Below are 228,073 nucleotides of genomic sequence, written 5' to 3'. Positions count from 1 at the left end.
GCATCGCGGTGGTCGGCGCGGGGCCGGCCGGGCTCGCATGCTCGACCGTGCTCGCGCAGCGCGGCCATCAGGTCGACCTGTTCGACGGCGCGGCCGAGATCGGCGGCCAGTTCAACATGGCGAAGCGGATTCCCGGCAAGGAAGAGTTCCACGAAGCGCTGAGCTACTTTGGCCGCCAGATCGAGCTGACCGGCGTGAACCTGCACCTGAACCGCCGCGTCGACGCGAACGACCTGATCGCGGGCGGCTACGACGAGATCGTGCTCGCGACCGGCGTCGCGCCGCGCGACCCGAAGATCCCGGGGCAGGACGGGCCGAATGTGCTCAGCTACATCGACGTGCTCGCGGGCAAGCAGCCGGTCGGCCGGCGTGTCGCGGTGGTCGGGGCGGGCGGGATCGGCTTCGATGTCGCCGAGTATCTGGTGCAGGAGGGCGAATCGCCGGCGCTCGATCTGGAAGAGTGGAAGGCCGAGTGGGGCGTGACCGACCCGGCTGCGACGCGCGGTGGCGTAACGCGTGCACAGGTGACGGCGCCGGCGCGCGAAGTGACGCTGCTGCAGCGCAAGGCCGCGCCGCTCGGCAAGGGGCTCGGCAAGACGACCGGCTGGATTCACCGCGCGACGCTGAAGATGAAGCAGGTGAAGATGATCGGCGGCGTGAACTATGAACTGATCGATGCGCGCGGGCTGCACGTGTCATACGGCGAGCAGCGCACCGATCACGAAGTGATCGAGGCCGACACGATCGTGCTCTGCACGGGGCAGGAGCCGCAGCGCGCGTTGCTCGCGCCGCTGCAGGCGGCCGGGCGCTCGGTGCACCTGATCGGCGGCGCGGAACTGGCCGCCGAACTCGACGCGAAGCGCGCGATCGATCAGGGCTCGCGGCTCGCCGCGCGGCTGTAACGGACGGTCGCTGCGACGGCCACCCGAGAAGGTACGCCGCGTGGCGATGATCCGCCTGCGCGGCCGTTCGTGGCTCACCGTCTGCTGCACCGATTCGCCGGCGCAGGACTGAAACGAGCCGCAACGCCGGCCGCGTCGCCACGTAACGTGGCGGCGCTACCCCGACAGACCGTGACGGCGATTGGCCATCACCCGGCTCAGGCCGCTTCGGCCCGTTCTTCCTCTTCCGCTTCCAGCATCGCCTTGACGATCAGGTAGATGGCCGGCAGGTCGTCATCGTCGCGGCGCCAGTCGACCGGTTCCTCGACATCCGCGGCGACCAGGCGGCTGTCGCGCAGCCGGATGAACGCGTCGACGACGGCCGGATCGTTGCGGCTCAGGAAGCCGGCATTCGAGAATGCCAGCTCTTCGACGTTCAGCAGCGCCTGCCAGCTCATCGTGCGCACGGCCGCGGGATGGGTGCGGCGCCGCAGGCCGAGCGCCCGCTGCGCGGGGCCGCCCGCGACACGTTGCAGATCGACGACCGCCCGCTGCGCGGCGCGCTCGAAGTGGACGGGGTTGAAGCCGGGTTGCTCGGGATCGAATGCGGATGCCTGGAACATGGTCGCCTCACAAAAGTCCGTTCGTCTGTGAATGACGGAATTCGGGTCAAATGGTGCAAAAGCACTGTAAATATATACAGTGTTTGGCGCGGTTTCAAGCCCCGGATGAAGGATTTCGTGCGATGGCGATCGAAGCGGGCGGCTGCCCCGGGCAGGCGACCGATCTACACCGCTGCCGCGATCGTCTCCCGCAACCACCGATGCGCCGGATCGCGATGCACGCGTTCGTGCCACAGCATCGACATTTCGTAGCCGGGCACGTCGACGGGCGCGGCCACGACACGCAGCGCGGGCACGTCGCGCACCAGCCGCTCGGGCACCATCGCGACGAGATCGGTGCTGGCCACGGCCGACAGCACGAACAGGAAATGCGGCACCGACAGCACGACGCGCCGCTTGACGCCCACCTTCGCGAGCGCTTCGTCCGTCACGCCGAAGAAGCCGCCGCCGTCGGGCGACACGATCACGTGCTCGAGCGTGCCGAACTGCGCGAGCGTCGGGCGCCGCTTCAGCTTCGGGTGCCCGGCACGGCCGATGAGCACGTAACGCTCGGCGAACAGCGGCAAGCGCCGCATGCCGGGCGGCGACGCTTCGGTCATGTGGAAGACGAGATCGATGCCGTTTCGTTCGGTGTCCTGCTCGATGCGCGGCGGTACCAGCTCGACCACGGCGAGGCGCGTGGCGGGCGCGGCCGAACGCAGCGTGTTCAACGCGGGCAGCACGATCGTCGATTCGCCGTAGTCGGTCGCGGCCACGCGCCACGTGTTCGTCGCGGTCGCGGGATCGAACGGCGTGGCGGGAATGACCGCGCGCTCGACCGCTTCGAGCGCATCGCGCAACGGTTCGCGCAGCGCTTCCGCGCGCGCGGTCGGCCGCATTCCACGCGGCCCCGGCAGCAGCAGCGGATCGCCGAACACGTCGCGCAGCTTCTGCAATTGCACGCTCACCGACGGCTGCGACATGTTCAGTTTCTCGGCCGCGCGCGTGACGTTGTGCTCGGCGAGCAGCACGTCCAGCGTGACGAGCAGATTGAGATCGAGTCGTCTGAGATTATTCATGGCTATACCTGGAATATCAGGAATTCATTTCAAATATACCGTTGGCGGCGGCATCCTGCAGTCATTCAATCAACGGAGTACCGAACATGAATGTGCTGATCGTCTATGCCCATCCCGAACCGCGTTCGCTGAACGGCGCATTGCGCGACTTCTCCGTCGCGCATCTCGAAGCGGCCGGCCACACGGTGCAGGTGACCGACCTGTATGCGATGAACTGGAAGGCGGCGTTCGACGCGGACGACGTGACCGATCGTGCGCCCGATGCGCGGTTCGATCCGTCGCTCGACTCGAAGCGCGCGTTCGCGGCGGGTACACAAAGCGAAGACATCGCACGCGAGCAGGAGAAGCTGAAGTGGGCCGACGCGGTGATCCTGCAGTTTCCGCTGTGGTGGTTCTCGATGCCGGCGATCATGAAGGGCTGGTTCGAGCGCGTGTATGCATGCGGCTTCGCTTACGGCGTGGGCGAGCATTCCGATACGCACTGGGGCGATCGCTATGGCGAAGGTTCGCTTGCCGGCAAGCGCGCGATGGTGATCGTCACGGCAGGCGGGTGGGAGTCGCATTACAGCCCGCGCGGCATCAACGGGCCGATCGACGACGTGCTGTTCCCGATCCAGCACGGGATGCTGTATTACCCAGGCTTCGACGTGCTGCCGCCGTTCGTGATCTACCGGACGGGGAAGATGAACGACGCGCGCTTCGACGAAACGCGTGCGGCGCTCGGCAAGCGTCTGGATGAACTGTGGACCACGCAGCCGATCCCGTTCCGGCGGCAGAACGCGGGCGATTACGACATTCCGGCGTTGACGCTGAAGGAAGAAATCGTGCCGGGGAAGGCGGGGTATGCGGTGCATCTGGCGCACGAGCATGGATGATGCATGGCCGGCCCGAGGGAGAAAGCGGCGCGCGGGCATATCGACACCTGCGCCCGAATCAAGTAGTTTCCGGAGATCGACGCGATTCGTCTGCACAATAGGCCGGCATGGCCCGTGCAGCGAATCCGTCTCGACGGAGAACAACAACGATGACTTTCGAACCACCGGGCCACGCAGAACCGATCGATGACAACCGCGCCGTTCTGCTGATCGAACTCGAAGCCGGCGGCTATCTGACGGAGGAGCAGGCGGCGCGCGTCACCCAGCGTCTGAGGGACGCACCGGCCGAGCTTCCCGACACCGATTCCCCGCGCAAAATGCTCGACTGGCTGATTGCCGAGGGCTATACGACGGCGGACGCCGAAGCGAAAGCCACGCATGAACTGCTGGATGGCTGCTACGCGAGCGGCAACGCGAAAATCTTCCTGATGACGGTGCTGGAGGAGATCGATCCGCCCCGGTTCGAACAGCGTCGGAACGAAACGATCGCATCGATGCAGCGTGAGCAAAAGAAGAAGCAGATGCTGATCGGCTTCGGCGGCCTGGCGGCGGCGCTCGCGGTGGGCGCCTACCTGTTGTGGCCCGCATCGGCGCCCGCATGCGGCGCGTCGAGTACCACCAAGGCGCTGAATTCGCTGTTGTTCGACGCGCGCAGGGACATGATGCGCAGGAACCCGATGCAAATGCTCGACCGGGGTACCAAGTCGTTCCCGCACGTCAGCAACCCCCGTGAAGTCGGCTACGACGAGGCCAATCGGGCGCGCGGCTGCCTGGCGGACGTGAGTATCGCCGACGAGCACGCGACGCTCGGCTATGTGGTCCGGCACGACGACAAGGACAAGAGCGCCTTTGTCGTGCAGACGTTCTCGCCCGAATACGTGACGGCTCGCTACAGTGCGCAGGGGCTCGATCCGAAGCTCGGCGCACCGCTTGGCCGCGACGTCATCAGCGCGGCTTTCATGGCAAGCGTCGCGCAACTCGACAAGGACGTGTCGGCGCGCATGCCGCGCTACGGCAAGCCGAGGTTCGGCGACGACACGCCGACGACGCTGACGAGCAGCGTGTTCGGTGTCATGCCGGCCGCCGACTGCAAGCCGATCGATGGCGACCGCGTGTCGTGTCCGTTGCTGATCGATTATCGCGACCGGTTGCTCGGTGCGATCGGCGCGCCGTCGATGCTGCAGTTGAAGGGCGATTTCACGTTCGTCAAGGAGGGCAGCGGCTGGAAAGCCGCCGACGATTTCGACAAGACGCTGATGGAGGCGATCGTCGCGCGACGCGTCGCGAAGGTGTATGGCGACGACGTCGCCGACAAGATGGAGGCGGAGAAGAAGTAGGCTGCGCGGCAACCCGATCAACCGCTGCGGCTGACGCAATGAAACGGGCGGCCTGCGAGGCAATCGCAGGCCGCCCGTCTTTCTTGTCAGTGCTCGACTGCTTGCTTACCGGTCGTCTTCCCGTACCGAAGACGGATGCCGGCACAGCGCCCGCACTTCCATCTCCATATACGGAAACAGCGGCAGCTGGCTCAGCAGGTCATGCAGCTGCTGTACGCTTTCCACATCGAAAATACTGACGTTCGCATACTGCCCGGCGATCCGCCACAGATGCCGCCAGGTCCCTTCGTTCATCAGCCGCTGGCACATCGCTTTTTCTTCCGCCTTCAGCGTGGCCGCCTTGACCGGATCCATGTCCGTCGGCAGACGGACGGTCATTTCCACATGAAACAGCATCCTGCACTCCTTGCGTTATCGGTTCGTCGAATCGGAAGGCCACTCACGCCTGCGCGCGGGCTCGCTCGACTTCGCTGCCCGGCACGTCCGGCTTTTCCTTGAGCAGCGAGAAGTCGAAATCGATCAGCGCGAACTGCCCGTCGACGCCATACGGCTTGCCTTCCGCGCCCTCGGCCTGCTTCACCGGCGGGATCAAGCCGTCGCGCGTCGCGAAGGCGAAGTCGTCCCACAGATGCGGATCGCCATCGATGTTGATCTGCGTCGTCAGCTTACGATAACCGTCCGCCGAAACGAAGAAGTGAATGTGTGCCGGGCGATGGCCGTGGCGGCCGAGCTGGTCGAGCAGTTGCTCGGTCTTGCTGCCCGGCGGCACGCTGTAGCCCACCGGCAGCACGCTGCGGAAGCTGTAGCGGCCTTCGGCATCGGTGCGGATCGAGCGGCGCAGGTTGAACGCGGGCTGCGACTGATCGAAGTACGAGTAGTTGCCGAGATGGTTCGCGTGCCACACCTCGACCAGTGCGTTCGCGATCGGCGCGCCGTCCTGGCCGAGCACCTGGCCGCGCATGATGAGCGTCTGGCCCGGATCGGTGCCGTCGTCGAGACGCGCATGGCCGACCGATTCCGGCGCACCGGCGACATACAGCGGCCCTTCGATCGTGCGCGGCGTGCCGCCCTGGATGCCGGCCTTTTCCTCGGCTTCGTCCATGCGCACGTCGAGGAAGCGCTCGAGGCCGAGGCCCGCGGCGATCAGCCCGAATTCGCGGCCGGCTTCGTTCAGGTAGTTCAGCGCCGTCCAGAATTCGCTCGGCTGCACGTCGAAGTCCTCGATCGTGTAGCAGATGTCCTTCACGATCCGGTTGACGATCGCGCGCACGCGCGGGTTACCCGGCTTCTCGGCGGCATCGTCGAAGGTCTTCAGCAGTGCGTCGATGGCTTGCTTGTTCATCTGTGTCTCCGGTTTCGGTTGTCGTGTGGGGTCAGCGGGCGTCGCGTCGCATCCGTTCGATGCGGGCCCAGTCGAAGGTGATGCCGAGGCCGGGCGCTGCCGGCAGATGCAGCTTGAAATCCGCGTAGCGCAGCGGCTCGACGAGGATCTCCTCGGTGAGCAGCAGCGGGCCGAACAGCTCGGTGCCCCATTTCAGCGAGTCGAACGTGCTGAACAGTTGCGCGGACGCCATCGTGCCGGCCGCGCCCTCGAGCATCGTGCCGCCGTACAGTTCGATGCCGGCCGCCGCCGCGATCGACGCGACGCTCGCCGCACCCTGCAGGCCCCCCGATTGCGCGATCTTCACCGCGAACACGTCGGCTGCGCGATCCTGCGCGAGCGCGAATGCATCGACGGGGCCGTGCAGCGCCTCGTCGGCCATGATCGGCACCTGCGCCAGTTGCGCGAGGCGTTTCAGCCCCGCGCGGTTGGTTGCGGCAATCGGCTGCTCGACCAGGCTCACTCCGGCTTCCGCCAAGCGCGCGCCGGCCCAGATCGCGTCGGTTTCGCTCCACGCCTGGTTCACGTCGACGCGCACGTCGCCGCGTTCGCCGAGCGCGCGCTTGATCGCGATCACGTGTGAAACGTCGTCGGCCACGGCGTTCGAGCCGATCTTCAGCTTGAACGCGCGGTGGCGGCGCGCGTCGAGCATCGCTTCGGCTTCCGCGATGTCGCGCTGTGTGTCGCCGCTCGCGAGCGTCCAGGCGACATCGACCGCATCGGTTCGGCGGCCGCCGAACAGTTCCGACAGCGGCACGCCGAGGCGGCGCGCTTGCGCGTCGAACAGCGCGGTTTCGATCGCACACTTCGCGAAGCGGTTGCCCTGGAACAGCTTGCGTGCGCGCGCCAGCGCAGCGCCCGGGCGGGTCGCGTCCATGTCCTGCAGCAGCGGTGCGAAGTAGGTGTCGATGTTGACTTTGATGCTTTCGGGGCTTTCCTCGCCGTACGCGAGACCGCCGATGGTGGTCGCCTCGCCGACGCCTTCGATACCGTCCGTGCATCGAATACGCACCAGCACGAGAGTCTGACAGTTCATCGTCGCGACCGACAATTTGTGGGGCCGGATCGTCGGCACGTCGACGAGCAGCGTCTCGATGCGTTCGATGGTGGCGGCAGTTGCTATCATGCGATTCCTCCTGTTGGTGCACATGGTAGGAATTCCCGCCCCGCGTCGTCCAACACTCTTTCCGACTACTTCCATACCTTTGAGGCATGAAATGGAATTGCGTCAGCTCCGCTACTTCATCGCCGTCGCCGAGGAAATGAACATCACGCGGGCGGCGGAGCGGCTGCACATGACGCAGCCGCCGCTCAGCCGCCAGCTCCAGGCGATCGAGGACGAAATCGGACTGCCGCTGTTCGAGCGCGGCGCGCGGCCGCTGAAACTGACGGATGCGGGGCGCGTGTTCTATGCGCAGGCGAAGCGCCTCGTCGACCAGGCCGACGAGCTCGGCCCGCTGACGCGGCGGCTCGCGCAGCTGTCGGAGCGGATCGTGATCGGCTTCGTGCCGTCGACGCTGTACGGCGCGCTGCCGGACGTGATCCGCGCGTTTCGCGAGGCGCAGCCGGACGTCGAGTTGTCGCTGATCGAAATGTTCACGCTCGAACAGCTCGGCGCGCTGAAGGGCGGGCGGATCGACGTGGGCTTCGGCCGGCTGCGCTTCGACGACGACCAGCTGGTGCGCGAGGCGCTGATCGAGGAAAAGCTGATCGCGGCGCTGCCGGTCGGGCATCGGCTCGCCGATCCGGCCCGGCCGCTGACGCTCGCGGACATCGCGAACGAGACGCTGATCGTCTATCCGAGCACGCCGCGGCCGAGCTTCGCCGATCAGCAGCTGTCGGCGTTGCGCGACGGCGCGCTGGTGCCGGCGGCCGTTCACGAGGTGCGCGAGCTGCAGACGGCGCTCGGGCTGGTGGCCGCGCAGGTCGGCGTGTCGCTGGTGCCGGAGAGCGTGGAGGGCGTGCGCGTGAAGGGCGTGGTCTACCGGCGGTTGCCGGAGCCGGCCGCGACGTCGCCGATCATCATGAGCCGCCGGCTGCACGGCGAAAGCGCGGCGACGGCCGCGTTTTGCGCGATTGCGCGGGCGATGATCGTGCCGGTGGGGTGACGGTCGTCGTCATCTCTATAAATTGCAACTAACGGTCTGTTTCGGTGAGCACCGACAGATACGGGGAGGGCGCCGTGGTCTCATGCGCTGTCGAATGAGCGCTTTGCCGGTGACGCAAGCCACCGGCCGCGCGAGCATGCGACGACGTTACCGCTTCCCGTCGAGCGTTTCCGACGGCGATTCCCCGAACTTCTCCCGATACGCGATCGCGAAGCGCCCCAGGTGCGTAAACCCGCAATCGAGCGCGACATCGGCGATCCGCCGGTCGGACACCGCGCCGCGCAGCAGCTCGCGCGCGTGGTCGAGCCGCGTCGCGCGCAGGTATTGCATCGGGCTCATTCCGCGGAACTGCAGGAACGCGTCGCGCAGCGTCCGTTCCGGCACGTTGGCGGCCTGGACGATATCGGCGAGCTGCAGCGGTTGCGCGTAGTGCGCGTTCACGAACTCCTGCGCGCGCCGCACGAAGCCCGGCGCCGGGTCGCGGTGCGACGCCTGCAGCACGGACGGCGGGTGGCCTTCGATCAACAGGTCGATCAGCAGATGCTCGAGCTGGGAGGCGACGCGCGGGTTCGCGTTCGCGCGTTCGAGCAGTTCGGGCGAGCGGGCGACGAGCATCAGTTGCTGGCGCCACGCGGCGAGCGCCGCGTCGCTGACATGCAGCACGGGATCGAGCGTCGCGCGCGGGTCGCCGGTCAGCGAGCCGACGGTCGCCGCGTCGATGCGCAGCACGAACTGCTCGCAATCGGCGGACAGCACCGCGTCGAAGCGTTCGCCGGGCGCACACAGCACGCCGGTCTGGCCGTCGACGCCGAGCTGCCGCCCCATCGCGCGCACCTCGGCCTGACCGGACAGGCAGAACATCAGCAGGTAGTAGCCGTCGACCGCGTCGACCTGCACGCGCATCGCGTCGCCGAACGCGATCGTGCCGATCCCGAGCCCGCCGAGCCTGACGAAATCCATGTGCGACGCACCCCGCGTGCGGCCGTTCGGCAGCAGCGCATGCGGCTGCATCACGCGCGAGATGCGCTCGCGCGTCTCGTCGAGATCGCGGGATTCGAACAGCCGGTGCGCGCGCAGCGCGAGCGGCTCGAACGACGTTGGGGACATGGGCATCAGCCTTGGTGTGGACGGCGTGCGCGTCGATCCGATCAATGGGTCGCGATCGTGCGCCGGGTCGTGTGTGCCGTCATGCTAGCGCAGAAATCCGCCGAAAGTGGATATTGCGCTGCCGCAATCGCACTTTCCGGATAGACGGCGAATATTAGCTTTTCAAAAATCGGCTCCATGCATTCAACGCAACGGATCGACAAGGAGTCCGACATGGAGCAGACAGAATCGCCCGTCGTTTTCGCCGCGCGCGACGACGCGTCCGACGTGAGCTTTCCGCACGACGACGGCTCGCGCGTGCCGTACAAGGTGTTCAGCTCGCGCGCGGTCTACGATCGCGAGCAGGAACGCATCTTCCGCGGCCCGACGTGGAACTTCGTCGCGCTGGAAGCGGAAATCCCGAACGACGGCGACTTCAAGAGCACGTTCGTCGGCGACACGCCGGTGGTCGTCACGCGTACCGAGGACGGTGCGCTTTCCGCGTGGGTGAACCGCTGCGCGCACCGCGGCGCGCAGGTGTGCCGCAAGTCGCGCGGCAACGCGAGCTCGCACACGTGCGTCTATCACCAGTGGAGCTTCGACAATTCGGGCAACCTGCTCGGCGTGCCGTTCCGGCGCGGCCAGAAGGGGATGTCCGGGATGCCGGCCGACTTCGACCCGAAGCAGCACGGGCTGCGCAAGCTGCGCGTCGACAGCTACCGCGGGCTCGTGTTCGCCACCTTCAGCGACGACGTGATGCCGCTGCCCGACTATCTCGGCGAGCAGATGCGCCCGTGGATCGACCGGATCTTCCACAAGCCGATCGAGTATCTCGGCTGCACGCGCCAGTATTCGAAGTCGAACTGGAAGCTGTACATGGAGAACGTGAAGGATCCCTATCACGCGAGCATGCTGCACCTGTTCCATACGACCTTCAACATCTTCCGCGTCGGGATGAAGGCGCGCTCGATTCCGGATGCGAACCACGGGCTGCACAGCATCATCACGGTGACGAAGACGGGCGACGACACGTCGGCCGCGTACAAGCAGCAGAACATCCGCTCGTTCGACGAAGGCTTTCATCTGGAAGACGAATCGATTCTCGACCTCGTGTCGGAATACGACGAGGACTGCACGAACCATATCCAGCCGATCTTCCCGCAGCTCGTGATCCAGCAGATCCACAACACGCTGGTCGCACGGCAGATCCTGCCGAAAGGCCCCGACAACTTCGAACTGATCTTCCACTTCTTCGGCTACGTGGACGATACGCCCGAGCTGCGTGCGCTGCGCATCAAGCAGGCGAACCTCGTCGGGCCGGCCGGCTACATCTCGATGGAGGACACGGAGGCGACCGAGCTCGTGCAGCGCGGCACGGTGCGCGACGGCGACGCGACGTCGGTGATCGAGATGTCGCGCGGCAATCCGGACCAGCAGGACACGGTGATCACCGAAAGCCTGATCCGCAAGTTCTGGGTCGGCTACCAGAAGCTGATGGGCTATTGAAGCGGGAGCGCGCAATGATGGAAAACCTGACGGAAGACATGAAGACGTGGTTCGAGATTTACATGCTCCAGAACCGCTATATCGGGCACCTCGACAACGACCGGCTCGAAGCCTGGCCAACGATGTTCACCGAGGACTGCACTTACGAAATCGTGCCGAAGGAGAACGCCGACCTCGGGCTGCCGGTCGGGATCGTCCACTGCACGAACCAGCGGATGCTGCGCGACCGCGTGGTGTCGCTGCGGCACGCGAACATCTACGAAGAGCATACGTACCGGCACATGACGTCGGGCCTGACGATCGTCGCGGAACGCGACGGCGAGATCGACACCGAGAGCAACTACGTCGTCGTGCAGACGCGCAGCAACGGCGAGTCGAACGTGTACCAGGCCGGCAAGTACTACGACACGGTCGTGCGCACGCCGGACGGGCTGCGCTACAAGACCAAGCGGGTGATCTACGACACGTCGCGCGTGCAGACACTGCTCGCCACCCCGATCTGATACGGAAGCAAGGAACTGACATGACCGAAGCAACGCTCGCCGAGTGGCATCCGCTCGGCGCTTTCGACGAATTCTCCGAAGACGAACCGGCGGCGCGCGTCGCCGGCCAGAAGCCGATCGCGGTGTTCCGGATCGGCGACGAACTGTTCGCGATGCACGACCTCTGCACGCATGGCCACGCGCGGCTGTCCGAAGGCTATGTGGAGGATGGCTGCGTCGAATGCCCGCTGCACCAGGGGCTGATCGACATCCGCACCGGCGCGCCGAAATGCGCACCGATCACGGAGCCGGTGCGGACCTATCCGATCCGGATCGTCGACGGGCAGGTGGAAGTCAATGTCGGCTGATCCGTTCGTGATCGTCGGCGCCGGGCATGCCGCGCGGCGCACGGCCGAAGCGCTGCGCGAGCGCGACCCGGCGGCGCGCATCGTGATGATCGGCGCGGAGCGCGCGCTGCCGTACGACCGGCCTGCGCTGTCGAAAGATGCACTGTTGACGGACGGCGGCGAGCAGCGTGCGTTCGTGCGCGACGCGGCGTGGTACGACGCGCAGCGCATCGAGTTGCGGCTGGGTACGCGTGTCGATGCGATCGAGCGCGATGCGCAGCGCGTGCGGCTCGACGACGGCACGACGCTGGCTTATGCGCGGCTCGTGCTCGCGACGGGTTCGCGGGTGCGCATGTTCGGTGGTGAGATCGACGCAGGCGTCACGCCGCATTACGTCCGCACGGTCGACGATGCACGTGCGTTGCGCGCGCAGCTTGTGCCGGGCCGCCGCGTGGCGGTACTCGGCGGCGGGTTCATCGGGCTGGAGGTCGCAGCGGCGGCGCGCCAGCTCGGGTGTGACGTGACGGTGATCGATCCGGCGCCGCGCCTGCTGCAACGTGCGTTGCCGGAAGTGGTCGGTGCGTATGCGCATCGGTTGCACGACGCGCGGGGCGTGGTCTTCCAGATGACGACGCTGCCGCGCGCGATCCGGCGCGCCTCGGGCGGCGGCGCAATCGTCGAGACAGATCGTGGCGACGTGCCGGCCGATCTCGTCGTGGTCGGCATCGGTGTGGTGCCGAATGTCGAGCTGGCGCAGGCGGCGGGGCTCGATGTCGACAACGGGATTCGCGTCGACGCGGGCTGCCGCACGGTCGATCCCGCGATCTTCGCGGCGGGCGAGGTGACGATGCACTTCAATCCGTTGCTCGGGCGTCACGTTCGGATCGAATCGTGGCAGGTGGCCGAGAACCAGCCGGCGGTTGCGGCCGCGAACCTGCTCGGCGCGGACGAGACCTATGCCGAGCTGCCGTGGCTCTGGTCGGATCAGTACGACTGCAACCTGCAGATGCTCGGGCTGTTCGGCAGCGAGCGCACGATCGTCGTGCGCGGCGATCCGGCGAATGGGGCGTTCACGGTGTTCGGGCTGGGGGATGACGGCAGGATCGTCGCGGTGGCGGCGGCGAACCTGGGGCGCGACATCGGCGCATCGCGCCGGTTGATCGCGGCCGGGGCGGTGCCGGACCCGGTGAAGCTTGCGGATCCGGCGGTGAACCTGAAGACGTTCATGTAGCGGGCGCTCGGTCGTCCGGCCCGGCATGCGGTAACGATGCCGGCCGGCGCCGTGTGCAATCCGCCGATCCGATCCGGCGGCGTCCGGCACGCTCGACGCGTGTCGCAATGTTTGTCGGCAGCCCCGCAACCGGTGCATATTAGCGGCATCGTTCGCCCGACCCGTTGCCCATGACGCCAGACAAAGCCCTCGAACTGAAACGCAGCAAGCGCCGTGCCCTGTGGCTGTTGCTGGCCGCCGTCGCGGTGTTCGTCACGACGATTCTGCTGCCGCGCGGCCCGTGGGTCGACGGCGTCAAGGCCGTGGCCGAAGCCGCGATGGTCGGCGCGCTCGCCGACTGGTTCGCGGTCGTCGCGCTGTTTCGCCGCGTGCCGATCCCGTTCGTGTCGCGCCACACCGAGATCATTCCGAAGAACAAGGACAAGATCGCCGACAACCTCGCGGTGTTCGTGCGCGAGAAGTTCCTCGGCCCCGACGCACTCGCCGCGCAGATTCGCCAACACGACCCCGCGCAGAAACTCGGCGCGTGGCTCGGCGAGCCGGCGAACACGGAGGCGCTCGGCGGCTATGTGACGAAGCTGATGAGTTTCGCGCTCGACATGACCGACGACGCGCGGATTCAGTCGTTCGTCCATGACGCGTTTCGCGCGGTGATCGACCGGGTCGACCTGTCGCAATCGGCCGGCGCGATCCTCGACACGCTGACGAAGGACGGCCGCCACCAGGCGCTGCTCGACGATGCGATCGAACAGGTGGTCGACGTGCTCGACAAGGAGGAGAACCGCGAGGTGATCGCGGGCTTCATCGTCGAATGGCTGAAGACGCAGTACCCGAAGGTCGAGAAGATCATGCCGACGCAGTGGTTCGGCGAGAACGGCGCGCGGATGCTCGCGAGCGCGGTGAGCCGCGTGCTGGAGGGCGTGGCGGCCGATCCCGAGCACGAGCTGCGGCAACGTTTCGACCGGACGGTCCTGCGCTTGACCGAGCGGTTGAAGCACGATCCCGCGTTCATCGAGAAGGGCGAGGAGATCAAGCGCTATATCCGCGACGGCGCTGCGTTCAACGACTATGTGCGCGACCTGTGGGATCAGTTGCGCGCGTGGCTGAAGGCCGATCTCGCGCGCCCCGATTCGGCGCTGCACCGGCAGGCCGCGATGCTCGGCGGCTGGCTCGGTGCGCGGCTCGCGGAGAGCCCGGCATTGCGTGCGTCGCTGAACGAGCACGTGGAGAAGGCCGTGCACGAGATCGCGCCGGATTTCGCGGATTTCCTGATGCGTCACATCCGCGACACGGTGCGCAACTGGGATGCGCGCGAGATGTCGCGGCAGATCGAGCTGAACATCGGCAAGGATCTGCAATACATCCGCATCAACGGCACGCTGGTCGGCGGGCTGATCGGGCTCGGCTTGTATCTGGTGTCGCTGGTGCCGCGCTGGGCGGCCGGCTGGCTGCACTGACACGGCCACGGGTATCGCGCGGCGGGCGAGACGGGCCGCGCCCGCGCGTCAGGCGTGCGCTTTCGAGCCGTGCAGTTGCAGGCCGAGCGCCTTGATGACCTTCAGGATCGTGCCGAAGCTCGGGTTGCCGTCGTGCGACAGCGCCTTGTACAGCCCTTCGCGCGACAGGCCCGCATCGCGAGCGACCTGCGACATGCCGCGTGCCCGTGCGATCACGCCGAGCGCATGCGCGATGAAGGCCGGATCGTCGCCGCCTTCCTGCAGGCACGCTTCGAAGTAGTCGGCCATGTCGTCTTCGGTTTTCAGATGATCGGCCGAATCCCACGGCCGGGTATTGATCTTGTCCATCGGTTACTCCATGTCGAGATGCGCGAGCATCGCGTGCGCGGCGCGGATGTCGGCCTGTTGCGTCGATTTATCGCCGCCGCAGAGCAGGATGACCCAGATCGTTCCGCGCCGGACGTAGTAGACGCGATAGCCGGGGCCGTGGTCGATCCGCATCTCGACGACCGGCGAGCCGGCGGACTTCCAGTTGCCCGGATTGCCCATCGAGAGGCGGTCGATGCGTGCCTGGATGCGGCGCTTCGCGACGCGATCCTGCAGGCCGGCAAACCAGGCGTCGAAGACGTCGGTGGTCCGGATGCTGAATGCAGGAGCACTGTAGGGCAGGAATGGCAATGTGTCAACCATGGTTCACATGTCTATTGAATGGAACATCGTTGCCATTACAGCCCGGCGGGCGCGTCGCGCGGCGTTGACTGGCCGTCAGGCCGACCTTTGCGCGCCGGAGATGGCCGTCCGGTCGAAGTCGGAATTCCGCGAATCCGTCTACAATCAAAAACGTCTTTGCCGCCCGTGCGCGCTTGCCGCGCGCGGGCGGGTCCGTTCGTCCTCCGGCATCCGGAGGCGCCGCCCCGCATTACGCATCGAGCATGCATCTTGCGCGGCGAGCAGTGCCGTGGTCTGTGTCCAGTAGGTAAGGCGTCCGCGTGCCGTAGGCCGGCGCGCGTCCTGAACGCCGCGTGTCCGTAGGCCGGGCAGGCGGCATAACCGAGAGTCCCCTTGACGTCCTCGTCCGCCTAAAGGCGGAGGATTCCCACACCTGGCGATGCACGTCCGCATCGGAGAATGTTCAACGCAGCGTTGATATCACGATCATGCACGACACCACATCCACTGCAGGCCCACTCTCTTATTCGCAGTCCCGCGATACCTTTCGGCCGCGTCGTGCTGTCTTGCGACCCGCACGCCGAACAGGACTGGGTGGAACCGCTTTCGTCGACTTCCTCGAACGTGGCACCGTGCGCGATCGCTTTGTAGCGGAGCTTGTTTCGGAAGGACGACCAGGATGCGTCGTAGACGCTCTTCGCCATCCTGGTTCTGGCGAGTTTCGCGGGCGACACGTTGCCGACCGCGATGTAATCGAAGCGCCGCACCAGATCGAGCGCGAGCTTGTGCTGGAAATCGGCACGCGCATTCGCCACCTTGGCGTGCAGCTTCGCGATGTGCCGCTTATGCTTTCGCGCTCGCTGCGCTTTCGCCAGCTTTTCCGCCGCTCGTCGACCGAACCGATCGTTAGGCAGCTTCTCGCCGGTCGAAAGTGTGGCGAAGTCTTTCAGGCCGAGATCGATGCCGACCCCGGAACGGATTGGGCGGGCCTGAACATCGGGCATCTCAATCGCGATGTTGAGAAACCAGTTGCCGCGCGCATCCTGCGCAAAGTTGGTCCCGTCCTTGATCTTGCCTTCCGGAAGCGGTCGACTGTTGAACACACGAAACGTGTTGCCGGCAAAGCGGAATGCTTCGCCTTCGCGCTTCAGGTCACGGCCCTTCAGCGGCACCCAGCCCAGCGATTTCCTGCCGCGATAGCGCAGGTAGGGGCGTCGGTGCTGACTGCGCGACTTCGCATATTGCTCGCACGTCGCGTTGATCGTGCCCGAGTGGATGCCGAGTTCCTTGCTGCTACCCGTGGTCAGCACATTCAAATCAAAACCCGTTGGCCACCTCTTGTTCCACTTGAGCGCGTGCTTCTGCGTGTCATTGCAGAAGTTCCAGACGTAGTTCACCGCACGGCTCTGCTTGTTGAGCAAGCCGTTGAGCGACTTCACGCGGTAGCGGTAGACAAGGATCATGCCGGTGATCCTAACCCGTGGAAGAAGCTGCCTGTCAACAGCACCCCTGTCCTTCCCGCCATCAAGGGCGGGGTTTCTCGGAGCAAATTCTGATGAAAGCATCGGATCTGTTCGTGAAGGCGCTGGAAGCCGAAGGCGTCGAGTACGTGTTCGGCATTCCCGGCGAGGAAAACCTCGATCTGCTCGAATCGCTGCGGCGATCGAAGATCAAGCTCGTGCTGACCCGGCACGAGCAGGCGGCCGGGTTCATGGCCGCCACCTACGGCCGCCTGACGGGCCGCACCGGCGTGTGTATCGCCACGCTCGGGCCCGGCGCGACGAACTTCGTGACGGCCGCCGCCTATGCGCAGCTCGGCGGCATGCCGATGCTGATGATCACCGGGCAGAAGCCGATCAAGTCCAGCAAGCAGGGCCACTTCCAGATCGTCGACGTGGTCGACATGATGCAGCCGCTCACGAAGTTCACGCGGCAGATCGTGTCGATCGGCAACATCCCGTCGGCCATACGCGAGGCGTTCCGCCGCGCGGAGGAAGAGCGCCCGGGCGCCGCGCACCTCGAGCTGCCGGAAGACATCGCGCACGAGGAGGGCGACGGCAAGCCGATCCCGCGCAGCTACAGCCGGCGGCCGGTGGCCGAGGAGAAGGCGGTCGCGCACGCGGTCGACGCGATTCAGTCCGCGCGCCATCCGCTCCTGATGATCGGCGCGGGCGGCAACCGCAAGACCACCTGCAAGATGCTGCTCGAATTCGTCGACAAGACGGGCATCCCGTTCTTCACGACGCAGATGGGCAAGGGCGTGATCGACGAGACGCACCCGCTTTGGCTCGGCAACGCGACGCTGTCCGACGGCGATTTCGTGCACCGCGCGATCGAGCATGCGGACTGCATCATCAACGTCGGCCACGACGTGATCGAGAAGCCGCCGTTCTTCATGCGTACCGACGACAAGACCGTGATCCACGTGAACTTCCTCGGCGCGCAGGTCGATCCCGTCTACTTCCCGCAGATCGAGGTGGTCGGCGATATCGCGAACGCGGTGTGGCAGATGAAGGAAGCGGTGACGCCGCAATCGCACTGGGATTTCGAGCGCTTCCGGATGATCAAGGCGCATTTCGACGCGCATCTTGAGAAGGGCCAGCACGATCGGCGCTTCCCGATGTACCCGGTGCGGATCGTCAACGATCTGTACAACGCGATGCCGGTCGACGGCATCGTCTGTCTCGACAACGGGATGTACAAGATCTGGTTCGCGCGCTACTGGCGCGCGCACGAGCCGAATTCGCTGCTGCTCGACAACGCGCTCGCGTCGATGGGCGCGGGCCTGCCGTCGGCGATCGCGACGAAGATCGTGCATCCGCAGCGCAAGGTGATCGCCGTGTGCGGCGACGGCGGTTTCATGATGAATTCGCAGGAGCTCGAAACGGCCGTGCGGCTGAAGCTCGACCTCGTCGTGATGATCCTGCGCGACGACGCGTTCGGGATGATCCGGTGGAAGCAGGAGAACATGAATTTCCCCGATTTCGCGATGACGCTGCAGAACCCCGATTTCGTCGCGTATGCGCAAAGCTACGGTGCGCACGGGCATCGCGTCGAATCGGCCGACGATCTCGAGCCGCTGCTGCGCGAGTGTTTCTCGTCGCCGGGCGTGCACGTAATCGACGTGCCGATCGACTATTCGGACAACGAGCGCGTGCTGAACCGCGAGATCAAGCGCCTGTCGGCACAACTCTGAATGTCACGTTCACAGGAAGGAGTCGTTCCATGTTGAAGGAAACCTATCCGTACTACCTCGCCAACGAGGCCGTCTACGCGAACACCGATCTGGAGGTGACCGACAAGTTCAGCGGCAAGGTCGCGACGCGCGTCGCGCTGGCCGATGCGAAGGCCATCGACGCGGCGATCGGCGCGGCGGTCGATGCCGCGAAGCCGATGCGCGAGTTGCCGGCCTACAAGCGGCAGGCCGTGCTCGACCATTGCGTCGCGCGCTTTCGCGAGCGCTTCGACGAGCTGGCCGAGGCGCTGTGCATCGAGGCCGGCAAGCCGATCAACGATTCGAAGGGCGAAGTGACGCGGCTGATCGACACGTTCCGCGTGGCATCCGAGGAATCGGTGCGGATCGACGGCGAGATCATCAACCTCGAGATCTCCGCGCGTGCGCAGGGCTATACGGGCTACACGAAGCGCGTGCCGGTCGGCCCGTGCTCGTTCATCTCGCCGTTCAACTTCCCGCTGAATCTCGCCGCGCACAAGGTCGCGCCCGCGCTCGCGGCCGGCTGTCCGTTCGTGCTGAAGCCGGCGAGCCGCACGCCGATCGGCGCGCTGATCATCGGCGAGGTGCTCGCGGAAACCGACTTGCCGAAGGGCGCATTCTCGGTGCTGCCCGCGCATCGCGATGGCGCCGACCTGTTCACGACCGACGAGCGGTTCAAGCTGCTGTCGTTCACGGGTTCGCCGGCCGTCGGCTGGGCGTTGAAGGAGAAGGCCGGCAAGAAGAAAGTCGTGCTGGAACTCGGCGGCAATGCGGCCGCGATCGTCGATGCGGACCAGCGTGACCAGCTCGACTACGTGGTCGAGCGCCTTGCGTTCGGCGCGTATTACCAGTCGGGCCAGAGCTGCATCGGCGTGCAGCGGATCCTCGTGCATGCCGACCTGTACGACGCGCTGCGCGACAAGCTGATCGCGAAGACGCGTTCGCTGAAGATGGGCGACCCGAAGGATCCGTCGACGTTCGTCGGCCCGATGATCTCCGAATCCGAATCGCGCCGGCTGTCGGGCTGGATGGACGCGGCCGTCGCGGCGGGCGCGAAGATCGTCGCGGGCGGCAAGGTCGATGGCGCGATGTTCGAGGCGACGCTGCTGGAAAACGTCGGGCGCGAGCAGGACCTGTACCGGAAGGAGGCATTCGGCCCCGTTGCGATCCTCGAGAAGTTCGACCGGTTCGACGAGGCGCTCGCGCGCGTGAACGACAGCGACTTCGGGCTGCAGGCCGGCGTGTTCACCGATTCGCTCGCGCATGCGCAGCGCGCGTGGGACGAGCTGGAGGTCGGCGGCGTCGTGATCAATGACGTGCCGTCATTCCGCGTCGACAACATGCCGTACGGCGGCGTGAAGGATTCGGGCCTCGGCCGCGAAGGGATCCGTTACGCGATCGAGGACATGACCGAGCCGCGGCTAATGGTCGTGCGGCGCCGGTAACGCGCGGGCAGGCGGCGCGGCGCCGCGACGGCACGCGGGCGGGCGATCGGGCCGGCCCGCGTGCCGTTTTTCATGGTGGCGCATGTATTGGGCCGGCGCCGCGCCCGCACCGTGACCGCCTCGCGCGGCGGGCGGCCCGAGCGCGCTCGACTGCGGGCCTCGCCTCGTGATGTAATCGCGCGAAACTGCCGACCGGGGTACGACACCGGAACGCGCGAATTCATTCTTCACGAGGTCGATTCATGTCCCCCGTCTCGGCATTCAAGCTGGTTTTGTTGTCATTTCTCGCGATCGTCGCGCTCGAATGCATCGCCAAGCGGCTGCGATTGCCGCCCGCGGCCGCGTTGCTGATCGGCGGCATCGGCATCGCGTTCATTCCCGGCCTGCCGCCGATCAATCTCGATCCGGAACTGGTGTTGCTGGTGTTCCTGCCGCCGCTGCTGATGGATGGCGCGTACTTCTCCGTGTGGGAGGAGTTCAAGCGCAACGTCGGCGGCATCCTGCTGCTCGCGATCGGTGCGGTCGTGTTCACGACGTTCGCGGTCGGCTTCGCCGTGCACTGGGTGGCGCCGTCGCTGCCGTGGGCCGCGTGCTTCGCACTCGGGGCGATCGTGTCGCCGCCCGACGCCGTGGCAGCGAAGGCCGTGCTCGAGCGCGTTGCGCTGCCGCGCCGGCTGATGGTGCTGCTCGAAGGCGAAAGCCTGCTGAACGATGCGGCCGGCCTCGTGCTGTTCCGCTTCGCGGTCGTCGCGGCGCTGTCGGGTACCTTCAGCCTCGGCCACGCGGTCGTGGGGTTCGCGGAGCTCGGGCTCGGCGGCGTGGTGGTCGGTTTCGCGGTCGGCAAGCTCGTCGTGTGGTTCCTGAAGCTGCTCGACGACGACTATCTCGTGATCACCGTCGCGGTGATCGCCGGCTGGATCGCGTATATCGCGGGAGAGATGGTCGAAGTGTCCGGCGTGATCGCCACCGTCACGGCCGGCATGATCGTCGGCTGGCATCAGCACGAGGTGTTTTCGGCGGCGGTGCGCACGCGCGGCACCGCGTTCTGGCAGGTCATCGTGTTCCTGCTCGAAGCGATGGTGTTCGTGCTGATCGGGCTGTCGCTGCGCGGCGCGATCCATCGGCTCGGCGGTTTCGAGCAGGTGCTCGCCACGATGGTGCCGCCGATGCTCGCGGTGCTGGCGGCGGTGATCGTGTCGCGCTTCGTGTGGATCTATGCGGTCGAGGCGCTGAAGTGGCCGGTGCGCGGGATCGCGCGGCGCGGCGAAGCGCCCGACTGGAAGGCCGCGACGATCATGAGCTGGGCCGGGATGCGCGGTGTCGTCACGCTGGCGATCGCGCTGTCGCTGCCGGAGGCGATGCCCGGCCGCGACGTGATCCTGGTCGCATCGTTCGCGGTGATCCTCGTCACCGTGCTGCTGCAGGGCACGACGATCGGCCCGCTGATCCGGCTGCTGCGCATGCCGCAGGGTGAAGAACGCGCGTCGCACCACCTGACCGAGCCGCAGACGTGGGCGTACGTCGAGGCGGCGCAGCTCGCGGCGATCCAGCCGCTCGTGCGCGACGAGAACGGGGTCGTGATCCATCCGCGCCTGCTCGAGCAGTACACGTATCGCGCGGAATTGACGGAAAGGGCGAAGAACGAGCCGACGTATCCGGCTGAAGTGCGTGCCGCGCACTACGACGTCGTGCTGGCCGCGATCCGGGCCGGGCGCGCGGAACTGTTGCGCCTGCACCGTTCGGGGCGCATCCACGACGAGATGCTGCACGCGCTCGAACGCGACCTCGACCTGCAGGAAGTCTCCGCGCAGCACGCGCGCGGGTAGGGCCGCCCACCTCCGACACCTCGCCATCGAGCAGCCGGTATCAGCCGGCCCGAAGCGCGCCCGGGTCGATCGCTGCCCGGCGCGCTTTTTTTCTTTCGCGCGCCCGCCGAGGGGGCGGATATTCATCCGGCCCTCAAATGCGGCGGCAGCCAGCCTTGCAGCGCGTGCAAGCCTTATCGCGCCTGTCTCGCAAACGTTATCGTGTTCCGAATCCGGAAATGATCCGATTTAACTGTTTCCGTCTCTTTCTGCATATTTGGCAAAACTAAACCGGATTGAGATAGATGCTGTGTTCTAATTTCATTTAGAATCAGCCGGTTATGTTTATTGAGAGAAAGGATGCGGAGGTAATACGGTCGCCAACGGGGAGAAATCGGCGTCCAAAACCCTGCACGGCGGTGCCGACAGGCCAATTCGGCGGAATCAGGCGGGGTTTTCAACCGCTGAAATAAGATAGCGTCCAAGTCTGATAAACAACTCCTATGAAAGAATCGATTGGAGAATCGGCGTTTGAAACTGTATTTATGAAAGAATCGAGCGGTGATAATGCCTCGGATTGTCTTGAATCGGGGTTATCGGTCCTTCTCGTCGACGATCAACCGTTCGTCGGCGAGGTGATCCGCCGCGCGCTGCGCAGCGAACATGACATCGACCTGCATGTTTGCACCGACGCGCACCGGGCGATGGCGGTCGCGCGCGACGTGAAGCCGACAGTCATCCTGCAGGACCTCGTGATGCCGGAGATCGACGGCCTCGATCTGGTCCGCGCGTGGCGCGCGGACGCCGGCACCGCCCGCGTGCCGATCATCGTGCTGTCCGCGAAGGAGGAGCCGATCGTCAAGCGCGAGGCGTTCATCGCCGGCGCGAACGACTATCTGGTGAAGCTCCCCGACGCGATGGAGCTGGCTGCCCGCATCCGCTATCACTCGAATTCCTACCTGATGTCCCGGCAGCGCGACGAGGCGCTCGATTTCCTGTCGCACGACATGCGTTCGCCGCAGACGTCGATCCTCGCGCTGCTCGACGTCTACCGGGCCGAGCACGGCGAGATGCCGGCGATCATGGAGCGCATTGCCGGCCATGCGCGGCGCGCGCTCGCGCTGGCCGACGGCTTCATCCACCTGACCCGCGCGCAGTCCGAGCGCCGCGCGCACGAGGTCGTGAGTCTCAACGAGATCGTGCTCGACGCCGCCGACCAGCTGTGGGAGAAGGCGGCCGGGCTCGGCAGCCGGGTTGCCGCGCACGTGCCCGATACCGAATGCGTGACGATGGGCGACCGCATGATGCTGACGCGCGCGGTCGCGAACCTGATCGACAACGGGCTGAAGTACGGCCCGGCCGGCACGGACGTGTACTGCACGCTGGGTAGCGAGGACGGCGCCTGGCTGATCGGTGTCGAGGACACCGGCGCGGGAATCGCGCCGGAGCAGCGCACGGCCGCGACCGAGTCGTTCGTGCAGCTCGAATCCGCGCATGGCGCGGCGCGCGGCGGCTTCGGCCTCGGGCTCGCGTTCGTCCGCGCGACGGCGGCGCGGCATCGCGGCCAGATCCTGATGCGCAATACGGCGCGCGGCTTCATGGTCGCGCTTCGGCTGCCGGCGCAAGCGGAGCGGTGATGTCGCGGCGCGGCCTGCCGGCGCCGCGCTGCCCGAGAGACCCTGATGTGCTCGTGGCGCGCCGTCCGGCGCGCAGGCGGGCGTGGATTTTTTCAACGCTGATTTTATAAAGCCCATAACGAACATGGCCACCGTGACGCCCCGCGCAACCAATGAAAGCCTGCATCCGACGATCGGCGCTGCCCGGCTGACGCTCGGCAATCGCATCCTGCTCAGCTTCGGCGTGCTGTTCGTGCTGATGCTGGTGACAGCCGGCGTCTCTTACGAGCGACTGCGCGCGATCAACAGCGAAGCCGTCAGCATCGAGCGCGACTCGCTGCCGGGCGTCTACCTCGCGTCGTCGCTGCGCGCAGCGGTCAACGAAACGTTCGTCATGCTGCAGCAGGCGACGTTCGTCGAGACCGATCCCGATGCCGTGCAGCGCGATCTCGCGAAGATCGCGGATGCGACGAAGCAGGTCGAAGCGCTGTCGGTCGACTATCAGGCGTCGATCTTCCGCGACGACGACCGCGCGCGGTATGCAACGTTTCGCGGCGCATACGATCGCTACCTGCCGCTGTTGACCGACGCGGTACAGAAGCACCGCGGCTCGCGCGACGACGCGATCGCCGCCTATGCGAAGGTGTTGCCGGGGTGGGCCGAGGTCGTGCAGGACGCGAACATCATGGTCCAGGAGAATCGCAAGTTCGCGGACCAGTCCGCGAGGGTGATCCGCGAATCCGTGCAGGACACGGAAGTCGTGCTCGTCGGTGCGCTGACGATCATGCTGCTGTCCGCGCTCGGGCTCGGCTACCTGCTGTACCGCTCGGTCACCGTCCCGATGGCGCGGCTCGTCGAGGTGCACGACGTGATGCGCACCGGCAACCTGACGCGCCGCCTCGACCTGCGCCGCCGCGACGAATTCGGCACGCTCGAGACGGGCTTCAACCGGATGGCCGACGAGCTGACCGAACTCGTCGCCCGCGCGCAGCAATCGTCGCTGCAGGTGACGACGTCGGTGGCCGAGATCGCGGCGACGTCGCGCGAGCAGCAGGCGACCGCGAACGAAACCGCGGCGACGACGACCGAGATCGGCGCGACCTCGCGCGAGATCTTCGCGACGTCGCGCGACCTGCTGCGCACGATGAACGAGGTGGCCGGCGTGGCCGAGCAGTCGGCGACGCTCGCGGGCGTGAGCCAGAGCGGGCTCACGCGGATGGGCGAGACGATGCGCAGCGTGATGGACGCGGCCGGTTCGGTGAACGCGAAGCTCGCGATCCTCAACGAGAAGGCGCTGAACATCAACCAGGTGGTCGCGACGATCACCAAGGTGGCCGACCAGACCAACCTGCTGTCGCTGAACGCGGCGATCGAGGCCGAGAAGGCCGGCGAATACGGCCGCGGCTTCGCGGTCGTCGCGACGGAGATCCGCCGCCTCGCCGACCAGACGGCGGTGGCGACCTACGACATCGAGCAGACGGTGAAGGAAATCCAGTCGGCGGTGTCGGCGGGCGTGATGGGGATGGACAAGTTCTCCGAGGAAGTGCGCCGCGGGATGCTCGACGTGCAGCAGGTCGGCGGCCAGCTGTCGCAGATCATCGCCGAGGTGCAGACGCTCGCGCCGCGCTTCCAGATGGTCAACGAAGGGATGCAGACGCAGGCGAACGGCGCCGAGCAGATCACGCAGGCGCTGTCGCAACTGTCGGAGGCCGCGCAGCAGACGGCCGAGTCGCTGCGCCAGTCGTCGCAGGCGATCGACGACCTGACGCTCGTCGCGAACCAGTTGCGCACCAGCGTGTCGCGCTTCAAGGTCGACGCGTGACGCGCGCCGACCCGCAGAACGGCGCCCACGCGCTGTTCCTGATGTTCGAGCTCGATGGCGGGCGCTATGCGCTCGACGCAGCCGGCATCGACGAGGTGCTGCCGCTCGCGGTCACGAAGGCCGTGCCCGGCGCACCCGACTGGATCGCCGGGTTGCTGATGCGCGGCGGCCAGCCGGTGCCGGTGATCGACGTGCCGATGCTGGCGCTCGGGCGCCGCGCCCATGCGCTGCGCTCGACGCGGCTCGTGATGGTCCGCTACCGCGCGGACGAAGCGAACGGCGAGCGCACGATCGGGCTGATCGTCGAGCGTGCGACGCAGACGATGCGGATCGACCGCGCGGCGTTCCGCGCGAGCGGCATCTCGACCGCACGCACGCGCTGGCTCGGGCCCGTCGCGAATACGCCCGATGGCGTCGTGCAGCAGGTATCGGTATCCGACCTGGTCGACGACGTCGCGCGCCTGTATCTGTTCGACGGCCTGCCGGGCCACTGGGGAGAGTCCGCATGAAAGAGTCCGAATCGCGATTTCGCGGCTGGCTGCTGCGCGAGACCGGCATCGACCCCGATTCGCTCGGCAACGATTTCCTGACCCGCGCGCTGACGGAACGCGTGCACGCGCTGCAGGCGGACGGCGAGCGCCTGCCGTCGGCGGCGCGGCTGCCCGTCACGCAGGACGCGCTCGACGCCTACTGGCATCAGCTCAATGCGTCGGCCGACGAGCGGCGTGCGCTGATCGAGCTGTTCGTCGTGCCCGAGACCTGGTTCTTCCGCGACCGCGAGGCCTTCGCGACGCTCGCGCGGCTCGCGACGGAGCGGCTCGCCGCGCTGCCCGGCCGGGTGATCCGCGTGCTGAGCGCGCCGTGCTCGACCGGCGAGGAGCCGTATTCGGCGGCGATGGCGCTGCTCGACGCGGGGCTCGACCCGGCCAGCTTCACGATCGACGCGATCGATCTCAGCACGCGCGCGATCGAGCAGGCGCGGCTCGGCTGCTACGGGCGCAATGCGTTCCGCGGCACCGCGACGGAGTTTCGCGCGCGGCACTTCACGCCGACCCGCGACGGCTGGCTGCTCGACGAGCGCGTGCGCGCGTGCGTGCAGTTCAGTCAGTCGAACCTCGTCGAACCGGCCGTGGATACCGGTATTCGCTACGATTTCGTGTTCTGCCGCAACGTGCTGATCTACTTCGATCGCGACGCGCAGGATCGCGTGATCCGCTCGCTCGACGCGCGTCTGGCCGACGACGGCATGCTGTTCGTCGGGCCGGCGGAAACGGGCGTCGCGATGCGGCACGGGATGCGCTCGGCGCGCGTGCCGCTGGCGTTTGCGTTTCATCGCGAAGCCGCCCCCGCGGCGCCCGACGTATTCGCGGCCCGGCAGGCGGCACCGCTGGCGGCGGCAGCGCCGTACCGGCGCGCGGAGCGTTTCACGGTTGCACCGCTTGCGGCGACGCGCTCGGTGCTGGCGGTCGCGCCGCCGGCCTGGCTCGGCGATGCGCGTCAGCCGTTCGCGGCACCGCCGCCCGCGATGCGCGCGGCCGCGTTCGACGCACGGGGCGACCTGCCGGTGACGGCGGCCGAACCGGCCGGGTCGCTCGCACCGGTGGCGGAGCGCGCCGCGCCGACGCTGGAAGAGGCGCAGGCGCTGGCGAATGCCGGCGCGTTCGACGAGGCCGAGCGCGTGCTCGCGCAGTTCTCGGCGCGCGTCGGGCCGCATGCCGATGCGTTCTACCTGAACGGGCTGATCGCGGATGCGCGCGGCCGCGCCGCTGAAGCCGGCGACTTCTACCGGAAGGCGTTGTACCTGCGGCCCACGCACCACGAAGCGCTGACCCATCTCGCGACGCTGCTCGACGTCGGCGGCGATCGTGCGGGCGCGCAATGGCTGCTCGAGCGCGCACGGCGCTCGGCCGGCTGACAAGACGATGGGTTGGGAACGATACCGCGATGACCAGAGGAATCCATGAACCGCGCCGCCGCTGCCATTGACGAGACGACGATCGACGTCGACGATTGCTGGAACCGGATCGGCACGCGCGGCGACCGTACGTGCGAGCGGCTGAACGACTGCCTGCGCTGCCTGAACTGCCCGGTGTACGCGTATCACGCGGCGAAGCTGCTCGAGCGCCCGCTCGACCGCGCCGAGATGGCCGACACCACGCGCCGGATGAGCGCACCCGGTGCGCCGCACGTGCACGACGCCGATGCCGATACGCACCACGCGGCGCTGGCGTTCCGCGTGGCCGACGAATGGCTCGCGCTGCCGATCGGCGTGCTGCGCGAGATTGCCGGCACGCGCCCGATCCATTCGCTGCCGCATCGGCGCAATTCGGCCGTGCGCGGCGTGGTCAACATCCGCGGCACGCTGCGCATCGCGATCTCGATCGGCGCGCTGCTCGGCCTCGATGCCGGCAAGGGCGGCAACGGCGGTGACGACGACCGCTTCACGCGGCTGCTGGTGGCGGCGCACCAGGGCGAGCCGGTCGTGTTTCCGGTCGACGAAGTCGAGGGCGTGCTGCGCTTCGGCGCCGCCGACTGGGTGCCCGTGCCGGCGACGGTCGGGCGCGCGAGCGCCGGCCTGTCGCGCGGCGTGCTGTCATGGCGCGGCAAGTCGGTGGGCCTGCTCGACGACGACCGCCTGTTCGACGCAGTCACACGGAGCATGCGATGAGCGGCGATGACGACCTGAGCCACCTGTCGCTGCTCGAGCTGTATCGCGAGGAGACGCGCACGCAGACCCAGGCGCTGTCCGAGCGGCTGCTCGCGCTCGAATCGGGCGAACCCGATTCCGTCGCGCTCGAGGCATGCATGCGCGCCGCGCATTCGCTGAAGGGCGCCGCGCGCATCGTCGGCGTGCCGCTCGGCGTCGACATCGCGGGGCGGATGGAAGAGTGCTTCGTTGCCGCGCAGGCCGGTACGATCGCGCTGACGGCCACGCACGTCGACGTGCTGCTGGCGGGCGTCGATCTGCTGGTGCGCGTCGGCGATCCGCAAGGGCAGCCCGTCACGCAGACGGAGATCGACGTGTTCGCGGCCGCGCTGACCGGCGCCGACGGCGCGCAGGCGATGCAGGCGGCGGCCGCGGTCCCGCCGCCGGTGCCGCCGTCGGTCGTCCCGTTTCGGGAGCACGACGGCGCCGCGAACGAACCCGTCGGGGCCAGCGCCGCGGTGCCGCCGCTTGCGGTATCGGGCGGCGTGCCCGATCCGGCCCAGGCCGGCCGCGTGGCCGGCGCCGGCGCGATGCGCCGCGTGCGTGCGGATACGCTGAACCGGCTGCTGAGCCTGTCCGGCGAATCGCTGGTCGAATCGCGCTGGCTCAAGCCGTTCGCCGAATCGATGCTGCGCGTGAAGCGCGCCCAGCGCGACGCGGCGCGGTCGCTCGATTTGATGTACGAACAATTCGCCGACGATCTCGACGCGGGCATGCTCGCGTCGATGAACGAAGTGCGGCACATGCTCAACGACCTGCAGCGATCGCTCGCCGAGCGCATGGACGAATTCGACCGCTTCGAGCGGCGCAGCACGCATATCGCCGAGCAGCTGTACGACGAAGCGCTGCAGTGCCGGATGCGGCCGTTCGGCGACGCGACGCGCGCGTACCCGCGCATCGTCCGCGATCTCGCGCGCTCGCTCGGCAAGCAGGTGCGTTTCTCGATCGTCGGCGAGGGCACCCAGGTCGATCGCGACATCCTCGACCTGCTCGACGCGCCGCTCGGCCACCTGCTGCGCAATGCGATCGATCACGGTGTCGATTCGCCGGACGCACGGCGGGCGCGCGGCAAGCCGGCCGAGGCGAGCGTGACGCTGGAGGCGCGCCACAGCGCCGGCTCGCTGCTGGTCAGCGTGATCGACGACGGGCCCGGTGTCGACATGGACGCGCTGCGCGCGGCCGTCGTGCGCCAGCGCCTGACCGATGACGAGACGGCCGCGCGGCTGTCCGATCCCGAGCTGCTCGAATTCCTGCTGCTGCCCGGCTTCTCGATGCGCGATGCGGTGACCGACGTGTCGGGCCGCGGCGTCGGCCTCGACGCGGTGCAGGAGATGGTGCGCGGCGTGCGCGGCGCGGTGCGGATCTTCAACGAACCGGGCGCGGGCATGCGCTTCGTGCTGCAGCTGCCGCTCACGCTGTCGGTGATCCGCAGCCTGCTCGTCGAAGTGGGCGGCGAGCCGTATGCGTTTCCGCTCGCACACGTGCGCCGCACGCTCGAACTCGCGCACGACGACATCGACGTGCTCGAAGGGCAGCCGCATTTCCCGTTCGACGGCCGGCGCGCGGGCCTCGTCGCCGCGCACCAGTTGCTGGACGCGGGCGAGCCCGACGTCGCGCGCACGAGCACGGCGGTCGTGGTCGTCGGCGGGGAGCCCGAGTTGTACGGCGTCGCGGTCGACCGCTTCCTCGGCGAGCGAATGCTCGTCGTGCAGCCGCTCGACAGCCGCCTGCACAAGATCCAGAACATCGCGGCCGGCGCGTTGCTCGAGAACGGCGACCCGGTGCTGATCGTCGACGTCGAGGACCTGATCCGCTCGGTCGACAAGCTCGTGCGCGGCGGCCAGCTCGCGCGGCTCACGCGTGATCCGCAACTCGCGCTCGCCGACCGGCGCCGCCGCGTGCTCGTCGTCGACGATTCGCTGACGGTGCGCGAGCTCGAACGCAAGCTGCTGGAGAAGCGCGGCTACGACGTGACGGTCGCGGTCGACGGGATGGAAGGCTGGAACGCGGTGCGCAGCGATGCGTTCGATCTCGTCGTCACGGACGTCGACATGCCGCGCATGGACGGCATCGAGCTCGTCACGCTGATCAAGGGCGATCCGATGCTCAAGCGCTTGCCGGTGATGATCGTGTCGTACAAGGATCGCGACGAGGATCGCCGTCGCGGGCTCGATGCGGGCGCCGACTACTACCTCGCGAAGAGCAGCTTCCACGACGAGGCGTTGCTCGACGCCGTGCACGACCTGATCGGGGACGCGCGAGGATGAACATCGGCATCGTCAACGACCTGCCGCTGGCCGTGGAGGCGCTGCGCCGCGTGATCGCGCTGCGCGCGGACCACCGCGTGCTGTGGGTCGCGACCGACGGCGACGAGGCGGTCGATTTCTGCGTTGCGCATCCGCCCGACGTGGTGCTGATGGATCTCGTGATGCCGAAGGTCGACGGCGTCGCCGCGACGCGCCGGATCATGGCGCGCGCGCCGTGCGCGATCCTGATCGTGACGGCGAGCGTCAGCGCGAACACGTCGTCGGTGTACGAGGCGATGGGCGCCGGCGCGCTCGACGCGGTCGACACGCCGACGCTCGCGCTCGGTCTGTCGACCGATGCGTCGCCGCAGGCGCTGCTCGCGAAGATCGACCAGATCGGCCGGCTGCTCGAAAGCCGCAGCGCGGCGCTCGTGCCGCCGGGGCCGACGCCCGAGCGCGGCCAGCCGACGCTCGTCGCGATCGGTGCGTCGGCGGGCGGGCCGACCGCGCTGACCGCGCTGCTGCGGGCGCTGCCGGCCGATTTTCCGGCGGCGATCGTGATCGTCCAGCACGTCGACCAGGCGTTCGCGCTCGGGATGGCCGAGTGGCTCGACGGCTATACGCGGCTGCCGGTGCGCGTCGCGCGGCAGGGCAGCATGCCGCAGGCCGGCGAGGTGCTGCTCGCGGCGACCAACGATCACCTGACCTTGTCGCCGCGCGGGGTGCTCGGCTATACGCGGCATCCGGTCGAGACGCCGTACCGGCCGTCGATCGACGTGTTCTTCAACAGCGTCGCCGACGGCTGGCAGGGCGAGGCGTTCGGCGTGCTGCTGACGGGCATGGGGCGCGACGGCGCGCTCGGCCTGAAGGCGATGCGCGCGAAGGGCTGCTACACGATCGCGCAGGACGAGGCGACCAGCGCCGTCTACGGGATGCCGAAGGCGGCCGCGGCGATCGGCGCGGCGTCGGCGATCCTGCCGCTCGAGCGGATCGCGCCCCAGCTGATCTCGCGCATCACGCGCCCGCTGCGCGACTGACTGCGCCCAGGGGCGGGCGCGGCGCCGTGCCGTGGCCGCATTGCGGGCGGCGCGGGGCGTCGCGTACAATGGCGGCCAGCGGAGATGGCATGCCTCCCTGCGGTCGTACCCGGCGCGTTGTCGCGCACGGTGCGGCCCTCAACCGCCGGTTCGCCCGGCTGATGATGCCTGCGTGTTCCTGGGTCGTCAGGAGGTCGCAGGCCGTCCATGCGGGTTTCCGCCGCCCAGGTTTTGATGCTCCGTCGAATCTGGAAATCATGTTTTTCACGACTTCTGCCGATCTTCTCGCGACCGTGCGCTATGTGTGCCGCTGGCTCGCGCTCTCGGCCCTGCTTGGCGCGCTGGCCGGCACGGCTTCCGCCCTGTTCCTGATCGCGCTCGACTGGGCGACCGGCACGCGCGTCGCGCATCCGTGGCTGCTGTGGGGGCTGCCGGCCGCCGGTTTCGCGACCGGCTGGATCTACCATCGCTTCGGCCAGTCCGTCGCGCGCGGCAACAACCTGCTGATCGACGAGATTCACGACCCGAAGGCGCTCGTGCCGAAGCGGATGGCGCCGCTCGTGCTCGTCGCGACCGTCGTCACGCACTTGTTCGGCGGCTCGGCCGGGCGCGAGGGCACGGCCGTGCAGATGGGCGGGGCGCTCGCCGACCGCGTCACGCAGGTGTTCCGTCTCGATCGGGAGCATCGCCGCGTGCTGCTGATGGGCGGCATCGCGGCCGGTTTCGCATCGGTGTTCGGCACGCCGCTCGCGGGCGCCGTGTTCGGGCTCGAGGTGCTCGCGATCGGACGCGTGCGGTACGACGCGCTGCTGACCTGCGTGGCATCGGCGATCGTCGCGGACGTCGTCTGCCGCGCGTGGGGCGTGCATCACACGGCCTATGCGATTCCGTTCGTGCCGGCCGTGTCGGCGACCGGGCTGGCCGTGACGGTCGTCGCGGGCATCGCGTTCGGCGTGGTCGGGCGGCTGTTCGCGTTTGCGACGCATGCGCTGACCGCTTGGTTCAGGCGCGTGGTCCGCTATGCGCCGCTGCAGCCGCTGCAGCCGGTGCTCGGCGGTCTGCTGGTGGCTGCGGCCGCCACCGCGCTGAACGTGCCGCAGTATCTCGGCCTCGGCATCCCGACGATCGAGGCCGCGTTCCACGGCCCGCTGCCGCTCTACGATTTCGCGGGCAAGTTCGCGTTCACCGTCGTCACGCTCGCGTCGGGGTTCAAGGGTGGCGAAGTGACGCCGCTGTTCTACATCGGCGCGACGCTCGGCAACGCGCTCGGCCAGGTGCTGGCATTGCCGGTGCCCGTGCTCGCGGGGCTGGGCTTCGTCGCGGTGTTCGCCGGCGCGGCCAACACGCCGATCGCGTCGACGATCATGGCCATCGAACTGTTCGGCGCGGATATCGGCGTGTATGCGATCGTCGCGTGCGTCGTCGCTTATCTGTTTTCAGGGCACGCGGGGATTTACCGGTCGCAGCGAGTGGCCGTGGGGAAGGGGGCGCCGGCCGAAGCGGAGTGATGCGGGCGCAGAAGGCAGGTTCGTCGCGGTTCCTCCGGGAACGTGACGCATCCGATGTCGGACGGAGGGCGTGTCGTTGCTGGTACATTTGATCGGGCCGGGCGGCGCCGGCAAGACCACGGTCGGGGCGATGTTCGCGGCACGCCTGAATTGGCGGTTCGTCGACGTGGATCAATGCTTCCTGGCCGCGCACGGGAACATCGCCGACTTCATCCGGGACCGCGGCTATGTCGAGTACGCGTCGCACAACATACGGCTGTACGAGCAACTCAAGCGCGACATGTCGGCGCCCACGATCTGCGCGGTTTCGTCCGGTTTCATGCTGTATCCGGCCGATGTCGCGCCGGCCTATCCCGCGCTTCGCCATTGCATCGAGGCGGACCGGTTCACTGCGCTCCTGTTGCCTTCGTTCGATCCCGAACGCTGCGCGAAACTGATCGTGGGCCGGCAAATGTCCCGGCCGTATCTGAATGCGAATGAAGCCGACGAGATGCGCAAGATCCGCGATCGGTTCCCCGCGTTCATGCGCCTCAACTGCAGGCGGTTTGAGAGCGACGGCCCACCCGAACACGTGGCGGCCGACATCGAACGCTTTATCGTGGCGTCGATGCCGTCGAGTGAAGGCCGTCCGGATCCGGTCGTGGACGGGCGGCTAATCCCGATGCTTCGGCGACGGATCTGAAACTCCCGCTCCGTTACACCTTCGGCAGCTTCGCGACGTTCCGCGCGAGCAACTCCTCGATGTCGATGCCCTTCTCCGCCAGCAACGCGGTGACGACACCGTTCAGTTCGCCGAGCGTCTCCTTGACCGCTTCCCGGATCGTATCGACGACCACCTGCGTGCTGCGCTCGATCTCGATGTTGACCGTGTCGTTGACGCCCTTCGCATCGAAGGTCGTCGCGCGGCGCGTTTCGGGAATCAGCCAGACATCGAACCAGCCTTCGTCGCGGTTGACGTCGGACACCGTCAGGCTGCAGCCGTTGATCGCGATATAGCCCTTCGCGAACACATATCGCTTGAACGCCTCCGGCACGCCGATGCGCACCATCCGGTTGTGTTCGGACACCGCGATATGCCGGATGGTCCCGGTGAAATCCACGTGGCCGGACAGCGGATGCCCGCCGATCTCCGCGCCGTCTTTCGCGGCGCGCTCCACGTTGATGTGCGCGCCCGTCGTGAGATCGGCCAGCGTGGTGATCCGCAGGCTCGGCAGCATCACGTCGAAGTCGATCAGCTCCGGCGAATGGATGGTCGTCACAGTCAGGCAGACGCCGTCGACCGACACGCTGGCGCCGATCTCGATATCGTCGGTAAAGCGCTCCGGGAATTCGATGCTGAAGGTTCTCAGTTCCCCGTGATCGGCGATGCGCTTGATGGTGGCAACGCCCTGGACAATTCCTGTAAACATGGTCGATCCCTAGTCGCAAATTTCCTGGTCGACATGATACGGGATACCGGAAAAGGGCACTCCTCGGCGCGCGGCGCCGGGGCGGCGGGCCTGACGCGCGGACGTAAAAAAGGCCGTGCACCTGGCACGGCCTCGATCCGGATCCGTTTATCGACGCGCGCCGGCGGCGATGACCGCACCGCCGGCGCGCGTTGACACGCTTGCATCAAGCCTCGGCCGGCTCGCCCAGCGGCCCGGCATCGTCGTCCGCGGTGCGCCGTGGCGAATCGGCGAGCCCCTTCGCCAGCTCCAGCGCCTGCCGCTCGAACAGCCGGCGATAGATGCCGCCTTCGATCCGGATCAGCGCGTCGTGGCTGCCTTCCTCGATCACCTTGCCGCGATCGAGCACCAGCAGCCGGTCGAGCGCGCGCACGGTCGACAGCCGGTGCGCGACCACGAGCGTCGTGCGCCCGACCATCAGCCGCTCCATCGCCTGCTGGATCAGCAGCTCGCTTTCGCTGTCGAGGCTCGACGTCGCTTCGTCGAGGATCAGGATCGGCGCATCGGCGAGGAATGCACGCGCGATCGCGACCCGCTGGCGTTCGCCACCCGACAGCTTGATCCCGCGTTCGCCGACGAGCGTGTCATAGCCGTCCGGCAGCGTGGCGATGAAGTCGTGCGCGCTGGCGAGCCGCGCGGCGCGCTCGATGTCGGCCCGGCTTGCATCGGGGCGCGCATACGCGATGTTCTCGGCCAGCGTGCGGTGGAACAGCACGGGCTCCTGCTGGACGATCGCGATCTGGCTGCGCAGCGAATCCTGCCTGACCTGCGCGATGTCCTGGCCGTCGATCGTGATGCGGCCGCCCGACACGTCGTACAGGCGCTGGATCAGCTTGATGAACGTCGTCTTGCCCGATCCCGAGTGGCCGACGAGGCCCACGCGCTCGCCCGGCGCGATGCGCATCGAGAAGTCGTCGTACAGCGGCACCGGATGGTTGCCGTAGCGGAACGTCACGTGCTCGAAGCGGATCTCGCCTTGCCCGATCCGGATCGCCGGCGCGCCGGGACGATCGTCGATGCCGAGCGGCTGGCGTTCGAGCGCGACGAGTTCTTCCATGTCGTTCACCGAGCGCTGCAGGTTGCGGATGTGCATGCCGACGTCGCGCAGGTAGCCCTGCAGCATGAAGAACATCGTCAGCGCGAACGCGATGTCGCCGACGCTCGCTTCATCGTTCGCCCACAGCCGCAGCGCGACGCCGATCATCGCGGCCTGCATCGCGACGAGCATCGCGCCCTGCAACCCGCCGTTGAGCGTGCCGCGCACCCACGTGCGGCGCGTGCGCTGCCGCCACTTGCCGATCACGCGCGCGAGCCGCGCTTCCTCGCGGGTTTCCGCGCCGAACGCCTTCACGACCGCGTTGCAGCTCACGGCATCGGCGAGCGCGCCGCCCATGCGCGTGTCCCACAGGTTGCCGAGCCGCGCGGCCGGCGCGACGATGCCGAGCGACACGGCCACCGTCACCGTGATGTACAGCAGCGAACCCGCGCCGACGACGAGCCCCATCACGGGCCAGTGCGTGCCGAGCAGCACGGTGGCGCCGACCAGCATCGTGACCGACGGCAGCAGCGCGATCAGCACGGTGTCGTTCAGCAGGTCGAGCGCCCAGATCCCGCGCGTGATCTTGCGCACGGTCGAGCCCGCGAAGCTGTTCGCGTGCCAGTCGGTGGAGAAGCGCTGCACGCGATGGAACGACGCGGCCGCGATCTCGCTCATCATCTTCAACGTGAGCGTGATGATGTTCAGGTAGACGCCTTGCCGCAGCACCGTCGCGCCGAGCCCGAGCGCCGCGAGCGTGCCGAACGCGACGAGCGCGGCATGCCACGCGGCGGCGCGGTCGGTCAGGCCGGTCGACAGCGCGTCGACGAGTCGGCCCGCGAACAGCGGCGTGAGCACGTCGGCGAGCGCGGCGAGCAGCGCAAGGCTCGCGACCGTGGCGGTGCGCGCCGGCTGCTTGCGCCAGTAGCGGAAGGTAAAGCCGAAGACGGCCTGGAATGCCTGGCCGCCCAGACGGGAGGTTTTTCTGGTCATTTATCGTTGCCCGGCGCATCGCGCGACGGGACTTTCCGGTTCGGAGAACATCGAAAACGCAACAGCCAGGCCGCGCGAAAATCGCGGGTGGAATACGAAACGGGCTGTCGGGAAACGGCGCGGCTGACGGGTTAGCGGAAAACTCGGGAGCCGGCGCGGACGGCGGGCTGGATCAGCTGCGCCGTGGGACCACGTTCGGGAAGGTGGCTGGCATTCGGAACATCTGCACCTCCCCTGAAGTGAACGGTTGAAAGGACGCCGAAACGACGTGAAAAGATTCTATCAGCAGTGTCGGGCGCGCCGCAACGTCTGACGAATGCGGCGTTGCAGCGTCGATACGGTTAGTATTCAGGGTTTCGGCCCTTCTTTTGCGGCCTTCCGCACTGCGGCAGCGCAAGGGCCGGCACGCGCGCCGCTGACACTTCGGCGTCTGCGGCGCAGGCTGCCGCGGCCCTCGCAGATTCACCACGATACATTCCTGAGGAAACGATGAGCGACGTTCAGCAAGGCATCCTGACCCCGATCGATTCGGCGGCCCGATACCTCACTTTCACGATGTCGAATGACGGCAATGTGGCGGCGGCGCTGGCCGCGCTGCGCGAGATCGTCGACGGACGCGACACGGTGGTCGGGTTCGGGCATGCGCTGGCGGCGTACCTTGGGCGCCCGGTGCCGGGCCTGACCGAATTCCCGGCGTTCGCGGTGAAGGACCGCACGCTGCCGGCGACGCCGGCCGACGTGTGGGTCTGGCTGCGCGGCGACGACCGCGGCGAGATCGTGCTGCGCGCACGGGCGATCGAACGCGCGCTGGCGCCGGCGTTTGCGTTGCAGGACGCGGTCGACGGCTTCCGCTATTCGAACGATCGCGACCTGTCCGGCTACGAGGACGGCACGGAGAACCCGGAAGGCGACGACGCGGTGGCCGCGGCGATCGTGACGGGGCAGGGCGCGGGGCTCGACGGCGCGAGCTTCGTCGCGATCCAGCAATGGCTGCACGACTTCGACCAGATGGAACGCATTCCGTCGGGCGACATGGACAACATCATCGGGCGCCGCCGCTCGGACAACGAAGAGCTCGACGACGCACCCGAGTTCGCGCACGTGAAGCGCACCGCGCAGGAAAGCTTCGAGCCCGAGGCGTTCATGCTGCGCCGTTCGTCGCCGTGGGCGGACGCGCGTCGCGCGGGCCTCTACTTCGTCGCGTTCGGCTGCTCGTTCCGCGCGTTCGACGTGCAGATGCGCCGGATGAGCGGCGCGGAAGACGGGATCGTCGACGGCCTGTTCCGCTTCACGCGGCCGTTGACGGGCGCGTATTTCTGGTGCCCGCCGCTGAAGGACGACAAGCTCGACCTGTCCGCGCTCGGTCTGTAAGCGCCTGACGGGTTCGACGCAACGGGGGGCCGCGCATCGTGCGCGGCCCCCCGTTTCCTTTTGCGCGGCGATCGTGCGCGGTGTGCTTGCGTGCGTGGCGTGTCAGTTCAACGTCGTGTCGATCCGCGTGCCGCGCTTGATGAACTGCGTGACCGGCGTTTTCTCGCAGATTTCGGCGAGGCGCTGGCGTTGCGCTTCATCGAGCGGACCGTCGAGCGTCACGACGCGGCGCACGTACTGCGTGCCGTCGCGATCGGCATGCAGCTCGGTGCGCACGTCGATGCGCGTGGCCGGCCACGTCTTGCGCTGCATGTACATGCGCAGCGTCGCGGCCGTGCATTGCGCGAGGCCGGCCAGCACGAACTCGTACGGCGCCGGCCCGCGATCCTGGCCGCCTTCGCGGGGCGCTTCGTCGCCGGTCAACGCGTGCGTGCCGGCCTGCAGCTGGACGACGTAGTCGGGTGCATCGGCGTCGAGGACGGCGGCGGCATGGATGAGCGACATGGCAAGTCTCCGGTCAGCGGAAAGAAGGAAAGGGAAGCGGGCGCCGCGTGGCGGCGCGCAGCCGCCAGCATACCGCCCCGATCGGGACGGCGTGCGCCGCGCGGTTAGGCGTCGGTGACGCTGGCGCTGCTGCGCACGAGCGCGGCGATACGTTCGCGCACCCACTGGTGTGCGTGATCGGCGTCGCGCGATTCGTGCCAGTACGCAAGGAGCGGGAACGGCTTGAGCCGCAACGGCAGCGGCCGCACGACGATCGGCAGCAGCGCGGCCATCCGCAATGCATAAGTGTGCGGCAGCGTGACCAGCAGGTCGCCGGTCGCGGCGATCTGGCAGGCGGCGAAATAGTGCTGACAGGTGAGCCGGATATCGCGGAAGCGGCCGTCGTTGCCGAGCAGCACGTCGAGCGATTGCGGCTCGCCGAGCGACGACACCGCGACATGCCGCGCCGCGAAATAGTCGCCGCGCCGCAGCGGCTCGTGCGCAAGCGGATGATCGCCGCGCAGCGCGACGACGAGCGAATCGTCGAGCAGGTGTTCGGTGGCGATGCGCGGGCCGGTCGGCACGCGGCGATCGACGGCGAGATCGAGATTGCCCGAGGCGAGTTCGCGCTCGATGTCGGCCACCGCGATGCGGCGGCTCACGAGCCGCAGGCCGGGCGCTTCGTCGGCGAACGCGGCGACGATCCGCGGCAGCGCGATCGATTCGAGCACGTCGCGAATACCGACTGCGATGCTCAGGTCGAGCGTCGCGGGATCGAATGCCGACGGCGCGCGCGCGGTGCCTTGCAGGCCCTTCAGGTGCAGCTGCACGTCCGCGATGATCGTGCGCGTGCGTTCGGTTGCGACGACCCGGTTGCCCTGCCGCACGAACAGCGGATCGTCGAAATGCGCGCGCAGCCGGTTGAGCGCGTGCGTGACGGCCGGCTGCGTGAGGTGCAACGCGCGGGCGGCCGCGCCGATGCCGCCATGCACGTAGACGGCGTCGAGCACGCGAAACAGGTTCAGGTCGAGGCGGTGATCGGCGGGCACGGGGCGCGGGGGGGCGTGGTGAAGGGTGGACCGATTCTAAAGGATGCGCAGGCTACGGATACGGCGGGCTTTCCTGCGTGGCGATCGATGGCACGGGATACGAGTCGATATCGTTCGAGCCGATATTCGGTTGTGCATTTATCCGGATATCCGACGCAATAAGTCGCAATGAAATGCGCGGATTGCGCTGCATGCAATCGTAATAATGGGCGATATCGGCCGGGCAATTCCACAGAGGGCCGCCGGCAAACCGTGACAGCCTGTAGTAATCCGCCATCATGCTGTCCACGTCGGCCATTTCGCGCCAAAGGCGCGACCCGTTCGGCTAAGATGCCGTCGCTTCATATTTCGGGATAGCCGTCCTGTCGCACGCATTCAAACCAAATATAAGCCTGACAGTTCGACGGTATTAGAAGAAGTCGAACAAGTCGGGGGCTTGGCCAGTGAATGCAGCAGATCAGAGATGGGTCGTTATCTATTTGAGTACGGGATTTTCGTTGGCCCAGGCCGCGCGTCTTGGCGAGGCTTTCAACCTGGCGAATCGCCTGCACGCATACAGTGCTGACTACCAGTTGAAGTACGTATCCGAAAGCGGGGGGCTGGTGCAGTCGTCCTCCGGCGTGAGCATCGCGGCCGATCCGCTCGGTGACGAGCACGGCCGCCGCGCGCTCGCGTTCTTTCATCTTCACGGTGACCGCGCGGTCGTCAACTGGGACGACGCATTGCAGCGTCGCCTCGCCGACATTCGCCGTCATGCGCGCTGGATCGTCGACGGGACGGACCTGCCCACGCTCGCGGCCATGCAGCGTCCGTCGGCGGCGCTCGAAGGGCGGGCCGGCCGGGGCGGGCGACGGATCGCCGCGACGGTCGAGCTGCAGGCCGGCGAAACCGACGTGTTCGCCACCGTGCTCGACATGTTCCGCGTCGAACTCGGCGACATTGCCGCGCAGGAGATCGCCAGCAACCTGCTGCGGCCGGTCGAGCAGCGCTATGCGCAGTCGATGTGGGCCTTTCGCGAGCTGAGCGCGAGCCCGTCGATCCGGATGTCGGCGCAGCGGCTGCGCGCGCAGAGCGTGAACCGCATCTCGATCGCGAACGCGGCCCAGGCCGCCGCGATGAGTGAGCGCAACTTTCTGCGGCGCTTCAAGAAGGAAATCGGCGTGACGCCGACCGAATTCGTCCAGCACGTGCGGCTCGAGCGCGCGTGCCACATGCTGGTCCACACGACGCTGCCGGCCGACAAGGTCGCGCGCCGCACCGGGTTCGGCAGCGGCGAGCGGCTCGCGAAGCTGTTTCGCCAGCGCATGCTGATGTCGCCGACCGAATTTCGCATCGCCGAGCGCGAAAGGATCCTCACCCGTGGCGCGAGGCCGGCCGATGCGGGCGAGGGGGCCGGCGACGGCACCGAGGGGCATCGCGCCGCGTGACAGGCCGCGCGGGAGAAAATCGGGCGGATACCCGTAGAATCGTCCTGTCCCGATCTCGAGCCCCGGTTTCCATGTCCTTCCTCCCCACCACCGCCACCGCCCCGTTCTGCCCGTCGGAAGTCAAGGGCAGCATCACGATCGATGCCGCCGCGCCGCGCTGGCAGAAGCTCAAGCGCTTCTTCGGCCCCGGCCTGCTGGTCGCGATCGGCTACATGGATCCCGGCAACTGGGCGACCGACATCCAGGCCGGCTCGCAGTTCGGCTATTCGCTGCTGTGGGTCGTCGCGTTCTCGAGCCTCGCGGCGATCTTCCTGCAGATGCTCGCGGCGCGGCTCGGCCTCGTCGCCGGCCGGGATCTCGCGCAGGCCAGCTACGACCGCTATGGCCGCTTCGGCCGCATCGTGCAGTGGGTGACCGCCGAAGTGTCGATCATCGCGTGCGACATCGCGGAAGTCCTCGGCTGCGCGCTCGCGTTCAAGCTGCTGCTCGGCGTACCGCTCGCGTGGGGGATCGTGCTGACCGCGCTCGACACGGTGATCGTGCTCGGCCTGCAGGGCAAGGGGTTCCGGCAGATCGAAGCGATCGTGCTCGCGCTGATCGCGACGATGGCGTTCTGCTTCGTCGCGCAGGTCGCGATCACGCCGCCCGACTGGCACGCGGTGGTCGGCGGGCTGGTGCCGGGCGATCCGGGCCACGACCGCAAGGACGCGATCGTGCTCGCGCTCGGCATCGTCGGCGCGACGATCATGCCGCACAACCTGTACCTGCATTCGTCGGTCGTGCAGACGCGGCACGTGGTCGGCGGCACGCGCGGGATGATCCGCGACACGCTTGCGCTGGTGCGCATCGATACCTGCGTGTCGCTGTTCGTCGCGATGCTCGTCAACGCGGCGATCCTGGTCGTCGCGGGCGCGGCCTTCCATGCGACCGGCCAGCACAACGTGACCGACATCGAGCAGGCCTACCACCTGATTACGCCGATCGCCGGCGGCGCGGCCGCACTGCTGTTCGGCGTCGCGCTGCTTGCGTCGGGGCAGAGCTCGACGCTGACCGGCACGATCGCCGGCCAGGTGATCATGGACGGCTTCCTGCATACGAAGATCCCGTGCTACCAGCGCCGGCTGATTACGCGCGGGCTCGCGCTCGTACCGGCGCTGATCGGCGTGCTGTGGCTCGGCGACAGCTCGGTGGGGCAACTGCTGGTGTGGAGCCAGGTGCTGCTGAGCCTGCAGCTGCCGTTCGCGATGTGGCCGCTGATCCGCTCGGTCAGCGATCGCAACACGATGGGCGAGCACACGATCGGGCGCGGGATGCAGATCGCCGCGTGGGCGCTGTTCGTCGTCATCACCGGCACGAACCTGCTGCTGATTACCGGTGTCGCGGGCTGATACAGCCTGACACAGGCTGACACAGTCGCACGGCGCGCATGCGGTAAACTGCGGCCTTTCGATCGTCGTCCGAAGTCCGTTATGTGGAGTGAAATCAGCAACATCGGCGATGCCGCGCTGACCTTGCCGATCGCGCTGACCTGCGCGGCGTGGTTCGCGCTGACCGACTGGCGCCTCGCCGTCCGCTGGGGCGTGCTGCTCGCCGCCGGCATGGGCCTCGTCGGCGCCACCAAGATCCTCTATGCCGGGTGCGGCATCGAGCTGCCGCAATTCGATTTCCGCGTGATCAGCGGCCACACGATGTTGTCGACGTCCGTGTGGACCGTCGCGCTGTCGATGCTGTGGCAGGCGTTCCGGCCGGGCAAGGCGCCCGGCATCGCCGCCGGGCTGGCCGTCGGCGCGCTCACGGCCGTCGCGCGCGTGTTCGATCATTCGCACACCGTGCCGGAGGTGATCGTCGGCTGGATGCTCGGCGCGCTGGTCGCGCTGGTGTTCCTGCGCGGCTACGACAGCGCGCGGCAGCGTGCCTTCTCGCCGCGCGTCGCGGCCGTCTGCCTGCTGCTCGTGTCGGGCATCGCGTACGGGCACCGTGCGCCGTTCCAGCAGATGATCGACACCCATTCGCCGCAACTCTGCGCGTTCGTGCGCGCGCCGTCCGGCGACGGATTCTGACGGTAGCCGGTCGCGGCGCCCCGGCGCCGCTTTCTTGCCGCCGGCATTCGCCCGGCGGTTGCACGATTCCACACCGCTCATCTTCCTCAGTGCATTCGCGTCCGCGCGGAACGCCGCGCTTCGTCATTGCCTGAATCAACGATCCGCCCGGTCCGCATGATTCGCGCGTGCCACCGACCCACGCCTGCGCGCCGACCCGCTAAGGTCATGAACAGAGTCTATGACTGGGCATAACGATTATTCATTTCATCGATTGGCGGCATTCGCGTACGCTGGCTGTCGTTCAACCGGGGCAGGCTGCCCGGCACGTCCGGCCCGCGTCAGGTCCATCTCGATATACTCGTCGAAACCGTGCGGCGCCTCGTGATGTCGAGGCACGGTCGACCGGCCCGCGTCGGCCGGAACAGGCACGGCCCACCCGTCGCGGCAGCGTTCCGCGACGACGATTCACGATAGGAGCAGGTCACATGACAGTCGTTTCTTCGCGCCTTGCCGGCAAGTGCGCATACATCACGGGCGCCGCGGGCGGCCTCGGCCGCGCGATCGCGCGCCGGATGGTCGAGCAGGGCGCGCGCGTGTTCGTGACCGACATCGCCGACGCGGCGGTGCTCGACGCGTTCGCGCAGGAACTCAACGCGGGCCATGCGACGCCGGTCGCGTTCGCCGCGACGCAGGACGTGCGCGACGAAGCGCGCTGGCAGGCGCTGCTCGCGCAGGCGGTCGACGCGATGGGCGGGCTGTCGGTGCTCGTCAACAACGCGGGCGTCGGCTCGATCGGCTCGCCCGCGCAGATCGAGCTGGACGAATGGCGGCGCGTGATGGCGATCAACGTCGAGAGCATCGTGCTCGGTTGCAAGCACGCGCTGTCGTATCTGGCCGAAAGCCATCCCGCGTCGATCATCAACATCTCGTCGGTCGCCGCGTTCAAGGTCGAGCCGGATTTCACCGCGTACAACGCGTCGAAGGCGGCGGTCGCGTCGCTGACGAAGTCGGTCGCGATCGACTGCGCGCGCCGCGAGATCGACGTGCGCTGCAACTCGATTCACCCGGCGTTCATCCGCACGGGGATCGTCGAGCCGCTGTTCCAGTCGCTCGGCGAACGCGACGCGACGCGCAAGCTCGCGCGCGGCATTCCGCTGCGCCGGCTCGGCGAGCCGGACGACGTCGCGCACGCGGCCGTGTATCTCGCATCCGACGAGAGCCGCTTCGTGACGGCCGCCGAACTCGTGATCGACGGCGGCATGTGCGCGGTCTGACGCGCATCCCGAACCACTACGACCGGAGGAGAACATCGTGTCCACACCCGTGAACCGCCAACTGCTGCTGAAGACGCGCCCGGAAGGGCGGGTCGGCCGCGAACACTTTTCGCTCGTCGAGACGCCGGTGCCGGCGCTCGCCGACGGCGAGGTGCTCGTGCGCGTGCTGTATCTGTCGATGGACCCGACCAACCGCGTGTGGATGAGCGACGTGCCGCAGTACCTGCCGCCCGTCGCGATCGGCGAGGTGATGCGCGCGCTCGGCATCGGGCGCGTGGTGGCGTCGCGCAACGCGGGGTTCGCGGAAGGCGATCTCGTGCAGGGGCTCGTCGGCTGGCAGGATTACGCGGTCGTGCCGGCCGACCAGGCCGCGCAGCTCGTGAAGCTGCCCGCGGCGTCGGGCCTGCCGCTGCCGACGCTGCTCGGCGCGTGCGGGATGAGCGGGTTGACCGCGTATTACGGGCTGACCGATATCGCGCCGGTGCAGCCGGGCGAGACGCTCGTGGTATCGGCGGCGGCGGGCTCGGTCGGCTCGATCGCCGGGCAGATCGGCAAGATCCACGGCGCACGCGTGGTCGGCATCGCGGGTGGCGCGGACAAGTGCCGCTACCTGACCGAGACGCTCGGTTTCGACGCGGCCGTCGACTACAAGGCCGACGATTTCCGCGAGCAACTGAAGGCGGCGACGCCGGACGGCGTGCACGTGAACTTCGAAAACGTCGGCGGCGAGGTGATGCGCGCGGTGCTGTCGCGGATGGTGATCGGCGGGCGCGTCGCGCTGTGCGGCGTGATCTCGAACTACAACAGCGGGCGCGCGGCGGACGACGTCGGCGTGCTGATCTCGAAGCGGCTGACGATGCGCGGCTTCCTGATCCTCGACTATCGCAAGAGCCGTGAAGCCGTGCAGACGCTCGCGGGCTGGCTGCGCGACGGCCGGCTCAAGGCCGAGGAGACGGTCGCGGACGGTCTCGAGAACGCGCCCGACGTGCTGAATCGCCTGTTCGACGGCGACCATCGCGGCAAGCTCGTGCTGCGCGTCGATCCCGGCGCGTGACCGGCCCGACGCGCAGCGTGCAATGCCGTTCGTACGCTGCCGCGAGCGGGTGCCGAACGCGGTGCGTTCGAACAACCGTGCATTAGTTTCGGACTAGTCCCATATATTGTCCGGACGTCTCTCCCTAAAGTGATTGCCAGCAGACAGGCGGCGTGACCGACGCGTCACGCCGCCTTTTTTTCTGGTCACGCGGAAGAGGAGAGGGAACATGCGAAACGACGCGAAGCGGGCGGCATCGGTGGCGATGCGCAATCGATCGGTGCGGTGCGCCGGTGCCGTGCGGCAGATCGCAATCGGGCTTGGCGCGGCGTTCGCGATGTCGAATGCGGTGGCGGCCGGGCATGCCGCGTCGGACGGCATCGTACGGTTCACGGGCGCGCTCGTCGATCTCTACGACGTGACGCTCGACGCGCGCTCGGGCGAGGTGGTCGAAGGACGAGAGATGGCGAACGGCGGGGCGGCGGCAACGCTGCGATTCGATGCCCATGGCCGGCGATTGCCGGGCGCCCAGGTGGCGCTGGTCGGGCCCGACGGTGCGCGGCTCTCGCCCGAAGTCGCTTCGCGTGTGCGGGCAACGTGGCGCGATGCGCACGGCGAGCGAAGCGTGCCGCTGGTATCGGGCCGCACGTATCGCGTGGGCCCGTATGGTGGCGTGATGACGCTGGCGGCGGATGAAGCAACGGGCGCCGAGGCGCCCGTCGTGATCCGCATTCGCCATCCGTGACGGCGCTTGCCGGCAGGTGCGTGGCACACGGCCACGCGATGCGTCATTCGCCCTGTTCGGCGCGCGCGTAGATGTCCCAGCTCGCCATGAACAGCGCGGCGACGAGCGGCCCGATCACGAAGCCGTTGATGCCGAACAGCGCCATCCCGCCGAGCGTCGAGATCAGCACGACCCAGTCGGGCATCTTCGTGTCCTTGCCGACGAGGATCGGGCGCAGCAGGTTGTCGACGAGGCCGATCACGCCCACGCAGAACGCGACGAGGATCACGCACTTCCAGACCGCGCCGATCATCAGGAAGTAGAGCGCGGCCGGCACCCAGACGAGGCTCGCGCCGATCGCGGGCAGCAACGACAGGAACGCCATCAGCGCGCCCCACAGCACCACGCCCTCGATCCCGAGAATCCAGAAGATCAGGCCGCCGAGCGCGCCCTGCACGAGCGCGACCGCGATGTTGCCCTTCACCGTTGCGCGCACGACGGTCGTGAACTTCGCAAGCAGCAGGTTCTTGTGCTCCTCGTCGAGCGGCAGCGCGCGGCGCACGCGGCGGCCGATCTCGCCGCCGTCGCGCAGCAGGAAGAACACCATGTACAGCATCACGCCGAAGCTCACGACGAACTGGAACGTGTTCTGGCCGATGCTGAGCGCCTGGGTGGCCGCGAACTGGCTGATTTGCGCGGCGCCGTCGGTCAGCTTCTTCTGGATGCCCGGGATGTTGGTCAGTCCGTATTTCTGCAGCAGGTTCTGGATCGACGTCGGCAGCGCATGAATGATGTCGTGGAAATACTGCGAATAGTTCGGCTGGGCGTCCTTGAGCTCCTGGTACACGTACGCGATTTCCTGCACGAGCGTCGCGGCGACGAACACGAGCGGCAGGATCACGATCAGGACGATCAGCGACAGCGTCACGAGCGCGGCCAGGTTGCGCCGCTTGCCGAAGCGTGCGGCGAGCCAGCGCTGCACGGGCTGGAACAGGATCGCGAGAATGGTGCCCCAGAACACGGCTCCGGAAAACGGCGCGAGGATCCAGCAGAGTCCGACGGTGACCGCGGCCAGCAGGAAATAGAAGAATTTTTGGTGGTCGTGTCCGCTTTCCATGGATGACGTTCGCGCAGATTGATGCGTGGTTTGATTGAATCTCGTTGCCCCGCGCGCGATCGGTTCCCGATCGTCACGGGTTCGCGGCGAAATGCGACGCAGGGCGGCCCGAAGCGGAGTATGCCCGCAAAGGCGCCGCCATCATAGCCGCTGCGCGCGGCCCATACGAAAACGCCGCGGCCGGGGCCGCGGCGCTGCCGGGAAGCAAACGCGGCGTGACGCCGCGTGCCGCATCGTCAGATATTGAGCTTCGTGACCTTGGTGCCGTTCACCGACAGGTCGCCCATCAGGCCCGCGTTGGTCAGGACCAGCACCTGGACCGGGGCGGTGGCGGTGTTGGAGTCGACCGCGCCGTTCGCGCCGACCTTCACGACCGCGACCGACGCGTCGGCGCCCGCGGCCCAGCCGTCGGACTTGCGGAACGAGTCGAGCGCATCCTGCGTCATGAACAGGAACACGATCGCCTTCGACTGCGCGCCGGCCTGCAGGCCGACCGACAGCGACGACGTGTTGTAGTAGCCGACCGTGCTGCCGCCGACGCGCAGCGCGCCGTTGCCGGACTGGCCGCCGACGATGAAGCCGGCCTGCAGCACGTTCGGGAACACGAGCACGCCGCGCGATTTCGCGACGAGTTCACGCGAACCCGGCACCGTCGAATAGAGGCGCGACAGCGTCGCGTTGACGCTGGCGTCGATCGACTGGCGCTTCGACGCGCTGGCCGCGGCGCCTTCCGGTTTGTCCGGGGTGGTCGTGCAACCGGCGAGCGCGAGGCTGCCGAGCAGGACGGCGGCGGCGGCTTTCATGGCAAAGGTCTTCTGCATGGCGTTTCTCCTTCGTTTGTCTGATTGAGGACGGACGGGGCGGGCGCGTGGCGGCCGGCTCCGCTCAACGGCGGGCAAGGAGCAGGCCCGCAACGAACGCGAGGCCGGCGACGACGCCGGCGGTTTGCCACGGGTTGTCTTGCACGACCTGCGACACGCGTTCGGCCGAATCGCGCAGCCGGGCGGCCGCGCTGCCCGACGCATGGTCGAGTGCGCCGCGCGCTTCATCCAGCTTGGATTGCACGCGCTTGCGCAGCGCGGCGATATCGCCGTCGCCGTCGTTTTTCAGCAGATCTTCCAGTTCGTCGACCAGCCCGCGCAGATCGTCGGTGACGTCGTCATGCAGGTCGCGGGCGGCCGAGCGCGTCGTGCGTCCCACGCGCCGGCCCGTGCGACGAATGTCGGAAAGGCCGCGGTCCAGCTTGTGTTCGATCGAGTCAGTGAGCGCCATGGTGTTTATCCTCCTTCGATTCAAGGCAAATTTGAAGATAAGACGAATCCCAGCAACCTGTGTGATTCACTTGGCCCGATTTTGTTTCGAGACAAATTTTCAATTTGTCTGCAGGATCGCCGCGCAGCCCCGCCGCACGGGGCTGCGCGGCGATTGAAAAAAATTCGCGTTCCGGGCGAAGCGGCGTATCGGGCTGCGATACGCAGTGAAAGCCCGGTAAATATCGCGTCACCCGGGCCACCAGGTAAATAGTGCCGTTGCAGGCCTTGTGGTGATGCAAATGCACTAATCGACCATTGATCGAGAAGCATGGTTCGTGCCCGGGGCTGCCGGCGCGCCGCCATCGTCAAGCGCGACGTCGATCACGACGGGATCGTGATCCGACGACCGGTACGCGTCGGGTGCGTAATAAATCGACCGTTGCGCGGCCGTTTTGTAATCAGGCAACGGTTGCAGGGCGGCCGGCTCGTCGGCGTTGATGTGCCAGACGTGTACGCCCCTCACGCGCGCGGCGAGCGCCGGCGTGGCCAGCGCGTGGTCGAGGCTGCCCGCTTCGCCGCGAAATACGTAGCTGTACGCAGCATCGCCGACGAAGCGGGCCACCAGGTTCGCGTAGCCGCGCGATTCGAGCGCGCGCACCGGGTCTTCCTGCGCGTAGCTGTTCAGGTCGCCGATCAGCAGGACGCCATCGGCCGTGGCGCCGGTCGGCGACGTGGCGAGCCAGTCGGCGACGCGCGCGGCGGCTCGCGTGCGCGCCGCATTCCAGCAGCCCTGGCCGTCCGACTGGTCGCGATCGGCGCCGGTCGCGTTCGGGCAGTTCTTCGATTTCAGGTGATTGACCGCGACCGTGAAGGCGCGCGTGCCGCCGGTGCGCCGGAATGTCTGCGCGAGCGGTGGGCGGTGCCGGCCGCCGAGTGAGACGGTCGCGGCGCGCCCGGCCGGCTCGACCGTGCGGCTGTCGTACAGCAGCGCGACTGCGATCGCATCGCGACCGAGGCGCGCGGTGCCGGGCTCGACCGCGCGCCAGCCGTCGCCGAGTTGCGCGGCGAGACGGCGTACGGCGCTTGTTTCACCGTGGCCGTTGTTCGCGATTTCCACCAGCCCGATCACGTCGGCACGCAGCGCGCGCAACGCCGCGACGATTTTCGCCTCCTGTCGCGCGAACGCGGCGGGCGTTTTCGCACCGCGGTTGGCCGGGGCATCGAAACCGCCGCCGCGCCCGTCGCCGTTGAAATAGTTGAAAACGTTGAACGACACGATGCGCACGTCGGCGTCCGGGTGCCGGACCGGCGCCTCGGTGCGCGGGTTCGTCGCGGCATCGAACACCGGCGCCGCGCCGGCGACCGGTTGCAGCCGCCACGCGCCGTAGCGCAGCTCGAGCACGCCTTCGATGCCGCGTACCGTGTAGCCCGCGCGCAGCGTGTTGGCAGCGCTTAGCGCGGGCGGCGGATAGCGCACGGTCGCGGGATCGCGGCGGGCCGAGCCGTCGTCGAGCACGATGCGGTTGCGTGCGTTGGCGGTCGCGATCGCGGCGGCCTCGGCCGGCGGAGCGACGTGGGTCGGGATGCGTAGCCGGCCGTGGCTGATGACGACGCTGCCGTAGCGGCCGAGTTCGTGGGTATCGCTGACCGTCAGCGTCTGCGGCAGGCGCACCCGCATGCCTTCGAGCGCGGCCAGCACCGCTGGGGTGGCGACGGGCAGTGTGAGCGTGGCTGGCGTGACCTGTTGCCCGCGCGCGCAGACGGTCACGCCGCCCGACAGCGTGAATTGCGTCCGGCCGTAACGCTCGTCGACGCGGCCCGTGAGATGCACGCGATCGCCGGCCTGCGCGCGCGCGCTCGGCGCGTACACGAACACGCCTTCAGGGACGCCCGGCCGGTGCCGTCGCTGCGCGTCGGCCTGCTGGACGAAGAAGCCGCCGAGGCCGTCGGCGCCGCCGAACGCCGCGGTGACGACCGCTTCGATCGAGGTCGTTTGCCCCGCCAGCGTCGACGGGCCGCCGGCGCCGCGAAGGTCGGCAATCGGCGTGGTTGCGCCGCCACAGCCGGCGCTGACCGGCGGCGCGGCCGAGGCCGGCCGGGCAGGAAGGGCGGCGAGCGCGGCGACGGTGATGAATGGTGCAACGGCAAGCGGCACAAGCAGGTGTGACATGGGGCGGTCCACAGGAAGACAATCCGACGGTTCGGGAAGGCATCTTGACGGCAAAATGTCTGGAAGCGGCGGAAATGGCCGTCCGGCCAGATGCCGATCGGCCGACGATGCAAGCCGCGCGGCGGCTGCTACGCTTTTGCATCGGCCGGCGCATCCCGATCGCGCAGCGAGCGCTGCCGCGCCCCGTTCCCTAAGGAGTCGTCCATGTCTTACATGCTGTTGATAGTCGAGCCGACCGAGCAGCGCGCCGAACGCACACTCGACGAAGGTCAGGCGCTGTACGCGCGGATGGTCGATTTCGCCGAGACGCTGAAGGCGCGCGGCGTGCTGCGCGGCGTCGAGTCGCTGGAGCGCGCCGAGCGCGGGACGCGCGTGCAGGTGCGCGACGGCGAGACGCGCCTGCTCGACGGCCCGTTCGCGGAAGCGAAGGAGATGGTCGGCGGCTTCTTCCTCGTCGACGTCGACACGCGCGAGGAAGCGATCGAGATCGCGCGCCAGTGCCCGGCCGCGCAGTGGTGCACGGTCGAGGTGCGGGCGGTCGGTCCGTGCTTCCTGTGAAGGCCGCGACTCAGTATTTACCCCGATACGTCGCGGAGTATGTCGATCCGGCCGTCTGCCGGCCGTCGTCCGGATAAGGCGCCGATGAATCGGCGCTGCCTTCCACCGACGACAAGGAGTGAACGATGCGATTCATGATCATGATCCGGGCGAACGCCGTCAGCGAATCCGACGCGTTGCCGGACAACCGGCTGGTCGAGGCCATGACCGTCTATCACGAGGAACTGGCCAAAGCCGGCGTGCTGCTCGACGCGAACGGGCTGCGGCCGAGCGCGCGTGGCTGGCGCGTGCGCTACAAGGACGGCAAGGGCACCGTGGTCGACGGCCCGTTCGCCGAAACGAAGGAACTGATTGCCGGCTATACGCTGATCCAGGTGCGTTCGCGCGACGAAGCGCTCGAATGGACGCGCCGGTTCCCCGCGCCGTTCGGCGCCGAGATGGATTGCGAGATCGAGGTGCGGCCGCTGTTCGAGCTCGACGACCTCACGCCGAGCGACGCGGTCGAGCGGTTCCGCGAACTCCACGTCGGCCGTACCGGCGCCTGACTGATTGCCCGCCTGAATCCACCCTCACCGGGAGTACCCGACATGCACAAGATGGTCTTCATCAACCTGCCGGTGGCCGACCTGCCGCGCTCGAAGGCGTTCTACCAGGCGCTCGGCTACGAGGTCGTACCGGCCTATACCAACGACCAGGCCGCCTGCATCAAGATCAGCGACACGATCTTCGCGATGCTGCTCGTGCGGCCGTTCTTCCAGACGTTCACCGGCAAAACCATCATCGATCCGGCGACGCAGGTGCAGGTCCTGTCGTGCCTGTCGTGCGACAGCCGCGCCGAGGTCGACGCGATCGTCGCGAAGGCGCTGGCGGCCGGCGGGTCCGCGCCGCAGGCGCCGCGCGAGTACCCGAACATGTACGGCCACGGTTTCGACGACCCGGACGGTCATGCATGGGAGCTGATGGCCATGCCGCTGGACGCGTCCGCCGAGGGGCAGGCGTCGTGACGCGTGAGGCGACTCACCGTGCGATCGAAGCGGTCTGGCGGATCGAGGCGCCCAAGATCATCGCGCGCGCCGCGCGCGTGGTGCGCGACGTCGGCGTGGCCGAGGAGCTGGCGCAGGACACGCTCGTCGCGGCGCTCGAGCACTGGCCCGTCGACGGCGTGCCCGACAACCCCGCCGCATGGCTGATGACGGCCGTGAAGCGTCGCGCACTCGATCGTGTCCGGCAGGAGTCGCTCCACGCGGCGAAGCGCGACCAGCTCGGCCACGAGATGGACGCGCTCGAAGCGCATGTCGTCCCCGACATCGCCGAGGCGCTTGCCGACGCGAGCGACGACGACATCGGCGACGACCTCCTGCGGCTGATCTTCACGTCGTGCCATCCGGTGCTGTCGACCGACGCGCGCGTGGCACTCACGTTGCGGCTGCTCGGCGGGCTGACGACGGGCGAGATCGCGCGCGCGTTCCTGACGCCCGAGCCGACGATCGCGCAGCGGATCGTGCGCGCCAAGCGCACGCTTGCGGCGGCGCACGTGCCGTTCGAGGTGCCGGCGGCCGACGCGCGGCCCGCGCGGCTCGCGTCGGTGCTCGAAGTGATCTATCTCGTGTTCAACGAAGGCCATGCGGCGACCTCGGGCGACGACTGGACGCGCCCGGCGCTGTGCGACGAGGCGTTGCGGCTCGGCCGCGTGCTGGCCGGGCTGGCGCCGGACGAGAGCGAGGTGCTCGGGCTCGTCGCGCTGATGGAGCTGCAGGCGTCGCGCATGCATGCGCGCACCGACGCGCAGGGCCGGCCCGTGCTGCTGCTCGACCAGGATCGCAGCCGCTGGGATCCGCTGCTGATCCGGCGCGGCCTCGCGGCGCTCGAACGGGCGACGAAGCTCGGCGGCGTGCGCGGGCCGTATGCGCTGCAGGCCGCGCTGGCGGCCTGCCATGCACGTGCGCGCCACGCGTCGGATACGGACTGGGCGCAGATCGTCGCGCTGTATGACGCGCTCGCCGAAGTCGCACCGTCGCCCGTCGTCGAGCTGAATCGCGCGGTGGCCGTTGGGATGGCGTTCGGGCCTGCCGCGGCGCTCGAACTCGTCGACGCGCTGCGCGACGATCCCGCGCTCGCGCGCTATCACTGGCTGCCGAGCGTGCGCGGCGACCTGCTGGCGAAGCTGGGCCGCGCCGACGAGGCGAAGGCCGAATTCCGCCGCGCGGCGGAACTGACGCGCAACGAGCGCGAGCGCGAGTTGCTGCTCAGGCGCGCGACGGACGCGTGACGCACGCGGCACGCGCGAATGCCGAGCACCCGAGCACCCCCCCCGGCGCGCCGCCCCGCCAAGCACTATCACCCGGATTGAAAAAGCCTATTGGGGGATGCGAACGCGAGCGCCTAGATTGAAGAGCACGATGCGTGCGCCCCCGGCAAGCGCATCGTTCCCCACATACCTGATCGACCCGGCTCCGCACGCGGCCGCGCCGACTCGAACGGAGGCGCAAATGGCTCAACTCAAGGGCAGCAAAACCGAAGAGAACCTGAAAGCCGCATTCGCAGGCGAATCGCAGGCGAACCGGCGTTATCTGTATTTCGCTTCGAAGGCCGACGTCGAAGGCCAGAACGACGTCGCCGCGCTGTTCCGCTCGACCGCCGAAGGCGAAACCGGCCATGCGCACGGCCATCTCGAATACCTGGAGGCTGTCGGCGATCCGGCAACGGGCTTGCCGTTCGGTTCGTCGCGGCAGAATCTCGAATCGGCGATCGCCGGCGAAACGCACGAATACACCGACATGTATCCGGGCATGGCGAAGACCGCGCGCGACGAAGGCTTCGACGAAATCGCGAACTGGTTCGAGACGCTCGCGAAGGCTGAACGCAGCCACGCGAACCGCTACACGAAGGCGCTCGACAGTCTCGTCGACTGACGGGCCGCCGCGGGCCGCACGGCAGACCGTGCGACCGGCAAGCGGCCGGCTGTTCGTTCATCGCTGCCTGCATCGCGCGGGCGGCGCGGGCGCGCATGCGCGCCACGCTGGATGGAGCGCCCCATGCCCCACAAGGAAGGCAGTCTCGAAGCCCCGACCCGGCATCCGCTCGACTGGCAGTCCGATGCGTTCTACGACCAGGCCGCGATCGATGCGGAAATGACGCGCGTGTTCGACATCTGTGCCGGATGCCGGCGCTGCGTGTCGTTGTGCGGCGCGTTTCCGACGCTGTTCGATCTGGTCGACGACACGCCGATGGGCGACATCGAGGAGGTGCCGAAGGCCGCGTTCGGCAAGGTCGTCGACCAGTGCTACCTGTGCGACCTCTGTTACATGACGAAATGCCCGTACGTGCCGCCGCATGCATGGAACGTCGACTTTCCGCACCTGATGCTGCGCGGCAAGGCCGCGCGCTACCAGCGCGGCGAAGCGACGCTGCGCGACAAGGTGCTGTCGAATGCCGATGCGCTGGGTTACTTCGCCGGCATTCCGATCGTCACGCAGGCGGTGAACGCGGTGAACCGCACGCAGCCCGCGCGCCATGCGCTCGAGGCGACGCTCGGCGTCGATCGCCACGCGTGGCTTCCGGAATTCGCGCCGCGCAAGTTCCGGCGCACGGCGCGGCCGTCGGACGGCTTGCCGGTGCGCGACGGCGAACGCACGCCCGGCAAGGTGGCGATCTATGCAACCTGCTACGTGAATTTCAACGAGCCCGGCATCGGCCACGACCTGCTCGCGATCCTCGCGCACAACGACATCCCGTACGAACTCGTCACGCGCGAAGCCTGCTGCGGGATGCCGCTGCTCGAGCAGGGCAATCTCGCCGGCGTGGCCGCGAAAAAGGACGTGAACCTGCCTGTGCTCGAACGCTACGCGCGCGAAGGCTATGCGCTGATCGGCGCGATCCCGAGCTGCGTGCTGATGTACAAGAGCGAGCTGCCGCTGATGTTCCCCGGCGACGAAGCGGTGCGCGCGGTGGCCGACGCATTCTGGGATCCGTTCGAATACGTGATCGCGCGGCATCGCGACGGACTGCTGAAGACCGATTTCAAGACCGGCCTCGGCACCGTGTCGTACCACGTGCCGTGCCATGCGCGCGTGCAGAACATCGGCCGCAAGACGGCCGACGCGCTGTCGCTCGTGCCCGATACGCGCGTGAACGTCGTCGAGCGCTGCTCGGGCCATGCGGGCACGTTCGGCGTCAAGAAGGCATTTCACGCGGACGCGATGCGGATCGGCGGGCCCGTGTTCAAGGCGATGGCCGAGCCGCAGCCGGATGTCGTGTCGTCGGACTGCGCGCTGGCCGGTCATCACATCGTGCAGGGGATCGACGAGAAGGGGCTGCCGTCCGCGCCGCTCGCGCATCCGCTTACGCTGCTGCGCCGCGCGTACGGCATCTGAGCCGTCGCTGGCCGACCCACGAGGACCTCCCATGACGTTGACCCGCGACTCCCTGCTGACGCTCGAAGCGTACGCGAAGATCCGCAAGGCCGAACACGCGCGGCTCGTCGCGTACAAGCGCCGCCGCGCGGTGGCGCTCGGCAACCACCTGCGTTTCCTGTTCGAGGACGAGACGACGATCCGCTACCAGATCCAGGAGATGCTGCACATCGAGAAGATCTTCGACCAGGCCGGCATCGAAGGGGAGCTGGACGCGTATCTGCCGCTCGTGCCCGACGGCACGAACCTGAAGGCGACGATGCAGATCGAATACGAGCACGAGGCCGAACGGCGTGCGGCGCTCGCGCGGCTGATCGGTGTCGAGGATCGTGTGTACCTGCAGGTCGACGGGCACGCGCGCGTCTACGCGATCGCCGACGAGGATCTCGACCGCGACACCGCCGAGAAGACGTCGGCCGTGCACTTCGTGCGCTTCGAGCTCGACGCGCCGATGCGCGCGGCGCTCAGGGGCGGGGCGGCGCTGTCGATCGGGTGCGATCACCCGGCCTACACGATGCCGCCGCAGCGCGTGGACGCGGACGTGACCGCGTCGCTGGCCGGCGATCTGCGCTGACGCGTCCGCTGCAACGTCCGGCATGTCCGGCACCGCCCACCCACCGATTTCCCTTTTTCCGTTCCGACCCGAAACACAATTCCCGCCGCCGATGCGGCGCGATCGCCCGCGCGTCGCCCCCGAAGTTGTAACAGACGTCACGAGTTTGCGCGCGGCGAAAAATGTGCGTCGCACGTCACCGTGCTTTCATCACTCGCAGAGAAACAATAAAAAGATTGTGCACGGAGATAATTAAAATCGGTCGAATTTGAATGATTTACCGATTCGTGAATATCTTGTTACGCTTTTTTCCCTGATTTACCGATGTCCGGCAGCAATGCGCGGGATTGTTGCCGGCAGGGGCCGGAGCAGCCCGGAAATGCCCATGAAAAGGCATGCTTCATACGCCGTAGAGCCCCGCCAGACGGGCCTTTGCAGCCGGGGGCATAAAGATCCCGCAAAAAAATTCAAGCGTAAATACATTACTCATCCATGGCGGGTTGTTTCAGTGCGTAACATTAAGTCATTGTCATATTGAGATAAACCCTAGGGATGGTATGCTTCGTGCACAAAAATTCCCACATTGGAGTGAGACCGTGATTTGTGCGTCATTGCCGGGAATCTCGGCACCGTGAAAGTGCGGTGCGGCACCGGCATGCACAACTCCGGATAAACATAATGTGCAACCTGGCCGCCCCGCGACGCGATGTGTCGCGACGGCGCCGCCAATCGCAGCCCCGGCCTGGCTGCGTGGAGAGATCTACTATGTTCTTCGATGAGCTTACCGATGAAGAGTGGTTTCGTCTTTCAACGCTGATCGCCGATGAACCCATCCGGCTGAACCGCCGTGGGCGTCCACGAGCCGAACCACGCGTCGTCGCCAACGCGGTGCTCTGGATCCTGACGACCGGTGAAGCCTGGTCGAAGCTGCCCGGTCGTTATCCGTCCGGGCCGACGTGCCGTCGCCGCTACGAGGAGTGGCTCGCGTCCGGCACGCTGCTGCAGATGATCGACGTGCTGACCCAGTTCAGCGGGCGCACGTTCGCGTATATCCCGCCGCCGCCGGTGCCGGTCGCGCCCGCGCGCCGTGCCGAGCCCGTGCCCGACAACGATCGCTTGCGCGGCGTGTTCTGGCAGAACCCCGAGTCGTGGCAATTGCCGGTCGCTCACGCAAACGTTTGGGAGGGCGAGGGCGCGTCGATGAGCGCGCGGCCGGTCGACGAAGTCGTCGATCCGTCGGCCGGGTCGTTCGCGGTGCCCGGTGCGCCGTCGGCGGAGCTGCGCCATGCGCATGCGTCGTCGGCGAGCTTCGCCGCGGCCGAACCGCAAGTCGACACCTATCGCGGCTATACGATCTGCGGCATCGCGCAGCCCGTGCAGAACCTGATGTTTCGCGCGTGGGCCGAGATTACGCAGGACGACCGGCGCGTCGAACGCTCGGGCCTGATCGGCCCGCGCTTCACCGATGCCGAGGAAGCCGAGCAGTTCGCGCTCGACTGGGCGCGCCAGTGGATCGATCGCCATGGCGCGAGCGACGAACCGGCGCGCGAGCCGCAAGGCGAGGTGCTGGCCGGCTTGTCCGCGCTCGCGCGTGCCGAGTCGGACATCCAGCGCTTCATCGCCGAGCGCCATGCGGGCGCGCTGTCGGAAAGCCGCAACGATCCGGTGCAGCCGGAGCGCCGCGAGTACGTGTACCGCGTCGGCTGATCGCCGACCTGTCGAAACGCGCGGGCCGTCGTGTGCCACGACACCCGCGCGGAAGTCCCGTCGTTCCATGCCTGTCTTGCCCGAGGCGCCGCTGTCGAAGCGGCGCCTCGCTATGCACGTGCGTTACTGCCGGCCGTAGGTATCGTCGAAGCGGACGATGTCGTCCTCGCCGAGATACGCGCCCGACTGCACTTCGATCAGCTCGAGCGGCATCTTGCCCGGGTTCTCCAGGCGGTGCGACACGCCGAGCGGGATGTACGTCGATTCGTTTTCGGACAGCAGGAACGTCTCGTCGCCGCGCGTGATGCGCGCGGTGCCGCAGACGACGATCCAGTGTTCGGCGCGGTGGTGGTGCATCTGCAGCGACAGTTGCGCGCCCGGCTTCACGACGATGCGTTTCACCTGGAAGCGCTCGCCCATGTCGACCGAGTCGTAGTGGCCCCACGGGCGATGCACCTTGCGGTGATCGGTCGCTTCCGCGCCGCGTTGCGCCTTGATGCGCCCGACGATTTTCTTCACGTCCTGCACGCGCGACTTGTCCGCGACGAGCACGGCGTCCGGCGTTTCGACGACGACGAGGTTCTGCGTACCGACGCAGGCGACGAGCCGGCTTTCCGAATGCGCGAACGTCGACTCCGCGCCTTCGAACAGCACGTGGCCGCGGCCGACGTTCTCGGCTTCGTCCTTCGGCGAGATCTGCCAGATCGCGTCCCACGAGCCGACGTCCGACCAGCCCGCGTCGAGCGGCACGACGACGCTTTCGCACAGTTGCGGCAGGCTCGCGAGCGGCTCCATCACCGCGTAGTCGATCGAGTTCGACGGCGACGCGGCGAACGCTTCGCGATCGATGCGGAAGAAGTCGCCATCGGCCTTGCCCTGGGCGACGGCCTGTTCGCAGGCCGCGTAGATCGCCGGTTCGAGCTGGCGGATCGCCTTCAGCCAGACCGACGCGCGAACGATGAAGATGCCGCTGTTCCACCAGTACTCGCCCGATGCGACGTACTGCCGAGCGAGTTCGAGGTGCGGTTTCTCGACGAAACGATCGAGGCGGCGCACGTCGAGTGCGCCCGTGGCGGCGTCGCCGAGCGGCGCGCCGACGCGGATGTAGCCGTAGCCGGTTTCCGCGTGCGTCGGCACGATGCCCATCGTCGCGATCTTGCCTTGCATCGCGCAGTGCACGCCGGCCGCGACGGCCGCATGGAAGCGCGGCAGGTCGGCGACCGCATGGTCGGCCGGCATCACGGTCATCACCGCGTCGTTGCCGCCGGCGACCAGCCGAAACGCGGCGAGCGTCAGCGCGGGCGCGGTGTCGCGGCCGATCGGCTCGAGCATGATCGACGCGGATTTGCCGGTCAGGCGCAGTTGTTCGGCGGTGGTGAAGCGGTGATCCTCGCCGCACACGATCAGCACGTCGTCGTTCAGCGGATGGTCGGCCGCCAGGCCATCGAGGCGCAGCGCGGTCGACTGCAGCAGCGAATGTTCGCCGAGCAGGCCGATCAGCTGTTTCGGAAAACGTTCGCGCGACATCGGCCACAAGCGCGTGCCGGACCCGCCGGCGAGAATCACCGGCTGCACGGCGACGCGCGTGCCGGCGGCGGGTGCGGCGGAAGAAGAATGGCGCGTTTCGGCAGCCACGGCCGGAGCATTCATGAGGACACTCTCCACGGTTGAAGTCAGTGCCTGTCGTTGTAGCATGAAGTAAATCGACAATAAAACCGGATCCATTGCCGGATATTCGACATGCATTCATCTGGAAGAATTTTCCGCGCCAGCATCCGATGCAAATAAAAAAATAAAAAATAAATCGGTGAATCGGCTGGTCTTGACCGCCCGCAAAGGGCGAGCGGAAATCGTAAAGCTTCTGAAAAATTCCCGATTCCTGGGAATTTCGGGAAAACGTGCCGAATTAATTCAAAAACATCGCGGCAAGAATTTCCGATTATTTTTCGAAATACTTGTACGCTTGAGGCGAAAATTTCTTACCGCTTCAATAGCGTCATGCAACGTTTGAATCGAATGTGCGGCACGGGTCGCACAAGGAGCTGTTCGGCAAACGCCTGTTCAAAGAGGAAGCAGACATGTTGAGCGTGCTGGCGAGAGTCATCGATATCGCGATGGTCGTGACGGGGGCGCTGATCGCCGCCGCGCTGCACGGTGGCAGCATCTGGCTCAACGACCTGCAGCGCACGATGATGCTGTTCGATTGCCTGCTCGTCGTCGTGTGCTTTCCCGCCTTCGGCATCTATCAGTCGTGGCGCGGCAAGCGTCTCGTCGGGCTGGTGGGGCGGGTCGCGTTCGCATGGCTGGTGGTCGAGCTCGCGGGCATCCTGTTGAGCTTCAGCTTTCACCAGTCCGGCGACCTGTCGCGGCTGTGGTTGGGGTACTGGGCGCTCGTGACGATGGCGCTGCTCGCCGGCTCGAAGGCCTGCGTGCACGTCGTGCTGCGACAACTGCGCCGCGGCGGCTACAACCTGAAGGCGGTCGCGATCGTCGGCGGGACGCCGGCGGCGCGTCGGCTGATCGCCCAGATGCGGGCGCGGCCGGAAGCCGGTTTCAACCCGGTGTGCGTGTACGACGAGAGCGAAGCGCCCGGCGAAGTCGCGCTCGACGACGTGCGCATCGAGCGGCAGTTCGAATCGCTGGTGTGGCTGGTGCGCAGCCGCGCGATCAGCGAGCTGTGGCTCACGCTGCCGATCACGGAGGAGCGCCGGATTCACCAGATCGTGACGGTGTTCCGCCACGACTTCGTGAATATCCGCTTCATCCCGGACGTGCGCACGCTGTCGTTCTTCAACCAGGAAGTGGTCGAGGTGCTCGGCGTGCCGGCGATCAACCTCGCGGCGTCGCCGATCACCGACGTGCGGATCCTGCCGAAGTTCGTGTTCGACCGCGCGTTCGCGCTGGTGGCGCTCACGGGCCTCGCACCGGTGATGCTGGTGATCGCCTGCCTGATCAAGCTGACGTCGCGCGGCCCGGTGTTCTTTCGCCAGAAGCGCAAGGGCATCGACGGGCACGAGTTCGAGATCTACAAGTTCCGCTCGATGAAGGTGCACGAGGAAGTGGCGGGGCAGGTCACGCAGGCGAAGAAGAACGACTCGCGCGTGACGCCGGTCGGCCGGTTCCTGCGCCGCACGAGCCTCGACGAGCTGCCGCAGTTCATCAACGTGCTGAAAGGCGAGATGTCGGTCGTCGGCCCGCGCCCGCATGCGCTCGCGCACGACGACATCTACAAGGATCTGGTCAAGGGCTACATGTTCCGCTACCGGATCAAGCCGGGCATCACCGGGTGGGCGCAGATCAACGGCTTTCGCGGCGAGACCGACCAGATCGAGAAGATGATGGGACGCGTGAAGCTCGACCTGTACTACATGCAGAACTGGTCGTTCTGGCTCGACATCAAGATCGTCGTGCTGACGCTCTGGAAAGGCTTCACCGGCAGCAACGCGTACTGAGCACCGAGATCGCGCCGCGCAGGCATTCCGGTTTTACGAATTTCGAATCATTGGTCAAGAGGTCCGACACATCATGAATCTGACTATCATCGGCAGCGGTTATGTAGGGCTGGTCACCGGCGCATGCCTGGCCGACATCGGGCACGACGTGTTCTGTCTCGACGTCGACCAGGCAAAGATCGACATCCTGAACAACGGCGGCGTGCCGATCCACGAGCCGGGCCTCAAGGAAGTGATCGCGCGCAACCGCTCGGCGGGCCGCCTGCGCTTCTCGACCGATATCGAGGCCGCGGTCGCGCACGGCGACGTGCAGTTCATCGCGGTCGGCACGCCGCCCGACGAGGACGGCTCGGCCGACCTGCAATACGTGCTCGCGGCCGCACGCAATATCGGCCGCTACATGACCGGCTTCAAGGTGATCGTCGACAAGTCGACGGTGCCGGTCGGCACGGCCGAGCGCGTGCGCGCGGCGGTGGCGGAAGAGCTCGCGAAGCGCGGCGGCGACCAGATGTTCTCGGTCGTGTCGAACCCGGAGTTCCTGAAGGAAGGCGCGGCGGTGGACGATTTCACGCGGCCGGACCGCATCGTGATCGGCTGCGACGACGACGTGCCGGGCGAGCGCGCCCGCGAGCTGATGAAGAAGCTCTACGCGCCGTTCAACCGCAACCACGAACGCACGCTGTACATGGACGTGCGCTCGGCCGAGTTCACGAAATACGCGGCGAACGCGATGCTCGCGACCCGCATTTCGTTCATGAACGAGCTGGCGAACCTTGCCGACCGCTTCGGCGCGGACATCGAGGCCGTGCGCCGCGGGATCGGCTCCGATCCGCGCATCGGCTATCACTTCCTGTACGCCGGCTGCGGCTACGGCGGCTCGTGCTTCCCGAAGGACGTCGAGGCACTGATCCGCACGGCCGACGAGCACGGGCAGGCACTGCAGATCCTGAAGGCGGTGTCGTCGGTCAACGCCACGCAAAAGCGCGTGCTCGCCGAGAAGATCGTCGCGCGCTTTGGTGAAGATTTGACCGGCCGCACGTTCGCCATCTGGGGCCTCGCGTTCAAGCCGAACACCGACGACATGCGCGAAGCGCCGAGCCGCGAGCTGATCGCCGAGCTGCTGTCGCGCGGGGCGCGCATCGCCGCGTACGACCCGGTCGCACAGGAGGAAGCGCGCCGCGTGATTGCGCTCGATCTCGCCGGTCACCCGAGCTGGCTCGAGCGCCTGAGCTTCGTCGACGACGAGGCGCAGGCCGCGCGCGATGCCGACGCGCTCGTGATCGTCACCGAATGGAAGATCTTCAAGAGCCCCGACTTCGTCGCGCTCGGCCGCTTGTGGAAGACGCCCGTGATCTTCGACGGCCGCAACCTGTACGAGCCGGAGACGATGAGCGAGCAGGGCATCGAATACCACCCGATCGGCCGGCCGGGCTCGCGCCAGGCCGTCGCCGCCCGTGTGCCGGGCACCGCGCCCGCGAGCGCGTAACCCGTTTCCCGTCACTCGTTACGAGACGCCATGTTCCGGAACATCCTGATCGTCTGCCACGCGAACGTCTGCCGCAGCCCGGCAGCGGAACTGCTGTTCAAGTCGCACGCCGCGTCGCGCGGCGGCCCGCGCCCGACGTTCCACTCGGCGGGCGTGCATGCGAACGACGGCGACGGCATCGATCCGGTGATGCGTCAGCTGCTCGCCGAGCGGGGCGTCGATGCGACGACCCACCGCTCGCGGCGGCTGTCGCGCCGGATCGTGCGCGACGCCGACCTGATTCTCGTCAGCGAGCGCGGACAGATTGCGGCCGTCGAATCGGTCGATCCGTTCGCGCGCGGCAAGGTCCACCTGCTCGGCAAGTGGGAAGGGGCCGAGATTGCCGACCCGCACGGCGGCCCCGAGGCCGATTACCGCGAGAGCTACTCACTGATCGAACGTCTGGTTCAAGGATGGCTACAGAAACTATGCTGAAACGCCCGATGCGCCCGGTGGCGCTTGCCGTCGCGCTGACGACTTTCCTGTCAGCCTGTGCAACCGCGCCCGGCAACTACCTCGACTCGTCGAACCTGAAGGACGAAGGCCGGCAGCAAGCGGCCGAAACCTATCCGGTTCATTACATCGACGCCAAAGTGGTGATGGACCAGCTGCAGAAAGCGCAGGTGGACCATCCGCTGCCGCCCGGACGTTATACCGATCCGTCGGAGTACGTGTACCGCGTCGGCCCGCAGGACATCCTCGGCGTCACCGTGTGGGACCACCCCGAGCTGACGACGCCGCAGGGCCAGTCGTTCTCGAGCGGCGGCAACACGACGCAGTCGGTCGCGGGCGCGTTGCAGCAGCCGTATACGACCGCGCTGCCGGGCCAGGCCGATCCGTACGGCCAGACGGTGGCCTCGGACGGCACGATCTTCTTCCCGTTCGTCGGCCGTATCAAGGTGGCCGGCAAGACGGTCGCGCAGATCCGCGAGCAGATGGCCACCACGCTGTCGCGCTACGTGAAGAATCCGCAGCTCGACGTGCGCGTGCTGTCGTTCCGCAGCCAGAAGGTGCAGGTGACGGGCGAGGTGAAGCAGCCGGGCCCGCTCGCGGTGAGCGACGTGCCGCTGACGCTCGTCGACGCGATCTCGCGCTCCGGCGGCTCGACCAACGAGGCCGACCTGCAGCGCGTGCGCCTGACGCGCGACGGCAAGCTCTACACGCTCGACGCGAACGGCGTGCTCGATCGCGGCGAGGTGAAGCAGAACGTGATGCTGCAGCCCGGCGACATCGTCAACGTGCCGGATCGCAGCGATAGCCGCGTGTTCATCATGGGCGAGGTCAAGACGCCGGTCACGGTGCCGATGCTCAAGGGCAAGTTGACCATCGCCGATGCGCTGACGGCAGGCGGCGGGATCCTCGACACCGACGCGAACCCGCGCAAGATCTACGTGATGCGCGGGATGCGCGACAACCCGACGAAGCCTGAAGTGTTCCGCCTCGACATGACGCAGCCGGATGCGCTGATGCTGTCGAGCCGCTTCCCGCTTCAACCGCTCGACGTCGTCTACGTCAGCACGGCCAGCTCGGTGCAGTTCAACCGTGTGCTGCAGCAGGTGCTGCCGACGATCCAGACGATCTTCTACATGCGGCAAATCACGCGCTGATAGCCCGCCGGGGCGGCGCCTCCGCCCCGGCACCACTCAAGCGGGAACGAATGGTGAACACGCAAGCGAAACACTCCTACGCGGATCTGTCCGCCAAAACCGAGGAAGAGGACGTCGTCCTCGGCCAGTTGCTCCAGGTGATCATGGACGACATCTGGCTGCTGCTCGGCATCGCGGTCACGGTCGTCGCGCTCGCCGGCCTCTACTGCTACATCGCGAAGCCGGTCTACCAGGCCGACGTGCACGTGCGGGTCGAGGGCAACGACAACACGTCGCAGGCGCTCACGCAGACACAGACGGGCGCGATGATCAACAGCGGCCCGCAGCAGGCGCCGACCGACGCGGAAATCGAGATCATCAAGAGCCGCGGCGTGGTCGCGCCGGTGGTCGAGCAGTTCAAGCTGAACTTCTCGGTCGTGCCGAAGACGCTGCCGGTGATCGGCAGCCTCGCCGCGCGCATCGCGACGCCGGGCCAGCCGGCGAAGCCGTGGCTCGGCCTGAAGTCGTACGCATGGGGCGGTGAAGTGGCCGACGTCGATTCGATCAACGTCGTGCCCGCGCTCGAAGGCAAGAAGCTGACGCTGACGGCCGGCCCGAACGGCACCTATTCGATCGTCGACCCGAACGGCATGCGGCTGCTGTCGGGCCACGTCGGCGAATCGGCGCAGGGCGGCGGCGTGACGCTGCTCGTGTCGAAGCTCGTCGCACGCCCCGGCACGCAGTTCACCGTGGTCCGCTACAACGATCTCGACGCGATCACCGGCTTCCAGGCCGGCATCCAGGTGACCGAGCAGGGCAAGCAGACGGGCGTCGTGCAGATCTCGCTCGAAGGCAAGGACCCGGACCAGACCGCCGCGATCGCGAACGCGCTCGCGCAGTCGTACCTGAACCAGCACGTGGTCGCGAAGCAGGCCGAAGCGACCAAGATGCTCGACTTCCTGAAGGGCGAGGAGCCGCGCCTGAAAGCCGACCTCGAACGCGCGGAAGCCGCGCTGACGCAGTACCAGCGCACGTCGGGCTCCATCAACGCGAGCGACGAGGCGAAGGTCTACCTCGAGGGCAGCGTGCAGTACGAGCAGCAGATCGCCGCGCAGCGCCTGCAGCTCGCGTCGCTCGCGCAGCGCTTCACCGATTCGCACCCGATGGTGATCGCCGCGAAGCAGCAGCTCGCCGAGCTGCAGGGCGAGAAGGACAAGTTCAGCAACCGCTTCCGCAGCCTGCCGGCCACCGAAGTGAAGGCCGTCCAGCTGCAGCGTGACGCGAAGGTGGCCGAGGACATCTACGTGCTGCTGCTGAACCGCGTGCAGGAGCTGTCGGTGCAGAAGGCCGGCACGGGCGGCAACATCCACCTCGTCGATTCGGCGCTGCGTCCGGGCGATCCGGTCAAGCCGAAGAAGGTGCTGATCCTGTCGGCCGCCGTGTTCCTCGGGCTGATCCTCGGCACCGGCGTCGTGTTCCTGCGCCGCAACATGTTCCAGGGCATCGAGGATCCCGACCGCATCGAGCGCGCGTTCAACCTGCCGCTGTACGGGCTGGTGCCGCAAAGCGCCGAACAGGTGAAGCTCGACGCGCAGGCCGAGAAGAGCGGCAGCCGTACCCGGCCGATCCTCGCGAGCCTGCGTCCGAAGGATCTCAGCGTCGAGAGCCTGCGCAGCCTGCGCACCGCGATGCAGTTCGCGATGATGGATGCGAAGAACCGCGTGATCGTGCTGACGGGCCCGACGCCGGGCATCGGCAAGAGCTTTCTGACGGTCAACCTCGCGGTGCTGCTCGCGCATTCGGGCAAGCGCGTGCTGCTGATCGACGCCGACATGCGTCGCGGCCTGCTCGACCGCTACTTCGGCCTCACGTCGCAGCCGGGCCTGTCCGAGCTGCTGAGCGACCAGTCGGCGCTCGAGGACGCCGTACGCGAAACGCCGGTGCAGGGCCTGTCGTTCATCTCGGCCGGCACGCGCCCGCCGAACCCGTCGGAGCTGCTGATGTCGTCGCGCCTGCCGCAATACCTCGAGGGGCTCGGCAAGCGCTACGACGTCGTGCTGATCGACTCGCCGCCGGTGCTGGCAGTGACCGACGCGACCATCATCGGCCGCATGGCCGGCTCGACGTTCCTCGTGCTGCGCTCGGGCATGCATACCGAAGGCGAGATCGCCGACGCGATCAAGCGCCTGCGCACCGCGGGCGTCGACCTGGAAGGCGGGATCTTCAACGGCGTGCCGCCGAAGGCGCGCGGCTACGGCCGCGGCTATGCGGCCGTGCATGAATACCTGAGCGCCTGATCCGCATCGCACGTAACCGGGCGGGCAGCGCGTGTTGCCTGCCCGGCCGACAGGAGAATCAACGATGAAAATTTCCGTGCTCGTTCCGACCTATCGGCGTCCCGCCGACCTCGCGCGCTGCCTGCTGGCGCTGCAGCGGCAGCATCGGCTGCCCGACGAGGTGATCGTCGTCGCGCGCCCGGAGGATGACGCGACGCACGAACGGCTCGCCGATCCGGCGGTTGGCGGCGCGCTGCCGCTGCGCATCGTGCCGGTCGAGGTGCCGGGCCAGGTCGCCGCGCTGAACAAGGGGCTCGACTCGGCGAACGGCGACATCGTCGCGATCACCGACGACGACGCGGCGCCGCATCCCGACTGGCTCGCGCGCGTCGAGGCGGTGTTCGAGGCCGATCCGCGCGTGGGCGCGGTCGGCGGGCGCGACTGGGTGCACGAGAAGGGCCGCGTGCTCGACGAATCGCGCGAGCTTGTCGGCCAGCTCACGTTGTCCGGCAAGATCGTCGGCAACCATCATCTGGGCGTCGGCGGCCCGCGCGAAGTCGACATGCTGAAAGGCGCGAACATGAGCTACCGCCGCGCCGCGATCGAGCGGCTGCGCTTCGACACGCGGCTGCGCGGCGCCGGCGCGCAGGTGCACAACGACATGGGTTTCAGCATGCGCGTGCAGCGAGACGGCTGGAAGCTCGTCTACGACCCGGCGATCGCGGTCGATCATTTCCCGGCCGAGCGCTTCGACGACGACCGGCGCGATGCCGCGTCGCTGAACGCGATCAGCAACGGCGCGTACAACATGCACCTGATCCTGCGCGAGCATCTGCCGCCGGTCCGGCGCGAGCTCGCGTGGTGGTGGTGGACGCTGGTCGGCACGCGCGTCTACCCGGGCCTCGCGCACGTGCTGCTGTCCCTGCATACGGCGCAGCGCGAGCGGATCCGCGAGCACTGGCGCGCGGTGCGCCGCGGCGCGCGCGACGCCCGCCGCGCGAACCTTGCCCCCCATCGTGCGGCGATGCCGCCGGTGACGTCTTGAACGGTCTGCGCGCGTCGCGCGCGACCCCCCACGGAGGGCTTGAATGACTACGGCAACCAAGGTCCACGTTCACCTGTTTTACGGCGCCGATCCGCGTACCTACCGGAAAGGCGAGAACATCGGCTGCCTGTACGGCTATCACCATGCCGAATCCGACGAATTCCGGCTGACCTATTCGCAGGACGGCGGCGAGAACCGCGTCGCCAGCCTCGCGCGCCGCGCGCTGAAGGCGGCGCTCGGCTTCGACGTCGTGCATGCGTGGCGCAACCGCGCCGCGCTGCTGAACACCGACGTGATCTGGACGCACACGGAACAGGAGCACCTGGCCGCTGCGCTGATCCTGAAGCTCGCCGGCGCGCAGGGCAAGCGCCCGCTGCTGCTCGCGCAGAGCGTGTGGCTGTTCGACAAGTGGAACAGCTTCGGCGGCCCGCGCCGCTGGCTGTACCGCAAGCTGATCGCGCGCGCCGACGCGCTGACCACGCTGGCCCGCGACAACGCCGAGCTGTGCCGCCGCTTTCTCGGCCGGGACGCCGAGTTCGTCTACTACGGGCTGAACACGCAGGATTTCCCGATCACCGAGCCGCGGCAATGGCAACCGAACCGGCCGCTGCGGATCGCGGCGATCGGCAACGATCGCGATCGCGACTGGCGCACGTTCCTCGCCGCGTTCGGTGGCGACGAGCGCTACGACGTGCGGCTCGCGACGCGCCGCCGCGTGCCGCGCGAGTGGCATGCGCCGAACGTGAAGATCGGCTCGGCGTCGGGGCTCGCGAAGCAGCACGAGCTATACGCGTGGGCCGACGTGATCGTCGTGCCGCTGCGGCCGAACTTCCATGCGTCGGGCATCACGGTGATGCTCGAGGCCGCCGCCGTCGGCAAGCCGATGATCGTGTCGGATGTCGGCGGGCTCAGCGACTACTTTCCGCACGATACGGCCGCCTATGTGCCGGCGTTCGACGCGCAGGCGATGCGCCAGGCCGCCGATCGCTTCGTGGCCGATCCGGTCGCGGCGCTCGCCTGCGCGCAGGCCGCCGCCGCGTGCCTGCGCGACCGTGACCTGACCACGCAGGCGTTCGCCGAGCAGCACGTGCGGATCACGCGCGACATGCTGCGCCGGCGCCGCACGCCGGCTGCCGCGGGCCTCGCGATGCCGCTCGCGGATTCGCGCCCGTCGTCGCGCTGAGAGCGGATCGATGAGTACGATTGCCGCCGAACGCGCACCGTCGCGCAAACGCAACTGGCTTCCCGAGCCGAAGCACTGGGTCGGGCAGGCCGGGCTGTGGACGTTCACGGCCGCGCTGATCGCCATTCACCAGGGCAAGGTGCTGACGCTCGCGTTTCCGGTGCTGGCCATCGCGGTCGGCCTATGGCTGTATTTCAAGAGTCCGGCGCGCTACGTCGGCTTCATGTGGTGGGTGTGGTTCCTGAGCCCGGAAGTGCGGCGTCTCGCCGACTGGTCGAAGGGCGCGTTCACGCCGACGAGCCTGATCCAGGTCGCGCCGCTCGCGGTGACGATGATCGCCGGCCTCGGGCTGATCCGGCATTACCGCGTGCTCGCGCAGCGGCGCGGGATTCCGATCCTGCTGATGCTGTTCGGGCTCGCGTACGCGTACCTCGTCGGGATCGTGTCGAGCGGCGTGATGGCCGCGACCTACGACCTCGCGAACTGGGTGTACCCGGTGCTGATCGGCTTTCACATCATGGTCAACGCACGCGACTATCCCGAGTACCGCGACGTGCTGCTGTCCACGTTCATGTGGGGCATGCTCGTGATGGGCCTGTACGGCATCGTGCAGTACTTCGTGATGCCGCAGTGGGACGTGCTGTGGATGATCGGTTCCGACATGGGCTCGCAGGGCGAGCCGGTGCCGTATGGCGTGCGCGTGTTCAGCACGATGAACTCGTCGGGGCCGTTCGCGTTCGCGATGATGGGCGCGTTGGTGTTCGTGCTCGCGGCGCCGCAGAAGATCCGCTGGTTCGCCGGGGCGGCCGGCTTCGTGTCGTTCGCGTTGTGTCTCGTGCGTTCGACGTGGGGCGGCTGGGTGATCGCGCTCGCGATCCAGCTCGCGCAGTCGAACAACCGCGTGCGGATGCGGATCCTGATCAGCGGCGTCGTGCTGGTCGGCCTGTGCGTGCCGCTGCTGACCGTCGGGCCGGTGGCCGACCGGCTCGGCGCGCGCCTGCAGTCGATCACGAACCTGAAGGACGACCGCAGCTACGACGACCGCAACAAGTTCTACGCCACCTTCGCGCAGACGGCGTTCACCGACGTCGCCGGCGAAGGGATGGGCGCGACGGGTGCATCCACGAAGCTGTCGAGCGACAGCGGCGAGCTCGGTAAGTACGGCAGTTTCGACAGCGGCGTGATGAACGTGCCGTTCGTGCTCGGCTGGCCCGGCACGCTGCTGTACCTCTCGGGCGTCGTGATGCTGTTCGGCCGCACGCTGCGCGCGGCGTTCAAGCTGCGCAAGGACAAGTTCGTCGGCGCGTGCCTGAGCCTGTGCCTGTCGACCTTCGCGATGCTCGTGTTCACGAACTCGCTGATCGGCACGGGCGGCCTGCTGATGTTCACGGCCATTTTTTCGATTCTTTCCGCGGCGCACTGGCAAAAGGCACAACGCCTGCTGGCCGCCGCGCGTTTACGGGGAGGCGACCATTGAGAATCGCGATCGTCACGCACGTCGTGCGACATAACGACGGGCAGGGCCGCGTCAATTACGAAATCGCGCGCGCGGCGCTGGCCGAAAACTACGAGGTCACGCTGGTCGCGTCGCATGTCGCGCCCGAGCTGCTGGCCGACCCGCGCGTGCGCTGGGTGCCCGTGAAGGTCGGCGGCTTCTGGCCGTCGAATCTCGTCAAGCAGCAGGTGTTCGCGCTGAAGAGCGCGGCGTGGCTGCGATCGCACCGCAGCGAGTACGACGTGCTGCACGTGAACGGCTTCATTTCGTGGATCAAGGCCGACGTGAATACCGCGCACTTCGTGCACGGCGGCTGGTTCAAGAGTCCGTACTATCCGTTCGGGCCGACGAAGGGGCTGTGGTCGGCCTACCAGTACGTCTATACGCGTGTGAACACCACGCTCGAGCGCTGGGCGTACCGCCGTTCGCGCGCGATCACGGCCGTGTCGCAGAAGGTGGCCGACGAGATCGCCGGGCTCGGCATCGACAGCCGCAAGATCAGCGTGATCTACAACGGTGTCGACGCCAGCGCGTTCGCGGGGGCGCAGGCCGACCGGGCGGCATTCAAGCTGCCGGACGATGCGTTCCTGCTGCTGTTCGTCGGCGACCTGCGCACGCCGCGCAAGAACCTCGGCACCGTGCTGAAGGCGCTGACGAAGCTGCCGGCGAACGTGCACCTGGCGGTGGCCGGCTACTTGCCCGGCAGCCCGTATCCGGAGGAGGCGCGCGCGCTCGGCATCGATTCGCGCGTGCATTTCCTCGGCCTGGTTAAAAACATGCCGACGCTGATGCGCTCGGTCGACGCGTACGTGTTCCCGTCGCGCTACGAAGCGATGAGCCTGTCGCTGCTCGAGGCGATGGCGGCCGGGCTGCCGGTCGTCACCGCGCGCACGGCGGGCGGCGCGGAAATCATCACGCGCGAATGCGGGATCGTGCTGGAGGATCCGGACGATCCGGCGGCGCTCGCGCAGGCAATCGGTTCGCTCGCGGCATCGCGCGACACCTGTCGCACGATGGGCGAAGCGGCCCGCGAACTGATGACCCGTTTCGGCTGGGCGCACATGGGCGCCCAGTATGTCGCGCTTTACCGGCGCATCGGCCAACCCACGCAGCCGTCCGCTTTCGAGCGGGCCGAGCATGCAGTCACGCAGGAGCAAACGTGATGTCCCACTCTTCCCGGCCGATCAAATCGTTGCAAATCGGCATGCACTGGTTCCCCGAACGCGCGGGCGGCCTCGACCGGATGTACTACTCGCTCGTCGGTGCGCTGCCGGGCGCGGGCGTCGAGGTGCGCGGGCTCGTCGCCGGCTCGCCGAAGGTCGCCGACGACACGGACGGCGCGATCCAGGGCTTCGGCCCCGCATCGGAGTCGCTCGCACGCCGGATGCTCGCCGCGCGGCGCGCGCTGCGCGAGGAGATCCGCAGCGAGCGGCCGGACGTGATCTCGTCGCACTTCGCGCTGTACACGTTCCCGGGCCTCGACGTCACGCGCGGGATTCCGCAGGTGTCGCATTTCCAGGGGCCGTGGGCCGACGAAAGCCAGGTCGAGGGCGCCGCGTCGCTCGGCCAGCGCGCGAAGCGCTATCTCGAACAGGCGGTCTATACGCGTTCGTCGCGGCTGATCGTGCTGTCGCAGGCGTTCGGCCAGATCCTGACGAACCGCTACGGGATCGATCCGTCGCGCGTGCGCGTGATTCCCGGCTGCGTCGATACCGCGCAGTTCGATACGCCGCTCACGCCGGCCGAGGCGCGGCACAAGCTGCAACTGCCGCAGGACCGGCCGATCGTGCTGGCCGTGCGTCGGCTCGTGCGGCGCATGGGGCTGGAGGACCTGATCGACGCGATCGGTCTCCTCAAGCACCGTCACCCGGACGTGCTGCTGCTGATCGCCGGCAAGGGCAAGATCGGCGAGGAACTGCAGCAGCGCATCGATGCCGCCGGGCTGCAGGACAACGTGAAGCTGCTCGGCTTCGTGCCCGACCACCATCTCGCGGCGCTGTACCGCGCGGCGACGGTCAGCGTCGTGCCGACGGTCGCGCTCGAAGGCTTCGGGCTGATCACCGTCGAATCGCTCGCATCCGGCACGCCGGTGCTGGTCACGCCGGTGGGCGGGCTGCCGGAGGCGGTGGCCGGGCTGTCCGACGATCTCGTGCTGCCGTCCACGGGCGCGGACGCGATCGCGGAAGGGCTTGGCGCCGCGTTGTCGGGTGCGATCACGCTGCCCGACGAAGCCGCGTGCAAGCGTTATGCACGTGACCATTTCGACAACGCGGTGATCGCGCGGCGCGTGGCCGGCGTGTATGAAGAGGCGATCCAGGCGGCAGGTTAAGTGCGCCGCGGCGCGCGACCTGTGTGCCGAACCGAACGCCGAACCGGCGCGCGTGCGTGCATGGCCGGTTCACGTGCCGGCCGCCCGTAGCGGGCGGGCCGGCCTTCTTCTCTCTCCGCTACACGGCGCCGGCACGCGTCACGCGCGCCTGAGCGTGGCGGCCCACACGCCAAGCGCCGCCACGCTCACGGCCGCGCCGAGCATGCAGACGCCTGCCCATCCAGCGCGCGCATACATCATAGTCGACGCAATCGCGCCGAGCCCGCTGCCGGCCGAATAGAACAGCATGTAGCAGCCGACGAGGCGCGCATGCGCATCGGGCCGCGCGCCGAGAATCATGCTCTGGTTGACCACGTGGACGGCCTGTCCGCCGACGTCGAGCAGCACGATGCCGACGATCAGCCATGCAATCGACGTATCGCCGGACGCGAGCGGCAGCCATGCGCACGCGAGCAGCGCGAGCGCGGCGCCGGTCGTCGTTTCGCCGCGCCCGCGATCGGCGAGCCGGCCCGCGCGGGCGGCCGCCGCCGCGCCCAGCGCGCCGACGAGGCCGAACGCGCCGATCTGCGTATGCGACATCGCGTGCGGCGGCGCGCTCAGCGGCAGCACCAGCGCGCTCCAGAAGATGCTGAAGGCCGCGAACATCAGCAGCGCGATCGCGCCACGCACGCGCAGCACGCGTTCATCGCGCAGCAGCGACACCATCGATCGCAGCAGCGCCGCGTAGCCGACGCGCTCGCGCGGGCCGTTCTCGTCCGGCAATAGCCGCGACAGCACGACGAGCATCGCGATCGAGAGCGCGCCCGACACCAGATAGACCGCCCGCCAGCCCGCGATGTCGGTGACGACGCCGGCCAGCGAGCGCGCGGCCAGCAACCCGACCACGACGCCGCCCTGCGCGGCGCCCACCACGCGCCCGCGTTCGCCGGCGCCCGCGAGCGCGGCCGAGCACGCGATCAGCCCTTGCGTCATCGCGGTGCCGAGCAGCCCGACCGCGACCATCCCGGCCAGCAGCGCGATGCGCGTCGACGAGGCGGCGACGCCGATGCAGGCCGCCGTCAGCAGCAGTAGCTGCACGGTGATCAGGCGCTTGCGGTTCAGCAGGTCGCCGAGCGGCACGACGAACAGCAGCGCGAGCGCACAGCCGAGCTGCGTCGCGGTGATGACGCCGCCGACGGCCGCCTGCGACACGCCGAAATCCCGTGCGATCGAATCGAGCAGCGGCTGCGCGTAGTAGACGTTCGCGACACTGGCCGCGCAGCAGACGGCCAGCAACGCGACGCGCGCCGCGGACAGGCGGCCGCCGTCGGCCGGATGCGCGGCGTGTGCCGGCGCGTTCGATGTAACGGTGCCGGATTGACAGGAAGACGCCATCGGTTCCCTCGCACAATATAGTTGCAAATTGAAACTGGTGTGGAGTGTAGGAAAAGTAGTTTTAAAATGCAACCTGTTGTGCGGCGGGCGAAATGTCCGCGCACGGATGGCCGGCATTGCCGCGAAGGCGGCCGGCAAGATTGCGGAGAGGAACATGGCCAGGCAGAAAAGTCTTGCGGATTCGCCGTGCCCGGTGGCGCGGGCGACCGATATCGTCGGCGATCGCTGGGCGTTGCTGATCGTGCGCGATGCGTTCGACGGCGTGCGCCGGTTCGGCGATTTCCGCACGAGCCTCGGCGTCGCGAGCAACATCCTGTCCGACCGGCTGAAGATGCTGGTGGACGCCGGCGTGTTCGACGTCGTGCCGGCGTCCGACGGCACCGCGTATCAGGAGTACGTGCTGACCAAAAAGGGCGAAGGGCTGTTTCCGGTGATCGTGATGCTGAGGCAGTGGGGGGAGGCGAACCTGTTCGCGCGCGGCGAGCCGCATTCGGTGCTGGTCGACCGCGGCACGGGGCGCGCGGTCCGCAAGCTCGCGCTGCGGCATGACGACGGCCGGCCTTTGACGGCGGCCGAGACGGTCGTGAGGAAGGTCGGCGACGACGCCGGCAAGACGCGTCAGTGAGCGTCATGTGCGATGGCCGCACCGTCGGATAGACTGTCGCGATCGTCGTTGACCGGAGCCGCATTGCCATGTCCCACCCGCTGGATTCCGCCGGCTATCGGCGATTGCTCGACCTGCAGCGTCGCATCCACGACTACTGCGAGCGCGAGGGCGCCGAGGACGGGCGCGATCATTCCGATCCGGCCGAGCCGTTGTGGCCGACCGATTTCAACCACGTCACCATCGCGCCGATGCGGGCCGGGCTGCATGTCCGGTACTTCGGCGGCGCGTGGGACGAACCGTTCGACTGGACGCTGCAATGCCTTGCAGAGCGGGACGTCGCGGATCTCGTCACCGACCTCGCGTTCAGCGGTCTGGACGAAGGCGCCAACGGCTCGCGCGAATGGGATTTCGGTCCGCTGCTCGATTCGGATGGGCGTTTCCCGATGCTGCGCTCGCTGTATGTGCGGCCGACCGAGCCGGCCGATCACAACCAGTCGATGATCGTGCGCCGCGGCCTGATCATGCAGGAGGGCGGCGAGATTGCCCGCTTTGCCGCGAAGGCGCCGTTTCTCACCGAGCTGACGGTGCCGAATGCGCCCGACGCGCATTTCTTCGACGTACCGCTTGCGCATCTCGAGCGGCTGCGCATCGGTGGCGGAGATGACACGCAGCAGTTCATCGAGCATCTGGCCGGCAGCGACAACCTGTCGTCGCTCGGCTGGCTCGATTTCTCGGAATCGACCGCGTTGCATTCGACGTGGAAGCGCGAGCGCGACGCCGGCAGCGTGACGTCGTTCGACGCCTACGAGCGCTTGCTGAAGAGCCCCGCTGGCCAGCGGCTCCACACGCTGACACTGAGAAATACCTGCCTCGATCGGGAAGCGCTCGACGCGCTGCAGGCCCTGCATCCGCGCTTGTCGTTGATGGTGATCCAGGCCGGCACCGGTGGCTACGTGAGCCATTTCAAGGACAACGTGTTTCCTTGGCGTCACCTGATCCAGCGCGACCCAGGCGACGCATGACCGCATCTGTTCAATCGGCCGCCGTCACGACCTGACGCGCGGACGACGCGCCGCGATGCGCATCGGGCTGCACCCGCGTCGCGAGCAACGCGGCGGTGACGAGCAGCGCAACCGACACGGCCGTTTCGATCCGCAATCCGCTCACGACCTGCGCCGCGCCGCCACCGCCGGCGAGCGCGCCGAACGCAGCCACGCCCATCGCGCCGCCGGCCTGCCGTGCGGTATTCAGCACGGCCGACGCGATGCCTGCCCGTTCGGGCGCGACCGATGCGAGCACGGCGGTCGTCATCGCCGGCACCGCGAAGCCCATGCCGGTCGGAATCAGCAGGAACGGCACGAGCAGGGCGGCCAGCGGCGTCGACGCGTCGACGAAATGCAGCGACCCGTAGCCGAGCGCGGCGACGAGCGCACCCGCCAGCATCGGCACACGCGGGCCGTGACGCGCCACGACGCGCCCGCTGGCGAGGTTCGACAGCAGGAAGCCGCCGGTCAGCGGCAGGAACGCAAGGCCCGCCTGCAGCGCCGATTCGCCGCGTGCGCGCTGCAGGTACAGCGCGAGCACGAACACGGTGCCGTAGTACGTGAGGTTCACGCAGATCCCGAACAGCACGGCCGCGCTGAAGGTGCGATGGCGGAACAGCGAGAGCGGCAGCATCGGCGTGGCCGTGCGCGCTTCCACGGCGACGAACGCGAGCGCGGCGAGGGCGGCCAGCGCGAAGCCGCCGACGACGACCGGATGCGTGAAGCCGAGCGGCCGCCATTCGATCACGGCGCCGGTCAGCGCGGTCAGCATCGCGATCGCGATGAACTGGCCGCGCAGGTCGAGTGCGCGGATGGAACGGGACGCTGCGGCCGGCGCCGCCGTACCACGCGCGGGGATCCAGGCGAACGCCGCCGCCAGCCCGGCCGCACACAGCGGCAGGTTCACGAGGAAGATGCCGCGCCAGCCCCATGCCGCGATCAGCACGCCGCCCACCACCGGGCCCGCCGCGATCGAGATCGAGCCGGCCGCCGTCCACCCGCCCACGGCGCGCGCCCGCAGGTGCGGGTCGTGCCGGCACGCGTCGTTGAGCAGCGCGAGCGAATTGGGCAGCATCGCCGCGGCGCCGACGCCCTGCAGCGCGCGCGCCGCGATCAGCATCGCCGGCGCGCGCGCGGCGCCGCACGCGAGCGACGCCAACGCGAACAGCACGAGGCCGGCGAGGTACAGGCGCCGCGCGCCGAAGCGGTCGCCGAGCGCGCCACTCGACAGCATCAGTACCGCGAACGCGAGCGTGTATGCGTCGACGACCCACTGCAGGCCGGCGACCGGCAAGTGCAGGTCGCCGGCGAGATGCGCGAGTGCGATGTTGACGATCGTCACGTCGAGCTGCGTCACGACGAAACCGGTGCTGACGGTCGCGACGACGCGGGCGAGCGCGGGCGGGAAAGCGGGCGTGGGGGCGGTCGTATCCATGCGTCAATCGTAGGCGCGACGGACATGCAATGTTTCAGCGGAACGTGAAGCGTCGATACGTGCCCGTGCACGGCGATTAACATGGCACTGCGGCGGCTCGTGCCTGCCACCGCACATCGACTTTCGACAGGCCCATCCGGATGACTTCCTCGAACCTGATGACGCGCGACGCGCAGATCGCCGATCACGCCGACATCGCAAGACTGATGCACCAGCTTGGCTACGATGCGACCCCCGCGATGATCCGCGGCAAACTGGCAGCCCTGCTGCCGAGCGCGGTCGACCGCATCCTGGTCGCGACGGTCGCGGGCAGCGTGGTGGGCTGCATCAGCTTGCATGCGCTTGCGCTATTTCACGCGCACGGCAATCTCGGGCGTATCACCAGTCTGGTCGTCGACGAAGGCTGTCGCGGGCAGGGTGTCGGCGGCGCACTGATCGCGGCGGCGCACATCTGGTTCGAGTCGACGGGGTGCGTGAAACTGGAGGTGACGAGCGGCGACCTTCGGCTCGACGCGCACCGCTTTTACGCGCGGCACGGCTTCATGCGGGACGGACAACGGTTGTCGAAGCTCGTCCGGCCGTAATGCCGCCGCGCGAGCACGCGGCGTAGCCGCTGTCGCAGAAAAACCGGCGACGTCTGGCCGTTCAATGCCGCTCGCCGCGCCAGCGTCCCGGCGCCACGCCGAAGCGCTTCGTGAACGCATGGGTGAACGTGCTTTGATCCGCGAAGCCGACCATCCCGGCGATGTCGACGAGCGGATACCGGCCGTCCGCGAGCAGGATCACAGCGGCGTCGAGCCTGAGCCGCTGCAGGTAGCGATGCGGCGTTTCGCCGAACGCGTCGACGAACAGTTGATGAAAGCGACGCATCCCGTAGCCGCAGTGCGCGGCGAGATCGGCGATGCGCAGCGGCTCGTCGAGCTGTGCGCGCAGCCAGCGGTCGATGCGCGCGAAATCGAGGCCCGAGGCAGGTGCGGCGATCGCGCGTTCGTCGAGCAGCGCGCCGCACAGCCGCGCGGCGGCCTGCCACTGGAAACGGTGCGCGGCCGCGTGCCGCGCGTCGTCGGCGGGGGCGTCGAGTTGCGCGGCGGCGGCCGCGATCTGCGCGACCAGCGACGTCAGTGCCGGATCGATCGCCACGGCGCGCGCGCTGTCGAACAGCCGCTGCGGCACCGCGAGCGACGCGAGTGGCAGATTGAGCACGAGCTGGCGGTTCTCGCCGAGGCCCGCGTAATCGTGGCGCGCGCCGGCCGGAACCAGCCACGCGCCGTGCCGGTCGAGCCGCTGGCTGACGCCGTCCACCGCCATCACCATCGCACCGTCGATGCCGAGCACGATCTGGTGAAAGTCGTGCACGTCCGACGCTTCGAGCGTGTCGTAGCGTTGCAGCGCGATGGTGGGGGACGAAAGGTGTGCCATGGGGCAGGCGTCAGGCGGCGGCTCGCGTGCGGTGTCAGATGTCGAGCAGTTCGACTTCGAACACGAGCGTGGCGTTCGGCGGAATCACACCGCCTGCGCCGCGCGGGCCGTAGCCGAGTTGCGGCGGGATCGTCAGGCGACGCACGCCACCGACCTTCATGCCCTGCACGCCTTCGTCCCAGCCCTTGATGACCATGCCGCCGCCGAGCACGAACGCGAACGGGTCGTTGCGATCCTTGCTCGAATCGAATTTCTGACCGTCGGTCAGCCAGCCCGTGTAGTGGACGCTGACGGTCTGGCCGGCTTGCGCTACGTCGCCGGTGCCTTCGGTCAGGTCTTCGTATTTGAGGCCCGATTCGGTCGTGATGACAGACATGACTTCTCCTGAAAAAGGATGGGTAAAACCGCTATTGTAGGCGAGCGCGCAACGGGCCGCCGCTGGTGGCTGTCGGCCGCTCGCACGTGTGTCGCGGGCGGCGGCGGGCCGCCGTGGCCGCGATCGTCCGAAACGCAAATGGAACGCGCGTTTGAATTTTGCGCGTGCCCCGCGACCGCGGTTGCACCGCGCGAGTGCGACGCGTGTATGAATCGGTGCTACCGGGGCGTGCCGCAGCGTACCGCGTGGCGTCGCCGATTTCCATGAAACGCCCGCCGCACAAGGCTTTCAGGCCGTCGACGTGACACTGCACGGCGCCGTGCGTAGCGCTCGCGAGCCGCCGCGCGCGTTCGAATCCCGCCTCGTCCGGACGCTGTTCGAGCGCCGTTTTTTCCGCCTGTTCGACCGTGCCCTGTTTGGAAGCGCGCATCTACCGCGCGGCTTGCGTGCGCCGCCGCGGGCGGCCTATCTTTACAGCTGTCGATGTCAAGATTTTGGCGGTGCGCGACGCGCCGCCCGGGCCTGCGCCGGCTGCGTCCGACGACGCGCCGGGCCGCGCCGGAACCAGGAGAACGATGAACATGAAGTCAGCCGCTTCCGTCACCGCAGCCGGGATCATGCCGGTGCGCCGCGACCTGCGCTTCGACCTGCCGGTCGAACGCGCGAAGGACTGGCATGGCCTCGGGTCGCACGTGACCCATTTCTTCAACGCGTTGTCGCTGCTGTTTCCGGCCGGCGAGCGTTTCTTCATGGATTCGGTACGCAACTACCGCGACCGGATCGACGATCCCGTGCTGAAGCAGCAGGTGCTCGGCTTCATCGGCCAGGAGGCGATGCACACGCGCGAGCACATCGAGTACAACGAGCTGATGCAGGCGAACCGGCTGCCCGCGCGCAAGCTCGACAAGCGCGTGTGGACGGTGCTCGGTTACATGAAGCGCAAGCTGCCGCATTCGGTGCAGCTCGCGCATACGGTCGCGGCGGAGCACTACACGGCGATGCTCGCCGACTGGCTGCTGCGCGACCCGACGCGACTCGACGGCTCGGTCGAGGGCTATCGCCAGATGTGGATCTGGCACGCGCTCGAGGAAACCGAGCACAAGGCCGTGTCGTTCGACGTATGGAACACCGCGATGGAACCGGGGCTGCGTCGTTACCTGATCCGCATCGGCGTGTATCTGCTGACGACGCTGACGTTCTGGCCGACCGTGTTCCTGATGCATGCGACGCTGCTGTGGCGCGATCGCGGCGCCGGCCATCACGTGCGCGGCATGCTGCGGATGATCGCGTTCCTGTACGGGCCGCGCCGGGGGCTGTTCCCGCGCATCGCCGGCGAATGGCTGAGCTTTTTCCGGCCGGGCTTCCATCCGTGGGATCACGACAATCACCACCATCTGGCGCGGGTCGATGCGCTCGCCGCCACCTACGGCGAACAGGGCGGCGCACCGGCCGGCCGCGGCCGCGCCAACGCGCCTGCGCCCCTCGCATCGGGCCGCTGAGACCGTCGCTGCGCCGGCATGCGCGGCATCGGGCCGCGCATGTTGCGTTCGTGCATCAGCCGGCTTCCTCTGACGATTGACCCAAATCAATTCGAACCGGCGGCGTGGGTGCCCCGCGGGCTCGTCGACCGGTTGTGCACGCATGCGCGGGTCAGCCGATCCGGTGTGCGCCGCATCCCCCGGGAACGCCATGCGCCAGCACCGGCGCGGCTTTGCGCGCCGCGCAGCCCCCCGTTCAGGGGTTCCGCCGCGCACGCCACCGGGATAACACCCATCTAGCCGCGCGCCGGCCGCATCGATATACCGTTCATGACAATGTCCACCTCACGCGCGATTCCTGCACGGGGGGATTTTATTCGGACGGAAATGCGGCCAATATGTCGGTTCGACCAAGGTCCGTCGCGTGCGACGGCGAGCCGGCGCGATACCAACGCGAAGCGGGGAACAACGATGGTTGCTAGGTCACCTGACGCAAACGGGCATGCGGTGCCCGAGATGTCGCATGTGTCCGTCACCGCGCCCGAGGACGGACGCAAGCTGTTCGTGATCATGCGTTCGCCCGACGAGCCGTTGCTTGCGCAACTGCGCGGGCTCGGCTGGGAAATCGCGGTCGCGAAGACGGCCGGCGCCGCGCAGAACATGACCTCCGGCGTGAGCGTCGCCGCTGGCCTGGTCGATTTCACCGGGTTCACGTCGCGCGACTATCCCGCGCTGAAGGCGTGCCTGAGCCAGCCGTCGATCGGCTGGATTTCCATCGCGCAGGCCGGCATCACGATCGGCCCCGCGGTGCGCGAACTGATCCGCAGCTATTGCTTCGATTACGTGACCCTCCCGTTGCCCTACGAATGGATTTCGCACGTGCTCGGCCATGCGCGCGGGATGGCCGCGCTCGATCGCGTCGATGGCGCGGCCTATGCGGCGTCGATCGGCGAACACGGGATGATCGGCAACTGCGAGGCGATGCAGCAGCTGTTCAGCACGATCCGCAAGGTCGCGAAGACCGACGCGAGCGTGTTCATCTCCGGCGAGTCGGGCACCGGCAAGGAGCTGACGGCGCTCGCGATTCACGAGCGCTCCGGCCGCGGCAAGGGGCCGTTCATCGCGATCAACTGCGGCGCGATTCCGCATCACCTGCTGCAGTCGGAACTGTTCGGCTACGAGCGCGGCGCGTTCACCGGCGCGAACCAGCGGCGCGCGGGCCGGATCGAATCGGCGAACGGCGGCACGCTGTTTCTCGACGAAATCGGCGACATGCCGGTCGAAAGCCAGGCGAGCCTGCTGCGTTTCCTGCAGGAAGGGAAGATCGAGCGGCTCGGCGGCCAGGAATCGATTCCGGTCGACGTGCGGATCATCTCGGCCACCCACGTCGATCTCGACGGCGCGGTCGAGGCCGGGCGCTTCCGTGCTGACCTTTATCACCGCCTGTGCGTGCTGCGCATCCACGAGCCGCCGCTGCGCGCGCGCGGCAAGGATATCGACATCCTCGCGCACTACGTGCTGCAGAAATTCAAGTCCGACAGCGGCCGCAAGATCAGCGGCTTCACGTCGGCCGCGCTCGATGCGATGCGCCGCTACGAATGGCCGGGCAACGTGCGCGAGCTGATCAACCGCGTGCGGCGCGCGATCGTGATGGCCGAGAGCCGGCTGCTGACGCCGCACGATCTCGGGCTCGAGACGCCGGGCGAAACCGAACCCGTGACGCTCGAACAGGCACGCGCGCTCGCCGAGCGCACCGCGATCGAGAATGCGCTGCTGCGCAACGATCACCGCATCAACAAGGCCGCGGCCGAACTCGGCATTTCACGCGTGACGCTCTACCGGATGATGATCGAGCACGGGCTGAACGATCACGACAACAACGGCGGCAACGGCGACAACGGCGGGCACGACGGCGCGCCGTCCGGCGACACGGGGCATCAGCGGGTCGGCTGAGCGGCGCACGCGTGACGCGTGAACCGGTTCAGCGATAGGTCCAGAGCCGGGGCAGCACGAACGTGACCGGCGGCATGCACGGCACGACCGCGACGATGCTCCACGCTTGGGCGAGGCCGAGCGTCCCGGTGCCGTGCGCCAGCAGCATCGTCATGCCGAGGCCGGCCATCGCGATGGCGAGAAAGCGCACGAAGTTGCCCCACGTCACCGGCGACGAAAAACTCCACAGCGTGTTGGCGAGAGACGAGAACGCGGTCGAGCACGCGACCGCGTTCGCGTTCGCGCTCACCGGCGTCGCGTCGAACAACGCGAACATCGCGGCCGCGATCAGCGCATGCAGCGCGGTCGAACCGACGCCCGACACCCCGAAGCGAATCAGCCTGGCGCGTTCGGCGGTATAGAGGGTGCGGATCATCGGGTGCGGTCGTTCGGGTGATGGGGCGGGGGCGTGCGCCACGCGCCGGCGAAGGGCGCCGGCGCAAACGTGACGCGCACCGGTTTCGCAGTATGGCGATGCCGCCGGCCGATGGATGTGCGGACAACCTGCGGCGCCCATGCCGCCCGCGCCATGTAAAGCGCATGAAACATTTTCGTCTCGGCTGCCACGCAAATTGCCGCGGCAAATCGGGTGAACGGCAGGCTACCCGTCGGTAAAAATGTCGCGCCGCATTGTTCAGCCTTATCCGGCAAGGCAGGGCCGCGACACCGCCGGCGCAGGCCGCGCGCCGCGTGTTTCAGTTTCGTAACTTCCCGCCTTCCGCCCCCGTTCCAGCCACCACGCTGCCGGGGCGACGCCTTGTCCGGACGGGCTCGCGCGACGCTGGCCCGCTCCTTGCGACAGTGGGCGTGCGAAAGTCGACGATGCACGGTCCATCCGGTTCGGCAGCGAACCTGTCAGTACCGGCCTGGACATGGTCCGCGGGGATGCGGCGGCGGAGCGCGGCACGACAGCTGCGTTCCGGCGAGCACGGCGTGTCGTCGCCTGATCGTCGGGGCACCGGTCTCGTCCGGTTGCCGGAACAACCATCAGATTGAAACGGGGAAGAAAAATGATCGATCGCCACACGCCGCGGCCGGCAGGCCGCGATCGCAGTGATTCGGAGCATCGCCGGTCGAACGCCGTTCTTGCAGCCGGCCGGCATGCATCGACAGGCCATCTCTCCGCGCCCGGTGCGAGGCGCATCCGGCTGATTGCCGGCCATCCGCGCCGGGTCGGTACTTTCCTGCACGCGAACCCGATTCGCAAGGGCATGTGCACACGGGCGCCGGTCCCTCGACGCCCGGTCTTCGCCTACTGACGGAAGCCGCACGTTATCCGTTCGCGCGAGGCATCGTCCCCGCGAACGATCGATCTGCAATCCGAATGAAATTTGCAGCGTCGTGCGATGTGTGCGAAGGATGAAGCATTCGATGCGACGGCACACGGCGTGATGCCGGTGCCGTCCGGTGGTGAGGGGAGGGGCGGTCGGACGCGCGCGACGGGAGTGGCACCCGTACGCGCGCGACGCCGTTTCAGCCGCCGTAGATGTCGAAGTCGAAGTACTTCGACGCGAGCCGCTTGTAGGTGCCGTCCTTGACCATGTCGAGGATGGCGCCGTCGATCTTCGCCTTCAGGTCGGTGTCCTCCTTGCGCAGCCCGATGCCGGCGCCGATGCCGAGCACCTTCTCGTCGACGAGTTCGGGGCCGACGAACGTGTAGTTCGCGCCGCGCGGCGATTTCAGGAACCCGATGGCCGCCTGCACTTCATCCTGCAGTGCCGCGTCGAGGCGGCCCGAGGTCAGGTCCGCGTACACGCCGTCCTGGTTCTGGTACGACACGACGTTCGCGCCTTGCTTGCCCCAGTACGCCTTCGCATACGTTTCCTGCGTCGTGCCCTGTTCGACACCGATCGATTTGCCCTTCAGCGATTCGGCCGTCGGCAGCAGCGGCGAACCTTTCTTCACGACGAGCCGCGTCGGCTGGTTGTAGATCTTCGTCGTGAAGCCGATCTGCTGCGCACGTTGCGGCGTAATCGACATCGACGACAGCACCGCGTCGAACTTCTTTGCCTTCAGCGCCGGAATCATCCCGTCGAAATCGTTCTCGAGCCACACGCATTTCGCCTTCAGGCGCGCGCAGATCTCGTTGCCGAGGTCGATGTCGAAGCCGACGAGCTTGCCGTCGGGCGCCTTCGACTCGAACGGCGCGTAGCTGGCGTCGGTGCCGAAGCGGATCGTGGTCCAGTCCTTCGCGACGGCGGGGCCTGCGGATACCGCGAGCAGGGCGATCGAAACAGCGGCAATCAGTCTCTTCATGGTGCGTTCCTTGGCGGGGTGCTTCCGGGTTCTGTGCGACACGGTTTCACGGATACGAACCGCGTCTGCGCGCGGTGTCCGCACGGTCATTAACGCAGAAAATAAAATAAGAGTCCAGAATGGACAAAAAATATCGTTTTTGTCGGAAGAGCGGATCGATCGGCGGTCTCGACCCTTGCAAAAATACGAAAATGGACTAATCTTGTTAGTAAATTCGTTTCGAGACTAACGATCATGTCACAGCCCGCCTATGAATCGCACTCCGCCCCGCCGCAGGCCTCGGTCGCGCAGATGTCGGCGGCCGGCCTGCGCGCGTTTTTCAACATCGCGCGCGACTGGGAACTGACGATCGACGAGCAGATCGTGCTGCTCGGGTCGCCCGGCCGTTCGACGTTCTTCAAGTGGAAGGCCACGCCGGAATCGGCGCGGCTGCCGCGCGATACGCTCGAACGGCTATCGCTGTTGCTCGGCATCTACAAGGCACTGCAGATCCTGCTGCCGCAGCCGGCCGCGGCCGATGCGTGGGTCAAGCGGCCGAACGACGCGGCGCCGTTCGGCGGCAAGCGCGCACTCGACCGGATGCTCGCCGGCAACGTCGGCGATCTGGTCGCCGTCCGGCAATATCTCGACGCGATGCGGGGTGGCTGGGCGTGACCATGCCGATCCAAGCACAACAATGGCCCACGACCACGGTCGACTGGACGCCAGCCTATCGCGTGATCCCCACCCGCTTCCCGGCGATCAACCTGTTCGACCGCGTGGCCTCGGCGGACGATTTCGACGCGCTTTATGCACTCGAATCGCTGACCAACGACCGCATCCGCAACGAAGTCGGCGCGCTCGACCTCGTGCCGCCCGCCGAGCGCCGCTACGGGCAGGGCTGGGGGCCGATCATGGCCGCGTTCACGCACCTGAATCCGCAAGGCAGCCGCTTTTCCGACGGCAGCTATGGCGTGTTCTACTGCGCGCGTTCGCGCGATACGGCGATCGCCGAAACGCGGTATCACAGCGCGCTGTTCCTGGACGCGACGAAGGAGCCGCCGATGCGCCAGCAGATGCGGCTCTATACGGTGATCGCGCAGGGCGACGTGGCCGACATACGCGTGTGGCCGAAACGCGATCCGGCGCTGCTGCATCCGCTCGATTACAGCGCCGGGCAGGCGCTCGGTCGCGCGGTGCGCAATGCGGGCGGCGCGGGGATCGTCTATCCGTCGGTGCGCGACCCGCGCGGCGAGTGCCTGGCGGCGTTCCGCACCACGCTGCTGCGCGACTGCCATCACGCGGCCTACCTCGAATACAACTGGAACGGCTCAGCCGTCGATGCGGTGTTCGAACTGAACCAGGTCGGCTAGGGCCCGCTCGCGGGCGTCAGCACCTATCAGCATCTATCAGCGCATATCAGCCGCCTCAGGGCAGCGGCCAGTCGCCCGCATGGCGTTCGCGTGCCTCGGCCTGCGTCATCGACCAGGTGCGCCCGGTGCGCGGCTCGGCGAGCGTGAGCCGCCCGGCCGGCGCGAACGCGCCCGTGTCGATGAACCACTGCGCGCCGATCCGCTGCGGCGCGCGCACCGGCGTGTGCCCGGTGCAGGTCAGCGACAGCCCGGCCTGCCGCGCGGGATCGGCGAGCCCCTGGACGAGATCGCGGCCCCAGATCAGCCGCTCGCGCACGTCGTGCGCATAGCTGCCCGTGTCGAGATCGGCGTCCGAGCCGAAGAATTCCGCATGCAGCACGTTGAAGCGCCCGGGGCCGTCGCCGATCACGCGCACCAGCGGCAGCGCGTCGATGCGTGCCGCATGCGCGTGCAGCCGTTCCGGCGGCAGGTCGGCCCCCCAGTCGCCGCCGATCCCGCGCCACGCGTCGGGCGACAGCTTGCCGCGCGCCACGAGGCTCAGCACTTCCTCGTGATTGCCGCGCACGACGTGGCACCACGGGCGGTCGAGCAGGTCGAGCGTGGTTTCGGAGGCCGGGCCGCGATCGACGAGGTCGCCGACCGAGAACAGGCGGTCGCGGGCCGGGTCGAAGCGGATGTCGTGCAGCAGCGCGCGCAACACATCCACGCAGCCGTGCAGGTCGCCGACGACGAAGTCGCGGCCGACCGTGTTCGCCGGATGGCGGCAGAGGGGGGCGGTGGCAGTCATCCCAATATCTTAGGCGCTTGCGCCCCCATCGCCACGTCACGATGGAATGGCGATAATCGGGACAATACCCGCCGGTGCGGCGCGGCGGGCAGTCCCGCGCGCCGGCCGAATCCTTTCCATTCGCTTTCGGAATCACATGATGACGATTTATCCGCAGGTATTACGCAACCGGCCGCGCATGGTCGCGGCGTTCGTCGCCGGCTTGCTGTGCGCGGTACTGCTGCCGTTTCCGCTGCGTCCGACCGTACGGGCGCTGATCGGCTGGGATTGCGCGGTCTGGCTGTATCTCGCGCTGATGTGGGTGCGCATGGTCACCGCGCATCATGACCAGGTGCGCGACATCGCGATTCGCGAGGACGAAAACGCGACGACCGTGCTGACCATCGTGTCCCTTGCGACCGTCGCGAGCGTGGCCGCGATCGCGATCGAGCTCGCGACCGTCAAAAGCGTCGGCTTTCGCGCGGGGCTCAGCCACTACGCGATCACGGGCGCGACGCTGTTCGGCGCGTGGTTCATGATTCCGACGATTTTCACGCTGCACTATGCGCGCCTCTATTACGGCTCGCCCGGCAACGACCGCGCGCTTCGTTTCCCGGACCGGAGCCCGGAGCCCGATTACTGGGATTTCCTGTATTTCGCGTTCACCATCGCGGTCGCGTCGCAGACGGCCGACGTGTCGATGACGAACCGCTCCGCGCGGCGCTCGGTGCTCGCGCAGTCGATCCTGTCGTTCTACTTCAACATGGCCGTGCTCGGGCTGTCGATCAACGTCGCGGCGGGCCTGCTGAGCTGATGCCGGCCCAGGTCATCCACGGCGTTACTTGAGCAGGTCGTACGGGCCGCCGCGTTCCAGCGCCCGCTGGTACGCGGGCCGCGCGTGGATCGCATCGAGGAATCGTGCGATCGCCGGATAGCGGCTGCCGCCCCCGCGCGCGGTCGCGGCTTCGAGCGGAAAGCTCATCTGGATGTCGGCTGCGCTGAAACCGTCGCCGACGAACCAGCCGGTGCGGCTCAACGAGTCGTTGACATAGCCGAGATGCAGGGCGATCTGCGGATCGACGAAGCTCGATTGCAGCGTGTCGGCGATCTTGCGTGCGATCGGCCGTGCGAAGAACGGCATCGGCGCGTGTGCGATCCGCAGCGCGACGAGCTTGAGCAGCAGCGGCGGCATCGCCGACCCTTCCGCGTAATGCAGCCAGTACGTGAAGTCGTGCCGCTCGGGCGTGCCGGGCGGCGGCGCCAGGCGCCCGTTGCCGTAGCGTTCGACCAGGTATTCGGTGATCGCGCCCGATTCGGCGTACGTGCGGCCTTCGTCGGTGATGACCGGCGACTTGCCGAGCGGATGGATCGCGCGCAATTCGGGCGGCGCGAGCATCGTCTTCGGATCGCGCGCGTAGCGCACGATCTCGTACGGCACATCCAGTTCTTCGAGCAGCCAGAGCACGCGCTGCGAGCGCGAGTTGTTCAGGTGATGGACGGTGAGCATGTCGACGCTGGGAGTGGGGGCGGGAACGACATCATACCCAGCATGTAGGGCGCGTACGCGAAACGCGCTGCGCGCCGTGACGAACGGCGCCTGGCCGGCCGCGTTTGGCCGGCCGCCCCCGCTCCATCACGCGCGCCGCACCGCGATCCACGCCCCCCAGAACAGGCTCGCGAAAAAGCGCAGCGGCGCATCGAAGCCCGCGTCGCGCAGCAGGCCGAACACGGCCTCCTCGGACGCGGGCGGATCGGCGCCCTGCAGGATCTTCGCGAGTTGCGCGCGCACCGCGTCGGGCGTCGCACCTTTCATGCGCCAGCGCTGCTGCCACGCGTCGAGCAGGCGAGGGTGGTCCGCGTAGCGGCGATGGTTGCCGGCGAGCACGAGCGGCGCGCCGGGTTTCAGGCGCCGCGCGATCGCACGCAGCAGCGCCGCCTTCGCTTCGTCGCCGGGCACGTGGTGCAGCACGCCGATCAGCGTCGCGCCGTCGAACGCGGGCGTGTCGGGCAACGCGTCGACACCGTCTTCGACGAACGCCGTGCGCGCACCGAACCCCGCGGCCTCGACGTTCGAGCGCGCGAGCGCGAGCATCGGCGCGGACGGGTCGACGGCCGTGAATTGCCAGCCCGGCTCGAGCGCGGCCGCCACGCAGATTTCCTGCCCGGTGCCGCCCGCGCCCGCGACGAGGATCCGCGCGTCGGGCACCGCGATCGCCGACGCGAGCATGCACGCAGTGAGTTCGTGGCAGGCATCGTAGCCGGCGAGCGCGATGCGGGATTGCTCGGCGTATTCGTGCGCGCGTGCCGGATCGAATTTGGCGGCGCTGGCGGGAAGCGACATGGCAGGTTCCTCGGGTCGGGCGCGGACGTCGTGTCCGCGAGCATGGCGCAGAGCGTAAGCGTGCGCGGCCGGTGCAACAAGGCGAGCAGCCGTTCCGGTACGACTGCTACCCGACTCGGCGGGACCGGCAGGATCGCGGGTTTTCCCGGGGTCGATTCGTATTTAAAAATGTCCGGGCGCGATGTATCGCGGTAGCGAATCCGGCGCATACTCGTTTCTCTCCCCCCGCCTGGCCGTCGCATGCCGGGCCCCGATGCGCCGCGCCCCGCGGGCGCGGCCATGCCGCTCGGCACGCACGAGGAGCGCATGATGTCCGATTGTCCGCACGATCCGTATGCGCAGCACTACATTCACTGCTTGCCGTTCGGCGCCCAGCCCTGTGGCGCGCTCGGTGCGACGCCGCGCACGCATTTTCGCGTGTGGGCGCCGGGCAGCACGCAGGTCCAGCTCGAACTCGATACCGGCTTCGGCCCGTTGCTCGTCCCGATGACGGCGGCCGGCACGAACTGGTTCGAAGTCTTTGCCGATTGCGGTGCGGGTGCGCTTTATCGCTATCGCCTCGACGATGCGGTATCGATTCCCGATCCCGCGTCGCGCTCGCAACCCGAAGGGCTCAACGGCCCGAGCGAGGTCATCGATCCGCGCGCGTTCACGTGGCGCAACACGTTCTGGCATGGGCGCGCATGGGAAGACATCGCGCTCTATGCAATTCGCCCGCACGCGGTGGGCGGCTTCGACGGCGTGCGCCGGCGCCTGCCGCAACTCGCGCGGCTCGGCGTGACCGCGCTGGAGCTGCTTGCGTCGCCGCACGACAGCCTGCCGTTCGCGCCGCTCGCGGCAGAAGGCGGCCCCGACTCGCTGAAGGCGCTGATCGACGACGCGCACGGCTACGGTCTCGCGGTGCTGCTGGAACTCGACTACGCGCGCTTCGGCAGCGGGACCGAGGCGCTGCGCCACTACGCGGCGCCGTTCTTCCATACGCGTGACGATCCGCTCCAGGCGCCGCCGCTCGCGCTCGATCATCCGGAGGTCTGCGATTTCTTCTGCGACAACGCGCTGTACTGGATCGACGAGTACCGTTGCGACGGGCTGCGCCTGCGCGAAGCCGACCGGATCGGCGTGTCGTGGCTGCGCGAGATCGCGGATCGCGTGCGCGCGGCCGTGCCGGCCGACCGCCTGATCCATCTGGTCCTCGGCAGCGAGCGGCATCCGGCGCATCTTGCCGATACCCATTTCGATGCGCAGTGGAACGGGTGCGGCGAACGCGCGCTGCACCGGCTGACGGGGCGCGATACGTCGGCCCACGAAGGCATTTCCACGCACCAGTCGATCCACACGCTCGCCCGCGCGCTGACCGCGGCCGGAGCCGCGTTCCAGCCGGCCGGGTCGGGGGAAGGCATGGCTGCCGACGGCGGGCTGTCGTTGACGTCGCTGGTGCTGTCCGATGGCGCGTGGCACGACAGCGGGCAGGGCGACCACGGGCAGGCGGCCGGCCTGGCCGCACTGGCGCTGTCGCTGCTCACGCCGCAGATCCCGTTGATCTTCGACGAAACCGCACGCGATGCCGATCGCGCGCATTTCGTGCAGTCGGCGCTCGCGGTGCGCGCGAAGCTGATCGCGCCGCGCTTGTCCGATTGCCGGCCGCAGGAGGCGCGTGCGCTGAAGTCGGACGGCGACGGCGATGCCGACGCGCTGCTCGCATCCTGGCGGCTCGCCGACGACGAGACGCTGACGATCGCGTTGAACCTGTCGCCCGACGCGGTGCCGTTCGATGCGCCGCGAGGGCGAGTCGTGTTCGAGACGCCGGCGCGTGCGCGCGACCGGGTCGATGAAGGGGTGTTGCCGCCGTATGCGCTCGTCGCGTGGCTGACGGGTGACGTCAACCGGTATGCGCTCACGCACGATGCGCGTCGTATCGATGACGGCGCGTGGCGCGGCATGCGTCCGAACCTGAACGCATGACGACGTGAGCGGGCAAGCGTTTGAGCGGCCGCGCGCATCTGCGCCCGGCTGCACCGCAGGGCAATCTCCGACCTACCAGAACCCGCGAATGCCTGCGATGCCGTAGGCGCCGTGGCGGCGCGCCTCGTCGAGGTGGGTGCGTGTCATGCCGCCGAGCGCGAAGACGGGCATGGCGGCCTCGGCGGCCAGCGCGTCGAACCGGGCCCAGCCGAGCGTCGGCGCACCGGGATGGCTGAGCGTCGGCAATACGGGCGACAGCGTGACGAAATCCGCGCCGGCGCGCGCGGCCAGCAGCAGGTCGTCGCGCGTGTGACAGGCGGCGGACACCCATCGTCCGGCCGGCAACGGCCGCTGCGTGGTAGCGCGCAACGCGGTGCCGTCGAGATGCCAGCCGGCGCCGTCGAGCCGCGTCACGCCGGCCGCATCGATCGGCCCGTTCAGCATCAGGTGCGCGCCGGTCGCCTCGCAGCGCGCGAGCGCTTCGGCGGCGAGTCGCGCGAACGCGGCTGCATCGAGCGACTTCACGCGCAGTTGCACGAGCGTCTCGCCGCGCGCGAGCACGGCCGACAATCGATCGAGGAACGCCGCGCAATCGGCCGCCGACGCGGACGCCGGCTCCGGCGTGATCACGCAGCAGCGCGGCAGCGTGGCGTTCATCGCGTGCGGCGCAGCGCGGCCGTCATTCGTCGGCCTCTTTCGAGATCTTCGGGTAGACGCGCACGAGCACGATGCGCGGCCCGTTCATCTTCTTCACGACGACGTCGAAGCGGTCGAACGACACGCGCTGCCCTTCGGTCGGCAGGTCGCTGAGCGCCTGGATCACGAGGCCGCCGACCGATTCCGCACGGCCTTCGTCGATGTCGATACCGAGTGCCTGTTCGAGCGACACGACGGGCAGGCTGCCCTTGCCCATCAGCGTGCCGTCGTCGAGGCGGGTCCAGTCGGCGTCGCCCTGGCGGAACTCGTCGTGGATCTGGCCGACCAGCGCGCCGAGCAGGTTGTCGAGCGTCAGGAAGCCGATCGGTTTCTCGCCCTTGTTGCCGACCAGCGCGAAGTGCGGCGCGCCCTTGCGGAAGCGGCGGAACAGGTCGAGCGCGGGCGTGTCGGGCCGCACGTACTGCACCGGGCGGACGTAGTCCGACAGGTCTTCCAGCGCCGCACCCGCGTGACGCGCGAGCAGCAGGTCCTTCAGGTGGATCAGCCCGCTCACCTGTTCGCGCGACGCATCCTCGAACAGCGGATAGCGGCTGAAGCGGTGCCGCGCGACGATTTCCATGTTGTCGGGCAGCGGCAGGTCGCGGCGCAGGCCGATCATTTCATGGGCCGGCCGCATCAGGTCCGACACGGTCATCGACGAAAAGTCGAGCGAATGCGCGAGCGTGTTCCACTCGTCGTTGCTGTACGTGCCGCGCGCCGGCTGGGCCGGATTGCCGGCCGTGCTGCGGCGGCTGCGCAGGATCAGCTTCAGCTCGTCGGTCGAGTAGTGGGCGTCGCTGCCGTGGTCGGCGGACAGCCCCGCGAGCCGCAGCACCGCGTTGGCGCTGTTGTTGAGCACCCAGATCGCCGGATACATCGCCCAGTAGAACGCGTAGAGCGGCAGCGCGACCCACAGGCCGATCTTTTCCGGCTGGCGGATCGCCATCGATTTCGGCGCCAGCTCGCCGACGACGATGTGCAGGAACGAGATCAGCGAGAACGCGAACACCAGCGAGATCAGGTGCACGACGCGTTCGGATTCCACGCCGATCAGGTCGAGCAGCGGGCCGAGCAGTTGCGCGAAGGCCGGTTCGCCGACCCAGCCGAGGCCGAGCGACGCAAGCGTGATGCCGAGCTGGCACGCGGAAAGATACGCGTCGAGTCGGCCGTGCACGATGCCGAGGATGCGGCCGCGCAAGCCGTGCTTGCGGGCCAGGGTCTTGACGCGCGTGGCGCGCAGTTTGACGAGGCCGAATTCGGCCGCGACGAAGAACCCATTCAGGGCCACCAGGAACAACGCGCCGATGAGCGCGAAGATCTGTAACAAAGAAACACTCCGGTTATGACAGGCCCATCAGTATAGAGCCAGAAAGGAATTTGTAATGTGACGGGCGGCCGATTGCTTACACCGGCGCCTCACCGGGGACGGAGAGCGTGATGGTGGCCGTGGCGCCATCGGCGAACGCGTCGTGCGCGAACGTGCCGCCGTGTGCGAGCGCGACGCGCTGGCAAAGCGCGAGCGTCCAGGCGACGCGCTTGGCGTCGCGCTCGCGCAGCATTTCGCGTCGTGCGAACGATTCGAATGCATGCGGTTGCACGGGATCGGCGAGTGCGTCGGCGTTGACGGTACACGTGGTGCGCGCGGTGAACTGCAGGCCGTCGCGCGCGCACGCAAACGTCACGCGGCTGCCGGCGGCGCTGGCTTCGACCGCGGCGGTGAGCATCGTCCAGAGCGCCTGTGCGATGCGTTCGCGGTCGGCGGTTAGCGACAGGTCGCCGTCCGGCAGCGTCGCGTCGAGTGCGACCTGTCGTGCGTCGGCGAGCGCGAAACGGGCGAGCGCGATCGTGTCGTCGAGCAGCGCGCGCAGCGCGAACGGCTGCGGCTTGACGGCGAGCGTGCGCGTTTCGGCGCGCGGCGCGTCGAGCACGTCGTCGATCAGCGCAACCTGCTGGTCGATGCCCGTGCGGATGCCCGCGAGCGCGCGCTGCAGGTTCGGATCGGCGTTGGCGAGCTGGCGATCGAGCACGTACGCCCAGCTATGCATCGCGTTCAGCGGGCTGCGCAGGTCGTGTGACGCGGTGGAGAGTGCCTGGTCGCGCAGGAACAGCGCCGCCTGGGTGGCGTAATGCGCTGCGCGTTCGCGCAGCAGGTCGGCGGCGGGATCGACGGTAGTGGACGTCACGGAGCTGGCCTGTCGGAAGCGGTTGGCGTGGAAGTCACGCGAACCGTCATTATAGGGACGGTGCGTGTCACGCCGGCAGCGCGTCTTCGTCCTTTTTCCGGGCGTCGCCGTTCGGCAGCAGCTGGCACGCGAGCAGGCCGGCCAGCATCAGCGCGCAGCCGACGAGCGCGCGCAGCGTCAGCGTTTCGCCGAGCGCGGCCCAGCCGGCGATCGCCGCGAACACGCCTTCCATGCTGAAGATCACGGCCGCGTGCGCGGGCGCCGCGTCGCGTTGCGCGACGACCTGCATCGTATAGCCGACCCCGACCGACAGCAGGCCGCCGTACAGCAGCGTCGGCAGCGCGTTGCGCAGCATCGTGCCGCTGACCGGCTCGATGACGAGGCCGACCGCGAGGCACGCCACGCCGCACACGACGAACTGCATGAACGCGAGCACGAGCGGATTGTGGCGCTTCGCGAAATGGCCGACGGCCATCACGTGCGCGGCGATGATCACGGCGCCGGCGAGCTGGAACCAGTCGCCGTACAGCACCGAGAATTGCTCGTTGATGCTGAGGAAATACAGGCCGATCGCCGCGAGCAGCGCGCCGAACCACGTGCCCGGGCCGATCCGGTGACGGGCGAACACACCCATCAGCGGCACGATCACGACGTACAGCGAGCTGATGAAGCCCGCGTTGGCGATGCGCGTGTACTGCAGGCCGATCTGCTGCAGCGAAATCGACACCGCCAGCAGCCCGCCGAGCGCGAGGCCCGGCAGCAGCAGCGCCGGCTCACGGCGGATCGCCGCGAGTTGCGTGCGCGACGCCGTGTTCAGCATCAGCAGCGGCACCAGCACCAGCGCGCCGAGCAGGAAGCGGAGCCCCGTGAACAGGAACGGCCCGATCACGTCGAGGCTCAGTCGCTGCGCGACGAAAGCCGAACCCCAGATCGCGGCGGCGGCGAGCATCAGCAGGTTGGCTCGGAGGTGCTTGCGGGCGTCGGGCTTCATTGGAATTCTTCTGGAGATTGCGGGCGGCGAAACCCGTTAGTTTACGCCGAGATTGCAAGGCTGTCGGCAAACCTGCGCAACGCGGCGCCGGCACGGGCGTCGCGTACGCGCGAATACAGCACGACCTGCGACAGCGGCAGCGGCGGCAGCCCGAATTTCGCACCGACGTCGACCAGCGTGCGCGGCGCGACCCGCCGCGCCAGCGGGCAGACGGCGAGCCCCGCGGCGGCGGCGGCCGTGACCGCCGCCACGCCGCCGCCCGTAAAGCGCTCGCGCCACGGCCGCCCCGCATGGTCGAGCGCGCGCAGCGCGGCGGCCCGCACGCCGCACGGGCCGGCCAGCACCGCCAGCGGCAGCGGCTCGCCCGCGCGCGGCACCCAGTCCGGCGCGGCGAGCCAGGCCAGCGGTTCGGAAAACAGCAGCGTGCCGTCTTCGCGCGGCGGGTCTTCGCCCGGCTCGTGCCGCACGATCACCGCATCGAACCGGCGTTCGTCGTATTGCGCGAGCAGGTTCGTCGACGTGCCGAGATGCATTTCGAGCGACAACCCGGGATCCTGCCGATGCAGGCTCGTGAGCACGGCCGGCAGGTCGGGCACGGCGACGTGCTCGCTGACGCCGAGCGACAGGCGGTGCGTACCGGCCGAGATCGCGCCCAGCGCATGATCGTGCGCATCGAGCAGCGCGCGGGCGGCCGGCAGGAAATTCTCGCCGTCGGCGGCCAGCTTGACGATGCGCGGCGTGCGCGCGAGCAGCGGCTTGCCGAGGTGGGCCTCCAGCCGCTTCAGCTTCAGGCTGACGGCCGATTGGGTGGTGCCGAGCGCATCGGCGGCGCGCGTGAAACTGGCGAGATCGGCGACCAGCACGAACGCGCGGACGGCATCGAGATCAAGGACTTTCATTTTCGATGTAAATGGATGAAATATTCATCGATGACTGTTCATTATAGTTCGGCGCGCCTAACCTGATGCTGTGTTTCCGTTCTTCAACGTCACCTTCACCGACAGGAGCAGGACCATGCCATTCACCCGTATCGCCGTGCGCGAAGGCAAGCCGGCCGCTTATCGTGCGGCGCTCGTCGACGGCGTGCATCGCGCGCTGATGCACACGTTCAACGTGCCCGAGGACGACATCTTCATGGTCGTCACCGAGCATGCGGCCGAGAATTTCGTGTTCGGTCGTCACTACCTCGATATCGAACGCAGCGACGATCTCGTGATGATCCAGATCACCGCGAACAACACGCGTACGCTCGAGCAAAAGCGGGCGCTGTACCGGGCGATCGCGGACAACCTCGCGCAGCAGCCGGGCGTGCGGCAGCAGGACGTATTCATCAGTCTTGTCGAGGTGCTGAAGGAGGACTGGTCGTTCGGCAACGGCCTCGCGCAATACGCCGTTTGACCTGTGACAGCCCAACAGGGCCAGATCGTCGCCGGCGAGTTTTGACGACGTGTACTATGGAAGGAGCTTCACGGTCGACGCCGGCGCGCACGATGCGCCGGCGCTTCTTCATGTGCAGGAGCCTCCATGTCGCGTGTGCTGGAAATCGTGTTGTCGCTGTCGCTGGAAGGGTGGCCGGTCAAGGCCGCGAGTCGCGCCCGGGGAGCGCAGCGTGATTTCGGCGCCGAACTCGTGCGGGCGTGGCGGATCTGCCCGCAGGTCCGGATGCGCCGCGGCCATGAGCGCGTGACGATCGAGCCATGCCAGATCGAGGAGGCCGAGTCGAGCCCCGGCGCAAGCTGGTGGACGTGGGTCGAGTCGAATGCGCACGGCAGGCGCGTGGTCGCGTCGCGCACGACGGTATTTGCGCCAGGCGTCACGGCGCGCGAACTGTTCGACGCGGAGCATGAGGGTATCGCCGTCGCGATGCCGCTGCCCGTGCCCGAGGCGGCCGATGCCGATGCACCGGCAGACGAAGTGGATGGCGTTGCGCCCGACGCCGCAGTGCCCCCGGCCCCGAGCGTGCAGCCGGAGTCGTCGGCGCTGCGTGTCGTCAGCGAACGGCGGCGCGGGCGCTGGGCCGACGATTCCGGCGTCGTGGTCGAGATGACGCTCGACGACGTCACGCTGCATCGCGGCAGCGAGCCGCCGCGCCGCTTCGTCGAGCTGCGCCTTGCGGCGCCCGACTGGGAGACACTGCCCGCGCGCACTGCCGCGCTGCATGCGCTGTTTGCAGCGGCCCGCGAATTGAGCGGTGCGTGGCCCGCATTCGTGCAATTGACGAGCGTGATCGATCGCGCATGCGCGGCCGAGCCGGCCGCCGACGGGCCCGTCAAGGCCAAGCCCGTCGACCTGACCGGCGTGCGCTCGCAGCGCACCGCGCTGTTCGCGCTGGCCGGCGACATCACCGCGCAGTGGCTCGGCAACGAGGGCGGGGTGCTCGAGCACGACGATCCCGAATTCGTGCACCAGATGCGTGTCGCGCTGCGCCGCCTGCGTACGCTGATGCGCTTTTTCCCGCGCTTCACCGACCGCCAGTGGCGCGACACGCTCGGTGTCGACCTGCGCTGGCTTGCGTCGCTGCTCGGCACGGTGCGCGACTGGGACGTGTTCGCGACCGAAAGCCTGCCCGCGCTGATCGCGGCCGACGGCGGCGACGGCGAGTGGAACGGTACGCTCGACGCCGCGCGCGCGCAGTGCGCGGCCGCGCGGGCCGAGTTGCGCCAGGCGCTGCATTCGGCTCGCTATGCGCGGCTGACGCTCGGCTGGCTCGAGTGGCTGAGCTCGCTGGCGCTGCCGCCGGCCGAGGACGGCGATGCGCCTTCGCTGCGGCGCCACGCGACGAAGCGCGTGCGGCGGCTGTTCGGCCATCTGTACGCGTCACCGTCGCTGACGTCGCTCGACACGGCCGCGCGCCATCAGGTGCGGATCGATGCGAAGCGGCTGCGCTACGCGCTCGAATTCTTCGCATCGCTGGCGTCGCGCCGCACGCGCACCGAGACGGTCAAGACCCTCGCGCGCGTGCAGAGCGTGCTCGGTGAAGCGAACGACACGATGGTCGCGCTGCAGCACCTCGAAAAATTGGCTGCGCCGCCGTACCAGCTCGGTTTCGTGCGGGGCTACGGCGCGGCGCTCGAGCAGCGCGCGGCGCGCGACGCCGAGACGCTGCTGGCCAGCCTGCGGCCGCCGAAGCTCGACGGCAAGCCGGGCTGACCGGCACGCGCTGACTATAATGGCCGCCCGATTTCCCTACGCATCCCGATGACCGACGCACCTCATGCTTTTTCGTCCGCCGAACCGCTAGAACTGGGCGGCGAGCTGTGGCTGCGCGCCGGCGAGCAGACGCTCGGCGGCGCCACGCGCATCGCGTTGCTCGCGGCGATCGGCGACACCGGTTCGATCACGCGCGCGGCGAAGGCCGTCGGCCTCAGCTACAAGGCCGCGTGGGATGCGGTCGACACGATGAACAATCTTGCCGGCGAACCGCTCGTCGCGCGTTCGACGGGCGGCAAGGGCGGCGGCGGTACGACGCTGACGCCGCGCGCGACGTCGCTGATCGCCGCGTTCCGCACGATCGAGCGCGAGCATCGCCGGTTCATCGAGGCCGCGAGCGCGGCCGTGGCCGGATTCGACGTCGACTGGGCGCTGATCGGCCGGATCGGGATGAAGACCAGCGCCCGCAACCAGTGGTTCGGCAAGGTCGCATCGATCGTGCGCGGCACCGTCAACGACGAGGTCACGCTCGCGCTGCCCGGCGGACAGTCGATCGTTGCCGTGCTGACGCACGAGAGCGCCGATGCGCTCGGCCTGCAGGTCGGCGCGGATGCCTGCGCGCTGGTGAAGGCATCGTGGGTCGTGCTCGCGGTCGACCATGGCGAGCACGAGCTGAAGGTGTCCGCACGGAATCAACTGCGCGGCAGCGTGGAAACCGTCGCGGCGGGGGCGGTGAACAGCGAGGTGACGCTGGCACTCGACGGCGGCGGGACGCTGACGGCCGTCGTGACCAACGACAGCGTCGACGCGTTGCAGCTCGACGCCGGCGAGCGCGCGATCGCGCTGTTCAAGGCGTCGAGCGTGATTCTTGCGGTGACGGGCTGACGAAGCAGGCCGGGCGGCGCGCATCGACGATCGTGTGACGGGCGGGGCGAAGCCGGCTTCGCACAGTGCCTGCACGGCACCGGCTTCGTTTCCGCTTTCAGTCTACGCCGCTACTCGCGGCTTCTCTCAGGCTCCAACCTGCCTGCCACGACCACGGCCTCGCGCGCTCAGGTGACGCGCGTCGGCCACTCGGCGTGCGGCGGAGCCGCCTGCACGCGTCCTTCGCTCAGCTGCACGACCTGGTCGCCGAACGCGGCAACGTCGTCGGGGTCGTGCGAGATCAGCACCATCGGGATATCGAGCCGCGCCTGCAACTCGGCGAGCTCGTGACGCATGCGCTGGCGCATGGCGCCGTCGAGCGCCGCGAACGGTTCGTCGAGCAGCAGGATCCGCGGTTGCGCGACCAGTGCGCGCGCCAGCGCGACGCGCTGTTTTTGCCCGCCCGACAATTGCGACGGATACTGCCCCGCGAGCGCTTCGAGATCGAACGCCTGCAGCCAGTACGCGACTTCCGGCGGCACCATCTTCGCGCGCGGGTTGCGCAGCCCCGACGTGAGCCCGAATGCAATGTTCTGGCGCACGTTCAGATGCGGAAACAGCGCGTAATCCTGGAACAGGTACGCGACGCGCCGCTCGCGGGTCGGCACGTCGATGCGGCGCGCGGCGTCGAACAGCGGCTCGCCGTTCAGCGTGATCGTGCCTTCGTCGGGCGACAGCAGGCCGGCGATCGCCTGCAGCGTCATGCTCTTGCCCGCCCCGGACGGCCCGAACAGCACGACGCGCTGCGTCGTTGCCGTGAACGACATGTCGAGCGTGAAGCGGCGCTCGGCGTTTGCGTAGGTCTTGCGGATGTCGACGACGAGGCTCATGCGTGCCCCCGTCGAAGCCGCCCGATAGCGAAAGACGATGAACGAGGCGAGCGCATCATGTCAGCTGGCCCCGCCGGGCACGCGACGGCACGAGCCAGCCGGTCGCGAGCAGTACGAGCACGCAGGTGATCGACGTCACCAGCACGAGGAAGTTGGCGGTGCTGTCGTCGCCGGCCTGGACGGCCGCGTAGATCGCGACCGACAGCGTCTGCGTGCGGCCGGGCAGGTTGCCCGCGATCATCAGCGTCGCGCCGAACTCGCCGAGCGCGCGCGCGAACGCGAGCAGCGCGCCCGCGAGAATGCCGCGCGTGGCGAGCGGCAGCGTCACGCGGAAAAACACCGCGACTTCGCCGAGCCCGAGCGTGCGCGCCGCGCGTTCGAGGTGCGGATCCACGCCTTCGAACGCCGCCCGTGCCGACTTCAGGATCAGCGGAAACGCGACGACCATCGATGCGATCACCGCGCCTTGCCACGTGAAGACGAGCTCGATGCCGAGCGTGTCGAGCCACGCGCCGAACACGCCGCGCCGGCCGAGCAGCACGAGCAGGTAATAGCCGAGTACCGTCGGCGGCAGCACGAGCGGCAGCGTCAGCACGGAATCGACGACGTCGCGCAGCGGCGAGCGCCAGCGCGCGAGCATGAACGCGGCCGCGACGCCGAGCACGATGTCGAGCGCGGTTGCCCACCCGGCAACCTTCAACGACAGCAGCAGCGGTACCCAGGCGTCTTGCATCGCGCTACGCTCACTTGCCCGCGGGCTTGAAGCCGAACGTCGCCAGCACGGCCTGGCCCTGCGGCGACGCGACGAAGTCGATGAACGACTGCGCCTGCGCGGCGTGGCGGCTGTCCTTGACCACGGCGATCGGATAGGTGATGGCCGTCTTCGTCGGCACCGTCAGCGCGACTTTCACGCGGCCCGGCATGATCGCGGCGTCAGTGCCGAACACGAAGCCCGCCTCGACTTCGCCGCGCGCGACATAGTCGAGGCTCTGGCGCACGTTGGCGGCCAGCACGCCCTTCGCGCTGACGGCATCCCACACGCCGGCCGCGCGCAGCGCGCCTTCCGTGTAGCGGCCGACCGGCACCGACGCCGGGTCGCCATACGCGATGCGCTTCACGCCGGGCGCGGTCAGGTCGTTCAGCGACGTCGGCGCGGCAGCCTTGCTGTCCGCCGGCACGATCAGCACGAGCGAGTTCGCCGCGAAATCGCGACGCGTGCCGGGCACGATCACCTTTTCGTCCGCCGCGCGATCCATCGCCTTCTGGTCGGCCGACGCGAACACGTCGGCCGGCGCGCCCTTGGCGATCTGCTGCATCAGCACGTCCGACGCGCCGAAGTTGAACAGCACCTTGGTCTCCGGATGCTGCTTCTCGTACGCGTCACCGACGGCCTTGAATGCGTTCGTCAGGCTGGCCGCGGCCGACACGACCAGTTCGTCGGCAGCCGAAGCGGGCGCGCTGAACGCGATACCGGCAGCGGCAAGCGTGGCGATCGGCAGCAGGCGAAGCAGGGTGCGGCGAAGCGGACGGACGGTTGAGCGCATGGTGGATTCGTTTTGAATGGGTGGAAACCGTAATCGTAATATAGGGCGGGTTATAACGCTCGACATACCGCTCATGCGATGGTGCGCATGTAATGGTCAGACGTGAAAAGTGGCGAACGCGACGGCCGGGTGGCCGGTCACGTACGGAGCGTATGCGGCGACGACTGGGTGCGCTGCAGCGACGACGGCTGCGAAGCAGGGCGGTAGTTCGGGTTGGCCTTCCAGCGCGCGCGGACGAACGGACGCTCGTGGCCCGACAGTTGCAGCGCCACCTTGGTGACCCAACGATGCGACGGCACCGTGATGCCGTGCAGCGCCACGGTGACGAGCGCGAGGCTTGCGACGACCGCGGGCACCGACCAGCGGTGCGGCACCGCGCGCCACGAACCGGCGATGAACGCGATCGCGGCGATCGCGCCGACGATGCAGCCGGTGATCGATTCGGACGGCGAATGGGCGTCGAGCGCGACGCGCGACACGCCGACCGCGACGCCGGCCGCGAGCCCGAGCGCGATGCCGGCGAGTCGCAGCGGCGTGCGGGTGCGGATCAGCGCCAGGAAAATCGCGACCGGATAGACCGACGTCGACAGCATCGCATGGCCGCTGAACCCCGTGAAATCCCACTTGCGGATGCCGATTCCCCAGCCGAGGAACGCGATCTTCGTGAGCGCGACCACGCCGATCGCGGCCGCGAGCACGCCGAGCCATGCGGCCGCGCGCTGCCACGAGTAGCCGAGCGCGAGCCAGACGGCGATCGTGATCGCGAGCGGCAAGGTCAGGCCGGCGCCGCCGAACGCGGTGATCATGATCCACAGGTGAGACGACAGGTCGAACATCGGGAAGGGGACGAACGAAGGCGGGGAGGATGCTTAAATCAACGCGCGAGCCGGAAAGAACGACTACAACGGATACAAGCGGCGAAGCCCCAGTATAGCGCCGCGTGCGCATGAGCCGTTTTTTGCGCGACCGGGAACGATCCGCGTGCAGGAAAAGTCCGAGAAACAATGTTATGGTGCATTGCACAAAGACGAACGATGCATCCGCTGTGGTGCCCCTATTTTTCCTGACTGCGAGCCCGATCGATGACCAAAAGTCTGACCAAGGTGTGGCTGGGCGGCATGAAACGCATGCTGTCTCCGGCCGCCAAGCGCTCGGCGCGCGATGCGCAGCGCATCACACGCGATGCACTCGAGGCTGCGGCCTCCGCCGCCGGATCCGATCCGTCCCCGCCGCGCGAATCGCGCGTGCGACCGCGCGCGGCCGCATGGGCGGCCGGCGAGTGGACGCGCGGCGAACATCCGATGGCCCCCGCGCTTGGGCGCCTCGTCCAGAATCTCGCGTACGGCCTTTACGTGCCGCCCGGCCGCCGGCGTGGCGCGATGCCGCTCGTGGTGATGCTGCACGGCTGCCAGCAGTCCGTCGACGAATTCGTGCAAGGCACGCGGATGAACCTGCTGGCCGACAAGCACGGCTTTGCGGTGCTGTATCCGGAGCAGTCGCTGCGCGCTCACGCGCACGGCTGCTGGCACTGGTATGAAGACACCGACCGCGCGGGCCGCGGCGAGGCGGACGCGGTGGCGTCGCTCGTCGACGCGCTCGTCGACGAACACGGTTTCGACGCGTCGCGTGTCTATGTCGCGGGGTTGTCGGCCGGCGCGGGTCTCGCGTCGCTTCTTGCACTGCACCATCCGGACCGTTTCGCGGCGGTGGCGCTGCATTCGGGCCCGGCGCTCGGCGAGGCGACCTCGGGCATTACCGCGATGGACGTGATGCGGCGCGGCGTGCGCCAGAATCCGGCGGCGGCCGTCGACGCGCTAGTCGATGCCGCCGCGTATCCAGGCATGCCGGCGCTGATCGTCCAAGGCGACGGTGACCACGTGGTCGCGCCGAAAAATGCCGACCAGCTGACGGTGCAGTTCATGCGCCTGAACGGGCTGGCCGACAGCCGCGGCGCGTTGCGCGGCGGCGAGCGAGTGGAGACGCGCGACGCGGGCGCGCAGATCACCGATGTCTGCCGCGACGGCGAGCCTGTCGTCCGGCTCTGTCATGTAAAAGGGCTCGATCATGCGTGGGCCGGCGGCGACGAAGCCGTTCCGTTCCACGCGGCGGTCGGCCCCGATGCGAGCGCGATGATCTGGGCCTTTTTCGAGACCCAGCGCCGCACTGTGGCGACCGAACGACGCACCGTCTGATCGACGCTGGCCAAAGCCTAGGGTTTTCCCTATAATTCGGGAAAACCCTAGTCAAAGAACCTTTGGATTGCGAGATCAACCATGTACCTGCTGAGCCACCTCTTCCTGATGCTGACCAAGAACGCTGAAAAGGCCTCGAAAGAGCGCGCCGACGCGTACCTGGCCGAAGCCACCGACATCTATGATCTCGAATTCCGCATGCGCAAGATCGATCGCGAAGCGGCGATGAACCGCCCGTACACGTTCGGTTCGCGCTAAAGCGCGCAGGGCGGGCAGTCAGGTCCGCCGCTCCGGCGAGTCACGCAGCAGAAAAGGGCGCGTGCGGCACCATGCCGCACGCGCCCTTTTTGCATTCCAGGCCTGGTGTCGCGTCAGACGACCGTCAGGCGCACCGGCACGTTGTTACGCGTCGCGTTCGAATACGGGCACACGTGGTGCGCCTTTTCGACCAGCGCTTGCGCGTCGGGCTTGTCGAACCCCGGCAGCGACACGCGCAGTTCGACGTCGAGCCCGAAGCCGCCTGCGTCGTTCGGGCCGATGCCCACTTCCGCCGTGACTTGCGTGTCGGCCGGCAGCGCCTTCTTGTCCTGGCCGGCGACGAATTTCATCGCGCTCAGGAAACAGGCCGAGTAACCTGCGGCAAACAGCTGCTCCGGATTCGTGCCTTCCGCGCCCGTGCCGCCCAGTTCGCGCGGCGCGGCCAGCTTCACTTCCAGCTTGTTGTCAGCGGATACCGCGCGGCCGTCGCGGCCACCCGTGCTCGTGGCGCTGGTCTTGTACAGAATGTTCATCGTGCAGCTCCTGTCTGGAAAAGGGGGAAAAGCGGCCCGGTCGAACGCGGTGTCGCCGGCCACGTACAAACAATAGAGCACAAATGATTTGTGTGCAAATGAATTTTTGAAGAAAAAGGCCCGGTATCGTCGGGCCGGTTCATCGAGGCTCGGCTGTCAGCGTTCGTTGGCGGTCGAGAGCGCGTCGCGCAACTGCTGAAGATCGGCGCGCAGCCTGACCAGGAAGTCGGGGGATTGCTGCATCGCGCAGAAGAGATCGGCGGGCACCGAGCGCGCGCGCTCCTTCAACGCACGGCCTTCCGGCGTCACCAGGACGTTCACGATGCGTTCGTCGGTCGCACTGCGTACGCGCTCGACGTAGCCGAGCGCCTCCAGCCGCTTCAGCAGCGGCGTGACCGTGGCCGGGTCGAGGTCGAGCCGCGCGGCGATGTCCTTCACGGCGATGTCGTCGCGTTCCCACAGCACGAGCATCGCGAGATATTGGGGATAGGTCAGCGACAGCTTGTCGAGCAGCGGCTTGTACGCCTTCGTCATCGCGTGCGAAGTCGCGTAGAGCGCGAAGCAGAGTTGCTCGTCGAGTGTCTGGGGCAGCGGAGGCAGGCGATCCATGATTCGGGCGGCGCGGCGAACGCGCGAACAATTTGTACGCAAATTATTTTGCGCGCAAAAGATCGGGATGAACAGGGGCGATCGGCGATGACCGGTGGCTGACGGAGGCGGCGGAAGGGAGGGGGATGCCGGGGGAGGCCGCCCGGCGCGGAGAACGGCGGGCCGGCGCCGCGCGCCGGCCGTGGGGGCTTCAGCGGCCCGACGTGGTGGTCGTCGCGCCCGGTTCCTGTACGCCGAAGCAGCCGCGATAGGTCGCGTAGAACGAGCAGTACAGCATCGTGACGATGATGATCGTCACCGGCATCATGATCGTCAGCGCATAGGCGCCGGCGCCGAGCGCCTGCAGCAGCAGCGACAGCGCGAGCGACGTGCCGAGCGCGACGGCGAACCACAGCACGCCGTACACGACGAACGCGCCGCGATTGCGCCAGCAGCTCACGACGCTGAAGAACAGCGCCTTGGCGGGCGGGACGTCATGCCACGCGACCAGCACCGGCGCGAACCAGAACAGCATCGCGACGGGCAGGTAGAGCAGCGTCGCGAAGAACAGCGCGCCGAGCGTGCCTTGCGCGGCGAGGGCTTCCGGCGTCGTGCTGGCTTCGTCGGCCGCGCCCATCATCACGTGGAACAGCGCGCCGCCGTCCACGAACGACGAAGCGGCGAACACGAGCACCATCGACGCGACGTAGATCACGCCGAGCACGAGCAGCCGCTGGGTCGCGACGGTGCCGTACGAGCGGAAGCCGTCGACGAGGATCGTCGGCATCACGGGCTTGCCGGCCACCGTGTCGCGGCACGCGGCCATGAAGCCGACCGCGACGCCGGGAATGAAGACCAGCGGCAGCGCGGAGCCGATCACGGGCACCATCGATATCAGCGTGATCGCCAGCAGGTACGTGAAGAACAGCGTGATGAACGCGAGCGGGTTCCGGCGGAACAGCCAGACGCCTTGACGGAACCAGACATAGCCCGTTTTGGCGGGCACTTCGATCAGTTGCATGCGGTGTGGATCTCGGGAAGCGCGGGCGTATGCGCGATACGCTCGCGCAGGATGCGTTCGAAATGGCCGGGGTCGTGCGGCTTGAGCATCTCGGCCGCGCGCGGCAGGTAGAAGTCGTACAGGCGCGACACCCAGAAGCGGTACGCGCCCGCGCGCAGCATGTCACTCCAGTGGCGGCGCTCCTCGGCCGTGAACGGCCGGACCGTCTGGTACGCGCGCAGCAGCGCATCGGCGCGCGCGACGTCGAGCACGCCGGTCGCGAGGTCGACGCACCAGTCGTTGACCGTGACCGCGACGTCGAACAGCCACTTGTCGCAGCCCGCGAAATAGAAGTCGAAGAAGCCGCCGAGCCGCACGTCGTGGCCGGTGCCGGGCGCCGCGTGCGCGAACAGGACGTTGTCGCGGAACAGGTCGCAATGGCACGGCCCGGCCGGCAGCGCCGCGTAGTCGTCCGACGCGAAGAAGCTGGCCTGGTGCGCGAGTTCGCCTTCCAGCAGCGCGCGCTGCTCGTCCGTGATGAACGGCACGATCGCCGGCACGTTCTCCTGCCACCACGGCAGGCTGCGCAGGTTCGGCTGGGTGCGCGGATAGTCGCGGCCGGCGAGGTGCAGGCGCGCCAGCATCTGCCCGACCTCGATGCAGTGTTCGACCCCCGGCGCCAGTTCGGCCGAGCCGTCGAGCTTCGTGACGATCGTGGCCGGCTTGCCGTGCAGCATGCCGAACAGCGCGCCGTCGTCGCGCGGGACCGGATCCGGCACCGGCACGCCATGGCCGGCCAGATGGCGCATCAGGTCGAGGTAGAACGGCAGCTGTTCCGCCGTGAGCTTTTCGAAGATCGTGAGGACGTACTCGCCGCGCGTCGTCGTCAGGAAGAAGTTGCTGTTTTCGATACCGGACGGAATGCCGCGGAACGCAAGCACGTCGCCCAGTTCGTAGTGGCGCATCCATTGCGCGAGATCGGAGTCGGAAACAGCAGTGAAAACGGCCATGCGGGATGCGTCAGGTCAGGGTGTCGGCACGCGGGCGGCGTGCGTCGCGACATCAGGTGAAGGGAGGCGGCGCGCGGCGTTCGGTGCCGCGCGCCACGGAATCAGTAGCGCAGGTTCAGCGACGGCAGGCGCGTGATCGGGATACCCGCGTCGTGCGGCTTCGGCGACGTGTCGGGCGTCGAGCTCATCTGGTAGCGCGTGCCGAAGTTCGACTTCACGTCGATCTCGACCGGCTTGCCGCGATCGCGGTACTCGGTGACTTCGGTGCCGTTCTTGCTCTTTTCGTGAAAGCTCGGCGTGCGGCGGATGTCGGCGAAGTCGACTTTCGACGTGACTTCGGCGCCCGGCCGGTTGATCTTGCGGAGATCCGGCAGGCCGGCGGCCTCGTTGGCCTCGGCCCGAGCCTGCGCGTCGGCGTCAGGCGTGCCGCCGGCGGCGTAAGCGGCGCTGGCGGCGGCAAACGCGGCGGCAGCGACGACGAGAATGAGCGGCTTCATGATGAGTCTCCAGTGAACCCACCGATTTTAGCAAATACTGCGCCCCATCCGGCCCTCGCGTGCGTAGGGGCAGCCATAAGGGCGACCGGGTTCCGTGGTAATGTCGTCGGATCAGACGAGGTAATCAAAATGAAGAACGATTTGAGCCGCCGACACCGAGTGCTGACGCCCGAAAGCCCGTCGGTCGAGGCTTTTGACGATCCGATCGCCGCCGTCGCGCGGCTGTCCGCCATTTACGACACGAACACGGGCTTCCTGCGCGATGCGTTCGCCCGCTATCGCCGCCACGAATCGATTACCGAGCACGTGCGCGCGTGCTACCCGTTCGTGCGGATCCGCACCGACGTCAACACGCACGTCGATTCACGCCGCTCGTACGGTTTCGTCGCGGGCCCGGGCGTATTCGAGACGACGGTCACGCGCCCCGATCTCTTCGCGAACTACTATCGCGAGCAACTGCGCCTGCTGGCGAAGAACCACCATGTGAAGATCGAGATCGGCGTGTCGTCGCAGCCGATTCCGATCCATTTCGCGTTTCCCGAAGGCATCCATCTCGAGGGCGAGCTCGATCGCGACCGCCTGCTCGCGATGCGCGACATCTTCGATACGCCCGACCTGTCGTATCTCGACGACCGCATCGTCAACGGCACGTTCGAGCCGGCGCCGGGCGAGCCGCATCCGCTCGCGCTGTTCACGGCCGCGCGCGTCGACTTCTCGCTGCACCGGCTGCGCCACTACACGGCGACGTCGCCCACGCATTTCCAGAATTACGTGCTGTACACGAACTATCAGTTCTACATCGACGAGTTCGTGAAGCTGGGCCGCACGGTGATGACGGAGAGCGACGATCCCGAGGTGCGTGCCTACCGGAGCCAGTACAGCGCATTCGTCGAGCCGGGCGATGTCGTCACCTACAACGCGAACCTCGGCAGCGAGCCGGCCGAGGGCGCCGCGCCGCCGCGCCTGCCGCAGATGCCCGCGTATCACCTGAAGCGCGCGGACGGCAGCGGGATCACGATGGTCAACATCGGCGTCGGCCCGTCGAACGCGAAGACGATCACCGATCACATCGCGGTGCTGCGTCCGCACGCATGGGTGATGCTCGGTCACTGCGCGGGGCTGCGCAACACGCAGCGTCTCGGCGATTACGTGCTCGCACACGGTTACGTGCGCGAGGATCACGTGCTCGATGACGACCTGCCGCTGTGGGTGCCGATTCCTGCGCTGGCCGAAGTGCAGCTCGCGCTCGAACGCGGGGTGGCCGAGGTCACGCAGCTCGATGGCGTCGAACTGAAGCGCGTGATGCGCACGGGTACGGTCGCGAGCGTCGACAACCGCAACTGGGAGCTGCGCGATCATCGCGAACCCGTGCAGCGCCTGTCGCAGAGCCGCGCGATCGCGCTCGACATGGAAAGCGCGACGATCGCCGCGAACGGCTTCCGCTTTCGCGTACCGTACGGCACGCTGCTGTGCGTGTCGGACAAGCCGCTGCACGGCGAGCTGAAACTGCCGGGCATGGCCGACACGTTCTATCGCGGGCAGGTTGACCAGCATCTGCAGATCGGTGTGAAGGCGATGGAGATCCTGCGCACGAACGGGCTCGACAAGCTGCATAGCCGGAAGCTGCGGAGCTTTGCGGAAGTGGCGTTCCAGTAACGCGCATGACTGGTATGGGGGGCGAGGCGCTGCCGGGCTTCACGGCGGCAGGCGCGCGCCTGCGTCACCCTTCCGGTCGCGTGGACACTCGTCGTGGCCGCAATGTGGCCTTCGTACTCGGACGCGGCCACGGTCTCCAATTTGGAAGTTGTCCTATAGTTTTGTCCTTGTCATCGAGAATATGCTCTTCTGCGTGGCGTTTTCCGACGCCCGCACGAAGGAACGGCGCACAGCCGATCCAATTGATTCCTATAATATTGAGAGCAGACAAATCCGATGAAAATCAAAATCCTGCTGGCTTCCCTGATGCTCACGGCTTCGCTGTCGGCCATGGCCCAAGCGGTGATCGGTCCATCCAAGCCGCAGCCGCCTTGCGAACGAGAAGCCGTGCTCGGCCCGTCCGATCCTTGCAAACCCGTCGCAGTGGTCGGCCCGAGCAAACCCATGCCGTGTTGGTGCTACATCGTTAAGTAAGCCGTGAAACAGGCGCGCCCATCCTTGGGTGCGCCTCGTTCGCCGGTTGAAGAGCGACAGAGAACGGAGCGCGTCGAGGGCGCGGCGGCGCGGCTTCGACTACGCCCCTTCGGCCCGTTCAGGGCGGCTCGATAGAAGAGCGCGCCTGCGTCGGCAGATCGCCGATTCGCGGTACAGGCGGCTCAACGCGGCAAGGCCGGGGGCTCAGCACTCACCCTTCTTCGCATGCCCAGGCGGGCAGTGATAGCCGCGATCGTCGTGGCCGCGATGACGCTGGTGATCTTCCCACTCGCGGCGTTCCCAGTAGCGGTGGCCGTCGTAGTAACGATCGCCGTGCCAGCCGACGATCACCGCGGGCGCCGGGGCGACCACGACGGGCGCCGGCGCGACGACGACCGGCGCGGGCGTGCCTATGTTGACGTCGACGTTGACGGCGTGGGCGAGGCCGGATAGCGAAAGTCCGAGGCCGGCGAAGGCAAGGGCGATCAGCGAGCGTTGCATGTTCTTTTCCGTGGTGTCGTTATAAAAGGCCGGCGCGACGCGATGGAAGCGAGGGGGACCGTTCCACCGGGGGAACGCCGCGCCGACACCTGCAGTGTGCTGGCGCGCGACGGAAAACGCGAGGCGGGTTTGTTACGGCGGATTGGCGGCCGGCAGGCGAGGGGTGCCGGCGTCGGGGCGCGTCATTTGACAATGGCGGCCCGCGCGTGCGGACGATGTGGCGCGCGCCGCACGGCACCGGCCGCGCGGATTTGACATTCGGCGGCGCTCGGCACGCGAAGCGCGATTAATGGCGCGTTACAAAGTGACACGCGGCAGGTGGCGGGATCGCCATGCCTGCCGCGCGGGAAGCGGTACGCCGGCCGTCGGGCCGGCGGTCGTCATGGATGGATTACAGGTAGAACATCCGGTCTTCTTCGGGGCGCGGTGGATGGCCGTCATCGTCCGAACCTTCTTCCTCGCCGCTGTCCTCGTAGAACGCGAGCACCGCGTCGAGCACCTGGTCGGGATCGTCGATCACCTGCATCAGGTCCATGTCTTCCGGATTGATGAGGCCCATCGGAATCAGCTGGTCGCGGAACCATTGCAGCAGCCCCTTCCAGAACTCGCTGCCGACGAGGATGATCGGCACGAGGCGCGACTTCTTCGTCTGGATCAGCGTGAGCACTTCCGACAGCTCGTCGAGCGTGCCGAAGCCGCCCGGCATCACGATCACCGCATCCGAATTCTTCACGAACGTGACCTTGCGCGTGAAGAAGTGGCGGAAGCGCAGCGAGATGTCCTGGTAGTGGTTGCCGGCCTGCTCGTGCGGCAGCTCGATGTTGAGGCCGACCGACGGTGCTTTACCGGCGTGCGCGCCCTTGTTCGCCGCTTCCATGATGCCGGGGCCGCCGCCGGAGATCACGGCGAAGCCGGCGTCGGACAGCTTGCGCGCGATCTGCACGGCGAGCTTGTAGTGCGGCGTGTCGGGCTTGAGGCGGGCAGAACCGTAGATGCTGACAGCCGGGCGGATCTCCGACAGGTACTCGGTCGCCTCGATAAACTCTGCCATAATCGTGAACATCTGCCACGATGCGCGCGCCTTCTTGGCCGTCGCGCGTTCTTGATCTGCGAGCGAACGCAGACTCGGAATCACTTTTCTCTTGTTCATAATGCCTGAAGAACGAAATCTGGAAGGTAAGACCCTGCTATTGGTTGACGGTTCGAGCTATCTGTATCGGGCTTACCATGCGATGCCTGATTTGCGTGGCCCTGGCGGGGAGCCGACCGGAGCGCTCTACGGAATCATCAACATGCTGCGCCGTATGCGCAAGGAAGTCAGTGCAGAGTATAGCGCTTGCGTGTTCGATGCAAAGGGCAAGACGTTCCGTGACGACCTTTATGCCGACTATAAGGCAAACCGTCCGTCGATGCCGCCCGACCTCGCATTGCAGGTCGAACCGATCCACGGCGCCGTGCGTGCGCTCGGCTGGCCGCTGCTGATGGTCGAAGGCGTCGAGGCCGACGACGTGATCGGCACGCTCGCGCGCGAAGCCGAGCGGCACGGGATGAACGTGATCGTGTCGACCGGCGACAAGGATCTCGCGCAGCTCGTCACCGACCACGTCACGCTCGTCAACACGATGACCAACGAGACGCTCGACCGCGACGGCGTGATCGCGAAGTTCGGCGTGCCGCCGGAGCGCATCATCGACTACCTCGCACTGATCGGCGACACCGTCGACAACGTGCCGGGCGTCGAGAAGTGCGGGCCGAAGACGGCCGTGAAATGGCTGGCGCAGTACGACAGCCTCGACGGCGTGATCGAGCATGCGGGCGACATCAAGGGCGTGGTCGGCGACAACCTGCGCCGCGCGCTCGACTTCCTGCCGCTCGGCCGCAAGCTCGTGACCGTCGAGACGGCCTGCGATCTCGCGCCGCATCTCGAATCGATCGAAGCGTCGTTGAAGACCGACGGCGAGGCACGCGACCTGCTGCGCGACATCTTCGCGCGCTACGGCTTCAAGACCTGGCTGCGCGAAGTCGACAGCGCGCCGGCGGAAGGCGGCGGCGCCGATGCGCCGGAAGGCGAGCCGGCGCCGGTGGTGGCGGCCGACATCGTGCGCGAATACGACACGATCCAGACCTGGGAGCAATTCGACGCGTGGTTCGCGAAGATCGACGCGGCCGAGCTCACCGCATTCGACACCGAGACGACCGCGCTCGACCCGATGCTCGCGCGGCTCGTGGGCCTGTCGTTCTCGGTCGAGCCGGGCAAGGCGGCGTATCTGCCGGTTGCGCATCGCGGCCCCGACATGCCCGAACAGCTTCCGCTCGACGAAGTGCTCGCGCGCCTGAAGCCGTGGCTCGAGTCGGCTGATCGCAAGAAGGTCGGCCAGCACCTGAAGTACGACGCACAGGTGCTCGCGAACTACGACATCGCGCTGAACGGCATCGAGCACGACACGCTGCTCGAATCGTACGTGGTCGAATCGCATCGCACGCACGACATGGACAGCCTTGCGCTGCGTCATCTCGGTGTCAAGACGATCAAGTACGAAGACGTGGCCGGCAAGGGTGCGAAGCAGATCGGCTTCGACGAAGTCGCGCTTACGCAGGCCGCCGAATACGCGGCCGAAGATGCGGACATCACGCTGCAACTGCATCACGCGCTGTATCCGCAGGTTGCGCGCGAACCGGGCCTCTTGCGCGTGTATCGCGAGATCGAGATGCCCGTGTCGCTCGTGCTGCGCAAGATGGAGCGCACGGGTGTGCTGATCGACGATGCGCGCCTGCAGGCGCAGAGCACTGAAATCGCGACGCGCCTGATCGAGCTCGAAGCGCAGGCATACGAACTGGCGGGCGGCGAATTCAATCTCGGCTCGCCGAAGCAGATCGGGCAGATCTTCTTCGAAAAGCTGCAGTTGCCGGTCGTGAAAAAAACGCCGAGCGGCGCGCCGTCGACCGACGAAGAAGTGCTGCAGAAGCTGGCCGAAGACTACCCGCTGCCGAAGCTGCTGCTCGAGCATCGCGGGCTGTCGAAGCTGAAGTCGACCTATACCGACAAGCTGCCGCGCATGGTGAACCCGTCAACGGGCCGCGTGCACACGAACTACGCGCAGGCCGTCGCGGTCACGGGCCGCCTGGCATCCAACGATCCGAATCTTCAGAACATTCCGGTGCGCACGGCCGAAGGCCGGCGGATCCGCGAGGCGTTCATCGCATCGCCGGGCCACCGGATCGTGTCGGCCGATTATTCGCAGATCGAACTGCGGATCATGGCGCACATTTCGGGCGACGCGTCGCTGCTGCGCGCGTTCTCGCAGGGTGAGGACATCCACCGCGCGACGGCCGCCGAGGTGTTCGGCGTGACACCGCTGGAGGTCAATTCCGACCAGCGCCGCATTGCGAAGGTGATCAACTTCGGGCTCATCTACGGGATGAGCGCATTCGGGCTCGCGTCGAACCTCGGCATCACGCGCGATGCGGCGAAGCTCTATATCGACCGCTATTTCGCCCGCTACCCGGGTGTCGCGCAGTACATGGAAGACACGCGCGCGGTTGCGAAGGAGAAGGGTTACGTCGAAACCGTTTTCGGCCGCCGCCTGTGGCTGCCCGAGATCAACGGCGGCAACGGCCCGCGCCGCCAGGCGGCGGAGCGCGCGGCCATCAATGCGCCGATGCAGGGCACGGCGGCCGACCTGATCAAGCTGTCGATGATCGCGGTGGACGACTGGCTCACGCGCGACAAGCTCGCGTCGCGGATGATCATGCAGGTGCACGACGAACTGGTGCTCGAGGTACCCGACGGCGAGCTGTCGCTGGTGCGCGAGAAACTGCCCGAAATGATGTGCGGCGTGGCGAAGCTGAAGGTGCCGCTGGTGGCCGAAGTGGGCGCCGGCGCGAACTGGGAAGAGGCACACTGACGCACCGTTGCGCGGTTCCCGATTCCTGCGGCATATTGTTGCAGGGATGCTGAATATCGAGATGGTTTGCTTGTGGTCAACGCGCAAGCTCCCGGACAATGCATGTCATTGACACGGGGGCAGCGCGCCCCGCGTTCCGAGTCGGGCGCATCGAAGTGCTTCGAACTGCACATCGATGATGTCCGAACCGGTTAATCCACCGGGTCGCGCGAATGCATCGCGTTCGCATCGTCCGGCGGCAGCAGTTTCGAATCGCAAAGGGGGAACAGATGCATCGGATCATCATCGTAGGTGGAGGCGCGGGCGGCCTGGAACTGGCGACGCGGCTCGGCGACCGTTACGGCGCGCGTGGCAATCGTCCCGCGCGTGCGCTTGTCACGCTCGTCGACCGCAATCCGACCCACATCTGGAAACCGCTGCTGCACGAGGTCGCGGCCGGCAGCATGGATCCGTTCACGCAGGAGCTCGAATACGCGGCGCAGGCGCGCTGGCATGGCTTCGAGTTCCAGCAGGGCGGGTTGACCGGGCTCGACCGCGCGGCGAAGCGCATCACGCTGTCACCCATCAACGACAGCGACGGCGAGGAGTTGTTGCCGGCGCGCGAGCTGGAATATGACACGCTCGTGATTGCGATCGGCAGCACGACTCACTTCTTTGGCGTGCAGGGCGCAGCGGAAAACGCGATCGCGCTCGATACCGTTGGCGAGGCCGAGCGCTTCCGCAAGCGGCTGATCGCTGCGTGCATGCGCGCCGAGCATCAGGCGCCGGCGCCGACCGCGCCGGGTGAAGCGGCCGAGCCGCGTATCCAGGTCGCGATCGTCGGGGGCGGCGCGACCGGCGTCGAGCTGTCCGCCGAACTGCGCAATACCGCGCAGGTGTTGTCGGCCTACGGGCTGCACAAGCTCGACCCGCGGCACGACGTCGGCATCGTGCTGATCGAATCGGGGCCGCGGATCCTCCCGGCGTTGCCGGAGCGCGTGTCGTCGGCGACGGCCGAACTGCTCGAAAAGATCGGCGTGCGGCTGATGCTCGCCGAGCGCGTGACCGAGGTGGCGCCCGGGGCCGTCCATACGGCGAGCGGCAATACGGTGCGGGCCGACCTGACGGTCTGGGCCGCGGGCATCAAGGCCCCGGCCGTGCTCGCCAATCTCGATGGCCTCCAGGTCAACAAGCTCGGCCAGCTCGACGTGCGCCGCACGCTGCAGACCTTCACCGACGACAACGTGTTCGCGCTCGGCGATTGTGCGGCATGCGCATGGCCCGGCAACGAGCGCAACGTGCCGCCACGCGCGCAGGCTGCGCACCAGCAGGCGAGCTTCCTGCTGAAGGCGATCGGCTGTCGACTCGACGGGCGCCCGCTGCCCGAGTTCACCTATCGCGACCTCGGCTCGCTCGTGTCGCTTGGCCATTTCAGCGCGGTCGGCAACCTGATGGGCGGGCTGATCGGGGGCAACATGCTGATCGAGGGGCTGTTCGCGCGCTTCATGTACATGTCGCTGTACCGGATGCACATCGCCGCGCTGCACGGCTATCCGCGCATGATGCTCGACACGGTCGCGCACTGGCTGCGGCGCACGACGCTGCCGCGCGTCAAGCTGCACTGAGCGCGCGTTCGCGCGGGAAGCGGGCGGAGAGTGCGCATGTCGTGCGTGGTCTCCGCCCGTTGTTCCTTGCGAGTAGTTGGGCAGTCGGGCCCTCGTGCCGGCGTGTGACGGGCCAAATCGACCGCGTGTTGTTCGTTTCAATCGGCAAGCATCCGATCGCGCAACGGCGATCGGCATGCGGGCCGTTGCATCGCGATTCGACGGGTCGCCCGCGGTGCTTGGCGCGACGATCGACGGGCCGAGTCAACACGCCGTAATCGAGTCTTACATATCCGACAGTTGACGCGACAACGGATTATTGGGCATCTTGTCCGGGTTTCCGTTCGCGGCGGGGTGCCAACCGCCGCGACATCCGCGCCGCGCGCCGGCGCGATGCCCCGTCATGCCGAGTCCGAGATCGTGACGGCGGCCCCCAATCGAGGAGTGCATTCATGTTGAAACCCGAAGTCGACAGCCTGGTTCCCCACGTTCCGTTCTCGCGCCGCAAGTTCATGCAGGCCGCGCTGGGCGGCGCTTTCGCGGCGGCCGTGCTGCCTGTGTCGGCACAGACGGTCACGACCGACAGCGAAGGGCTGGACGTCGACACCGTCGAGATCCGCTCGGGCGACGCGAGCGTGCCCGCGTATCGCGCGCAGCCGAAGGACAAGACGAACCTGCCGGTCGTCATCGTGATCCACGAGATCTTCGGCGTGCACGCGCACATCGCCGATGTCTGCCGCCGCTTCGCGAAGCTCGGCTATCTCGCGATCGCGCCGGACCTGTTCGCGCGGCAGGGCAATGCGGAGAAGTATCCGACGATCAAGGATCTGGTCGAGCACATCGTCAGCAAGGTGCCAGACCGGCAGGTGACCGAGGATCTCGATGCGACCGTCGCGTGGGCCGGCAAGAACGGCGGCGACCTGTCGCGTCTCGGCGTGGTCGGGTTCTGTTGGGGCGGCCGCCAGAGCTGGTTGTATGCGGAGCACAACCCGCACGTGCGTGCGGCCGTTGCATGGTATGGGTTCGTCGAAGGCAAGACCGACGAGATGACGCCGTTCAACCCGGTCGATCATGCATCGTTGCTGAAGGTGCCCGTGCTCGGGCTGTATGGCGAGAAGGATGCGAACATCACGCAGGCGTCGCTCGCCGACATGCGCAAGGCAATCCAGACGAGCGATTCGAAGCTCGCGCGCGAATCGGAGATCGTCGTGTACCCGGATGCCGGTCACGCGTTCTTTGCCGATTACCGGCCGAGCTATGTGAAGGCCGACGCGGAGGAGAGCTGGAAGCGCGCGATCGCGTGGCTCCGCAAGTACGGCGTGATGTAAACGGCAAGCGGCGGCATGGGCCGCCGCTTCGTTGCGACTGCGCCGTGCCGGCGCTTACGGCGTCGGGCCGGTTGCGATCGGCCGCGACGGATCGGCGCTCCATTCGCTCCACGAGCCCGGATACAGCGATGCGCCGTGCAGGCCTGCCACTTCCAGCGCCAGTGCGTTGTGGCATGCGGTCACACCGGAGCCGCATTGCAGGATCACGCGGTTCGGTTCGGTGCCCGCCAGCACGGCGGAAAACGCTTCGCGCAGTTCATGGCCGGTCTTGAAGCGGCCGTCGGCGGTCAGGTTGTCCTTGAAGAAGCGGTTACGCGCGCCGGGGATGTGGCCGCCCACGCGATCGATCGTTTCGTTTTCACCGCGGTAGCGGTCGGGTGCGCGCGCATCGATCACGACACGCGTGGGTGCGTTCACGTTGGCGAGCACGGCTGCCGCGTCGACCGTCGATTCGAGCGGCGCGGCCGCACGGAAATCGCCGGCTGCCGGGTGCGGTACGTCGGCCGTCAGCGGCTGGCCGGCCGCTTCCCAGGCCTGCAGGCCGCCGTCGAGCACGGCAACCGAATCATGCCCGAGCCAGCGCAGCAGCCACCACAGGCGCGCCGCATAGGCGCCGCCTTGTGCGTCGTACGCGACGACCTGCTGGCCCTGCTTGAGGCCGCGGCTCGCGAGCAGCGTGGCGAGTGCGTCGCGGGTCGGCAGCGGATGGCGGCCGTTGGTGCCTGTCTTGCGGCCCGACAGGTCGCGGTCGAGATGGAGGTATTGGGCGCCGGGGATGTGGCCTGCCGCATAGGCGGCTTCGCCGGCAGCGGGATCGACGAGATCGAAGCGGCAGTCGAACAGTGCGACGCTGCCGGGCGCCGCCGCCAGGCGCTCGGCGAGATTGGCGGCGGAGATGAGCGTGGTGTAGTGCGTGTGTGGCATGACGGCTCCCTGGAGTGCGAATGGCCTGACATTCCAAGTCTAAACAAAAAAGACGGGCCGAAGCCCGTCTTTTCGTCTGCCGGATGCGGTGCAGCGTCAAAGCGCCGCACCGGTTATCAAATGTCGCCGAGGTGGCGGCGCAGGAACTCGTGGAAGTGCTGCATGCCATCTTCCATCGGGCTCTGGTACGGGCCGACCTGCGATTCGCCGCGTGCCATCAGCGCACGGCGGCCTGCGTCCATCCGCATCGCGATCTCGTCGTCCTCGACGGCCGTCTCCATATAGGCGGCGCGTTCGGCCTCGACGAATTCGCGTTCGAACAGCGCGATTTCCTCGGGGTAATAGAACTCGACGATGTTGGTCGTCTTTTGCGGGCCTCGCGGAATCAGCCACGACACGACCAGCACGTGCGGATACCACTCGATCATCAGGCCCGGGTAGTAGACCATCCAGATCGCGCCGAACTCCGGCGGCACGCCGTTGCGGAACTTCAGCACCTGCTCGTGCCATTTCTGGTAAGTCGCGCTGCCCGGTTTCGCGAGCGCGTTGTGCACGCCGACCGTCTGCACGCTGTACCAGTCGCCGAACTCCCACTTGAGGTCGTCGCACGACACGAAGCTGCCGAGGCCCGGGTGGAACGGGACGACGTGGTAATCCTCGAGGTAGACCTCGATGAACGTCTTCCAGTTGTAATCGCACTCGTGCACTTCGACGTGATCGAAGAGGTACTCGGAGAAGTCGAAGTGATGCTTCGTGCCGAGGTGGGCGAGGTCGCGCGCGACATTCCGGCCCTCGGCCTCGAACAGCAGCCCCTGCCAGTTCTGCAGCGGGCTCTTGCCGAGGTTCAGGCACGGCTTGTCGGGGAAGTGCGGCGCGCCGAGCAACTCGCCTTCCAGATCGTACGTCCAGCGGTGCAGCGGGCACACGATGTTCTGCGTGTGGCCGCGCCCGTTGAGCATGATCGCCTGCCGGTGGCGGCAGACGTTCGACAGCAGTTCGATCTGGTTCGCCTGGTTGCGAACCAGCACGCGGCCTTCCTGCTCGGACGGCAACGCAAAATAATCCCCCGCCTCGGGCACCATCAACTCGTGCCCGACGTAACGAGGTCCTTTCTTGAAGAGGGTTTCGATCTCGCGCTGGAGCAACGCCTCATCGAAATATGCAGTGACTGGAAGCTGGCTGTGAGCCGACTTCAACTGAAGCGCATCGCTCAGATTGGACATTCCCACTCCCGGTGTTAGCGTGAAAGCAGTGAACAACCCAACCATCGAAAAATCGATTTAGGGAAACGGGGAATTATACCCGGTTCGCCTCGCAAGGCTAGGATTAAGTGCCTGATTTGTGTCAATTTTTTGTCGGGCGACAATCGGCAGGCGCACAATGTGTGTCGAAGGTGGGGCCGGAATATGTACCCGGGCGCCACGACGGCAGGTCGGAAAATTCTCTTTTGCCGTAGAATGTCCGACTTGTTTTGAAATTTGACACCCTCGTCCATGGCGAAAACCGCATCCCCAGGCGCCACGCCGCCCGGCAATGGTACCGAACCGTTGCCGGACAATTACGAAACGGCGCTCGCGGAACTCGAGACGCTGGTTGCCCGGATGGAAGGCGGCGCGTTGAGCCTCGAGGATTCACTGACGGCGTATCGCCGCGGTGCGACCCTCGTTGCGTTTTGCCAACAGCAGCTCGAGAAAGTGGAGCAGCAGGTTCGCGTGCTCGACGGCGCGACGCTGAAGCCGCTTTCGTCCGGAACGGCCGCCACGGACGGCGAAGACGACGATCTATGACATTCGAACAATGGATGCGGTCCGTGCTTGACCGTGTCGAGGACGCACTCGGCCACTATTTGCCCGCTGAAACCGTGGTGCCGGAGAAACTCCACGAGGCGATGCGCTATGCGGTCCTCGGCGGCGGCAAACGCGTTCGCCCGCTGCTGTGCCATGCAGCAGGCGAACTGACCGGCGCGACTGAAGCGGCCCGCAATGCGGCGGCGGCGGCGCTGGAGATGATCCACGTCTACTCGCTCGTGCACGACGACATGCCGTGCATGGACGACGACGCGCTGCGGCGCGGCAAGCCGACCGTGCACGTGCAGTACGACGAGCCGACGGCACTGCTCGTCGGTGACGCGCTGCAGTCGCAGGCGTTCATTGCGCTGACCGATGCCGCCGCGCTGTCGCCGGTGCAGCAGGCTGCGCTCGTGCGCGAGCTGGCGTTGGCAAGCGGCTCGATCGGCATGGCCGGCGGGCAGGCGATCGACCTGGCGAGCGTCGGCCTCAAGCTGACGCTTGAGCAGCTCGAGACGATGCACCGGAAGAAGACGGGCGCACTGCTGCGCGCGGCCGTGCGGATGGGCGCGCTGGCCGGCGAGACGCCGTCCGCGGAAACGATGGCGGCGCTCGATGTCTACGCGGGGGCCGTGGGCCTGGCCTTCCAGGTCGTCGACGACATTCTCGACGTCACGACCGATTCGGCGACGCTCGGCAAGACGGCCGGCAAGGATGCGGCGAACGACAAGCCGACCTATGTATCGATCCTCGGCCTCGACGCGTCGCGCGAGCTCGCAGCACAACTGCGCGCCGAAGCGCACGACGCGCTGAAACCGTTCGGCGCACGCGCACAGCGTCTGGCCGAACTTGCCGACCTGGTAGTGAACCGGGTCAGCTGACGCGAAAGCCCGCCGCCGCGCACCTGCTACGGTGCGTGCATCAGAATGCGGGCGCGTTTGATTTCCTACAATGGAACGACGATGTACGACTTGCTGAAAACCATCGACGACCCGGCGGATTTGCGCCGCCTCGATCGTCGCCAACTGCAACCGCTCGCGGATGAACTGCGCGCGTTCGTGCTCGACAGCGTGTCGAAGACGGGCGGCCATTTGTCGTCCAACCTCGGGACGGTCGAGCTGACGATCGCGTTGCACTACGTGTTCAACACGCCGAACGATCGGATCGTCTGGGACGTGGGCCACCAGACCTACCCGCACAAGATCCTGACGGGCCGCCGCGACCAGATGCATTCGCTGCGCCAGCAGGACGGCATCTCGGGCTTCCCGCGCCGCAGCGAATCCGAATACGACACGTTCGGCACCGCGCACTCGAGCACGTCGATCTCGGCCGCGCTCGGCATGGCGATCGGCAGTCAGTTGAACGGCGACGACCGCTTCTCGATCGCCGTGATCGGCGACGGCGCGATGACGGCCGGCATGGCGTTCGAGGCGATGAACAACGCGGGCGTGTCGGAAGACGCGAAAGTGCTCGTGATCCTGAACGACAACGACATGTCGATTTCGCCGCCGGTCGGCGCGCTGAATCGCCATCTCGCACGCCTGATGTCGGGCCGCTTCTATGCGGCTGCGCGCGCGGGCGTCGAGCGCGTGCTGAGCGTTGCGCCGCCGGTGCTCGAACTTGCACGCAAGCTCGAAGAGCACGCGAAGGGCATGGTCGTGCCGGCTACCCTGTTCGAAGAGTTCGGCTTCAACTACATCGGCCCGATCGACGGTCACGATCTCGATTCGCTGATCCCGACGCTGCAGAACATCCGCGAACTGCGCGGCCCGCAGTTCCTGCACGTGGTGACGAAGAAAGGCCAGGGCTACAAGCTCGCCGAAGCGGATCCCGTGCTTTACCACGGCCCCGGCAAGTTCAACCCGGCCGAAGGCATCAAGCCGTCGGCCACGCCCGCGAAGAAGACGTACACGCAGGTGTTCGGCGAATGGCTGTGCGACGAAGCCGAGCGCGACACGCGCGTCGTCGGCATCACGCCCGCGATGCGCGAAGGCTCGGGCATGGTCGAGTTCGAGAAGCGCTTCAAGGATCGCTACTACGACGTCGGCATCGCCGAGCAGCACGCGGTGACGTTCGCAGGCGGCATGGCAACCGAAGGCCTCAAGCCGGTCGTCGCGATCTACTCGACGTTCCTGCAGCGTGCCTACGACCAGCTGATCCATGACGTCGCGCTGCAGAACCTGCCGGTCGTGTTCGCGATCGACCGTGCCGGCCTCGTCGGCGCGGACGGCGCGACGCACGCGGGCGCGTACGATCTCGCGTTCATGCGCTGCATCCCGAACATGACGATCATGGCTGCGTCCGACGAGAACGAATGCCGCCAGATGCTGCACACGGCGCTGCAGCAGCCGAACCCGACCGCGGTGCGCTATCCGCGCGGCGCCGGCACGGGCGTGCCGACGGTGAAGGAATTCACCGAGATCCCGCTCGGCAAGGGTGAAGTGCGTCGCCAGACGTCGCAGCCGGAAGGCAAGCGCGTCGCAATCCTCGCGTTCGGCACGATGGTCGCGCCGTCGCTCGCCGCGGCCGAGGAGCTCGACGCGACCGTCGCGAACATGCGCTTCGTGAAGCCGATCGATGCGGCGCTCGTGCGCGAACTCGCCGAGACGCATGACTACGTCGTCACGGTCGAGGAAGGCTGCGTGATGGGTGGCGCGGGCTCGGCCTGCGTGGAAGCCCTGATGGAGAGTGGGGTTATCCGACCCGTACTACAATTGGGCCTCCCTGACCTGTTCATCGATCACGGCGACCCCGCGAAGCTGCTGTCGCAATGCGGCCTCGACGGCGCGGGTATCGCGAAATCGATTCGCGAACGCTTTCTGAATCCGGCGGCCGACGTCGCCGGTCAGGCGAAGCGCGTCGCATAAGCTGGCGCCGCCCGCGGGCGGTGTCGGTGCGACTGGCGCAACCGGTCTTCATTGATGCGGAAAACATGGGCCTGCGGGCCCATGTTGCTTTTCCGGCTGCCGCATGACGCGGCGTGCGCGTCGTCGAACGCGCGGCTTACAAGGATTGAACAAGATGAACCAGATGAATCCCGCCTTCGTGATGCCCGACGTGCAGAGCACGGTGGATACCCGCCAGATTCCGATTCAGCGTGTGGGCGTGAAGGCGGTCCGGCATCCGTTGACGGTGTGCACCGAAAGCGGCGACGTGCAGCCGACCGTCGGTGTCTGGAACCTCGATGTCCGCCTGCCGGCCGACCAGAAGGGCACGCACATGTCGCGCTTCGTCGCGCTGCTCGAAGAGAATCGCGCACCGCTGACGGTCGAGCGTTTTCGCGCGATGCTCGCATCGATGCTCGAGAAGCTGGAAGCCGAAGCCGGTCGCATCGAGGTCACGTTTCCGTACTTCGTGAACAAGACGGCGCCGGTGTCGGGCGTGCAGAGCCTGCTCGACTATGAAGTGACGCTCGCGGGTGAAAGCCGCAACGGCGATACGCGCCTGTTCCTGAAGGTGCTCGTGCCCGTGACGAGCCTGTGCCCGTGCTCGAAGAAGATCTCGCAGTACGGCGCGCACAACCAGCGCTCGCACGTGACGATCGACGCGGAGCTCGCGGCCGACCTGCCGGTCGAAGCGCTGATCCGCATCGCCGAGGAAGAGGCGTCGTGCGAGTTGTGGGGCCTGCTGAAGCGTCCCGACGAGAAGTTCGTCACCGAGCGCGCGTACGAGAACCCGAAGTTCGTCGAGGATCTCGTGCGTGACGTCGCGCAGCGTCTCGATGCGGACGAGCGTGTGGCGGCATACGTGCTCGAAGCCGAGAACTTCGAGTCGATCCACAATCACAGTGCGTATGCGCTGATCGAACGCGACAAGCGACAGGCTGCATAACGCTGCGGCGTTTTGTCGCGTCGATGAAGAAAGGCCGCTCATTTTTGAGCGGCCTTTCTGTTTGCCGGTGCGACGTTGCGTCGCGTGCGTGGCGCAGCTCAGCGCGCGAGCGACGCGAGATCCCAGCGCGGCTTCACCGTGAATGCGTAGTCGGCATTCGCCTGCTCGGGCCAGCGGCCGAGCCGCAACGCGCCTGCGAGCGCGATCATCGCGCCGTTGTCGGTGCAGAGCGCGAGATCGGGGTAATGCACATCGAAGCCGCGCTTGGCCGCGGCGGCCGACAGTGCCGCGCGTAGCTGGCGGTTCGCGCCGACACCGCCCGCGACCACGAGGCGCTTGAGCTTTGTCTTCTTCAGTGCGGCGAGCGACTTGGCGACGAGCACGTCGACGGCCGCGTCGACGAAGCCGCGCGCAAGGTCGGCCTTCGCGCGTTCGAGTGCTTCACCTTCGAGCTTGGCTGCTTCGAACTTCTTCATCTGCGTGAGTACGGCCGTCTTCAGGCCGCTGAAGCTGAAGTCGAGGTCGCCCGAATGCAGCATCGGGCGCGGCAGCACGACCGCGCCCGGCGTGCCGGTCTCGGCGAGCTTCGATACTTCCGGGCCGCCCGGGTAGCCGAGGCCGATCAGCTTGGCCGTCTTGTCGAATGCTTCGCCGGCCGCGTCGTCGAGCGTTTCGCCGAGCGTCTCGTAGACGCCGACGTCGGTCACGCGCATCAATTGCGTGTGGCCGCCGGACACCAGCAGCGCGACGAACGGGAACGGCGGCGGCTGGTCGACGAGCAGCGGCGACAGCAGGTGGCCTTCGAGGTGATGGATGCCGACGGTCGGCTTGTTCCAGGCGAGCGCGAGCGCATTCGCGATGCTCGCGCCGACCAGCAGCGCGCCGGCGAGGCCGGGGCCCTGCGTGAACGCGATCGCGTCGATGTCGTCGCGGCGCGTGCCGCTTTGCGCCATCACTTCCTCGAGCAGCGGCAGCGCGCGGCGGATGTGGTCGCGCGATGCGAGCTCGGGCACGACGCCGCCGTATTCGCGGTGCATGGCGATCTGCGAGTGGAGCGCGTGCGCGAGCAGGCCGCGCTGCGTGTCGTAAAGCGCGAGGCCGGTTTCGTCGCAGGAGCTTTCGATGCCGAGAACGAGCATGGGTACGGGCAGGGCACGCCGTATCGGGCGCGCCGCGGGAAGGTCAACGTAACCGGAAAGTATAGCAGGCGAGGGCCTGTCGCCGCTGGCAGCGGCCCGGGCCGGATGCCGGGCAGGTACAATCCGCGCCATGGAAACTTATGACATCGCCGTGATCGGCGCGGGCGCCGCCGGAATGATGAGCGCCGCGGTTGCCGGGCAACTCGGCCGCCGCGTCGTGCTGATCGATCACGCGCCGCGGCTCGCCGAGAAGATCCGCATCTCGGGTGGCGGCCGCTGCAACTTCACGAACCTGTACGCCGGCCCCGACAACTATCTGTCGTCGAATCCGCATTTCGCGCGCTCGGCGCTGGCGCGTTATACGCCGCGCGACTTCCTCGGGCTGCTCAAGCGCCATCACGTGACCTGGCACGAAAAGCACAAGGGCCAGCTCTTTTGCGACCACGGCAGCGACGCGATCATCGACGTGTTGAAGCACGAGTGCGACGCGGGCGGTATCGCGTGGCGCCGGCCCGTGGTCGTCGACGCGGTGCGCCACGCGCCGTCCGACGGCTTCACGCTCGACACGCAGCAGGCGGGGACGATCGGTGCGCGCGCACTGATCATCGCGACCGGCGGCCTGTCGATCCCGAAGATCGGCGCGACCGACTTCGGCTACCGGATCGCCAAGCAGTTCGGTCACAAGCTCATCGATACGCGGCCCGCGCTCGTGCCGTTGACGTTCGCGCAGCAGGACTGGGAGCCGTTCGCGGCGTTGTCCGGCGTATCGCTCGAAGTGCGCGTCTCGACCGGCGACAGGAAGCGCGGCGGCGAATTCGTCGAGGACCTGCTGCTGACCCATCGCGGCCTGTCCGGGCCCGGGATCCTGCAGATCTCGAGTTACTGGCAGCCCGGCGACCCGATTCGCGTCGATCTGTTGCCGCAGCGCGATACGGTGGCCGACCTGCTCGACGCGAAGCGCACGTCGAAGCGCCAGATCGGTTCGCTGCTCGCGGACTGGGTGCCGTCGCGCCTCGCGCATGCGTGGCTCGACACGCATCGCGTCGCGGCCGACGCGCGGCTCGCGGACCTGCCCGACAAGACGCTGCGCCAGATCGGCGACGCACTGTCCGGCTGGACGCTCACGCCGAACGGCACCGAGGGCTACAAGAAGGCCGAAGTGACGAAGGGTGGGGTCGATACGCGTGATCTATCGTCGGCGACGATGATGAGCGCGCGCGTACCGGGGCTGTTCTTCGTCGGGGAGGCGGTGGACGTGACGGGCTGGCTCGGCGGCTACAACTTCCAGTGGGCGTGGGCGTCGGGCACGGCGGCCGGACAGGCGGCGGCCGAGTATTCGCGCGGCGCCTGACGGCGCCGGGGCGACGCCATTTTGACGGGACCCGTCCCCGTGCCTTTAGGCAATCGCTCTGCTATACTCGGTAGTCTTTCCTTGCAAACCTTTATTCGTGTCGGATCATGACGATCATTCGCGTTAAAGAGAACGAGCCGTTCGAAGTTGCAATGCGTCGCTTCAAGCGCACGATCGAGAAGAACGGTCTGCTGACCGAGCTTCGGGCGCGCGAGTTTTACGAGAAGCCGACCGCGGAGCGCAAGCGCAAGAAGGCTGCTGCAGTGAAGCGTCATTACAAGCGCATCCGCAGCCAGACACTGCCGAAGAAGCTGTACTGAACGATTGGGCGCCGCGCGGTTCGCTGAGCGGCGCACCGGCGACTCCGTGCGATCAGGTGATCGCGAAAGATCGTGCATGATCGTGCGACCGATCAGGCGAGCCGCCGATGCCGGATTCGAGCAACCCGCTTGAGACATTGTCCCAAGCGGGTTTTTGTGTTGACGCCCTTGCCGGGCGTCGGATTCACGTTTCCTTCCCGGGTGAAAGATGAGTTTGAAAGAGCAGATCAGCGAAGACATGAAGGCCGCGATGCGCGCGAAGGAAAGCGAGCGTCTGGCAACGATTCGCCTGCTGATGGCCGCGATCAAGCAGCGCGAAGTCGACGATCAGATCACCCTCGACGATGCGGGCATCACGGCCGTGATCGACAAGATGATCAAGCAGCGCAAGGATTCGATCAGCCAGTTCCAGGCCGCCAGCCGTGACGATCTCGTCGCGAAGGAGCAGGCCGAACTGGTCGTGCTGAGCGGCTACATGCCCGAGCAGCTGTCGGAGGCCGAGGTGGCCGCCGAAGTCCAGGCAGCGGTCGCGCAGACGGGCGCCGCCGGCCCGCAGGACATGGGCAAGGTGATGGGCGTGCTGAAGGGCAAGCTCGCCGGCCGCGCCGACATGACGGCCATTTCCGCGCTGGTCAAGGCCGCGCTCACGAAGTAACACCGGTTTCCCCGGCGCGCGCGATGCGTGCGTCGGGGTGTCGTATTGTCTTTTTTCGCTCGATCCCACGGTGATTCCGCATTCGTTCCTGCAGGACTTGCTGAACCGCGTCGATATCGTCGACGTGGTGGGCAAGTACGTGCAGCTCAAGAAGGGCGGCGCCAATTTCATGGGGCTGTGCCCGTTCCATAACGAGAAGAGTCCGTCGTTTACCGTCAGCCCGACCAAGCAGTTCTATCACTGCTTCGGTTGCGGGGCTCACGGCACGGCGATCGGCTTCCTGATGGAACACGCGGGGCTCACATTCCCGGAGGCCGTGCAGGATCTCGCGCAGTCCGTCGGGCTGACCGTGCCGCACGAGCCGTCGATGCGTGGTGGCGGTGGGGGCGGCGGTGGCGGTGACTATCCGGCGCCCGTGTCGAAATCGGTCGCAACCGCGTTGTCCGATGCGATGACCGCTGCATGCGACTACTACCGCAAGCAGTTGCGCGGCGCGACCGTCGCGATCCAGTACCTGAAGAACCGGGGCCTGACCGGCGAGATTGCCGCGCGCTTCGGGCTCGGTTATGCGCCGGACGGCTGGCAGAACCTCGAGGCCGCGTTCCCTGATTATCGCGACGAGTCGCTCGTCGAGTCGGGGCTCGTGATCGTCAGCGAGAAGACCGATGCGCAGGGCGTCGCGCGCCGCTACGACCGGTTCCGCGAGCGGATCATGTTCCCGATCCGTAACGTGAAGGGGCAGGTGATCGGCTTCGGCGGGCGCGTGCTCGGCAGCGGCGAGCCGAAGTACCTGAATTCGCCTGAAACCCCGCTGTTCAACAAGGGTAGCGAGCTGTACGGCCTGTTCGAGGCGCGGCTCGCGATTCGCGAGCGCAAGTACGTGCTGGTCGTCGAAGGCTACATGGATGTCGTCGCGCTCGCCCAGCTCGGGTTCCCGAACGCGGTCGCGACGCTCGGTACCGCGTGCACGCCGATTCACGTGCAGAAGCTGCTGCGCCAGACCGATACGGTCATTTTCAGCTTCGACGGCGATTCGGCCGGGCGGCGCGCGGCCCGGCGCGCGCTCGAGGCCTGCCTGCCGCATGCGGGGGACAACCGCACGATCCGGTTCCTTTTTCTGCCGGCCGAGCACGATCCGGACAGCTATGTACGCGAGTTCGGCGAGGCGGCGTTCTCCGAGCAGATCGAGCGCGCGATGCCGTTGTCGCAATTTTTGCTGAACGAAGCAATTGCCGGCAAGGCGCTCGATCAGCCGGAAGGCCGCGCGAAGGCGCTGTTCGATGCGAAGCCGTTGTTGCAGGCGCTGCCCGCGAACGCGTTGCGCGCGCAGATCATGCACATGTTCGCCGACCGCCTCGACATCCCGTTCGAAGAGGTCGCGGCGCTGTCCGACGTCGACACGCGGATCGCGGCACCGCCGCGCCAGGCGCCCCCGCGCAGCGAGCGGCGCCGCGTGACGGACAGTGAGAAGCGGGCATTGCGCACGCTGGTGATGCATCCGCGCATCGCGTCGCAGCTCGACGATGAGCAACTGGCGACCTTGCGCGCATTGCCGCGCATCGGCGAGCTGTTCGCGGAAGTCGTCGATCATGCGCGCGCGCTGGGCGAAGGCGCGGAGTTCCGGCTGCTGTCGGATGTCCTGCGGACGTCCTCGAATGGAGCGACTTACGAGGAAATCTTCCGCGAAATTCTGGACTATGATGAAAACGTCCGTGACTTGCTGTTACAGAATCCGGAAGACGAGACGGTGCCCGAGCGGCAGCGTGAACAGGAACGGATCGCGGGGGAGGAACTGCAGGCAGCGGTGCTCAAGATGCGTTACGACGCCTGCTGCGACCGGCTTGACAGGCTGGCGCGGCAATCTGCCTTCACACCCGAGGAATTGGCCGAATTGACGGAATTGAACCAGCAGCGGACCGACATGAAGCGTCGGCTCGGGCTGTAGGCGGCTGGAGAGCTTAGAGAGGGCTCCCCAGCGTGCTATAATATAAGGTTTCCAGCGGTTTGTTTTCTAAGCAGAGGCGAGAATCGCGATGGCAAAGACGACAGGCGGAAAGAAAGCAACAGGCAAGGGCTCGACGGAGCCGACCAAAAAGGTCACAGCGGCCAAGTCTGCTTCTTCCACCAGGACAACGTCTTCAGCCACGTCAGCCCCGGCAGGAAAGAAAACCGCGGCCGGCACTGCTCAGGCTGCGCCGGCGCCGGCAGCCAGAACACGGGCTGCCGCCAGACCCGACTCCGGGCCGGCCAAGCCGGCGGCGAAGCGGGCAAGTGCGAAAAGCGCAAGGGACACGACTGCCGCCGCGGACGAAACGGCAGTACGTACTACTCATGCACCCACGGTTCAACCGGCTGTCGTCCAGCAGCCGCGAGTCGATATAGCCGGTACGGCGAACTCCATGACCAAAAAGCTGAACGAAGTATCCGTCGAAGACGACGCAAATCAGAGCGACGAGCAGCCCGCAGCAGCGGCGGCTGCACCGGGCAAATCCAAGGTGCGCGATCGTCGCGCCAAGGAAAAGGCGCTGCTGAAGGAAGCGTTCGCGACGAGCACGCCGGGTACGGCCGAGGAGCTCGAAGAGCGCCGCGTGAAACTGCGCGCGCTGATCAAGCTCGGCAAGGAGCGCGGCTTCCTGACGTACGCCGAAATCAACGACCACCTGCCGGACAACTTCACCGAGACCGAAGCCCTCGAGGGCATCATCGGCACGTTCAACGACATGGGCGTGGCGGTCTACGAGCAGGCGCCGGACGCGGAAACGCTGCTCCTGAACGACAACGCGCCTGCCGCGTCGTCGGACGATGAAGTCGAAGAGGAAGCGGAAGTCGCGCTCTCCACCGTCGATTCCGAATTCGGCCGCACGACCGATCCGGTCCGGATGTACATGCGTGAAATGGGCACGGTCGAGCTGCTCACGCGCGAAGGCGAAATCGAGATCGCGAAGCGGATCGAGGACGGCCTGCGTCACATGGTGATGGCCATCTCCGCGTGCCCGACGACGATCGCCGACATCCTCGCGATGGCCGAACGCGTCGCGAACGAAGAGATCCGCGTCGACGAGCTCGTCGACGGCCTGCTCGATCCGAATGCTTCGGACTCCGCCGATACCGACGGCTTCTCCGCGAAGGAAGCGGAAGCCATCGAGAACGAGGATGAGGAAGCCGAAGAGGAAGAGGAAGAAGAGGAAGAGGAGGAAGATGACGGTGCCGCGCAGGCATCGGCCAACGCCGCCCAGCTCGAAGCCCTCAAGCGTGCGTCGCTCGAGAAGTTCTCGCAGATCAGCGAGTGGTTCGACAAGATGCGCCGCGCGTTCGAAAAGGAAGGCTACAAGTCGAAGGCCTACCTGAAGGCGCAGGAAACGATCCAGAGCGAACTGATGACGATCCGCTTCACCGCGCGTACCGTCGAGCGCCTGTGCGACACGCTGCGTGCGCAGGTGGACGAAGTGCGTCAGGTCGAACGCCAGATCCTGCACATCGTCGTCGACAAGTGCGGCATGCCGCGTTCCGAATTCATCGCGCGCTTCCCGGGCAGCGAGACCGATCTCGACTGGGCCGAGAAGATCATGGCGGAAGGCCATTCGTACAGCGCGGTGCTGTCGCGTAACATCCCGGCGATCCGCGAACAGCAGCAGCGCCTGCTCGACCTGCAGGCGCGCGTCGTGCTGCCGCTGAAGGACCTGAAGGAAACCAACCGCCAGATGGCGGCCGGCGAACTGAAGGCGCGCCAGGCGAAGCGTGAAATGACCGAGGCGAACCTGCGTCTCGTGATCTCGATCGCGAAGAAGTACACGAACCGCGGCCTGCAGTTCCTCGACCTGATCCAGGAAGGCAACATCGGCCTGATGAAGGCAGTGGACAAGTTCGAATACCGTCGTGGCTACAAGTTCTCGACCTATGCGACGTGGTGGATCCGTCAGGCCATCACGCGCTCGATCGCGGACCAGGCGCGCACGATCCGTATTCCGGTTCACATGATCGAGACGATCAACAAGATGAACCGCATCTCGCGGCAGATCCTGCAGGAAACCGGTCTCGAGCCGGATCCGGCCACGCTCGCCGAGAAGATGGAGATGCCGGAAGACAAGATCCGCAAGATCATGAAGATCGCGAAGGAGCCGATCTCGATGGAAACGCCGATCGGTGACGACGACGATTCCCATCTCGGCGACTTCATCGAAGACACCAACACGGTCGCGCCGGCGGATGCCGCGCTGCATGCGAGCATGCGCGACGTCGTGAAGGACGTGCTCGATTCGCTGACGCCGCGCGAGGCGAAGGTGCTGCGGATGCGCTTCGGTATCGAGATGAGCACCGATCACACGCTCGAGGAAGTCGGCAAGCAGTTCGACGTCACGCGTGAGCGGATCCGTCAGATCGAGGCCAAGGCGCTGCGCAAGCTGCGTCACCCTAGCCGTTCCGACAAGCTGAAGTCGTTCCTCGAAGGGAACTGATTTCCAGCGTCTCTCCTGCGAACGCCGCCGGTATCCGCGTGATGCCGGTGGCGTTTCTCTTCTTTGTTGTTACAATGCCGGCCCGGCTTCTTCGTCGGGGTAGCGTGTGACACGCTTCGCTTCTCATCAGGGCTTGTAGCTCAGCGGTTAGAGCAGTCGACTCATAATCGATTGGTCGCGGGTTCGAACCCCGCCGGGCCCACCAGATTTCATGTGCGCGTTCGCGCAGCATGCCGAAAACCCGCGATGGCTTCATGCGTCGCGGGTTTTTCTTTGTGCGGATGCGAGACGAGTGTCGTAATCAGGAAAGTACCGAGAAAGTGTCGCGCCGCCGTCAATCGAAGTATGCTGTAGCGCGGCCGTTCCACGCGCGACACCGGTTGCGGCCGAAGGAAAACCCAACAGCCCCGCGATCCATCCGGCGGCAAGAATAAACAGATTTCGGCCGGGAGTGGGACGGCAATCATGACCATGCTGCGTTCGTGGGGTGCGCTTCTTTCGTTGCTGGCACTCGTTGCATGCGCGAGCCTGCCCCCGCAGGCCGAGCGCGTGCCGACGCACGCGTACACCGATACGGACAACACGCGGCTGGGCGTCGCGTTCCAGAAGCAGGCCAGTGCGCATCCGGGGCAGGACGCGTTTCATCTGCTGACCGATCCGGTCGATGCGCTGGATGCGCGCGTGTTGCTCGCCGATCGCGCGGACCGCTCGCTCGACCTTCAGTACTACATCTGGCATGACGACCTGACCGGGCACGAGCTGGCCGACGCGATCATCCGCGCGGCCGATCGCGGCGTGCGCGTGCGTGCGCTGCTCGACGACCTCGGCACGAACGCGGACGACCGCAAGCTGCTCGAGATCAGTTCACATCCGAACATCGAGATCCGGCTCTTCAACCCGGTTGCCACGCGCCGGTTCAAGAAGATCGGCACCGTGTTCGAGTTCTCGCGCATCAACCGGCGCATGCACAACAAGGCGATGATCGCGGACAACCAGGCAGCGATCGTCGGTGGCCGCAATATCGGCGACGAGTATTTCGGCGCATCGTCGATGCTGGAGTTTGGCGATCTCGACGTTGTCGTTCACGGCCCGGTCGTGAAGGACATCTCGACCGAATTCGATACGTTCTGGAATTCCCCGTATGCGTATCCGATCAGCGCGCTAGTCGGGCATGATGCGGCGCCTGGCGGGCTGGATCGCGAGCGCGAACGGTTGCGCGACTACCTGAGGGCCATGGAAGACAATCCGTACGTGCTCGAGGCCAGGCAGCGGCTCGACCAGATCGTTCATGGGCAGGGCACCGAACTGTCATGGGGGCACGCGACGGTGCTGTACGACGATCCGTCGAAGATCGCACACGCGCCGAAGGACAGCGACGGGCACCTGATGCCGCAATTGCGGGCGCTCGCGTTGCAGCCCGAACATGACCTGCTGATCGTGTCGCCGTACTTCGTGCCGGGCAAGGAGGTCGTCGAGCGGCTGCGCGCGCTCACGGCGCGCGGTGTGCGTGTGACGGTACTGACCAACTCGCTTGCGTCGACCGACGTGGCGGCCGTGCATGCGGGCTACCGGCGCTACCGAAGCGATCTCGTGGCGGCCGGCGTGCGGCTTTACGAGCGGCGGCCATCGGGTGACAAGAGTATCTCGAAGCAGGTCATCATCGGGTCGTCGCGTGCGTCGTTGCATGCAAAGACCTACGTGTTCGATCACAAGAGCATTTTCATCGGGTCGATGAATCTCGATCCGCGTTCGCTGAATCTCAATACGGAAATCGGCGTTTACTGCGAGAGTCCGGCGATTGCGTCGCAGGTGGCCAACGATCTGGAGGCACGGCTCGATCGGATCGCGTGGCGGGTCGAGCTGAGGACCGATCCGGCGGGCAAAGGGCAGCTCAAGTGGATTCAGACCGATTCGGACGGGAAGGTCACCGAGCGCGATCACGAACCGGAAGTGTCTACCGCGCGGCGGATGGAAGTCTGGTTCCTCGGGCTGTTTCCGCTCGAGTCGCAACTGTGAGCAACGATGCCGCGCGCGACACTCAGCAACGCGTGCGGCCGTGCTGCTCGATGACGGCCGCGAGCTGCCTCGTCGCGGTCTCGATCGTCGTGTCGCTCAGCCCCGAGTATCCGAGCACGAAGCCGTTGTACGGCCGTCCGTCGCCGACCCGGTAGCTGCTCAGCGGCTGAAGCAGCAGGCCATGCGCGGCTGCGGCGCGGGCGACGTCGGTATCGTGCAGCGGCATCGCGAGATCGGCCGACAGATGCATGCCGCCCGGGCTTTCGCGAACGCTCAGCACGGCGCCGAGGTGACGGGCGAGTGCGGCTTCGAGGCTGCTCCGCCGCTCGGCGTACAGCGTCCTCATCCTGCGCAGGTGTCGTGCAAAAAGGCCGGTATCGATGAATTCGGCCATCGCCAGTTGATCGGCCGAGTGGCCGCGATGGACGAGTTCGCGCAGCGTGCGGGTGAAGCGGTCGACCAGCGTCGGTGGTACCACCATGAAGCCAAGCCGGAGGGCGGGAAACATCGTCTTGCTGAAGGTGCCGAGATAGCAGACCGGTGCGTCGGCGTCGAGACCCTGGATCGCGGGCAGCGGCTGGCCGCCGAGGCGGAACTCGCTGTCGTAATCGTCCTCGATGATCCACGCGCCGCACGCACGTGCGTGCTCGACGAGCGCCGCGCGCCGACGGGGGCTCATCAGCGCGCCGAGCGGGTATTGGTGCGACGGTGTCGTATAGATCAGCCGGGGCGGGCGGGTGCGCCACTGTTCGTCGGTTGGCGCCATGCCTTCATGGTCGACCTCGATCGGCACGAGCTCCAGGCCGGTCGACCGGAATGCGGTTCGGGCGCCGTTGTAGCAGGGGTTCTCGAGCCAGCCATATTCACCGGGATTCGCGAGCATGCGCGCGCACAGTTCGAGGCTGCTTTGCGTGCCGTCGGTGATGAATACCTGGCCTGTTTCGCAGCGCACGCCGCGCGAGACCCGGATGTAGGCGGCCACGGCACGCCGCAACTCGGGCAGCCCTTCGACCGGGCCGTAGGCGAGCTGCGCGGGCTTGATGACTTTCCACGCGCGCTCGATGCAACGGCGCCACTGGGTGACGGGGAATTCATCGAGCGAAGGGAGGCCGGGAACGAACGGCAGCATGCGTTCGGGTTCGGGATCGGCGTTCTCCAGCCCGTGCACGCGCTCGGCCAATCGAACCGGGGCGGGGCCGCGTTCGGGCCCGGTGCTGGAACGGCCGCACCCGTCCCATCGCGTGATCGTCCCGTTGCGCGTGGCCGCCACGAAGCCTTCCTCGGCAAGGCGCTCGTACGCATAGACCGCCGAGTTGCGCGCGATGCCCAGCTCGGCCGCGAGCACGCGCGTCGATACGAGTCGCGTGCCGGGCGGGATGTGCCCGTCCAGCAGCAGGTTGCGCAGGCTCCGGTACAGGGCTTCCTGCTGGCTGTGGCGTGTCGTGCCGTCCTGTCTGGAAAGCGATGAGACGAGCAGCGCGAGATCCATGGGCTGGTTCCAGAATTTTTTGGTGAGCTGGTTCTTTTGAAGATCCGATGCGCGTCGTATCGTTCACGTTCCCGTGGCGCCGGCCGGTGCGCGGGCATGTGCAGCGATCGTCACGGATAGGCGCGTGTGCGTATTTTGATCGATTTGGAAAGTGACTGTCGATGGGCCGATCGACCGGTCATTCGCGCGTGCAAGGTGTAGCGTTCGATGCCATTAACTTCGTAGTGCAAATATATTTGGAGTGAATGCCTGCGCGTTGCCGAAACGCGGGCCGCTCGATGCGCGCAAGGGCGTGCAAACAGGAAAGCGAAACATGCAAGACCAGACCGTCATCTCCCCCACATCCCGCACCACTATTCACCGCCTACCGGAGCTGGCAAGCCACGATCGCGAGATGCTTCATCGCATCGTGGACGAGGCCTACGTGTGCCACATTGCATTCGGTTCCGGCGAGGACACGCACTGCATCCCGACCGCGCACTGGAGACGGGGCGATCACCTCTATATTCATGGGTCGAACGGTAGCAGGATGATCAAGGCGTTGGCGGCGGGTGTACAGGCCTCCGTCGCGATGACGTTGCTGGACGGCCTCGTGCTGGCCAGGTCGGCCTTCAACCATTCGATGAATTACCGGTCCGCAGTGATCTACGGGCGGTTCGAGATGGTGGAGGGTAGTGCGGACAAGCTGGCGGCGCTGGATGCATTGATGGACAAGATCGCGCCCGGTCGCAAGCATGACGCGCGGCCTGGCAACGACAAGGAACTCAATGCGACCAGCGTGCTGCGGATTGCGCTTGCCGAAGCAGCGGTAAAAGTCAGCGATTCAATGCCGTCCGACAAGGACGAAGATCTCGCGCTTGCTGTCTGGACGGGGATCCTGCCGCTGAAGACGACGCGCGGTGCGCCGGTCCATGCCGAGGGTAGCGCGCCGGTGCCGGATTATGTCCGGAACTGGGAGGAGTAAGTTGCACGGCACCGCCGTGCGGTTTCGCTGAAAACGGTGGCGCGCGAAATATTGTGCCGAGCGGGGTTCGCACGCCAACGAGACGCGGTTTCGCCAGCCGGCAGTGCGAAACCCGCGCTGCCGGCTGGCGTGTATTTCACTCGGCGCGATGCTCATGCGTCTCGTGTGGCGGATGCGACGCCGCAGCGTGCGGATGCGGTGCGGGTGCGTGCTCGGGGGCCGGTTGCCGCGGCTGTGCTGCCGCGTGTTCCTGCGGTTGCGCTTCGTTGTGCGGCGGCGCCTCTTTGTGCACTTGCTGCTGAGTCTCGTTGCGTTGCTGCATGGCTTCGCGCTGCCGTTGCTGCTCCGCATTGTGTTGCTGCAACGCCTCGCGCTGCTGTTGCTCCGCTGCGTTGTGTTGCTGCATTTCCTCGCGTTGCTGCTGCTGCGCGGCGTTGTGCTGTTGCATCGCCTCGCGCTGCTGCTGAGCTTCGTTGCGCTGTTGCTGCTGCAATTGCTGCTGCTGGGCGGCCGCACGATTTTCCTGCGCAGCGTGCGCCTGCTGCATGGCCTGCTGCCGCTCCTCGCGCATCGCGCCGGGCGCATGCTGTGCTGGTGCCTCGGCATGCGGTTCGTTCGCACGGTTCTGTGCGAACGCGCCAGGCGACGGTCGCGCGCCGGGGCGTGCATCGTTCGCGCCGAAGTGCGGCATCGTCATCGGCACGGCGCCCGGGCGTTGCTCCATGGCCTGCCCGCGCATGGGCTCCGCACCCGGCTGCATCGTGTTGCGTTCGATCGTCGTGTTCGTCGTATTGTTGGTGACGTTGCCGCCGTAGTTGTTCGTGATTCGCGTGTTGCGGATGTTGGTGATGTTGTTGATCACGGTGGTCGACTTCGACACGTACGTGGTGTGGTTGTACACCACGGCCGGGCGCTCCCAGCCGCCGTTCCAGCGGGGGCCTTCCGGACGCGGCGCGCCCCAGTTCATGCCCCATGCATGCCAGCCCCAGTCGTGGTGCCCGAAGATCGCGGCGCCGACGGCGATGCCGACGCCGAACGTGATCACGCCGGCGGTAACGACTTCCCCCGTGCTGTATGAAGGCGGCCGGTACACGTAGCCGGGGTAGGCCGAAACCGGCTCGCCGTAGACGACCGTCGGGTTGTACGACGGGACATAGACGACGTCGGGCTGTGCCGATTCGATCTCGATGGCCTGCGCGGGGGGCGGCACGATCGCCGGCCCGGCGTAGACCACGGGCGCATCGTTGGCCGGCGTATAGCCGGTCGGTGCGGCCTGAGCGACTTGCGTGACCCGCATCTGGCCGCCCGAGCGGAGATGGCCGGAGGTCTGCGCGCGCTGGCGCATCACCTGGATCGCGTTCATCACGTCGGTGGGGTCGTTGTAGTACGCCTGGCCGAGCGACGTGGTCCAGGCCGGGTTCGACGCCATCTGCGACAGCACCGCGGGGAACGCGGTCAATGCCTTGACGGACGGATCCCACGGCTGCGTATCGGCGGCGGTGGCGAGTGGCTGTCCCTTCAACGACGGGTTCTGCATGACCCAGTTATTGGCGGCCGTGACCTGATCCGGGTACGTTGCACCCGCCAGCACCAGCGCGACGAGCTTGTCGGGGAACAGTGCGATCGGCGCGACCATCTGGTAGAGCTGGTCGGCAGTCGGCGGCGTGTAGGCGACGGGCGTCGAAGCGGGCTGGGCTGCGGCGGCCGCGCTCGCGTCGCTGGCCGCAGCGGCGGCGCTGCTGTCGGCGTTCTTGTTGCAGGCCGAGAGGCCGAGCAGCGACACGATGAGGGACGACGCGAGCAGCGTTCTGACGGGGCGGTATGCACGTGTGTGGTTCATGTGGTTCGTTCGGCGTTGTGTCGGCGTTGGCAGTCACGCGGGCCGCGCGATCGGCTTGAGCACGGTGCCGCGACAGTCAGCGCATGCCCGGGGGGCATCGGCCGGGGTCGGCGGCAGGGTCGTGCTCGCAGCGTGGTCGTCCCGCGACGAATCGATATATTCAGTTAAACGCACGACACGCGCGGAAGTTGTCTGCGTGTTGTGTAACAGTGTGTACCTTGCAGTCCGTAAGCGGGCGGGTGCTGCCCGGGTAATGGACATGAAAGTTGCTTGCGCAACGATTGCAAGGTTGGCGAGCGCATCGTCGCGCCGGAGGCCGCGCCTCGAGAGTGCGCGGAATACAAAAAACCCGCAAAGGCCTTGCGGCCCTCACGGGTTGTTCAAGCGATCACATCCGGTTCCATGCATGCGTTGCGGTGCGCACGCGGAACCGGGGCAGTCATCGATCCATCAGCGTGCGAAATCCGACGTGCTCTGGATGAACGTGTTCAGCTTCGAGATGTTCACGCTGCCGAAGCCCGTCGTCGCGTCCCAGCCGGCCTTTGCCTTGTAGCCGTAGGTGCCGCTGCCGTTGTTGCCGGACGTGACGTCGTGCAGCAGTGCCGCGTTGCTCGGGAAGTACTTGTAGAAGCTCGACGCGGGAAACCCGAGCGCATTGTTGTTGGCGGACTGCAAGCGCGCCCAGATGCCCGTGAAGATCGGCGCGGCGAGGCTCGTGCCGCCTTCGTTGTTGAGGTAGCCCGAGCCCCACAGCGTGTTGGACGTCTGGCCGTTGACGACGAGAATCGCGCCGGTGCGCAGGTCCGCGTCGAAGCCGACGTCAGGCAGTGCGCGCTTGGTCGATCCCGTGAGGCTCGACGATTGCCACGACGGCGCGGCTTCGTACTTGCTGTACCCGCCGCCCGTCGACCACACGGTGCCCGGCTGCCAGCTCGGATCGTTCCAGACGATCTCGCTGTTGTACGCGTTGCTCGACGTATTGGTGAACAGCGTCGTGCCGCCCACGGCGATCACGTACGGCGACGTTGCCGGCTCGCTCACCGTGTAGGTCGAGCGCGACGGCGTGCCGCTCGCACATTCGTACGCGCCATGATCGCCGGCGGATACCGAGAAGGTCTGCCCCTGCGCGACTGCCTGCTTGAAGATGGTGTCGTCGGTGGCCTGCGAGCCGGTGCTGTTCGCGGACGATTCGCACACGCCGAGCGATACGTTGATCACTTTTGCGACGTTGTCGGTCACGGCCTTGTTGTACGCGGCGGTGATCGCCGTGAGCGTCATCGACGGCGCGACGTAGAACACGACCTGCTTCACGCTGCCGCCGGCCGCGCCGACGATCGACTGGCTGTCGAGGTTCCATTCGACGGTGCCGTCGGTGTCGGTGTACGAACTGCCGGACGGGCCCGTCTTCACGATGCTGCTGCTGATCGTGCCGAGACTGTTGTTTGCGGCGAACGTATTGAGGTCGCTTACCGTCTGCGACAGGTCGCCTTCGGAGATGATGCCGACGGTGGTCTGCGAGGCGGTCGGCGTGCCGTCGCCGCCGTAGATCGACGAGAATTCGGTCGGGTTGTGCGGCACCGCCGATGCGCCGGCCGGAATCGTCAGGTTGCTGGTGTTGCCTTGCGGCTGGCTGCCCGCGCCCGTGTGCATCAGCTCGACGTTCTGCAGGCCCAGCACCGAACCCACGACGCCGCCGATCGCGTTCGGCACTTGCGCGGCGTCGGTATTCGCGTAGACGCTGCGGCCGTTGCGCGTGAAGCGCTTGAGCGTCGTGCGGAACGCGGACTTGATGGTGGCGGCGGTGCCGGACGCGGAGACCAGCAGGCGGTTCGGCGCGACCACGATGTTCACGAAGCCTGCCTTGCGCAGATGCGCGACGACCGAGGCGACCTGCTGGTCGGTCGGCGCATATTGCGACGCGAACTGCGCCGGCGTGAGGAATTGCCGGTAGTGCGGCGAACCAGGCGTATGCAGGTCGTGCAGATACTGGTCGAGTTGCGCCTCGTTGCGCAGGTTCAGGCCGAGCACGATGTCCACCGACTCGCCCGGCGCCATCTCGACGGCGGCTGCTGCAGCCGCCGCCGTGCTCGCGGCGGGCGCGCCGGCCGTACCGGCTTCGCTCTGCTGCACGAGCGGCAGGAAGCCCTTGGTGTGCGTTTCCGTCCAGCCGGCCGCAGGCGCGGCGTGGGCGGTCGCCATGCCGAACGATGCGGCTGCGGCGGCGAAGGCGAGTTTGACGAAGCGATTGTGCTTTTGATTCTTGTCTGCAACCTGATTCATTTGAATTACCCCTCCGGTTGAACATCGAACAGCACGAACAACAACGGTCGACAGCGGTACGGGTCATGCACCGCCGATTTCTGTCGCACGCATGCGGATGGCACGGACGCGACAGGGCCTTCCGCCCGATCCGGAAAGGTGTCTTGTCTCCGGGGGCGAAATACGGAAAACGCGGTAACGGGAAGGCTGCGCCGCGATACGACGCAACTGCGCCGGACGGGGCGCGGGCGAGATTGCTAGAGCAACAGTTTCGTTGTCCTGCTCATTTGATTCGATCCTTCGGCCCGCTGCCGGATGGCAGTTGTCCAATGAGATGCATCGGGATGTTGCATGCGTCGGCGCGCGAACGATGCGGCCGGCGGCGAGCATTGCGGTGCGGCGGAAGCAAAAACGTAGAGCGGAAGCGATTGCGTAGTGAGCAATTCGTCAGATTGCTTGCATCGGACGGTATCAAGAACGAAAGCGAGGTGTCAAACTTTTTTTGATTATATGAAACTAAATTAAAGCGAATAGGTGCAATGTTTTTGAAAATATTGGCAGTATTTTGTAATGTCCGGGGCCGCTAAAGAAAGTAATGCGGAATGCGATTTGCCGATCGTTTCCGGTTTGATGCGTAATGGGGCAATTGGCCGATCGTATTCGAGGCGGGACTCGAATCGCCGGACGCGGTGAAGCGAGGCGAGTCCGCGGGCATCAGGAAGCAGGGCATGAAGCTACTGCCTTGCACCCGCATGCCGCAGCGCGTCCACGGCTTCCGTGTTGTCGTGCGACCGCGCGAGCTGCAGCAGCGACTGACCGCGCCGATCGGCATGATTCGGATTCGCGCCACGCGCGACGAGGAGCGGAATCAGGTCGAAGCGATTGAACAACGTGGCGAATCCCAGCGCGGTTTCCCCGGCGCCGTTCGTCTGGTCGATCGGGCATGGCGTGTCGATCAGGCGCCGTGCGATGTCGGGTTCGTTCTTGAAGAGGGCGCCCATCAGCGCCGTGTTGCCGTGACGGTCGCCGGCGCATGCATTCGCGCCGGCCGACAGCAGGTAGTCAAGCGCTGCCGGCTGGCCGTCGTAGGACGCGAGTATCACGGCGGTGAAGCCGCTGCTGTCGGTGGCGTCGACCGGATAGCCGGCGTCGTGCAACGCACGCAGGATGTCGACGCGTCCGACGCGGGCGGCGTCGAACCAGTCGCCGTCGTAGCGGCGCAGCGCGGCAGGGTCGGCCGGCGCATACGCCGGCTGCTCGGGAAGGTGCGTGCAACCGGCGAGCGCGGCCAGCGCCAGGACCGTTGCGGTGGCGCGGATCGCGCGCGTCAGGCGTTCGGATTGCATGAGGATGTCCTGGGGGGTAAGGTCGACGTGCGCGGCGCTACCCCGCACGTCGACGGCGACCGGAGTCGCGGGATCAGTTCTCGCTCAGCTTCGCGGCGAGCGCCTGCACTTGCCCGACGTCGGCATGCACGGCCTGCGCGAGACGCGTGCCGTAGTCGGCATCGGCCTTGTAGAAGTACGACAGCATCGCGTACTGGTTGTGCGCGTTCGTCACCTTGCCGAGATCGCCGGACAGCGCGGTGATCAGGTCGTCCCTGTCCTGCGGCGACAGGCCGCGGTAGTACTCGCCCGCCTGACGGAACCGCAGCTTCTTGTGGATCGCTTCCTGCTGCGTCGTGCCGTTGAGCGTCATGCGCACGGACTTGTACTGCGGATCCGGCGCGAGTTCATGCAGTGTAGACGGTTCGTAGTTCACCTCGCCCTTGCGGTCGCCGGCGTTCATCTTGCCGTCCTGGTTGTTGTTGACCACCGGCACGACGGGCCGGTTGATCGGCAGGTCCATGTAGTTCGCGCCGAGCCGGTACATCTGCGTGTCGGCGTACGCGAACAGCCGGTCCTGCAGCATCCGGTCTTCGGACGGCTCGATGCCGGGCACGAGTCGCGACGGCGCGAACGCCGATTCCTCGGTCGACTGGAAGTAGTTGTCGGGCACACGGTTCAGCGTCATCGTGCCGATCTTGCGCTCGGGCACACCGGTCCACACCTTCGTGTCGTCCAGCGCATCGAAGTCGAAACGATTCAGGTCCTGCGGCGTGAGTACCTGCACGTACAGATCCCACTTCGGGAAGTCGCCTTGCTTCAGCGCGCCGTACAGGTCGTTCGTCATCATGTTCCAGTCGCGCCCGATCGATGCATCGATGTCTTGCGGGCGCAGGCCGTGCACGCCTTGCTGGCTCTTCCAGTGGAACTTCACGTAGTGCACGTCGCCGTGCGCATTGACGAACTTGAACGCGTGCACCGCGAAGCCGTCCATGTGACGATACGAATCGGGCATGCCCGCGTTCGTGTACAGCATCGTCAGCATGTTCGTCGCTTCGGGCGTGTGCGCGAAGAAGTCGAATGCGAGATTCGGGTCCTGCACGCCGGTCACGGCGCTCGGCTTGTTCGCGTGAACGAAGTCGGGGAACTTGATGCCGTCGCGAATGAAGAACACGGGCCAGTTGATACCGACCATGTCCCAGTTGCCCTGTTGCGTATAGAACTTCACCGCGAAACCGCGCGGATCGCGCGCCTGTTCAGGCGAGCCGCGATAGCCCATCACGGTGGAGAAGCGCACGAACACCGGCGTGCGGGTGCCGGGCGTGAAGACCTTCGCTTTCGTCAGGTTCGAGATGTCGGCGGTCGGCACGAACTCGCCGAATGCGCCGGTTCCGCGTGCATGCACGACGCGTTCCGGGATGCGTTCGCGATCGAAGCGCTGCAGTTTCTCGATGAGTGCGGAGTCTTGCAGGAGCACGGGGCCGGCAGGGCCGGCCGTCTGCGAATTCTCGTTGTCGCCGACGGGGGCGCCCGTGTCTCGCGTCAGTTCGGCGGCATGGGGGGACGCGGAAAGTGCAACGCAGATCGCGGCGACTGCGTGTCTCAGCACGCGATGGGAGGATGGGGACATGACGATGGAACTCCTTGAATCCGATCGGTGGTGGGGAAGCCGACTGAATTAGAAGAGATCGTCAGACGATTGGCTAATTGATATTCGATATGTTTCCGATAGCGACGGCGGCGATGCGGCGTGGGTGCGGCGTGGGTGCGGTTCTCATCGACGCAGGCGATGAATATTGTTGTGTACGCAATGAGTTGTTGCGTCGCGCGCCGCGAAGCGATCCGCAAACGTCGAACGCGGGCGCTTTGGACTTGCGATCCACATGTCGAGCATCGGCGCCGCAGTAGCCTCGACAAATCCTGCCGTGCAGCGCCGAACAACTCGGCATCACCCCGCGCCCGTCTGCCAACCGAGCCCGAGGTTTTTTTGCAGCGACACGTAGTCCTTGATCAGCTCGGCCTGCCCGGCGATCACGTTCTGCTGCGCGGCCAACGCTTCGCGTTGCGTATCGAGCAGGTCGATCATCGATGCGACGCCCGCGCGATAGCGCTCGTCCATCAGCGTCCTGGAATGCACGGCCGACGTCTGCACCTTGGTGAGCGCAACGACGTGTTCGCGCTGATGCCCATAGCGCTGCAATGCCGTGTTGGCATCCTGCAGGGCGCCGAGCACCGCCTTCTGATAGTTCGCTTCCGCCTCGTCTCGCGATGCTTCGGCCGCGCGCACCGCACCGCGCGTGCGCCCGAAGTCGAGAATGTTCCATTGCAGATACGGCGCGCCGACCCAGGTGAAGTTCTGCTTGCGGAACAGGTGGCCCGGATCCGTCGCGCTGAAACCGAGATCGCCGAGCAGCGTCACCTTCGGGAAATAGTCGGCGACGTGCTCGCCGATCTGCGCATTGCTCGATGCGAGCCGGCGCTCGGCCGCGCGAATGTCGGGACGCTGTTTCAGCAGCGTGGCCGGATCGCCGATCGCGACGCTGCCGGGCAGCGTCGGCAGCGTCGCATCCGGTGTCGACAGTGCCGCGTCGAGCGCACCGGGTGCGCGGCCCGTCAGGATCGCGAGCCGGTCGAGCGATTCCGTCACCTGCGCGTCGAGCGGGATCAGCGATGCGCGCGTGTTTTCGACTTGCGTCGTCAGGCGTTCGATGTCGGCATCGGCGGCAACGCCACGCGTGCGCCGCTGCTGCGTGAGTTCGAGCATCTTCTGCTGCAGCTCGGCAGTGCGCCGCGACAGCGCAAGCCGCTGCTGTTGATCGCGCAGGTCGATGTACGCATTGGCGACTTCGGCCGTGATCGACACCTGCGTGTCGGCCAGATCGGCGTCGACCGCTTCCGCTTGCGCCGATGCCGCTTCGACCGCGCGGCGCGTGCCGCCGAACAGGTCGATTTCCCAGGTTGCGTCGAAGCCTGCCGAATAGAGCTGCAGCGGGCCCGAGCCACCCAGCGACGGCGAGGTGCCACTCGATTGGCTCGAACCGTTCGACGGCAGCAGCGAACCGAGCGCGCTGACGTCGGGCTCGCGCATGCGGATGGCGGCGACGGTCGCCGACGATTTCGGCAACTGGGCCGCACGTTGTTGCGAGAGCTGCGCGCGTGATGCGCGCAAGCGGGCTTGTGCCGCATGCAGATCGGGGTTGTACGCGAGCGCGGCGATGATCAGGTCGTCGAGCTGGCGATCGTCGAGCGCGTGCCACCATGCGCTCGGCGCGGGCGCAGCGGGGTCGACGCCGGAGGCCGGCGCGCGCGCGAAGGTCGGCGCATCCGGCGCGGCGGGCGCGCCGCGATAGTCGGGGCCGACCGTGCAGCCGGCGAGCAGGCACGCGGCCGCGCACAGCGTGAGCGCAGGGCGGCGGGGCAGGGAGAAGGGTTTCATCGCGTAAGACGGTTCAGTGGCCGGACGACATCGGCTGCGGCCCGCGCGGCGTTCTCAGCAGCAGCGCGAGCGGCACGCAGGCAAGCAGCGCGAGGCCCAGCAGATAGAAGGTTTCGGAATAGGTCATCACGACGGCCTGGATCTGGATCTGCTGCGCCAGCTGTCCGAGCGCGCGCATGTTCGAATACGCGAGGTCGCCGGTGTGCGAGAACCAGTTGGCCGCGTAGGCCGACAGCCGGTCCTGCCCGATCAGCGAGTTCGCCGTCACCGATTCGCGGAGCGCGGCCGTATGGAAGGTCGTGCGCCGGTCGATCACGGTGCCGATGATCGCGAGTCCGATCGAGCCGCCGAGATTGCGCGCCATGTTGTAGAGCCCGGCCGCATCGCCCGAGTCTTCGCGTGCGACTGCCGCCATCGAGGCCTGGTTCAGCGGCATCATCGCAAGCATCTGCGCGACGCCGCGGATCAGTTGCGACCAGACGAAGTCGTGGCCGACGCTCTGCGCGGTCAGGCTGATGTCGAGCATGCAGCTCAGGCAGAACAGCAGCAGCCCCGAGATCACGAGGATGCGGAAATCGACCTTGCCGAGCAGGCGCGGCAGGATCGGCATCACGAGGAAGGCGGGCAGCCCCGACAGCAGCATGATCGCGCCTGCCTGCTCCGCGTTGTAGCCGGCGACGATCGCAAGGAACTGCGGCAGCAGGTAGGACACGCCGTACAGCCCCGCACCGACCGCGGACACGATCACGATCACGCTTGCGTAGCGCGGGTTGCGCATCAGCGACAGCCGCATGATCGGCCGCTTCGCAAAGATCTGCGACAACGCGATCAGGATCATCCCGGCAAGCGACACGAGGCTCAGCGTGACGATCATCTGCGATTCGAACCAGCGCTCGCGCTGGCCTTCCTCGAGCACGACGGTGAGCGAGCTCAGGCCGATCGCGAGACCGAAGATCCCGAGCCAGTCCGCGTTCAGGAATGCATGCCATTGCGGGCGGTCCGACGGCAGCCCGAATATCAACAGCGCCATCAGCAACAGGCACACCGGCAGGTTCAGGAAAAAGCACCAGCTCCAGCTGACGTTCTCCGCGAGCCAGCCGCCGAGCACGGGGCCGAACAGCGGCCCGAGCAGCACGATCAGGCCGAACAGCGTCATGCCGACCGGCAACTGCGACAGCGGCAGCCGCGTGCGGATGATGGTTTGTGCAGTCGGGATCAGCGCACCGCCGGTGAAGCCCTGGCCGATCCGGCCGGCGATCATCATCGGCAGCGAATGCGACCAGCCGCACATCATCGAGAAGGCAATGAACAGCGCGGAGTTCGTCAGCAGGAAATTGCGCAGCCCGAACACGCGCGTAAGCCACGCGGCGAGCGGGATCATCACGATTTCCGACATCAGGTAGCCGGTCGAGATCCACGTGCCTTCGGTGCCGGTCGCGCCGATTTCACCCTGGATCTGCGGCAGCGCGGAGTTCGTGATCGAGATGTCGAGGGTCGCCATCAGCGCGCCGAGCGCGCCGGCCGCGACCGCGATCCAGTCGGTCACGCTCGCGCGGCCCTCGTGCGGCGGCATCGGCATCGTGGCGGACGGTTCAGCCATGATGCGTCTCGTCGCGGGCCGAGCGCGTATCGACGTCGACCGTCACCGACAGCCCCGGCAGCAGCATGCGCTGCGCGCGGGCGTTCGCGGCGAGACGGATGCGCACCGGCACGCGCTGGACGATCTTCGTGAAGTTGCCGGTCGCGTTCTCGGGCGGCAGTAGCGCGAACTGCGCGCCCGTGCCGGGGGCGAAGCTGTCGACGACGCCGGACAGCGCGCCGTCCGGCAGCGCGTCGACGTGCAGTTCGACGGGCTGGCCGATGCGCATGTTGCCGATCTGCGTTTCCTTGAAGTTCGCGACGAGGTAGATCGAGTCGACGGGCACGACGGTCAGCAGGCGCGTGCCGGGCTGCACGTATTGACCGACGCGCACCGTGCGATCGCCGACGCGGCCGGCGAGGGTGCTGCGCACGATCGTGTTGTCGAGGTCGAGCTGCGCCTGTGCGGCACTGGCCTGCGCGGCTTCGAGCTGCGCGCGCGCCTGCTGGAGCTGCGCGGTGAACGACGCGATCTGCGTGCGGGCGGCCGCGATCGACGCATTGTTCGCGGCGAGCGTCGCGGCCGCCTGATCGCGCGTGCTCTTCAGGTCGGCCACGCGTTCGTGCGTCTCCGCGCCGGTCGCGGCGAGCGGCGCATAGCGCGTGTATTCGTCGCTGGCGTGCTGCGCATTGATGCGCGACACCTTCGCCTGTGCGTCGGCCTGTTCGAGATTCGCACGCTGCTGGCTGATGTCGGCCTCGGCGCGTGCGATGTCGGCGCGGCGCGCGTCGACGGTCGCAAGCGATTGCGCGAGCGCGACCTGGTACTGGCGGACGTCGAGCCGCACGAGCGGATCGCCGGCCTTCACGGCCTGGTTGTCGCGCACGTACACGTCGGTCACGTAGCCGGCGACCTTCGGCGCGGCCGTCATGCTGTCCGCCTGCAGGTACGCGTCGTTGGTGCTTTCGATGAAGCGGCCGACCGTCCACCAGCGGCCGAGCCAGACGGCGCCGCCGATCGCCGCGAGCACGGCGACGACGAGCAGGATGCGCCGTTTCGATCCGTTGCCGTTGCGCGGGGTTGTTCCGTTTTCCTGACGATCTGCTTTCGGTGGCGGGTCTTGCGGCGTCGACATGCTGGCATCCAATTTATTCCAAGTGGAAAAATTATTCCAGTTGATAAAATTGTGTCAAGTAGAATGTCGGTCGATCGAATGACGAGGAAGGCATGAACGAAGCGAAGAAGCTGCGCCGTACGTCGGCGGGCGGCTACGCCCGCGGCGACGAAACGCGCCAGCGGATCATCGAGGCGGCGATCGAACTGTTCGGCGAGCGCGGGTTCGCGGGGGCATCGACACGCGAGATCGCGGCGATGGCCGGCGTGAACGCGCCGGCGCTCCAGTACTACTTCGAGAACAAGGAAGGCGTGTACCGCGCGTGCGTGGAGACGATCGCGGAGCTCGGCCGGGAAGCGTTCGCGCCGGCGGTCGGCCATGCATGGGCGATGCTCGATGCGGACGCGGACGTCGACGTGCTGATCGATGCGTTCGTCGGGCTGCTGCGCGCGCTGGCGGACCGGATGTTCACGACGCCGAAGACGATGAACCAGCGGATGTTCTTTGCACGCGAGCAAGGCGGCCAGGAGCCGGCGAGCGCGAGCGAAATCCTGATGAAGCGCATGCGCAAGCCGCTGAACGACGTGAGCGCCGAGCTGATCGGCCGCATCTCGGGGCGGCCGGCCAACGATCCCGTCACGCGCTTGCGTGCACTGAGCCTGTTCGGGCAGATCACGGTGTTCCACATCGCGCAGCGTTCGGCGCTGCAGTTGCTCGAATGGGAGGCATTCGAAGGCGAGCGCGCGAAATTGCTGATCGACACCATTGCCGAGCAGACGCGGGTGCTGCTCCAGCAATGGCACGTGCAGCGCGACGCCCTGGCGGCCGATCCTGCAGCCGGCTCGAAGCGCGAGCCGGGTGCGACGGCGAAACGGACGGCGAAGGCGGGGGCGTCGACGCCCGCCGCGAAAGGCCTCCGGCGCGGGAGCAAGCCTGCCGCGCGTTGAACGCGGCGTGCGGTCGGCCCCGGCCGGTCAACCCGGCTTGCGCGCCGGTGCTTCCGGCGACGGCGGCCGGGCCGTCACGTCGGCAGCATGGCTGCTGTCGCCGTGGGTGCCGTTTTCGTCATCGCCCCGAGGCCGCGATCCGTCCGCGTACGCAACGACGCTGCGCTGCGGATTGGCGATCCGGATCCCGCGTTCGAGGAACGTCTCCGCGATCCGCCGGTTGAATTCACGCTGCACGCTCCAGCGCGTCGAGTCCGTGCATTGCATCTGTCCGGCCAGCGCGAGCGTCGCGCCGTCGACCTGGTCGATACCCCAGTAGCTGAAGTCCGACAGGATGCCGTCGCGGTATTTCGGATCGTCGCGCAATGCCGCACCGATCTCCTTCAGCGTCGCGATCGCGCGATCGATATCCTCGCCGTAGGCAATGTTGATCTTGACGGCCGCGTTGCCGAGCCCGCGATTCGTATTGTTGACGGTCGTCACCGAGCTGAACGGGATCGTGTACAACGACCCGTCGCCGGCGCGCAGCCGCACGGTGCGGATCGACAGGTATTCGACCGTGCCCGACACGCCGGCGAGCGTGACCCAGTCGCCCACCTGCATCGCGTTTTCCATCAGCAGGAAGATCCCGGTGATGAAATCCTGCACGAGCTTCTGCGAGCCGAAGCCGAGCGCGACACCGAAGATGCTGGCGCCGGCAAGCAGCGGGCCGACGTTCACGCCGAGCTGGCTGAGGCCCGTCAGCACGACGACGAGCGCGATCATCACGAACAGCAGCGTGCGCAGCATCGGCAGCAGCGTGCGCAGCCGCGCCGCGCGCATGAGATTGCCTTCGCGCGTCCAGCGCTGCAGGCGGCGCTCGATGGCGATGTTCGCGGCTTCCCACACGACGAGCGCGACGATGGCCGCGATGGCGATCGTCACCAGCGCCGACGCGAGCCGGTGGCCGATCGTGCCGGTCTCGAACGCGCGGAAGATCGGTACGCCCCAGATCTGCAGCAGCAGCACGATGGTCACGATGCCGATCGCGCCCGACACGAACTGGCGCAGCAGCGGGTAGTAGCGGTATGCGTGCGCATGGACGAGCGTGCGATCTTCGTCGCGGCCCTGGAACAGCCGCGCGAGCGCGCCGAACACGACGATCGACACGATCCGCATGCCGATCATCACGGCGATCGAGCGGCCGCCGAGCGTGATCAGCACGCGGTAGCCGTTGTGGACGTCGAGCGCCCACACGAACCACAGCGCCATCACGATGAAGACCGATACGGGCGCCCACGCGTCCGCGAGCGCGTTGGCGATCATCGCGAAGGACGGGCGATCCTCGCCGGCCGCGCGGATCCGCGCGGCGACCGGCAGGCGGCACTGGAGGATCAGCGCCGAGACCATCAGGTGCCCGACGAGCGCGACGGATTTCAGCAGCGCGACGTGACCGGCGTCGCTGAGGCCAAAGTTCGCGGCGATCTCGACCGCGGCCGTGCAGGCGCCGACCACGATCACGATGCGCGCGATCGAGCGTTGCGCGAAGTCGGCCCACGCGTCGCTGATGTGCAGCAACCGCAATTGCCGCGCATCGGGCTGGAAGAACAGCCGGCTGACGATCGTGACGAGCCGGCAGATCACATAGATGTCGATCAGCGCTTCGAGCGCGGATTCGATCGGGGCGGCCGTATCGCCGATCACCGACATCGTCAGGCTCGCGACGCCGACGAACACGAGCAGCGGCACGGCACGCAATGCCAGGCTGACGAGTGCGCGCGGCATCCGGTGCAGCAGCGTGGTGTGGCGGCGCGCGTGGCCGCGGCCTTGCGACGACGCGGGCGCGGCGTCGGGGATGTTGGAAGCGTCAGGCGGGGCGGCTGCGCCCGGTGGTGCGTTGTCGTCGGCAAGCGTCGCGGAGTCGGGTGTAACGGACTCGGACTCGGGCGCGGTGCGGCGCGACGTGTCGGCGCGCCGAGCGGCCACTGTGGCCAGCGCGCGTCGCAGCAGCCGCTTCGCGAACCATTCGACGACGAGCGCGGGCACGAGCACGGCGATGATGATCCAGAGTGCGTGTGCAAGATCCGCGCGCTCGTCGGCGCGCACGAGCTTGTCATGCCACCAGTTGCCGACTGAACCGACGTCGAGCAGCGAGTGCAGCGATTCCTTCAGCGCACCGGCGATTTCGATGGTCCAGCGCGATCCCTGCCGCACGAGCATCGATGCGAGCCCGTTCGACGTCAGCGCGGCCGGGGCCGCTGCCGCCGACGTGGCGCTGGCCGCGGCCGCATCGCTCGCCGCGATCGCGGGTGCGCTCAACGCGCCGACGGCCGCGATCGCACGCAGCGTCGTTTCGATCTGCGCGCGATCGCGCGGATTTTCGAGCACATTGAGTGCCTGCTGCGCCTGTTGCGGCGTCAGCGCGGGCGCGGTGCCGGAAGCGGCCGACGCGGCGGCCGGGGCGGGAGCGGCGGCATGGGCGGCCGAAACGACGGCGGTCAGCAGCCAGCCGAGGAGGAAATGTCGCATGGAGTAGGCATGCGGGCGCGCATCGGCGCGCGGCCCGCCAGGCTGAACGATGGACGGAAGTTAACATGATCGCGATCGGAACCGAATAGTTCCGTCGACGATCATTCGAATCGGGCATGCCCGATGCGGCGCGGGCGTTTGCGGCGCATTTGCGCGGTCATGTGTCCGACGCGGACTGCAGGTCGTCGGATAGGTTGGGGTGTTTCAACGGTTAGTGCGTAAGATATTTGTAATGCCGGCTCGTCGACAACGATGAGCCACGCACGCGTCGGGTCGAATTAATCTGGAATCCTGCCGAATCACGCTGGCCCGTCGTGAAAAACCGGCAGAACGTGTTCCGCGATTTCCTCGATGACTTCGCGCACGGGCCGGTCCGAGCCCGGATTCAGCGTGACGTGGTGCGTGCCCGCCGCGTGCATGTCCCGCAGGATGTCGATCAATGCCCGGCGTCCGGTGGCGTAGCCGAGCGGCAACGCGGTGGCCGGCGCATCGGGATTCGCGGCGAGGTCGAGCCGCATCGATACGCCGAACGCGCGAAAGGCTGGCGTCGCGAGCCGGTCGACCGCCGCGCGCCACATCGAATAGCGTGCGCGCTGCGTGTCCGGATCGCGGTGGTACGTCATCCAGCCGAGCGAGTGCCGTGCGATCCAGTCGACGCTTTGTCCGCCCGAGCCGACCGCCAGCATCGGCACGGCGTCGGCGCCGCGCGGCAGCAGCGTGAATTCGGGCGCATCGGGCGGCGCTTCGTCGGGCAGTACGCGCGACGGCACGCCGAGCGCGGCCGCGACGACGTCCCAGTGGGCGCGGTAGCGCTCGCGCCGCGTCTGCGCGTCGACACCGAACGCCGCATATTCGGGCGGGCGGTCGCCGGAGCCGAGCCCGAGGATGAAGCGGCCGCCCGACAGCGTCGCGACCGACAGCGCGCCTTTCGCGATATGCAGCGGATGACGCAGCGGCAGCACGATCGCACCGCTGGCGAGCGCGATCCGGCGCGTGCGCGACGCCAGTGCGCCGAGCAGGACCCACGGGTCGAGGTGGCCGACCGGATCGGGATAGTCGGCGCTGTTCAGCGGCACGTCGCGAATCCACAGCGCACGAAAGCCGAGCGTGTCGGCCAGCGTCGCGAGTTCGAGCTGCTCGTCGAAGTCGGCGACGATATGGCCGGTGCGAAGCAGCGGAAGCGTGAGGCCGATCGACAACCGTCCGTCCGAAAAGACGCGATGTGCGACATCGGGGCGGGCAGGGGCGGGCGTGGTCATGTCGAGTCCTGGGAGGCGGCGCGAAGCCGACGCGCGACGTTGCGTGTTCGAATGCTAGCGTGTTTGCACGACGGTTGCGCGGTATGGCATGCGCAGTGGCAGGTTCATGTCGAGGCAACGCAGGCCATGCGGGCAGCGGGCCGGGCATAATCGGGGCCTTCCGTCATTGAAAACAACGCATCCGGATGAACATACTTCAACACATGGCGATCGGTCTGGCGGCGAGCGCGATGCTTTTCGCGGTTGCGTCGGACGCGCTCGCGGACGATGCGCAGCGCGCTGCTATTTGCAAGACCGCCGAGGAAACGGGCCACACGGCCGACATTCGCAATTGCCTCCGGCTGAAATACGAAGCGGCCGACAAACGGCTGAATGCCGTCTACAAGATGAAGATGGCGAGTCTGGACGAGCAGGGGCAGGCAAGACTGCGCAACGACGAGCGCCGCTGGCTCAAGGCGCGGGACGCGAAGTGCGCCGAATCGCGGCAGCCCGATGCGGGCGGCACGCTCGGGCTCGTGGAGGTCGACAGTTGCTTCGTCAACGAAACCGAGCGTCGCATCAAGGTGATCGAGGCCTTTCGTTGAGGTGGCGCGCCGGCTCCTGTGCTATGCCACTCGCAGCGTCGTGCCGCGCAGCGTGAGGCCGAGGCGCGACGCCACGCGTCGTGACGCGCGGTTGTCGCTGTCGGTGCTGTAGAACAGCGTGCGCGTTTGAAGCGACGGCAGCCGCGACCACGCCGCGGTCACCGCCGCCGCGAGCCCGCGCCCGCGAAATGCAGGGGCCGTCGCGAGACCGAGTTCAGCACCGGCTTCGGACAGCCGCGCGGCAAACGCGACCGACGCGACTTCTCCATCGACGACAGCCGCGCACCACGGCGCCCACAGATCGGCGGCGCTTCGAAATCCCATCGAGTACAGGCCTTCGGGCATCCCGTGCGTGGACAGCGCATGCCGCAGATGCCGGCCCGCGTCGCTGTCGCCGTCGATCAGCGCGACGCGCGCGTCGGTGTCGAAACCGAGTGCGTGCGGCAGCGGGTAGACGAGGCCGATATTCCAGTGCGGAACAGGGGCGAGCAGCGCGAGATAGCGATCGAGGTGCGCGGGCTGCATGCGGTTCGCCAACGGCGGTTCGCTGCTGGCCAGGCGCGCGAGTTCGTCTGCAACCGGAGTGGGCACGTCGGCGCGTATGCCTGCCAGGTTGCCGTCCGCGCTTCGGCCGAGCCAGAAGCGCGGCCCGGGCGAGCAGTCGGGATCGTTCTCGCGTTCGATCCGGCGATCCGGATGCAGGCGGAACAGCGTGCGGTAGTCGGTATCCAGCCAGTCGTGTGCGTCAGGCATGCGTCGGGTAGTGGGCTCCGGTCGGGTGGTGCGTGCCGCGCGAGGAAGGCCAGGACGGCGCCGCGCGCCGGTTCGTGCGGCACTGTGGGGCGATTGTAAGCCGTTCGGCGATCGCGCGCCGATGCAACATCGCGCTGCCCGCTTGGACTGGGCGGGAGCGGCCTGACGGCTCGCGCGGCCGACGCCCGCCGATCCGGCACGCGTTTCAGTTTCGAAACGTTCGCGCGGCTTGCCGGTGCGCGATGCGCGTCGATGGCCCCGTTTTGACCCGCGCGGCCTTGCGGCGTGACGCATGGTGCGCTCCTTGCATATCTGTGCAGGCCGTGAGCGCGGTCGCGGACGCAGTCGGTCCGGCGATCGCTTCAGTGGGTCGGACGCATCGGAGACGGGGACAAGAGAATGAAAACAGACCGAATCGCAACGTGTCGTGTTGCAAACATGAATCGCCGACCTGCCGGGCCTTTCGCTTCGCCGTTTATCGAGGCGACGTGAGCGCGCGGCTTTCCGTTCCATCCGAGCAATCGGGTTTGTTCTGAACGACGACGTGCAGGCATGACGCACGAGGCCGACTGGTGCCGGTCGGCCGTCGGGGATGAACCGTGAATGCCTGCGGATGGCCCGGCCCGGATCCCGGATCGTCAATCTGCCGCGCGCAACGCAAGTCGTCGCGCGGCGTCGGCGTGTGCGTGCCGTGCATCGCGGCGGCGCGACGGGGCCGAACCGGAAAGCACCGGACAGCCGGCAGCGCATCGATGCATTCGGCATCGCGGAACACATGGAGTCCAGGGGAAGCGTTCACCCGCAGCAGCAGGGCGGACGCCGCGAAATTGTGCTGTCAGTTGATCCACTACCCCGATGGATCAATTGTTGAAGCGCCCATCGCCGAATGGCGGATGGGCGTCTTTTTTTGTGCGCCGGTGTGCGACGCGCGCCATCGGCCCGAGCACGCGGCGTTCTGTATCATGTGCTGGCGTGCCTGGCCGCCCGTGCGGGCGCACGGTGCTTGCCGGCGCGCCCGATCACGCGTTGCCAACATGAACGACACAGCTCAGAACGATCCCTCAACCGCCGACGTCGACCCGGCCGCACTCGATGCGCTGCACACGTTCGTCGAGCGTCATCCGCGCCTGCTGGTGCTGACCGGCGCAGGCATCAGCACCGATTCCGGCATTCCCGGCTATCGCGACCGCAACGGCCAATGGATGCGCTCGCCGCCGATCCAGCTCCACGAATTTCTCGGCTCCGATGCCGCGCGGCGGCGCTATTGGGCGCGCAGCATGGTCGGCTGGCCCGTCGTCGGCCGCGCGCAGCCGAACGGTTCGCACGTGGCACTGGCGCGACTCGGCAGCGCGGGACGCATCGAGCGGCTCGTCACGCAGAACGTCGACGGCCTGCACCAGCGCGCGGGCAGCGGCGACGTCATTGAACTGCACGGCGGAATCGACGGTGTCACGTGCCTCGGCTGCGGCGCGCATCATGCGCGCGCGACGATCCAGGTCATGCTCGAGGCCGACAATCCCGAACTGCTGGGCGCGCAGGCCGAGCCGGCCGCGGATGGCGACGCGCACCTCGAATGGGCCGCGCTCGACACGTTCCGCATTCCGGCATGCCCCGCGTGCGGCGGGCTGCTGAAGCCGGCGGTCGTGTTCTTCGGCGAAAACGTGCCGCGCGAGCGCGTGGCGCTCGCGTCGCAGGCGCTCGAGGCGGCCGATGCGCTGCTGGTCGTCGGCTCGTCGCTGATGGTGTATTCCGGCTACCGCTTCTGCGTATGGGCGCAGGCACAGAACAAGCCGGTCGCCGCGCTCAATCTCGGCCATACGCGCGCCGATCCGATGCTGACGCTGAAGGTCGAGGCGCGCTGCGCCCCCGCGCTCGATGCGCTGACGGCGCGGCTGGGCCTCGCGAGCCACACACCGGAGCAGGCATCGTGACCGATCCGACCGCTTCTCCCGATCCGTCCGCGCGGTTATCGGCGCCGGCGGCCGAACGCAATCGCGGGCCGATCCTCGACGTCTTGCGCCGGGTGCTGCCGGCGAGTGGCCGCGTGCTCGAAATCGCGAGCGGCACGGGGCAGCACGTGGTCCACTTCGCGCAGGCGCTGCCGGCCCTGCACTGGCAGCCGAGCGATCCCGATGCGCAGGCGCGGCGCTCGATCGCCGCGTGGGTTGCCCATGCGGGCCTCGCCAACGTTGCCGGGCCGCTCGCGTTCGACGTGCGCGACGCGTCCTGGCCGGTCGACGCGCTCGATGCCATCGTCTGCATCAACATGATTCACATCTCGCCGTGGGCCTGCACCGACGCGCTGTTCGCGGGTGCGTCGCGCCTGCTGCGGCCGGGCGGCGTGCTGTTCCTGTACGGGCCGTATCGCCGCGAGGGCCGGCATACGGCGCCGTCGAACGAAGCGTTCGACCTGCAACTGCGCAGCCGCGACCCGTCGTGGGGCGTGCGCGATCTCGAGACCGTCGTCGCGCTCGGCCTCGATCGCGGGCTCGACTGCATCGAGGTGGTCGAGATGCCGGCGAACAACCTGAGCGTCGTGTTCCGGCGGCTGCCGCACGCGGAGCAATGACAGGCAAGCGCGCATCGCCGCCGGGTTTCCACTATCCTTTCGCCTGTGCGCGCGACCCGGCTCGGGTCGCGCCCCGTTTTTTCCGGAGAATTGACTAATGGGCAAACAAGCAATCGGTGTGATCGGGCTCGCGGTGATGGGCCGCAATCTCGCACTCAATATCGAGAGCCGCGGTTACGCGGTGTCGGTGTACAACCGCAGCCGCGAGAAAACCGACGAACTGATCGCCGAATTCCCCGGCCGCAATCTAGTGCCGACCTATACGCTCGAGGAATTCGTCGCGTCGCTCGAAACGCCGCGCCGGATCCTGATGATGGTGAAGGCCGGCGAGGCGACCGATGCGACGATCGCGTCGCTCAAGCCGCTGCTCGAGAAGGGCGACGTGCTGATCGACGGCGGCAATACGCACTTCACCGACACGATCCGCCGCAACCAGGAACTCGCGCAATCGGGCCTGCACTTCATCGGCACCGGCGTGTCGGGGGGCGAAGAGGGCGCGCTGCGCGGCCCGTCGATCATGCCCGGCGGCCAGCGTGACGCATACGACCTCGTCGAGCCGATCCTGAAGCAGATCGCGGCCAAGGCGCCGTCGGACGGCGAGCCGTGCGTCGCGTACATGGGCCCGGACGGTGCAGGCCATTACGTGAAGATGGTCCACAACGGCATCGAATACGGCGACATGCAGCTGATCGCCGAAAGCTATGCGGTGCTGAAGGACGTCGCGGGCCTGACCAACGACGAACTCGGCGCGGTGTACACCGAGTGGAACCAGGGCGAGCTCGACAGCTACCTGATGGAGATCACGTCGAAGATCTTCGGCAAGAAGGACGAGGAAACCGGCAAGCACCTGGTCGACGTGATCCTCGATCGCGCCGCGCAGAAGGGCACCGGCAAGTGGACGAGCCAGAATGCGCTGGATCTCGGCGTGCCGCTGCCGCTGATCACCGAATCGGTGTTCGCGCGCGTGCTGTCGTCGCTGAAGACCGAGCGCGTCGCAGCCAGCAAGGTCCTGTCGGGGCCGGCCGCCGCGCCGTTCGACGGCGATCGCGCCGCGTTCGTCGAAGCGGTGCGCCGCGCGCTGTACCTGAGCAAGGTGATCTCGTACGCCCAGGGCTTCGCGCAACTGCGCACGGCGTCGGAAGAGTACGGCTGGAACCTCGATCTCGGGACGATCGCGAAGATCTTCCGTGCGGGCTGCATCATCCGCGCGCGCTTCCTGCAGAAGATCACGGACGCGTATGCGAAGGATTCGGCGCTCGCGAACCTGCTGCTCGATCCGTACTTCAAGGACATCGCCGCGAATTACCAGGCATCGCTGCGCGACGTCGTGGTCGCCGCGGTGAAGGCCGGCGTGCCGGTACCGGCGTTCGCGTCCGCGGTCGCGTACTTCGACAGCTACCGCTCCGAGCGGCTGCCCGCGAACCTCGTGCAGGCGCAGCGGGATTTCTTCGGCGCGCACACGTTCGAGCGTACCGACAAGCCGGGCAGCTTCCACGCGAACTGGTCGTAACCGGCCCGCGAGGGCGGCATTGTTGCGAAAATCTATTCTATCGATAGGGTTTTTCGATACCGGATGCCGGGATTGTTGGTTCCTGGGAAATAGTGTTTTCGTCGTTTCATGGTTTTCCCTAGGTGCTGCCGGGACTAAACTCTGTTCCATCGCTGCAGACATGGTGTGTGCGGCGGAGCAAAAAAATCCCGGAGGTAATCATGAAATCGCTGATCGCAACGTTCGCCGCAGCTGCCGTCCTCGCCGTTCCCGCCGTCTCGTTCGCCCAACAGAACGCGCCCGTCACCCGTGCACAAGTGAAGGCCGATCTGGTCGCCGTGCAACAGGCCGGCTACAAGCTGGGCAGCGACCGTACGAACTACCCGGAAGGCATCCAGGCTGCTGAAGCCCGCCTGAACCCGCAACAGAACGTCGCCGCTGCCGACACGACCGGCTACGGCGCGCAACCGGCTGCCGCGCAAGAATCCGGCGCGCCGGCCAAGGCCAAGACCGGCTGGCAAGTCAAGCGTATCGCCGACGACGCCCCGATCTACAAGGGTCGTTAATGGTGCGGCCGCATCGGCGGCCTGATCCGACCCTGGAAGCACAAACAGCCCGTCGTTCCGACATGCGGAACGGCGGGCTGTTTTCATTGGCGGCGCACGTGTCGCGCCAGCCGTCGGTTCAGTTCAATTCAGTTCAGTGCAGCGCGTGCCGGCGGTGCCCGATACCCCGGCACAGCGCTTCGGCCGGTTCGAGCACCTGCAGCCACGTTTCGTCGTAGCCGCTCAACGTGTCGAGCGCATCGCGCAGCCGCTCGATCGCGAGGATCGGCAGCTCGACGCTGTGGCGCGTGGCCCCGGTCATGTGCGCGACGCTCGCCAGCTGGACGAGCGCATCGGCCGCCTCGGCGACGTCGGTCGCGAACAGCAGGTGCCGGTTGAGCAATTCGACCAGGCCGCTGGAACCGGAGAAGTCGTCGGCGTTGAGCTGCACGGAAAGAAACGTCGCGTTGTTCATTGTCATGCTCCTCGTTGTCGTTGGATCGCGCAGTGCATCACCGAGTATAGGTGGCGATCGACGGGGAGAATGTGACGGGATCGATACCGCCCGCGACGGCGGCGCGGCGTGCGCAAGCGCCGCCCCAGCCCGCCCGACGGCCCGCGCGGCGCGGCTTGCAGGCCACCGGCACCCCGGTGCGACGCCGCAAGATTGTTGCCGGATCAGGCACCTGACGCGGCCTTGACCGCCACAAATGGTATCTTTGCCGGTCGGGACGACGCGAAAAAGGGGCCGGTGAGCCCATTCGCACCGGCGTCCCGCTGTGGAAACTGACGGCCGCGAGCGCGGTCGGATACTGGTTGATCCGGCCGTTAGGCCGGACATCGTGCGTCGCACGCCGGGGGGCGGTGGGCGGCGCAACGACGCAAATCCGGGAGGACCCTTGAGAGAAACTATTCCCATCCACGATGCGCTGACGCGCTGGCTGCCGCAGGCGGCGCTCGTTGCCGCAGCCATCGCGCTGACGGGCTGCACGATGACGCCGTGGACCGACAGCTGGCAGCCGGCGCGTCAGCCGGCACCCACGTCGGCCGCGACGCCGGGCGTGATCGCCGGCTATTACCGCGTGAATCCGGGCGATACGCTCGCGGGCGTCGCGAACGCCTACGGGCAGCGCGTGCAGGACGTGGCCAGCTGGAACCACATGGCGCCGACCGATGCCGTGTATCCCGGCCAGGTGCTGCGTGTCGCGCCACCGCCTGCCGCGACGTCGCTCGGGCAGCCGCCCGCGGCGGCCGCACAGCCGGGCTCGCTCGCGTGGCCGGCCACCGGTGCCGTGGCGACGCCGTTCTCGGCCGGCAAGACGCGCGGCATCGTGATCGTCGCATCCGGGCCCGACCATTCGGTGCGGGCCGCGGCGGCCGGGCGCGTGGTGTACGCCGGGTCCGGCGTCAAGGCTTACGGCCCGCTCGTGATCCTCAAACATGAGAACGGGCTCATCACGGCCTACGGACACAACGGCAAGCTGCTCGTCAACGAAGGCGACGCGGTACGCCAGGGCCAGCCGGTCGCCGAAATGGGCGCGGACGCGAGCGGCCGCTCGACGTTCGAATTCGAAGTCCGCCAGAACGGCAAGGTCGTCGATCCGATGAACTTCCTGCCGCGCAACGGCGGCTGATCGTCCGCTTCATCCCGTGTGCGCCGGGCGGCGCACACGCTCCCGCCTTCATCCTTTCCTGAGCGTCACCGCGCCGAGTTGCCTCGCGTGATTGCCGAGCCAGCGTATCCCCATTGCGAGCGCCACCGCGCCCAGCGCGATCAGCGAACACTGAATCGCGACCGGCAGGTAGCCGTGCGGCCGCGGATCGACGAACGGGTAGGGATACCAGTTCTCGAATGAGCCGCGCACGAGCGTATAGCTGAGATAGACGATCGGGAAGCCGAGCCACGCGAACGCGCTGCGCCGCGGGATCGGCAGGCGCGGCTCCACGTACAGCCAGTCGCACAGCACGACGAGCGGCACGATCCGGTGCAGCACCCAGTTGTTGAACGCCGGCGTGACGTGGTGCAGCGCATCGAGCCGCGCGAGCAGGAGTTCGTAGACGATTGCGGTGATCAATACATACAGCACCGCGGCGCCGCGCATCGATTCGTAGCGGGCCGAGCCGGGGCGCGCGATACGCCAGAGCCCGACGGCGAGCATCGCGGCCGCATAGAGGCTGCTCAGTTGCGTGAAGTAGCTGAGGTAGTTGCCGAGATGAAAGCCCGGCAGGTGCCAGTAGTCGGCGACGCTGTGCAGCGTGGTGGATACCGCGAGCAACGCGGCGGTCAGCCGATAGGCCGCAACGAAGAACGCCTTGCTCATGATGCCCGCGCGCCGTCGCACCAAAGCTTCATCGTGCCACAGCCGTCCGGGCGCGCGATGCGGACTTTCCATATGGTGCGCTGAGCGGCGCGCGTGGACGATTCGTCGGATATTTGCGCGCGTCGTGCAAAACCGGGTGCCCGTGCGGCTACAATCGGGGCAGTTTTGCCGGGCGCCGGCCGGTGGCTGCATGCGCCCCTCCCCGCATACCACACGAGACGAAGCATGAGAAACATCCTCGCGAAACAGACGCGCTACAGCTCGCCCGCGATCTTCTTCCACTGGGCCGTCTTCCTGCTGGTGGCGCTGGCCTACCTGGCCATCGAGATCCGCGGGCCGAAAGGCAGCGACAGCCGGGTGTTCTGGATGAACGTGCATCTCACCGCGGGCACGCTCGTGCTCGTGCTGTCGGTGCTGCGCGTGCTGTGGCGAGCCGTCAGCCGGGTGCCGCAGGCCATTGCGCAAGCGGCGCTGCTGCGCTGGCTCTCGAAGCTCGCGCATCTCGCGCTCTACGTGTTCATCATTGCGCAGCCGCTGCTCGGCATCATGATGATCAACCTGGGCGGCAAGCCGGTGTCGCTCGACTGGCTCGGCATCTCGTTCACGCTGTTCGGCCCCGACAAGGCGCTGCGGCCGACGATCAAGGCAGCGCACGAGCTGATCGGCAACGCGTTCTACTTCGTGATCGGCCTGCACGCGCTGGCCGCGCTTTACCATCATTTCATCCGGCGCGATGACGTGCTGCGGCGCATGGTGCCCTGAGCGGCACGTTCCGCAAGCATGCAGCAGGCGGGGGCGCATGGTTGTGTTGACAACCATGCGCCCCCGGTTCGTTTACCGCCATCCGCGCTGGCCATCGCGTTGAACATTCTGTAACATCTCGGCTGTTTTTACATTCCGCTTACTCGTTGCCGAGCATGCTGCACCGACATCGTCACCTGACCGCCTGGCTTGGCGTGCTCGCGATCTGGTTCGCGATCGCGGCGCCGCTGGTGTCGCAGTGGCGCGTCGCGCAGGCGGCCACGCCCGACGCAATCGTCTGCAGTACGGAGCATGGTGCGCACCCGTCGCCCGATGCGGGCCGCATGCACGATCATGCGTTGCATCTCGATGCGTGCGGCTACTGCGGTTTCTTCGCGCACAGCCCCGCGATCGGCGGGCCAGCCGCCGCAGCACTCGCTGCCGTTTCCTTCGTTGCCGTTTCCGCCGTCGCGCCGCCTGCCGTCGCGGCGCACGCCGACCGCTATCCGCGCGCATACCCGCGCGCCCCGCCCGAGCGCGCCTGACGCGCTGTTTCCGTTCCATTCATCGCCGATATCCGTGCGGTCCGTCGAGGCCGCGTGGAGGGCGTCACTCGGGCTTTCGATCATGACCATTTTCCAGTTGCGTGCGCCGCGGGCGTCACGCAATGCCTGTGCGCGGCGCATGCCGCGCGTGCTGAAACTCACCGTTCCCGCGCTCGCTGTCGGCGCATTGGCCGCGAGCGCCGCGGCCGCCGAAACGGCGCGCGCATCCGGCGCGCCGACCGACGAGACGGCCGCGCCGCTGCCGGCCATCGAAGTCGTCGCATCGCCGCTGTCGACGCCGCTCGTCGTCGTCACCGATCCGAAGACCCCGCGCCAGCCGCTGCCCGCCAGCGACGGCGCGGATTACCTGAAAACGATCCCCGGCTTCACGTCGATCCGCAGCGGCGGCACCAACGGCGACCTCGTGCTGCGCGGGATGTTCGGCTCGCGGCTGAACATCCTGGCGAACGGGATGTCGACGCTCGGCGCATGTCCGGGCCGGATGGATGCGCCGACGTCGTATATCGCGCCGGAAAGCTATGACAAGGTCACCGTCGTGAAGGGGCCGCAGACGGTGCTGTACGGTCCCGGCGCGTCGGCCGGCACCGTGATGTTCGAGCGCGTGACGCCGCGCTTCGACAAGCCAGGCATGCGCTTCGACGGCAGCCTGGTTGGCGGGTCGTTCGGCCGCACCGACCAGAACATCGACGTGACGGCCGGCACGCCGGACGTCTATGGCCGCGTGACCGCGAACCACGCGCATTCGCAGGACTACAAGGACGGCAACGGCAACACCGTGCCGTCGCAGTGGGACAAGTGGAATGCCGATGCGGCGCTCGGCTGGACGCCGGACGACCACACGCGCGTCGAGCTGACCGCCGGCACCGGCGACGGCTATGCGCGCTACGCGGGGCGCGGGATGGATGGCGCGCATTTCCGCCGCGAGACGTTCGGCCTGTCGTTCGACAAGCGGCATCTCGGCGACGTGCTCGACCGGATCGAAGCGCGCGTGTACTACAACGAAGCCGATCACGTGATGGACAACACTACGCTGCGGCAACCGGACCCGACCAGCAGCATGCCGATGCGGATGGCGTCGGAAGTGCGGCGTCGCACGTTCGGCGCGCGCGCGGCCGCGACGTTCCGTCTTGCCGACGACTTCAAGCTCGTGACGGGCGTCGATGCGCAATCGAACCGGCTCGACTCGCGCTCGGCGATGGGGCGGCAGAACTACGGCGACAAGCCATGGAATGCGCAGGCGACGATGTGGAACGCAGGCGTGTTCGGCGAGTTGACGTGGCACGCGAGCGACGTGTCGCGCGTGATCGGCGGCGCGCGTGTCGACTATGCGAGCGCACGCGACAAGCGCGCGACGACGAGCGGCATGATGAAGAGCATGCCGAACCCGACCTTCGACGACGATCGCACGCGCGTGCTGCCGAGCGGTTTCGTCCGCTACGAGCGCGATCTCGCGTCGCTGCCGGTCACGTGGTACGCGGGCGTCGGCCATACGGAGCGCTATCCCGACTACTGGGAGCTGTTTTCCGCGAAGCGCGGGCCCGCCGGTTCGGTCAACGCGTTTTCGGCGGTGCAGCCGGAGAAGACCACGCAGCTCGACATCGGTGCGCAATACAAGAGCGACCGGCTCGATGCATGGGTGTCGGCGTATGCGGGTTATGTTCAGGACTTCATCCTGTTCAACTACGCGGCCGGCATGATGGGCCCGACCACGCAGGCAACCAACGTCAACGCGCAGATCATGGGTGGCGAAGCGGGCGTGTCGTGGAAACCGGTTTCGCCGCTGCGCGTCGAGACGTCGCTCGCGTATGCATGGGGGCGCAACGTCGCAACCGGCGATCCGTTGCCGCAGATGCCGCCGCTCGAGGCGCGCATCGGGGTCGAATACACGCGTGGTGTGTGGTCGGCAGGGGGGCAGTGGCGCATCGTTGCGCCGCAGCACCGCTATGCGCTGAACGAGGGCAACGTGGTCGGCAAGGACTTCGGCCCGAGCGCCGGATTCGGTGTGCTCTCGCTGCATACGCAATACAACGTCAGCAAGACCGTGCAGATCTCGGTCGGCGTCGACAACGTGCTGAACAAGGCCTACACCGAGCACCTGAACCTCGCCGGCAACGCGGGATTCGGCTATCCGGCGAACGCGCCGGTGATGGAGCCGGGCCGGACCGCGTGGGTGCGCGTGAGTGCGAAGTTGTAGCGCATCGCGCGTGTGCATTGCAGCATGCGCATGCATGAACGCGGCCCCGCCCGAACGGGCGGGGCGCGTCAACCGATTAGAGAACCGTGTCTAGTCAGGGCGCAAACGTTCGCGACTCGTGATTCACTCCCGCATTCGACGCACACGGTGGTCGCGATGCTGGCGACGCATAGTGCGTGTCGATTCGGCTTCATTCGCACCGGCAGCACAATAATCAGGAGAACATGCATGGCCAATACGATGCGTTCCAGGGTGGTGGCAGGGGCAGTGGCATGCGCGATGAGCATCGCGCCGTTCGCGGGGACGACTGCGGCAATGACGCTCGCGACGACGCAAGCGGCGATGGCGGCGACCGCGCCCGCCGATGGCTACGCGGCGACGCGTTATCCGATCATCCTCGTGCATGGGCTCACAGGTACCGACAAGTACGCCGGCGTGCTCGAGTATTGGTACGGGATCCAGGAGGACCTGCAACAGAACGGGGCGACCGTCTACGTCGCGAACCTGTCGGGGTTCCAGAGCGACGACGGCCCGAGCGGGCGCGGCGAACAGTTGCTCGCTTACGTGAAGACGGTGCTCGCGGCGACGGGGGCGACCAAGGTCAATCTCGTCGGCCACAGCCAGGGCGGGCTCACGTCTCGCTATGTCGCGGCCGTCGCGCCCGATCTCGTCGCGTCGGTGACGACGATCGGCACGCCGCATCGCGGCTCCGAGTTCGCCGACTTCGTGCAGAACGTGCTTGCGTACGATCCGACCGGGCTTTCGTCTTCGGTGATCGCCGCGTTCGTCAATGTGTTCGGGATCCTGACGAGCAGCAGCCACAACACGAACCAGGACGCGCTCGCCGCGCTGCAGACGCTGACCACCGCACGGGCCGCCACATACAACCAGAACTACCCGAGCGCGGGCCTGGGTGCGCCGGGCAGTTGCCAGACCGGTGCGCCGACCGAAACCGTCGGCGGCAACACGCATCTGCTGTACTCGTGGGCCGGCACGGCGATCCAGCCGACGCTCTCGCTGTTCGGCGTCACGGGGGCGACGGATACGAGCACCATTCCGGTCGTCGATCCGGCGAACGCACTCGATCTGTCGACGCTCGCGCTGCTCGGCACCGGCACGGTGATGATCAACCGCGGCTCCGGGCAGAACGACGGGCTCGTGTCGAAGTGCAGTGCGCTGTACGGCAAGGTGCTGAGCACGAGCTACAAGTGGAACCACCTCGACGAGGTCAACCAGCTGCTCGGCGTGCGCGGTGCGTATGCGGAAGATCCGGTCGCGGTGATCCGCACGCATGCGAACCGGCTGAAGCTGGCGGGCGTGTAATCGATGACGGTACGTGAAGGACGCGCGCCGCTGGCGCGGCGCGCCATGATTTATGGTGTCGTGGGGCTGGCGGCGATTGCCGGCGTGGCGATGTGGAGCGGTGCGAGCCGGCATCGCGGGACGGGCGCTGGCGGCGATGCGCCGGATGTGCCGGCGGCAGGCGGATTGGCTGCCGCACCGCCGCAGGCCGCCGTGTCGGCAAGCGCGGGCCCGCCGCCGTCGCTGGCCGGCTCCAGCGCGCCCCGGTTGCCGCTCGATGCCGGCGGCCATCTCGCGAAGTCGCGCGCGGTGCGCGACTTCTTCGACTACTGCCTGACCGCGCAGAGCGACCTGGGCGGGCCCGCGCTCGATGCGTTCGTCGTGCGCGAGATTGCCGCACAACTCGACGGCACCGTGGCGCAGGTCGAGGCGCTCGACGTATGGCATCGCTATCGCGCGTATCTCGACGCACTCGCGAAACTGCGCGATGCCGGCGCGGTCGACAAGTCCGACCTCGGCGCACTGCAGCTCGCGCTCGACCAGCGCGCGTCGATTGCATATCGCACGCTCGGTGACTGGAGCCAGCCGTTTTTCGGTGCGGAGCAGTGGCGGCAGCGCTACGATCTCGCGCGGCTGAAGATCACCCAGGATCGGACGCTGACGGATGCGCAGAAGGCCGAGCGGCTCGCTGCGCTCGAACAGCAGATGCCGGCCGACGAACGCGCCGCGCAGCAGCGCATCGACAAGCAGCGCGCCGCGATCGACCAGATCGCGCAGTTGCAGAAGAGCGGGGCGACGCCCGATGCGATGCGCGCGCAACTGACGCAGACGCTCGGCCCCGAAGCCGCCGCGCGCGTCGCGCAGCTGCAGCAGGACGACGCGTCGTGGCAGAGCCGCTATGCGGACTATGCGGCGCAGCGTACGCAGATCGAGTCGGCGGGCCTGACGCCGCAGGATCGCGACGCGCAGATCGCCGCGCTGCGGCAGCGCGTGTTCACGAGGCCCGGCGAAGCGGTGCGTGCGGCATCGCTCGATCGCGGGGCGGGCAGCGCGCGGTAAGGTGAGAAGCGCGGGCGGCGCGGCGCATGAGCGCCGCTATGCCGCGCGCGTGAGGTCCTGCGGCAGGTGTCGCTCGATGGTGTTCGCGAGCGTGTCGAACGCGGGGCCGATGCCTTCGTGCGGGACGCACGCATAGCCGAGCAGCAGGCCGCGCCGCGCGGTGTCGAGGCTGCTGTAATAGCTGGTGAGCGGGCGCACGATCACGCCCGCATCGAACGCGCTCTGCGTGACCGCGCGATCGTCGCAGGCGTCGGGCAGGCCAAGCACGAGATGCAGGCCTGCCTCGTCGCCCATCACGGGCAGCGCGTCGCCGAAACGCGCGCGGATCGCGTCGATCATCAGTTGCCGGCGCTCGCCGTACAGCGTGCGCATTCGTCTGACGTGCGAAGTCAGGTGGCCGTCCATGATGAATTCGGCGAGCACGGCCTGCTGCATCAGCTGGCCCTCGCGGTACAACTCCGACAGCCCGGTGCGGAACGTGTCGACCAGATGCTCGGGCACGACCATGTAGCCCATCCGCAGCCCCGGGAACAGCATCTTGCCGAGGCTGCCGACGTAGATCACGCGGCCGCCATCGTCGAGCCCCTGCAGTGATGCGAGCGGGCGGCTGCCGTAGCGGAACTCGCTGTCGTAGTCGTCCTCGATGATCCAGCAGCGGTGCTGGCGCGCGTATTCGAGCAGCATCCGGCGACGCGCGAGGCTCATCACCATCCCGAGCGGGTACTGATGCGACGGCGTGACGAGCACGAGCCGCGGCGGATGCTGCATGTCGCTGGCACGTGGGTCGAGCCCTTCCTGGTCGACCGGCACCGGCGTCAGCGTGAGGCCGGCCGCCTGCAATACGCTGCGTACGCCCCAGTAGCACGGCTCCTCGACCCATGCGCGATCGCCGATGTCGGACAGCAGCCGCACCGCGAGATCGATCGACTGGTGGATGCCCGTCGTGATGATCACCTGGTCCGGCGTGCATTTGACCGAGCGCGCGACGCGCAGGTAATCGGCGAGTGCGCGCCGCAACGGCCGGTAGCCGCCGCCCGGCGCATAGGTCAGCAGCTCGGGATTCGCTTCCTTCCACAGCCGCGCCTGCAGGCGGCTCCACGTCCGGCTCGGGAATTCCGACACGTCCGGCACGCCCGGCATGAACGCGCCCCACTGGCGCCGCGACACGCCCGCATGCTCGATCAGTTGGCGGCCGCGCATCGACAGGCCGCCCTGCGCGTCCGGCAGCGGCGGTTCATCGGCGCTCGACGGCGGCGGCACGGCGCCCGGCACGTGGATCGCCGCGGCATCCGGCCGCGTGTCGGCCACGTAGGTGCCGCTGCCGGTGGTCGTCAGCACGTAACCTTCGGCCGTCAGCTGGTCGTACACGTGCAGCACGGTATTGCGCGCGATCGACAGGTCGGCCGCGAGCGTGCGCGAACTCGGCAGCTTCGTTCCTGGCCCCAATTCCCCGGTCAGGATGGCCTGCTGCATCTGCTGCAGCAACTGCCGGTACATCGGCTCGGGCGAGCTGCGGTCGAGGCGGGCGGAGAGCCAGTCGGCGAGGATCACGGTATCCAAAGTGGTCCTACTAGTAATATTGAAATGGTTCCCTATTGTAGAACCGTGGGCGCCGTATAGTGGCTCGCATCTCAAAATCAATTGTCGCGAAGCAAGGGGACAGCCACGATGAAGTCCGATGATGTGATCGTCAGCTTTCGCGGCGTGCGGAAGACCTACGACGGCGAGACGCTGGTCGTCAAATCGCTCGACCTCGATATCCACCGCGGGGAATTCCTGACGCTGCTCGGGCCGTCCGGCTCGGGCAAGACCACCTGCCTGATGATGCTGGCCGGCTTCGAATTCCCGACCGGCGGCGAGATCCGCCTCGACGGCGAGCTGCTGAACAACGTGCCGCCGCACAAGCGCAACATCGGCATGGTGTTCCAGAACTACGCGCTGTTTCCGCACCTGACGGTCGAGCAGAACGTCGCGTATCCGCTGACCGTGCGCAAGCTGCCGGCGGCCGAGCGCGCGGAACGCGTCGCGCACGCGCTGAAGATGGTGCAGATGGAGCGCTTCGCGAAGCGCTACCCGGCGCAGCTGTCGGGCGGCCAGCAGCAGCGCATCGCGCTGGCGCGCGCGCTCGTGTTCGAGCCGAAGCTGGTGCTGATGGACGAGCCGCTCGGCGCGCTCGACAAGCAGTTGCGCGAACACATGCAGTACGAACTGAAGGCGCTGCACGAAAAACTCGGCGTGACCTTCGTGTACGTGACGCACGACCAGGGCGAGGCGCTGACGATGTCCGATCGCGTCGCCGTGTTCGACAAGGGCATCGTGCAGCAGCTCGACACCGTCGACCGCCTGTACGAATCGCCGTGCAACGAATTCGTCGCGAACTTCATCGGCGACAGCAACCGGCTGCGCGGCACCATCGCGCGCGTCGACGGCGAATTCTGCGAATTCAGGCTCGACGACGGCACCAGGCTCGTCGGCCGCCGCATCGGCGAGGCGGCCGAGGGGGCGCCGGCCGTCGCGTGCATCCGCCCCGAACGCATGAGCCTCGCCGCGCACGGCGCGAACGGACACGCGAACGGCGCGGCCGCCAACCAGCTGAGCGGCGAGGCGCGCAGCCTCATCTATTTCGGCGACCACGTGCGCATGCGCTGCGCGCTGCCCGGCCAGGACGAATGCTTCGTGAAGGTGCCGCTCGGCACCGGCGCGCTCGATGCGTTCTCGCCCGGCGCGCCGGTCGCGCTCGCGTTCTCGCCCGAACACCTGCGCGTGTTCGCTTGAGCAGGGTTTTCCCGATTTTCCGTAGCACGTCGTCAACAACAACTGCCCACTTCCACCACGAGAGGAGAGGAACCACCATGAACCGAGCACGCATTACCGCACGGCGCACCGCGCTGGCATTGGCGCTCGCCGTCGTCGGCGCATCGGCATCGGCTGCCGAACTCACGGTCGTCAACTTCGGCGGCGCGAACGGCGACGCACAGAAGGCCGCGTTCAACCAGCCGTTCGAGAAGGCGACCGGCAACAAGGTCACGGCCGTCGAATACAACGGCGAGCAGGCGAAAGTGAAGGCGATGGTCGAGGCGAAGCACGTCAACTGGGACGTGGTCGAAGTCGAATCGGGCGACCTGAACCGCGGCTGCGACGAAGGGCTGTACGAGAAGCTCGACTGGTCGAAGATCGCGAAGAAATCCGACCTGATTCCGGAGTCGCCGCAGGTGTGCGGCGTCGGCTTCTTCGTGTGGTCGACGGCGCTGTCGTACAACGCGGACAAGCTGAAATCGGCGCCGACCGGCTGGGCCGATTTCTGGAACGTGAAGAAATTCCCCGGCAAGCGCGGCATGCGCAAGGGCGCGCGCTACAACCTCGAATTCGCGCTGATGGCCGACGGCGTCGCGCCGAAGGACGTGTACAAGGTGCTCGGCACGAAGGCCGGCCAGGACCGCGCGTTCAAGAAGCTCGACGAGCTGAAGCCGTACATCCAGTGGTGGGAAGCGGGCGCGCAGCCGCCGCAGTTCCTCGTGGCCGGGGACGTCGTGATGTCGACCGCGTACAACGGCCGCATCGACGCCGCGCAGAAGGAAGGCAAGAACCTGAAGGTCGTGTGGAACGGCAGCATCTACGACCTCGACTACTGGGCGATTCCGAAGGGCTCGCCGAACAAGGCGCTGGCCGAGCAGTACATCGCGTACACGCTGACGCCGAAGCCGCAGCAGGGCTACGCGCAGCACATCGCGTACGGCCCGACCAACATCGCGGCGATCAAGTCGCTCGACGCGAAGACGCTCGCGAACCTGCCGAACTCGCCGGCCAACGGCAAGAACGCGGTGCTGGAAGACATCGGCTTCTGGACCGACCACAGCGACGAGCTCGAGCAGCGTTTCGCCGCGTGGGCGACGAAGTAACCGTCGTTCAGGCATCCTGATGCAACCGGCCGTGCGACGCGTCGATCGTGTCGCGCGGCCTTCCGCCGGATCGTGCCCGGCCGGAGAGAACCGTTGAATACGATGACGATCGCGCCTTCCTCGCCGTCGAACGCCGCGCTCAAGCGCGAGCTGAAGGCCGCCGAGGCCCGCAAGCGCACGATGGCACTGCTGCTGGTCGCGCCGCTCGCGATTTTCCTGCTGCTGATTTTCGTCGTGCCGATCGGCGCGCTGCTCACGCGCGCGGTGCAGAACCCCGAGATCGCCGCAGCGCTGCCGAACACGGTCAGGGCGCTGTCGAGTTGGGACCGCAAGGCGCCGCCGGCCGACGCCGCGTATGTCGCACTCGCGGCCGACATGACGAAGGTGGCCGACAGCGAGGCGATGGGTGCGCTCGCGCGGCGGTTGAACACCGAGATTCCAGGCTATCGCTCGCTCGTCGCGAAGACGGCGCGCGCGATGCCGCTGAGGGGCGAGGGTGGGGCTGGCGACGCGGCACTGACGCCCGCGCAGACGCGCGACAAGCTGGTCGAGCTCGATTCGCGCTGGGGCGACGCCGCCTACTGGCAGGCGATCGCGAAGAACGGCAGCGCGTATTCGCCGTTCTACCTGCTCGCCGCGCTCGACCACAAGCAGGACGGCTTCGGCCACATCGTGCAGGCCGACCCCGACCAGTCGATCTATCTCGCGATCTTCGGCCGCACGTTCGTGATCGGCGTCGCCGTCACGCTGTTCGCGCTGCTGCTCGGCTATCCGCTCGCATACTGGATCTCGACGCTGTCGGAGCGGCGCGCGAACCTCGTGATGATCCTCGTGCTGATTCCGTTCTGGACGTCGGTGCTCGTGCGCGTCGCCGCGTGGATCGTGCTGCTGCAGAGCGAAGGGCTCATCAATACGGCGCTGATCGGCAGCGGGCTGATCTCGCATCCGCTGACGCTGCTGTTCAACCGCGTCGGCGTGTATATCTCGATGACGCACATCCTGCTGCCATTCATGATCCTGCCGCTGTACAGCGTGATGAAGTCGATTCCGCCGACCTACCAGCGCGCGGCCGTGTCGCTCGGCAGCCATCCGTTCGCCGCGTTCTGGCGCGTGTACGTGCCGCAGACCTACCCGGGCGTCGGCGCGGGTGCATTGCTCGTGTTCATTCTCGCGATCGGCTACTACATCACGCCCGCGCTGCTCGGCGGGCCGAACGACCAGATGGTCAGCTACTACGTTGCGTACTTCACGAACGTGACGATCAACTGGGGTATGGCGTGCGCGCTCGGCGGGCTGCTGCTCGCGGCGACGCTCGTGCTGTACGCGGTGTACGGGCGCTTCACGCGCACCAACGTGAGCCTCGGCTGAGCGCCGCGTGCAACGAAACGGGAAGGGGATTCGAACCATGAAACTCGCCAGGCCGCTGTTCGCGCCGCACATGTCGTTCGTCGAGCGCGCGTGGTACGTCGCATTGCGCGTGCTCGTCGTGCTGACGCTGCTGTACCTGATCCTGCCGGTGCTCGCGATCGTGCCGCTGTCGTTCTCGTCGAGCACGTTCCTCGTCTATCCGATCCCGGGCTTCTCGATGCGCTGGTACGAGAACCTGATCGCATCGGACGAGTGGCGGATGGCCGCGAAGAACAGCTTCATCGTCGCGCCGTCGGCGACCGTCGTCGCGACCGTGCTCGGCACGCTCGCCGCGATCGGCCTCACGAAGGCCGACTTCCGCGGCAAGGGGCTGCTGATGGCCGTGCTGCTGTCGCCGATGATCGTGCCGGTCGTCGTGGTCGGTGTCGGCATGTACCTGTTCTTCGCGCCGCTCGGGCTCGCGAACACCTACACGGGGCTGATCGCGGCGCACGCGGCGCTCGGCGTGCCGTTCGTCGTGACGACGGTGGCGGCAACCCTGCAGGGCTTCAACCAGAACCTCGTGCGCGCGAGCCTGTCGCTCGGCGCGAATCCGGTGTCGACGTTCTTCCGCGTGACGCTGCCGGTGATCGCACCGGGCGTGATGTCCGGCGCGCTGTTCGCGTTCGCGACGTCGTTCGACGAAGTCGTCGTCACGCTGTTCCTCGCGGGCGCCGACCAGACGACGCTGCCGCGCCAGATGTTCACCGGCATCCGCGAGAACATCAGCCCGACGATCGCTGCGCTCGCAACGATCCTGATCATCTTCTCGACGAGCCTGCTGCTGGCGCTCGAATGGCTGCGCGGTCGTAATGCGCGGCGCGCGGTGAGCTGACGCGGCGAGCCTGCGTGGCCGTGCATCCTGCGCGGCCATGCATTTGCTTTCATTTCGCTGACTGACGAGGCGGCCGCCTGCACGTTCGATGCGGCTCTGCAACAATACGGGGCGCGGCGGCGCGCGTTCCGTGCGGTGCGTCCGGAACGCCGCCGCGAGTCCAATCCGCGACGCGGCGCAACGCGTCGCTCGTCAGCCGAGCCTCATCTTGTCCGAATTCGCTTCCCCCGCCGGCGCGCATGAGCCGGCCGTCAACTGGCGCGCGATGTCCGCCGTGCTGCTCGCCGTCGCGCTCGCGACGCTCGACACCGCGATCGCGAACACCGCGCTGCCCGCGATTGCCGCCGACCTGCATGCGTCGCCGGCCGCGTCTGTCTGGATCATCAACGCGTACCAGCTCGCGATGGTCGCGACGCTGCTGCCGTTCGCGTCGCTCGGCGATATCGTCGGCCACAAGCGCGTGTATGTCGCCGGGCTCGCGGTGTTCACGGTGGCGTCGCTCGGCTGCTCGCTCGCGTCGACGCTGCCGATGCTGACGGCCGCGCGGATCGTGCAGGGCTTCGGTGCGAGCGCGATCATGAGCGTGAACGTCGCGCTGATCCGCGGCCTGTTTCCCGCGCACCGGCTCGGGCGTGGCGTCGGCTTCAACGCGCTCGTGGTCGGCGTGTCGTTCGCGGTGGGGCCGACCATCGCTTCGCTGATCCTGTCGGTCGCCGCATGGCCGTGGCTGTTCGCGGTGAACGTGCCGCTCGGCGTGTTCGCGCTTGCCGTGGCGATTCCGTCGCTGCCGCAGACGGCGCGCGGCAAGCATGCGTTCGATCCGGTCGCGGCGCTGTTCAACGTGATCACGTTCGCGTCGCTGATCTTCGCGCTCGGCGAGTTCGCGCAGCGCGGGCCGCTTTCCATCGTGTTCGCGGCGGCCGCGGTCGCGCTCACCTTCGGCTGGCTGCTGATTCGCCGTCAGGCCGGGCACCCGGCGCCGATGCTGCCGGTCGACCTGTTTCGCCGGCCGGTGTTCACGCTGTCCGCGCTGACCGCGGTGTGCGCGTTCGCTGCACAGGGGCTCGCGTTCGTGTCGCTGCCGTTCTATTTCGAAACCGTCCTGCATCGCAATGCGGTCGAGACGGGCTTCCTGATGACGCCATGGTCGGCGATCGTCGCGCTCGCCGCGCCGATCGCGGGGCGCTTGTCGGATCGCTATCCGCCGGGCCTGCTCGGCGCGATCGGTCTGGCGTTGCTGAGCGCGGGCATGGTGTCGCTCGCCGCGTTGCCGGCGGCGCCCGGCGTCATCGACATCGGCTGGCGGATGATGCTGTGCGGCGCGGGCTTCGGTTTCTTCCAGTCGCCGAACCTGAAGGCGCTGATGTCGAGCGCACCGCCCGAGCGCAGCGGCGGCGCGAGCGGGATCATCGCGACCGCGCGGCTGATCGGGCAGGCGACGGGCGCGGCACTCGTCGCGCTGTCGTTCGGGATCGCGGGGCGCCACGGGCCGACGCTCGCGCTGATGCTCGGCGCGGGCTTCGCCGGGGCCGCGAGTGTCGCCAGCGGATTGCGGCTCTTTGCGCCGTCGCATCGGGCCGGTGTGCCGGCCGCGTCGGAGCGCGTGGGCGAGCAGGCGACGGAGTAGGGTGGCGCGCGGTTGCGGCGCAAGCCGATGGCCGAACGACGATCGCGGGAACGTCTCGAGCCGGCGCGCGGCAGAACACCGCCACGCGCCGGCCTTCACGCTTCGCTTAGAACCCGCCCGACTTGATCAGCTGGTTGAGGTTCGCGATGTTCAGGCTGCCGAAGCCGGTCGTGTAATCCCAGCCAGTGCCTGCGTTGTAGCCATACCCCTGATAGCCGTTGTTTCCCGACACCACGTCGTAGCGCACGAGCGACGGGTTCGACGGAATGTCGGCGTAGAACTTGCCGGCCGGGAAGCCGAGGCCCGTGCCGTTCGCTGCGAGCAGGCGCGCCCAGAGGCCGGTGAAGATCGGCGCGGCGAGGCTCGTGCCGCCGATCTGCTGCAACTGGCCGTAGTTGTAGATGTACGCGCCGGTGCTTTGCGCGGCGTCGAACGCGACATCCGGCAACTGGCGGTTGCTGCCCGACTGCCACGACGGCGCGGGCAGGATCGTGCTGACGCCGCCGCCCGTCGCCCACAGCTTGCCGTTGCCGTCGAGCCCTTCGTTCCACACCGTCTCGCTCGAGAACGCGCCCGACGACGTCGTGTAGAGCGTCGTGCCGCCGATCGCGAGCACGTGCGGCGACGATGCCGGCCACGACACCGTGTAGTTCGAGCCGTCCGGATAGCCGCGGTTGTTGCACTCGTACACGCCTTCGTCACCCGACGAAACGGAGAACGTCTGGCCTTGCGCCGCGGCGGTCGTGAAGATCTGTTCCTCAGCGTCGAGCGTGCCGTCCGCGCTCGCGTCGGTCTCGCACCAGCCGAGCGATACGTTGATCACCTTCGCGGTGTTGTCCGACACCGCGCGGTTGAACGCCTGCGTGAGGCCCGTGTTGCCGCTCGCATTGAGGTCGGCCATGTAGAACACGAGCTTGCCGACCTGGCCGCCGGCCGAGCCGACGATCGACTGGCTGTCGAGATCCCATTCGCCCTGACCTTCCTGGTCATCGGTGTAGCTGCCGCCGGTGCCGTTCGTCTTGATGGTCTGCGTCGACACCGCGCCGTAGCCGTTGCTCGACGTGAACTGCTTCAGGTCCTGCAGCGTCTGCGACACGCCGCCGATCGTGATGATGCCGACGGTGACGCCGGCTGCGGTCGGCACGCCGGTTGCGTTGTAGAGGCCCGGGAATTCCTTCGGATAGTGGCCGGTCGCCGTGCCGGCTGCCAGCGCCTGCGGCTTCGACACGTTGCCGATGCGCAGCAGCGGCCGCGCGTGTGCAACGTTCTGCAGCCCGAGCACCGAGCCGACGACGTCGCCGAGCGCGCGCGGCACCTGCGCAGTCGACGTGTTCGCGAAGCCCGAGTGACCCGCGTAGTCGAAGTGCACGAGCGACGTGTTGAATGCGGTCTTCACCGTGGCGGCCGTGCCGCTGGCGGAGACCAGCAGGCGGTTCGGCGCGACCTCGACGTTCACGAAGCCGCTCTTGTGCAGATAGTCGACGACCGACTTGACCTGCGCATCGGTCGGCGCGTAGTTGGCGAGGAACTGCTCGTGCGTGAGGTACTGGCGGTAATGCGCGCTGCCGGGCCGGTTCACGTCGCGCGCCAGTTGCTTGAGCTGCGCGGCGTTGCGCAGTTTCAGGCTGACGACGACGTTGGTCGTTTCACCGCCTGCCAGTTCGAGCGACGGCGCCGCGCTGCGCGCCATCAACTGCGGGCCGGTCAGAAAGGCCTTCGTATGCGTATCGACCCAATCCGTCGTCGCATGCGCCGCGGCGGCGGCGAACACGAACGGTGCCACGCACGCGAGGCGGCGGGGTGACGGAAGGGGAAGGGCAAACCAGGTGTTCCTTTTCATCGGGAGTCCTTTTTTAGGAGAGGCGACGTTACTGGAACCCCCGGCCCTTGTGGGGCCGCGAGCGGTGACGAGCGTAGGGCGTCGGTGCCGTTCGGGTAGCTGCCATTTTCCATAGCTGTCAGTTCTGACATCGGCGCGGGTGCACGCCTGTGCTGCGTCATGCGCGTATGGGAATTGCGGCAGCGGCGAGCGGAACCGGTTCGCGATACGGCGGCGCAGCGGCGCGCGACGCTCGCGCGCACGAGTCGCTCGCCGCGACGCCGGAACGTGCGCGATCGCGGAGCGAATCGCCGTGTGAACGCATCGCGCGCGACCGGTCGTAGTCGCACGCCGCGTCGCACTATGTGGTCAAGCGCCGCGACACGGCAGGAACGGATTCGCGCGTGCACAAAATTGGGGTCGCTCGACCGCAAACGTTTCCCGAACTGTGGAACGGTGCTTCCGGCAGTCTTGCGGGTGTCTTTCGGATCGCATGCGGCAATTGCGGATTAGAGGAAAAGTTCGAATTCGGTGGCGTGGACGCCCCGGCGCGGCGGATAGCGGGCACGCGCAAGATCGCGTGGCGTCGTTCGCGAGATTCCGCCTTGACGTGCGTCGATCAGCGGATATGCTTCAATTCATAACCATCGGGTTATGGATTTGGACATGCAGAACGCACACGACATGCTTTTCAGGACACTGGCTGATCCCACGCGCCGCGCGCTCTTCGAGCGGCTGTGCGCGGACGGCGAGCTGACGGTTGCCGCGCTGACGGCCCATGCGGGCGTCTCGCAGCCGGCCGTCTCGAAGCATCTGGGCGTCCTGAAGCAGGCCGGGCTCGTGAGCGACCGTCACGAAGGCCGGCAGACGCACTACAGCGCGCAGCCTCAAGCGCTGGCCCCGTTGATCGACTGGACGAGCCAGATGGCCGGCTTCTGGCAGACCCGGTTCGATGCCCTCGAAGCTCTTCTGAAAAGGATGGACCAGTAATGAACCAGGCCACCACCGAAACGCGCTCCGTCGTCGTCGACCGGGAGCTGCCTCATCCGCCGGAGAAGATCTGGCGCGCGCTCACGCAGCCGCACCTGATCGAGGCGTGGCTGATGAAGAGCGACTTCGAGCCCGTCGCGGGCCGCGCCTTCAGCTTCCGTGCGGACTGGGGCTCGGTCGACTGCACCGTGCTGGCGATCGAACCGCCGCGCACGCTGTCCTACACGTGGGCCGCGTACGGCCTCGAAAGCGTCGTCACGTGGACGCTCACGCCAACGCCGCGCGGCACGCACCTGCGGATGGAACAGGTCGGCTTCCGTCACGACCAGGAGCAGGCGTACCGCGGTGCGCAGCACGGCTGGGTCCGCTTCTTCGACTCGCTCGAACAGGTGCTGGCACGCCCCGACGAAGCCACGGAGGCTCGCGCATGAGCACAACGGATCTCACGCCGTCGGAGCGTATCGACGCGCTGATCGCCGGCATCGCCGACTGGCGCGGCAAGACCTTCGCCGACCTGCGCCAGACGATCCTCGACGCGCAAGCGGGCATCGTCGAGGAATGGAAATGGATGGGCAGCCCCGTATGGTCGTGCGACGGGATGATTGCGGTGGCGAACGCGCACAAGGGCAAGGTGAAACTGACCTTCATGCACGGCGCGCAGTTGCCCGATCCCGACAAGCTCTTTAACGACGGCCTCGACGGCAATGCGCGGCGTGCGATCGATTTCTTCGAAGGCGACAAGCTCGACAAGCGGGCACTGAAGAATCTGGTACGCGCGGCGATCGACTACAACCGCACGCATCTGAAGAAGAACACCCGGCGAGCGGACGCAGGCACGAAGGCGCGGGCCGACAAGGCGGCGTGACGCGCCGCACGACCGGTCACGCGGCGTAGCGCAGGCAAAAAAAGCCCGACACGAGGTCGGGCATCCAAATCGGCCGCAACCGCCCGCGAGGCGGCTGCGGCACCTGCAAGGTGCAGGCCGCTTACGCTGCGAGCAGCGAGCGCAGCACGAACGGCAGGATCCCGCCGTGCTTGTAGTAGTCGACTTCGATCGGCGTATCGATACGCAGCAGCACCTGCACGCGCTGCGATTCGCCGTTCTTGCGGTGGATCACGAGCGTGACGTCCTGTTGCGGCTTGAAGTCGTCGCCGAGGCCTTCGATGTCGTACGTTTCTTCACCGGTGATGCCGAGCGACTGGACGCTGTCCGCGCCCTTGAACTGCAGCGGCAGCACGCCCATGCCGACCAGGTTCGAGCGGTGGATGCGCTCGAAGCTGCGTGCGATCACGGCCTTCACGCCGAGCAGTTGCGTGCCCTTCGCGGCCCAGTCGCGCGACGAGCCCGTGCCGTACTCTTCGCCTGCGAACACGACCGTCGGCGTGCCGGCGGCAACGTACTGCATCGCTGCATCATAGATCGACTGCTGTTCGCCGCTCGGCTGGTGGATCGTCAGGCCGCCTTCGACGCGCGTGCCGTCCGCCTTCGGCGGGATCATCAGGTTCTTGATCCGGACGTTCGCGAACGTGCCGCGCATCATCACGTCGTGGTTGCCGCGGCGCGAGCCGTAGCTGTTGAAGTCGGCCTTCTGCACGCCGTTTTCCTTCAGCCACTTGCCTGCCGGCGAGTCTTCCTTGATCGAGCCTGCCGGGCTGATGTGGTCGGTCGTGACCGAGTCACCGAAGATGCCCAGTGCGCGCGCGCCCTTGACCGTCGGGATCGACGCAGCCGGTTCCATCGAGAAGTCGTTGCCGAAGAACGGCGGCTCGGCGATGTACGTCGACTTCGGCCAGTCGTAGACCTGGCCCGATTCGCCCTCGATCTTGCTCCAGAGGTCGCCCTTCTTGGTCAGCTTCGAGTAGTTGTCCTCGAACTTCTTCGGGTCGAGCGCGAACTTGAGCAGCGCGTGGATTTCTTCGCTCGTCGGCCAGATGTCGCCGAGGTAGATGTCGCGGCCGCCCTTGCCCTTGCCGACCGGTTCGGTCATCAGGTCGCGCGTGATGTTGCCGGCGATCGCGTAGGCGACGACCAGCGGCGGCGACGCGAGGAAGTTCGCGCGGATGTTCGGGTGGATACGCGCTTCGAAGTTACGGTTGCCCGACAGCACGGCTGCCGCGACGATGTCGTTCTTCGTGATCGCTTCGTTCAGCTCCGGCGTCAGGTCGCCCGCGTTGCCGATACAGGTCGTGCAGCCGTAGGCCGCGACTTCGAAGCCGAGCTTCGACAGGTAGGGCAGCAGGCCCGTCTTCGTCAGGTACTCGGTGACGATGCGCGATCCCGGCGCGAGCGAGGTCTTGATCTTCGGATCGACCGTGAGGCCGGCCTCGACCGCCTTCTTCGCGAGCAGGCCGGCGGCCAGCAGCACGCTGGGGTTCGACGTGTTGGTGCACGACGTGATCGCGGCGATCAGGATGTCGCCGTTCTTCACGTCGACGCCGTTGCTCGTCGTGTATTGCGCGGCCAGGTCTTCCGCCTTCTTCGCGAAGCCGTTTTCCGCGACCGGCTTCGAGAACAGGTCGGTGAACGTCGACTTGACGTGGCCGATCTCGATGCGGTCCTGCGGGCGCTTCGGGCCGGCCAGCGACGGCGCGACCGTCGTCAGATCGAGCGTGACGACCTTCGTGTAGTCGATGTCGCCGGCCTTCGGGATGCCGAACAGCTTCTGCGCCTTGAAGTAGTTTTCGAACGCGGCGATTTCGGCCTTCGTGCGGCCCGTGCCTTCGAAGTACTCGATCGTCTTTTCGTCGACCGGGAAGAAGCCCATCGTCGCGCCGTATTCGGGCGCCATGTTGCCGATCGTCGCGCGGTCCGGCAGCGACAGCGACTTCGTGCCTTCGCCGAAGAACTCGACGAACTTGCCGACGACCTTCTCCTTGCGCAGCATTTCGGTGATCGTCAGCACCAGGTCGGTGGCCGTCACGCCTTCGCGCAGCTTGCCCTTCAGCTCGACGCCGACGACGTCCGGCGTCAGGAAGTACACCGGCTGGCCGAGCATGCCGGCTTCAGCCTCGATGCCGCCCACGCCCCAGCCGACCACGCCGATGCCGTTGATCATCGTCGTGTGGCTGTCGGTGCCGACGAGGGTGTCCGGGTAGTACACGGTGTCGCCGCCGTCCGCCTTCTTGTGGACGCCGCGCGCGAGGTATTCCAGGTTCACCTGGTGGACGATGCCGACGCCCGGCGGCACGACCTTGAACGTGTCGAATGCCTGCATGCCCCACTTCATGAACTGGTAGCGCTCGTTGTTGCGCTGGAATTCCAGTTTCATGTTCAGGTCGAGCGCGTCCTTCTGGCGGAAGTAGTCGATCTGCACCGAGTGGTCGACGACGAGATCGACCGGGACCAGCGGCTCGATCTTCTTCGGGTTCTTGCCGGTACGCTCCGCGACGCCGCGCATGGCCGCGATGTCGGCGAGCAGCGGCACGCCCGTGAAGTCCTGCAGCACGACGCGCGACACCACGAACGGAATCTCGTCGACGCGCTTGTCGTTCGGCTTCCAGTTCGCGAGCTGCTGGATGTGCTCTTCGGTGATCTTCTTGCCGTCGTAGTTGCGCAGCACGGACTCGAGCACGATACGGATCGACACCGGCAGGCGTTCGATCTTCGTCTTCAGTTCCTTGCCGAGCTGCGGCAGCGAGTAGAACTTGCCTTTGCCGGAACCGCTGTCGAATTCCTTGAGGGTCTTGTGGAGATTGTGGGCCATGGTGATTTTCCTGGGTTTAAGGCTAGGAAACTACGTGTCCTGTAAATGACGGCTATATCACGTACAGATCGACGTACTCATCGACCGGCATCGCTTCGAGCTTTGCCTGGTCCAGCGACACGTCGAGAATCGCTTGTTGCTGCTTGGCCGGGAAGCGGCGGGCAAGGTTGGTCCTGAACTTCTCGACCAGGAGCGGGATGCCTTCGGCCCGGCGCCGCCGGTGGCCGAGCGGATATTCGACCGCCACCTCGGCAAGCTTCGACCCGTCCTTGAACTCGATCGTCAGTGCATTCGCGATCGAGCGCTTGTCCGGGTCGTGGTAATCCTGCGTGAACTGCGGATCCTCGACGCACACGGTCTTCGCGCGCAGCGCGTCGATGCGGGGATCGGCGGCGGCCGAATCTTCGTAGTCGGCCGCGGTCAGCCGGCCGAACAGCAGCGGCACGGCGACCATGTACTGGATGCAGTGGTCGCGGTCGGCCGGATTGGCGAGCGGGCCCTGCTTGTCGATGATGCGGATCGCGGCCGCGTGCGTGCGGATCGTGATCCGGCTGATGTCGTCGGTCGTGCGGCCCGCGGCGGCGAGCTGCGCGTGCAGCTGCAGCGCGGCCTCGGCGGCCGTTTGCGCGTGGAATTCCGCGGGGAACGCGATCTTAAACAGTACGTTCTCCATCACGTACGTGCCGTACGGGCGCTGGAAGCGGAACGGCTTGCCGTCGAACAGCACGTCGTAGAAGCCCCAGGTCCTGGCGGTGAGCGCCGACGGGTAGCCCATTTCACCCGTTTTCGCGATCAGCGCGAGGCGCACCGCGCGGGAGGTTGCGTCGCCGGCCGCCCATGACTTGCGCGATCCCGTGTTCGGCGCATGGCGGTAGGTGCGCAGCGCGTGGCCGTCGACGAACGCGTTGGACACAGCGTTGATCAGCTCGTCGCGCGCGAGCCCGAGCAGCCGGCCGACGACGGCCGTCGACGCGACCTTCACGAGCAGCACGTGGTCGAGCCCGACCGCATTGAACGAATTCTCGAGCGCGAGGCAGCCCTGGATCTCGTGGGCCTGGATCATCGCGACCAGCACGTCGCGCATCGCGAGCGGCTTGCGGCCGGCCGCGCGGGCCGTGCGGGAAAGCCAGTCGGCCGTCGCCAGGATCCCGCCGAGGTTGTCGGACGGATGACCCCATTCGGCGGCGAGCCAGGTGTCGTTGAAGTCCAGCCAGCGGATCATCGCGCCGATGCCGAAGGCGGCCTGGACGGGATCGAGCTGGAAGGACGTGCCGGGCACCTTCGCGCCGTTCGGTACGATCGTGCCGGGCACGACGGGGCCGAGCAGCTTGGTGCAGGCAGGGTAGGAGAGCGCCTCGAGTCCGCATCCGAGCGTGTCGATCAGGCAATGACGCGCCGTCTCCAGCGCGAGCGCGCTGTCGATGCCGGTATTCAGCACGTAGTCGACGATATCGACGAGTACCGTATCCGGAGCAGGGCGGACGTTGGAGACCGGGGCGGACATCGAGGGGCCGATGGGAACGCGCTTAGTTCGTTGCCGGCTTCAGCTCGTTCGACTGCGTCGGGGCCGGCGTGCCTTGCGCCATTTCCGGCGTCACGCATTCGTCCGCGAGGCGTTCGCCGCCGTTCGCGTCGGAGAACAGCATCGCCTTGGTCGGGATCACGACCAGCTTGAAGCCTGCGGCCGGATCGTAGAACGTGTCGGCGCCCGTCGTCGTGGCCTGACGCGGCAGCTTGTAGTTCTTCTTCGCCCAGTGAACCGTGACGACCTGGTCGCGCTTCATGTCACCGGCGAGGTCGAACGACAGACCTTCCTTGCAGGACCACTTGACTGCGCCGTCCGGTACCGGATCGACCTTCGCTGCGGCACGTGCCTGTGCCTTCTTGCTGCGCGGGATGATGCGCTTGGCCGGCGCCGGGCGCTTGGCCGCTGCCTTCTTCGCGGTCGTCGTGGTCGTACCCTGGGCAAACGCGCTCGGAGCCGACACCAGCATCGTGGCGGACAAGGCGCCGATGGCGGTAGCGATCAGGAGTTTCTTCATGGAGTCAGAACCTTTCGATAATCAGTTGACAAGGGCCGGCAATCTGCGCCGCCGGCCGGTTTGAAACTGCACGCGCCCCGAAAGCGCGCAGCGGCCGCTATTTTCACCTATTTGGCCGCGTGTATATCAGGTTTTCGGGCTCCGTTACGTTTTTTGTCGTTTCGCAAACCTCTATCCGGTTCGCGCGTCGTCGAATGCATGAAACTCGTGTATCGGCCGGCGGCGCGCGCTTACCGCGCGCTGCCCGCGGCGGCCGGGCCGAACAGCGGCGCGGCCTCGGCCGGCACCGGCTGGCCGGTGGCCCGTGCGCGGCGCAGCACCGACCAGTAATAGCGGTAACTCGCGCGATCGTGCAGCGTATCACCGTGGCGCGTCGGGCCCCAGTCCGCCGCTTGCGCGGCCAGCAGGATCTCGGCGGCCAGCGCGACTTCGTCGGTGCGCGGCGCGAATGCGTCGACGATCGGGCGGATCTGTGCGGGGTGAATGCTCCACATCCGCGTGAACGCGAATTCGTCGCGCGCGCGGCGTGCATCGGCGGCGACGACGCTCATGTCGCGCACCTCGGTCGTCACGTTGTGCGACGGCGTCTTGCCGTGCGCGTGGCAGGCCGCGGCGATTTCCAGCTTCGCGCGACGCACGAGCGGATGCTCGAACTGGCCGGGCGAGCGCATCGCGGAATCGGGAATCGCGCCGTGGTGCGCGGAGACGAAATCCATCAGCCCGAAGCTCAGCGTGCCGACCGTCGGCAACGCGGCGAGGGCGGCCGCCTGCGCGAGCGCGCCGTGCGTCTCGACCAGCACGTCGACCGGAATCGGCTGCGCGATGCCGAGCTCGCGGCGCGTGCCTTCGATGAACGCGGTCATTTCGGCGGCATCGGCGGCGCTGGCGATCTTCGGGAGCGTGATGTAGGCGGGTGCACGCGATGCGCGCAGCACGATGCGGACGTCGTCGCGCCAGTGCGGGTGGGAAAAGTCGTGGATGCGGACGCCGACGCGGCCGAAGCGGTTCTCGTCGCTGCCGAGGATGTCGGTGACGAGTGCCGCGTGCGCGGCTTCCTGGCCGACGGCGGCGCCGTCTTCGCAGTCGAGCGTGATGTCGAACACGGGGCCCAGCTCGGCCTGCAGCGCGAGCGACTTGCGCATCAGCTTTTCGCTGCCCGCGTAGTGATCACAGCAGGGCAGGATCGCGGGCGGGGACGCCCCGTCGTACAGCACTTGTGCGGGAGTGAGCGCGGCCATCTCGTCTACGTCAGGGAAGCGGGTCAACGTGGAGAAAATCGGATTCGGACGCGTTCTGGGCGGGGGCGCGGCAAGCGCGGGGCGGCAAAACGTGCGCGGATCGGATCGGTCGGCCGGGCCGGCGGCTTGCCGGCCCGGGCCGAAACCGGGCTGCCCGAGGGCCGCCCGGCGAGGTGCTTGATGCTTAGTTCTTCAGCAGGTGGGCGACGCCATCGCGCTCTTCGAGCAGCTCGGCCAGCGTGCCGTCCATCTTCTCGCGCGAGAACGCGTCGATTTCCAGGCCTTCGACGCGCTTGTATTCGCCGTTTTCGCAGGTGACCGGCACGCCGTAGATGATGTCTTCGGGGATGCCGTACGAGCCGTCCGACGGGATGCCCATCGTGACCCACTTGCCGTTCGTGCCGAGGACCCAGTCACGCACGTGGTCGATCGCTGCGTTCGCTGCCGACGCTGCCGACGACAGGCCGCGTGCTTCGATGATCGCCGCGCCGCGCTTGCCGACGGTCGGGATGAACGTGTCGCGGTTCCACACGTCGTCGTTGATCAGCTTCAGCAGCGATTCGCCTTCGGCGGTCGCGAAGCGGAAGTCGGGGTACATCGTCGGCGAGTGGTTGCCCCACACGGCGAGCTTCTCGATCGATGCGACCGGCTTGCCCGACTTCGCTGCGAGCTGCGACAGCGCGCGGTTGTGGTCGAGGCGCAGCATCGCCGTGAAGTTCTTCTTCGGCAGATCCGGTGCCGACTTCATCGCGATGTAGGCGTTCGTGTTCGCCGGGTTGCCGACGACCAGCACCTTCACGTCGCGGCTCGCGACTTCGTTCAGCGCAGCGCCCTGAACCGTGAAGATTTCGGCGTTTGCCGACAGCAGGTCCTTGCGCTCCATGCCCTTCGAGCGCGGACGTGCGCCGACCAGCAGTGCGACGTCGGCATCCTTGAATGCGACCTTCGGATCGTCGGTGATCACGACGCCCGCGAGCAGCGGAAACGCGCAATCGTCGAGTTCCATCACGACGCCCTTGACGGCGCCTTGGGCTTGCGGGAGGTCGAGCAGTTGCAGGATGACCGGCTGGTCCTTGCCGAGCAGGTCGCCGTTCGCGATGCGGAACAGCAGGGAGTAAGCGATTTGACCTGCGGCGCCGGTGACGGCAACACGCTTTGCGGGCTTAGCCATTGAAAATCTCCAGGACGGGTAAAGCGTTGGACACTCGCGAAAACGCCATTCTATGCGCGTTGTGCGGAGTGTTGCATTGAAGCAGGGCGGAGGACTCGCGATGGCAGACGCGGTGAACCTGGAGACGGCCGTGGCACGTAGCCGGGGACGCGCTTTTGCACCCGCGAACCCTTGCTCGACCCGGAGTGTAGGAGCCGTCCGGCTCAAAGTCAAACGGTATCATATGTCTTATATAAGACAGATGTTTTGCGGAAATTGAGTGGACTTAAAAGTGCGGTTTGTGATGAAATGCGCGCCATGACATCGAACCAGGCGAATACCGCGAATCAGACCGGCGCAGGCGGCCCAGGGCAGCCGGGCGCGAGCGATCCCGCACCTTCGCCTGCGGCGGCTCCGTCGCCGACGTTCAGCCCGTTATACCAGCAGATTAAGTCATTAATCACGCAAAGTCTCGAAACCGGCGAGTGGAAGCCCGGCGAGATCATCCCGAGCGAGGTGGAGCTGGCGGCCCGTTACAAGGTCAGCCAGGGCACCGTCCGCAAGGCGATCGACGAGCTGGCCGCCGAAAACCTCGTGGTCCGGCGGCAGGGCAAGGGCACTTTTGTTGCAACGCACAATGAAGATCGCGCGCAGTTCCGCTTCCTGCGGCTGCTGGCCGACGACGGTGCCGAGCATCCGCACGTGAGCCGCCTGCTCGAATGCCGTCGCCTGCGCGCGCCGGCCGAGATCGCGCGGCAGCTCGACCTGAAGCCGGCCGATCCGGTCGTGCAGGTGCGCCGCCTGCTGGAGTTCGAGAACGAAGTGACGGTGCTCGACGAGATCTGGCTGCCGGGCGCGATGTTCCGCGGGCTCACGTTCGAGCGGCTGAGCGAGTACAAGGGGCCGCTCTACGCGATGTTCGAGACGGAGTTCGGCACGCGGATGATCCGCGCGACGGAAAAGATCCGCGCGGTCGCGGCGGAGCCGGCGGTGGCCGACCTGCTGCACGTGCCGGCAGGTTTCCCTTTGCTGTCGGTCGAGCGCGTGTCCTATACATACGGAGACCGACCGGTGGAAGTGCGTCGCGGCTGGTATGTCACGACCGGGTACTACTATCAGAATGACTTGAGTTGACGGTGTATCGGCTCAAGCCGAGTGCGTTCGCGTTCCCCACGTTCGCGAAGCACGTTTCGGGCCGCCTTTGTTCTTGTTCGCGCAACTATCCAGAGCAGACTTTCGCTGCAGCGCGATATAAAAAGGCGCTAAAATCGCGGATTAGTGTGACAACATAGTAGGGGTCTAGCATGACTGATGCAGTAAGAAAGCCGAGGCCGGAATACCGGAACATCGGATTCGGCGATATCACGATGAAATATCGCATGCCGCTGGCAGCGATATTGTCGATTCTCCACCGAGTCAGCGGCGCGCTGCTGTTCTTGTTCCTGCCGTTCCTGCTGTTCCTCTTCGACCAGAGCCTCACGTCCGAGCTCAGCTTCGAAGTCTTCAAGGCTTTCCTCTCCAACATCATCGTCAAGCTGATCGTCCTCGCACTGTCGTGGGCCTTCTTCCACCATTTCTGCGCCGGCATTCGCCACCTGCTGATGGACGTCAACCACGACGCCGTCACGAAGGAAGGCGGCAAGCGGACGGCAGTCGTCGTCTTTGTCGTCTCGATCGCGCTGACGATCGCCATGGCACTCAAACTGTTCGGAGCATTCTAAGAAAATGGCAGCCAATAACCGAATCGGCTCGAAGCGCCTCGTCGTCGGCGCTCACTACGGCTTGCGTGACTGGCTCGCGCAGCGTATCACCGCCACGATCATGGCGGTCTACACGGTGATCCTGCTCGTCCTGTTCTTCGGCGCGCACGATTTCTCGTACGAAGGCTGGGCATCGATCTTCGCCGCGCAATGGATGAAGCTCGCGACCTTCGTGATGCTGCTTTCCCTCTTCTACCACGCATGGGTCGGCGTGCGCGACATCTGGATGGACTACGTGAAGCCCGTCGGTGTGCGCCTGCTGCTGCAATCGCTGACCATCGTCTGGCTGCTCGCATGTGCGGGCTACGCCGCGCAGATTCTCTGGAGAGTGTAAAGAATGGCTGCAATCAAAACTAATCTCCCGCGCCGCAAGTTCGATGTGGTGATCGTCGGCGCGGGCGGCTCCGGCTTGCGCGCAGCGCTGCAACTGTCGCGCGCGGGCCTGTCGGTCGGCGTGCTGTCGAAGGTGTTCCCGACCCGTTCGCACACGGTGGCCGCGCAGGGCGGTATCGGTGCGTCGCTCGGCAACATGAGCGAAGACAACTGGCACTTCCACTTCTACGACACGATCAAGGGATCCGACTGGCTCGGCGACCAGGACGCGATCGAATTCATGTGCCGTGAAGCGCCGAACGTCGTGTACGAACTCGAACACTTCGGCATGCCGTTCGACCGTAACGCGGACGGCACGATCTACCAGCGCCCGTTCGGCGGCCACACCGCGAACTACGGCGAGAAGCCGGTCCAGCGCGCCTGCGCGGCCGCCGACCGTACCGGTCACGCGCTGCTGCACACGCTGTACCAGCAGAACGTCGAAGCGAAGACGCAGTTCTTCGTCGAATGGATGGCGCTCGACCTGATCCGCGACGCGGAAGGCGACGTGCTCGGCGTGACGGCTCTCGAGATGGAGACGGGTGACGTCTACATCATGGAAGGCAAGACGACGCTGTTCGCGACGGGCGGCGCAGGCCGGATCTTCGCGGCATCGACCAACGCGTTCATCAACACCGGCGACGGCCTCGGCATGGCTGCGCGTTCGGGCATCGCACTGCAGGACATGGAGTTCTGGCAGTTCCACCCGACCGGCGTGGCCGGCGCGGGCGTGCTGATCACCGAAGGCGTGCGCGGCGAAGGCGGTATCCTGCGCAACGCGAACGGCGAGCGCTTCATGGAGCGCTACGCGCCGACGCTGAAGGATCTGGCGCCGCGTGACTTCGTGTCGCGTTCGATGGACCAGGAAATCAAGGAAGGCCGCGGCGTGGGTCCGAACAAGGATCACGTGCTGCTCGACCTGTCGCACATCGGCGCCGAGACGATCATGAAGCGTCTGCCGTCGATCCGCGAAATCGCGCTGAAGTTCGCGAACGTCGACGCGATCAAGGAGCCGATCCCGGTCGTCCCGACGATCCACTACCAGATGGGCGGCATCCCGACCAACATCCACGGCCAGGTCGTCGGCACGTCGCGCGGTCACAAGGATCCGGTCAACGGTTTCTACGCAGTGGGCGAATGCTCGTGCGTGTCCGTGCACGGCGCGAACCGCCTCGGCACGAACTCGCTGCTGGACCTCGTGGTGTTCGGCCGTGCGGCCGGCAACCACATCGTCGAGCACGTGAAGAACCAGAAGGAACACAAGCCGCTGCCGGCCGACGCAGGCGAATTCTCGCTGGCGCGCCTGGCGAAGCTCGACAAGTCGAGCTCGGGTGAATACACGCAGGACGTCGCGAACGACATCCGCTCGACGATGCAGAAGCACGCAGGCGTGTTCCGCACGTCGGAACTGCTGAAGGAAGGCGTCGACCAGATGGCCGGCCTGAAGGCACGCGTGGAAAACATCCACCTGAAGGACAAGTCGAAGGTGTTCAACACCGCGCGCGTCGAAGCGCTCGAGCTGGAGAACCTGATCGAAGTTGCTCGCGCAACGATGGTGTCGGCGGAAGCACGCAAGGAAAGCCGTGGCGCACACGCGCACAGCGACTACGAACACCGCGACGACGAGAACTGGCTGCGCCACACGCTGTGGTACAGCGAAGGCGATCGCCTCGACTACAAGCCGGTTCAAATGAAGCCGCTGACGGTCGAATCCGTGCCGCCGAAGCCGCGCACGTTCTAAGCCGAGTCAAAGGAATCCGAAATGGCAAAACGCATTTTTGAAGTCTACCGCTACGATCCGGACAAGGACGCAGCGCCGCGCATGCAGACGTACGAGCTGGAGCTCGAGCACGAGCGCATGCTGCTCGACGCACTGGTCAAGCTGAAGGCCGTGGACGAGACGCTGTCGTTCCGCCGTTCGTGCCGTGAAGGCGTGTGCGGTTCGGACGCGATGAACATCAACGGCAAGAACGGTCTCGCGTGCCTGACGAACCTGAACGACCTGCCGCAGAAGATCGTGCTGCGTCCGCTGCCGGGCCTGCCCGTCGTGCGTGACCTGATCGTCGACATGACGCACTTCTTCAACCAGTACCACTCGATCAAGCCGTACCTGATCAACGACGCGCCGCCGCCGGAGAAGGAACGCCTCCAGTCGCCGGAAGAGCGCGACGAGCTCGACGGCGTGTACGAGTGCATTCTGTGCGCGAGCTGCTCGACGTCGTGCCCGAGCTTCTGGTGGAACCCGGACAAGTTCGTCGGCCCGGCCGGCCTGCTGCAGGCTTACCGCTTCATCGCGGACAGCCGCGACACGGCCACCGGCGAGCGTCTCGACAACCTGGAAGACCCGTACCGTCTGTTCCGTTGCCACACGATCATGAACTGCGTCGACGTTTGCCCGAAGGGCCTGAACCCGACGAAGGCGATCGGCAAGATCAAGGAACTGATGGTTCGCCGCGCTGTTTAAGGTCGAGATGAGCGATTCGCATCAATCCGACCCGCACCGTCGCGCACGCCTTCGCTGGCGTGCGCGGCGGGGTCTGCTGGAGAACGACATCATTTTCGAGCGTTTCTTCAGCAGATACGAGCATGACCTCACCGATGCAGACGTAGGCGCGTTGTCGCGCCTGCTCGATCTGAGCGACAACGACCTGATGGACTTGCTCCTCGCGCGCAAGGAACCAGAAGGCGACCTAGACAGCCCGGGTATTCACCGGCTGTTGGAGATGCTGCGCAACGTGTAACGCCCAGGTGTAACACGCTGTGCCCGTTATCGAATCCCGTTTCTTTATTTCGATTGAGGATGTGCCATGACTCCGTCTGATGTTAAAGCCACGCTATCGTTCAGCGACAACTCGCCGAGCGTCGAACTGCCGATCTACAAGGGCACGATGGGCCCGGACGTGATCGACATCCGCAAGCTGTACGGCCAGACCGGCAAGTTCACGTACGACCCGGGCTTCATGTCGACGGCAGCTTGTAATTCGGCGATCACGTACATCGACGGCGACAAGGGCGAGCTGCTGTACCGCGGCTACCCGATCGACAACCTCGCGCAAAACGCGGACTTCCTCGAAAGCTGCTACCTGCTGCTGAAGGGCGAACTGCCGAACGCAGCGCAAAAGAAGGAATTCGTCGACACCGTCACGAAGCACACGATGGTGCACGAGCAGATGCACTTCTTCTTCCGTGGCTTCCGTCGCGACGCGCACCCGATGGCGATCCTGGTCGCTGCAGTCGGCGCGCTGTCGGCGTTCTACCACGACTCGCTCGACATCAACGATCCGCGTCATCGTGAAGTGTCGGCGATCCGCATGATCGCGAAGCTGCCGACGCTCGTCGCGATGGCGTACAAGTACAGCATCGGCCAGCCGTTCGTGTATCCGAAGAACTCGCTGTCGTACAGCGCGAACTTCATGCACATGATGTTCTCGAACCCGTGCGAAGAGTACAAGGTCAACGACGTGCTCGTCCGCGCACTCGACCGTATCCTGATCCTGCACGCCGACCACGAGCAGAACGCATCGACGTCGACCGTCCGCCTGGCCGGCTCGTCGGGCGCGAACCCGTTCGCGTGTATCGCTGCCGGTATCGCCTGTCTGTGGGGCCCGGCGCACGGTGGTGCGAACGAAGCCGCACTGAACATGCTCGAGCAGATCGGTTCGCCGGACAACATCCCCGAATTCATCAAGCAGGTGAAGGACAAGAATTCGGGCGTGAAGCTGATGGGCTTCGGTCACCGCGTGTACAAGAACTACGACCCGCGTGCGAAGCTGATGCGCGAAACGTGCTACGAAGTGCTGAACGAACTGGGCCTGCACGACGACCCGCTGTTCAAGCTCGCGATGCAGCTCGAGAAGATCGCGCTGGAAGACGAATACTTCGTGTCGCGCAAGCTGTACCCGAACGTCGACTTCTACTCGGGCATCGTCCAGCGCGCGCTGGGGATCCCGACGTCGATGTTCACGTGTATCTTCGCGATGGCACGTACGGTCGGCTGGATCGCACAGTGGAACGAAATGATCGGCGATCCGGAACAGAAGATCGGCCGTCCGCGTCAGCTGTTCATCGGCGATACGCCGCGCGAAGCGAAGCCGCTCAACGCACGTTAAGTCCGTGCGCGGCGCGAACGGCCGGCAGGCCGCTCGCGTCGGGCGATCGCAACGCCACGACACCCCGACGGGTCATCCCGTCGGGGTGTTTTCATTTGGGCGGCGGCGGTTCGCCCCGGCCCGCGTGGCGTTCCAGCGACGGCGGCCGCGTGTCGAGTGCGGGCGTGTCGTGATCGGGCGCGTGGCCGTGCTGCACGAAGAATTGCCGGTATGCGCCGGGCGTCATCCCGCGTGCGGCGAGGAACTGGCGATTGAAGTTCGCGGCATTCGGAATGCCGCAGCGCGCGGCCACGGTCGCGATCGGCCAGTCGGTGCCGACGAGATGACGGCATGCGTGCGCGAGCCGCAACCGCTGCACGTAGCGGCCGACGCTTTCGCCGAGATGCCGGACGAACAGGCGCTGCAACGTGCGTTCGGACATGTGCGCGGTGGCGGCGAGTGCGTCGATGCGCAACGGCTCGTGGAAGTGCCGGTCGATCGCGTCGAGCACGCGGTCGAGGCGTTCGGCTTCGGGGGCGGCTGCGTCGGTTTGGCGTGTCGTGCCGTGGGTGCGCTCGTACGCGTGCGCGGTGGCGAGCGGTTCGCCGCCGGCTTCCGCGAGATCGACGAGCGTGTCGAGCGTGGCCGCGAGCCGCGTGCGCGGCGACGGATCGAGCAGCTGCGGCAGCCGTGCGCGCATCGCGCGGGCCGCGTCCGTATCGAAGCGCAGGCCCGGTGCGGCACGCCGCAGCAGTGAGCGCAGCGGCGCGTATTCGGGGCAACAGTCGGCCAGACGCCGTGCCCAGTCGCCGTCGAACCAGATGACGAGCGCGACTTCAGGCGCATCGCGATCGATGCGTGCATTCGACGACCACGTATGCGGCAGGTTGGGCGGCACGAGCACCAGGTCGTCGTCCGCGTAGTGCGCGACGTGATCGCCGATGAAGCGCCGGCCGCGGCTGTTGAGCGTCAGCGTCAGTTCGTACTCGGGATGGCGATGCCATTCGAACGGGATGCGCGCGAGCTGGCGGTGATAGACGCGGATCGAACAGCCGGGGGCGAACGTGACGTGCTCGTACTGCGGTTTCATTGCGGCCTCCGGGGGAGCGCCGGCATCGCGCCGTGGCATGATCGTGAGCGATCGTCACGACGGAGCGATGCCATGTTTTCACATATTTGCGTGGGGGTGGCCGACACCGCGCGCGCCTACGATTTCTACGCGCCGCTGTTCGCGGAACTCGGGCTGCGCCTGAAATTCCGCGAGCCGGACGGCTGGTCGGGCTGGATGCCGGCCGACACCGACCGGCCGCTGTTCTTCTTCGGCCACCCGCTCGACGGTCGCGCGCCCGAACCGGGCAACGGCCACACGATCGCGTTCGTTGCGCCGACCCGCGCGCACGTCGATCGCTGCCACGCGCTCGCGCTGCACCACGGCGGCACTTGCGAAGGGCCGCCGGGCCTGCGGCCGGACTATCACCGCGACTACTACGGCGCCTATTTCCGCGATCCGGACGGCAACAAGCTGTGCGTGGTCTGTCATCGTCCGGCGTGACGCGCGGTTGTCAGGATTGTATCGATAGTTGGCCGGATAGTGGTAATCGCGGTCGCGTGCCGGCCGTACGCTGACGGCACATCACGACACCTGTCAGCGAGGAGACCACGATGCAACTGACGATTGACGACCTGCCTGCCGCGATTCGCGACGCGAAAAGGGCGCTGCGCGCCAACCTCCCCGGTTATGCGGCCACGTTCCGCGAACTGGAGGGCGATATTGCGCGGCAGGTCGACGCGATTCGGCGTGCGCATGCGCATGGCCATGACGTGATTCCGGTGGTGCCGTTTGCGGACATCGCGAGAGGGAGCGTCGATCTGCATGCGGTTGCCGCGATCCGCACGCATGGCGCGGTCGTGATCCGTGGCGTATTCGATGCGCAGCAGGCGCGCGACTGGAACGACGAGATCGGTGCCTACCTGGACGCGAACCGCTTCACCGACCGGCTGCACGCACGTGCCGAGGACCGCTATTTCGGCAACCTCGCGTCGGGCAAGCCGCAGATCTACGGCGTCTACTGGTCGAAGCCGCAGGTGGCTGCGCGCCAGTCGCCGGCCCTGACTCAAGCGCGCGTGTTCCTGAACCGCCTGTGGCGGCACCCGGACGGCGGTCGCATGCACTTCGATCCCGACCAGGTGCCGGCCTATGCGGACCGGATTCGTCGCCGCCCGCCCGGCTCGACGTCGCTCGGGCTGTCGCCGCATGTCGACGGCGGTTCCGTCGAACGCTGGCTCGGCGCGAATTTCCGCAAGGTCTACCGTCACGTGCTGGCCGGCCGCTGGCGCGATTACGACCCGTACGATGCGGCGTTCCGTCCCGACGTCGAGGAGATTCCGTCGCCGGCCGTGTGCTCGATGTTCCGCACGTTCCAGGGCTGGACCGCACTGACGCCGCAGGGGCCCGGCGACGGCACGCTGCAGTTGATTCCGGTGGCGAACGCGATGGCCTACGTCGTGCTGCGTGCGCTGCAGGACGATGTGGCCGACGACGACCTGTGCGGTGCGCGCCCGGGCCGCGCGCTGTCGATCCGGCCCGAATGGCACGCGCTGCTGCTCGACGCGCTGGTGCCGATCCCGCACATGGAGCCGGGCGACGCGGTGTTCTGGCACGGCGACGTCGTGCACGCGGTCGAGGATGCGCACCGCGGCAGCGGCGACAGCAACGTGATGTACATCGCGGCCGCGCCCGGTTGCGCGAAGAACGACGCATACCTGCAGCGCCAGCGCGCTGCGTTCCTGCGCGGCGAGAGCCCGCCCGATTTCCCGGCCGATCATTTCGAGGTCGAATTCGACGGACGGGGCGGGGAGGGCGATCTCACGGCGCTCGGCCGTTCGCAGATGGGGTTCGGGGCGGGCGTGTAGCAAGCATGCCGCATGAGAAGGCGGCGGCGCGCCGGGCGGCGCACGGCAGGCTGCCGAATCGGCTGCGCGCCGCGCGCAATTCGACGCAATCGGCTGCCGGCGCAGCCGAAATCGACGCGAATTGCGCAATTTGGCTTCCGATAATGGTCCGGACACAACGCAGCCGCTCCGTATGAAGCACGGATGTGGCGCTGACCATGGAGGAGTCGATGCAATTCACGCAAGCGATCGTTCGCCGCCCCGCGCCGTCCTGTGGCGCGGGCCTGACCACCGCCGAGCTCGGCGCGCCCGATTACGACAAGACGCTCACCCAGTTCCACGCTTACTGCGAAGCGCTGCGCACGCTCGGCGTCGCGCTGACCGAACTGCCGCCGCTGGAGGCATTCCCCGATTCGCACTTCGTCGAGGACACCGCGGTCGTGACGCCGGAATTCGCGGTGATCACGCGCCCCGGTGCGCCGGCGCGGCGGGGCGAGACGGTGCACATCGAAGCGGCGCTGGCCGCGCATCGCGACCTGCTGCCGATGCAGGACGGCCGGCTCGACGGCGGGGACGTGATGCAGGTCGGCAAGCGCTTCTACATCGGCCTGACGGGCCGCACCGACGCCGAAGGCATCGCCGCGTTCGAGTCGCTCGTGTCGCGCTACGGCTACTCGGTCGTCGCGGTGCCGGTGGGCGCCGGCCTGCATCTCAAGTCGGTCGTCAACGCGCTCGGCGACGACACGCTGCTCGTGACCGAATCGCTGGCCGCGCATCCGGCCTTCGCCGGCTATCGCCGGATCGCGATCTCGGCCGCCGACGAATACGCGGGCAACACGCTGCGCGTGAACGGCACGCTGATCACCCCGGCCGGCTACCCGCACGTGCACGACAAGATCGCGTCGCTCGGGCTGCCGCTGCACGTGATCGATACGAGCGAGTTCCGCAAGATGGACGGCGGCCTGACCTGCCTGTCGCTGCGGTTCTAGCCGATTGGCGCGCGGCCGCTTCGGCCGGATAATGTGGCCCCCGCGCGGAACCGGAGACGTTCCGCGCACCAGCCACGACCCGACCGGAGCGAACGCGGATGACCGACAAGAAGATGCAGCTCGACAAGATCGATCTCCGGATCCTCGACATCCTGCGCACCGACGGGCGGATTTCCTACCGGAAGCTGTCCGAGCTCGTGAACCTCACGCCGCGGCCGTGCCAGGCGCGCGTGGAGCGGCTCGAGGCGCTTGGGGTGATCGAAGGGTACCGCGCGGTGATCAAGGCGCCGCGCGCGACCAAGCCGATCGTCGTGATCGCGCAGATCACGCTGGCCGACCACGGGCGTTCGCAGGCGCCGTTCGAGGACGAAATGCGGGCGAATCCGGCCGTGCTCGATTGCTGGCTCGTCAGCGGCACGTTCGATTTTCTCGTGCGGCTCGCGTGCGAGGATCTCGACGAGTACCGGCGGATCGCGAACCTGTGGCTGGAAAGCCCGCGGTTCCGGATCGAGAAGATCGTGACGACGGCCGAACTGCAGGCGATCAAGCGCAGCGTCGTGTGATGCGGCCGGGAAGGACCGGCTTCGACGCGAATGACCCGGCCTGACGATTTGCATTCCGAATCAAATCGTCGGGCCTGAATCCAATCAGGGTGAACACTATGGATGCTTTGCAAGCGGCAGCGGAGACGGCCGCACCGTCCGGGACGACGCTGAAACGCCGTCTGCAGGGCCGCCACATCGCGATGATCGCGATCGGCGGCTCGATCGGCACGGGGCTGTTCGTCGCGTCGGGGGCGTCGGTCGCGCAGGCGGGGCCGGGCGGGGCGATCGCCGCGTATATCGCGATCGGGCTGATGGTGTACTTCGTCGTCACGGGCCTCGGCGAGATGGCCGCGCTGATGCCGGTATCGGGCTCGTTCGCGATCTACGGTGAGAAGTACGTCGACGAAGGCTTCGGCGTCGCGCTCGGCTGGACCTACTGGTACAGCTGGGCCGTGACGATCGCGATCGAGCTGGTCGCCGCGCAGATCGTGATGCGCTACTGGTTTCCAACCCTGCCCGGCATCTGGTGGGGCGCGGGTTTCCTCGTGCTGATCTTCCTGCTGAATACGCTGTCGGTGCGCGGTTTCGGCGAATCGGAATACTGGTTCTCGCTGATCAAGGTGGTCACCGTGGTCGCGTTCATCGCGGCCGGGCTGCTGATCGCCGCCGGCCTGATCGGGAACGGGCATCCGGTCGGCTTGCGCAACTTCACGACGGGCGATGCGCCGTTCGTCGGCGGCGTGCACGCAATGATGAGCGTCGCGCTGATCGCGGGTTTCTCGTTTCTCGGCACCGAGCTGGTCGGGATCACGGCCGGCGAATCGGAAAACCCGCGCAAGACGATCCCGCGTGCGGTGAAGCAGATCTTCTGGCGGATCATGCTGTTCTACGTGTTCGCGATCTTCGTGATCGGGCTGCTGGTGCCGTACACGGACCCGAACCTGCTGAAGAGCGACGTGACCGACATCGGCGTGAGCCCGTTCACGCTGGTGTTCAGCCACGCGGGTTTCCGGCTCGCGGCCGGCGCGATGAATCTCGTGATCCTGACGGCCGTGCTGTCGGCCGGCAATTCCGGGACTTACGCGGCCACGCGGATGCTGTACAACCTCGCGGCGGAAGGGCGCGCGCCGGCGATGTTCGCGACGCTGTCGCCGGGCGGCGTGCCGCGCAACGCGCTGTACGCGACGATGGCCGTCGGCGGGCTGTGCTTCCTCACGTCGCTGGCCAACAACCAGAGCATCTATCTGTGGCTGCTGAATACGGTCGGCATCACGGGCTTTATCGCGTGGCTCGGCATCGCGGTCTGCCATTACCGGTTCCGCAAGGGGTTCCTGAAGCAGGGCTACCGGCTCGATCAGTTGCCGTACCGTGCGAAATGGTTCCCGTTCGGGCCGCTGTTCGCGATCGCGATCTGCATCGTGATTTCGCTCGGGCAGGATTACCAGGCGTTCTTCGCGGCCCGCATCGACTGGATGGAAGTGCTGTCGATCTACGTGTGGATTCCGCTGTTCGTCGCGATCTGGTGGGCGTATCGCCGTGCGCGCAAGAGCCGGCTCGTGCGCTACGAGGAGATGGACATCGGGCCGTGGCTCACGCGTTCGGTCGAGGCCGTCGATGCCGCGGCCACGCAGCGCGGGCAGTCGCACTGACTGCCTGGTATGGAAAGCGCGATAACGGGAGCCGGCATGTTTTGTCCGGCCGGCTCCGATGCGTGCGGCTGGCGTGCGGCGTCATCTGCACGAGACGCCGGTCGCCGCGTGAGCAGGGCGCATCCGCTGCCCTGCATGAGGGAAGCGATGCGCATCCCGTGCCGGCGTTACTTGTCCAGTTCGGGATAGTGCCGGAAGATGCCCATGTCGTTGAACGGGATGCGGCGGTCCGACTCGAGATAGAACGCGACAGGCGGATGCAGTGCAACGCGGTCGTGCAGTGCAACCAGCGCCGCGATCTGCCGCTCCGCACGCTTCATCGCTTTCGGAAACGCGTAGCGCAGGCCCTCGATCAACTGGAACATCGACAGGTCCGCATAGCTGAGTGCGTTGCCGGCGAGGTAGCCGCTCTTGTGCGGATTCTGTTCGAGCACACGCTCGAAGTATCCGAGGAATTTCGGCAGCCGGTTTTCGAGGAAATCGGCGGCACGCTCGGCGGCTTCCGCCTGCTGATCCTCGTAGTAGAGGCCGCTTGCGATCGGATGGTGCGTGTCGTGGATCTCGGTGACGAAATCGGCGACGGTCAACTGAAGCTGGTGCACCCACAGCCGGCCGGCTTCGTCGTCGGGCGCGAGCCCCAGCCGCGCGCCGAGAAACAGCAGGATGTTCGCGGTCTGCCCGATGACGACGTCGCCGGCCTTCAGGAACGGCGGCGCGAACGGCACGCATTCCGCCTTCGAGCTGTCCATCATCCGCATCATGGCCGGCACGCCCATGCCGCGCCCCGATTCACGCGCGACGTCGACATAGTCGGCTTCGGCCGCTTCGAGCGCGAGCCGCACGTACTCGCCCCGGCCCTGGATCTCGGGCCAGTAATACAGTTCGTATCGCATGCTGTCTTCCCGTTCGTTGAACCGGCTGTTGCCGGCATCGTGACGACCGGGCGGCCACGCGTCGCGCGCCACCCGCTGCGAATAGACAGTCTAGGCGATCGCAGGAAAAGTGCCGCGTGCGTCGTACATGCGTTACGCGCCGCGCTCGCCGCCTTCAGGGCCGTAGAAGAACACCCACGTCGAGAAGTCGTCGGAGAAGCCGATGAAGCGGTGCTCGGCGTGTGCCGGGACGAACAGCACGTCGCCGGCCGCGATTTCGCATTCGCGTCCGTCGACGACGAAGCGCGACGTGCCCGTGGCGATTGCGTAGACCTCGTCGCGCGTATGCGGCTTCTGCTTGTCGTCGATGCGCGGCCGGTACAGCTCGACGTCCAGCGTGCCGTGGCGAAACAGCGTCGTGAACAGCGTGCCTTGTTCGTCGAGGTGGGCGAGCGATTCATTCAGGCCGAGCTTCATGGGGAGGGCTCCAGGTCTGGATCGTGGGGGCGTGCGCGTTGCGCCATCGTATCTCGAAATCAGGAGCGCGATGTGCAGCGCGCGACGAGGCAAGCGAATCACGTCGCTCGCCACCGATGAAACGGTGGCCGCACATGCTCGCCATGGATGAAACGCGTGCGTCCATCGATGAAACAGCGTGACGATCGTCCGCATTCGATCGACAGGTTCACCGCGATTTAATAAACGCCCACTACGATCCCGCATCGTCGATCGACCGATGCGCAGCGATTCGATTCGAGCGTCGCCCCTGCCATTCATCGCCCAACCGCGCGACGCATCAGGTTGTCATTCCCGTGAACCCGCGATTTGCAACGTCGTGATCGGCTGCCGGCGTTGCTCGCATCATTTCGTATTTCTCATGAATCGAACCCCGTCGGCTTTTTTACGCAGAAAATTCCTGGCTGCCGCCCCCGCGGTTGCCGTGGCGCCGTTGTTGAGCGCATGCGGCGGTGACGACGTCACGTCGGCGCCCGTCACTGATGCGGCGCTGGCCGCGCAGATGTCCGCGAAGCTCAACGCGCAGCTCGGCGACGCGGCGACGGTCAACGCGATCGTGCCTGCGCTGACCGATGTCGGCTTTACGTGGGACCTGCCGACGGTGCCGGCCGCGCAAATCGGCGCGATCGTCGCATACAGCTTCGGCAATCGCCCGAACGCGGCAAGCGGCAATACGTCGAGCACGGGCGGCAACCAGTCCGCGCTGCCCGATCCGGGGCCCGTCAACGAAGCGCTCGCGGACGCCGTCTACCGTATTCGGCAACTGAAACCGGTCAAGGTCTACGCGCAGTGGGAGATTGCGCGCTTTCTCGTGTCGAAATACGGGATGGGCGCCGACGTGCTGTCGTCGATCGAGCCCGTGATCGCGAGCGACGGCACGATCGTGTACCTGAGTACGGCGGGTGTGGCCGCCGAGGCCGTGGCGCGCGCGGGCGGCGCGGTCGCGATGGGCAGCGTCGCGGTGGTCGGTCATCGGGATCACGCAAAGCGCTGCATCCAGACCTCGCAACAGGCGGGCATGAAGGCGGCCGCGGTTGCCGAGGTGTCGTTGCCGACGCTTTACGACCCGCAGTCGGGCCAGCCGTGGACGCGTAACCGCAGCCTCTACCTCGTGCACGACATGTATGCGCAGATGCTCGGCCGTGCGATCGGCGCGACGATGCAGGCGTTCCCGAAGGGCTGACGCATTTTCTCTTTCCCGATTCCGATGACCATGCAGACCCGCCGCCATTTTCTCGCTTCCGTTTCCGCTTCCGCGCTGGCCGCGACCGGCGCCGCCAGTGCGCCGGCCTTCGCGAACGACGCGCCTGTTTCAGACGCCGAACTCCAACGCCAGATGCTCGGCAAGCTGACGAACGAACTGAACGACCGCACAGCCGCCGCCGACGAGACCGGCTACCTGTTCGACCCGTTTTTCTCGTGGCTGCCGCCGACCGTCCCGAACACGACCATCAACACGATTGCCGCCTTCAGCTTCGGCAGTCGCGCTGCGGCGGCGCCGGGCCCGGTGAACGAGGCGATTGCCGACGCCGTGTTCCTGCTGCACCAGAAGGTTGCCGTGCGGATCTTCGCGCAGCAGGAAGTCGCGAGCGTGCTCGCGTCGAAATACGGGCTGACGGCCGGCGTGACGTCGATCGCGACCCCGGCCGCGGCCGCCGGCAGCCCGATACCGACGCCTGACGGCATCGCCGCCGCGATCGTCAAGCAGGCCGGCTCGGCTGCGGCACTCGGCAACGTCGGTGTCGTCACCCATGCGGATCAGGCGTCGCTTGTCGTGCGCGTGTCGAATGCCGCGGGGATGCAGGCCGCGGTGCCGGCGGGCCTGACGCTGCCGTCGCTTTACGACGCGTCCGCGCAGATGCCGGCATTGCGCCGCCGCGATCTCTACCTGCTGAGCAACGTCGGCGTGCAACTGGGCATGCTGCGGCTCGACCTGATCAACCGCGAATACCCGAACGGCTGACGCTGCCGGACCTTCGCGGAACATCTCTCGTTCATCAATCTCTTCCATTCCGGGACCGTCATGTCCTTTCGCGTGTCGCCGTGACATGCGCGGCGCGGTGGCGGCCGGGGCCACCGCGCCGTGGTGTCCGCGTTGCCGGGTAATGCTTATCCGGGTATCGCGTGTACCACCCAACTCACTGTTTTTATTCACTTTTTTCGTTATCGTGGTACTCCATGGGCCGATTTTGCGTGGCATAATCGATCACATCCGCAAGGCTTGTAGTCACAACGACCCCGCATACCCATGGCACAGACTCTCTACGACAAACTGTGGAACACCCACGTGGTCCACACCGAGGAAGACGGCACGACCCTGCTCTACATCGACCGTCAGCTGCTGCATGAAGTCACGAGCCCGCAGGCGTTCGAAGGGCTGAAGATGGCGCAGCGTCCGGTGTGGCGCATCAGCGCGAACCTGGCCGTGTCGGACCACAACGTGCCGACCACCGATCGCAGCCACGGCATCGCCGATCCCGTCTCGAAGCTCCAGGTCGACACGCTCGACGCGAACTGCGATGCGTTCGGCATCACGCAGTTCAAGATGAACGACGTGCGCCAGGGCATCGTCCACATCATCGGGCCGGAACAGGGCGCGACGCTGCCGGGCATGACGATCGTGTGCGGCGATTCGCATACGTCGACGCACGGCGCATTCGGTGCGCTCGCGCACGGCATCGGCACGTCGGAAGTCGAGCACGTGCTCGCCACGCAAACCCTGTTGCAGAAGAAGAGCAAGAACATGCTCGTGAAGGTCGAGGGCACGCTGCCGCGCGGCTGTACCGCGAAGGACATCGTGCTCGCGATCATCGGCAAGATCGGCACGGCCGGCGGCACGGGCTACGCGATCGAATTCGGCGGCTCGACGATTCGCGCGCTGACGATGGAAGGCCGCATGACCGTCTGCAACATGGCGATCGAGGCCGGTGCGCGTGCAGGCATGGTTGCCGTCGACGACACGACGATCGACTACCTGAAGGGCCGCCCGTTCGTGCCGACCGGCGCGGAATGGGACCAGGCCGTCGAATACTGGCGCCAGTTCAAGTCGGACGACGGCGCGCAGTTCGATCGCGTGGTCGAGCTGAACGCAGCCGAGATCGTCCCGCAGGTCACGTGGGGCACGTCGCCGGAAATGGTCACGTCGATCGACGGCCGCGTGCCCGATCCCGAGCGCGAGAAGGATCCGGTCAAGCGCGATGCGATGGAGCGTGCGCTGGCGTACATGGCGCTCGAGCCGAACACGCCGATCGAATCGATCAAGGTCGACAAGATCTTCATCGGCTCGTGCACGAACGCGCGAATCGAAGACATCCGCGCAGCCGCGTATGTCGTGAAGAAGCTGAACCGTCGCGTCGCGTCGAACGTGCGGCTCGCGATGGTCGTGCCGGGCTCGGGCCTCGTGAAGGCGCAGGCCGAGCGCGAAGGGCTCGACAAGGTGTTCACGGACGCCGGCTTCGAATGGCGCGAGCCGGGCTGCTCGATGTGCCTCGCGATGAATGCCGACCGGCTCGAGCCGGGCGAGCGCTGCGCATCGACGTCGAACCGCAACTTCGAAGGCCGGCAGGGCGCGGGCGGTCGCACGCACCTCGTGAGCCCCGCGATGGCGGCAGCCGCGGCGATCGAAGGCCATTTCGTCGACATTCGCCAGCTGGGGTAACGCATGACGGCATCGAAGGTCATTGCGCGGCTGGTTGCCGCGCTGGCGCTGGCGGGGCTGGGTTTCGGCCTCGCGGGCTGCAATACCGTCCAGGGCTTCGGGCAGGACGTCAACGCTGCCGGCAGCGCGCTGAAGCGCGCCGCGGAGTGACGGCCCCCACCGAGAATTTGTCGATGTGCGCCGGCTGAACGCCGGCCCTTCAACCGGATAGACGGATCATGGAAAAATTCACAGTGCATACCGGCGTCGTGGCGCCGCTCGATCGCGAGAACGTCGACACCGACGCGATCATCCCGAAGCAGTTCCTGAAGTCGATCAAGCGCACCGGCTTCGGTCCGAACGCGTTCGACGAATGGCGTTATCTCGATCACGGCGAGCCGGGCCAGGACAACTCGAAGCGTCCGCTGAATCCCGACTTCGTGCTGAACCAGCCGCGCTACCAGGGCGCATCCGTGCTGCTCGCACGCAAGAACTTCGGCTGCGGCAGCTCGCGCGAGCACGCACCGTGGGCGCTGCAGCAGTACGGCTTCCGCGCGATCATCGCGCCGAGCTTCGCCGATATTTTCTTCAACAACTGCTACAAGAACGGCCTGCTGCCGATCGTGCTGACCGAGCAGCAGGTCGATCACCTGTTCAACGAGACGGTCGCGTTCAACGGCTTCGAAGTCACGGTCGACCTCGACGCGCAGGTGGTGCGCACGGGTGACGGCCGCGAGTATCCGTTCGAGATCGCCGCGTTCCGCAAGTACTGCCTGCTGAACGGCTACGACGACATCGGCCTCACGCTGCGCCACGCGGACAAGATCCGCCAGTTCGAGGCCGAGCGCCTCGTGAAGCAGCCGTGGCTCAACACCAAGCTGGTCGGCTGAGATCGCCTTTCGGGCGGGCGCGCCGGCGGCGCGTTCGCCGGCCTGCCTCCATAAAAACCTACCCAGTCAGGAATTTCGCATGAAGATTGCAGTGCTGCCCGGCGACGGCATCGGTCCGGAAATCGTCAATGAAGCCGTGAAGGTGCTGAACGCACTCGACGAGAAGTTCGAACTCGAACAGGCGCCGGTCGGCGGCGCGGGCTACGAGGCGAGCGGCCATCCGCTGCCCGACGCGACGCTGACGCTCGCGAAGGAAGCCGACGCGATCCTGTTCGGCGCCGTGGGCGACTGGAAGTACGACTCGCTCGAACGCGCGCTGCGCCCCGAGCAGGCGATCCTCGGGCTGCGCAAGCACCTCGAGCTGTTCGCGAACTTCCGCCCGGCAATCTGCTATCCGCAGCTCGTCGATGCGTCGCCGCTGAAGCCCGAGCTGGTCGCGGGCCTCGACATCCTGATCGTGCGCGAACTGAACGGCGACATCTACTTCGGCCAGCCGCGCGGCGTGCGCGCTGCACCGGACGGCCTGTTCGCGGGCGAACGCGAAGGCTTCGACACGATGCGCTATTCGGAACCGGAAGTGCGCCGCATCGCGCACGTCGCGTTCCAGGCGGCCCGCAAGCGCGCGAAGAAGCTGCTGTCGGTCGACAAGGCGAACGTGCTCGAGACGTCGCAGTTCTGGCGCGACATCATGATCGACGTGTCGAAGGAATACGCGGACGTCGAGCTGTCGCACATGTACGTCGACAACGCGGCGATGCAGCTCGCGAAGGCGCCGAAGCAGTTCGACGTGATCGTCACGGGCAACATGTTCGGCGACATCCTGTCGGATGAAGCGTCGATGCTGACGGGCTCGATCGGCATGCTGCCGTCGGCGTCGCTCGACAAGAACAACAAGGGCCTGTACGAGCCGTCGCACGGTTCGGCGCCGGACATCGCGGGCAAGGGCATCGCGAACCCGCTCGCGACGATCCTGTCGGCCGCGATGATGCTGCGCTACTCGCTGAATCGCGCGGAGCAGGCCGATCGCATCGAGCGTGCGGTGAAAACGGTGCTCGAACAGGGCTACCGCACGGGCGATATCGCGACGCCGGGTTGCCAGCAGGTCGGCACGACGGCGATGGGCGACGCGGTGGTCGCGGCGCTGTAACGCGACCAAGTAGAAAGGGCGCGAACAGGCCGCGAAATCGGCCGGTTCGCATGCGGTTGGCCGTTGTGCGGGCCACCGGCTTTGTGTAGACTCGAACGATGGCGCATCTTTCCCTGATCTCCCCGGTCTTGAAACTCCACGGCAACACAGCCCGTGCGGGTGCGCGCGCCATCGTCATCACGAAAACCATTACCACGAAAACGATCATTAAACGCTGATCGTCCGTCGTGCCCGCCTATTTCCCCGCGCGGTCACACCGGGGACGGAATGGCGGGGAAGCTCCATCAAAGGGTTAGTCATGAACGTAGGTCTCGTAGGTTGGCGCGGCATGGTCGGCAGCGTCCTGATGCAGCGCATGCAGGAAGAGGGCGATTTCGACCTGATCGAACCGGTGTTTTTCAGCACCAGCAACACGGGCGGCAAAGCGCCGTCGTTCGCGAAAAACGAGACTACGCTCAAGGACGCGACCAACGTCGACGAGCTGAAGAAGTGCGACGTGATCATCACGTGCCAGGGCGGCGACTACACGAACGACGTGTTCCCGAAGCTGCGCGCGGCCGGCTGGAACGGCTACTGGATCGACGCGGCATCGTCGCTGCGGATGAAGGACGACGCGGTCATCATCCTCGATCCGGTCAACCTCGACGTGATCAAGGACGCGCTCGTCAAGGGCCAGAAGAACTTCATCGGCGGCAACTGCACGGTCAGCCTGATGCTGATGGCGCTCGGCGGCCTGTTCCGCGAGAACCTCGTCGACTGGATGACGGCGATGACCTACCAGGCCGCATCGGGCGCGGGCGCGCAGAACATGCGCGAACTGCTGGCGCAGATGGGCACGCTGAACGGCGCGGTTCAGGCGCAACTCGCCGATCCGGCTTCCGCGATCCTCGACATCGACCGCCGCGTGCTGGCCGCGATGAACAGCGACGCGATGCCGACGAGCAACTTCGGCGTGCCGCTCGCCGGTTCGCTGATTCCGTGGATCGACAAGGATCTCGGCAACGGGATGTCGAAGGAAGAGTGGAAGGGCGGCGCGGAAACCAACAAGATCCTCGGCAAGCCGGCGATGGGCGAGCCGGGTTCGATCCCGGTCGACGGCCTGTGCGTGCGAATCGGCGCAATGCGCTGCCACTCGCAGGCGCTGACGATCAAGCTGAACAAGGACGTGCCGCTCGACGAGATCAACGGCATCCTCGCGTCGGCGAACGACTGGGTGAAGGTCGTGCCGAACGAGCGTGAAGCGTCGATGCGCGACCTGTCGCCGGCGAACGTCACGGGCACGCTGACGGTGCCGGTCGGCCGCCTGCGCAAGCTCGCGATGGGCGGTGAATACCTGTCGGCGTTCACGGTCGGCGATCAACTGCTGTGGGGCGCGGCCGAGCCGCTGCGCCGCATGCTGCGCATCCTGCTCGACAAGTAAGTGGCGTGTCCGGCCCGCGATGCGCGGGCCGCGGTGCACGAGATTGCGCGCCGCGTCTGCCTTGACGATATCAAGGCGGGCGCGGCGCGTTTTTCATGTGCGGGTCAGCGCATGTTCAGGAGCGTCTGGTCGACGGCCTGCTGCGTCTTGATCGTCTGCGCATTCGCCTGGTAATCGCGCTGCGCCTTGATCAGGTTCACGAGCTCGGTCGTCAGGTTGACGTTCGAGTTTTCCAGCGCGCTTCCCTGCAGCGTGCCGTGGTTCGTGCTGCCCGGCGCGGAGATCTGCGGCACGCCCGACGCGGTGGTTTCCACATACTGGTTGCCGCCGATGTTCTCGAGCCCGTTCGGGTTATTGAAGTTCGCGAGCGCGATCAGGCCGAGCACCGCGCTCTGGCCGTTCGAGTAATTGCCGGTGAGCTTGCCGTCGGTGCCGATCGAGAACGTCGTCAGCGTGCCGCTCGCGAAGCCATCCTGTGCGAGGTTGTTCACGCCGCTTTTCCCGCCGAACTGCGTCGTGCCGGTCAGGTCGAGCGTCAGGTTTTGCGGATTGGCGCCGCCCGACGCGTTGGGGATCGAGAACGCGAACTGGCCGAGGCTCGGCGTCGGCTGGCCGGTTGCGGCCGACGTCGTCGAGCTGATCCGGCCCGATGCGTCGAACGTGACGGTGCCGAGATTCGTCGGCGTCTGGCCCTGCACGCCCGCATAGGCCTGCCAGGTACCGGCCGCGTTCTTCGCGAAATACATCGACACCTGTTGCGAGCCACCGAGCGTGTCGTACACCTGGATCGACGAATTGTAGTTGTACGTGGTGTTGTCGCCCGCGTTGAACGGTGTCTTGGCCGGCACCTTGTCCTGCGAGTTCAGGTTGAACTGGCCGGTGATCTTCGTGGTCGCCTGCGGTGCGATGTTGGTGGTCGGCGCTTGCAACGGCACGGTCGCCGCGGTGTTGATCGCGCCGCCCGGCCCTGCCGCATAGCCCATCAGGTTGCGGTTCTGCGCGTCGACGATGGCGCCGCTCTTGTCGCGGTGGAATACGCCGTCACGCGAGTACGTCGTCACGCCGTTGTTCGACATCTGGAAGAAGCCGTTGCCGTTGATCGCGATGTCGAGCGACGACTTCGTCGAGTTGATCGTCCCCTGGCCGAATTGTTGCTGCACCGATGTGAGCCGCGTGCCGATGCCGATCTGCGTATTGGTCGACGTCGCGACCGAATTCGCGTACATGTCGGCGAAGTTCGCGCGACCCTGCTTGTAGCCAACCGTGTTTGCGTTCGCGATGTTGTTGCCAATCACGTCGAGATGGTTCGCCGCGCCGGCCAACCCGCTCAAACCCTGCTGATAGCCCATGTTCGATCCCCGTAACGAGCTGGTGAGTAAATGCAGTCGTGCGACTGCGCGATGCCTCCCTGGCACCTCACGGCGTCAGTCAAGCCGACCGCGTTCCCGCTTTTGTCGCAGGTGCGAGCGCGATGGTCGAACTGCGCCGATTCTTGTTTGAAGACGATCCTAGCGACGGCAATTATTCGATCTGTGTAATTTTGTGTAATGAAATTGAATTGATGTCGAAATGATCGATTTCGTATGAGAAATGAAGCTGCGGCGAGGCTGGAAAGCCTTATGGGACGCGGGTTTGGGGGAGGGGGTGTTCAATTCGGCGATCAGAGAGGGGAATTGGCCTCTTATCGATCAATTGAAATTCATTTGAATGGGGTGATGGCCAGCTGGATTTATTTTGATTGGCGCTGGTTAGTCCATTAACGGCAAGTGGCGCGAATTATTGAGCAACCCGCCGTGATTCCCCGGTCGTGGTTCTGTGTGGAACCTCGGGTTGGGCGAATCGCATCGTTGAGTGAGCAAAGGCATGTGGGATGGGTTCGGCAGGCGACGCGGCCGGATCGTTTTGCATCCGAGAGAGGCACACTTCCGGTCGATCGCGGGCGCGGGTCGCAGCGTGCGCAGCCGGACACCCACGCGGCCCGATCGCCGGATGCCCCGACGCGCGCACGCAATCGGTTGCACCTGTCGGCGATGAATTCGGCCCGAACCTGATCACGTGAAGTAAACTACGCGGTTACGACGCACAGACCCGCCGAAAGCGTCGCGTTCCACGCGACGCTTTTGCATTTCTGCGGCAACTTTATTGACGCTTTCAACCGCGAATCCGAGCCGCGCCCACGCGCGGCGATAGAGCCAACGATGTCCCGAATTTCCTTGTTTCCGCGTCAGTCCCGTCTGTCGCGCGCCGTGCGTGGCGCGCTGGCGATCCTGGCGCTCGGCGCAACCGCATCGGCCTGGGCGGCCGGCACCGGCGAACTGCCCGCGTCCGCTGCCGACGGCGCAGTGCCGCTTACCGTGACGGTCCAGCCGGGCCAGTCGCTGAACGACATCGCGAAGGCGGCCACGCAGTCGCGCGATCCCGGGGTGCTCGCGCGCGCCGGCCGCGCGCTGTTCGACGCCAACCCGCAGGCGTTCATGAAGCACGACGCGAGCCGCCTGAAAGTCGGCGCGACGCTGACCGTGCCGGCGCTCGATGCGACAGGCGCGGCAGTCGTGCCGGCCGCTGCATCTACTGCATCCGCTGCGTCCGCTGCGTCCGGTACGACTGCCGCGTCCGCACCCGCCGCCGCATCGGGCGGTACGGCAGTCGCGCAGCATGGTGCGTCCGCACCGCATCCGGGGTCGACCGTGCAATCCGCGCCGGTGGCGCCGGCCGTGCATGCGGTGCCTGTCAGCGGTGCGAGCGTCGCGACGGCCGCCGGCGCGTCGGCATCGGTCGGTGCTTCGGCTGCTCACGGCGCATCGGCTGTGGAAAGCATGCAGCCGGCGGCACCCGTGGCCGGTGCAAGCGGTCCGCATGTGTGGAGCGGCACGATCCAGTCGGTGCCGTCGTCCGCGAGCGGTGCCGTGATCCCGCCAGCGTCGGGCAGCCAGGTTCCGGGCATGAACGAACCGGCTGGCGCGGCACCTGTCACGGGCGCGTCGCAGCCGCGGCCGTCGAGCCTGCAGCAACTGCTGGCGCTGAAGAACCGCGTGTTGATGGAATTGCAGAAGCACGGTATCGGCAAGCCGGCCACGACGAACGAGGTCAAGCCGGCGCCGGCACCTGTCGCGCCGCCTCCGGTCGCGAACGAGGCGGGCGCGTCCGCGGCTGCGGCTGCGTCGACGGCGGGCGAAGCGGCATCCGGCGTTGCTGCCAGCGCAGTGGAGCCGGCATCGGTATCGGCGCCCACGCAGCCGGTCGCGCCGGTGGTGACACCTGCGCGCAGTCACGAGCAGATGGACTGGCGTCCGGCCGCGGTGGCCGGTGCGGCCGTGATCGTCCTTGCCGCAGGTTTCGCGTGGCGCAAGCGCAGGAAGAGCCGCCGCACGGACGATGCGGGGACGGACACGGTGGCTGCCGCTACGGCAGCGGGCGGTGTCGCGGCTGCGGCTGCCACTGCGCAAGCCGAAGCCGCGCCGTCCGTCGAACCGGAACTGCCGATCCGGCCCGAGATGCCGGTCGCGCGTGATGCCGCTTCCGACTTGAACCTTGCCGCGGCGACTGCCGCAGCGGCGGAGCCGGTCGAGACACCGGATGCGGAGGTGTCGTCGTCGTCGGATGTGGCGAAGCCGCATGCCGAGCAGCCCGAGTTGCCGACCGCACACGCGGCAGTACCGCCCGCGAGCGAGACGGCTCCGGTTTCGCACGATGCCGAGCCGACCGAAAAGGTCGCGGCTGAAACGCCGATCGAAAAGCCGATCGAAACGTCGTCAGCGACGCCGATCGAGACGTCGGCGGAGCCACGGGTAGCGACGCCGGTGGAGACGCCGGCCGCACCCGCGGCCACGGAAGCGCAGCATGCGGCGCTGATGCAGAACGCGATCAGCGCGCTCAGCAGCCTCGACATGCCGCTGCCGCCGCGCACGCCGGACGAGCCGTCGCCGGCGGCGGATGAGCGGGCTGCGCAAGCAGGGCAGTCCGACACCGATAAAATCGCAACTAACGGTCAAGCCGCCCAGCGTCTCCCGATTGGTTCGATCGACCCGGCCCCGGAACATCCGGCCGACCAGGACGACGAGTTCGATTGGGATCCGGACGCAGCGACACCGCCAAGCCAGGCGGGCAGCCCGTTTACGACGTCGTCACTGCCGCCGCTCGGCGGCGCGCAGTTCGGCGCGCTGAAGCTCGATTTCGATCTCGACCTGCCGTCCGCGCCGGGCGCTGTATTGCCGGCGCTGACGCCGGACGAACTCGCCCGCATCGCGCGCAACAAGCTCGACCTCGCGTCCGAGTACGTCGAGCTGGGCGACCTGTCCGGCGCTCGGACACTGCTGCAGGAAGTGGTCGACGCAAACGACGCCGCGACGCGCGACGATGCGCGCGCGCTGCTCGCGAAACTGGCGGACGAGGCGTGATGCGGATCGCGCTCGGCATCCAGTACGACGGCGCGGCGTTCTGCGGCTGGCAGGCGCAGCCGCACGGCAAGACCGTGCAGGATCGGCTCGAGCACGCACTGGCGGAGTTCGCGCGCGTGCCGCTGCATACGACGGTGGCCGGGCGGACCGATACGGGCGTGCACGGGCTCGGGCAGGTCGTGCACTTCGATACCGACCTCGATCGGGAGGTTTTTTCGTGGGTGCGCGGCACCAACGCGTTCCTGCCGCCGACCGTGGCGGTGCAATGGGCGAAGCCGATGCCCGATACGTTCCACGCGCGTTTCTCGGCGTTCGAGCGCACCTATTACTACACGCTGTACGTGCATCCGGTGCGCTCGCCGATGCTGGCGGGGCGCGCGGGCTGGATCCATACGCCGCTCGACGACGACGCGATGCGCGCCGCCGCCGCGCACCTGATCGGCGAGCATGACTTCTCGTCGTTCCGGTCGTCGGAATGCCAGTCGAAGACGCCGGTCAAACACCTGTATCAGATCGACGTGCGGCGCGTGGGCGATTTCATCCATTTCCGGTTCCGCGCCAACGCGTTCCTGCACCATATGGTGCGCAACCTGATGGGCTGCCTCGTCGCGGTCGGTCGCGGCCGCTATCCGGCCGACTGGCTCGCCGACGTGCTGGCCGGGCGCGACCGCAAGCTTGCGGCGCCCACGTTCATGGCCGACGGGCTGTATCTCGCCCACGTCGGCTACCCGGCGGAATTCGCCGTCCCGCCCGCGCAGCTCGGCAGTGTGCCGTGGAGCAGCGTCTGGGCCGATCTGGACCCGCAATCATGACGGATCACGCCGTGTCTTCCTCGTCTCCCGCCGCGGCCGGCCTGCCGCCGCGCACGCGCATCAAGCTGTGCGGGCTGTCGAAGCCCGAGGACGTGCTGCATGCGGCCGCGCTCGGCGCCGATGCGATCGGCCTCGTGTTCTATCCGAAGAGCCCCCGCGCGGTGTCGATCGCGCAGGCGGCGGAGCTCGCGCGCCTCGCGCCGCCGTTCGTGTCGGTCGTCGGGCTGTTCGTGAACGCGACCGAGGCCGAGATCGAGGCCGTCGTGCGAGACGTGCCGCTCACGCTGCTGCAGTTCCATGGCGACGAGACGCCCGAGCAGTGCGACGCACTCGGCCGCGCGGCACGCCTGCCGTGGCTGCGCGCGGTGCGCGTGGGCCCCTCGACGCAATCGGCCGATTTGGTAGAATCGGGGCTTCATTATTCGAAAGCGCGCGGCCTCCTGTTCGACACCCTGGTGCCGGATTACGGTGGTAGCGGCAAGGTCTTCGATTGGTCTCTTATTCCCGCAGAGCTCGCGCATCGGGCCGTTTTGAGTGGTGGCTTGAGCGCGCAAAACGTCGGTGATGCGATTCGCCAGTTGCGTCCGTTTGCTGTCGATGTCTCGAGTGGCATCGAAGTGGAGGGCGCGAAGGGCGTGAAGGATCACGCCCGGATGGCGGCGTTCGTACGCGCGGTGCGCGAAGCGGACGCCGGGTGATGCAAGCCGGTGCGGCCCGACAAGCGGGGCGCGCCGACCGATCGAGAGAGACACCATGTACAACCTTCCTGATGATCGCGGCCACTTCGGCCCGTATGGCGGCACGTTCGTCGCCGAGACGCTGATTCACGCGCTGGACGAACTGCGCGCGGCGTATGAAAAATTCCAGAACGATCCCGATTTCGTCGCCGAATTCGAGCGCGAGCTGAAGCATTTCGTCGGCCGCCCGTCGCCGATCTATCACGCGCAACGCTGGAGCGAGACGCTCGGCGGCGCGCAGATCTACCTGAAGCGCGAAGACCTGAACCACACCGGCGCGCACAAGATCAACAACGTGATCGGCCAGGCGCTGCTCGCGAAGCGCATGGGCAAGAAGCGCGTGATCGCCGAGACGGGCGCCGGCCAGCACGGCGTCGCGACCGCGACGATCTGCGCGCGCTTCGGCATGGAATGCGTCGTCTACATGGGTTCGGAAGACGTGCGCCGCCAGGCCGCGAACGTCTACCGGATGAAGCTGCTCGGCGCGACGGTCGTGCCGGTCGAATCGGGTTCGCGCACGCTGAAGGACGCGCTGAACGAAGCGATGCGCGACTGGGTCACGAACATCGAGAGCACGTTCTACATCATCGGCACGGTCGCGGGCCCGCACCCGTACCCGATGATGGTGCGCGACTTCCAGCGCGTGATCGGCGACGAGTGCAAGGTGCAGATGCCCGAGCTCGCCGGCCGGCAGCCTGACGCCGTGATCGCCTGCGTGGGCGGCGGTTCGAACGCGATGGGCATCTTCTATCCGTACATCGACGACACCTCGGTGCAGCTGATCGGCGTCGAAGCGGCCGGCGACGGCCTCGACACGGGTCATCACGCGGCGTCGCTGATCGCCGGCAGCCCGGGCGTGCTGCACGGCAACCGCACCTACCTGCTGCAGGACGACAACGGCCAGATCATCGAGACGCATTCGGTGTCGGCGGGCCTCGACTATCCGGGCGTCGGGCCCGAGCACGCATGGCTGAAGGACAGCGGCCGTGCGCAGTACGTCGGCATCACCGACGAGGAAGCGCTGAAGGCGTTCCACGACTGCTGCCGGATCGAGGGGATCATTCCCGCGCTCGAGTCGAGCCACGCGATCGCGTATGGCGTGAAGCTCGCACCGACGTTGCCGAAGGACAAGATCCTGCTCGTCAACCTGTCGGGCCGCGGCGACAAGGACATGCACACGGTCGCCGAGCGATCGGGCATCGAGCTCTGACCCCGACCGATGCGTGACCTGATCGAAGAACCGGGCGGCGGTGCCGCGAGCGAGGCGGGGGCGGTTCAGCCCGCCGCTGCCGTGCCGCGCGCGCTGCCGTCCGGGATCGAACTGCATAACCGCGATTTCCTGACCCATGCCGCGCACCTGCCGGACGCGTCGATCGACCTGATCGTCGCCGATCCGCCGTACGGGCTCGGCAAGGACTACGGCAACGATTCGGACAAGCGTTCGGGCGACGACTTTCTCGCGTGGACGCGCGAGTGGCTCGAACTCGCGATTCCGAAGCTGAAGCCGAGCGGGTCGATGTACATCTTCTGCACGTGGCAGTACGCGCCGGAAATCTTCAGCTTCCTGAAGACGCAGCTCACGATGGTCAACGAGATCATCTGGGACCGGCGCGTGCCGAGCATGGGCGGCACGACGCGCCGTTTCACGTCGGTGCACGACAACATCGGCTTTTTCGCGGTTTCCAGGGCGTATTACTTCGATCTCGATCCGGTCCGCATCCCGTACGACGCCGACACGAAGAAGGCCCGCTCGCGCAAGCTGTTCGAAGGCAGCAAGTGGCTGGAGATGGGCTACAACCCGAAGGACGTCTGGTCGGTCTCGCGCCTGCACCGGCAGCACGCGGAGCGCGTCGATCATCCGACCCAGAAGCCGCTGGAAATCATCGAGCGGATGGTGCTCGCAAGCTGCCCGCCGGGCGGCCGCGTGCTCGATCCGTTCATGGGCAGCGGCACGACCGCGGTGGCCTGCGCACGGCAGGGGCGCGACTTCGTCGGCTACGAGATCAACGAAAGCTATTGTGCGATCGCGCACGAGCGCGTGAACGCGCTCGCTGCGCCGGCGTGCGCGTGAATCGCGCCGCCGCATCGCCGAACGCATTGAGGAAAATTGCCATGTCCCGTATTCAGCAGACCTTCGCCGCGCTCGCCGAACAAGGCCGTAAGGGCCTGATCCCGTTCATCACGGCCGGCGACCCGGATCCGGCCAAAACCGTCGAATTCATGCACGCGCTCGCCGAAGGCGGCGCGGACGTGATCGAACTCGGCGTGCCGTTCTCCGACCCGATGGCCGACGGCCCCGTGATCCAACGCTCGTCGGAACGCGCGCTCGCGCGCGGCGTCACGCTCAAGAGCGTGCTCGCCGACGTGAAGCGCTTTCGCGAAACCGACCCCAAAACCCCCGTCGTGCTGATGGGCTATGCGAACCCGATCGAGCGGATGGGCGTCGACGCGTTCGCGGCCGAAGCACAGGCGGCCGGGGTCGACGGCGTGCTCGTCGTCGACTATCCGCCGGAAGAGGCGGGCGTGTTCGCCGAGAAAATGCGCGCCGCGCAGATCGATCCGATCTTCCTGCTCGCGCCCACGTCGACCGATGAACGCATCGCCGACGTCGGCAAGATCGCGAGCGGTTACGTGTATTACGTGTCGCTCAAGGGCGTGACCGGCGCAGGAAATCTGGATGTTTCGAGCATTGCGGGTAAAATCCCGGCCATCAAGTCGCGCGTGCCGGTTCCGGTCGGCGTCGGCTTCGGGATCCGCGACGCCGAAACGGCGCGCGCGGTGGCCGAAGTGTCGGACGCCGTCGTGATCGGCAGCCGCCTCGTGCAGCTGCTCGAAAGCGCTGCGCCGGAGGGTGCCGCCGCCGCGCTGAAGACGTTCATCGCCGAGCTGCGCGCCGCCCTGGACGGCGCGGGCAAGGCGGCGCGATAAACACAACACAGGAAGCGGGAACGGGCCGGTTGGCCCGCCCCGCCACGGAACAGGAAACCATACGATGAGCTGGCTCGACAAACTGTTGCCGCCGAAGATCAAGCAGACCGACCCGAAAAGCCGCAAGGGCATTCCGGAAGGCCTGTGGGTCAAATGCCCGTCCTGCGAGGCCGTGCTGTACCGCAACGACGTGGACGCGAACCTGCACGTGTGCCCGAAGTGCGATCACCATATGCGCATCGGTGCGCGTGAGCGCCTCGACGGGCTGCTCGATCCGGAAGGCCGCTACGAGATCGGCCAGGAAATCGTGCCGGTCGACACGCTGAAGTTCAAGGACAGCCGCAAGTACCCCGATCGTCTGAAGGAAGCGATGGACGACACGGGCGAGACCGACGCGATGGTCGTGATGGGCGGTGCGATCCACACGCTGCCGGTGGTCGCGGCCTGCTTCGAATTCTCGTTCATGGGCGGCTCGATGGGCTCGGTGGTGGGCGAGCGCTTCGTCCGCGGCGCGCAGAACGCGCTCGAACAGCAAGTGCCGTTCATCTGCTTCACCGCTTCGGGCGGCGCGCGGATGCAGGAAAGCCTGCTGTCGCTGATGCAGATGGCGAAGACCACCGCGATGCTGACCAAGCTGTCGGAAGCGAAGCTGCCGTTCATTTCGGTGCTGACCGACCCGACGATGGGCGGCGTGTCGGCGAGCTTTGCGTTCCTCGGCGACGTCGTGATCGCCGAACCGAAGGCGCTGATCGGCTTCGCCGGCCCGCGCGTGATCGAGCAGACGGTCCGCGAGAAGCTGCCGGAAGGTTTCCAGCGCGCCGAATTCCTGCTGAAGACGGGTGCGATCGACATGATCGTCGACCGTCGCAAGATGCGCGACGAGATCGCCCAGCTGCTCGCCCTGCTGCAGCGGCAACCGGCCGACGCGCTGGCCTGACCGGCGCGAGGTTGTGAACACTGCGCGTCGCCTGGCTTCAGCGTCAGGCGGCGCGCTTCGTTTTTTGGCGTAGTGGCGGCACCGATCCAGATTTGAACCGATGAGCACTTTTCCCACTCTCGACGCGTGGCTTTCGCATCTCGAACGCGCGCACCCGGTCGGCATCGACATGGGCCTGACCCGCATCGGGCAGGTCAAGGCGGCGCTGCAGCTCGAATTCGCGTGCCCCGTCATCACCGTCGGCGGCACGAACGGCAAGGGCTCGACCTGTGCGTTCCTCGAGACGATCCTCGTGCGCGCCGGCTACAAGGTCGGCTGCCACACGTCGCCGCACCTGCTCGAATTCAACGAGCGCGCGCGCGTGAACGGGCAGAACGTCACCGATGACGAACTGCTGCCGCATTTCGAGGCCGTCGAAGCCGCGCGCACGTCGCTCCCCGAGCCCGTCTCGCTCACGTACTTCGAATTCACGACGCTCGCGATCCTGCACCTGTTCGCGTCGCGCGGGCTCGACGCGGTGATCCTCGAAGTCGGCCTCGGCGGCCGGCTCGATGCGGTCAACATCATCGACACCGATTGCGCGATCGTCACGAGCATCGACATCGACCACACCGAATACCTCGGCGACACGCGCGAGAAGATCGCGTTCGAGAAGGCCGGGATCTTCCGCGCCGGCAAGCCGGCGATCTGCGGCGATCCGGCCGCGCCGCAAACGCTGATCGACCACGCCGAAGCGATCGGCGCCGACCTGTGGCTGGTCGGCCGCGATTTCCGCTACGAGGCGCAGGCAGGCGCGGAGCGCCAGCAGTGGAGCTACCTCGGCCGCGAGAAGCGCTATCCGGCGCTTGCGTACCCGGCGCTGCGCGGGGCGAATCAGCTGATCAATGCGTCGGCCGCGCTCGCCGCGCTCGAAGCGCTGCGTCCGATGCTGCCGGTGTCCGCGCAGGACATCCGGCTCGGCCTCGCGAACGTCGAGCTGCCGGGGCGTTTCCAGGTGCTGCCCGGCAAGCCGGCGATCGTGCTCGACGTCGCGCACAACCCGCATGCGTCGGCCGTGCTCGAGCAGAACCTCGGCAACATGGGCTTCTTCCCGTACACGTACGCGGTGTTCGGCGCAATGCACGACAAGGACATCGACGGCGTGCTGCAGCACCTGAAGGGCGAGATCGACCACTGGTGCGTGACCGACCTGCCGCTGCCGCGCGCGGCCTCCGCGGAGCAGCTCGAAGCCGCGCTGCGCAAGGCCGGCGTGGAGGAGGGGCCCGATTCGAGCGTCACGCGTTACACGTCGCCGGCCGAAGCGTTTCGCGATGCACTAAAAAGAGCATCCGAGAATGATAGAATCGTGGTTTTCGGCAGTTTCCATACGGTTGCCGGCGTGCTGGCCTACCGTAAATCGCAGCAACACTGACTGACGGGCAGTTTCGGACTCAGCCATTCATGGGAATTTTCTCGTTCGGCAAGAAAGACGACGACGCGCCCCCGCGGCGCGGCGGTCGCACCGGGACCTCCCGGAACGTGCGCACGGAGCGCACCACTGAGCGCGTCGAGCGACGCTCGCGCCGCACCGAGCGTCCGGAATCGGACGCACTGCTCCTCGATCCGACCCTTCCAGAAAAGCAACGCGCGCGCCGTCGCCTCGTCGGCGCGATCGCGCTCGTCGTCGCCGCCGTGATCGTGCTGCCGATGGTGCTCGACTCGCACCCGAAGCCGGTCACGGACGACATCGCCATCGACATTCCGAACCGGCCTGCGCACCAGGCGGTCGCACCGCGCGACGATGACGCCTCCGACGTACAGGCAGGCGTCGCGCACGACGAACCGCCGGCATCCGATGTGGCCGTGGCGGCTGCACCAGCGCCCGCGCCGAAGGATGCCGACAAGCCGGCCGCGAAACCCGATACCACGACCACGGCGAGCGTGACGCCGCCGAAGCCCGCGCCGAAACCGGCCGCCCCCGTGGCGAAGCCGGCCGCGCCGAAGCCTGCACCCGCGCCCGCGGCCGTCGCGCGTACCGACGCCGCCAGCCCGGACAGCAGCGATGCTTCGTCGCCGTCGTCGCCGGCCGGTGCGCGTTTCGCGGTGCAGCTCGGTTCGTTCAAGGACGACGCGACGGCCCGTTCGTGGGCCACCAAATTGAAATCGGCGGGTGTGCCCGCATATGTCGAGCATCGCAAGCAGGCAGACGGCAGCACGGCTACACTGTTGCGTGCGGGCCCGTTCGCGGATCGTGCGGCGGCGTCCGCCGCGATCGCGAAGGTGCGCGAAGCCGGGCTGACGCAGTAACGCGCGATGCTGACGGCTTTCGACTACGCTGTATTGGCGGTGATCGCGTTGTCTGCGCTGCGTGGCGCGTGGCGCGGTTTCGTGTCCGAGATTTTCGGGCTGATCGGCTGGATCGCGGCGATCGTGATCGCGGGCCGCTACGTCGGACTGGTCGTGCCGTATATCCCGGCGAACTGGCCGGGCGGTGCGCTGACGCAGTGGGTGATCGCCTTCGCGTTGGTCGTGATCGGCGTGGTGCTGGTCGCCGGCGTGGCGAACGCGTTGCTGTCGCGGATCGCTCAGGCGAGTGGCCTGGGCGGCGTCGACCGCTCGCTGGGCATGATGTTCGGGCTCGTCCGCGGCTGCGTGCTGGTGGTGCTGCTGGTCGCGGCGGCCGGGCTGACCGAGCTGCCCAAACAGGATTTCTGGCGCAATGCGCTATTGCGTCCTTTCGCCGAACAGGGCGTGCACGAGTTGAAGCAGCTCCTGCCCGACGGCATGGCCCAGTACGTACGCGTGTGATGACGCGGCCGGGCAGGACGGAACCGATTTTGTCATTCTGAAGGACATGCCATGTGCGGCATCGTAGGCGTTATCTCCCAATCCCCGGTCAACCAGCTGATCTATGACAGCCTGCTGCTCCTGCAGCATCGCGGTCAGGACGCGGCGGGCATCGCGACGGCGGACGGCAGCAATTTCCACATGTACAAGGCGAACGGCATGGTGCGCGACGTGTTCCGCACGCGCAACATGCGCAGCCTGCCCGGCACCTACGGCATCGGCCAGGTGCGCTACCCGACCGCCGGCTCGGCGTCGAGCGAAGCCGAGGCGCAACCGTTCTACGTGAACGCGCCGTTCGGGATCATCCTCGCGCACAACGGCAACCTGACGAACTGGCAGCAACTGAAGGACGAGATGTTCCGGATCGACCGCCGGCACATCAATACCAATTCCGACAGCGAAGTGCTGCTCAACGTGTTCGCGCACGAGCTGCAACTGTCGACCACGGGCCTCGAGCTCGATCCGGCCTCGGTGTTCAAGGCCGTCTCGGGTGTGCATCGCCGCCTGCAGGGCTCGTATGCGATCGTCTCGCTGATCGCCGGCTACGGCCTGCTCGCGTTCCGCGACCCGTTCGGCATCCGCCCGCTGTGCATCGGCAAGCTCGAGACCGAGCACGGCACCGAATGGATGGTCGCGTCGGAGTCGGTGGCCGTCGAAGGCATCGGTTTCGAATTCGTCCGCGACGTGCAGCCGGGCGAAGCGATCTTCATCGATCCGGCCGGCAACTTCCACAGCCAGCAGTGCGCGGAGCAGCCGACGCTGAATCCGTGCATGTTCGAATACGTGTACCTCGCGCGTCCGGATTCGTGCCTCGATGGCGTGCCGGTCTACAACGTGCGCCTGCGCATGGGCGACTATCTCGCCGAGAAGATCAAGCGCGAGCTGCCGAACGTGCCGATCGACGTCGTGATGCCGATTCCCGATTCGTCGCGCCCGGCTGCGATGCAGGTCGCCGCGAAGCTCGGCGTCGAGTACCGCGAAGGCTTCTTCAAGAACCGCTACGTCGGCCGTACCTTCATCATGCCGGGCCAGGCCGTGCGCAAGAAGTCGGTGCGCCAGAAGCTCAATGCGATGAGCATCGAGTTCAAGGACAAGAACGTGCTGATCGTCGACGACTCGATCGTGCGCGGCACGACCTCGCATGAAATCGTGCAGATGGCGCGCGATGCGGGCGCGAAGTCGGTGATCTTCGCGTCGGCCGCGCCGCCCGTGAAGTTCCCGAACGTGTACGGCATCGACATGCCGACGCGCGGCGAACTGGTCGCCCATGGCCGCACCGACGAAGAAGTCGCGAAGATCATCGGCGCCGACCACCTGATCTATCAGGACGTCGACGATCTGCGCCGCGCGGTGCGCGACATCAACCCGAAGCTCGAACGCTTCGAGGCGTCGTGCTTCGACGGCAACTACATCACCGGCGACGTGACGCCCGAGTATCTCGATGCGATCGAGCGCGCGCGCCTCACGCCGGCATCGCAGGCCGATCGCGACACGGCGGGCGACACCGAACGCTCGCAGATGAACCTGCAGCTGTCGGTCGAGTGACACCGGCGCACGCTTTTGACGAAGCGTGATAGGATGTGGCCGTGCGTCGATTTGATATCAGCTTGCGGACGCGGGGCGACTTCCCAAAACAGCTAAAGCGAAGGCCGGTGGCAACCGGCCCGAGTCGATCGCTGTCGTACCGCACCGAAGCCCGCTGATGCCGACGCATAGCGGGCTTTTTGTTTTGGCCTGGTTTTGACTGGGTTCGCGCCACTCGCGCGACCCTCGAATACGGAAAACGGAACATGGACGACTCCCTCAACTTCGACACGCTTGCCGTGCGCGCGGGCACGCTGCGCAGCGACTTCAACGAGCACTCGGAAGCGCTGTTCCTCACGTCGAGCTTCTGCTTCCAGAGCGCGGCCGACGCGGCCGAGCGCTTCGCGAATTCGGAAGACTACTTCACCTATTCGCGCTTCACGAACCCGACCGTCACGATGTTCCAGGAGCGTCTCGCGGCGCTCGAGGGCGGCGAGGCCTGCATCGCGACGGCGTCGGGGATGGCCGCGATCATGTCGGTCGTGATGGCCGCGCTGCAGGCCGGCGACCACCTCGTCAGCTCGCGCAGCCTGTTCGGCTCGACGCTCGGGATGTTCTCGCAGATCTTCAACAAGTTCGGAATCACGACGACCTTCGTCGACCCGACCGACCTGAACGCGTGGAAGGAAGCCGTGCGTCCGGAGACGAAGATGTTCTTCCTCGAGACGCCGTCGAACCCGCTGACCGAACTCGCCGACATCGAGGCGATCGGCAAGATCGCGAAGGCATCGAACGCGCTGTTCGTCGTCGACAACTGTTTCTGCAGCCCGGTGCTGCAGCAGCCGCTGAAGCTCGGCGCGGATGTCGTGATGCACTCGGCGACGAAATTCCTCGACGGCCAGGGCCGCGTGCTCGGCGGCGCGCTGGTCGGCTCGAAGGAATTCATCATGGGCAAGGTGTTCCCGTTCGTGCGCAGCGCGGGCCCGACGCTGTCGGCGTTCAATGCGTGGGTGCTGCTGAAGGGGATGGAGACGCTGTCGCTGCGCGTCGAGAAGCAATCGGCGAATGCGCTGGAAATCGCACGCTGGCTCGATTCGCATCCGGCGGTTGCGCGCGTGTTTCACCCGGGCCTCGAATCGCACCCGCAGCACGAACTCGCGAAGCGTCAGCAGAAGGCGGGCGGGTCGATCCTGTCGTTCGAGCTGAAGGGCGACACGCCCGAGCAGCAGCGCGCGAATGCATGGCGCGTGATCGACAACACGAAGCTGATCTCGATCACCGGCAACCTCGGCGACACGCGCACGACGATCACCCATCCGGCGACGACCACGCACGGCCGCATCACGCCGGAAGCACGCGCGGCGGCAGGGATCAGCGAAGGGCTGATCCGGTTGTCGGTCGGCCTCGAAGACGCGGGCGACCTGCGCAAGGATCTCGCGCGCGGGCTGGAAGGCTGAGCGCGGCACGTCACGCATGTCGTGACGTGATTTGACGTGACACTTGGACGAAGGGCCGGTCGCTTGCGTGACCGGCCCTTCGTTTTGGTGTCGATGCAAATCTCCCGGCTTACCCGGCGGGATGCCCGCCCGCATGCGCGTCGTGGCGCATCGCGTCCACCATCCAGCGCAGCGTTTCGTCGAGCGGCGTGACGGGCAGCTCGCCCACCGCGCGTCGCAGCTTGTCGCGCGACCCACTCAGACTTTTCACTTCGTTGTGCCGCACGAAACGCGGATCGATCGTCACGTCGATCACGTAACCGGCGATACGCGACAGCATCGCCAGCACTTCCTTCAGCGAATACGCGCGCTCGGAGCAGACGTTGAACGTCTCGCCGGCCGGTGCGGCCTCGACCAGCTTCAGGTACGCGGCCGTCACGTCGCGCACGTCGGAGAAATCGCGGCTCACGTCGAGATTGCCGAGCGAGATGCGCGGTGCGTTGCGCGCGTAGTGCGCGACGAGCTTCGGCAGCAGGTACGCATCGCTCTGGCCGACGCCCGTGTAGTTGAACGGCCGCGCGATCACGATCGGCAGCCGGTCGGCCCACAGCTTCGCCGCGTATTCCATCGCGAGCTTGCTGACCGCGTAGTCGTTCACCGGGGCCGGGGCGACGGATTCGTCGAGCACGCCGGCCGTCGAGTTGCCGTAGATGTTCGCGCTGCTGGCGAGCAGTACGGCCGACGGGCGGCGGTCGAGGCCCGCGAGCGCGGCCAGCAGGTTGCGCGTGCCGACGATGTTGACCGCGTAAGTCTGCGACGGCTCGTCCTGCGCGACGTGCGCGCGGGCGGCGAGATGCACGACCGCATCGGGCCGCGCGTCGGCGGCCGCCGCGCGCATCGCATCCGCGTCGAGCAGGTCGACGGGGAGCAGCGTGCAGTGCGCGAAGGCCGGATCGTCGTGCCGTGCCGTACCGGGCGCGACCGTGCCCCAGACCTCATAGCCGGCCGCCTGCAGGCGGTCGGCCATGTAGCGGCCGGTGAAGCCCGTCAGGCCAGTGACGAATGCACGGCGCGACGGGCGTCCGGCTTCAGAACGTGTCATGGTGTTGATTCCGCGTCAAATCCGCTTCGACCATCATCTGGCAAAGTTGTTCGAGCGTCGTTTTCGGTTCCCAGCCGAGTTTGGCTTTAGCCTTGTCCGCGCAGCCGATCAGCAGGTCGACCTCGGCAGGGCGGTAGAACTTCGGATTCACTTCCACGAGCACGTTGCCGGTCGCCGCGTCGAGGCCGCGTTCCTGCTCACCCTTGCCGGTCCATTCGATCTGGTAGCCGGCCGCCGCGAACGCCATCCGCACGAAGTCGCGCACGGTTTCGGTCCGGTTGGTTGCCAGCACATAGGTATCGGGTTCGTCGGCCTGCAGCATGCGCCACATGCCTTCGACGTACTCGAGTGCGAAGCCCCAGTCGCGCTTCGCGTCGAGGTTGCCGAGCTCGAGGCGGGTCGCCTTGCCGAGCTTGATCTTCGCGATGGTGTCGGTGATCTTGCGCGTGACGAACTCGCGGCCGCGCAGCGGCGACTCGTGGTTGAACAGGATGCCGCTGCTGCCAAACAGGCCGTACGACTCGCGGTAGTTCACCGTCATCCAGTGCGCGTACAGCTTCGCGACGCCGTATGGGCTGCGCGGATAGAACGAGGTCGCTTCCGTCTGCGGAATCGACTGCACCTTGCCGAACATCTCGGAGGTCGACGCCTGGTAGAAGCGCGTCTTCGGGCTCACGACGCGGATTGCCTCGAGCAGGTTCAGCGGACCCAGGCCCGTCACTTCGGCGGTCGTCGCCGGCTGGTCGAACGACACGCCGACGAAGCTTTGCGCGGCGAGGTTGTACAGCTCGTCGGGCTGCGTGCGTTCGAGCAGGCGCAGGCTCGAGCCGGCGTCGGTCAGGTCGTGCTCGACGAGCGTGAGGTTCGGGTGCGTGTCGACGCCGAGCTCGGCGATGCGCCAGAAATTCACCGAGCTGGTGCGGCGGTAGGTGCCGGTAACCTCGTAGCCCTTGTCGAGCAGCAGCTTGGTCAGGTAGGCGCCGTCTTGCCCCGAGATCCCGGTAATGATGGCCTTCTTGCGAGTTTGGCTCATGACGTTGTCCTGGTAAAAACGATGGATGATGAAAGTCAGGCGGTCGTGCCGGCGGCGGCCGGCAGCGCGCGGCGTGCGGGGCCGCGCGTCAGGCGCCGTTCGAAGCCGTACCAGCTCACGGTCGCGTACGCGAGCGTGATCCCGAGCGCCAGCGCGGCCGTGACGAAGCGGTTCAGGTGCAGCGGCCACAGCGCGTACAGCACGCTGAGGTGGATCAGGTACACGGTGTAGCTGACGGTACCGACGTAGACGAGCATCGGGTTCGTCAGCACACGCTGCACGAGGCCGCGGCCGCGCAGCGCGATTACGACGATCGACGTGCACAGCAGCAGCGAGATGCTGTAGAGCGCGGCATTCGACAGCGGCGTGTTCGCGGCGCGGAAGCGCGGGAACGACAGGTGCAGCCAGCCGAGGATCGCGAGTGACACGAGCGCGCCGACGATCGCGAGCGGATAGAAAGGCTCGAGCGCGCGCCGGTCGCGGCGCAGCACGATCGCGAGCAGCGCGCCCGCGGCGAGCAGGTCCATGCGGAACGGCGTCAGGTAGTAGATCGGCCAGAACGAGTCGAACCACGGCGTCGCGATCGCGCGCAGCACGGGGGCCGCGACGATCAGCGCGGCGGCGACCCACAGCAGCGCGCGCTCCGAGCACCACAGCACCACGAACGGCCAGAAGATATAGAACTGTTCCTCGACCGCGAGCGACCACAGCACGTTCAGGCTGTCATGGCCGATGCTGCCGAGCGACAGCCCGATGTTGGTCGAGAAGAACGCGAACCACGGCCAGTGCGGCAGCCAGCCCGCGCCGAACAGGATCGTCGACACCACCAGCAGCAGCACGTACGGCGGCAGGATGCGACGCACGCGGCGCGCGTAGAAGTGGCTGAAGTACGACTGCCCGCGCGCCTTGCGATCGAGCAGGATGCCGGTGATCAGCAGGCCGCTCAGCACGAAGAACAGGTCGACGCCCATCCAGAGCGGCGCCTTCAGCGCGTGCTGCAGGAACACGGCGCCCACCGCGATCGCGCGCAGCCCGTCGAGCTGCACGATGCGGCCGTGTTGCGGCGGGGTGAGATCCGCGGGTCGCGAGAGGCCCGTCATCGCGCCGCTCCTTCGCGACGCGCGGCGTGGGCCGGGGCGTGTCGCATATCCGATGCGTAAACGTGAACGTAATGCATGCCATTAAATGAAATATCGAATCGAAATCGATTCTAGGGAAAAGAAATCGGCAAAAAAACGCGCGTCATTTATCTGACGGCAAATATTCAAATGCCGATTATTTCTGTCGCCGGGTGAAAGGTAGGCGCCCGGACGGCCCCGTCAGGCGGTGAAAGGCGGAATTTTCTACGGGACGGAAATCGAAAGGCGGTCGTTATTGCCGCTTTCGGGCGCCTTTTCGGCGCTGTTCCGGTTCGATATTTCACGCGGAAACATCCCCAAATATTTCCAAATTTCTTGTGATTATTTTTGCTTGTAACCTGCATCGCGACGTTTGAAACCCATTTAGCGACAGGGTGCGCCGGCGGCAGTCCTTGCGGCGGCCCGGTCGTTGTTGCATCAAGTCTGGAGAAGCGCATTGCGACGTCTGATTCTGGTAGGCATGACGGTGTGCGCGACGCTGCTGACGGGCGCCGCACCGGCCGAAACGGTGTTGCCCGCGACGACGTCGTGGATCGGTAATACGTTCGGCTATGGCGACGGCAGCTGGACGCAGATCGACATCCGCGCGATCGCGGTGACGCCTGAAGGCAAGGTGTATACGAACGCGCCGTGGGACGAGAGCGGGGCCGAGGCGAGCGTCTACCAGGACGGGAAGATGCTCGGCTTCGCCGGCGGCACGCACGGCTGGGGCAATCTCGGCGGCAGCGCGATCGCGGTGAACAGCAAGTACGCGTATGTCGCGATCGGTGTCGGCAACGAGCGCGGCCACCTGCAGTCGCCCGGCATCTGGCCGGACAAGGGCAAGCAGTGGTTCGGCATCTCGCGTCGCACGATCGGCGACCTGAAGCAGCCCGCGCCGTTCCGCGCGGCGCCGCAGGTCGCGCCGGGCGGCCGCGCGGACACCGGTCGCGCGCGGATGGCCGCGAGCTTCATGGTGATGAACGAGGTGGCGGCGCCTGCGCGCTCGGAAGTGGGCGAGCAGAAGGCGGAAGTCGGCGGCCTCGCGGCCGACGACAAGACGCTGTTCGCGACGAATCCGTCGCGTGACGCGGTGGACGTATACGACGCGGAGACGATGCAGCAGAAGGGCACGTGGAGCGCGCACGAGCCGGGCCGCCTCGCGCTCGCGGGCGACGGCACGCTGTGGCTGCTCACGGACACGATCAACGGGCCCGCGCACCTCGTGCACGTGCGCGCGGACGGCCGCAAGCTCGACGACGCGCCCGCGCTGCCGGAAGGCACCGACGCGGTGGACGTGGCCGTCGACGCGAAAGGGCGTGTGCTCGTCGCGGACAACGGGCCGCGCCAGCAGATCCTGATCTTCTCGAAAGGCGGCAAGGGCTATGCGCAGTCGGGCACGCTCGGCGAGCGCGGCGGCATCTTCGCGGGCCCGGTGCCGGGCCGGCCGGGGCCGCAGCGCTTCAACGGGCTGACGGGTGTCGGCGTCGACCGCGCCGGCAACATCTATGTGTCGATGAACGGCATCGGGCCGCGCCACGACACGATCGGTGCAGGGCTCGGCGCGGTGCTCGAAAGCTACACGCCGGACGGCAAGCAGCGCTGGCAAGTACAGGGGCTGCTGTTCGTCGACGGCGCGTGGATCGACCCGGCGCGGCCGAACAGCGTGTACACGGGCAACAAGCGCTTCGAACTCGACCTGTCGAAACCACCGGGCCAGGACTGGAAATACGTCGGCTTCCTGTCGAACCGCTTCAAGTATCCGGACGATCCCGTGTTCCACACGGACCAGTATCCCGGCATGCCGTTCGCACGGCGCCTCGACGGCCGCACGTTCCTGTACCTGACCGACATGTACGCCGATCACCTGAAGATCTACCGCTTCGACGCGAAGCGCGACGGCGAGGTCGCGATTCCGTCGGGCCTGATCGCGGGGCGTGCGCGACCGGTCGACAAGGTGCCGAACAAGCCGCCGGGCGGCGACTGGCTGTGGCGCGACGCGAACGGCAACGGCCGGCTGGATGCCGACGAGTTCGAGACGAACACGACGGGCAAGGCGAAGGCGGGCGGCTGGGGCTGGTGGGTCGACACGAAGGGCGACATCTGGCGCACCAGCGACGTGCGCGGCATCCACCGCTTCCAGTACGGCGGCGTCGACAAGGCCGGCAACCCGGTCTACTCGTACGACAAGGTCACGACCTATCCGATGCCGCAGCCGTTCACGCAGTTGCGCCGCGCGATCTACGAGCCGCAGACCGACACGCTGTACGTGACCGGCTACACGGCCGACGCGCCGCCGCAGCCGGGCATCAACAAGGAAGTGGGGCGTGTGCTGATTCGCATCGACAAGTGGTCGACGGGTTCGCCGGTCGTGCGCTACCAGGTCGCGCTGCCGTGGCAGCTCGACGCGAAGCCGATCTTCGACCTGATCGGGCTCACGGCCGAGGGCCGCTACCTGTTCGGGGTGGAGCCGGTCGGCAAGATCCACGTGTACGACAAGGAAACCGGCGAGGAAGTGGGCGTGATGAGCCCGGGCGCCGAGGTCGGCAAGGCCTCCGGCTGGGTCGACGTGCCGTTCGGCATCAGCGCGTTCCGGCGCGAGAACGGCGAGTACCTCGTGTTCGTCGAGGAAGACGCACGCGGCAAGGTGCTGATGTATCGCTGGAAACCGTGACGGGCGACGTCACACAAGGCAGAAGCATGGACAAAGGCATACTCAAGAACGTTTCGATCAACTTCATCGGGCTGATCCTGCCGACCTTCGTGTCGCTGGTGACGGTGCCCGCCTATATCCACGCGCTCGGCGTCGAACGCTACGGCGTCGTCAGCCTCGTGTGGACGCTGATCGGCTATTTCGGGATCCTCGATCTCGGGATGAGCATGGCCGCGCAGAACCACATCTCGAAGGCGCTCGCGAGCGGCAACGCCGACGAAAGCGCGCGCGTGTTCTGGAGCGCGTTCTGGCTGAACCTCGGCACCGGCATCGTCGGCGGGCTGCTGATCTATTTCGGCGCGTTCGTCTATACCGCGTACTTCACGAAGGTGTCGGCGGCGATGCAGCACGAGGTGTATCTCGCGCTGCCGTGGCTCGCGCTCGCGATTCCGCTGGCGAACGTGTCGTGGGTGTTCGCCGGCGCGATCAACGGCGCCGAACGCTTCGGCGTGTTCAACACGAACCAGACGATCGGCACGTTCCTGTTCCAGCTGCTGCCGCTCGGCGCCGCGTGGTGGATCGCGCCGAACCTGCAGACGGTGCTCGCCGCGGCGGTCGTCGCGCGGCTGATCGCCGCGGTGATGCTCGGCCAGGCCAGCATCAAGGTGCTCGGGATCCGGCGCATCGATCCGCCGCAGTGGGGCACCGCGAAAGGGCTGTTCAACTTCGGCGGCTGGATGCTGATCGCGAGCACGACGAGCATGATCGCCGACACGCTCGACCGCGTGATGCTCGGCGCCGGCATGGGCGCGAAGTTCGTCACGTACTACACGGTGCCGCAGAACCTCGTCACGCGCCTGAACATGCTGCCGAACGCGCTCGTGCGCACGCTGTTCCCGCGCCTGTCGGCGGTCGGCCGCGACCATGCGGACACGCTTGCGCGCCAGTCGCTCGAATTCCTGAACGGCGTGTTCACGCCGGTCGGCATCGTCGCGATCTTCGCGCTCGCGCCGTTCCTCACGCTGTGGGTCGGTGCGGATCTCGCCGCGCACTCGGCGCCGGTCGGCCGCGTGCTGGTGATCAGCGTGTGGCTCGTCGGCCAGGCGAGCGTCACGCGAATCCTGATTCAGTCGCAGGTCAATCCGGCTCGCGCGGCGTTCGCCGGGCTCGTCGAGATGCCGTTCTTCGTCGGCGGCCTGTGGTTCGGCATTCATCACTTCGGGCTGATCGGCGCGGCGGTGGTCGTCGCGGCGCGTGCGCTCGTCGACTATGGCGTGCTGCTTTACCTGTCGGCGATCCGGATGCGCGCGATCGTGCTCGACATGCTCGCGCATCTGGCGTTTCTGCTGGCGAGCCTGTTTCTGGCGCAGGCGTGGCCGGGGCTCGTCGAGTCGGTCGGTATCTGCGCGGTCGTGCTGCTGTTGAACGTCGCGTGGTCGCTCACGATGACCCCCGGGCTGCGTGCGCTCGTGCGCGACCTGTTTGTCCGTCTCAATGCGAGGAAAATGGTATGAATCGCGATCTGGCGGAACACGC

Annotated in this window: 206 protein-coding genes, 1 tRNA gene and 1 riboswitch (2 of these 208 cut by a window edge); of the genes, 132 read left to right on the top strand and 75 right to left on the bottom strand. The window is 67.0% G+C overall.

Annotated features, from left to right (window positions below; all coding sequences use genetic code 11):
* Nucleotides 1-902, top strand: partial view of an NADPH-dependent 2,4-dienoyl-CoA reductase gene (locus CFB47_RS28540; RefSeq protein ID WP_089458945.1) — the 3' portion only. 1,132 nt of this gene lie to the left of the window's left edge; the window shows 902 of its 2,034 coding nt (coding positions 1,133-2,034); the start codon falls outside the window, past its left edge; the stop codon is at nt 900-902.
* A gap of 197 nt (nt 903-1,099) precedes the next feature.
* On the opposite strand, the gene CFB47_RS28535 is transcribed toward CFB47_RS28540, so the two are convergent.
* A complete protein-coding gene (locus CFB47_RS28535; RefSeq protein WP_039344831.1) occupies nt 1,100-1,504 on the bottom strand; it encodes a DUF2471 family protein in 405 nt (134 codons plus the stop codon).
* 164 nt (nt 1,505-1,668) lie between these two features.
* On the bottom strand, nt 1,669-2,562 hold the full coding sequence (locus CFB47_RS28530; RefSeq protein WP_089462991.1) for a LysR family transcriptional regulator: 894 nt from the start codon (nt 2,560-2,562) through the stop codon (nt 1,669-1,671).
* Nucleotides 2,563-2,648: 86 nt separating this feature from the next.
* Between CFB47_RS28530 and CFB47_RS28525 the strand changes: the two genes are divergently transcribed.
* Together CFB47_RS28525 and CFB47_RS28520 are read left to right on the top strand one after the other, a co-directional pair.
* A complete protein-coding gene (locus CFB47_RS28525) occupies nt 2,649-3,437 on the top strand; it encodes an NAD(P)H-dependent oxidoreductase (RefSeq protein WP_089457755.1) in 789 nt (262 codons plus the stop codon).
* 149 nt (nt 3,438-3,586) lie between these two features.
* Entirely contained in the window at nt 3,587-4,774 is a 1,188-nt protein-coding gene (locus CFB47_RS28520) for a hypothetical protein (RefSeq protein WP_089462990.1), read from the top strand.
* Nucleotides 4,775-4,879: 105 nt separating this feature from the next.
* Here CFB47_RS28520 and catC read toward each other — a convergent pair whose 3' ends face one another.
* Genes catC through CFB47_RS28505 form a run of 3 tightly spaced genes read right to left on the bottom strand, consistent with a single transcriptional unit; the run spans nt 4,880 to nt 7,281 of the window.
* A complete protein-coding gene (gene catC, locus CFB47_RS28515; protein WP_011355923.1) occupies nt 4,880-5,170 on the bottom strand; it encodes a muconolactone Delta-isomerase in 291 nt (96 codons plus the stop codon).
* A gap of 43 nt (nt 5,171-5,213) precedes the next feature.
* On the bottom strand, nt 5,214-6,116 hold the full coding sequence (catA, locus tag CFB47_RS28510; protein WP_089443064.1) for a catechol 1,2-dioxygenase: 903 nt from the start codon (nt 6,114-6,116) through the stop codon (nt 5,214-5,216).
* Between the two features lie 31 nt (nt 6,117-6,147).
* A complete protein-coding gene (locus CFB47_RS28505; RefSeq protein ID WP_089462989.1) occupies nt 6,148-7,281 on the bottom strand; it encodes a muconate/chloromuconate family cycloisomerase in 1,134 nt (377 codons plus the stop codon).
* Between the two features lie 91 nt (nt 7,282-7,372).
* On the opposite strand from CFB47_RS28505, the gene CFB47_RS28500 reads away from it, so the two are divergent.
* Nucleotides 7,373-8,263, top strand: a complete 891-nt coding sequence (locus CFB47_RS28500) for a LysR family transcriptional regulator (RefSeq protein ID WP_089457759.1) — start codon at nt 7,373-7,375, stop codon at nt 8,261-8,263.
* Between the two features lie 147 nt (nt 8,264-8,410).
* Here CFB47_RS28500 and andR read toward each other — a convergent pair whose 3' ends face one another.
* Entirely contained in the window at nt 8,411-9,370 is a 960-nt protein-coding gene (andR, locus tag CFB47_RS28495) for an anthranilate 1,2-dioxygenase regulatory protein AndR (protein WP_069251003.1), read from the bottom strand.
* 213 nt (nt 9,371-9,583) lie between these two features.
* Between andR and andAc the strand changes: the two genes are divergently transcribed.
* From andAc to CFB47_RS28470, 5 genes are all read left to right on the top strand, one after another.
* On the top strand, nt 9,584-10,855 hold the full coding sequence (andAc, locus tag CFB47_RS28490) for an anthranilate 1,2-dioxygenase large subunit AndAc (RefSeq protein ID WP_089463572.1): 1,272 nt from the start codon (nt 9,584-9,586) through the stop codon (nt 10,853-10,855).
* 14 nt (nt 10,856-10,869) lie between these two features.
* The gene (gene andAd, locus CFB47_RS28485; protein WP_069251004.1) at nt 10,870-11,358 is read left to right on the top strand and encodes an anthranilate 1,2-dioxygenase small subunit AndAd; all 489 of its coding nucleotides are present in this window, start codon (nt 10,870-10,872) and stop codon (nt 11,356-11,358) included.
* Between the two features lie 20 nt (nt 11,359-11,378).
* On the top strand, nt 11,379-11,705 hold the full coding sequence (andAb, locus tag CFB47_RS28480; protein WP_006479527.1) for an anthranilate 1,2-dioxygenase ferredoxin subunit AndAb: 327 nt from the start codon (nt 11,379-11,381) through the stop codon (nt 11,703-11,705).
* Nucleotides 11,695-12,915: an anthranilate 1,2-dioxygenase system ferredoxin--NAD(+) reductase gene (andAa, locus tag CFB47_RS28475; protein WP_089462988.1), complete on the top strand. Its 1,221-nt coding sequence runs from the start codon at nt 11,695-11,697 to the stop codon at nt 12,913-12,915. The genes andAb and andAa overlap by 11 nt, the downstream gene beginning before the upstream one ends.
* Before the next feature lie 170 nt (nt 12,916-13,085).
* A complete protein-coding gene (locus CFB47_RS28470; protein WP_089462987.1) occupies nt 13,086-14,372 on the top strand; it encodes a DUF445 domain-containing protein in 1,287 nt (428 codons plus the stop codon).
* Nucleotides 14,373-14,420: 48 nt separating this feature from the next.
* On the opposite strand, the gene CFB47_RS28465 is transcribed toward CFB47_RS28470, so the two are convergent.
* The 3 genes from CFB47_RS28465 to CFB47_RS28455 form a co-directional block, all read right to left on the bottom strand.
* On the bottom strand, nt 14,421-14,720 hold the full coding sequence (locus CFB47_RS28465; RefSeq protein ID WP_089462986.1) for an addiction module antidote protein: 300 nt from the start codon (nt 14,718-14,720) through the stop codon (nt 14,421-14,423).
* A gap of 3 nt (nt 14,721-14,723) precedes the next feature.
* Entirely contained in the window at nt 14,724-15,062 is a 339-nt protein-coding gene (locus CFB47_RS28460) for a type II toxin-antitoxin system RelE/ParE family toxin (RefSeq protein ID WP_089457763.1), read from the bottom strand.
* A 389-nt stretch (nt 15,063-15,451) separates the two neighbouring features.
* Nucleotides 15,452-16,504, bottom strand: coding sequence for an RNA-guided endonuclease TnpB family protein (locus tag CFB47_RS28455; protein ID WP_089457764.1), 1,053 nt, complete (start codon nt 16,502-16,504; stop codon nt 15,452-15,454).
* A 92-nt stretch (nt 16,505-16,596) separates the two neighbouring features.
* Between CFB47_RS28455 and CFB47_RS28450 the strand changes: the two genes are divergently transcribed.
* From CFB47_RS28450 to CFB47_RS28390, 12 genes are all read left to right on the top strand, one after another.
* Entirely contained in the window at nt 16,597-18,237 is a 1,641-nt protein-coding gene (locus CFB47_RS28450; protein ID WP_089462985.1) for an acetolactate synthase large subunit, read from the top strand.
* A 29-nt stretch (nt 18,238-18,266) separates the two neighbouring features.
* Nucleotides 18,267-19,700, top strand: a complete 1,434-nt coding sequence (locus CFB47_RS28445) for an aldehyde dehydrogenase family protein (RefSeq protein ID WP_089443055.1) — start codon at nt 18,267-18,269, stop codon at nt 19,698-19,700.
* Nucleotides 19,701-19,942: 242 nt separating this feature from the next.
* Nucleotides 19,943-21,526, top strand: coding sequence for a Na+/H+ antiporter (locus CFB47_RS28440; protein ID WP_089443054.1), 1,584 nt, complete (start codon nt 19,943-19,945; stop codon nt 21,524-21,526).
* A gap of 482 nt (nt 21,527-22,008) precedes the next feature.
* Entirely contained in the window at nt 22,009-23,142 is a 1,134-nt protein-coding gene (locus CFB47_RS28435; RefSeq protein WP_089443053.1) for a hybrid sensor histidine kinase/response regulator, read from the top strand.
* 124 nt (nt 23,143-23,266) lie between these two features.
* On the top strand, nt 23,267-24,943 hold the full coding sequence (locus CFB47_RS28425) for a methyl-accepting chemotaxis protein (RefSeq protein WP_089462984.1): 1,677 nt from the start codon (nt 23,267-23,269) through the stop codon (nt 24,941-24,943).
* A complete protein-coding gene (locus CFB47_RS28420) occupies nt 24,940-25,452 on the top strand; it encodes a chemotaxis protein CheW (protein ID WP_089462983.1) in 513 nt (170 codons plus the stop codon). Before CFB47_RS28425 ends, CFB47_RS28420 begins: the two co-directional genes overlap by 4 nt.
* Nucleotides 25,449-26,858: a protein-glutamate O-methyltransferase CheR gene (locus CFB47_RS28415; protein ID WP_089462982.1), complete on the top strand. Its 1,410-nt coding sequence runs from the start codon at nt 25,449-25,451 to the stop codon at nt 26,856-26,858. The genes CFB47_RS28420 and CFB47_RS28415 overlap by 4 nt, the downstream gene beginning before the upstream one ends.
* A 45-nt stretch (nt 26,859-26,903) precedes the next feature.
* Nucleotides 26,904-27,611: a chemotaxis protein CheW gene (locus CFB47_RS28410; RefSeq protein WP_089462981.1), complete on the top strand. Its 708-nt coding sequence runs from the start codon at nt 26,904-26,906 to the stop codon at nt 27,609-27,611.
* Entirely contained in the window at nt 27,608-29,917 is a 2,310-nt protein-coding gene (locus tag CFB47_RS28405) for a hybrid sensor histidine kinase/response regulator (protein ID WP_089457772.1), read from the top strand. Before CFB47_RS28410 ends, CFB47_RS28405 begins: the two co-directional genes overlap by 4 nt.
* Nucleotides 29,914-30,933, top strand: a complete 1,020-nt coding sequence (locus tag CFB47_RS28400) for a chemotaxis response regulator protein-glutamate methylesterase (RefSeq protein ID WP_089462980.1) — start codon at nt 29,914-29,916, stop codon at nt 30,931-30,933. Before CFB47_RS28405 ends, CFB47_RS28400 begins: the two co-directional genes overlap by 4 nt.
* 71 nt (nt 30,934-31,004) lie before the next feature.
* A riboswitch (Fluoride riboswitch) is annotated at nt 31,005-31,111 on the top strand.
* Between the two features lie 79 nt (nt 31,112-31,190).
* On the top strand, nt 31,191-32,441 hold the full coding sequence (locus CFB47_RS28395) for a voltage-gated chloride channel family protein (protein WP_089462979.1): 1,251 nt from the start codon (nt 31,191-31,193) through the stop codon (nt 32,439-32,441).
* A gap of 70 nt (nt 32,442-32,511) precedes the next feature.
* Complete coding sequence (locus CFB47_RS28390; protein ID WP_256946761.1) at nt 32,512-33,123, top strand: shikimate kinase; 612 nt, start codon at nt 32,512-32,514, stop codon at nt 33,121-33,123.
* A 13-nt stretch (nt 33,124-33,136) separates the two neighbouring features.
* On the opposite strand, the gene CFB47_RS28385 is transcribed toward CFB47_RS28390, so the two are convergent.
* A complete protein-coding gene (locus CFB47_RS28385) occupies nt 33,137-33,850 on the bottom strand; it encodes a riboflavin synthase subunit alpha (protein WP_089462977.1) in 714 nt (237 codons plus the stop codon).
* 205 nt (nt 33,851-34,055) lie between these two features.
* Nucleotides 34,056-35,918, bottom strand: coding sequence for an ABC transporter ATP-binding protein (locus tag CFB47_RS28380; protein ID WP_089462976.1), 1,863 nt, complete (start codon nt 35,916-35,918; stop codon nt 34,056-34,058).
* Between the two features lie 489 nt (nt 35,919-36,407).
* On the opposite strand from CFB47_RS28380, the gene CFB47_RS28370 reads away from it, so the two are divergent.
* Complete coding sequence (locus CFB47_RS28370; RefSeq protein WP_089462975.1) at nt 36,408-37,289, top strand: Dyp-type peroxidase; 882 nt, start codon at nt 36,408-36,410, stop codon at nt 37,287-37,289.
* 102 nt (nt 37,290-37,391) lie between these two features.
* On the opposite strand, the gene CFB47_RS28365 is transcribed toward CFB47_RS28370, so the two are convergent.
* The 3 genes from CFB47_RS28365 to CFB47_RS40755 form a co-directional block, all read right to left on the bottom strand.
* Nucleotides 37,392-37,793: an OsmC family protein gene (locus tag CFB47_RS28365; protein ID WP_011355890.1), complete on the bottom strand. Its 402-nt coding sequence runs from the start codon at nt 37,791-37,793 to the stop codon at nt 37,392-37,394.
* Between the two features lie 104 nt (nt 37,794-37,897).
* On the bottom strand, nt 37,898-38,821 hold the full coding sequence (locus tag CFB47_RS28360; RefSeq protein ID WP_089462974.1) for a LysR family transcriptional regulator: 924 nt from the start codon (nt 38,819-38,821) through the stop codon (nt 37,898-37,900).
* Between the two features lie 52 nt (nt 38,822-38,873).
* Nucleotides 38,874-39,119: a hypothetical protein gene (locus CFB47_RS40755; protein WP_089443043.1), complete on the bottom strand. Its 246-nt coding sequence runs from the start codon at nt 39,117-39,119 to the stop codon at nt 38,874-38,876.
* 199 nt (nt 39,120-39,318) lie between these two features.
* Here CFB47_RS40755 and CFB47_RS28355 point away from each other — a divergent pair, with 199 nt between their 5' ends.
* From CFB47_RS28355 to CFB47_RS28330, 6 genes are all read left to right on the top strand, one after another.
* Nucleotides 39,319-40,248 carry a helix-turn-helix domain-containing protein gene (locus CFB47_RS28355; protein WP_089462973.1) on the top strand — a complete coding sequence of 310 codons (930 nt, stop codon included), beginning with the start codon at nt 39,319-39,321 and terminating at the stop codon, nt 40,246-40,248.
* Between the two features lie 71 nt (nt 40,249-40,319).
* Nucleotides 40,320-41,636: an Nramp family divalent metal transporter gene (locus CFB47_RS28350; protein ID WP_089462972.1), complete on the top strand. Its 1,317-nt coding sequence runs from the start codon at nt 40,320-40,322 to the stop codon at nt 41,634-41,636.
* An 81-nt stretch (nt 41,637-41,717) separates the two neighbouring features.
* A complete protein-coding gene (locus CFB47_RS28345) occupies nt 41,718-42,308 on the top strand; it encodes a phosphatase PAP2 family protein (protein WP_089462971.1) in 591 nt (196 codons plus the stop codon).
* Between the two features lie 467 nt (nt 42,309-42,775).
* The gene (locus CFB47_RS28340; protein ID WP_059521513.1) at nt 42,776-43,564 is read left to right on the top strand and encodes an SDR family oxidoreductase; all 789 of its coding nucleotides are present in this window, start codon (nt 42,776-42,778) and stop codon (nt 43,562-43,564) included.
* Nucleotides 43,565-43,601: 37 nt separating this feature from the next.
* A complete protein-coding gene (locus CFB47_RS28335; RefSeq protein WP_089457781.1) occupies nt 43,602-44,618 on the top strand; it encodes an NADP-dependent oxidoreductase in 1,017 nt (338 codons plus the stop codon).
* Between the two features lie 208 nt (nt 44,619-44,826).
* Nucleotides 44,827-45,342 carry a thioesterase gene (locus CFB47_RS28330; protein ID WP_089462970.1) on the top strand — a complete coding sequence of 172 codons (516 nt, stop codon included), beginning with the start codon at nt 44,827-44,829 and terminating at the stop codon, nt 45,340-45,342.
* 43 nt (nt 45,343-45,385) lie between these two features.
* Here the strand turns inward: CFB47_RS28330 and CFB47_RS28325 are convergent, their stop codons facing one another.
* From CFB47_RS28325 to CFB47_RS28310, 5 genes are all read right to left on the bottom strand, one after another.
* A complete protein-coding gene (locus CFB47_RS28325; RefSeq protein WP_039345329.1) occupies nt 45,386-46,438 on the bottom strand; it encodes an AI-2E family transporter in 1,053 nt (350 codons plus the stop codon).
* A gap of 236 nt (nt 46,439-46,674) precedes the next feature.
* Entirely contained in the window at nt 46,675-47,259 is a 585-nt protein-coding gene (locus tag CFB47_RS28320) for a YSC84-related protein (RefSeq protein WP_089443037.1), read from the bottom strand.
* A 64-nt stretch (nt 47,260-47,323) separates the two neighbouring features.
* Nucleotides 47,324-47,710: a YqjD family protein gene (locus CFB47_RS28315; RefSeq protein ID WP_089428053.1), complete on the bottom strand. Its 387-nt coding sequence runs from the start codon at nt 47,708-47,710 to the stop codon at nt 47,324-47,326.
* Nucleotides 47,697-47,990: a hypothetical protein gene (locus tag CFB47_RS40750; protein ID WP_143330875.1), complete on the bottom strand. Its 294-nt coding sequence runs from the start codon at nt 47,988-47,990 to the stop codon at nt 47,697-47,699. The genes CFB47_RS28315 and CFB47_RS40750 overlap by 14 nt, the downstream gene beginning before the upstream one ends.
* A gap of 5 nt (nt 47,991-47,995) precedes the next feature.
* Nucleotides 47,996-49,861: an ExeM/NucH family extracellular endonuclease gene (locus CFB47_RS28310; RefSeq protein WP_089462969.1), complete on the bottom strand. Its 1,866-nt coding sequence runs from the start codon at nt 49,859-49,861 to the stop codon at nt 47,996-47,998.
* 204 nt (nt 49,862-50,065) lie between these two features.
* Between CFB47_RS28310 and CFB47_RS28305 the strand changes: the two genes are divergently transcribed.
* The 8 genes from CFB47_RS28305 to CFB47_RS28270 all read left to right on the top strand — a co-directional run bounded on the left by CFB47_RS28305 (nt 50,066) and on the right by CFB47_RS28270 (nt 57,091).
* Nucleotides 50,066-50,419 carry a YciI family protein gene (locus CFB47_RS28305; protein ID WP_089443035.1) on the top strand — a complete coding sequence of 118 codons (354 nt, stop codon included), beginning with the start codon at nt 50,066-50,068 and terminating at the stop codon, nt 50,417-50,419.
* 125 nt (nt 50,420-50,544) lie between these two features.
* Nucleotides 50,545-50,964 carry a YciI family protein gene (locus CFB47_RS28300; RefSeq protein ID WP_089457784.1) on the top strand — a complete coding sequence of 140 codons (420 nt, stop codon included), beginning with the start codon at nt 50,545-50,547 and terminating at the stop codon, nt 50,962-50,964.
* Between the two features lie 42 nt (nt 50,965-51,006).
* Entirely contained in the window at nt 51,007-51,423 is a 417-nt protein-coding gene (locus CFB47_RS28295) for a VOC family protein (RefSeq protein ID WP_089428049.1), read from the top strand.
* Entirely contained in the window at nt 51,420-52,688 is a 1,269-nt protein-coding gene (locus CFB47_RS28290; protein WP_089443032.1) for an RNA polymerase sigma factor, read from the top strand. The genes CFB47_RS28295 and CFB47_RS28290 overlap by 4 nt, the downstream gene beginning before the upstream one ends.
* A 220-nt stretch (nt 52,689-52,908) precedes the next feature.
* A complete protein-coding gene (locus CFB47_RS28285; protein ID WP_027791020.1) occupies nt 52,909-53,331 on the top strand; it encodes a rubrerythrin family protein in 423 nt (140 codons plus the stop codon).
* Nucleotides 53,332-53,454: 123 nt separating this feature from the next.
* Nucleotides 53,455-54,792 carry a heterodisulfide reductase-related iron-sulfur binding cluster gene (locus CFB47_RS28280; protein WP_089462968.1) on the top strand — a complete coding sequence of 446 codons (1,338 nt, stop codon included), beginning with the start codon at nt 53,455-53,457 and terminating at the stop codon, nt 54,790-54,792.
* 31 nt (nt 54,793-54,823) lie between these two features.
* Nucleotides 54,824-55,405 (top strand): DUF3501 family protein, encoded by a 582-nt coding sequence (locus CFB47_RS28275; protein WP_089457786.1) that lies wholly within the window; start codon nt 54,824-54,826, stop codon nt 55,403-55,405.
* 744 nt (nt 55,406-56,149) lie between these two features.
* A complete protein-coding gene (locus CFB47_RS28270; protein ID WP_089462967.1) occupies nt 56,150-57,091 on the top strand; it encodes a transposase in 942 nt (313 codons plus the stop codon).
* A gap of 123 nt (nt 57,092-57,214) precedes the next feature.
* Here the strand turns inward: CFB47_RS28270 and CFB47_RS28265 are convergent, their stop codons facing one another.
* Complete coding sequence (locus CFB47_RS28265; RefSeq protein ID WP_089443028.1) at nt 57,215-58,741, bottom strand: mannose-1-phosphate guanylyltransferase/mannose-6-phosphate isomerase; 1,527 nt, start codon at nt 58,739-58,741, stop codon at nt 57,215-57,217.
* 428 nt (nt 58,742-59,169) lie between these two features.
* On the opposite strand from CFB47_RS28265, the gene CFB47_RS28260 reads away from it, so the two are divergent.
* The 10 genes from CFB47_RS28260 to CFB47_RS28215 all read left to right on the top strand — a co-directional run bounded on the left by CFB47_RS28260 (nt 59,170) and on the right by CFB47_RS28215 (nt 71,982).
* Complete coding sequence (locus tag CFB47_RS28260; protein WP_069252876.1) at nt 59,170-60,543, top strand: undecaprenyl-phosphate glucose phosphotransferase; 1,374 nt, start codon at nt 59,170-59,172, stop codon at nt 60,541-60,543.
* Between the two features lie 73 nt (nt 60,544-60,616).
* Nucleotides 60,617-62,029 (top strand): UDP-glucose/GDP-mannose dehydrogenase family protein, encoded by a 1,413-nt coding sequence (locus CFB47_RS28255; RefSeq protein ID WP_089462966.1) that lies wholly within the window; start codon nt 60,617-60,619, stop codon nt 62,027-62,029.
* Between the two features lie 30 nt (nt 62,030-62,059).
* Nucleotides 62,060-62,503 carry a low molecular weight protein-tyrosine-phosphatase gene (locus tag CFB47_RS28250; RefSeq protein ID WP_039345287.1) on the top strand — a complete coding sequence of 148 codons (444 nt, stop codon included), beginning with the start codon at nt 62,060-62,062 and terminating at the stop codon, nt 62,501-62,503.
* Entirely contained in the window at nt 62,497-63,675 is a 1,179-nt protein-coding gene (locus tag CFB47_RS28245; protein WP_069251045.1) for a polysaccharide biosynthesis/export family protein, read from the top strand. Before CFB47_RS28250 ends, CFB47_RS28245 begins: the two co-directional genes overlap by 7 nt.
* Before the next feature lie 50 nt (nt 63,676-63,725).
* Nucleotides 63,726-65,951: a polysaccharide biosynthesis tyrosine autokinase gene (locus tag CFB47_RS28240; protein ID WP_089462965.1), complete on the top strand. Its 2,226-nt coding sequence runs from the start codon at nt 63,726-63,728 to the stop codon at nt 65,949-65,951.
* A gap of 64 nt (nt 65,952-66,015) precedes the next feature.
* Entirely contained in the window at nt 66,016-66,975 is a 960-nt protein-coding gene (locus tag CFB47_RS28235; protein WP_089443025.1) for a glycosyltransferase family 2 protein, read from the top strand.
* A gap of 43 nt (nt 66,976-67,018) precedes the next feature.
* Nucleotides 67,019-68,158, top strand: a complete 1,140-nt coding sequence (locus tag CFB47_RS28230) for a glycosyltransferase family 4 protein (RefSeq protein ID WP_089462964.1) — start codon at nt 67,019-67,021, stop codon at nt 68,156-68,158.
* Nucleotides 68,159-68,168: 10 nt separating this feature from the next.
* Nucleotides 68,169-69,635: a glucose-6-phosphate isomerase gene (locus tag CFB47_RS28225; protein ID WP_089443023.1), complete on the top strand. Its 1,467-nt coding sequence runs from the start codon at nt 68,169-68,171 to the stop codon at nt 69,633-69,635.
* A complete protein-coding gene (locus tag CFB47_RS28220) occupies nt 69,632-70,816 on the top strand; it encodes a glycosyltransferase family 4 protein (protein WP_089457790.1) in 1,185 nt (394 codons plus the stop codon). Before CFB47_RS28225 ends, CFB47_RS28220 begins: the two co-directional genes overlap by 4 nt.
* Nucleotides 70,816-71,982 (top strand): glycosyltransferase family 4 protein, encoded by a 1,167-nt coding sequence (locus tag CFB47_RS28215; protein ID WP_089443021.1) that lies wholly within the window; start codon nt 70,816-70,818, stop codon nt 71,980-71,982. The genes CFB47_RS28220 and CFB47_RS28215 overlap by 1 nt, the downstream gene beginning before the upstream one ends.
* A gap of 138 nt (nt 71,983-72,120) precedes the next feature.
* Here the strand turns inward: CFB47_RS28215 and CFB47_RS28210 are convergent, their stop codons facing one another.
* A complete protein-coding gene (locus CFB47_RS28210; RefSeq protein ID WP_089462963.1) occupies nt 72,121-73,356 on the bottom strand; it encodes an MFS transporter in 1,236 nt (411 codons plus the stop codon).
* A 154-nt stretch (nt 73,357-73,510) separates the two neighbouring features.
* On the opposite strand from CFB47_RS28210, the gene CFB47_RS28205 reads away from it, so the two are divergent.
* Together CFB47_RS28205 and CFB47_RS28200 are read left to right on the top strand one after the other, a co-directional pair.
* Complete coding sequence (locus tag CFB47_RS28205) at nt 73,511-73,981, top strand: helix-turn-helix domain-containing protein (protein ID WP_179250124.1); 471 nt, start codon at nt 73,511-73,513, stop codon at nt 73,979-73,981.
* Between the two features lie 68 nt (nt 73,982-74,049).
* A complete protein-coding gene (locus CFB47_RS28200; RefSeq protein ID WP_089462961.1) occupies nt 74,050-74,985 on the top strand; it encodes a hypothetical protein in 936 nt (311 codons plus the stop codon).
* A gap of 10 nt (nt 74,986-74,995) precedes the next feature.
* On the opposite strand, the gene CFB47_RS28195 is transcribed toward CFB47_RS28200, so the two are convergent.
* Nucleotides 74,996-76,441 (bottom strand): MFS transporter, encoded by a 1,446-nt coding sequence (locus CFB47_RS28195; protein WP_089462960.1) that lies wholly within the window; start codon nt 76,439-76,441, stop codon nt 74,996-74,998.
* A 140-nt stretch (nt 76,442-76,581) separates the two neighbouring features.
* Between CFB47_RS28195 and CFB47_RS28190 the strand changes: the two genes are divergently transcribed.
* A complete protein-coding gene (locus tag CFB47_RS28190) occupies nt 76,582-77,025 on the top strand; it encodes a GNAT family N-acetyltransferase (protein WP_089462959.1) in 444 nt (147 codons plus the stop codon).
* A 61-nt stretch (nt 77,026-77,086) separates the two neighbouring features.
* On the opposite strand, the gene CFB47_RS28185 is transcribed toward CFB47_RS28190, so the two are convergent.
* Nucleotides 77,087-77,860 carry an AraC family transcriptional regulator gene (locus CFB47_RS28185; RefSeq protein WP_089462958.1) on the bottom strand — a complete coding sequence of 258 codons (774 nt, stop codon included), beginning with the start codon at nt 77,858-77,860 and terminating at the stop codon, nt 77,087-77,089.
* Nucleotides 77,861-77,894: 34 nt separating this feature from the next.
* The gene (locus CFB47_RS28180; protein WP_011355854.1) at nt 77,895-78,236 is read right to left on the bottom strand and encodes an FKBP-type peptidyl-prolyl cis-trans isomerase; all 342 of its coding nucleotides are present in this window, start codon (nt 78,234-78,236) and stop codon (nt 77,895-77,897) included.
* Nucleotides 78,237-78,817: 581 nt separating this feature from the next.
* Here CFB47_RS28180 and CFB47_RS28175 point away from each other — a divergent pair.
* Both CFB47_RS28175 and CFB47_RS28170 read left to right on the top strand, forming a co-directional pair.
* Nucleotides 78,818-79,735: a metal-dependent hydrolase gene (locus CFB47_RS28175; RefSeq protein WP_089463571.1), complete on the top strand. Its 918-nt coding sequence runs from the start codon at nt 78,818-78,820 to the stop codon at nt 79,733-79,735.
* 450 nt (nt 79,736-80,185) lie between these two features.
* Nucleotides 80,186-81,667, top strand: coding sequence for a sigma-54 dependent transcriptional regulator (locus CFB47_RS28170; protein ID WP_089457795.1), 1,482 nt, complete (start codon nt 80,186-80,188; stop codon nt 81,665-81,667).
* Between the two features lie 28 nt (nt 81,668-81,695).
* Here CFB47_RS28170 and CFB47_RS28165 read toward each other — a convergent pair whose 3' ends face one another.
* Nucleotides 81,696-82,082, bottom strand: a complete 387-nt coding sequence (locus CFB47_RS28165) for a GtrA family protein (RefSeq protein WP_089462957.1) — start codon at nt 82,080-82,082, stop codon at nt 81,696-81,698.
* Between the two features lie 1,097 nt (nt 82,083-83,179).
* Entirely contained in the window at nt 83,180-83,962 is a 783-nt protein-coding gene (locus tag CFB47_RS28150; protein WP_069251060.1) for an ABC transporter substrate-binding protein, read from the bottom strand.
* A 234-nt stretch (nt 83,963-84,196) separates the two neighbouring features.
* On the opposite strand from CFB47_RS28150, the gene CFB47_RS28145 reads away from it, so the two are divergent.
* Nucleotides 84,197-84,616 carry an MbcA/ParS/Xre antitoxin family protein gene (locus tag CFB47_RS28145; protein WP_011355846.1) on the top strand — a complete coding sequence of 140 codons (420 nt, stop codon included), beginning with the start codon at nt 84,197-84,199 and terminating at the stop codon, nt 84,614-84,616.
* 2 nt (nt 84,617-84,618) lie between these two features.
* The gene (locus CFB47_RS28140) at nt 84,619-85,314 is read left to right on the top strand and encodes an RES family NAD+ phosphorylase (protein WP_089462956.1); all 696 of its coding nucleotides are present in this window, start codon (nt 84,619-84,621) and stop codon (nt 85,312-85,314) included.
* Nucleotides 85,315-85,369: 55 nt separating this feature from the next.
* Here the strand turns inward: CFB47_RS28140 and CFB47_RS28135 are convergent, their stop codons facing one another.
* Complete coding sequence (locus CFB47_RS28135; protein WP_089443009.1) at nt 85,370-86,101, bottom strand: metallophosphoesterase; 732 nt, start codon at nt 86,099-86,101, stop codon at nt 85,370-85,372.
* Between the two features lie 139 nt (nt 86,102-86,240).
* Between CFB47_RS28135 and CFB47_RS28130 the strand changes: the two genes are divergently transcribed.
* Entirely contained in the window at nt 86,241-86,894 is a 654-nt protein-coding gene (locus CFB47_RS28130; protein WP_039360521.1) for a DUF1345 domain-containing protein, read from the top strand.
* 24 nt (nt 86,895-86,918) lie between these two features.
* Here the strand turns inward: CFB47_RS28130 and CFB47_RS28125 are convergent, their stop codons facing one another.
* Together CFB47_RS28125 and CFB47_RS28120 are read right to left on the bottom strand one after the other, a co-directional pair.
* Nucleotides 86,919-87,587 (bottom strand): glutathione S-transferase, encoded by a 669-nt coding sequence (locus tag CFB47_RS28125; protein ID WP_089457799.1) that lies wholly within the window; start codon nt 87,585-87,587, stop codon nt 86,919-86,921.
* A 126-nt stretch (nt 87,588-87,713) separates the two neighbouring features.
* Nucleotides 87,714-88,421 carry a class I SAM-dependent methyltransferase gene (locus CFB47_RS28120; RefSeq protein ID WP_089462955.1) on the bottom strand — a complete coding sequence of 236 codons (708 nt, stop codon included), beginning with the start codon at nt 88,419-88,421 and terminating at the stop codon, nt 87,714-87,716.
* A 309-nt stretch (nt 88,422-88,730) separates the two neighbouring features.
* Between CFB47_RS28120 and CFB47_RS28115 the strand changes: the two genes are divergently transcribed.
* Complete coding sequence (locus tag CFB47_RS28115) at nt 88,731-90,383, top strand: DUF3459 domain-containing protein (protein ID WP_089463570.1); 1,653 nt, start codon at nt 88,731-88,733, stop codon at nt 90,381-90,383.
* Nucleotides 90,384-90,455: 72 nt separating this feature from the next.
* Here the strand turns inward: CFB47_RS28115 and CFB47_RS28110 are convergent, their stop codons facing one another.
* The 5 genes from CFB47_RS28110 to CFB47_RS28090 all read right to left on the bottom strand — a co-directional run bounded on the left by CFB47_RS28110 (nt 90,456) and on the right by CFB47_RS28090 (nt 95,152).
* Nucleotides 90,456-91,040, bottom strand: coding sequence for a thiamine phosphate synthase (locus CFB47_RS28110; RefSeq protein WP_089462954.1), 585 nt, complete (start codon nt 91,038-91,040; stop codon nt 90,456-90,458).
* A 22-nt stretch (nt 91,041-91,062) separates the two neighbouring features.
* Entirely contained in the window at nt 91,063-92,406 is a 1,344-nt protein-coding gene (locus tag CFB47_RS28105) for a hemolysin family protein (protein WP_089443005.1), read from the bottom strand.
* A gap of 76 nt (nt 92,407-92,482) precedes the next feature.
* Nucleotides 92,483-93,262, bottom strand: coding sequence for a sensor histidine kinase KdpD (locus CFB47_RS28100; protein WP_089462953.1), 780 nt, complete (start codon nt 93,260-93,262; stop codon nt 92,483-92,485).
* 67 nt (nt 93,263-93,329) lie between these two features.
* Complete coding sequence (locus tag CFB47_RS28095) at nt 93,330-94,253, bottom strand: DMT family transporter (protein ID WP_089443003.1); 924 nt, start codon at nt 94,251-94,253, stop codon at nt 93,330-93,332.
* Nucleotides 94,254-94,294: 41 nt separating this feature from the next.
* On the bottom strand, nt 94,295-95,152 hold the full coding sequence (locus tag CFB47_RS28090; protein ID WP_089443002.1) for a LysR substrate-binding domain-containing protein: 858 nt from the start codon (nt 95,150-95,152) through the stop codon (nt 94,295-94,297).
* Between the two features lie 115 nt (nt 95,153-95,267).
* On the opposite strand from CFB47_RS28090, the gene CFB47_RS28085 reads away from it, so the two are divergent.
* From CFB47_RS28085 to CFB47_RS28075, 3 genes are all read left to right on the top strand, one after another.
* Nucleotides 95,268-95,651, top strand: coding sequence for a tautomerase family protein (locus tag CFB47_RS28085; RefSeq protein WP_011355834.1), 384 nt, complete (start codon nt 95,268-95,270; stop codon nt 95,649-95,651).
* A 126-nt stretch (nt 95,652-95,777) separates the two neighbouring features.
* Nucleotides 95,778-97,403: a CHAD domain-containing protein gene (locus CFB47_RS28080; protein WP_089462952.1), complete on the top strand. Its 1,626-nt coding sequence runs from the start codon at nt 95,778-95,780 to the stop codon at nt 97,401-97,403.
* A 48-nt stretch (nt 97,404-97,451) separates the two neighbouring features.
* Nucleotides 97,452-98,288, top strand: a complete 837-nt coding sequence (locus CFB47_RS28075) for a TOBE domain-containing protein (RefSeq protein WP_089462951.1) — start codon at nt 97,452-97,454, stop codon at nt 98,286-98,288.
* Nucleotides 98,289-98,455: 167 nt separating this feature from the next.
* Here the strand turns inward: CFB47_RS28075 and CFB47_RS28070 are convergent, their stop codons facing one another.
* The 4 genes from CFB47_RS28070 to CFB47_RS28055 form a co-directional block, all read right to left on the bottom strand.
* Nucleotides 98,456-99,157 carry a sulfate/molybdate ABC transporter ATP-binding protein gene (locus CFB47_RS28070; RefSeq protein ID WP_089462950.1) on the bottom strand — a complete coding sequence of 234 codons (702 nt, stop codon included), beginning with the start codon at nt 99,155-99,157 and terminating at the stop codon, nt 98,456-98,458.
* 55 nt (nt 99,158-99,212) lie between these two features.
* Nucleotides 99,213-99,890: a molybdate ABC transporter permease subunit gene (gene modB / locus CFB47_RS28065; RefSeq protein WP_089457806.1), complete on the bottom strand. Its 678-nt coding sequence runs from the start codon at nt 99,888-99,890 to the stop codon at nt 99,213-99,215.
* A gap of 10 nt (nt 99,891-99,900) precedes the next feature.
* Nucleotides 99,901-100,701 (bottom strand): molybdate ABC transporter substrate-binding protein, encoded by an 801-nt coding sequence (modA, locus tag CFB47_RS28060; protein ID WP_089462949.1) that lies wholly within the window; start codon nt 100,699-100,701, stop codon nt 99,901-99,903.
* Nucleotides 100,702-100,838: 137 nt separating this feature from the next.
* Nucleotides 100,839-101,537 (bottom strand): phosphatase PAP2 family protein, encoded by a 699-nt coding sequence (locus CFB47_RS28055; RefSeq protein ID WP_089462948.1) that lies wholly within the window; start codon nt 101,535-101,537, stop codon nt 100,839-100,841.
* 246 nt (nt 101,538-101,783) lie between these two features.
* On the opposite strand from CFB47_RS28055, the gene CFB47_RS28050 reads away from it, so the two are divergent.
* Complete coding sequence (locus CFB47_RS28050) at nt 101,784-102,893, top strand: PHB depolymerase family esterase (protein ID WP_089462947.1); 1,110 nt, start codon at nt 101,784-101,786, stop codon at nt 102,891-102,893.
* Between the two features lie 81 nt (nt 102,894-102,974).
* The gene (locus CFB47_RS28045; RefSeq protein WP_069251078.1) at nt 102,975-103,151 is read left to right on the top strand and encodes a DUF3563 family protein; all 177 of its coding nucleotides are present in this window, start codon (nt 102,975-102,977) and stop codon (nt 103,149-103,151) included.
* Nucleotides 103,152-103,264: 113 nt separating this feature from the next.
* Here CFB47_RS28045 and CFB47_RS28040 read toward each other — a convergent pair whose 3' ends face one another.
* The 5 genes from CFB47_RS28040 to CFB47_RS28020 all read right to left on the bottom strand — a co-directional run bounded on the left by CFB47_RS28040 (nt 103,265) and on the right by CFB47_RS28020 (nt 106,779).
* The gene (locus tag CFB47_RS28040) at nt 103,265-103,684 is read right to left on the bottom strand and encodes an organic hydroperoxide resistance protein (protein ID WP_089462946.1); all 420 of its coding nucleotides are present in this window, start codon (nt 103,682-103,684) and stop codon (nt 103,265-103,267) included.
* A 156-nt stretch (nt 103,685-103,840) separates the two neighbouring features.
* Nucleotides 103,841-104,293: a MarR family winged helix-turn-helix transcriptional regulator gene (locus CFB47_RS28035; RefSeq protein ID WP_089462945.1), complete on the bottom strand. Its 453-nt coding sequence runs from the start codon at nt 104,291-104,293 to the stop codon at nt 103,841-103,843.
* A gap of 190 nt (nt 104,294-104,483) precedes the next feature.
* Nucleotides 104,484-105,293 (bottom strand): BPSS1780 family membrane protein, encoded by an 810-nt coding sequence (locus CFB47_RS28030; protein ID WP_089442995.1) that lies wholly within the window; start codon nt 105,291-105,293, stop codon nt 104,484-104,486.
* Nucleotides 105,284-106,282, bottom strand: coding sequence for a homoserine kinase (locus CFB47_RS28025; protein WP_089442994.1), 999 nt, complete (start codon nt 106,280-106,282; stop codon nt 105,284-105,286). Before CFB47_RS28025 ends, CFB47_RS28030 begins: the two co-directional genes overlap by 10 nt.
* A 101-nt stretch (nt 106,283-106,383) precedes the next feature.
* On the bottom strand, nt 106,384-106,779 hold the full coding sequence (locus tag CFB47_RS28020) for a hypothetical protein (RefSeq protein ID WP_021160838.1): 396 nt from the start codon (nt 106,777-106,779) through the stop codon (nt 106,384-106,386).
* Nucleotides 106,780-106,908: 129 nt separating this feature from the next.
* On the opposite strand from CFB47_RS28020, the gene CFB47_RS28015 reads away from it, so the two are divergent.
* Both CFB47_RS28015 and CFB47_RS40745 read left to right on the top strand, forming a co-directional pair.
* A complete protein-coding gene (locus tag CFB47_RS28015; RefSeq protein ID WP_089462944.1) occupies nt 106,909-108,435 on the top strand; it encodes an AMP nucleosidase in 1,527 nt (508 codons plus the stop codon).
* A 276-nt stretch (nt 108,436-108,711) separates the two neighbouring features.
* A complete protein-coding gene (locus CFB47_RS40745; protein WP_105749919.1) occupies nt 108,712-108,909 on the top strand; it encodes a hypothetical protein in 198 nt (65 codons plus the stop codon).
* A 204-nt stretch (nt 108,910-109,113) separates the two neighbouring features.
* Here the strand turns inward: CFB47_RS40745 and CFB47_RS28010 are convergent, their stop codons facing one another.
* Together CFB47_RS28010 and CFB47_RS28005 are read right to left on the bottom strand one after the other, a co-directional pair.
* The gene (locus tag CFB47_RS28010) at nt 109,114-109,410 is read right to left on the bottom strand and encodes a hypothetical protein (protein ID WP_089442992.1); all 297 of its coding nucleotides are present in this window, start codon (nt 109,408-109,410) and stop codon (nt 109,114-109,116) included.
* Nucleotides 109,411-109,801: 391 nt separating this feature from the next.
* Nucleotides 109,802-110,560: a TIGR00730 family Rossman fold protein gene (locus CFB47_RS28005; protein WP_069259466.1), complete on the bottom strand. Its 759-nt coding sequence runs from the start codon at nt 110,558-110,560 to the stop codon at nt 109,802-109,804.
* A 1-nt stretch (nt 110,561) separates the two neighbouring features.
* Between CFB47_RS28005 and polA the strand changes: the two genes are divergently transcribed.
* The 3 genes from polA (at nt 110,562) to CFB47_RS27990 (ending at nt 116,226) form a co-directional block, all read left to right on the top strand.
* Entirely contained in the window at nt 110,562-113,315 is a 2,754-nt protein-coding gene (gene polA / locus CFB47_RS28000; RefSeq protein WP_089462943.1) for a DNA polymerase I, read from the top strand.
* Nucleotides 113,316-113,584: 269 nt separating this feature from the next.
* Nucleotides 113,585-114,919, top strand: coding sequence for an NAD(P)/FAD-dependent oxidoreductase (locus CFB47_RS27995; RefSeq protein ID WP_089462942.1), 1,335 nt, complete (start codon nt 113,585-113,587; stop codon nt 114,917-114,919).
* A gap of 431 nt (nt 114,920-115,350) precedes the next feature.
* Nucleotides 115,351-116,226: a dienelactone hydrolase family protein gene (locus CFB47_RS27990; RefSeq protein WP_069251089.1), complete on the top strand. Its 876-nt coding sequence runs from the start codon at nt 115,351-115,353 to the stop codon at nt 116,224-116,226.
* Nucleotides 116,227-116,280: 54 nt separating this feature from the next.
* Here CFB47_RS27990 and CFB47_RS27985 read toward each other — a convergent pair whose 3' ends face one another.
* Nucleotides 116,281-117,150 (bottom strand): sulfurtransferase, encoded by an 870-nt coding sequence (locus CFB47_RS27985; protein WP_069251090.1) that lies wholly within the window; start codon nt 117,148-117,150, stop codon nt 116,281-116,283.
* Nucleotides 117,151-117,266: 116 nt separating this feature from the next.
* Entirely contained in the window at nt 117,267-118,373 is a 1,107-nt protein-coding gene (locus tag CFB47_RS27980; RefSeq protein ID WP_089442988.1) for an aromatic ring-hydroxylating dioxygenase subunit alpha, read from the bottom strand.
* Nucleotides 118,374-118,643: 270 nt separating this feature from the next.
* Between CFB47_RS27980 and CFB47_RS27975 the strand changes: the two genes are divergently transcribed.
* From CFB47_RS27975 to folE2, 4 genes are all read left to right on the top strand, one after another.
* Nucleotides 118,644-118,937, top strand: a complete 294-nt coding sequence (locus CFB47_RS27975; protein WP_027791079.1) for an exodeoxyribonuclease VII small subunit — start codon at nt 118,644-118,646, stop codon at nt 118,935-118,937.
* Nucleotides 118,934-119,818, top strand: coding sequence for a polyprenyl synthetase family protein (locus tag CFB47_RS27970; RefSeq protein ID WP_089457814.1), 885 nt, complete (start codon nt 118,934-118,936; stop codon nt 119,816-119,818). The genes CFB47_RS27975 and CFB47_RS27970 overlap by 4 nt, the downstream gene beginning before the upstream one ends.
* A gap of 81 nt (nt 119,819-119,899) precedes the next feature.
* A complete protein-coding gene (gene dxs, locus CFB47_RS27965) occupies nt 119,900-121,804 on the top strand; it encodes a 1-deoxy-D-xylulose-5-phosphate synthase (protein WP_039358114.1) in 1,905 nt (634 codons plus the stop codon).
* A 154-nt stretch (nt 121,805-121,958) separates the two neighbouring features.
* Nucleotides 121,959-122,768: a GTP cyclohydrolase FolE2 gene (gene folE2 / locus CFB47_RS27960; protein ID WP_011355803.1), complete on the top strand. Its 810-nt coding sequence runs from the start codon at nt 121,959-121,961 to the stop codon at nt 122,766-122,768.
* Between the two features lie 98 nt (nt 122,769-122,866).
* Here folE2 and tsaD read toward each other — a convergent pair whose 3' ends face one another.
* The gene (gene tsaD / locus CFB47_RS27955) at nt 122,867-123,907 is read right to left on the bottom strand and encodes a tRNA (adenosine(37)-N6)-threonylcarbamoyltransferase complex transferase subunit TsaD (protein WP_011355802.1); all 1,041 of its coding nucleotides are present in this window, start codon (nt 123,905-123,907) and stop codon (nt 122,867-122,869) included.
* 130 nt (nt 123,908-124,037) lie between these two features.
* Here tsaD and CFB47_RS27950 point away from each other — a divergent pair, with 130 nt between their 5' ends.
* From CFB47_RS27950 to CFB47_RS27920, 7 genes are all read left to right on the top strand, one after another.
* Nucleotides 124,038-125,258, top strand: a complete 1,221-nt coding sequence (locus tag CFB47_RS27950) for an NAD(P)/FAD-dependent oxidoreductase (protein WP_089462941.1) — start codon at nt 124,038-124,040, stop codon at nt 125,256-125,258.
* 107 nt (nt 125,259-125,365) lie between these two features.
* Nucleotides 125,366-125,578, top strand: coding sequence for a 30S ribosomal protein S21 (gene rpsU / locus CFB47_RS27945; protein WP_006479415.1), 213 nt, complete (start codon nt 125,366-125,368; stop codon nt 125,576-125,578).
* Nucleotides 125,579-125,786: 208 nt separating this feature from the next.
* Nucleotides 125,787-126,233 (top strand): GatB/YqeY domain-containing protein, encoded by a 447-nt coding sequence (locus CFB47_RS27940; protein WP_039358132.1) that lies wholly within the window; start codon nt 125,787-125,789, stop codon nt 126,231-126,233.
* A gap of 70 nt (nt 126,234-126,303) precedes the next feature.
* Nucleotides 126,304-128,178 (top strand): DNA primase, encoded by a 1,875-nt coding sequence (gene dnaG, locus CFB47_RS27935; protein WP_089442982.1) that lies wholly within the window; start codon nt 126,304-126,306, stop codon nt 128,176-128,178.
* 88 nt (nt 128,179-128,266) lie between these two features.
* Nucleotides 128,267-130,687, top strand: a complete 2,421-nt coding sequence (gene rpoD / locus CFB47_RS27930) for an RNA polymerase sigma factor RpoD (protein ID WP_089442981.1) — start codon at nt 128,267-128,269, stop codon at nt 130,685-130,687.
* A gap of 129 nt (nt 130,688-130,816) precedes the next feature.
* Nucleotides 130,817-130,892: transfer RNA gene (locus tag CFB47_RS27925), tRNA-Ile, on the top strand.
* A gap of 260 nt (nt 130,893-131,152) precedes the next feature.
* A complete protein-coding gene (locus tag CFB47_RS27920) occupies nt 131,153-132,703 on the top strand; it encodes a phospholipase D family protein (protein ID WP_089462940.1) in 1,551 nt (516 codons plus the stop codon).
* Between the two features lie 22 nt (nt 132,704-132,725).
* Here CFB47_RS27920 and CFB47_RS27915 read toward each other — a convergent pair whose 3' ends face one another.
* Nucleotides 132,726-134,192, bottom strand: a complete 1,467-nt coding sequence (locus tag CFB47_RS27915) for a PLP-dependent aminotransferase family protein (RefSeq protein WP_089462939.1) — start codon at nt 134,190-134,192, stop codon at nt 132,726-132,728.
* A gap of 313 nt (nt 134,193-134,505) precedes the next feature.
* Here CFB47_RS27915 and CFB47_RS27910 point away from each other — a divergent pair, with 313 nt between their 5' ends.
* Nucleotides 134,506-135,156, top strand: a complete 651-nt coding sequence (locus tag CFB47_RS27910; protein WP_089462938.1) for a pyridoxamine 5'-phosphate oxidase family protein — start codon at nt 134,506-134,508, stop codon at nt 135,154-135,156.
* 136 nt (nt 135,157-135,292) lie between these two features.
* Here the strand turns inward: CFB47_RS27910 and CFB47_RS27905 are convergent, their stop codons facing one another.
* The 7 genes from CFB47_RS27905 to CFB47_RS27875 all read right to left on the bottom strand — a co-directional run bounded on the left by CFB47_RS27905 (nt 135,293) and on the right by CFB47_RS27875 (nt 146,730).
* Entirely contained in the window at nt 135,293-136,996 is a 1,704-nt protein-coding gene (locus CFB47_RS27905; protein ID WP_089462937.1) for a DUF3300 domain-containing protein, read from the bottom strand.
* Between the two features lie 450 nt (nt 136,997-137,446).
* Nucleotides 137,447-139,276, bottom strand: a complete 1,830-nt coding sequence (locus CFB47_RS27900; RefSeq protein WP_089462936.1) for a protease pro-enzyme activation domain-containing protein — start codon at nt 139,274-139,276, stop codon at nt 137,447-137,449.
* A 713-nt stretch (nt 139,277-139,989) separates the two neighbouring features.
* A complete protein-coding gene (locus tag CFB47_RS27895; RefSeq protein ID WP_089462935.1) occupies nt 139,990-140,601 on the bottom strand; it encodes an ankyrin repeat domain-containing protein in 612 nt (203 codons plus the stop codon).
* Between the two features lie 73 nt (nt 140,602-140,674).
* A complete protein-coding gene (locus CFB47_RS27890) occupies nt 140,675-142,210 on the bottom strand; it encodes a catalase (protein ID WP_089462934.1) in 1,536 nt (511 codons plus the stop codon).
* Between the two features lie 318 nt (nt 142,211-142,528).
* Nucleotides 142,529-144,016, bottom strand: a complete 1,488-nt coding sequence (locus CFB47_RS27885) for an efflux transporter outer membrane subunit (protein WP_089462933.1) — start codon at nt 144,014-144,016, stop codon at nt 142,529-142,531.
* A gap of 13 nt (nt 144,017-144,029) precedes the next feature.
* Complete coding sequence (locus CFB47_RS27880; RefSeq protein ID WP_089432373.1) at nt 144,030-145,616, bottom strand: MDR family MFS transporter; 1,587 nt, start codon at nt 145,614-145,616, stop codon at nt 144,030-144,032.
* Complete coding sequence (locus CFB47_RS27875) at nt 145,609-146,730, bottom strand: HlyD family secretion protein (RefSeq protein WP_089462932.1); 1,122 nt, start codon at nt 146,728-146,730, stop codon at nt 145,609-145,611. Before CFB47_RS27875 ends, CFB47_RS27880 begins: the two co-directional genes overlap by 8 nt.
* A gap of 92 nt (nt 146,731-146,822) precedes the next feature.
* On the opposite strand from CFB47_RS27875, the gene CFB47_RS27870 reads away from it, so the two are divergent.
* The gene (locus CFB47_RS27870; RefSeq protein WP_089462931.1) at nt 146,823-147,656 is read left to right on the top strand and encodes a CerR family C-terminal domain-containing protein; all 834 of its coding nucleotides are present in this window, start codon (nt 146,823-146,825) and stop codon (nt 147,654-147,656) included.
* 27 nt (nt 147,657-147,683) lie between these two features.
* On the opposite strand, the gene CFB47_RS27865 is transcribed toward CFB47_RS27870, so the two are convergent.
* Nucleotides 147,684-150,164 (bottom strand): mechanosensitive ion channel family protein, encoded by a 2,481-nt coding sequence (locus tag CFB47_RS27865; protein ID WP_089462930.1) that lies wholly within the window; start codon nt 150,162-150,164, stop codon nt 147,684-147,686.
* Nucleotides 150,165-150,463: 299 nt separating this feature from the next.
* A complete protein-coding gene (locus tag CFB47_RS27860) occupies nt 150,464-151,423 on the bottom strand; it encodes an LLM class oxidoreductase (RefSeq protein WP_089462929.1) in 960 nt (319 codons plus the stop codon).
* Between the two features lie 185 nt (nt 151,424-151,608).
* Between CFB47_RS27860 and CFB47_RS27855 the strand changes: the two genes are divergently transcribed.
* Entirely contained in the window at nt 151,609-152,007 is a 399-nt protein-coding gene (locus CFB47_RS27855; protein ID WP_089462928.1) for a lysozyme inhibitor LprI family protein, read from the top strand.
* 21 nt (nt 152,008-152,028) lie between these two features.
* On the opposite strand, the gene CFB47_RS27850 is transcribed toward CFB47_RS27855, so the two are convergent.
* On the bottom strand, nt 152,029-152,760 hold the full coding sequence (locus tag CFB47_RS27850; protein ID WP_089462927.1) for a GNAT family N-acetyltransferase: 732 nt from the start codon (nt 152,758-152,760) through the stop codon (nt 152,029-152,031).
* A gap of 1,034 nt (nt 152,761-153,794) precedes the next feature.
* On the opposite strand from CFB47_RS27850, the gene CFB47_RS27840 reads away from it, so the two are divergent.
* The 4 genes from CFB47_RS27840 (at nt 153,795) to CFB47_RS27825 (ending at nt 157,384) form a co-directional block, all read left to right on the top strand.
* Nucleotides 153,795-154,691 (top strand): NAD-dependent protein deacetylase, encoded by an 897-nt coding sequence (locus CFB47_RS27840; protein ID WP_089462926.1) that lies wholly within the window; start codon nt 153,795-153,797, stop codon nt 154,689-154,691.
* Nucleotides 154,688-155,329 (top strand): DUF938 domain-containing protein, encoded by a 642-nt coding sequence (locus CFB47_RS27835; RefSeq protein ID WP_089442964.1) that lies wholly within the window; start codon nt 154,688-154,690, stop codon nt 155,327-155,329. Before CFB47_RS27840 ends, CFB47_RS27835 begins: the two co-directional genes overlap by 4 nt.
* A 97-nt stretch (nt 155,330-155,426) precedes the next feature.
* Nucleotides 155,427-156,839 (top strand): NADP-dependent phosphogluconate dehydrogenase, encoded by a 1,413-nt coding sequence (gndA, locus tag CFB47_RS27830; RefSeq protein ID WP_043177729.1) that lies wholly within the window; start codon nt 155,427-155,429, stop codon nt 156,837-156,839.
* A gap of 200 nt (nt 156,840-157,039) precedes the next feature.
* Nucleotides 157,040-157,384, top strand: coding sequence for a DUF4148 domain-containing protein (locus tag CFB47_RS27825; RefSeq protein ID WP_043177725.1), 345 nt, complete (start codon nt 157,040-157,042; stop codon nt 157,382-157,384).
* A gap of 133 nt (nt 157,385-157,517) precedes the next feature.
* On the opposite strand, the gene CFB47_RS27820 is transcribed toward CFB47_RS27825, so the two are convergent.
* A complete protein-coding gene (locus CFB47_RS27820) occupies nt 157,518-157,838 on the bottom strand; it encodes a hypothetical protein (protein WP_089457830.1) in 321 nt (106 codons plus the stop codon).
* 424 nt (nt 157,839-158,262) lie between these two features.
* Here CFB47_RS27820 and CFB47_RS27815 point away from each other — a divergent pair, with 424 nt between their 5' ends.
* On the top strand, nt 158,263-158,997 hold the full coding sequence (locus CFB47_RS27815) for a peptidoglycan DD-metalloendopeptidase family protein (protein WP_089462925.1): 735 nt from the start codon (nt 158,263-158,265) through the stop codon (nt 158,995-158,997).
* Nucleotides 158,998-159,045: 48 nt separating this feature from the next.
* On the opposite strand, the gene CFB47_RS27810 is transcribed toward CFB47_RS27815, so the two are convergent.
* Nucleotides 159,046-159,684, bottom strand: a complete 639-nt coding sequence (locus CFB47_RS27810) for a Pr6Pr family membrane protein (RefSeq protein WP_089443373.1) — start codon at nt 159,682-159,684, stop codon at nt 159,046-159,048.
* Between the two features lie 225 nt (nt 159,685-159,909).
* Here CFB47_RS27810 and CFB47_RS27805 point away from each other — a divergent pair, with 225 nt between their 5' ends.
* From CFB47_RS27805 to CFB47_RS27780, 5 genes are all read left to right on the top strand, one after another.
* A complete protein-coding gene (locus CFB47_RS27805; protein ID WP_089458950.1) occupies nt 159,910-160,446 on the top strand; it encodes a cytochrome b in 537 nt (178 codons plus the stop codon).
* A gap of 155 nt (nt 160,447-160,601) precedes the next feature.
* On the top strand, nt 160,602-160,970 hold the full coding sequence (locus CFB47_RS27800) for a DUF2946 domain-containing protein (RefSeq protein ID WP_089457832.1): 369 nt from the start codon (nt 160,602-160,604) through the stop codon (nt 160,968-160,970).
* 82 nt (nt 160,971-161,052) lie between these two features.
* Nucleotides 161,053-163,185, top strand: coding sequence for a TonB-dependent copper receptor (locus CFB47_RS27790; protein WP_089462924.1), 2,133 nt, complete (start codon nt 161,053-161,055; stop codon nt 163,183-163,185).
* Between the two features lie 228 nt (nt 163,186-163,413).
* Complete coding sequence (locus CFB47_RS27785) at nt 163,414-164,508, top strand: triacylglycerol lipase (protein ID WP_089462923.1); 1,095 nt, start codon at nt 163,414-163,416, stop codon at nt 164,506-164,508.
* A gap of 3 nt (nt 164,509-164,511) precedes the next feature.
* Nucleotides 164,512-165,546, top strand: coding sequence for a lipase secretion chaperone (locus tag CFB47_RS27780; RefSeq protein WP_089462922.1), 1,035 nt, complete (start codon nt 164,512-164,514; stop codon nt 165,544-165,546).
* A 36-nt stretch (nt 165,547-165,582) separates the two neighbouring features.
* Here the strand turns inward: CFB47_RS27780 and CFB47_RS27775 are convergent, their stop codons facing one another.
* A complete protein-coding gene (locus CFB47_RS27775) occupies nt 165,583-167,106 on the bottom strand; it encodes a PLP-dependent aminotransferase family protein (protein ID WP_089457836.1) in 1,524 nt (507 codons plus the stop codon).
* A 108-nt stretch (nt 167,107-167,214) separates the two neighbouring features.
* On the opposite strand from CFB47_RS27775, the gene CFB47_RS27770 reads away from it, so the two are divergent.
* From CFB47_RS27770 to CFB47_RS27750, 5 genes are all read left to right on the top strand, one after another.
* On the top strand, nt 167,215-168,321 hold the full coding sequence (locus CFB47_RS27770) for an ABC transporter ATP-binding protein (protein ID WP_089462921.1): 1,107 nt from the start codon (nt 167,215-167,217) through the stop codon (nt 168,319-168,321).
* Between the two features lie 77 nt (nt 168,322-168,398).
* A complete protein-coding gene (locus CFB47_RS27765; RefSeq protein ID WP_089462920.1) occupies nt 168,399-169,445 on the top strand; it encodes an ABC transporter substrate-binding protein in 1,047 nt (348 codons plus the stop codon).
* A gap of 102 nt (nt 169,446-169,547) precedes the next feature.
* Entirely contained in the window at nt 169,548-170,813 is a 1,266-nt protein-coding gene (locus CFB47_RS27760; RefSeq protein WP_179259025.1) for an ABC transporter permease, read from the top strand.
* 37 nt (nt 170,814-170,850) lie between these two features.
* The gene (locus tag CFB47_RS27755) at nt 170,851-171,687 is read left to right on the top strand and encodes an ABC transporter permease (protein WP_027791109.1); all 837 of its coding nucleotides are present in this window, start codon (nt 170,851-170,853) and stop codon (nt 171,685-171,687) included.
* A gap of 208 nt (nt 171,688-171,895) precedes the next feature.
* The gene (locus tag CFB47_RS27750) at nt 171,896-173,314 is read left to right on the top strand and encodes an MFS transporter (protein ID WP_089458951.1); all 1,419 of its coding nucleotides are present in this window, start codon (nt 171,896-171,898) and stop codon (nt 173,312-173,314) included.
* A 106-nt stretch (nt 173,315-173,420) separates the two neighbouring features.
* Here the strand turns inward: CFB47_RS27750 and CFB47_RS27745 are convergent, their stop codons facing one another.
* Nucleotides 173,421-175,154 (bottom strand): protease pro-enzyme activation domain-containing protein, encoded by a 1,734-nt coding sequence (locus CFB47_RS27745; RefSeq protein WP_089442951.1) that lies wholly within the window; start codon nt 175,152-175,154, stop codon nt 173,421-173,423.
* A gap of 645 nt (nt 175,155-175,799) precedes the next feature.
* On the opposite strand from CFB47_RS27745, the gene CFB47_RS27740 reads away from it, so the two are divergent.
* Genes CFB47_RS27740 through CFB47_RS27730 form a run of 3 tightly spaced genes read left to right on the top strand, consistent with a single transcriptional unit; the run spans nt 175,800 to nt 176,988 of the window.
* On the top strand, nt 175,800-176,123 hold the full coding sequence (locus tag CFB47_RS27740; RefSeq protein WP_089458952.1) for a helix-turn-helix transcriptional regulator: 324 nt from the start codon (nt 175,800-175,802) through the stop codon (nt 176,121-176,123).
* A complete protein-coding gene (locus CFB47_RS27735; protein WP_089457839.1) occupies nt 176,123-176,554 on the top strand; it encodes an SRPBCC domain-containing protein in 432 nt (143 codons plus the stop codon). Before CFB47_RS27740 ends, CFB47_RS27735 begins: the two co-directional genes overlap by 1 nt.
* Nucleotides 176,551-176,988 (top strand): DUF1801 domain-containing protein, encoded by a 438-nt coding sequence (locus CFB47_RS27730; RefSeq protein ID WP_089457840.1) that lies wholly within the window; start codon nt 176,551-176,553, stop codon nt 176,986-176,988. Before CFB47_RS27735 ends, CFB47_RS27730 begins: the two co-directional genes overlap by 4 nt.
* A 121-nt stretch (nt 176,989-177,109) precedes the next feature.
* On the opposite strand, the gene acnA is transcribed toward CFB47_RS27730, so the two are convergent.
* From acnA to CFB47_RS27705, 5 genes are all read right to left on the bottom strand, one after another.
* A complete protein-coding gene (gene acnA, locus CFB47_RS27725) occupies nt 177,110-179,827 on the bottom strand; it encodes an aconitate hydratase AcnA (protein ID WP_089462918.1) in 2,718 nt (905 codons plus the stop codon).
* A 52-nt stretch (nt 179,828-179,879) separates the two neighbouring features.
* Nucleotides 179,880-181,331, bottom strand: coding sequence for a bifunctional 2-methylcitrate dehydratase/aconitate hydratase (locus tag CFB47_RS27720; protein WP_089462917.1), 1,452 nt, complete (start codon nt 181,329-181,331; stop codon nt 179,880-179,882).
* Between the two features lie 22 nt (nt 181,332-181,353).
* Nucleotides 181,354-181,869 carry a hypothetical protein gene (locus CFB47_RS27715; RefSeq protein WP_089442945.1) on the bottom strand — a complete coding sequence of 172 codons (516 nt, stop codon included), beginning with the start codon at nt 181,867-181,869 and terminating at the stop codon, nt 181,354-181,356.
* 230 nt (nt 181,870-182,099) lie between these two features.
* On the bottom strand, nt 182,100-183,107 hold the full coding sequence (locus CFB47_RS27710; RefSeq protein WP_089462916.1) for a CoA ester lyase: 1,008 nt from the start codon (nt 183,105-183,107) through the stop codon (nt 182,100-182,102).
* Nucleotides 183,108-183,291: 184 nt separating this feature from the next.
* A complete protein-coding gene (locus tag CFB47_RS27705; protein ID WP_006479357.1) occupies nt 183,292-184,278 on the bottom strand; it encodes a malate dehydrogenase in 987 nt (328 codons plus the stop codon).
* 288 nt (nt 184,279-184,566) lie between these two features.
* On the opposite strand from CFB47_RS27705, the gene CFB47_RS27700 reads away from it, so the two are divergent.
* From CFB47_RS27700 to gltA, 7 genes are all read left to right on the top strand, one after another.
* Nucleotides 184,567-185,391 carry a GntR family transcriptional regulator gene (locus CFB47_RS27700; RefSeq protein WP_039358249.1) on the top strand — a complete coding sequence of 275 codons (825 nt, stop codon included), beginning with the start codon at nt 184,567-184,569 and terminating at the stop codon, nt 185,389-185,391.
* Between the two features lie 170 nt (nt 185,392-185,561).
* Complete coding sequence (gene sdhC, locus CFB47_RS27695) at nt 185,562-185,978, top strand: succinate dehydrogenase, cytochrome b556 subunit (RefSeq protein ID WP_034185792.1); 417 nt, start codon at nt 185,562-185,564, stop codon at nt 185,976-185,978.
* Between the two features lie 4 nt (nt 185,979-185,982).
* A complete protein-coding gene (gene sdhD, locus CFB47_RS27690; RefSeq protein ID WP_011355745.1) occupies nt 185,983-186,351 on the top strand; it encodes a succinate dehydrogenase, hydrophobic membrane anchor protein in 369 nt (122 codons plus the stop codon).
* Nucleotides 186,352-186,354: 3 nt separating this feature from the next.
* Nucleotides 186,355-188,130: a succinate dehydrogenase flavoprotein subunit gene (sdhA, locus tag CFB47_RS27685; RefSeq protein ID WP_089462915.1), complete on the top strand. Its 1,776-nt coding sequence runs from the start codon at nt 186,355-186,357 to the stop codon at nt 188,128-188,130.
* Between the two features lie 21 nt (nt 188,131-188,151).
* The gene (locus CFB47_RS27680) at nt 188,152-188,853 is read left to right on the top strand and encodes a succinate dehydrogenase iron-sulfur subunit (protein ID WP_011355743.1); all 702 of its coding nucleotides are present in this window, start codon (nt 188,152-188,154) and stop codon (nt 188,851-188,853) included.
* Nucleotides 188,854-188,860: 7 nt separating this feature from the next.
* Nucleotides 188,861-189,130: a succinate dehydrogenase assembly factor 2 gene (locus CFB47_RS27675; RefSeq protein ID WP_089462914.1), complete on the top strand. Its 270-nt coding sequence runs from the start codon at nt 188,861-188,863 to the stop codon at nt 189,128-189,130.
* Between the two features lie 66 nt (nt 189,131-189,196).
* Nucleotides 189,197-190,498 (top strand): citrate synthase, encoded by a 1,302-nt coding sequence (gene gltA, locus CFB47_RS27670; protein WP_011355741.1) that lies wholly within the window; start codon nt 189,197-189,199, stop codon nt 190,496-190,498.
* Between the two features lie 91 nt (nt 190,499-190,589).
* Here gltA and CFB47_RS27665 read toward each other — a convergent pair whose 3' ends face one another.
* Complete coding sequence (locus CFB47_RS27665; RefSeq protein ID WP_089462913.1) at nt 190,590-191,567, bottom strand: AraC family transcriptional regulator; 978 nt, start codon at nt 191,565-191,567, stop codon at nt 190,590-190,592.
* A 72-nt stretch (nt 191,568-191,639) separates the two neighbouring features.
* Between CFB47_RS27665 and CFB47_RS27660 the strand changes: the two genes are divergently transcribed.
* From CFB47_RS27660 to CFB47_RS27640, 5 genes are all read left to right on the top strand, one after another.
* A complete protein-coding gene (locus CFB47_RS27660) occupies nt 191,640-192,029 on the top strand; it encodes a VOC family protein (protein ID WP_089462912.1) in 390 nt (129 codons plus the stop codon).
* Nucleotides 192,030-192,139: 110 nt separating this feature from the next.
* On the top strand, nt 192,140-193,390 hold the full coding sequence (locus CFB47_RS27655) for a DUF1479 domain-containing protein (protein ID WP_089462911.1): 1,251 nt from the start codon (nt 192,140-192,142) through the stop codon (nt 193,388-193,390).
* Nucleotides 193,391-193,599: 209 nt separating this feature from the next.
* Nucleotides 193,600-194,358 (top strand): dimethylarginine dimethylaminohydrolase family protein, encoded by a 759-nt coding sequence (locus CFB47_RS27650; protein WP_089463569.1) that lies wholly within the window; start codon nt 193,600-193,602, stop codon nt 194,356-194,358.
* Nucleotides 194,359-194,456: 98 nt separating this feature from the next.
* Nucleotides 194,457-194,921, top strand: coding sequence for an Lrp/AsnC family transcriptional regulator (locus CFB47_RS27645; protein WP_089427955.1), 465 nt, complete (start codon nt 194,457-194,459; stop codon nt 194,919-194,921).
* A 98-nt stretch (nt 194,922-195,019) separates the two neighbouring features.
* Nucleotides 195,020-196,552 (top strand): amino acid permease, encoded by a 1,533-nt coding sequence (locus tag CFB47_RS27640; protein ID WP_089442937.1) that lies wholly within the window; start codon nt 195,020-195,022, stop codon nt 196,550-196,552.
* Nucleotides 196,553-196,719: 167 nt separating this feature from the next.
* Here the strand turns inward: CFB47_RS27640 and CFB47_RS27635 are convergent, their stop codons facing one another.
* Complete coding sequence (locus tag CFB47_RS27635) at nt 196,720-197,445, bottom strand: glutathione S-transferase (protein WP_089443371.1); 726 nt, start codon at nt 197,443-197,445, stop codon at nt 196,720-196,722.
* Between the two features lie 132 nt (nt 197,446-197,577).
* Entirely contained in the window at nt 197,578-197,901 is a 324-nt protein-coding gene (locus tag CFB47_RS27630; protein ID WP_089442936.1) for a cupin domain-containing protein, read from the bottom strand.
* 400 nt (nt 197,902-198,301) lie between these two features.
* Between CFB47_RS27630 and CFB47_RS27625 the strand changes: the two genes are divergently transcribed.
* The 7 genes from CFB47_RS27625 (at nt 198,302) to asd (ending at nt 205,034) form a co-directional block, all read left to right on the top strand.
* The gene (locus CFB47_RS27625; protein ID WP_089462910.1) at nt 198,302-199,123 is read left to right on the top strand and encodes a hypothetical protein; all 822 of its coding nucleotides are present in this window, start codon (nt 198,302-198,304) and stop codon (nt 199,121-199,123) included.
* A gap of 30 nt (nt 199,124-199,153) precedes the next feature.
* A complete protein-coding gene (locus tag CFB47_RS27620; RefSeq protein ID WP_089462909.1) occupies nt 199,154-199,903 on the top strand; it encodes a Tat pathway signal protein in 750 nt (249 codons plus the stop codon).
* A 285-nt stretch (nt 199,904-200,188) separates the two neighbouring features.
* A complete protein-coding gene (gene leuC, locus CFB47_RS27615) occupies nt 200,189-201,598 on the top strand; it encodes a 3-isopropylmalate dehydratase large subunit (RefSeq protein ID WP_039358286.1) in 1,410 nt (469 codons plus the stop codon).
* A 3-nt stretch (nt 201,599-201,601) separates the two neighbouring features.
* A complete protein-coding gene (locus CFB47_RS27610; protein ID WP_089442934.1) occupies nt 201,602-201,748 on the top strand; it encodes an entericidin A/B family lipoprotein in 147 nt (48 codons plus the stop codon).
* Nucleotides 201,749-201,816: 68 nt separating this feature from the next.
* Entirely contained in the window at nt 201,817-202,467 is a 651-nt protein-coding gene (leuD, locus tag CFB47_RS27605; RefSeq protein ID WP_089442933.1) for a 3-isopropylmalate dehydratase small subunit, read from the top strand.
* Nucleotides 202,468-202,546: 79 nt separating this feature from the next.
* On the top strand, nt 202,547-203,614 hold the full coding sequence (gene leuB, locus CFB47_RS27600; protein WP_089432401.1) for a 3-isopropylmalate dehydrogenase: 1,068 nt from the start codon (nt 202,547-202,549) through the stop codon (nt 203,612-203,614).
* A 298-nt stretch (nt 203,615-203,912) separates the two neighbouring features.
* Complete coding sequence (gene asd / locus CFB47_RS27590) at nt 203,913-205,034, top strand: aspartate-semialdehyde dehydrogenase (protein ID WP_069251145.1); 1,122 nt, start codon at nt 203,913-203,915, stop codon at nt 205,032-205,034.
* A gap of 104 nt (nt 205,035-205,138) precedes the next feature.
* Here asd and flgE read toward each other — a convergent pair whose 3' ends face one another.
* The gene (flgE, locus tag CFB47_RS27585; RefSeq protein WP_089462908.1) at nt 205,139-206,383 is read right to left on the bottom strand and encodes a flagellar hook protein FlgE; all 1,245 of its coding nucleotides are present in this window, start codon (nt 206,381-206,383) and stop codon (nt 205,139-205,141) included.
* Between the two features lie 38 nt (nt 206,384-206,421).
* Here flgE and CFB47_RS40740 point away from each other — a divergent pair, with 38 nt between their 5' ends.
* The 13 genes from CFB47_RS40740 (at nt 206,422) to CFB47_RS27525 (ending at nt 220,652) form a co-directional block, all read left to right on the top strand.
* Nucleotides 206,422-206,607, top strand: a complete 186-nt coding sequence (locus CFB47_RS40740; protein ID WP_143329524.1) for a hypothetical protein — start codon at nt 206,422-206,424, stop codon at nt 206,605-206,607.
* 625 nt (nt 206,608-207,232) lie between these two features.
* A complete protein-coding gene (locus CFB47_RS27580) occupies nt 207,233-209,431 on the top strand; it encodes a FimV/HubP family polar landmark protein (protein WP_089462907.1) in 2,199 nt (732 codons plus the stop codon).
* Entirely contained in the window at nt 209,431-210,243 is an 813-nt protein-coding gene (truA, locus tag CFB47_RS27575; RefSeq protein ID WP_179243709.1) for a tRNA pseudouridine(38-40) synthase TruA, read from the top strand. The genes CFB47_RS27580 and truA overlap by 1 nt, the downstream gene beginning before the upstream one ends.
* The gene (locus tag CFB47_RS27570) at nt 210,240-210,941 is read left to right on the top strand and encodes a phosphoribosylanthranilate isomerase (RefSeq protein WP_089442929.1); all 702 of its coding nucleotides are present in this window, start codon (nt 210,240-210,242) and stop codon (nt 210,939-210,941) included. Before truA ends, CFB47_RS27570 begins: the two co-directional genes overlap by 4 nt.
* A 55-nt stretch (nt 210,942-210,996) precedes the next feature.
* A complete protein-coding gene (gene trpB, locus CFB47_RS27565) occupies nt 210,997-212,190 on the top strand; it encodes a tryptophan synthase subunit beta (protein WP_089442928.1) in 1,194 nt (397 codons plus the stop codon).
* Nucleotides 212,191-212,199: 9 nt separating this feature from the next.
* Entirely contained in the window at nt 212,200-213,051 is an 852-nt protein-coding gene (locus CFB47_RS27560; RefSeq protein ID WP_089442927.1) for a site-specific DNA-methyltransferase, read from the top strand.
* 41 nt (nt 213,052-213,092) lie between these two features.
* Nucleotides 213,093-213,908 (top strand): tryptophan synthase subunit alpha, encoded by an 816-nt coding sequence (gene trpA / locus CFB47_RS27555; RefSeq protein WP_089442926.1) that lies wholly within the window; start codon nt 213,093-213,095, stop codon nt 213,906-213,908.
* Between the two features lie 64 nt (nt 213,909-213,972).
* Nucleotides 213,973-214,845 (top strand): acetyl-CoA carboxylase, carboxyltransferase subunit beta, encoded by an 873-nt coding sequence (gene accD, locus CFB47_RS27550; protein WP_089427938.1) that lies wholly within the window; start codon nt 213,973-213,975, stop codon nt 214,843-214,845.
* Between the two features lie 100 nt (nt 214,846-214,945).
* Nucleotides 214,946-216,256 carry a bifunctional tetrahydrofolate synthase/dihydrofolate synthase gene (folC, locus tag CFB47_RS27545; protein ID WP_089462906.1) on the top strand — a complete coding sequence of 437 codons (1,311 nt, stop codon included), beginning with the start codon at nt 214,946-214,948 and terminating at the stop codon, nt 216,254-216,256.
* A 29-nt stretch (nt 216,257-216,285) separates the two neighbouring features.
* Nucleotides 216,286-217,131, top strand: coding sequence for an SPOR domain-containing protein (locus tag CFB47_RS27540; RefSeq protein WP_089457852.1), 846 nt, complete (start codon nt 216,286-216,288; stop codon nt 217,129-217,131).
* 6 nt (nt 217,132-217,137) lie between these two features.
* A complete protein-coding gene (locus CFB47_RS27535; protein WP_039358324.1) occupies nt 217,138-217,632 on the top strand; it encodes a CvpA family protein in 495 nt (164 codons plus the stop codon).
* A 51-nt stretch (nt 217,633-217,683) separates the two neighbouring features.
* Complete coding sequence (gene purF, locus CFB47_RS27530; protein ID WP_089457853.1) at nt 217,684-219,216, top strand: amidophosphoribosyltransferase; 1,533 nt, start codon at nt 217,684-217,686, stop codon at nt 219,214-219,216.
* 245 nt (nt 219,217-219,461) lie between these two features.
* The gene (locus CFB47_RS27525; RefSeq protein ID WP_059815232.1) at nt 219,462-220,652 is read left to right on the top strand and encodes an O-succinylhomoserine sulfhydrylase; all 1,191 of its coding nucleotides are present in this window, start codon (nt 219,462-219,464) and stop codon (nt 220,650-220,652) included.
* Nucleotides 220,653-220,761: 109 nt separating this feature from the next.
* Here CFB47_RS27525 and CFB47_RS27520 read toward each other — a convergent pair whose 3' ends face one another.
* The 3 genes from CFB47_RS27520 to CFB47_RS27510 are packed head-to-tail and all read right to left on the bottom strand — an operon-like array spanning nt 220,762 to nt 223,866.
* Nucleotides 220,762-221,733 carry an NAD-dependent epimerase/dehydratase family protein gene (locus CFB47_RS27520; RefSeq protein WP_089462905.1) on the bottom strand — a complete coding sequence of 324 codons (972 nt, stop codon included), beginning with the start codon at nt 221,731-221,733 and terminating at the stop codon, nt 220,762-220,764.
* Complete coding sequence (gene gmd / locus CFB47_RS27515) at nt 221,720-222,766, bottom strand: GDP-mannose 4,6-dehydratase (RefSeq protein WP_089427932.1); 1,047 nt, start codon at nt 222,764-222,766, stop codon at nt 221,720-221,722. The genes CFB47_RS27520 and gmd overlap by 14 nt, the downstream gene beginning before the upstream one ends.
* A gap of 35 nt (nt 222,767-222,801) precedes the next feature.
* Nucleotides 222,802-223,866: an acyltransferase gene (locus tag CFB47_RS27510; RefSeq protein WP_089462904.1), complete on the bottom strand. Its 1,065-nt coding sequence runs from the start codon at nt 223,864-223,866 to the stop codon at nt 222,802-222,804.
* Between the two features lie 499 nt (nt 223,867-224,365).
* Between CFB47_RS27510 and CFB47_RS27505 the strand changes: the two genes are divergently transcribed.
* The 3 genes in view from CFB47_RS27505 to CFB47_RS27495 are tightly spaced (at most 26 nt apart) and all read left to right on the top strand, a layout consistent with a single transcriptional unit that may run on beyond the window.
* Nucleotides 224,366-226,558: a hypothetical protein gene (locus CFB47_RS27505; RefSeq protein ID WP_179259024.1), complete on the top strand. Its 2,193-nt coding sequence runs from the start codon at nt 224,366-224,368 to the stop codon at nt 226,556-226,558.
* Between the two features lie 26 nt (nt 226,559-226,584).
* Nucleotides 226,585-228,051 carry a flippase gene (locus CFB47_RS27500; protein WP_089457857.1) on the top strand — a complete coding sequence of 489 codons (1,467 nt, stop codon included), beginning with the start codon at nt 226,585-226,587 and terminating at the stop codon, nt 228,049-228,051.
* Nucleotides 228,048-228,073, top strand: partial view of a glycosyltransferase family 4 protein gene (locus tag CFB47_RS27495; protein WP_179258988.1) — the beginning only. Its footprint extends 2,440 nt past the window's final position; only the first 26 of its 2,466 coding nucleotides appear in the window; it begins with the start codon at nt 228,048-228,050; its stop codon lies beyond the right edge, outside the window. Before CFB47_RS27500 ends, CFB47_RS27495 begins: the two co-directional genes overlap by 4 nt.

Source organism: Burkholderia sp. AU27893 (genome assembly GCF_002223205.1).
Classification (GTDB): domain Bacteria; phylum Pseudomonadota; class Gammaproteobacteria; order Burkholderiales; family Burkholderiaceae; genus Burkholderia.
This window is presented reverse-complemented; position numbering and strand designations above follow the sequence as displayed.

Excerpts from the sequence above, each read along its gene's own strand:
- CFB47_RS28265 (WP_089443028.1), bottom strand. The coding sequence starts at position 58,741 with ATGAATGCTCCGGCCGTGGCTGCCGAAACGCGCCATTCTTCTTCCGCC.
- gmd (WP_089427932.1), bottom strand. The coding sequence starts at position 222,766 with ATGAGCCAAACTCGCAAGAAGGCCATCATTACCGGGATCTCGGGGCAA.
- CFB47_RS27895 (WP_089462935.1), bottom strand. The coding sequence starts at position 140,601 with ATGCAATCCGAACGCCTGACGCGCGCGATCCGCGCCACCGCAACGGTC.
- CFB47_RS27580 (WP_089462907.1), top strand. The coding sequence starts at position 207,233 with ATGTCCCGAATTTCCTTGTTTCCGCGTCAGTCCCGTCTGTCGCGCGCC.
- CFB47_RS28315 (WP_089428053.1), bottom strand. The coding sequence starts at position 47,710 with ATGGCGCTCACTGACTCGATCGAACACAAGCTGGACCGCGGCCTTTCC.
- CFB47_RS28020 (WP_021160838.1), bottom strand. The coding sequence starts at position 106,779 with ATGAAGCCGCTCATTCTCGTCGTCGCTGCCGCCGCGTTTGCCGCCGCC.
- CFB47_RS27705 (WP_006479357.1), bottom strand. The coding sequence starts at position 184,278 with ATGGCTAAGCCCGCAAAGCGTGTTGCCGTCACCGGCGCCGCAGGTCAA.
- CFB47_RS28005 (WP_069259466.1), bottom strand. The coding sequence starts at position 110,560 with ATGAACAAGAGAAAAGTGATTCCGAGTCTGCGTTCGCTCGCAGATCAA.
- CFB47_RS27745 (WP_089442951.1), bottom strand. The coding sequence starts at position 175,154 with ATGAAAAGGAACACCTGGTTTGCCCTTCCCCTTCCGTCACCCCGCCGC.
- CFB47_RS28285 (WP_027791020.1), top strand. The coding sequence starts at position 52,909 with ATGGCTCAACTCAAGGGCAGCAAAACCGAAGAGAACCTGAAAGCCGCA.
- CFB47_RS28325 (WP_039345329.1), bottom strand. The coding sequence starts at position 46,438 with ATGGAAAGCGGACACGACCACCAAAAATTCTTCTATTTCCTGCTGGCC.
- CFB47_RS28405 (WP_089457772.1), top strand. The coding sequence starts at position 27,608 with ATGAGCGGCGATGACGACCTGAGCCACCTGTCGCTGCTCGAGCTGTAT.
- flgE (WP_089462908.1), bottom strand. The coding sequence starts at position 206,383 with ATGGGCTATCAGCAGGGTTTGAGCGGGTTGGCCGGCGCGGCGAACCAT.
- CFB47_RS28050 (WP_089462947.1), top strand. The coding sequence starts at position 101,784 with ATGACCAAAAGTCTGACCAAGGTGTGGCTGGGCGGCATGAAACGCATG.
- CFB47_RS27900 (WP_089462936.1), bottom strand. The coding sequence starts at position 139,276 with ATGAATCAGGTTGCAGACAAGAATCAAAAGCACAATCGCTTCGTCAAA.
- CFB47_RS28115 (WP_089463570.1), top strand. The coding sequence starts at position 88,731 with ATGTCCGATTGTCCGCACGATCCGTATGCGCAGCACTACATTCACTGC.
- CFB47_RS27645 (WP_089427955.1), top strand. The coding sequence starts at position 194,457 with ATGACCGACAAGAAGATGCAGCTCGACAAGATCGATCTCCGGATCCTC.
- CFB47_RS40745 (WP_105749919.1), top strand. The coding sequence starts at position 108,712 with ATGAAAATCAAAATCCTGCTGGCTTCCCTGATGCTCACGGCTTCGCTG.
- CFB47_RS27770 (WP_089462921.1), top strand. The coding sequence starts at position 167,215 with ATGAAGTCCGATGATGTGATCGTCAGCTTTCGCGGCGTGCGGAAGACC.
- CFB47_RS28235 (WP_089443025.1), top strand. The coding sequence starts at position 66,016 with ATGAAAATTTCCGTGCTCGTTCCGACCTATCGGCGTCCCGCCGACCTC.
- andAb (WP_006479527.1), top strand. The coding sequence starts at position 11,379 with ATGACCGAAGCAACGCTCGCCGAGTGGCATCCGCTCGGCGCTTTCGAC.
- CFB47_RS27505 (WP_179259024.1), top strand. The coding sequence starts at position 224,366 with ATGACGGTGTGCGCGACGCTGCTGACGGGCGCCGCACCGGCCGAAACG.
- CFB47_RS28080 (WP_089462952.1), top strand. The coding sequence starts at position 95,778 with ATGTCGCGTGTGCTGGAAATCGTGTTGTCGCTGTCGCTGGAAGGGTGG.
- CFB47_RS28190 (WP_089462959.1), top strand. The coding sequence starts at position 76,582 with ATGACTTCCTCGAACCTGATGACGCGCGACGCGCAGATCGCCGATCAC.
- andAc (WP_089463572.1), top strand. The coding sequence starts at position 9,584 with ATGGAGCAGACAGAATCGCCCGTCGTTTTCGCCGCGCGCGACGACGCG.
- CFB47_RS28500 (WP_089457759.1), top strand. The coding sequence starts at position 7,373 with ATGGAATTGCGTCAGCTCCGCTACTTCATCGCCGTCGCCGAGGAAATG.
- CFB47_RS27720 (WP_089462917.1), bottom strand. The coding sequence starts at position 181,331 with ATGTCCGCCCCGGTCTCCAACGTCCGCCCTGCTCCGGATACGGTACTC.
- CFB47_RS27665 (WP_089462913.1), bottom strand. The coding sequence starts at position 191,567 with ATGAAACCGCAGTACGAGCACGTCACGTTCGCCCCCGGCTGTTCGATC.
- trpB (WP_089442928.1), top strand. The coding sequence starts at position 210,997 with ATGTACAACCTTCCTGATGATCGCGGCCACTTCGGCCCGTATGGCGGC.
- CFB47_RS28145 (WP_011355846.1), top strand. The coding sequence starts at position 84,197 with ATGTCACAGCCCGCCTATGAATCGCACTCCGCCCCGCCGCAGGCCTCG.
- CFB47_RS27970 (WP_089457814.1), top strand. The coding sequence starts at position 118,934 with ATGACATTCGAACAATGGATGCGGTCCGTGCTTGACCGTGTCGAGGAC.
- CFB47_RS28215 (WP_089443021.1), top strand. The coding sequence starts at position 70,816 with ATGTCCCACTCTTCCCGGCCGATCAAATCGTTGCAAATCGGCATGCAC.
- CFB47_RS27975 (WP_027791079.1), top strand. The coding sequence starts at position 118,644 with ATGGCGAAAACCGCATCCCCAGGCGCCACGCCGCCCGGCAATGGTACC.
- CFB47_RS27865 (WP_089462930.1), bottom strand. The coding sequence starts at position 150,164 with ATGCGACATTTCCTCCTCGGCTGGCTGCTGACCGCCGTCGTTTCGGCC.
- leuC (WP_039358286.1), top strand. The coding sequence starts at position 200,189 with ATGGCACAGACTCTCTACGACAAACTGTGGAACACCCACGTGGTCCAC.
- CFB47_RS27790 (WP_089462924.1), top strand. The coding sequence starts at position 161,053 with ATGACCATTTTCCAGTTGCGTGCGCCGCGGGCGTCACGCAATGCCTGT.
- CFB47_RS27990 (WP_069251089.1), top strand. The coding sequence starts at position 115,351 with ATGTTGAAACCCGAAGTCGACAGCCTGGTTCCCCACGTTCCGTTCTCG.
- CFB47_RS28025 (WP_089442994.1), bottom strand. The coding sequence starts at position 106,282 with ATGGCCGTTTTCACTGCTGTTTCCGACTCCGATCTCGCGCAATGGATG.
- folE2 (WP_011355803.1), top strand. The coding sequence starts at position 121,959 with ATGAACCAGATGAATCCCGCCTTCGTGATGCCCGACGTGCAGAGCACG.
- CFB47_RS27525 (WP_059815232.1), top strand. The coding sequence starts at position 219,462 with ATGGACGACTCCCTCAACTTCGACACGCTTGCCGTGCGCGCGGGCACG.
- CFB47_RS27950 (WP_089462941.1), top strand. The coding sequence starts at position 124,038 with ATGGAAACTTATGACATCGCCGTGATCGGCGCGGGCGCCGCCGGAATG.
- CFB47_RS27855 (WP_089462928.1), top strand. The coding sequence starts at position 151,609 with ATGAACATACTTCAACACATGGCGATCGGTCTGGCGGCGAGCGCGATG.
- CFB47_RS28140 (WP_089462956.1), top strand. The coding sequence starts at position 84,619 with ATGCCGATCCAAGCACAACAATGGCCCACGACCACGGTCGACTGGACG.
- CFB47_RS28130 (WP_039360521.1), top strand. The coding sequence starts at position 86,241 with ATGACGATTTATCCGCAGGTATTACGCAACCGGCCGCGCATGGTCGCG.
- truA (WP_179243709.1), top strand. The coding sequence starts at position 209,431 with ATGCGGATCGCGCTCGGCATCCAGTACGACGGCGCGGCGTTCTGCGGC.
- CFB47_RS28425 (WP_089462984.1), top strand. The coding sequence starts at position 23,267 with ATGGCCACCGTGACGCCCCGCGCAACCAATGAAAGCCTGCATCCGACG.
- CFB47_RS28330 (WP_089462970.1), top strand. The coding sequence starts at position 44,827 with ATGCGAAACGACGCGAAGCGGGCGGCATCGGTGGCGATGCGCAATCGA.
- CFB47_RS28210 (WP_089462963.1), bottom strand. The coding sequence starts at position 73,356 with ATGGCGTCTTCCTGTCAATCCGGCACCGTTACATCGAACGCGCCGGCA.
- CFB47_RS28095 (WP_089443003.1), bottom strand. The coding sequence starts at position 94,253 with ATGAAGCCCGACGCCCGCAAGCACCTCCGAGCCAACCTGCTGATGCTC.
- CFB47_RS27730 (WP_089457840.1), top strand. The coding sequence starts at position 176,551 with ATGAGCACAACGGATCTCACGCCGTCGGAGCGTATCGACGCGCTGATC.
- CFB47_RS28520 (WP_089462990.1), top strand. The coding sequence starts at position 3,587 with ATGACTTTCGAACCACCGGGCCACGCAGAACCGATCGATGACAACCGC.
- CFB47_RS28410 (WP_089462981.1), top strand. The coding sequence starts at position 26,904 with ATGAACCGCGCCGCCGCTGCCATTGACGAGACGACGATCGACGTCGAC.
- CFB47_RS27570 (WP_089442929.1), top strand. The coding sequence starts at position 210,240 with ATGACGGATCACGCCGTGTCTTCCTCGTCTCCCGCCGCGGCCGGCCTG.
- CFB47_RS27755 (WP_027791109.1), top strand. The coding sequence starts at position 170,851 with ATGAAACTCGCCAGGCCGCTGTTCGCGCCGCACATGTCGTTCGTCGAG.
- CFB47_RS28040 (WP_089462946.1), bottom strand. The coding sequence starts at position 103,684 with ATGAACATTCTGTACAAGACCAGCGCCACGAGCACGGGTGGCCGCGAC.
- CFB47_RS27920 (WP_089462940.1), top strand. The coding sequence starts at position 131,153 with ATGACCATGCTGCGTTCGTGGGGTGCGCTTCTTTCGTTGCTGGCACTC.
- CFB47_RS28380 (WP_089462976.1), bottom strand. The coding sequence starts at position 35,918 with ATGACCAGAAAAACCTCCCGTCTGGGCGGCCAGGCATTCCAGGCCGTC.
- CFB47_RS28030 (WP_089442995.1), bottom strand. The coding sequence starts at position 105,293 with ATGCAACTGATCGAAGTGCCCGCCAAAACGGGCTATGTCTGGTTCCGT.
- CFB47_RS40755 (WP_089443043.1), bottom strand. The coding sequence starts at position 39,119 with ATGGCCGACGTGGACAGCATGATGGCGGATTACTACAGGCTGTCACGG.
- CFB47_RS27885 (WP_089462933.1), bottom strand. The coding sequence starts at position 144,016 with ATGAAACCCTTCTCCCTGCCCCGCCGCCCTGCGCTCACGCTGTGCGCG.
- tsaD (WP_011355802.1), bottom strand. The coding sequence starts at position 123,907 with ATGCTCGTTCTCGGCATCGAAAGCTCCTGCGACGAAACCGGCCTCGCG.
- andR (WP_069251003.1), bottom strand. The coding sequence starts at position 9,370 with ATGTCCCCAACGTCGTTCGAGCCGCTCGCGCTGCGCGCGCACCGGCTG.
- CFB47_RS28175 (WP_089463571.1), top strand. The coding sequence starts at position 78,818 with ATGAAGTCAGCCGCTTCCGTCACCGCAGCCGGGATCATGCCGGTGCGC.
- CFB47_RS27675 (WP_089462914.1), top strand. The coding sequence starts at position 188,861 with ATGAGCGATTCGCATCAATCCGACCCGCACCGTCGCGCACGCCTTCGC.
- CFB47_RS27640 (WP_089442937.1), top strand. The coding sequence starts at position 195,020 with ATGGATGCTTTGCAAGCGGCAGCGGAGACGGCCGCACCGTCCGGGACG.
- CFB47_RS28455 (WP_089457764.1), bottom strand. The coding sequence starts at position 16,504 with ATGATCCTTGTCTACCGCTACCGCGTGAAGTCGCTCAACGGCTTGCTC.
- CFB47_RS28365 (WP_011355890.1), bottom strand. The coding sequence starts at position 37,793 with ATGTCGCTCATCCATGCCGCCGCCGTCCTCGACGCCGATGCACCCGAC.
- CFB47_RS28435 (WP_089443053.1), top strand. The coding sequence starts at position 22,009 with ATGAAAGAATCGATTGGAGAATCGGCGTTTGAAACTGTATTTATGAAA.
- CFB47_RS28170 (WP_089457795.1), top strand. The coding sequence starts at position 80,186 with ATGGTTGCTAGGTCACCTGACGCAAACGGGCATGCGGTGCCCGAGATG.
- CFB47_RS27850 (WP_089462927.1), bottom strand. The coding sequence starts at position 152,760 with ATGCCTGACGCACACGACTGGCTGGATACCGACTACCGCACGCTGTTC.
- CFB47_RS28075 (WP_089462951.1), top strand. The coding sequence starts at position 97,452 with ATGACCGACGCACCTCATGCTTTTTCGTCCGCCGAACCGCTAGAACTG.
- CFB47_RS28015 (WP_089462944.1), top strand. The coding sequence starts at position 106,909 with ATGAAGAACGATTTGAGCCGCCGACACCGAGTGCTGACGCCCGAAAGC.
- CFB47_RS28415 (WP_089462982.1), top strand. The coding sequence starts at position 25,449 with ATGAAAGAGTCCGAATCGCGATTTCGCGGCTGGCTGCTGCGCGAGACC.
- CFB47_RS28250 (WP_039345287.1), top strand. The coding sequence starts at position 62,060 with ATGTTCCGGAACATCCTGATCGTCTGCCACGCGAACGTCTGCCGCAGC.
- CFB47_RS28450 (WP_089462985.1), top strand. The coding sequence starts at position 16,597 with ATGAAAGCATCGGATCTGTTCGTGAAGGCGCTGGAAGCCGAAGGCGTC.
- CFB47_RS28350 (WP_089462972.1), top strand. The coding sequence starts at position 40,320 with ATGTCCTTCCTCCCCACCACCGCCACCGCCCCGTTCTGCCCGTCGGAA.
- rpsU (WP_006479415.1), top strand. The coding sequence starts at position 125,366 with ATGACGATCATTCGCGTTAAAGAGAACGAGCCGTTCGAAGTTGCAATG.
- CFB47_RS27650 (WP_089463569.1), top strand. The coding sequence starts at position 193,600 with ATGCAATTCACGCAAGCGATCGTTCGCCGCCCCGCGCCGTCCTGTGGC.
- asd (WP_069251145.1), top strand. The coding sequence starts at position 203,913 with ATGAACGTAGGTCTCGTAGGTTGGCGCGGCATGGTCGGCAGCGTCCTG.
- CFB47_RS28385 (WP_089462977.1), bottom strand. The coding sequence starts at position 33,850 with ATGTTTACAGGAATTGTCCAGGGCGTTGCCACCATCAAGCGCATCGCC.
- CFB47_RS28505 (WP_089462989.1), bottom strand. The coding sequence starts at position 7,281 with ATGATAGCAACTGCCGCCACCATCGAACGCATCGAGACGCTGCTCGTC.
- CFB47_RS27810 (WP_089443373.1), bottom strand. The coding sequence starts at position 159,684 with ATGAGCAAGGCGTTCTTCGTTGCGGCCTATCGGCTGACCGCCGCGTTG.
- CFB47_RS28460 (WP_089457763.1), bottom strand. The coding sequence starts at position 15,062 with ATGGTTGACACATTGCCATTCCTGCCCTACAGTGCTCCTGCATTCAGC.
- modA (WP_089462949.1), bottom strand. The coding sequence starts at position 100,701 with ATGCGCTCAACCGTCCGTCCGCTTCGCCGCACCCTGCTTCGCCTGCTG.
- CFB47_RS27880 (WP_089432373.1), bottom strand. The coding sequence starts at position 145,616 with ATGGCTGAACCGTCCGCCACGATGCCGATGCCGCCGCACGAGGGCCGC.
- rpoD (WP_089442981.1), top strand. The coding sequence starts at position 128,267 with ATGGCAAAGACGACAGGCGGAAAGAAAGCAACAGGCAAGGGCTCGACG.
- CFB47_RS28305 (WP_089443035.1), top strand. The coding sequence starts at position 50,066 with ATGTCTTACATGCTGTTGATAGTCGAGCCGACCGAGCAGCGCGCCGAA.
- CFB47_RS27875 (WP_089462932.1), bottom strand. The coding sequence starts at position 146,730 with ATGTCGACGCCGCAAGACCCGCCACCGAAAGCAGATCGTCAGGAAAAC.
- CFB47_RS27740 (WP_089458952.1), top strand. The coding sequence starts at position 175,800 with ATGCAGAACGCACACGACATGCTTTTCAGGACACTGGCTGATCCCACG.
- sdhA (WP_089462915.1), top strand. The coding sequence starts at position 186,355 with ATGGCTGCAATCAAAACTAATCTCCCGCGCCGCAAGTTCGATGTGGTG.
- CFB47_RS28195 (WP_089462960.1), bottom strand. The coding sequence starts at position 76,441 with ATGGATACGACCGCCCCCACGCCCGCTTTCCCGCCCGCGCTCGCCCGC.
- CFB47_RS27765 (WP_089462920.1), top strand. The coding sequence starts at position 168,399 with ATGAACCGAGCACGCATTACCGCACGGCGCACCGCGCTGGCATTGGCG.
- andAd (WP_069251004.1), top strand. The coding sequence starts at position 10,870 with ATGATGGAAAACCTGACGGAAGACATGAAGACGTGGTTCGAGATTTAC.
- CFB47_RS27905 (WP_089462937.1), bottom strand. The coding sequence starts at position 136,996 with ATGAACCACACACGTGCATACCGCCCCGTCAGAACGCTGCTCGCGTCG.
- CFB47_RS27560 (WP_089442927.1), top strand. The coding sequence starts at position 212,200 with ATGCGTGACCTGATCGAAGAACCGGGCGGCGGTGCCGCGAGCGAGGCG.
- CFB47_RS27820 (WP_089457830.1), bottom strand. The coding sequence starts at position 157,838 with ATGAACAACGCGACGTTTCTTTCCGTGCAGCTCAACGCCGACGACTTC.
- trpA (WP_089442926.1), top strand. The coding sequence starts at position 213,093 with ATGTCCCGTATTCAGCAGACCTTCGCCGCGCTCGCCGAACAAGGCCGT.
- sdhD (WP_011355745.1), top strand. The coding sequence starts at position 185,983 with ATGGCAGCCAATAACCGAATCGGCTCGAAGCGCCTCGTCGTCGGCGCT.
- CFB47_RS27785 (WP_089462923.1), top strand. The coding sequence starts at position 163,414 with ATGGCCAATACGATGCGTTCCAGGGTGGTGGCAGGGGCAGTGGCATGC.
- CFB47_RS27715 (WP_089442945.1), bottom strand. The coding sequence starts at position 181,869 with ATGAAGAAACTCCTGATCGCTACCGCCATCGGCGCCTTGTCCGCCACG.
- CFB47_RS28125 (WP_089457799.1), bottom strand. The coding sequence starts at position 87,587 with ATGCTCACCGTCCATCACCTGAACAACTCGCGCTCGCAGCGCGTGCTC.
- CFB47_RS28135 (WP_089443009.1), bottom strand. The coding sequence starts at position 86,101 with ATGACTGCCACCGCCCCCCTCTGCCGCCATCCGGCGAACACGGTCGGC.
- CFB47_RS28345 (WP_089462971.1), top strand. The coding sequence starts at position 41,718 with ATGTGGAGTGAAATCAGCAACATCGGCGATGCCGCGCTGACCTTGCCG.
- CFB47_RS28280 (WP_089462968.1), top strand. The coding sequence starts at position 53,455 with ATGCCCCACAAGGAAGGCAGTCTCGAAGCCCCGACCCGGCATCCGCTC.
- CFB47_RS28090 (WP_089443002.1), bottom strand. The coding sequence starts at position 95,152 with ATGAAAGTCCTTGATCTCGATGCCGTCCGCGCGTTCGTGCTGGTCGCC.
- CFB47_RS27825 (WP_043177725.1), top strand. The coding sequence starts at position 157,040 with ATGAAATCGCTGATCGCAACGTTCGCCGCAGCTGCCGTCCTCGCCGTT.
- CFB47_RS27760 (WP_179259025.1), top strand. The coding sequence starts at position 169,548 with ATGACGATCGCGCCTTCCTCGCCGTCGAACGCCGCGCTCAAGCGCGAG.
- CFB47_RS28200 (WP_089462961.1), top strand. The coding sequence starts at position 74,050 with ATGTCCCACCCGCTGGATTCCGCCGGCTATCGGCGATTGCTCGACCTG.
- CFB47_RS28440 (WP_089443054.1), top strand. The coding sequence starts at position 19,943 with ATGTCCCCCGTCTCGGCATTCAAGCTGGTTTTGTTGTCATTTCTCGCG.
- CFB47_RS28260 (WP_069252876.1), top strand. The coding sequence starts at position 59,170 with ATGTTGAGCGTGCTGGCGAGAGTCATCGATATCGCGATGGTCGTGACG.
- CFB47_RS28525 (WP_089457755.1), top strand. The coding sequence starts at position 2,649 with ATGAATGTGCTGATCGTCTATGCCCATCCCGAACCGCGTTCGCTGAAC.
- acnA (WP_089462918.1), bottom strand. The coding sequence starts at position 179,827 with ATGGCCCACAATCTCCACAAGACCCTCAAGGAATTCGACAGCGGTTCC.
- leuD (WP_089442933.1), top strand. The coding sequence starts at position 201,817 with ATGGAAAAATTCACAGTGCATACCGGCGTCGTGGCGCCGCTCGATCGC.
- CFB47_RS27680 (WP_011355743.1), top strand. The coding sequence starts at position 188,152 with ATGGCAAAACGCATTTTTGAAGTCTACCGCTACGATCCGGACAAGGAC.
- CFB47_RS28255 (WP_089462966.1), top strand. The coding sequence starts at position 60,617 with ATGAATCTGACTATCATCGGCAGCGGTTATGTAGGGCTGGTCACCGGC.
- CFB47_RS27735 (WP_089457839.1), top strand. The coding sequence starts at position 176,123 with ATGAACCAGGCCACCACCGAAACGCGCTCCGTCGTCGTCGACCGGGAG.
- CFB47_RS28445 (WP_089443055.1), top strand. The coding sequence starts at position 18,267 with ATGTTGAAGGAAACCTATCCGTACTACCTCGCCAACGAGGCCGTCTAC.
- CFB47_RS27995 (WP_089462942.1), top strand. The coding sequence starts at position 113,585 with ATGCATCGGATCATCATCGTAGGTGGAGGCGCGGGCGGCCTGGAACTG.
- CFB47_RS28470 (WP_089462987.1), top strand. The coding sequence starts at position 13,086 with ATGACGCCAGACAAAGCCCTCGAACTGAAACGCAGCAAGCGCCGTGCC.
- CFB47_RS27510 (WP_089462904.1), bottom strand. The coding sequence starts at position 223,866 with ATGACGGGCCTCTCGCGACCCGCGGATCTCACCCCGCCGCAACACGGC.
- CFB47_RS28120 (WP_089462955.1), bottom strand. The coding sequence starts at position 88,421 with ATGTCGCTTCCCGCCAGCGCCGCCAAATTCGATCCGGCACGCGCGCAC.
- CFB47_RS28035 (WP_089462945.1), bottom strand. The coding sequence starts at position 104,293 with ATGGATCGCCTGCCTCCGCTGCCCCAGACACTCGACGAGCAACTCTGC.
- CFB47_RS27535 (WP_039358324.1), top strand. The coding sequence starts at position 217,138 with ATGCTGACGGCTTTCGACTACGCTGTATTGGCGGTGATCGCGTTGTCT.
- CFB47_RS27540 (WP_089457852.1), top strand. The coding sequence starts at position 216,286 with ATGGGAATTTTCTCGTTCGGCAAGAAAGACGACGACGCGCCCCCGCGG.
- CFB47_RS28370 (WP_089462975.1), top strand. The coding sequence starts at position 36,408 with ATGAGCGACGTTCAGCAAGGCATCCTGACCCCGATCGATTCGGCGGCC.
- CFB47_RS28205 (WP_179250124.1), top strand. The coding sequence starts at position 73,511 with ATGGCCAGGCAGAAAAGTCTTGCGGATTCGCCGTGCCCGGTGGCGCGG.
- CFB47_RS28085 (WP_011355834.1), top strand. The coding sequence starts at position 95,268 with ATGCCATTCACCCGTATCGCCGTGCGCGAAGGCAAGCCGGCCGCTTAT.
- CFB47_RS28070 (WP_089462950.1), bottom strand. The coding sequence starts at position 99,157 with ATGAGCCTCGTCGTCGACATCCGCAAGACCTACGCAAACGCCGAGCGC.
- CFB47_RS27840 (WP_089462926.1), top strand. The coding sequence starts at position 153,795 with ATGAACGACACAGCTCAGAACGATCCCTCAACCGCCGACGTCGACCCG.
- catA (WP_089443064.1), bottom strand. The coding sequence starts at position 6,116 with ATGAACAAGCAAGCCATCGACGCACTGCTGAAGACCTTCGACGATGCC.
- purF (WP_089457853.1), top strand. The coding sequence starts at position 217,684 with ATGTGCGGCATCGTAGGCGTTATCTCCCAATCCCCGGTCAACCAGCTG.
- CFB47_RS27915 (WP_089462939.1), bottom strand. The coding sequence starts at position 134,192 with ATGGATCTCGCGCTGCTCGTCTCATCGCTTTCCAGACAGGACGGCACG.
- CFB47_RS28110 (WP_089462954.1), bottom strand. The coding sequence starts at position 91,040 with ATGAACGCCACGCTGCCGCGCTGCTGCGTGATCACGCCGGAGCCGGCG.
- dxs (WP_039358114.1), top strand. The coding sequence starts at position 119,900 with ATGTACGACTTGCTGAAAACCATCGACGACCCGGCGGATTTGCGCCGC.
- gltA (WP_011355741.1), top strand. The coding sequence starts at position 189,197 with ATGACTCCGTCTGATGTTAAAGCCACGCTATCGTTCAGCGACAACTCG.
- CFB47_RS27700 (WP_039358249.1), top strand. The coding sequence starts at position 184,567 with ATGCGCGCCATGACATCGAACCAGGCGAATACCGCGAATCAGACCGGC.
- CFB47_RS27910 (WP_089462938.1), top strand. The coding sequence starts at position 134,506 with ATGCAAGACCAGACCGTCATCTCCCCCACATCCCGCACCACTATTCAC.
- CFB47_RS28270 (WP_089462967.1), top strand. The coding sequence starts at position 56,150 with ATGTTCTTCGATGAGCTTACCGATGAAGAGTGGTTTCGTCTTTCAACG.
- CFB47_RS28225 (WP_089443023.1), top strand. The coding sequence starts at position 68,169 with ATGAGTACGATTGCCGCCGAACGCGCACCGTCGCGCAAACGCAACTGG.
- CFB47_RS28310 (WP_089462969.1), bottom strand. The coding sequence starts at position 49,861 with ATGTCACACCTGCTTGTGCCGCTTGCCGTTGCACCATTCATCACCGTC.
- CFB47_RS27655 (WP_089462911.1), top strand. The coding sequence starts at position 192,140 with ATGCAACTGACGATTGACGACCTGCCTGCCGCGATTCGCGACGCGAAA.
- CFB47_RS28150 (WP_069251060.1), bottom strand. The coding sequence starts at position 83,962 with ATGAAGAGACTGATTGCCGCTGTTTCGATCGCCCTGCTCGCGGTATCC.
- CFB47_RS28300 (WP_089457784.1), top strand. The coding sequence starts at position 50,545 with ATGCGATTCATGATCATGATCCGGGCGAACGCCGTCAGCGAATCCGAC.
- catC (WP_011355923.1), bottom strand. The coding sequence starts at position 5,170 with ATGCTGTTTCATGTGGAAATGACCGTCCGTCTGCCGACGGACATGGAT.
- CFB47_RS27800 (WP_089457832.1), top strand. The coding sequence starts at position 160,602 with ATGCTGCACCGACATCGTCACCTGACCGCCTGGCTTGGCGTGCTCGCG.
- CFB47_RS27630 (WP_089442936.1), bottom strand. The coding sequence starts at position 197,901 with ATGAAGCTCGGCCTGAATGAATCGCTCGCCCACCTCGACGAACAAGGC.
- CFB47_RS27635 (WP_089443371.1), bottom strand. The coding sequence starts at position 197,445 with ATGCGATACGAACTGTATTACTGGCCCGAGATCCAGGGCCGGGGCGAG.
- gndA (WP_043177729.1), top strand. The coding sequence starts at position 155,427 with ATGGGCAAACAAGCAATCGGTGTGATCGGGCTCGCGGTGATGGGCCGC.
- CFB47_RS27860 (WP_089462929.1), bottom strand. The coding sequence starts at position 151,423 with ATGACCACGCCCGCCCCTGCCCGCCCCGATGTCGCACATCGCGTCTTT.
- CFB47_RS27620 (WP_089462909.1), top strand. The coding sequence starts at position 199,154 with ATGCAGACCCGCCGCCATTTTCTCGCTTCCGTTTCCGCTTCCGCGCTG.
- CFB47_RS27890 (WP_089462934.1), bottom strand. The coding sequence starts at position 142,210 with ATGTCCCCATCCTCCCATCGCGTGCTGAGACACGCAGTCGCCGCGATC.
- accD (WP_089427938.1), top strand. The coding sequence starts at position 213,973 with ATGAGCTGGCTCGACAAACTGTTGCCGCCGAAGATCAAGCAGACCGAC.
- modB (WP_089457806.1), bottom strand. The coding sequence starts at position 99,890 with ATGCAAGACGCCTGGGTACCGCTGCTGCTGTCGTTGAAGGTTGCCGGG.
- CFB47_RS28055 (WP_089462948.1), bottom strand. The coding sequence starts at position 101,537 with ATGTTCGACCTGTCGTCTCACCTGTGGATCATGATCACCGCGTTCGGC.
- CFB47_RS27660 (WP_089462912.1), top strand. The coding sequence starts at position 191,640 with ATGTTTTCACATATTTGCGTGGGGGTGGCCGACACCGCGCGCGCCTAC.
- CFB47_RS27710 (WP_089462916.1), bottom strand. The coding sequence starts at position 183,107 with ATGGCCGCGCTCACTCCCGCACAAGTGCTGTACGACGGGGCGTCCCCG.
- andAa (WP_089462988.1), top strand. The coding sequence starts at position 11,695 with ATGTCGGCTGATCCGTTCGTGATCGTCGGCGCCGGGCATGCCGCGCGG.
- CFB47_RS28395 (WP_089462979.1), top strand. The coding sequence starts at position 31,191 with ATGTTTTTCACGACTTCTGCCGATCTTCTCGCGACCGTGCGCTATGTG.
- CFB47_RS27980 (WP_089442988.1), bottom strand. The coding sequence starts at position 118,373 with ATGTCCAATCTGAGCGATGCGCTTCAGTTGAAGTCGGCTCACAGCCAG.
- CFB47_RS27870 (WP_089462931.1), top strand. The coding sequence starts at position 146,823 with ATGAACGAAGCGAAGAAGCTGCGCCGTACGTCGGCGGGCGGCTACGCC.
- CFB47_RS28240 (WP_089462965.1), top strand. The coding sequence starts at position 63,726 with ATGGTGAACACGCAAGCGAAACACTCCTACGCGGATCTGTCCGCCAAA.
- CFB47_RS28165 (WP_089462957.1), bottom strand. The coding sequence starts at position 82,082 with ATGATCCGCACCCTCTATACCGCCGAACGCGCCAGGCTGATTCGCTTC.
- CFB47_RS27805 (WP_089458950.1), top strand. The coding sequence starts at position 159,910 with ATGAGAAACATCCTCGCGAAACAGACGCGCTACAGCTCGCCCGCGATC.
- CFB47_RS27985 (WP_069251090.1), bottom strand. The coding sequence starts at position 117,150 with ATGCCACACACGCACTACACCACGCTCATCTCCGCCGCCAATCTCGCC.
- CFB47_RS28535 (WP_039344831.1), bottom strand. The coding sequence starts at position 1,504 with ATGTTCCAGGCATCCGCATTCGATCCCGAGCAACCCGGCTTCAACCCC.
- CFB47_RS27780 (WP_089462922.1), top strand. The coding sequence starts at position 164,512 with ATGACGGTACGTGAAGGACGCGCGCCGCTGGCGCGGCGCGCCATGATT.
- CFB47_RS27940 (WP_039358132.1), top strand. The coding sequence starts at position 125,787 with ATGAGTTTGAAAGAGCAGATCAGCGAAGACATGAAGGCCGCGATGCGC.
- folC (WP_089462906.1), top strand. The coding sequence starts at position 214,946 with ATGAGCACTTTTCCCACTCTCGACGCGTGGCTTTCGCATCTCGAACGC.
- CFB47_RS27625 (WP_089462910.1), top strand. The coding sequence starts at position 198,302 with ATGAATCGAACCCCGTCGGCTTTTTTACGCAGAAAATTCCTGGCTGCC.
- leuB (WP_089432401.1), top strand. The coding sequence starts at position 202,547 with ATGAAGATTGCAGTGCTGCCCGGCGACGGCATCGGTCCGGAAATCGTC.
- CFB47_RS28180 (WP_011355854.1), bottom strand. The coding sequence starts at position 78,236 with ATGTCTGTCATCACGACCGAATCGGGCCTCAAATACGAAGACCTGACC.
- CFB47_RS27500 (WP_089457857.1), top strand. The coding sequence starts at position 226,585 with ATGGACAAAGGCATACTCAAGAACGTTTCGATCAACTTCATCGGGCTG.
- CFB47_RS28275 (WP_089457786.1), top strand. The coding sequence starts at position 54,824 with ATGACGTTGACCCGCGACTCCCTGCTGACGCTCGAAGCGTACGCGAAG.
- CFB47_RS27610 (WP_089442934.1), top strand. The coding sequence starts at position 201,602 with ATGACGGCATCGAAGGTCATTGCGCGGCTGGTTGCCGCGCTGGCGCTG.
- CFB47_RS28185 (WP_089462958.1), bottom strand. The coding sequence starts at position 77,860 with ATGGCACACCTTTCGTCCCCCACCATCGCGCTGCAACGCTACGACACG.
- CFB47_RS28230 (WP_089462964.1), top strand. The coding sequence starts at position 67,019 with ATGACTACGGCAACCAAGGTCCACGTTCACCTGTTTTACGGCGCCGAT.
- CFB47_RS28010 (WP_089442992.1), bottom strand. The coding sequence starts at position 109,410 with ATGCAACGCTCGCTGATCGCCCTTGCCTTCGCCGGCCTCGGACTTTCG.
- CFB47_RS28400 (WP_089462980.1), top strand. The coding sequence starts at position 29,914 with ATGAACATCGGCATCGTCAACGACCTGCCGCTGGCCGTGGAGGCGCTG.
- CFB47_RS28295 (WP_089428049.1), top strand. The coding sequence starts at position 51,007 with ATGCACAAGATGGTCTTCATCAACCTGCCGGTGGCCGACCTGCCGCGC.
- CFB47_RS28465 (WP_089462986.1), bottom strand. The coding sequence starts at position 14,720 with ATGGACAAGATCAATACCCGGCCGTGGGATTCGGCCGATCATCTGAAA.
- CFB47_RS28530 (WP_089462991.1), bottom strand. The coding sequence starts at position 2,562 with ATGAATAATCTCAGACGACTCGATCTCAATCTGCTCGTCACGCTGGAC.
- CFB47_RS28245 (WP_069251045.1), top strand. The coding sequence starts at position 62,497 with ATGCTGAAACGCCCGATGCGCCCGGTGGCGCTTGCCGTCGCGCTGACG.
- CFB47_RS28045 (WP_069251078.1), top strand. The coding sequence starts at position 102,975 with ATGTACCTGCTGAGCCACCTCTTCCTGATGCTGACCAAGAACGCTGAA.
- sdhC (WP_034185792.1), top strand. The coding sequence starts at position 185,562 with ATGACTGATGCAGTAAGAAAGCCGAGGCCGGAATACCGGAACATCGGA.
- CFB47_RS27520 (WP_089462905.1), bottom strand. The coding sequence starts at position 221,733 with ATGACACGTTCTGAAGCCGGACGCCCGTCGCGCCGTGCATTCGTCACT.
- CFB47_RS28340 (WP_059521513.1), top strand. The coding sequence starts at position 42,776 with ATGACAGTCGTTTCTTCGCGCCTTGCCGGCAAGTGCGCATACATCACG.
- polA (WP_089462943.1), top strand. The coding sequence starts at position 110,562 with ATGCCTGAAGAACGAAATCTGGAAGGTAAGACCCTGCTATTGGTTGAC.
- CFB47_RS28320 (WP_089443037.1), bottom strand. The coding sequence starts at position 47,259 with ATGCAGAAGACCTTTGCCATGAAAGCCGCCGCCGCCGTCCTGCTCGGC.